Source organism: Pseudomonas sp. MH9.3 (genome assembly GCF_034354675.1).
GTDB lineage: Bacteria > Pseudomonadota > Gammaproteobacteria > Pseudomonadales > Pseudomonadaceae > Aquipseudomonas.
The window spans coordinates 2,757,474-2,986,931 of record NZ_CP133785.1; the positions used below are offsets into that span (position 1 = coordinate 2,757,474).

At 59.8% G+C, this 229,458-nt stretch carries 203 protein-coding genes, 1 other RNA gene and 4 pseudogenes (2 of these 208 running past the window's edge); 95 read left to right on the plus strand and 113 right to left on the minus strand.

Annotated features, from left to right (window positions below; translation table 11 throughout):
- The 5 genes from tpiA to rlmE all read right to left on the minus strand — a co-directional run.
- Positions 1-658 carry the 5' portion of a triose-phosphate isomerase gene (gene tpiA, locus RHM60_RS12030; protein ID WP_322214509.1) on the minus strand. The gene continues 98 nt to the left of window position 1, outside the view, so only the first 658 of its 756 coding nucleotides appear in the window; its start codon is at positions 656-658; the stop codon falls past the left edge of the window.
- A gap of 66 nt (positions 659-724) precedes the next feature.
- Positions 725-2,062 (minus strand): phosphoglucosamine mutase, encoded by a 1,338-nt coding sequence (gene glmM / locus RHM60_RS12035; protein ID WP_003235035.1) that lies wholly within the window; start codon positions 2,060-2,062, stop codon positions 725-727.
- A gap of 16 nt (positions 2,063-2,078) precedes the next feature.
- On the minus strand, positions 2,079-2,930 hold the full coding sequence (gene folP / locus RHM60_RS12040; protein ID WP_209984910.1) for a dihydropteroate synthase: 852 nt from the start codon (positions 2,928-2,930) through the stop codon (positions 2,079-2,081).
- Between the two features lie 8 nt (positions 2,931-2,938).
- Positions 2,939-4,849 carry an ATP-dependent zinc metalloprotease FtsH gene (ftsH, locus tag RHM60_RS12045; protein WP_209984913.1) on the minus strand — a complete coding sequence of 637 codons (1,911 nt, stop codon included), beginning with the start codon at positions 4,847-4,849 and terminating at the stop codon, positions 2,939-2,941.
- Between the two features lie 200 nt (positions 4,850-5,049).
- Positions 5,050-5,700: a 23S rRNA (uridine(2552)-2'-O)-methyltransferase RlmE gene (gene rlmE, locus RHM60_RS12050; RefSeq protein ID WP_003235041.1), complete on the minus strand. Its 651-nt coding sequence runs from the start codon at positions 5,698-5,700 to the stop codon at positions 5,050-5,052.
- Between the two features lie 105 nt (positions 5,701-5,805).
- On the opposite strand from rlmE, the gene RHM60_RS12055 reads away from it, so the two are divergent.
- Entirely contained in the window at positions 5,806-6,114 is a 309-nt protein-coding gene (locus tag RHM60_RS12055) for a YhbY family RNA-binding protein (RefSeq protein ID WP_017139256.1), read from the plus strand.
- Between the two features lie 9 nt (positions 6,115-6,123).
- Here RHM60_RS12055 and RHM60_RS12060 read toward each other — a convergent pair whose 3' ends face one another.
- The 8 genes from RHM60_RS12060 to grpE all read right to left on the minus strand — a co-directional run bounded on the left by RHM60_RS12060 (position 6,124) and on the right by grpE (position 16,589).
- Entirely contained in the window at positions 6,124-6,528 is a 405-nt protein-coding gene (locus RHM60_RS12060) for an MFS transporter (protein ID WP_322214510.1), read from the minus strand.
- A gap of 28 nt (positions 6,529-6,556) precedes the next feature.
- Positions 6,557-7,033: a transcription elongation factor GreA gene (greA, locus tag RHM60_RS12065; protein WP_003235048.1), complete on the minus strand. Its 477-nt coding sequence runs from the start codon at positions 7,031-7,033 to the stop codon at positions 6,557-6,559.
- A complete protein-coding gene (gene carB / locus RHM60_RS12070; RefSeq protein ID WP_322214511.1) occupies positions 7,030-10,251 on the minus strand; it encodes a carbamoyl-phosphate synthase large subunit in 3,222 nt (1,073 codons plus the stop codon). The genes greA and carB overlap by 4 nt, the downstream gene beginning before the upstream one ends.
- 104 nt (positions 10,252-10,355) lie before the next feature.
- Positions 10,356-11,492 carry a glutamine-hydrolyzing carbamoyl-phosphate synthase small subunit gene (gene carA, locus RHM60_RS12075; protein WP_003235052.1) on the minus strand — a complete coding sequence of 379 codons (1,137 nt, stop codon included), beginning with the start codon at positions 11,490-11,492 and terminating at the stop codon, positions 10,356-10,358.
- 259 nt (positions 11,493-11,751) lie between these two features.
- Entirely contained in the window at positions 11,752-12,558 is an 807-nt protein-coding gene (gene dapB / locus RHM60_RS12080) for a 4-hydroxy-tetrahydrodipicolinate reductase (RefSeq protein ID WP_209984936.1), read from the minus strand.
- Positions 12,559-12,567: 9 nt separating this feature from the next.
- Positions 12,568-13,692 carry a molecular chaperone DnaJ gene (dnaJ, locus tag RHM60_RS12085; protein ID WP_003235057.1) on the minus strand — a complete coding sequence of 375 codons (1,125 nt, stop codon included), beginning with the start codon at positions 13,690-13,692 and terminating at the stop codon, positions 12,568-12,570.
- 317 nt (positions 13,693-14,009) lie between these two features.
- Positions 14,010-15,926 carry a molecular chaperone DnaK gene (dnaK, locus tag RHM60_RS12090; RefSeq protein WP_003235059.1) on the minus strand — a complete coding sequence of 639 codons (1,917 nt, stop codon included), beginning with the start codon at positions 15,924-15,926 and terminating at the stop codon, positions 14,010-14,012.
- Positions 15,927-16,028: 102 nt separating this feature from the next.
- Entirely contained in the window at positions 16,029-16,589 is a 561-nt protein-coding gene (grpE, locus tag RHM60_RS12095) for a nucleotide exchange factor GrpE (RefSeq protein ID WP_003235061.1), read from the minus strand.
- A 254-nt stretch (positions 16,590-16,843) separates the two neighbouring features.
- Between grpE and recN the strand changes: the two genes are divergently transcribed.
- Positions 16,844-18,517, plus strand: a complete 1,674-nt coding sequence (gene recN / locus RHM60_RS12100) for a DNA repair protein RecN (RefSeq protein WP_231422618.1) — start codon at positions 16,844-16,846, stop codon at positions 18,515-18,517.
- An 88-nt stretch (positions 18,518-18,605) separates the two neighbouring features.
- On the opposite strand, the gene fur is transcribed toward recN, so the two are convergent.
- A complete protein-coding gene (gene fur, locus RHM60_RS12105; RefSeq protein WP_003194220.1) occupies positions 18,606-19,010 on the minus strand; it encodes a ferric iron uptake transcriptional regulator in 405 nt (134 codons plus the stop codon).
- A gap of 98 nt (positions 19,011-19,108) precedes the next feature.
- On the opposite strand from fur, the gene RHM60_RS12110 reads away from it, so the two are divergent.
- Positions 19,109-19,639, plus strand: a complete 531-nt coding sequence (locus tag RHM60_RS12110) for an outer membrane protein assembly factor BamE (RefSeq protein WP_057008727.1) — start codon at positions 19,109-19,111, stop codon at positions 19,637-19,639.
- Positions 19,640-19,702: 63 nt separating this feature from the next.
- Here RHM60_RS12110 and RHM60_RS12115 read toward each other — a convergent pair whose 3' ends face one another.
- Together RHM60_RS12115 and RHM60_RS12120 are read right to left on the minus strand one after the other, a co-directional pair.
- Positions 19,703-20,005: an RnfH family protein gene (locus tag RHM60_RS12115; RefSeq protein ID WP_322214518.1), complete on the minus strand. Its 303-nt coding sequence runs from the start codon at positions 20,003-20,005 to the stop codon at positions 19,703-19,705.
- Positions 19,998-20,432 (minus strand): type II toxin-antitoxin system RatA family toxin, encoded by a 435-nt coding sequence (locus RHM60_RS12120; protein ID WP_003235071.1) that lies wholly within the window; start codon positions 20,430-20,432, stop codon positions 19,998-20,000. The genes RHM60_RS12115 and RHM60_RS12120 overlap by 8 nt, the downstream gene beginning before the upstream one ends.
- A 167-nt stretch (positions 20,433-20,599) precedes the next feature.
- On the opposite strand from RHM60_RS12120, the gene smpB reads away from it, so the two are divergent.
- From smpB to RHM60_RS12155, 7 genes are all read left to right on the plus strand, one after another.
- Entirely contained in the window at positions 20,600-21,082 is a 483-nt protein-coding gene (gene smpB / locus RHM60_RS12125; RefSeq protein ID WP_003235073.1) for an SsrA-binding protein SmpB, read from the plus strand.
- A 192-nt stretch (positions 21,083-21,274) separates the two neighbouring features.
- Positions 21,275-24,085 (plus strand): FAD-binding and (Fe-S)-binding domain-containing protein, encoded by a 2,811-nt coding sequence (locus RHM60_RS12130; RefSeq protein WP_322214520.1) that lies wholly within the window; start codon positions 21,275-21,277, stop codon positions 24,083-24,085.
- Between the two features lie 136 nt (positions 24,086-24,221).
- Positions 24,222-24,503, plus strand: a complete 282-nt coding sequence (locus RHM60_RS12135; RefSeq protein ID WP_322214521.1) for a hypothetical protein — start codon at positions 24,222-24,224, stop codon at positions 24,501-24,503.
- Between the two features lie 96 nt (positions 24,504-24,599).
- Positions 24,600-24,996, plus strand: a transfer-messenger RNA (tmRNA) gene (ssrA, locus tag RHM60_RS12140).
- Positions 24,997-25,183: 187 nt separating this feature from the next.
- Entirely contained in the window at positions 25,184-26,440 is a 1,257-nt protein-coding gene (locus RHM60_RS12145) for an integrase domain-containing protein (RefSeq protein WP_322214522.1), read from the plus strand.
- 943 nt (positions 26,441-27,383) lie between these two features.
- Positions 27,384-28,364: an integrase domain-containing protein gene (locus tag RHM60_RS12150; RefSeq protein WP_322214523.1), complete on the plus strand. Its 981-nt coding sequence runs from the start codon at positions 27,384-27,386 to the stop codon at positions 28,362-28,364.
- Positions 28,361-28,636 carry a hypothetical protein gene (locus RHM60_RS12155; RefSeq protein ID WP_322214524.1) on the plus strand — a complete coding sequence of 92 codons (276 nt, stop codon included), beginning with the start codon at positions 28,361-28,363 and terminating at the stop codon, positions 28,634-28,636. Before RHM60_RS12150 ends, RHM60_RS12155 begins: the two co-directional genes overlap by 4 nt.
- Before the next feature lie 247 nt (positions 28,637-28,883).
- Here the strand turns inward: RHM60_RS12155 and RHM60_RS12160 are convergent, their stop codons facing one another.
- The 6 genes and pseudogenes from RHM60_RS12160 to RHM60_RS12185 form a co-directional block, all read right to left on the minus strand.
- On the minus strand, positions 28,884-31,982 hold the full coding sequence (locus tag RHM60_RS12160) for a type I restriction endonuclease subunit R (RefSeq protein ID WP_322214526.1): 3,099 nt from the start codon (positions 31,980-31,982) through the stop codon (positions 28,884-28,886).
- Positions 31,983-32,086: 104 nt separating this feature from the next.
- Positions 32,087-32,209, minus strand: a complete 123-nt coding sequence (locus RHM60_RS25705) for a PDDEXK nuclease domain-containing protein (protein WP_416195182.1) — start codon at positions 32,207-32,209, stop codon at positions 32,087-32,089.
- Positions 32,210-32,385: 176 nt separating this feature from the next.
- Entirely contained in the window at positions 32,386-33,534 is a 1,149-nt protein-coding gene (locus RHM60_RS12170) for an anticodon nuclease (RefSeq protein ID WP_322214527.1), read from the minus strand.
- 1 nt (position 33,535) lies between these two features.
- Positions 33,536-34,816 (minus strand): restriction endonuclease subunit S, encoded by a 1,281-nt coding sequence (locus tag RHM60_RS12175; RefSeq protein WP_322214528.1) that lies wholly within the window; start codon positions 34,814-34,816, stop codon positions 33,536-33,538.
- Positions 34,813-35,868: a type I restriction-modification system subunit M gene (locus tag RHM60_RS12180; protein WP_322214529.1), complete on the minus strand. Its 1,056-nt coding sequence runs from the start codon at positions 35,866-35,868 to the stop codon at positions 34,813-34,815. The genes RHM60_RS12175 and RHM60_RS12180 overlap by 4 nt, the downstream gene beginning before the upstream one ends.
- 91 nt (positions 35,869-35,959) lie before the next feature.
- Positions 35,960-36,373, minus strand: a pseudogene (locus RHM60_RS12185) (type I restriction-modification system subunit M N-terminal domain-containing protein); the annotation flags it as partial.
- Positions 36,374-37,127: 754 nt separating this feature from the next.
- On the opposite strand from RHM60_RS12185, the pseudogene RHM60_RS12190 reads away from it, so the two are divergent.
- Positions 37,128-37,480 (plus strand): annotated as a pseudogene (locus RHM60_RS12190) (tyrosine-type recombinase/integrase); the annotation flags it as partial.
- 97 nt (positions 37,481-37,577) lie between these two features.
- Here the strand turns inward: RHM60_RS12190 and RHM60_RS12195 are convergent.
- From RHM60_RS12195 to RHM60_RS12210, 4 genes are read right to left on the minus strand one after another with little or no spacing between them, the layout of a single operon-like run.
- Positions 37,578-38,792: a cation:proton antiporter gene (locus RHM60_RS12195; protein WP_322214530.1), complete on the minus strand. Its 1,215-nt coding sequence runs from the start codon at positions 38,790-38,792 to the stop codon at positions 37,578-37,580.
- Positions 38,793-38,845: 53 nt separating this feature from the next.
- Positions 38,846-39,784 carry a hypothetical protein gene (locus RHM60_RS12200; protein WP_322214531.1) on the minus strand — a complete coding sequence of 313 codons (939 nt, stop codon included), beginning with the start codon at positions 39,782-39,784 and terminating at the stop codon, positions 38,846-38,848.
- A 16-nt stretch (positions 39,785-39,800) separates the two neighbouring features.
- Positions 39,801-40,070: an acyl carrier protein gene (locus RHM60_RS12205; protein ID WP_057008721.1), complete on the minus strand. Its 270-nt coding sequence runs from the start codon at positions 40,068-40,070 to the stop codon at positions 39,801-39,803.
- 20 nt (positions 40,071-40,090) lie between these two features.
- Complete coding sequence (locus RHM60_RS12210) at positions 40,091-41,275, minus strand: hypothetical protein (RefSeq protein ID WP_322214532.1); 1,185 nt, start codon at positions 41,273-41,275, stop codon at positions 40,091-40,093.
- A gap of 205 nt (positions 41,276-41,480) precedes the next feature.
- Here RHM60_RS12210 and RHM60_RS12215 point away from each other — a divergent pair, with 205 nt between their 5' ends.
- From RHM60_RS12215 to RHM60_RS12235, 5 genes are read left to right on the plus strand one after another with little or no spacing between them, the layout of a single operon-like run.
- A complete protein-coding gene (locus RHM60_RS12215; protein WP_322214533.1) occupies positions 41,481-42,950 on the plus strand; it encodes an AMP-binding protein in 1,470 nt (489 codons plus the stop codon).
- A gap of 50 nt (positions 42,951-43,000) precedes the next feature.
- On the plus strand, positions 43,001-43,945 hold the full coding sequence (locus RHM60_RS12220; protein ID WP_322214535.1) for a chlorinating enzyme: 945 nt from the start codon (positions 43,001-43,003) through the stop codon (positions 43,943-43,945).
- A 53-nt stretch (positions 43,946-43,998) separates the two neighbouring features.
- On the plus strand, positions 43,999-44,910 hold the full coding sequence (locus tag RHM60_RS12225) for a hypothetical protein (RefSeq protein WP_322214536.1): 912 nt from the start codon (positions 43,999-44,001) through the stop codon (positions 44,908-44,910).
- Between the two features lie 38 nt (positions 44,911-44,948).
- On the plus strand, positions 44,949-45,200 hold the full coding sequence (locus RHM60_RS12230; RefSeq protein ID WP_322214537.1) for an acyl carrier protein: 252 nt from the start codon (positions 44,949-44,951) through the stop codon (positions 45,198-45,200).
- Positions 45,201-45,260: 60 nt separating this feature from the next.
- Entirely contained in the window at positions 45,261-46,580 is a 1,320-nt protein-coding gene (locus RHM60_RS12235; protein WP_322214539.1) for a tetratricopeptide repeat protein, read from the plus strand.
- A gap of 62 nt (positions 46,581-46,642) precedes the next feature.
- On the opposite strand, the gene RHM60_RS12240 is transcribed toward RHM60_RS12235, so the two are convergent.
- From RHM60_RS12240 to argP, 5 genes are all read right to left on the minus strand, one after another.
- Positions 46,643-47,602, minus strand: a complete 960-nt coding sequence (locus tag RHM60_RS12240) for an amidohydrolase family protein (RefSeq protein WP_322214540.1) — start codon at positions 47,600-47,602, stop codon at positions 46,643-46,645.
- Positions 47,595-48,197 carry a gamma carbonic anhydrase family protein gene (locus RHM60_RS12245; RefSeq protein WP_057008769.1) on the minus strand — a complete coding sequence of 201 codons (603 nt, stop codon included), beginning with the start codon at positions 48,195-48,197 and terminating at the stop codon, positions 47,595-47,597. Before RHM60_RS12245 ends, RHM60_RS12240 begins: the two co-directional genes overlap by 8 nt.
- A 24-nt stretch (positions 48,198-48,221) precedes the next feature.
- Positions 48,222-49,034, minus strand: coding sequence for a class I SAM-dependent methyltransferase (locus RHM60_RS12250; protein ID WP_069665331.1), 813 nt, complete (start codon positions 49,032-49,034; stop codon positions 48,222-48,224).
- The gene (locus tag RHM60_RS12255) at positions 49,018-49,497 is read right to left on the minus strand and encodes a GNAT family N-acetyltransferase (RefSeq protein ID WP_322214541.1); all 480 of its coding nucleotides are present in this window, start codon (positions 49,495-49,497) and stop codon (positions 49,018-49,020) included. The genes RHM60_RS12250 and RHM60_RS12255 overlap by 17 nt, the downstream gene beginning before the upstream one ends.
- A 666-nt stretch (positions 49,498-50,163) precedes the next feature.
- A complete protein-coding gene (argP, locus tag RHM60_RS12260) occupies positions 50,164-51,060 on the minus strand; it encodes an HTH-type transcriptional regulator ArgP (protein WP_322214542.1) in 897 nt (298 codons plus the stop codon).
- Between the two features lie 349 nt (positions 51,061-51,409).
- Between argP and RHM60_RS12265 the strand changes: the two genes are divergently transcribed.
- Positions 51,410-51,967, plus strand: coding sequence for a helix-turn-helix domain-containing protein (locus RHM60_RS12265; protein ID WP_082638505.1), 558 nt, complete (start codon positions 51,410-51,412; stop codon positions 51,965-51,967).
- Here the strand turns inward: RHM60_RS12265 and RHM60_RS12270 are convergent.
- The 7 genes from RHM60_RS12270 to ftrA form a co-directional block, all read right to left on the minus strand.
- Complete coding sequence (locus RHM60_RS12270; protein ID WP_322214544.1) at positions 51,923-52,687, minus strand: thioesterase II family protein; 765 nt, start codon at positions 52,685-52,687, stop codon at positions 51,923-51,925. The two genes, RHM60_RS12265 and RHM60_RS12270, sit on opposite strands and share 45 nt — an antisense overlap.
- Positions 52,662-53,597, minus strand: a complete 936-nt coding sequence (locus RHM60_RS12275) for a DMT family transporter (RefSeq protein ID WP_057008709.1) — start codon at positions 53,595-53,597, stop codon at positions 52,662-52,664. The genes RHM60_RS12270 and RHM60_RS12275 overlap by 26 nt, the downstream gene beginning before the upstream one ends.
- A 13-nt stretch (positions 53,598-53,610) precedes the next feature.
- A complete protein-coding gene (locus RHM60_RS12280) occupies positions 53,611-54,267 on the minus strand; it encodes a hypothetical protein (protein ID WP_322214546.1) in 657 nt (218 codons plus the stop codon).
- 14 nt (positions 54,268-54,281) lie between these two features.
- On the minus strand, positions 54,282-55,223 hold the full coding sequence (locus tag RHM60_RS12285) for a chlorinating enzyme (RefSeq protein ID WP_057008707.1): 942 nt from the start codon (positions 55,221-55,223) through the stop codon (positions 54,282-54,284).
- A gap of 13 nt (positions 55,224-55,236) precedes the next feature.
- The gene (locus RHM60_RS12290) at positions 55,237-55,470 is read right to left on the minus strand and encodes an acyl carrier protein (protein WP_057008706.1); all 234 of its coding nucleotides are present in this window, start codon (positions 55,468-55,470) and stop codon (positions 55,237-55,239) included.
- The gene (locus RHM60_RS12295; RefSeq protein WP_322214547.1) at positions 55,471-57,021 is read right to left on the minus strand and encodes an amino acid adenylation domain-containing protein; all 1,551 of its coding nucleotides are present in this window, start codon (positions 57,019-57,021) and stop codon (positions 55,471-55,473) included.
- A gap of 233 nt (positions 57,022-57,254) precedes the next feature.
- Positions 57,255-58,235 carry a transcriptional regulator FtrA gene (ftrA, locus tag RHM60_RS12300; protein WP_057008704.1) on the minus strand — a complete coding sequence of 327 codons (981 nt, stop codon included), beginning with the start codon at positions 58,233-58,235 and terminating at the stop codon, positions 57,255-57,257.
- Positions 58,236-58,640: 405 nt separating this feature from the next.
- On the opposite strand from ftrA, the gene RHM60_RS12305 reads away from it, so the two are divergent.
- The 5 genes from RHM60_RS12305 (at position 58,641) to RHM60_RS12325 (ending at position 63,511) form a co-directional block, all read left to right on the plus strand.
- Entirely contained in the window at positions 58,641-59,873 is a 1,233-nt protein-coding gene (locus RHM60_RS12305; RefSeq protein WP_322214548.1) for a cation:proton antiporter, read from the plus strand.
- Positions 59,874-59,914: 41 nt separating this feature from the next.
- Entirely contained in the window at positions 59,915-60,715 is an 801-nt protein-coding gene (locus RHM60_RS12310; RefSeq protein WP_057008702.1) for a hypothetical protein, read from the plus strand.
- Positions 60,716-60,796: 81 nt separating this feature from the next.
- Entirely contained in the window at positions 60,797-61,543 is a 747-nt protein-coding gene (locus tag RHM60_RS12315; protein WP_322214549.1) for an iron-containing redox enzyme family protein, read from the plus strand.
- On the plus strand, positions 61,540-62,469 hold the full coding sequence (gene rarD, locus RHM60_RS12320) for an EamA family transporter RarD (protein WP_057008700.1): 930 nt from the start codon (positions 61,540-61,542) through the stop codon (positions 62,467-62,469). The genes RHM60_RS12315 and rarD overlap by 4 nt, the downstream gene beginning before the upstream one ends.
- Before the next feature lie 52 nt (positions 62,470-62,521).
- The gene (locus RHM60_RS12325; protein ID WP_057008699.1) at positions 62,522-63,511 is read left to right on the plus strand and encodes an aspartate-semialdehyde dehydrogenase; all 990 of its coding nucleotides are present in this window, start codon (positions 62,522-62,524) and stop codon (positions 63,509-63,511) included.
- Positions 63,512-63,633: 122 nt separating this feature from the next.
- Here the strand turns inward: RHM60_RS12325 and RHM60_RS12330 are convergent, their stop codons facing one another.
- Complete coding sequence (locus RHM60_RS12330; protein WP_231422640.1) at positions 63,634-64,233, minus strand: GntR family transcriptional regulator; 600 nt, start codon at positions 64,231-64,233, stop codon at positions 63,634-63,636.
- Between the two features lie 321 nt (positions 64,234-64,554).
- Between RHM60_RS12330 and RHM60_RS12335 the strand changes: the two genes are divergently transcribed.
- The 6 genes from RHM60_RS12335 to RHM60_RS12360 all read left to right on the plus strand — a co-directional run bounded on the left by RHM60_RS12335 (position 64,555) and on the right by RHM60_RS12360 (position 72,376).
- Entirely contained in the window at positions 64,555-65,787 is a 1,233-nt protein-coding gene (locus RHM60_RS12335; RefSeq protein WP_231422613.1) for an NRAMP family divalent metal transporter, read from the plus strand.
- Between the two features lie 21 nt (positions 65,788-65,808).
- Positions 65,809-66,579: a 5-oxoprolinase subunit PxpA gene (locus RHM60_RS12340; protein ID WP_322214550.1), complete on the plus strand. Its 771-nt coding sequence runs from the start codon at positions 65,809-65,811 to the stop codon at positions 66,577-66,579.
- The gene (locus RHM60_RS12345) at positions 66,576-67,382 is read left to right on the plus strand and encodes a putative hydro-lyase (protein WP_322214551.1); all 807 of its coding nucleotides are present in this window, start codon (positions 66,576-66,578) and stop codon (positions 67,380-67,382) included. The genes RHM60_RS12340 and RHM60_RS12345 overlap by 4 nt, the downstream gene beginning before the upstream one ends.
- A 9-nt stretch (positions 67,383-67,391) precedes the next feature.
- Positions 67,392-69,011 (plus strand): 5-oxoprolinase/urea amidolyase family protein, encoded by a 1,620-nt coding sequence (locus RHM60_RS12350; RefSeq protein WP_322214552.1) that lies wholly within the window; start codon positions 67,392-67,394, stop codon positions 69,009-69,011.
- The gene (locus tag RHM60_RS12355) at positions 69,008-70,747 is read left to right on the plus strand and encodes an acetyl/propionyl/methylcrotonyl-CoA carboxylase subunit alpha (protein WP_231422609.1); all 1,740 of its coding nucleotides are present in this window, start codon (positions 69,008-69,010) and stop codon (positions 70,745-70,747) included. Before RHM60_RS12350 ends, RHM60_RS12355 begins: the two co-directional genes overlap by 4 nt.
- A 195-nt stretch (positions 70,748-70,942) precedes the next feature.
- Positions 70,943-72,376 carry an ArnT family glycosyltransferase gene (locus RHM60_RS12360; protein WP_322214553.1) on the plus strand — a complete coding sequence of 478 codons (1,434 nt, stop codon included), beginning with the start codon at positions 70,943-70,945 and terminating at the stop codon, positions 72,374-72,376.
- A 15-nt stretch (positions 72,377-72,391) separates the two neighbouring features.
- Here the strand turns inward: RHM60_RS12360 and RHM60_RS12365 are convergent, their stop codons facing one another.
- A complete protein-coding gene (locus RHM60_RS12365) occupies positions 72,392-72,880 on the minus strand; it encodes a TIGR00645 family protein (RefSeq protein ID WP_024077486.1) in 489 nt (162 codons plus the stop codon).
- A 163-nt stretch (positions 72,881-73,043) separates the two neighbouring features.
- Between RHM60_RS12365 and RHM60_RS12370 the strand changes: the two genes are divergently transcribed.
- Entirely contained in the window at positions 73,044-74,867 is a 1,824-nt protein-coding gene (locus tag RHM60_RS12370) for a hypothetical protein (protein WP_322214555.1), read from the plus strand.
- An 8-nt stretch (positions 74,868-74,875) separates the two neighbouring features.
- On the opposite strand, the gene RHM60_RS12375 is transcribed toward RHM60_RS12370, so the two are convergent.
- Positions 74,876-75,193 (minus strand): hypothetical protein, encoded by a 318-nt coding sequence (locus tag RHM60_RS12375; RefSeq protein WP_209984978.1) that lies wholly within the window; start codon positions 75,191-75,193, stop codon positions 74,876-74,878.
- A 496-nt stretch (positions 75,194-75,689) separates the two neighbouring features.
- Entirely contained in the window at positions 75,690-78,128 is a 2,439-nt protein-coding gene (locus RHM60_RS12380) for a Lon protease family protein (RefSeq protein WP_209984981.1), read from the minus strand.
- Between the two features lie 268 nt (positions 78,129-78,396).
- Here RHM60_RS12380 and RHM60_RS12385 point away from each other — a divergent pair, with 268 nt between their 5' ends.
- The 4 genes from RHM60_RS12385 to RHM60_RS12400 all read left to right on the plus strand — a co-directional run bounded on the left by RHM60_RS12385 (position 78,397) and on the right by RHM60_RS12400 (position 83,707).
- On the plus strand, positions 78,397-78,885 hold the full coding sequence (locus tag RHM60_RS12385) for a DUF3015 domain-containing protein (RefSeq protein ID WP_017253712.1): 489 nt from the start codon (positions 78,397-78,399) through the stop codon (positions 78,883-78,885).
- A 92-nt stretch (positions 78,886-78,977) separates the two neighbouring features.
- A complete protein-coding gene (locus tag RHM60_RS12390; RefSeq protein WP_209984987.1) occupies positions 78,978-80,831 on the plus strand; it encodes a DUF4105 domain-containing protein in 1,854 nt (617 codons plus the stop codon).
- A 267-nt stretch (positions 80,832-81,098) separates the two neighbouring features.
- Positions 81,099-82,316, plus strand: coding sequence for an MFS transporter (locus RHM60_RS12395; protein WP_231422605.1), 1,218 nt, complete (start codon positions 81,099-81,101; stop codon positions 82,314-82,316).
- A gap of 305 nt (positions 82,317-82,621) precedes the next feature.
- On the plus strand, positions 82,622-83,707 hold the full coding sequence (locus RHM60_RS12400; protein ID WP_322214556.1) for a type I restriction endonuclease: 1,086 nt from the start codon (positions 82,622-82,624) through the stop codon (positions 83,705-83,707).
- Positions 83,708-84,130: 423 nt separating this feature from the next.
- Here RHM60_RS12400 and RHM60_RS12405 read toward each other — a convergent pair whose 3' ends face one another.
- Positions 84,131-84,421 (minus strand): DUF3077 domain-containing protein, encoded by a 291-nt coding sequence (locus RHM60_RS12405; RefSeq protein ID WP_322214557.1) that lies wholly within the window; start codon positions 84,419-84,421, stop codon positions 84,131-84,133.
- 428 nt (positions 84,422-84,849) lie between these two features.
- Here RHM60_RS12405 and RHM60_RS12410 point away from each other — a divergent pair, with 428 nt between their 5' ends.
- The gene (locus tag RHM60_RS12410; protein ID WP_322214558.1) at positions 84,850-85,206 is read left to right on the plus strand and encodes a hypothetical protein; all 357 of its coding nucleotides are present in this window, start codon (positions 84,850-84,852) and stop codon (positions 85,204-85,206) included.
- A 70-nt stretch (positions 85,207-85,276) separates the two neighbouring features.
- Positions 85,277-85,774 (plus strand): GreA/GreB family elongation factor, encoded by a 498-nt coding sequence (locus RHM60_RS12415; RefSeq protein WP_322214559.1) that lies wholly within the window; start codon positions 85,277-85,279, stop codon positions 85,772-85,774.
- A gap of 173 nt (positions 85,775-85,947) precedes the next feature.
- Here the strand turns inward: RHM60_RS12415 and ettA are convergent, their stop codons facing one another.
- Positions 85,948-87,612, minus strand: coding sequence for an energy-dependent translational throttle protein EttA (gene ettA, locus RHM60_RS12420; RefSeq protein ID WP_057008686.1), 1,665 nt, complete (start codon positions 87,610-87,612; stop codon positions 85,948-85,950).
- A gap of 283 nt (positions 87,613-87,895) precedes the next feature.
- Here ettA and RHM60_RS12425 point away from each other — a divergent pair, with 283 nt between their 5' ends.
- A complete protein-coding gene (locus RHM60_RS12425; RefSeq protein WP_322214560.1) occupies positions 87,896-91,747 on the plus strand; it encodes an EAL domain-containing protein in 3,852 nt (1,283 codons plus the stop codon).
- 336 nt (positions 91,748-92,083) lie between these two features.
- A complete protein-coding gene (gene glyA, locus RHM60_RS12430) occupies positions 92,084-93,337 on the plus strand; it encodes a serine hydroxymethyltransferase (RefSeq protein WP_057008684.1) in 1,254 nt (417 codons plus the stop codon).
- Positions 93,338-93,435: 98 nt separating this feature from the next.
- Here glyA and yjiA read toward each other — a convergent pair whose 3' ends face one another.
- The 6 genes from yjiA to katB form a co-directional block, all read right to left on the minus strand.
- Positions 93,436-94,395: a GTPase gene (gene yjiA, locus RHM60_RS12435; protein ID WP_322211988.1), complete on the minus strand. Its 960-nt coding sequence runs from the start codon at positions 94,393-94,395 to the stop codon at positions 93,436-93,438.
- A gap of 155 nt (positions 94,396-94,550) precedes the next feature.
- Positions 94,551-94,748, minus strand: coding sequence for a YbdD/YjiX family protein (locus tag RHM60_RS12440; RefSeq protein ID WP_003176208.1), 198 nt, complete (start codon positions 94,746-94,748; stop codon positions 94,551-94,553).
- Positions 94,749-94,763: 15 nt separating this feature from the next.
- On the minus strand, positions 94,764-96,830 hold the full coding sequence (locus tag RHM60_RS12445) for a carbon starvation CstA family protein (protein WP_057008682.1): 2,067 nt from the start codon (positions 96,828-96,830) through the stop codon (positions 94,764-94,766).
- A 165-nt stretch (positions 96,831-96,995) separates the two neighbouring features.
- Positions 96,996-98,363 carry a DNA repair protein RadA gene (radA, locus tag RHM60_RS12450; RefSeq protein WP_003235145.1) on the minus strand — a complete coding sequence of 456 codons (1,368 nt, stop codon included), beginning with the start codon at positions 98,361-98,363 and terminating at the stop codon, positions 96,996-96,998.
- Between the two features lie 35 nt (positions 98,364-98,398).
- Positions 98,399-98,938, minus strand: a complete 540-nt coding sequence (locus tag RHM60_RS12455; protein ID WP_209985009.1) for an ankyrin repeat domain-containing protein — start codon at positions 98,936-98,938, stop codon at positions 98,399-98,401.
- 51 nt (positions 98,939-98,989) lie between these two features.
- Positions 98,990-100,531, minus strand: a complete 1,542-nt coding sequence (gene katB, locus RHM60_RS12460) for a catalase KatB (RefSeq protein WP_231422600.1) — start codon at positions 100,529-100,531, stop codon at positions 98,990-98,992.
- Between the two features lie 288 nt (positions 100,532-100,819).
- Between katB and mscL the strand changes: the two genes are divergently transcribed.
- The gene (mscL, locus tag RHM60_RS12465; protein ID WP_057008679.1) at positions 100,820-101,236 is read left to right on the plus strand and encodes a large-conductance mechanosensitive channel protein MscL; all 417 of its coding nucleotides are present in this window, start codon (positions 100,820-100,822) and stop codon (positions 101,234-101,236) included.
- Positions 101,237-101,279: 43 nt separating this feature from the next.
- On the opposite strand, the gene RHM60_RS12470 is transcribed toward mscL, so the two are convergent.
- Positions 101,280-102,056 carry a ferredoxin--NADP reductase gene (locus tag RHM60_RS12470; RefSeq protein ID WP_057008678.1) on the minus strand — a complete coding sequence of 259 codons (777 nt, stop codon included), beginning with the start codon at positions 102,054-102,056 and terminating at the stop codon, positions 101,280-101,282.
- Between the two features lie 424 nt (positions 102,057-102,480).
- On the opposite strand from RHM60_RS12470, the gene RHM60_RS12475 reads away from it, so the two are divergent.
- Positions 102,481-103,191: a LuxR family transcriptional regulator gene (locus tag RHM60_RS12475; protein ID WP_322211989.1), complete on the plus strand. Its 711-nt coding sequence runs from the start codon at positions 102,481-102,483 to the stop codon at positions 103,189-103,191.
- A gap of 164 nt (positions 103,192-103,355) precedes the next feature.
- Positions 103,356-104,480 carry a methyltransferase gene (locus RHM60_RS12480; RefSeq protein ID WP_209985015.1) on the plus strand — a complete coding sequence of 375 codons (1,125 nt, stop codon included), beginning with the start codon at positions 103,356-103,358 and terminating at the stop codon, positions 104,478-104,480.
- A gap of 70 nt (positions 104,481-104,550) precedes the next feature.
- Here RHM60_RS12480 and RHM60_RS12485 read toward each other — a convergent pair whose 3' ends face one another.
- Genes RHM60_RS12485 through RHM60_RS12495 form a run of 3 tightly spaced genes read right to left on the minus strand, consistent with a single transcriptional unit; the run spans position 104,551 to position 107,173 of the window.
- The gene (locus RHM60_RS12485; RefSeq protein WP_010206690.1) at positions 104,551-104,718 is read right to left on the minus strand and encodes a DUF2474 domain-containing protein; all 168 of its coding nucleotides are present in this window, start codon (positions 104,716-104,718) and stop codon (positions 104,551-104,553) included.
- 12 nt (positions 104,719-104,730) lie between these two features.
- Positions 104,731-105,738: a cytochrome d ubiquinol oxidase subunit II gene (cydB, locus tag RHM60_RS12490; protein ID WP_231422598.1), complete on the minus strand. Its 1,008-nt coding sequence runs from the start codon at positions 105,736-105,738 to the stop codon at positions 104,731-104,733.
- Between the two features lies 1 nt (position 105,739).
- Positions 105,740-107,173 (minus strand): cytochrome ubiquinol oxidase subunit I, encoded by a 1,434-nt coding sequence (locus tag RHM60_RS12495; protein WP_231422597.1) that lies wholly within the window; start codon positions 107,171-107,173, stop codon positions 105,740-105,742.
- 318 nt (positions 107,174-107,491) lie between these two features.
- On the opposite strand from RHM60_RS12495, the gene RHM60_RS12500 reads away from it, so the two are divergent.
- A complete protein-coding gene (locus RHM60_RS12500) occupies positions 107,492-108,742 on the plus strand; it encodes an MFS transporter (RefSeq protein WP_209985022.1) in 1,251 nt (416 codons plus the stop codon).
- A 128-nt stretch (positions 108,743-108,870) separates the two neighbouring features.
- Here the strand turns inward: RHM60_RS12500 and RHM60_RS12505 are convergent, their stop codons facing one another.
- From RHM60_RS12505 to RHM60_RS12520, 4 genes are all read right to left on the minus strand, one after another.
- Entirely contained in the window at positions 108,871-111,054 is a 2,184-nt protein-coding gene (locus tag RHM60_RS12505; RefSeq protein WP_209985027.1) for a xanthine dehydrogenase family protein molybdopterin-binding subunit, read from the minus strand.
- Positions 111,051-112,040 carry an FAD binding domain-containing protein gene (locus RHM60_RS12510; protein ID WP_209985031.1) on the minus strand — a complete coding sequence of 330 codons (990 nt, stop codon included), beginning with the start codon at positions 112,038-112,040 and terminating at the stop codon, positions 111,051-111,053. Before RHM60_RS12510 ends, RHM60_RS12505 begins: the two co-directional genes overlap by 4 nt.
- Positions 112,037-112,561 carry a (2Fe-2S)-binding protein gene (locus tag RHM60_RS12515; RefSeq protein ID WP_209985034.1) on the minus strand — a complete coding sequence of 175 codons (525 nt, stop codon included), beginning with the start codon at positions 112,559-112,561 and terminating at the stop codon, positions 112,037-112,039. Before RHM60_RS12515 ends, RHM60_RS12510 begins: the two co-directional genes overlap by 4 nt.
- Positions 112,562-112,656: 95 nt before the next feature.
- Entirely contained in the window at positions 112,657-113,103 is a 447-nt protein-coding gene (locus RHM60_RS12520) for a DUF4879 domain-containing protein (RefSeq protein WP_209985037.1), read from the minus strand.
- Positions 113,104-113,291: 188 nt separating this feature from the next.
- Between RHM60_RS12520 and RHM60_RS12525 the strand changes: the two genes are divergently transcribed.
- Together RHM60_RS12525 and trmA are read left to right on the plus strand one after the other, a co-directional pair.
- A complete protein-coding gene (locus tag RHM60_RS12525) occupies positions 113,292-114,587 on the plus strand; it encodes an NCS2 family permease (protein ID WP_057008669.1) in 1,296 nt (431 codons plus the stop codon).
- Entirely contained in the window at positions 114,584-115,663 is a 1,080-nt protein-coding gene (gene trmA / locus RHM60_RS12530) for a tRNA (uridine(54)-C5)-methyltransferase TrmA (protein WP_322211991.1), read from the plus strand. Before RHM60_RS12525 ends, trmA begins: the two co-directional genes overlap by 4 nt.
- A 17-nt stretch (positions 115,664-115,680) precedes the next feature.
- On the opposite strand, the gene RHM60_RS12535 is transcribed toward trmA, so the two are convergent.
- A complete protein-coding gene (locus RHM60_RS12535) occupies positions 115,681-116,145 on the minus strand; it encodes a DUF2442 domain-containing protein (protein WP_322211992.1) in 465 nt (154 codons plus the stop codon).
- Positions 116,142-116,570: a DUF4160 domain-containing protein gene (locus RHM60_RS12540; protein ID WP_209985050.1), complete on the minus strand. Its 429-nt coding sequence runs from the start codon at positions 116,568-116,570 to the stop codon at positions 116,142-116,144. The genes RHM60_RS12535 and RHM60_RS12540 overlap by 4 nt, the downstream gene beginning before the upstream one ends.
- 263 nt (positions 116,571-116,833) lie before the next feature.
- On the opposite strand from RHM60_RS12540, the gene aroQ reads away from it, so the two are divergent.
- Together aroQ and RHM60_RS12550 are read left to right on the plus strand one after the other, a co-directional pair.
- A complete protein-coding gene (gene aroQ / locus RHM60_RS12545) occupies positions 116,834-117,280 on the plus strand; it encodes a type II 3-dehydroquinate dehydratase (RefSeq protein WP_231422593.1) in 447 nt (148 codons plus the stop codon).
- Positions 117,280-118,128 carry a shikimate dehydrogenase gene (locus RHM60_RS12550; RefSeq protein WP_416195148.1) on the plus strand — a complete coding sequence of 283 codons (849 nt, stop codon included), beginning with the start codon at positions 117,280-117,282 and terminating at the stop codon, positions 118,126-118,128. The genes aroQ and RHM60_RS12550 overlap by 1 nt, the downstream gene beginning before the upstream one ends.
- A 268-nt stretch (positions 118,129-118,396) precedes the next feature.
- On the opposite strand, the gene RHM60_RS12555 is transcribed toward RHM60_RS12550, so the two are convergent.
- Positions 118,397-119,062 carry a TetR/AcrR family transcriptional regulator gene (locus RHM60_RS12555; protein ID WP_209985056.1) on the minus strand — a complete coding sequence of 222 codons (666 nt, stop codon included), beginning with the start codon at positions 119,060-119,062 and terminating at the stop codon, positions 118,397-118,399.
- Positions 119,063-119,140: 78 nt separating this feature from the next.
- The gene (quiC, locus tag RHM60_RS12560; protein WP_209985059.1) at positions 119,141-121,042 is read right to left on the minus strand and encodes a 3-dehydroshikimate dehydratase QuiC; all 1,902 of its coding nucleotides are present in this window, start codon (positions 121,040-121,042) and stop codon (positions 119,141-119,143) included.
- A gap of 213 nt (positions 121,043-121,255) precedes the next feature.
- Between quiC and RHM60_RS12565 the strand changes: the two genes are divergently transcribed.
- Positions 121,256-122,590: an MFS transporter gene (locus RHM60_RS12565; protein WP_231422591.1), complete on the plus strand. Its 1,335-nt coding sequence runs from the start codon at positions 121,256-121,258 to the stop codon at positions 122,588-122,590.
- Between the two features lies 1 nt (position 122,591).
- Here the strand turns inward: RHM60_RS12565 and RHM60_RS12570 are convergent, their stop codons facing one another.
- Positions 122,592-123,470 carry a DMT family transporter gene (locus RHM60_RS12570; RefSeq protein ID WP_322211993.1) on the minus strand — a complete coding sequence of 293 codons (879 nt, stop codon included), beginning with the start codon at positions 123,468-123,470 and terminating at the stop codon, positions 122,592-122,594.
- 185 nt (positions 123,471-123,655) lie between these two features.
- Between RHM60_RS12570 and RHM60_RS12575 the strand changes: the two genes are divergently transcribed.
- The 3 genes from RHM60_RS12575 to RHM60_RS12585 are packed head-to-tail and all read left to right on the plus strand — an operon-like array spanning position 123,656 to position 125,984.
- On the plus strand, positions 123,656-124,072 hold the full coding sequence (locus RHM60_RS12575) for a lipoprotein (RefSeq protein WP_322211994.1): 417 nt from the start codon (positions 123,656-123,658) through the stop codon (positions 124,070-124,072).
- A 52-nt stretch (positions 124,073-124,124) separates the two neighbouring features.
- Complete coding sequence (locus RHM60_RS12580) at positions 124,125-125,012, plus strand: neutral zinc metallopeptidase (protein ID WP_057008662.1); 888 nt, start codon at positions 124,125-124,127, stop codon at positions 125,010-125,012.
- Positions 125,013-125,984, plus strand: a complete 972-nt coding sequence (locus RHM60_RS12585; protein WP_322211995.1) for an alpha/beta hydrolase — start codon at positions 125,013-125,015, stop codon at positions 125,982-125,984.
- A gap of 53 nt (positions 125,985-126,037) precedes the next feature.
- Here RHM60_RS12585 and RHM60_RS12590 read toward each other — a convergent pair whose 3' ends face one another.
- Genes RHM60_RS12590 through RHM60_RS12600 form a run of 3 tightly spaced genes read right to left on the minus strand, consistent with a single transcriptional unit; the run spans position 126,038 to position 128,111 of the window.
- Positions 126,038-126,637, minus strand: a complete 600-nt coding sequence (locus RHM60_RS12590; protein ID WP_209985071.1) for an HAD family hydrolase — start codon at positions 126,635-126,637, stop codon at positions 126,038-126,040.
- Positions 126,634-127,503 (minus strand): acyl-CoA thioesterase II, encoded by an 870-nt coding sequence (gene tesB / locus RHM60_RS12595; protein ID WP_209985074.1) that lies wholly within the window; start codon positions 127,501-127,503, stop codon positions 126,634-126,636. The genes RHM60_RS12590 and tesB overlap by 4 nt, the downstream gene beginning before the upstream one ends.
- Before the next feature lie 38 nt (positions 127,504-127,541).
- Entirely contained in the window at positions 127,542-128,111 is a 570-nt protein-coding gene (locus tag RHM60_RS12600; protein WP_209985077.1) for a GNAT family N-acetyltransferase, read from the minus strand.
- A gap of 75 nt (positions 128,112-128,186) precedes the next feature.
- Here RHM60_RS12600 and RHM60_RS12605 point away from each other — a divergent pair, with 75 nt between their 5' ends.
- Both RHM60_RS12605 and RHM60_RS12610 read left to right on the plus strand, forming a co-directional pair.
- Positions 128,187-129,107, plus strand: a complete 921-nt coding sequence (locus RHM60_RS12605) for a histone deacetylase (protein ID WP_322211996.1) — start codon at positions 128,187-128,189, stop codon at positions 129,105-129,107.
- A gap of 171 nt (positions 129,108-129,278) precedes the next feature.
- Positions 129,279-130,504 (plus strand): annotated as a pseudogene (locus RHM60_RS12610) (TIGR03862 family flavoprotein).
- A 123-nt stretch (positions 130,505-130,627) separates the two neighbouring features.
- Here the strand turns inward: RHM60_RS12610 and RHM60_RS12615 are convergent.
- The 4 genes from RHM60_RS12615 to RHM60_RS12630 form a co-directional block, all read right to left on the minus strand.
- Positions 130,628-131,965: a DEAD/DEAH box helicase gene (locus RHM60_RS12615; protein ID WP_209985088.1), complete on the minus strand. Its 1,338-nt coding sequence runs from the start codon at positions 131,963-131,965 to the stop codon at positions 130,628-130,630.
- 48 nt (positions 131,966-132,013) lie between these two features.
- On the minus strand, positions 132,014-132,910 hold the full coding sequence (gene yedA / locus RHM60_RS12620; RefSeq protein ID WP_209985091.1) for a drug/metabolite exporter YedA: 897 nt from the start codon (positions 132,908-132,910) through the stop codon (positions 132,014-132,016).
- 114 nt (positions 132,911-133,024) lie between these two features.
- Positions 133,025-133,288: an acyl carrier protein gene (locus RHM60_RS12625; protein ID WP_209985093.1), complete on the minus strand. Its 264-nt coding sequence runs from the start codon at positions 133,286-133,288 to the stop codon at positions 133,025-133,027.
- The gene (locus RHM60_RS12630) at positions 133,278-133,844 is read right to left on the minus strand and encodes a hypothetical protein (protein WP_209985096.1); all 567 of its coding nucleotides are present in this window, start codon (positions 133,842-133,844) and stop codon (positions 133,278-133,280) included. The genes RHM60_RS12625 and RHM60_RS12630 overlap by 11 nt, the downstream gene beginning before the upstream one ends.
- A gap of 492 nt (positions 133,845-134,336) precedes the next feature.
- Between RHM60_RS12630 and RHM60_RS12635 the strand changes: the two genes are divergently transcribed.
- Positions 134,337-134,633, plus strand: a complete 297-nt coding sequence (locus RHM60_RS12635; protein WP_209985100.1) for a DUF6124 family protein — start codon at positions 134,337-134,339, stop codon at positions 134,631-134,633.
- A gap of 138 nt (positions 134,634-134,771) precedes the next feature.
- Here RHM60_RS12635 and RHM60_RS12640 read toward each other — a convergent pair whose 3' ends face one another.
- The 3 genes from RHM60_RS12640 to RHM60_RS12650 form a co-directional block, all read right to left on the minus strand.
- Positions 134,772-135,383 carry a PolC-type DNA polymerase III gene (locus tag RHM60_RS12640; RefSeq protein ID WP_231422584.1) on the minus strand — a complete coding sequence of 204 codons (612 nt, stop codon included), beginning with the start codon at positions 135,381-135,383 and terminating at the stop codon, positions 134,772-134,774.
- A 25-nt stretch (positions 135,384-135,408) separates the two neighbouring features.
- Positions 135,409-135,885: an NYN domain-containing protein gene (locus RHM60_RS12645; protein ID WP_003236960.1), complete on the minus strand. Its 477-nt coding sequence runs from the start codon at positions 135,883-135,885 to the stop codon at positions 135,409-135,411.
- Between the two features lie 117 nt (positions 135,886-136,002).
- Positions 136,003-136,731 (minus strand): DUF2076 domain-containing protein, encoded by a 729-nt coding sequence (locus tag RHM60_RS12650; RefSeq protein ID WP_209985106.1) that lies wholly within the window; start codon positions 136,729-136,731, stop codon positions 136,003-136,005.
- Between the two features lie 179 nt (positions 136,732-136,910).
- Between RHM60_RS12650 and RHM60_RS12655 the strand changes: the two genes are divergently transcribed.
- Together RHM60_RS12655 and RHM60_RS12660 are read left to right on the plus strand one after the other, a co-directional pair.
- Positions 136,911-137,570 carry a YciC family protein gene (locus RHM60_RS12655; RefSeq protein ID WP_322211997.1) on the plus strand — a complete coding sequence of 220 codons (660 nt, stop codon included), beginning with the start codon at positions 136,911-136,913 and terminating at the stop codon, positions 137,568-137,570.
- Positions 137,571-137,610: 40 nt separating this feature from the next.
- Positions 137,611-138,699, plus strand: coding sequence for an endonuclease/exonuclease/phosphatase family protein (locus tag RHM60_RS12660; RefSeq protein WP_209985114.1), 1,089 nt, complete (start codon positions 137,611-137,613; stop codon positions 138,697-138,699).
- A 121-nt stretch (positions 138,700-138,820) separates the two neighbouring features.
- Here RHM60_RS12660 and hrpB read toward each other — a convergent pair whose 3' ends face one another.
- Complete coding sequence (gene hrpB / locus RHM60_RS12665; protein WP_322211998.1) at positions 138,821-141,331, minus strand: ATP-dependent helicase HrpB; 2,511 nt, start codon at positions 141,329-141,331, stop codon at positions 138,821-138,823.
- Positions 141,332-141,482: 151 nt separating this feature from the next.
- Here hrpB and RHM60_RS12670 point away from each other — a divergent pair, with 151 nt between their 5' ends.
- Both RHM60_RS12670 and RHM60_RS12675 read left to right on the plus strand, forming a co-directional pair.
- Positions 141,483-141,902 carry a hypothetical protein gene (locus RHM60_RS12670; protein ID WP_057008634.1) on the plus strand — a complete coding sequence of 140 codons (420 nt, stop codon included), beginning with the start codon at positions 141,483-141,485 and terminating at the stop codon, positions 141,900-141,902.
- 9 nt (positions 141,903-141,911) lie between these two features.
- Entirely contained in the window at positions 141,912-142,805 is an 894-nt protein-coding gene (locus RHM60_RS12675) for a cation diffusion facilitator family transporter (protein ID WP_322211999.1), read from the plus strand.
- On the opposite strand, the gene RHM60_RS12680 is transcribed toward RHM60_RS12675, so the two are convergent.
- A complete protein-coding gene (locus RHM60_RS12680; protein WP_209985122.1) occupies positions 142,802-143,815 on the minus strand; it encodes a DUF6515 family protein in 1,014 nt (337 codons plus the stop codon). The genes RHM60_RS12675 and RHM60_RS12680 overlap by 4 nt on opposite strands.
- A gap of 427 nt (positions 143,816-144,242) precedes the next feature.
- On the opposite strand from RHM60_RS12680, the gene RHM60_RS12685 reads away from it, so the two are divergent.
- Positions 144,243-144,722, plus strand: a complete 480-nt coding sequence (locus RHM60_RS12685) for an Lrp/AsnC family transcriptional regulator (RefSeq protein ID WP_003176264.1) — start codon at positions 144,243-144,245, stop codon at positions 144,720-144,722.
- 396 nt (positions 144,723-145,118) lie between these two features.
- On the plus strand, positions 145,119-145,337 hold the full coding sequence (locus tag RHM60_RS12690; protein ID WP_322212000.1) for a DUF2788 domain-containing protein: 219 nt from the start codon (positions 145,119-145,121) through the stop codon (positions 145,335-145,337).
- Here the strand turns inward: RHM60_RS12690 and RHM60_RS12695 are convergent.
- From RHM60_RS12695 to RHM60_RS12710, 4 genes are all read right to left on the minus strand, one after another.
- Entirely contained in the window at positions 145,332-145,967 is a 636-nt protein-coding gene (locus RHM60_RS12695) for a pseudouridine synthase (protein ID WP_322212001.1), read from the minus strand. The genes RHM60_RS12690 and RHM60_RS12695 overlap by 6 nt on opposite strands.
- A gap of 71 nt (positions 145,968-146,038) precedes the next feature.
- Positions 146,039-147,511: an AMP nucleosidase gene (gene amn / locus RHM60_RS12700; RefSeq protein WP_209985129.1), complete on the minus strand. Its 1,473-nt coding sequence runs from the start codon at positions 147,509-147,511 to the stop codon at positions 146,039-146,041.
- A gap of 181 nt (positions 147,512-147,692) precedes the next feature.
- Positions 147,693-149,345, minus strand: coding sequence for an acyl-CoA dehydrogenase family protein (locus RHM60_RS12705; RefSeq protein ID WP_231422578.1), 1,653 nt, complete (start codon positions 149,343-149,345; stop codon positions 147,693-147,695).
- A gap of 103 nt (positions 149,346-149,448) precedes the next feature.
- On the minus strand, positions 149,449-151,842 hold the full coding sequence (locus tag RHM60_RS12710; protein ID WP_322212002.1) for a 7TM diverse intracellular signaling domain-containing protein: 2,394 nt from the start codon (positions 151,840-151,842) through the stop codon (positions 149,449-149,451).
- Positions 151,843-152,116: 274 nt separating this feature from the next.
- Here RHM60_RS12710 and RHM60_RS12715 point away from each other — a divergent pair, with 274 nt between their 5' ends.
- From RHM60_RS12715 to RHM60_RS12730, 4 genes are all read left to right on the plus strand, one after another.
- Entirely contained in the window at positions 152,117-152,914 is a 798-nt protein-coding gene (locus RHM60_RS12715) for a hydroxymethylpyrimidine/phosphomethylpyrimidine kinase (RefSeq protein ID WP_231422576.1), read from the plus strand.
- A gap of 45 nt (positions 152,915-152,959) precedes the next feature.
- Positions 152,960-153,583, plus strand: a complete 624-nt coding sequence (gene thiE, locus RHM60_RS12720) for a thiamine phosphate synthase (protein ID WP_322212003.1) — start codon at positions 152,960-152,962, stop codon at positions 153,581-153,583.
- A 17-nt stretch (positions 153,584-153,600) separates the two neighbouring features.
- Positions 153,601-154,884 (plus strand): glutamate-1-semialdehyde 2,1-aminomutase, encoded by a 1,284-nt coding sequence (hemL, locus tag RHM60_RS12725; protein WP_209985144.1) that lies wholly within the window; start codon positions 153,601-153,603, stop codon positions 154,882-154,884.
- 225 nt (positions 154,885-155,109) lie between these two features.
- Positions 155,110-155,694 (plus strand): tetratricopeptide repeat protein, encoded by a 585-nt coding sequence (locus RHM60_RS12730; protein ID WP_322212004.1) that lies wholly within the window; start codon positions 155,110-155,112, stop codon positions 155,692-155,694.
- Here RHM60_RS12730 and RHM60_RS12735 read toward each other — a convergent pair.
- From RHM60_RS12735 to RHM60_RS12765, 7 genes are all read right to left on the minus strand, one after another.
- Positions 155,676-156,788, minus strand: coding sequence for a succinylglutamate desuccinylase/aspartoacylase family protein (locus tag RHM60_RS12735; protein ID WP_322212005.1), 1,113 nt, complete (start codon positions 156,786-156,788; stop codon positions 155,676-155,678). The genes RHM60_RS12730 and RHM60_RS12735 overlap by 19 nt on opposite strands.
- A gap of 9 nt (positions 156,789-156,797) precedes the next feature.
- A complete protein-coding gene (locus RHM60_RS12740; protein WP_231422573.1) occupies positions 156,798-157,508 on the minus strand; it encodes an ABC transporter permease in 711 nt (236 codons plus the stop codon).
- Positions 157,505-158,221, minus strand: coding sequence for an ABC transporter permease subunit (locus RHM60_RS12745; RefSeq protein ID WP_322214609.1), 717 nt, complete (start codon positions 158,219-158,221; stop codon positions 157,505-157,507). Before RHM60_RS12745 ends, RHM60_RS12740 begins: the two co-directional genes overlap by 4 nt.
- Positions 158,222-158,252: 31 nt before the next feature.
- Positions 158,253-159,023 (minus strand): transporter substrate-binding domain-containing protein, encoded by a 771-nt coding sequence (locus tag RHM60_RS12750; RefSeq protein ID WP_322212006.1) that lies wholly within the window; start codon positions 159,021-159,023, stop codon positions 158,253-158,255.
- 36 nt (positions 159,024-159,059) lie between these two features.
- Positions 159,060-161,117: an FAD-dependent oxidoreductase gene (locus RHM60_RS12755; RefSeq protein WP_322212007.1), complete on the minus strand. Its 2,058-nt coding sequence runs from the start codon at positions 161,115-161,117 to the stop codon at positions 159,060-159,062.
- Between the two features lie 74 nt (positions 161,118-161,191).
- Positions 161,192-162,046, minus strand: coding sequence for a MurR/RpiR family transcriptional regulator (locus RHM60_RS12760; protein ID WP_231422569.1), 855 nt, complete (start codon positions 162,044-162,046; stop codon positions 161,192-161,194).
- Positions 162,047-162,151: 105 nt separating this feature from the next.
- On the minus strand, positions 162,152-162,478 hold the full coding sequence (locus RHM60_RS12765; RefSeq protein WP_003194436.1) for a DUF1820 family protein: 327 nt from the start codon (positions 162,476-162,478) through the stop codon (positions 162,152-162,154).
- 131 nt (positions 162,479-162,609) lie between these two features.
- On the opposite strand from RHM60_RS12765, the gene miaB reads away from it, so the two are divergent.
- The 5 genes from miaB (at position 162,610) to lnt (ending at position 168,028) form a co-directional block, all read left to right on the plus strand.
- On the plus strand, positions 162,610-163,938 hold the full coding sequence (miaB, locus tag RHM60_RS12770; protein ID WP_209985149.1) for a tRNA (N6-isopentenyl adenosine(37)-C2)-methylthiotransferase MiaB: 1,329 nt from the start codon (positions 162,610-162,612) through the stop codon (positions 163,936-163,938).
- Positions 163,939-164,155: 217 nt separating this feature from the next.
- A complete protein-coding gene (locus tag RHM60_RS12775) occupies positions 164,156-165,160 on the plus strand; it encodes a PhoH family protein (RefSeq protein ID WP_231422568.1) in 1,005 nt (334 codons plus the stop codon).
- Positions 165,153-165,611 (plus strand): rRNA maturation RNase YbeY, encoded by a 459-nt coding sequence (gene ybeY / locus RHM60_RS12780; RefSeq protein ID WP_209985154.1) that lies wholly within the window; start codon positions 165,153-165,155, stop codon positions 165,609-165,611. The genes RHM60_RS12775 and ybeY overlap by 8 nt, the downstream gene beginning before the upstream one ends.
- A gap of 45 nt (positions 165,612-165,656) precedes the next feature.
- A complete protein-coding gene (locus RHM60_RS12785) occupies positions 165,657-166,496 on the plus strand; it encodes an HlyC/CorC family transporter (protein ID WP_015373027.1) in 840 nt (279 codons plus the stop codon).
- Between the two features lie 8 nt (positions 166,497-166,504).
- Positions 166,505-168,028, plus strand: coding sequence for an apolipoprotein N-acyltransferase (lnt, locus tag RHM60_RS12790; RefSeq protein WP_231422567.1), 1,524 nt, complete (start codon positions 166,505-166,507; stop codon positions 168,026-168,028).
- Positions 168,029-168,151: 123 nt separating this feature from the next.
- Here the strand turns inward: lnt and RHM60_RS12795 are convergent, their stop codons facing one another.
- Positions 168,152-168,913, minus strand: coding sequence for a YdcF family protein (locus tag RHM60_RS12795; RefSeq protein ID WP_209985159.1), 762 nt, complete (start codon positions 168,911-168,913; stop codon positions 168,152-168,154).
- Between the two features lie 72 nt (positions 168,914-168,985).
- Positions 168,986-169,303: a hypothetical protein gene (locus RHM60_RS12800; RefSeq protein WP_209985163.1), complete on the minus strand. Its 318-nt coding sequence runs from the start codon at positions 169,301-169,303 to the stop codon at positions 168,986-168,988.
- A 262-nt stretch (positions 169,304-169,565) separates the two neighbouring features.
- Here RHM60_RS12800 and leuS point away from each other — a divergent pair, with 262 nt between their 5' ends.
- The 5 genes from leuS (at position 169,566) to RHM60_RS12825 (ending at position 175,600) form a co-directional block, all read left to right on the plus strand.
- Positions 169,566-172,172, plus strand: a complete 2,607-nt coding sequence (leuS, locus tag RHM60_RS12805; RefSeq protein WP_209985166.1) for a leucine--tRNA ligase — start codon at positions 169,566-169,568, stop codon at positions 172,170-172,172.
- A 90-nt stretch (positions 172,173-172,262) separates the two neighbouring features.
- Positions 172,263-172,868, plus strand: a complete 606-nt coding sequence (lptE, locus tag RHM60_RS12810) for an LPS assembly lipoprotein LptE (RefSeq protein ID WP_209985169.1) — start codon at positions 172,263-172,265, stop codon at positions 172,866-172,868.
- A 39-nt stretch (positions 172,869-172,907) separates the two neighbouring features.
- The gene (holA, locus tag RHM60_RS12815; protein ID WP_003237014.1) at positions 172,908-173,945 is read left to right on the plus strand and encodes a DNA polymerase III subunit delta; all 1,038 of its coding nucleotides are present in this window, start codon (positions 172,908-172,910) and stop codon (positions 173,943-173,945) included.
- A 103-nt stretch (positions 173,946-174,048) separates the two neighbouring features.
- The gene (gene arfA, locus RHM60_RS12820) at positions 174,049-174,213 is read left to right on the plus strand and encodes an alternative ribosome rescue factor ArfA (protein WP_231422566.1); all 165 of its coding nucleotides are present in this window, start codon (positions 174,049-174,051) and stop codon (positions 174,211-174,213) included.
- A 61-nt stretch (positions 174,214-174,274) separates the two neighbouring features.
- Positions 174,275-175,600: a lytic murein transglycosylase gene (locus RHM60_RS12825; RefSeq protein WP_231422565.1), complete on the plus strand. Its 1,326-nt coding sequence runs from the start codon at positions 174,275-174,277 to the stop codon at positions 175,598-175,600.
- Positions 175,601-175,714: 114 nt separating this feature from the next.
- Here RHM60_RS12825 and RHM60_RS12830 read toward each other — a convergent pair whose 3' ends face one another.
- From RHM60_RS12830 to RHM60_RS12890, 13 genes are all read right to left on the minus strand, one after another.
- Complete coding sequence (locus RHM60_RS12830; protein ID WP_322212008.1) at positions 175,715-176,632, minus strand: LD-carboxypeptidase; 918 nt, start codon at positions 176,630-176,632, stop codon at positions 175,715-175,717.
- Positions 176,633-176,783: 151 nt separating this feature from the next.
- Positions 176,784-177,788: a lipoyl synthase gene (gene lipA / locus RHM60_RS12835; protein ID WP_322214611.1), complete on the minus strand. Its 1,005-nt coding sequence runs from the start codon at positions 177,786-177,788 to the stop codon at positions 176,784-176,786.
- A gap of 26 nt (positions 177,789-177,814) precedes the next feature.
- Entirely contained in the window at positions 177,815-178,462 is a 648-nt protein-coding gene (gene lipB, locus RHM60_RS12840) for a lipoyl(octanoyl) transferase LipB (RefSeq protein WP_322212009.1), read from the minus strand.
- The gene (locus tag RHM60_RS12845) at positions 178,462-178,737 is read right to left on the minus strand and encodes a DUF493 domain-containing protein (RefSeq protein ID WP_003237028.1); all 276 of its coding nucleotides are present in this window, start codon (positions 178,735-178,737) and stop codon (positions 178,462-178,464) included. The genes lipB and RHM60_RS12845 overlap by 1 nt, the downstream gene beginning before the upstream one ends.
- An 85-nt stretch (positions 178,738-178,822) precedes the next feature.
- Entirely contained in the window at positions 178,823-179,980 is a 1,158-nt protein-coding gene (locus RHM60_RS12850) for a D-alanyl-D-alanine carboxypeptidase family protein (protein ID WP_065952059.1), read from the minus strand.
- 178 nt (positions 179,981-180,158) lie between these two features.
- Positions 180,159-181,169, minus strand: coding sequence for a septal ring lytic transglycosylase RlpA family protein (locus RHM60_RS12855; protein ID WP_057010129.1), 1,011 nt, complete (start codon positions 181,167-181,169; stop codon positions 180,159-180,161).
- Positions 181,169-182,179, minus strand: coding sequence for a lytic murein transglycosylase B (gene mltB, locus RHM60_RS12860; protein WP_322212010.1), 1,011 nt, complete (start codon positions 182,177-182,179; stop codon positions 181,169-181,171). The genes RHM60_RS12855 and mltB overlap by 1 nt, the downstream gene beginning before the upstream one ends.
- A 17-nt stretch (positions 182,180-182,196) precedes the next feature.
- On the minus strand, positions 182,197-183,300 hold the full coding sequence (rodA, locus tag RHM60_RS12865; RefSeq protein WP_057010160.1) for a rod shape-determining protein RodA: 1,104 nt from the start codon (positions 183,298-183,300) through the stop codon (positions 182,197-182,199).
- Positions 183,301-183,331: 31 nt separating this feature from the next.
- Entirely contained in the window at positions 183,332-185,230 is a 1,899-nt protein-coding gene (mrdA, locus tag RHM60_RS12870) for a penicillin-binding protein 2 (RefSeq protein WP_209985190.1), read from the minus strand.
- A gap of 15 nt (positions 185,231-185,245) precedes the next feature.
- A complete protein-coding gene (rlmH, locus tag RHM60_RS12875) occupies positions 185,246-185,713 on the minus strand; it encodes a 23S rRNA (pseudouridine(1915)-N(3))-methyltransferase RlmH (RefSeq protein WP_003176297.1) in 468 nt (155 codons plus the stop codon).
- Positions 185,714-185,722: 9 nt separating this feature from the next.
- Positions 185,723-186,217: a ribosome silencing factor gene (gene rsfS, locus RHM60_RS12880; protein WP_003237041.1), complete on the minus strand. Its 495-nt coding sequence runs from the start codon at positions 186,215-186,217 to the stop codon at positions 185,723-185,725.
- Positions 186,218-186,286: 69 nt separating this feature from the next.
- Complete coding sequence (nadD, locus tag RHM60_RS12885; RefSeq protein ID WP_003237043.1) at positions 186,287-186,931, minus strand: nicotinate-nucleotide adenylyltransferase; 645 nt, start codon at positions 186,929-186,931, stop codon at positions 186,287-186,289.
- Positions 186,931-188,196: a glutamate-5-semialdehyde dehydrogenase gene (locus RHM60_RS12890; RefSeq protein ID WP_322212011.1), complete on the minus strand. Its 1,266-nt coding sequence runs from the start codon at positions 188,194-188,196 to the stop codon at positions 186,931-186,933. The genes nadD and RHM60_RS12890 overlap by 1 nt, the downstream gene beginning before the upstream one ends.
- A 175-nt stretch (positions 188,197-188,371) precedes the next feature.
- On the opposite strand from RHM60_RS12890, the gene RHM60_RS12895 reads away from it, so the two are divergent.
- A complete protein-coding gene (locus tag RHM60_RS12895) occupies positions 188,372-189,070 on the plus strand; it encodes a DNA-3-methyladenine glycosylase (RefSeq protein WP_322212012.1) in 699 nt (232 codons plus the stop codon).
- A 162-nt stretch (positions 189,071-189,232) separates the two neighbouring features.
- Positions 189,233-190,549: a bifunctional DedA family/phosphatase PAP2 family protein gene (locus RHM60_RS12900; protein ID WP_322212013.1), complete on the plus strand. Its 1,317-nt coding sequence runs from the start codon at positions 189,233-189,235 to the stop codon at positions 190,547-190,549.
- Here RHM60_RS12900 and RHM60_RS12905 read toward each other — a convergent pair.
- From RHM60_RS12905 to RHM60_RS12915, 3 genes are read right to left on the minus strand one after another with little or no spacing between them, the layout of a single operon-like run.
- Positions 190,543-191,136, minus strand: a complete 594-nt coding sequence (locus tag RHM60_RS12905) for an LON peptidase substrate-binding domain-containing protein (protein WP_322212014.1) — start codon at positions 191,134-191,136, stop codon at positions 190,543-190,545. The genes RHM60_RS12900 and RHM60_RS12905 overlap by 7 nt on opposite strands.
- A gap of 23 nt (positions 191,137-191,159) precedes the next feature.
- Positions 191,160-191,876, minus strand: coding sequence for an LrgB family protein (locus RHM60_RS12910; protein ID WP_209985213.1), 717 nt, complete (start codon positions 191,874-191,876; stop codon positions 191,160-191,162).
- Positions 191,873-192,226, minus strand: a complete 354-nt coding sequence (locus tag RHM60_RS12915; RefSeq protein WP_322212015.1) for a CidA/LrgA family protein — start codon at positions 192,224-192,226, stop codon at positions 191,873-191,875. The genes RHM60_RS12910 and RHM60_RS12915 overlap by 4 nt, the downstream gene beginning before the upstream one ends.
- 186 nt (positions 192,227-192,412) lie before the next feature.
- Between RHM60_RS12915 and RHM60_RS12920 the strand changes: the two genes are divergently transcribed.
- From RHM60_RS12920 to RHM60_RS12930, 3 genes are all read left to right on the plus strand, one after another.
- Entirely contained in the window at positions 192,413-192,868 is a 456-nt protein-coding gene (locus RHM60_RS12920) for a MaoC family dehydratase (RefSeq protein WP_209985218.1), read from the plus strand.
- A gap of 105 nt (positions 192,869-192,973) precedes the next feature.
- Positions 192,974-194,692, plus strand: a complete 1,719-nt coding sequence (locus RHM60_RS12925) for a C13 family peptidase (RefSeq protein WP_209985221.1) — start codon at positions 192,974-192,976, stop codon at positions 194,690-194,692.
- 29 nt (positions 194,693-194,721) lie between these two features.
- A complete protein-coding gene (locus RHM60_RS12930; protein ID WP_209985224.1) occupies positions 194,722-195,363 on the plus strand; it encodes an oxidoreductase in 642 nt (213 codons plus the stop codon).
- A 369-nt stretch (positions 195,364-195,732) separates the two neighbouring features.
- On the opposite strand, the gene RHM60_RS12935 is transcribed toward RHM60_RS12930, so the two are convergent.
- The 7 genes from RHM60_RS12935 to RHM60_RS12965 form a co-directional block, all read right to left on the minus strand.
- Positions 195,733-196,017, minus strand: coding sequence for a YceK/YidQ family lipoprotein (locus RHM60_RS12935; protein ID WP_209985226.1), 285 nt, complete (start codon positions 196,015-196,017; stop codon positions 195,733-195,735).
- Positions 196,010-196,639, minus strand: coding sequence for a flavin prenyltransferase UbiX (gene ubiX / locus RHM60_RS12940; protein ID WP_209985229.1), 630 nt, complete (start codon positions 196,637-196,639; stop codon positions 196,010-196,012). Before ubiX ends, RHM60_RS12935 begins: the two co-directional genes overlap by 8 nt.
- Entirely contained in the window at positions 196,636-197,985 is a 1,350-nt protein-coding gene (gene mpl, locus RHM60_RS12945) for a UDP-N-acetylmuramate:L-alanyl-gamma-D-glutamyl-meso-diaminopimelate ligase (RefSeq protein WP_322212016.1), read from the minus strand. The genes ubiX and mpl overlap by 4 nt, the downstream gene beginning before the upstream one ends.
- Positions 197,986-198,098: 113 nt before the next feature.
- Entirely contained in the window at positions 198,099-199,151 is a 1,053-nt protein-coding gene (locus RHM60_RS12950; protein WP_231422557.1) for a hypothetical protein, read from the minus strand.
- A gap of 343 nt (positions 199,152-199,494) precedes the next feature.
- Entirely contained in the window at positions 199,495-200,580 is a 1,086-nt protein-coding gene (locus RHM60_RS12955) for a hypothetical protein (RefSeq protein ID WP_322212017.1), read from the minus strand.
- Positions 200,581-200,772: 192 nt separating this feature from the next.
- Positions 200,773-204,105 carry a hypothetical protein gene (locus RHM60_RS12960; RefSeq protein WP_322212018.1) on the minus strand — a complete coding sequence of 1,111 codons (3,333 nt, stop codon included), beginning with the start codon at positions 204,103-204,105 and terminating at the stop codon, positions 200,773-200,775.
- A gap of 246 nt (positions 204,106-204,351) precedes the next feature.
- Positions 204,352-206,247 carry a sigma-54-dependent Fis family transcriptional regulator gene (locus RHM60_RS12965; protein ID WP_322212019.1) on the minus strand — a complete coding sequence of 632 codons (1,896 nt, stop codon included), beginning with the start codon at positions 206,245-206,247 and terminating at the stop codon, positions 204,352-204,354.
- A 260-nt stretch (positions 206,248-206,507) separates the two neighbouring features.
- Here RHM60_RS12965 and RHM60_RS12970 point away from each other — a divergent pair, with 260 nt between their 5' ends.
- The 9 genes from RHM60_RS12970 to RHM60_RS13010 all read left to right on the plus strand — a co-directional run bounded on the left by RHM60_RS12970 (position 206,508) and on the right by RHM60_RS13010 (position 215,799).
- A complete protein-coding gene (locus RHM60_RS12970; RefSeq protein ID WP_209985236.1) occupies positions 206,508-208,028 on the plus strand; it encodes an aldehyde dehydrogenase family protein in 1,521 nt (506 codons plus the stop codon).
- 196 nt (positions 208,029-208,224) lie between these two features.
- On the plus strand, positions 208,225-209,658 hold the full coding sequence (gene eat / locus RHM60_RS12975; protein ID WP_057010148.1) for an ethanolamine permease: 1,434 nt from the start codon (positions 208,225-208,227) through the stop codon (positions 209,656-209,658).
- Between the two features lie 52 nt (positions 209,659-209,710).
- Positions 209,711-211,105 (plus strand): ethanolamine ammonia-lyase subunit EutB, encoded by a 1,395-nt coding sequence (locus RHM60_RS12980; protein WP_322212020.1) that lies wholly within the window; start codon positions 209,711-209,713, stop codon positions 211,103-211,105.
- Complete coding sequence (eutC, locus tag RHM60_RS12985; RefSeq protein WP_322212021.1) at positions 211,102-211,935, plus strand: ethanolamine ammonia-lyase subunit EutC; 834 nt, start codon at positions 211,102-211,104, stop codon at positions 211,933-211,935. Before RHM60_RS12980 ends, eutC begins: the two co-directional genes overlap by 4 nt.
- 90 nt (positions 211,936-212,025) lie before the next feature.
- Positions 212,026-212,484, plus strand: coding sequence for a GNAT family N-acetyltransferase (locus tag RHM60_RS12990; RefSeq protein ID WP_231422551.1), 459 nt, complete (start codon positions 212,026-212,028; stop codon positions 212,482-212,484).
- A gap of 211 nt (positions 212,485-212,695) precedes the next feature.
- Positions 212,696-213,352, plus strand: a complete 657-nt coding sequence (locus RHM60_RS12995; RefSeq protein ID WP_003237086.1) for a DedA family protein — start codon at positions 212,696-212,698, stop codon at positions 213,350-213,352.
- Between the two features lie 6 nt (positions 213,353-213,358).
- On the plus strand, positions 213,359-214,174 hold the full coding sequence (locus RHM60_RS13000) for a zinc-dependent peptidase (protein WP_209985255.1): 816 nt from the start codon (positions 213,359-213,361) through the stop codon (positions 214,172-214,174).
- A gap of 108 nt (positions 214,175-214,282) precedes the next feature.
- Complete coding sequence (gene ppa, locus RHM60_RS13005; RefSeq protein ID WP_003237090.1) at positions 214,283-214,810, plus strand: inorganic diphosphatase; 528 nt, start codon at positions 214,283-214,285, stop codon at positions 214,808-214,810.
- 212 nt (positions 214,811-215,022) lie between these two features.
- The gene (locus tag RHM60_RS13010; RefSeq protein ID WP_209985258.1) at positions 215,023-215,799 is read left to right on the plus strand and encodes a LexA family transcriptional regulator; all 777 of its coding nucleotides are present in this window, start codon (positions 215,023-215,025) and stop codon (positions 215,797-215,799) included.
- 237 nt (positions 215,800-216,036) lie between these two features.
- Here RHM60_RS13010 and RHM60_RS13015 read toward each other — a convergent pair whose 3' ends face one another.
- Complete coding sequence (locus tag RHM60_RS13015) at positions 216,037-216,273, minus strand: hypothetical protein (protein WP_231423529.1); 237 nt, start codon at positions 216,271-216,273, stop codon at positions 216,037-216,039.
- A gap of 468 nt (positions 216,274-216,741) precedes the next feature.
- Between RHM60_RS13015 and ycaC the strand changes: the two genes are divergently transcribed.
- Positions 216,742-217,374, plus strand: coding sequence for an isochorismate family cysteine hydrolase YcaC (ycaC, locus tag RHM60_RS13020; RefSeq protein WP_057010158.1), 633 nt, complete (start codon positions 216,742-216,744; stop codon positions 217,372-217,374).
- A 42-nt stretch (positions 217,375-217,416) separates the two neighbouring features.
- Here ycaC and RHM60_RS13025 read toward each other — a convergent pair whose 3' ends face one another.
- A complete protein-coding gene (locus RHM60_RS13025; protein WP_231423530.1) occupies positions 217,417-218,730 on the minus strand; it encodes a sensor histidine kinase in 1,314 nt (437 codons plus the stop codon).
- A 388-nt stretch (positions 218,731-219,118) separates the two neighbouring features.
- On the opposite strand from RHM60_RS13025, the gene RHM60_RS13030 reads away from it, so the two are divergent.
- From RHM60_RS13030 to RHM60_RS13065, 8 genes and pseudogenes are all read left to right on the plus strand, one after another.
- Positions 219,119-223,711 carry an RHS repeat-associated core domain-containing protein gene (locus RHM60_RS13030; protein WP_322212022.1) on the plus strand — a complete coding sequence of 1,531 codons (4,593 nt, stop codon included), beginning with the start codon at positions 219,119-219,121 and terminating at the stop codon, positions 223,709-223,711.
- Positions 223,712-224,350 (plus strand): hypothetical protein, encoded by a 639-nt coding sequence (locus RHM60_RS13035; RefSeq protein ID WP_322212023.1) that lies wholly within the window; start codon positions 223,712-223,714, stop codon positions 224,348-224,350.
- Between the two features lie 60 nt (positions 224,351-224,410).
- On the plus strand, positions 224,411-225,049 hold the full coding sequence (locus RHM60_RS13040) for a hypothetical protein (RefSeq protein ID WP_322212024.1): 639 nt from the start codon (positions 224,411-224,413) through the stop codon (positions 225,047-225,049).
- Positions 225,050-225,615: 566 nt separating this feature from the next.
- A pseudogene (locus tag RHM60_RS13045) lies at positions 225,616-225,763 on the plus strand (DUF4172 domain-containing protein); the annotation flags it as partial.
- Positions 225,764-225,896: 133 nt separating this feature from the next.
- On the plus strand, positions 225,897-226,139 hold the full coding sequence (locus RHM60_RS13050) for an exodeoxyribonuclease VII small subunit (protein WP_003176346.1): 243 nt from the start codon (positions 225,897-225,899) through the stop codon (positions 226,137-226,139).
- Positions 226,136-227,023, plus strand: a complete 888-nt coding sequence (locus RHM60_RS13055) for a farnesyl diphosphate synthase (protein WP_322212025.1) — start codon at positions 226,136-226,138, stop codon at positions 227,021-227,023. The genes RHM60_RS13050 and RHM60_RS13055 overlap by 4 nt, the downstream gene beginning before the upstream one ends.
- A gap of 111 nt (positions 227,024-227,134) precedes the next feature.
- Entirely contained in the window at positions 227,135-229,033 is a 1,899-nt protein-coding gene (gene dxs / locus RHM60_RS13060; RefSeq protein WP_231423535.1) for a 1-deoxy-D-xylulose-5-phosphate synthase, read from the plus strand.
- 140 nt (positions 229,034-229,173) lie between these two features.
- Positions 229,174-229,458, plus strand: the 5' portion of a protein-coding gene (locus RHM60_RS13065; protein WP_322212026.1) for a TonB-dependent receptor domain-containing protein. It continues 1,605 nt past the right edge of the window; only the first 285 of its 1,890 coding nucleotides appear in the window; its start codon is at positions 229,174-229,176; the stop codon falls past the right edge of the window.

Here is a 229,458-nt window from a genome sequence, read left to right on the forward strand (position 1 = left end):
CGACCGCATTGGCCGCCTTCACGCTGCCGCCGTATAGAAGACGCACACCTTGTGCGACTTCAGAATTCTTTTCCGCCAACTGCGCACGAATGGCTGCGTGCACATCCTGCGCCTGTTGCGGTGTAGCAGTCAGTCCGGTGCCAATGGCCCAGACCGGCTCGTAAGCAATGACCGCGCTTGCAAACGCATCAACACCCAGCTCATCGATGATGCTGTCCAGCTGACGCGAGACAACCTCGATCGTCTTGCCCGATTCACGCTGCTCAAGGGTCTCCCCTACGCACAACACTGGAATCAAGCCACTGGCCTGCGCCGCTGCGAACTTGCGATTGAGCATCTGATCACTTTCGCCCATCAACTGGCGACGTTCCGAGTGCCCAACCAGTACATAGGCGCAACCCGCATCGACCAGCTGACTAGGCGCAACCTCACCCGTCAACGCACCTTGGCCGGGCTCCACCGCAGAATTCTGCGCGCCGACCTGAATCGACGTACCTTTCAAGCCATCAACCACTTGGCTGACATGCAACAAAGGCGGGAAAACTGCGACATCGACACCGCCAGGCAGGGCCAACTCACGAAGGCCGTCGATCAGCTCAGCGACACTGGCGCGGGTACCGTGCATCTTCCAGTTACCAGCTACCATCGTGCGACGCATGCTGTACCCCGTCGGTCAAAGTGGGCGCAGATGTTACCCAACCACACCATCACTGGCAAGCCGAATTCAGGCGCAAACTTCAGTTACCAGTTTTGCCAGGTCTTCGGCATGGCCGCGAACCTGTGTTTCGTCTTCACCTTCGACCATGACGCGCACCAGAGGCTCTGTGCCAGACTTGCGCAGCAACACGCGCCCACGCCCCTCCATCGCCAGCGTCACGCGCTCGCAGGCCTCTTTGACAGCCGGATGCTCGATTGGATTTTCACCACCGGCAAAACGCACATTGAGCAAAACTTGTGGACACTTGCGCAGGGCCTGACGCGCCTGGGCAAGGCTTTCCTTGCGACGACGCAGAGCCAGCAGCACCTGCAATGCGGCAATAATTGCATCGCCCGTGGTGGTGTGCTGGAAACACACGACGTGCCCTGAGTTTTCTCCGCCTACCAACCAGTTACGCTCGAGCAGCTCGGCAATGACGTAACGGTCGCCAACGTTGGCGCGGATGAACGGAATACCCAGATCTGCCAGCGCCAACTCAAGCCCCAGGTTGCTCATCAATGTACCGACGACGCCACCTTGCAGCTTGTTACGCTCATGCAGGTCGCGCGCGATGATGAACAGCAGGTCATCGCCATCTACCACGGCGCCTGTGTGATCCACCATCAGCACGCGGTCACCGTCACCGTCGAAGGCAATACCCAGATCGGCATGCTCGGCGAGTACAGCCGCCTGCAATTGCTCCATATGGGTGGAACCGCAGTTGTCGTTGATGTTCAAGCCGTTGGGCTGGGCCGACAGCACGGTCACGTCGGCACCCAACTCCTTGAATACGCTTGGCGCGACCTTGTAGGTGGCACCATGGGCGCAATCAACCACAATCTTCAATCCGGCAAAACTGGTACTGGTGGGCACACTGCTTTTGCAGAATTCGATATAGCGACCGGACGCGTCGTTGATCCGCGACACCTTGCCCAACTTGCTGGATTCAACCACCGTCATCGGCGCGTCCAGCAACTCTTCGATCATCAATTCGATCTCGTCCGGCAACTTGGTGCCCTGCCCCGAGAAAAATTTGATGCCATTGTCATCATGCGGGTTATGCGACGCACTGATCACGATACCGGCTTCAGCGTGAAAGGTACGCGTCAGGTAAGCAATCGCAGGCGTGGGCATTGGACCCAGCAACATAACGTCGGCACCGGCGGCCGACAAGCCGGCCTCCAGGGCGGATTCGAACATGTAGCCTGAAATGCGTGTGTCCTTGCCTACCAGGATGCGGCACGCGCCCATGCTGCGGAACGCCATGCCTGCCGCCCAACCCAGCTTGAGCATGAAATCAGGGGTAATTGGAAATTCGCCGACCCGACCACGGATACCGTCGGTGCCAAAGTATTTTTTAGTCATAAGTGCTCCATCATTCTTATTCAGCTGATTCTACAGCGGCAATCATGCGCACCACATCAACAGTCTCGGCAACATCGTGCACACGCAGAATCCGCGCACCCTTGCCTACGGCAAGCGCGGCCAACGCCAGGCCGCCATACAAACGCTCACCTACCGGGCGATTCAAGGCCAGTCCTATCATGCTTTTGCGGGAAACGCCGACCAGCAACGGTCGACCAAGGGCATGCAGGGCTTCCATGTGTTTGAACAGGCTTAAATTGTGTTGCAGAGTCTTGGCGAAGCCAAAACCCGGATCAAGAATGACCCTCTCCGGCGCAATGCCTGCTGCGGCACACTGCGCCATGCGCCCAGCGAGAAAACCACTCACCTCGCCCACCAGGTCATCGTAATGGGGATTGTCCTGCATATTGCCGGGCTCGCCCAGCATATGCATCAGACAGACCGGCAGACCGGTCGCCGCAGCGGCATCCAGCGCGCCATCACGCCTCAGCGCACGCACATCATTGATCAGGCCGGCACCCAGCCGCGCGGTTTCGCGCATTACAGCGGGCGTCGAAGTATCGACCGAAATGATCACGTCCAGCTCGCGGGCGATGCACTCGACAATTGGCGCTACGCGCTCCAGCTCCTCCAGCGGAGAGACCACGCGCGCGCCAGGCCGGGTCGACTCGCCCCCCACATCAATCAAGGTCGCGCCAGCAGACACCATGGCCTCGGCATGACGCAAAGCGGCATCCCGTTGGCTAAAGCGGCCACCATCGGAGAAAGAATCGGGGGTTACATTGAGAATGCCCATGACATGTGTATGGGCCAAATCAAGAACCCGATTGCCGCAAGGCAACCGGGTGGAGGACAACGCAGAAGTCATTTCAAACCTTAGTGGTCAGCTGCAGGACCGCCAATCGGGGCTTCAGGGCGTTCGTTCTGAACCACAGGCGGAGTGCCCGAAGTACCCGAACCACCTTCCCAGTCGCGCGGCTCACGCGGCGCACGACCGGCCATGATGTCGTCTATCTGATCGGCATCGATGGTCTCGTACTTCATCAGCGCGTCAGCCATGGCGTCCAGCTTGTCGCGATTGTCAGTCAGGATCTGCTTGGCCGTGCCGTAGCACTGGTCAATGATACTGCGCACTTCGGAGTCGATCAGCTTGGCTGTTTCACCGGAGAAGCTTGCGCTTTGACCACCGCCACCACGCCCCAGGAACACTTCGCCTTCTTCCTCGGCATACATCAATGGGCCCAGTTTTTCCGACAAGCCCCACTTGGTCACCATGTTCCGCGCAATCTGGCTGGCGCGCATGATGTCGTTGGAGGCACCGGTGGTGACCCCATCGAAGCCCAGGGTCATCTCCTCAGCGATTCGACCGCCATACAGCGAGCAGATCTGGCTGATCAACGCACGCTTGGAAAGGCTGTAACGATCCTCTTCCGGCAGGAACATGGTCACACCCAGGGCACGGCCGCGAGGAATGATCGAAACCTTGTAGACCGGGTCATGCTCAGGCACAACACGACCAACGATGGCGTGACCCGCCTCGTGGTAAGCAGTGTTCTGCTTCTCTTTCTCGGACATGACCATGGATTTGCGCTCGGCGCCCATCATGATCTTGTCCTTGGCCAGCTCGAACTCTTTCATTTCCACAATGCGCTTGCCGGTGCGGGCCGCAAACAGCGAAGCCTCGTTGACCAGGTTGGCCAGGTCGGCACCGGAGAAGCCTGGGGTACCACGGGCAATCACGCCCGGGGCCACATCGTCGCCCATTGGTACTTTGCGCATGTGTACTTTCAGGATCTGTTCACGACCACGGATATCCGGCAAACCAACCACAACCTGACGGTCGAAACGGCCTGGACGCAGCAACGCGGGGTCCAGCACGTCCGGACGGTTGGTCGCGGCAATCACGATGATGCCGTCATTCATCTCAAAACCGTCCATCTCGACCAGCAACTGGTTGAGAGTCTGCTCGCGCTCATCATGACCGCCGCCCATGCCGGCACCACGATGGCGACCCACGGCGTCGATTTCATCGATGAAGATGATGCATGGCGCGTGTTTCTTGGCCTGTTCGAACATGTCACGAACACGGCTGGCGCCGACGCCGACAAACATCTCGACAAAGTCGGAACCGGAAATCGTGAAGAAAGGCACCTTGGCTTCACCGGCAATCGCCTTGGCCAGCAAGGTTTTACCAGTACCCGGAGGACCGACCATCAGCACGCCGCGAGGAATACGGCCGCCAAGGCGCTGGAACTTGCCAGGATCGCGCAGGAACTCAACCAGCTCGCCTACTTCTTCCTTTGCCTCGTCGCAACCCGCGACGTCCGCCAATGTGGTCTTCACCTGATCTTCAGAAAGCAGACGCGCCTTGCTCTTGCCGAAGCTCATCGGCCCGCCCTTGCCCCCGGCGCCACCTTGCATCTGGCGCATGAAGAACATGAACACGGCAATGATCACCAGGATCGGGAAGCTCGCGACCAGGAGTTGGGTCCAGATGCTCTGCTGCTCAGGCTGCTTGCCCTCAACGACCACGTGGTTATCCACCAGATCGCCGATCAGACCGTTGTCCTGGATTGCCGGACGGATGGTCTTGAAGCTGTCGCCATCGCTGCGCTTACCGGTAATCACGTAGCCATCAACCGCTACGCGCTCGACCTTGCCATCCTTGACCTGCTGGATGAAGTCGGAATAGTTGAGGGTCTGCGGCTCGTTAGGGCTGGAGAAGTTGTTCATCACCGTCACCAGGACAGCCGCAATGATCAACCACAGGATCAGATTCTTTGCCATATCGTTCAATTAACTACCCTCTGAAGCAAGCTCCGCTGCTGGCGCGCGCTTCGCATGATATTCACCGGCCTAACTTACTACATTACCTACAACTCTTGCAGACGCCGTCTGTAACCCTTTGTGAAACTTTGACTACACAATATTCGTAAAGCTTCATTACGAAAGCGATTTAAAAAAACCTATCGCCCTGCTCGAACACATCAGAATCGCTCTTCGCTTGCCGCACCTTCTACCCCGCGGAACCCGCGGCACAGCAGGTACTGTTCACGGGATCTGTCCCGGGAAGAGTCTGGCTTGCGTGTCTGAACCTTGTCGAACAGCTTGCGGATGTTCTTGTGGTACTCGTCAAAACCTTCGCCCTGGAAGACCTTCACCAGAAAATCACCACCAGGGCGCAACACCCGGCCCGCCAGATCCAGCGCCAGTTCACAGAGGAACATGGCGCGCGGCATATCGACAGCCGGTAACCCACTCATATTGGGGGCCATGTCGGAAATCACAAGGTCCACCTGAGAATTTCCCACAGCTTCCAGAATCTCGGCCAGGACAGAATCCTGGGTGAAGTCGCCGTGCACAAAGGTCACATCGGGGATGCTGTCCATCTCAAGGATGTCGGAAGCGATCAACCGGCCTTGCCCACCAATCAGACGACTGGTCACCTGGGACCAACCACCCGGTGCCGCACCCAGGTCGATGACGCTCATGCCTGGACGAATCAGTTTGTCCTTGTCCTGGATCTCCAGCAGTTTGTAGCTGGCCCGGGAACGGTAGCCGTCCTTCTGCGCCTTTTTGACGTAAGGATCGTTGAAATGCTCTTGCAGCCACTTAAGGCTAGTTTTGGAACGGGCCACGGGCCACCTCGAAAATAAAACGGGTCGTGATTAACTGGGCGGTCCCGGACTCGCTCGGGTAAACTGGCCGCCGCTTTTTACAAGATCAGACGCAGGGGTCAGATTATGCCGCTCACTCAAGAGCAGAAGAAACAGTACAAATCCATTGGCCACCATCTGAAACCAGTTTTGATTGTGGCTGACAACGGTTTGACTGAAGGTGTTTTAGCCGAACTTGAACGCGCATTGGGCGATCACGAACTGATCAAGATCAAGGTCAACATCCTTGACCGTGAAGCGCGCCTGGCGGCCATTGCAGAACTGTGCAAGGTCGGCAAGGCAGACCTGGTCCAGGTCATCGGCAAGATGGCGCTGCTGTACCGCAAGAACTTCAGCGTCAACAAGCAACTGTCGAACGTTCATCGCTTCAAGTAACGAAAAGGGTCACGGGCGTGCTTCGCGCGCCCCGCCACTCCACCCCGGCGCCGGCTGCATCACCAGCACCAGGCCGGAAAACCCTAACACAAGATAGCTGAACAGCTGCCAGCGCAACGCTTCCGGCAGCCAGAGATGCACCGCGCAAAACATCGCGCAGGCATACAGCGCCATCAACAGCAGTTGCCCGCGAATATCCCGCAACAAACTCCCAGCGCCTTCAGCCGTAACCAGCACCAGCGCCTGGAGCGTCACGCACGCTGCTGCAAAACCCACCAGCAGCGCACTCAATAATCCGTCAATCTCATCGATCAGCATCGGCGCCAGGCCAATCAGGCCCAACGCGGGCAACACGCCGATGTGCAACAACCACAGGCCACCGACCCACAGCATCTGGGCCAATTGCCAAAGCATGGCGCCCGCACGCAGCGGGCGCCGTCTTTCAGACGTGACGAACTTCAACAATCTCGTACTCGATCACACCACCCGGCGTCTTAACGGCCACCACGTCACCCTCTTCCTTGGCAATCAAGGCACGGGCCAGCGGTGAACCTACGGAGATCTTGCCGAGTTTGAAGTCAGCTTCGTCCTCGCCCACGATGTGGTAGACGACGCTTTCATCAGTCTCGACGTTGGCGATTTCCACGGTCGTGCCGAAAATCACCTTGCCGGTCTTCGGAATCGTCGTCACATCGATAACCACCGAATTCTGCAGGCGGCCTTCGATGTCGCGAATACGCGCCTCGACCATGCCTTGCTGTTCGCGAGCGGCATGATATTCGGCGTTTTCCTTCAAGTCACCCAGCTCGCGGGCCGTACCGATGTCCTGGCTCAGCTTTGGACGTACGACCTTGGTCAGGTGGGCGTGCTCCTCTTCCAGGGCCTTGAAGCCCTGGACGGTCATTGGGTATTTGGTCATGCCTTCAATCCTGCGTGTAGATCCTGCAAGCGACGCACGGTCTTTTCCGGACCGAACTTGAGCGCTTCGCAGATGGCTTCGCCAGCAGCAATGGTGGTGGTGCAGTAGATCTTGTGCTGCAAGGCATTACGACGAATGGAGTAGGAGTCCGCGATCGACTGGCGACCTTCGGTGGTGTTAATGATCAACGTGACTTCGTCGTTCTTGATCATGTCGACCACGTGCGGACGGCCTTCCGTCACCTTGTTCACGCGACGTACTTTCAGGCCGGCAGCTTCGATCAGCTTGGCGGTCCCGGCGGTAGCCACGACTTCGAAGCCCAAGTTGATCAGATCACGGGCAACCCCTGCAACCAGTGGCTTGTCGTCATCACGCACGCTGATGAACGCAGTCCCGCCGGTCGGCAGCACTTCGCTGGCGCCCATCTGGGCCTTGGCGAAAGCTTCACCGAACGTATCACCCACACCCATCACTTCACCGGTGGACTTCATCTCAGGGCCCAGGATCGGGTCCACGCCAGGGAACTTGGCGAAGGGGAACACCGCCTCTTTCACACTGTAGAAGTTCGGAATGATTTCCTTGGTGAAGCCGATTTCCTTCAGGGTCTTACCGGCCATCACGCGGGCAGCGATCATGGCCAGGGACACACCGATGCACTTGGAAACAAACGGCACGGTACGCGAAGCACGCGGGTTGACTTCGATGACGTAGATGTCTTCGCCCTGCAGCGCCAACTGCACGTTCATCAGGCCGACCACACCCAGCTCCAGAGCCATTTTCTTGACCTGTTCGCGCATCTCGTCCTGGATGTGCGCCGGCAGCGAGTACGGCGGCAGCGAGCACGCGGAGTCACCGGAGTGAACGCCCGCCTGTTCAATGTGCTGCATGATTGCGCCGATTACCACGTCAGTGCCGTCGCACACCGCATCCACATCCATCTCGATGGCGCAGTTGAGGAAGTGGTCGAGCAGCACCGGGCTGTCGTTGGACACTTTCACCGCGTCACGCAGGTAACGCTTGAGTTCTTCTTCTTCGTAGACAATTTCCATCGCACGACCGCCCAGCACGTAGGACGGACGCACCACCAGTGGGTAGCCGATCTTGCTGGCAGCACGGATGGCTTCGTCTTCGCTGCGCACGGTGGCGTTAGGCGGCTGACGCAGGTTCAGGCGCTCAACCATTTGCTGGAAGCGCTCACGGTCTTCGGCACGGTCGATGGCGTCCGGGCTGGTGCCGATGATCGGCACGCCGGCGGCTTCAAGGGCACGCGCCAGTTTCAGCGGGGTTTGGCCGCCGTACTGGACGATCACGCCTTTTGGCTTCTCGACACGGCAGATTTCCAGCACGTCTTCCAGGGTCACCGGCTCGAAGTACAGGCGATCAGAGGTGTCGTAGTCGGTGGAAACAGTTTCCGGGTTGCAGTTGACCATGATGGTCTCGTACCCGTCTTCGCGCAGGGCGAGAGCGGCGTGTACGCAGCAGTAGTCGAACTCGATGCCCTGGCCGATACGGTTGGGGCCGCCACCGAGGATCATGATCTTGTCGCGTCCCGACGGCGCGGCTTCGCACTCTTCCTCGTAGGTGGAGTACATGTACGCGGTGTCGGTGGCGAACTCGGCCGCGCAAGTGTCAACGCGCTTGTAGACCGGGAAGATGTCCAGCTTGTGACGATGGGTGCGCAGGTTTTTCTCGGTCACACCCAGCAGCTTGGCCAGGCGTTGGTCGGAAAAGCCTTTGCGCTTGAGGCGGAACATCAGGTCGCGGTCGATAGACGACAGACCGAGGGTCTTGACCTTCTCTTCTTCCTTGATCAGATCTTCGATCTGCACCAGGAACCATGGGTCGATCATGTTCATGCCGAAGATATCTTCGACGGTCATGCCCGCGCGGAAAGCATCGGCCACATACCAGATACGCTCGGCACCCGGCACGGTCAACTCACGCTTGAGGACGCTCATGCTTTCCGGGTTGCTCAGGTCGAGCTTCTCGTCCAGACCGCAAACGCCAACCTCCAGGCCACGCAGGGCTTTCTGCAAGGATTCCTGGAAGGTCCGGCCGATGGCCATGACTTCACCCACGGATTTCATCTGGGTGGTCAGGCGCGCGTCAGCCTTGGCGAACTTCTCGAAAGCAAAGCGCGGCAGCTTGGTCACAACGTAGTCGATGGATGGCTCGAAAGACGCCGGCGTGGCGCCGCCCGTGATTTCGTTTTGCAGCTCGTCCAGGGTGTAACCGATAGCCAATTTGGCAGCGATGCGCGCAATCGGGAAACCGGTCGCTTTCGAGGCCAGCGCCGATGAACGCGATACACGCGGGTTCATCTCGATCACGACCATGCGGCCGGTGTCCGGGCAGATGCCGAACTGAACGTTGGAACCGCCGGTTTCAACGCCGATCTCACGCAATACCGCCAACGAGGCGTTACGCATGATCTGGTATTCCTTGTCCGTCAGGGTCTGCGCTGGAGCAACGGTGATCGAGTCACCGGTGTGCACGCCCATCGGGTCTAAGTTTTCGATGGAGCAGACAATGATGCAGTTGTCCTTTTTGTCGCGGACAACTTCCATCTCGTATTCTTTCCAGCCGATCAGGGATTCGTCGATCAGCAGCTCTTTGGTCGGCGACAGGTCCAGGCCACGGGCGCAGATTTCTTCGAACTCTTCGCGGTTGTAAGCAATACCGCCACCGGTGCCGCCCATGGTGAACGACGGACGGATGATGCACGGGAAGCCCAGCTTTTCGAGAACCGCGTTGGCCTCTTCCATGCTGTGGGCGATACCGGAGCGCGGGCAGTCCAGACCGATGGACTTCATGGCCTTGTCGAAACGCGAACGGTCTTCAGCCTTGTCGATGGTGTCGGCGTTGGCACCGATCATCTCCACGCCGAACTTCTCCAGAACGCCTTCGCGTTCCAGGTCCAGGGCGCAGTTCAGAGCGGTCTGGCCACCCATGGTCGGCAGCAGGGCGTCCGGACGCTCTTTCTCGATGATCTTGGCAACGGTCTGCCATTTGATCGGCTCGATGTAGGTGGCGTCGGCCATGTCCGGGTCGGTCATGATGGTGGCCGGGTTGGAGTTCACCAGGATGACGCGATAGCCCTCTTCACGCAGGGCTTTACAAGCCTGGGCGCCGGAGTAGTCGAATTCGCAGGCCTGGCCGATCACGATCGGGCCGGCGCCGAGAATCAGGATGCTTTTTATGTCTGTACGTTTTGGCATGGGTTTGTCACTCAAATCCGCAGGTCAGTCGGCAAGCCGTCTTGAACAATCTTGAAGTGCCTGCGGGGGCCACCGAAAACCGGGGCCGCCCGCAGGCCGCTCAGTCAGCGTCGCTTGGCCATTTCATTGATGAAACGGTCGAACAGCGGCGCTACGTCGTTCGGGCCCGGGCTCGCTTCAGGGTGGCCCTGGAAGCTGAACGCGCTCTTGTCGGTGCGCTCAATGCCTTGCAGGGAACCGTCGAACAGCGACTTGTGAATCGCGCGCACGTTGCTTGGCAAAGTCGCTTCGTCCACCGCGAAACCGTGGTTCTGGCTGGTGATCATCACAATGCCAGTGTCCAGGTCTTGCACCGGATGGTTGGCACCGTGATGGCCATGCCCCATTTTCAGGGTCTTGGCGCCGGAGGCCAGGGCCAGCAACTGGTGGCCCAGGCAGATGCCGAATACCGGAATCTCGGTCTCCAGCACATCTTTGATGGCCTGGATCGCGTAGTCACAAGGCTCGGGGTCGCCCGGGCCGTTGGACAGGAACACGCCGTCCGGTTGCAGGGCCAGTACGTCGCTGGCAGGGGTTTGCGCCGGCACCACGGTCACGCGGCAGCCACGCTCGACCAGCATGCGCAGGATGTTGTACTTCACGCCGTAGTCATAAGCGACCACGTGGTAAGGCAGCTCGGCGGCATCGATGGTCGCGTGGCTGTCGGTCTTCAAGTCCCAGACCGTGGAGCGCCACTCGTACTTCTCTTTGACGCTGACGACTTTAGCCAGGTCCATGCCTTTGAGGCCTGGGAAGCCCTGGGCTGCGGCAATCGCCGCCTCTTCGGAAATATTGTCACCGACCATGATGCAGCCGTTCTGCGAGCCTTTTTCACGCAGGATGCGCGTGAGGCGGCGCGTATCGATACCGGCGATCGCCACAACATTGTTGGCTTTCAGGTAATCGGACAGCGACATCGTGTTACGCCAGTTGCTCGCTACCAGCGGCAGGTCACGAATGACCAGGCCAGCCGACCAGACACGATCAGACTCGACATCTTCCGGCGTGGTACCGGTGTTGCCAATGTGCGGATAGGTCAGGGTAACGATCTGTTGGGCGTAGGAAGGATCGGTAAGGATTTCCTGATAGCCGGTCATGGCAGTGTTAAACACTACCTCTCCAACGGTCTGACCGTCGGCTCCAATGGCTTCGCCGCGAAAAATGCTGCCATCAGCAAGGGCGAGTATGGCTGGCTTAGTCAAGAAGACCTCCCGTAAATAAAGCCTGAAAGGGCGATCGCAGGTTGTAAAAAAGCGGAGTGACGTATGGACACGTCACCCCGCTTCTTCACTGAATTATTCTGCGCGCTTTTAGTGAACACACTAAAGCTGTAGGTTACAGAAAAAGCCTTTTTTGGTCCACCGCTAATAAGCCTTGAAGGCAGAGGAATGCGACAGGGCGTCGCTTAGCGGGTAAAAACGGAGCCCAGGAATAGTCCTGAGCCCCCTTTTTGACGACTGCCTAGTGCAGGTCCAGCACATCGCGCATGTCGTAAAGGCCCGGCTCGCGACTTTCCAGCCACAGCGCAGCACGTACCGCGCCCTTGGCAAACGTCATACGGCTGGAGGCCTTGTGGGTGATCTCCAGTCGCTCGCCTTCGGTGGCGAACAGCACGGTGTGATCACCCACTACATCTCCACCACGAACGGTAGCGAAACCAATCGTGTCACGCGCACGCGCGCCGGTATGACCTTCCCGACCGTAGACCGCGACCTTCGACAAATCACGACCTAGCGCATCGGCAATCGCCTCACCCATGCGCAGCGCGGTACCCGATGGCGCATCGATCTTGTGACGGTGATGGGTTTCAATGATCTCGATATCCGCCTCATCTCCCAGCACGCGCGCCGCCAGGTCCAGCAACTTGAGCGAAAGATTCACGCCCACGCTGAAATTGGCCGCGAACACCACAGGAATATCCCTGCCCGCCTCCACCAGGAGCTGTTTCTGCTCGGCACTGAGGCCCGTGGTGCCAATCACCATGGCCTTGCCCGCCTTGCGGCAGAACGCCAGGTTTTTCAGCATCACGTCCGGCAGCGTGAAGTCGATCAGTACGTCGAACTCGTCAGCCACCTGCTCCAGATTGCCGGACAGCGACACACCGATGCGCCCCAGCGAGGCCAACTCACCGGCATCCGCACCGATCAGCGTACTGCCCGGACGAACGATTGCTGCAGTCAGCCCCGACGCCGGCGAGCGCTGCTGCACCGCTTCGACCAACGTCTTGCCCATGCGCCCGGCAGCGCCCATCACGGCTATACGTCGCATACTCATTCCTTACAGGTCGCCGAAAAAGCGCTTCACGCCATCGAAGAAGCCCGTGGTCTTGGGCGAGTGGGAGTCGTCGCCTTCCAGCGAGCTGCGGAATTCCTCCAGCAGCTCACGCTGACGGCGACCCAGATTGACCGGAGTCTCTACCGCAACACGGCACATCAGGTCGCCCGCACCGCCACCGCGCACCGGCGCAACGCCTTTGCCACGAATACGGAACTGCTTGCCGGTCTGGGTGCCTTCCGGGATCTTGAGCTTCACGCGACCATCGAGCGTCGGAATTTCCAACTCGCCGCCCAACGCCGCATCCACAAAGCTGATCGGCACTTCACAGAACAGGTGCTTGCCATCGCGTTGGAAGATCGAGTGCTCGCGCACACTGATCACCACGTACAGGTCGCCCGTAGGCCCGCCCTGGGCACCCGCCTCGCCTTCGCCCGACAGACGAATGCGGTCACCGGTATCCACACCTGCCGGTACTTTCACCGAAAGGGTCTTGTACTCTTCGACACGCCCTTCGCCGTGGCAGGAATCACACGGATCAGAAATGATCTTGCCCTGACCATGGCAACGTGGGCAGGTCTGCTGCACCGAGAAGAAACCCTGCTGCATGCGCACCTGGCCAATGCCGCCACAGGTCGGGCAGGTAATCGGCGAGGAGCCCTTCTTGGCACCCGAACCATCGCACGGCTTGCAGTTGACCAGCGTCGGCACACGAATATTGACGCTGGTACCACGCACGGCCTCCTCAAGGTTCAGCTCAAGGGTGTAGCGCAGGTCGCTGCCACGCTGGGCGCCACCGCGCTGACCACCGCGGCCACCGCCAAAGAAGTCACTGAACACATCACCGAAAATATCGGAGAAATTCTGCCCGCCAAAGCCGGCACCGCCGCCGCCCATGCTCGGGTCGACGCCTGCATGACCATACTGGTCGTAGGCTGCACGCTTGTTGGGGTCAGACAGACATTCATAGGCCTCATTGGCCTCCTTGAACATCTCTTCGGATTCTTTGCTGTCCGGATTACGGTCCGGGTGATGCTTCATCGCCAGGCGACGGTAGGCCTTTTTCAGGTCCGCCTCGCTGGAGCCACGCTCCACGCCCAACACTTCGTAATAGTCACGCTTTGCCATAAGTCTTTGCACTCTTAAGGACGTTCGGCCAGACCCTCCTGAGCCCCGCCAAACTCGTTGAGCCCCAATACAGGCCCGGACCCAACTCACGTCAATTCAACGATCCTGGTCATTACTGCTTTTTAGCCAGGCAGCCGGCCAAAAGCGCGGTATTTATTGCTCGGAAAGCAGGAGCATTCCCGATCACACCGCCAGCATCCGAACGCTGTCGCATGCTGTAAAAATTTGCATACCCCAGACACGCCAACGCGGGAGCAAGCTCCCGCGCGGCGACATCCTACCAGTCACCGCTGGAAAGCGGTCAACCGGGCGACCTGTTACTTCTGGTCTTTGACTTCTTCGAACTCGGCATCAACCACGTCATCGTGCTTGGCTTCAGGCTCTGCCTGCTGCGCAGCACCTTCGGCCGGCTGACCTTGTTCGGCGTACATTTTCTGAGCAACCGGCGCGGAGACTTTCGACAGTTCCTCGACCTTCGCTTCGATGGCAGCCTTGTCGTCACCTTTAACGGCAGCTTCCAGGGCAACCACGGCAGCTTCGATCGCGGCCTTCTCTTCAGCGGTCACTTTGTCGCCAGCGTCAGCGATCATCTTGCGAGTCGAGTGAACCAGCGCGTCACCCTGGTTACGGGCACCGGCCAGTTCTTCGAACTTCTTGTCCGCTTCAGCGTTGGTTTCAGCATCACGAATCATCTGTTGAATTTCTTCATCAGACAGACCGGAGTTGGCCTTGATGGTGATCTTCTGCTCTTTACCGGTGGCCTTGTCTTTCGCGCCGACGTGCAGGATGCCGTTGGCGTCGATGTCAAAGGTCACTTCGATTTGCGGCACGCCGCGTGGTGCTGGTGGAATCTCGGCCAGGTCGAACTTGCCCAGGGACTTGTTCTGCGCAGCCTGCTTACGCTCACCTTGCAGCACATGAATGGTCACGGCGCCCTGGTTGTCATCGGCAGTCGAGAACACCTGGGATTTCTTGGTAGGAATCGTGGTGTTTTTCTCGATCAGCGCGGTCATCACGCCGCCCATGGTTTCGATACCCAGGGTCAGCGGGCTGACGTCCAGCAGCAACACGTCTTTAACGTCACCTGCCAATACCGCGCCCTGGATGGCAGCACCCATGGCAACAGCTTCGTCCGGGTTCACGTCTTTACGTGCTTCCTTGCCGAAGAACTCGGTCACCAGCTTCTGCACCAGTGGCATACGGGTCTGACCGCCGACGAGGATGACGTCGTTGATCGCGCCCACATCGATGCCGGAATCTTTCAGCGCGATGCGGCAAGGTTCGATGGTGCGTTGAACCAGGTCTTCAACCAGAGCTTCGAGCTTGGAGCGCGAGATTTTCACGTTCAAGTGCTTTGGACCGGTAGCGTCTGCAGTGATGTAAGGCAGGTTCACATCGGTCGACTGCGAGGAAGACAGTTCGATCTTGGCTTTCTCGGCCGCCTCTTTCAGGCGCTGCATGGCCAGCGGGTCACCTTTGAGGTTCATGCCGCTTTCTTTCTTGAATTCGTCAACGAGGTAGTCGATCAGACGAATGTCAAAGTCTTCACCACCCAGGAAGGTGTCGCCGTTGGTGGCCAACACTTCGAACTGGTGCTCGCCGTCCACTTCCGCGATCTCGATCACGGAGACGTCGAAGGTACCGCCACCCAGGTCATAAACGATCACGGTGTGATCGCCCTTGGCTTTGTCCATGCCGTAAGCCAGAGCGGCTGCGGTGGGCTCGTTGATGATACGTTTAACGTCCAGGCCCGCGATGCGGCCGGCGTCTTTGGTCGCCTGACGCTGGCTGTCGTTGAAGTAGGCCGGAACGGTGATCACCGCTTCGGTGACTGTTTCGCCCAGGTAATCTTCGGCAGTCTTCTTCATCTTTTTCAAGATTTCAGCCGAGATTTGCGGCGGCGACATTTTCTGGCCGTTCACTTCAACCCAGGCGTCACCGTTGTCAGCCTTGGCGATTTTGTACGGGACCATCTTGATGTCTTTCTGCACGACTTCTTCGTCGAACTTGCGACCGATCAGACGCTTCACCGCGTACAGGGTGTTGTGCGGGTTGGTCACAGCCTGACGCTTGGCCGACTGACCCACCAGAATTTCGCCATCGTTGGCGTAAGCGATGATCGACGGCGTGGTACGCGCGCCTTCGGCGTTTTCGATAACTTTAGCTACGCCGTTTTCCAGCACGGAGACGCAGGAGTTGGTGGTCCCCAGGTCGATACCGATAATTTTGCCCATGATTTACTCTCCCGAAACTTGAATTTGGATGCCGCAGCAGTGGTGGCTAACTGCGGTAGCACTTAAACGCTTGACTTATAAATGGGGGCCTTGCGGCGGATTTCAAGCCTGCTCATCAATAGAAGGTGCAGCCGGTGCCGGTGCCTTGCTGACCACCACCATTGCCGGGCGCAGCAAGCGACCGTTAAGTTGGTAACCCTTCTGGAACACCTTCAACACACTGTTAGGCTCCAGGTCATGGCTTTCCTGCATGGCCATGGCTTGGTGATGTTCGGCGTTGAACGGCTCGCCACCTTGCGGATCGATCGCCTCCAGTTGATAACGCTTCAGGGTGTCCTGGAACATTTTCAGGGTCAGCTCAATACCTTCGCGCATCGGACGGATGTTTTCGTCGTCCGGGTTGGACAATTCGAGCCCACGCTCCAGGCTGTCGATGATCGGCAGCAGGTCATTGGCGAATTTTTCCAGCGCGAATTTATGTGCCTTTTCCACATCCTGCTCGGCGCGGCGGCGGACGTTCTGCAGATCGGCGGCAACACGCAGAGACTGGTCCTGCGCGGCGACCAATTGCTCTTCGAGCACTTGCACACGAGTCGCCAGTTCATCGCCGACAGCCGAATTGGCGTCTGGCGCTTGCGTATCCTGCGTCTGTTCGTCAGCCATAGATTTCTCCTTTCAAAATCATGCGCGAACTCAACTCGCGCTTCTGTTCCGGTATATGGGGCCACAATTTTCAGGTTCAAGAGCGCGTTCGTTACCAAAAGTCTTTCGCGCACTCACGCACACTTCCTGCGTATTCATTCTGCATTGCGCTAAAAAAAATGATTGACCAAACAAATCGAGCTAAGCGTGAGGATTGTCAGCCCTGAATAAAACACTGTATAAATAACCAGACCTAAAGCCTGGGAGCCGCCGTCATGCTCGTGCACCTGTCCGTACATAACTACGCCATCGTTGAACATCTGGATCTCGAACTGGATCGCGGGATGAGCGTAATCACAGGCGAAACCGGCGCCGGCAAGTCGATCATGCTCGACGCCCTGGGCCTCACACTCGGCGACCGTGCCGACAGTGGCGTGGTGCGCCCCGGTGCAGACAAGGCCGACATATTGGCTACCTTCGACCTGGCGGACATCCCCGAGGCCGAAACCTGGCTGGCCGAGCGCGACCTGAACCATGAAGGCCCCTGCATCCTGCGCAGGGTCATCACTGCCGAAGGGCGTTCGCGCGGCTATATCAATGGCACGCCCTGCCCCCTCGGCGACTTGAAGGCCCTGGGCGAATTGCTGATCGATATCCACAGTCAGCATGAACATCAGTCGCTGCTGAAAACCGACACCCATCGCCGGCTGCTCGACGAATACGCAGGCGCCACCGAACTGGCGCGCCAGGTCCAACTGGCCGCCCAGCGCTGGCGCCAGACCCGCCAGGAGCTGGAGCGCCTCTCAAACTCCGGCGACGAGCAACGTGCTCGCCACCAGTTGCTCAGCTATCAACTTGAAGAACTGGAAAGCCTGAGTCTTGGCGAAAGCGAACTGGAACAGCTGGAACAGGAACACAAAAACCTCACGAACGCCGAGACCCTGCTGGGCATATGCCGTCAGGTGGTGGAGCAATGCAGCGAGAGTGATTCGGGTAACGTACTGAATGCACTCACGGCCAGCCTCAATCGGCTTTCAAGCGTAAACAACGCATCCGGCTCGCTGAGCGAAGCCACTACTCTGCTCACCAGTGCGCAGATCCAGGTCGAGGAAGCCGTGGGCGAACTCAACCGCTTCCTCGACCACTTCGATGCCGACCCTGCACGCCTGCAGCAAATCGAAGAACGCCTGGACACTATCTATACCCTGGCGCGCAAACATCGCATCCAGCCCAGTGAAGTGGCTGCGATGCAGCAGAAACTGATGGATGAAATCGAAACACTGAACGCCAATGATGAATCCATAGAGCGGCTGGGCGATGAACTCGCTTCGTTCGCCCGGCATTATCAGGAAAAGGCCAGGGAGCTGAGCGAGCTTCGCCAGCAGGCATCCACCCGCCTGGCCGGTGCAGTGGAACAAGAGATCCAGCGACTGGGCATGCCGGGCGGCCGCTTCATGATCGAGCTTCGCGCCAATGCCAACAACGAACTGCAGCCTCACGGCCTGGAACAGGTGGAACTGCTGGTCAGCGCCAACCCTGGGCAACCGCTCAAGGCTCTGGCAAAAGTGGCGTCCGGTGGTGAGTTGTCACGCATCAGCCTGGCGATCCAGGTCATCACCGCACAAACGTCACGCGTACCGACGCTGGTGTTCGACGAAGTAGACGTGGGGATTGGCGGCCCAACTGCAGAAATTGTCGGCCAGTTGTTGCGTCGGCTTGGAGATCGCGGCCAGGTGCTGACCGTGACTCACTTGCCGCAAGTGGCAGCCCAGGGCCATCAGCATTTGTTTGTGCACAAGGTCCGAGGCAGTGATGCGACCCATACGGCCGTGTCCAAGCTGAACAAGTCCGAGCGCGTGGAGGAAGTGGCGCGGATGCTCGGCGGCATCGACTTGACCAAGGAGTCTCTGGCTCACGCGAAGAAAATGGTGGTAGCGGCCAAGGCTTGAGTTGAGTCTCTTCTCCCTCCTATAGAAAGCACGAAGGCGACCCTGGGGTCGCCTTCTATCGTTTTGCAGAGCGAATCTGCAACGACTTTTACTTTTTCTTACGTATGTAGAGCACGAGATTGTGGTCAACCAAATCGAAGCCATGCTCCTCAGCGATCTTGTGCTGAAGGGCTTCGATTTCCGGACTGGTGAACTCGATAACCTCATTGGTATCCAGGTCAACCATGTGGTCGTGATGACCACCGTCAGCCAGTTCGAACACTGCATGACCGCCGTCGAAATTATGGCGAACCACCAGCCCTGCGGCTTCAAACTGGGTCAGCACACGGTAAACCGTGGCCAGGCCTACGTCCTCGTTAGACTCCATCAGCGCCTTGTAGACATCCTCGGCACTCATGTGGCGCTGCTCAGCAGAATCGAGCATTTGTAGAATCTTGACTCGAGGCAGAGTCACTTTGAGACCGGCTTTGCGTAGTTCGCTATTTTCAACCATGGTTAGCTTTCTCGCGGATGCTGCTTCGCAGCTTCTCTTAATACGGGTATGATCGGCGTTTACGTTGTCCCAGCCAAGATAGTGGAAGTCGCCCACCGATGCAAAACACCAAGCTCTTGCTAACCAGTTTCACCTTTGTGGGACTGCTCGCACTCGCCGGTTGTTCATTCCCCGGGGTTTACAAAATCGACATCCAGCAGGGCAATGTCGTCACGCAGGACATGATAGACCAGTTACGCCCCGGAATGACCCGACGGCAAGTACGGTTTATCATGGGTAACCCCCTGCTGACCGACACTTTCCATGCCGATCGCTGGGATTATCTGTACAGCCTTCAACCGGGTGGCGGTGAACGCCAGCAGGAACGCGTCAGCGTCATTTTCAATGGCAATGATCAGCTCGTCAGCCTTTCCGGTGACTTCATGCCTGGCGTAAGCCGTGATGAAGCCCTGCTTGGCAAGGACACCGGCACTGCACCTGTGCCTGCTCCCGCGCAGCAAAGTGAGCAGCCCAAGTCCGAAGTACCGGCCAAGCCTGGCTCTTTGCTGGACAAGATCCAGAAAGACGTCGACGGTGTGGAAACTGTTCCAGTCCCGTCGCCACAGCCTCTGGACACCAGCCCGCAGTAAGTTAGCGGCGCTCGATAAAAAGCCCGGCATGCCGGGCTTTTTGTTGCCTGCCAATTGGCAAGCCTAGTCGTTTTTCTGTCTGGCCAGCGCAGCCTTGGCCGCGCGCAGCCTGCGCACTTCCTTGGGATCTGCCAGCAGCGGGCGATAAATCTCGATGCGGTCACCCGACTGCACAGGGCGAGTCTCGGCATCCGTCACCACCTTGCCAAAAATTCCCAACGGGCAATCGGCAAGCTCCACTTCAGGAAATTGCGCAGCCATTCCCGACGCCTGCACGGCTGCCCGCAGATGAGTACCGACCGGCACACTTACAGCCAATAAAACCTGGCGTTCGGCGGTGGCATACACCACTTCAATCTCAACCATGCAGTTGCTTGGCTCGTTCACAGAAGGCGTCGACCAACGTATTCGCTGCCTGATTGAACAGCGGCCCCAACGTCGCCCGCACAATCGGCCCGGCGTAATCAAAGGACAGATCCAGGCTGATCTTGCAGGCCTTCTCGGTCAATGCCTTGAATACCCATACGCCATGCAATTGCGTAAAAGGGCCTTCCTGCAGATTCATTTCGATGGATTTGCCAGGCACCAGGATATTGCGCGTGACAAAGTGCTGGCTAAGGCCGCCCTTGGCGACGCCAACACTGGCAACCATGTACTCGTCACTGCCTTCCAGCACTTCAGCGGTCGAGCACCAGGGTAGAAATTCCGGGTAACGCGCCACGTCGTTGACCAGGTCATAGAGCGCCTGCGCCGGATAAGGCAGCAGGGCCGAACGTTGAATATGCGTCGTCATGTGAGCGTTATTTCCACTGCTGAGACAAACATCGCGAAAAAAACAGCCCAATCCGCGAGAGAAAAAAACCAAAGAACTGCCCGCATTGTCCGGGATTCGCTCAACACGCTCAAGCACGCAGCTTGACCGTAGCCGACACGCTCGCAACTCCCTATAATGCCGCCCCTATGGCTAAACAAAAGAAACACCCTACAGGGACCATCGCGCAAAATAAAAAGGCGCGACACGATTACTTCATCGAACACCGTTTCGAGGCTGGTCTGGTCCTGGCCGGCTGGGAAGTAAAAAGTCTGCGCGCCAGCAAGCTGCAGTTGGTTGACAGCTATGTGCTGCTCAAGGATGGCGAGGCGTGGCTGCTCGGCAGTCATATTACCCCGCTGACCACCGCGAGCACCCACGTGATTGCCGACCCGGTACGCACACGCAAGCTGTTGCTCAACGCCCGCGAACTGGAAAAGCTCGCCGCTGCCGTGCAACAGAAAGGCTATGCCTGCATTTGCCTGTCCTGGTACTGGAGCAAGCACCTGGTCAAGTGCGAGATAGCGCTGGGCAAGGGTAAAAAGGAATACGACAAGCGCGACACCGAACGCGAGCGCGATTCCAATCGCGAGCTGCATCGCGCCGTACGCAACAAAGGCAAGGAAGACTAACCTTGTCACGGCGTAGCCCCGGGAACCTCTCGTGGCTACATGCCCTCGCCTCCCACAGACCTCCTCCCGATACAGCTCCCGATAACGCCAGCGCACACTTACCGGTTCACCGGTATGCTGATGACCTGCGCGTAACAGGATAGGAATCGACACCGGACAGCGTCTCCGGCGTCTGCTGTTTCTGGAGGATCGATGAGTCTGCCTGCTGCTTTCCTGAGCGATGTCGCACAACTGATCCCGAAAGATCGGCGTTTCGACGATCCACTTTCAACGCTCGCCTTCGGTACCGATGCCAGTTTTTACCGACTGATCCCACACCTGGTGATCCGCGTCGAGTCGGAAGACGAAGTGGTCGCGCTGCTGCAATGGGCGCAACGCGATGGCGTACCCGTGACATTCCGCGCAGCGGGAACCAGCCTGTCCGGGCAGGCCATCAGCGATTCGGTACTGATCGTCCTGGGCGACAATTGGAACGGCCGCGAGATTCGCGGGCAAGGCCTGCAAATCCGCCTGCAGCCAGGCGTAATCGGTGCCCAGGCCAATGCCTGGCTCGCCCCGTTCGGGCGCAAGATCGGGCCGGATCCGGCGTCAATCAATGCCTGCAAAATCGGCGGCATAGTCGCCAACAACGCCAGCGGCATGTGCTGCGGTACGGCGCAGAACACTTATCACACCCTCGCCGGCATCCGCTTGGTGTTGGCTGATGGCAGCCGCCTGGACACCGAAGACGCGGCAAGCGTCACGGTATTTCGCAATCGGCACGGCGCGCTGCTTGAACGCTTGGCGACACTCGGTCGCCAGACGCGGGCGAATGCCGAATTGGCCGCACGCATCCGCCATAAATACCGTCTGAAAAACACCACCGGCCTGTCACTCAACGCCCTGGTGGATTTTGATGACCCACTGGAGATCCTCAGCCACTTGCTGGTGGGCTCCGAAGGCACCCTGGGGTTTATCAGTGCCGTGACCTACAACACGGTGGTCGACCATCCGAACAAAGCCTCGGCGCTGATCGTATTCCCGAATGTCGAGACCTGCTGCAACGCCGTAACCGCCCTGAAAACCCAGCCAGTTTCCGCGGTGGAACTGCTGGACCGACGCAGCCTGCGCTCCGTGCAAAACAAGCCAGGCATGCCCGAATTCGTACAGCACCTATCGGAAACAGCCTGCGCCCTATTGATTGAATCCCGCGCGGCGTCGCCGTCATTACTCCGTGAGCAACTGGCGCTGATCATGAAGGCCCTGGCCTCCTATGCGGTGGAGAAGCAGGTCGACTTCACTGAAGACCCCGTGGCAAACGCCCGGCTGTGGGCGATCCGCAAAGACACCTTCCCCGCCGTCGGGGCGGCGCGCAAGACCGGCACCACCGTCATCATCGAAGACGTGACCTTCCCGGTCGAGCAACTGGCCATCGGCGTAAACCGTCTGATCGCGCTGTTCGACAAACATCACTACGACGAAGCCATCCTGTTCGGACACGCCCTGGAGGGCAATCTGCACTTCGTGTTCACCCAAGGCTTCAACAGCGCGCAAGAAATCACACGCTATCAAGCGTTCATGGATGACGTGGCGCAGTTGGTGGCCGTGGAATTCGGCGGCTCGTTGAAGGCCGAACACGGCACCGGCCGCAACATGGCGCCATTCGTCGAACTGGAATGGGGCAGCGAGGCCTATCAACTGATGTGGCAGCTCAAGCGCCTGCTCGACCCCAACGGCATTCTCAACCCGGACGTGGTGCTCAGCGAAGACCCGCAAATCCATCTCAAGCACCTCAAGCCCCTGCCGGCTGCCGACGAGCTTGTGGATAAGTGTATCGAGTGCGGATTTTGCGAGCCGGTGTGCCCGTCGAATGGCCTGACCCTGAGCCCGCGTCAGCGCATCGTGATCTGGCGTGACATCCAGGCCAGGAAACGCGCGGGCGTGGATACCGCCGAACTCGAAGCCGCCTACCAGTACCAGGGCATCGATACCTGCGCCGCCACCGGGCTGTGCGCCCAGCGCTGCCCTGTAGGCATCAATACCGGTGACCTGGTGAAAAAGCTGCGCAGCCGAGACGCCGACCGTACGAAAACAGCCGAATGGCTCGCCGCCCATTTCGCTACTGCGCTGCAAGGCATGCGATTCACCCTGCATGTCGCCAACGGCGCGCGCATGCTATTGGGCGCCCCGCACCTGGCAAAGTTGTCGGCGCAGATGAGCAGACTGTCCAAGGGGCAGATCCCGCAGTGGACCACTGCCATGCCGCAACCGGAAAAAACCATTCGCTTCAGCCCCGCAGCCACCGACGAACGTCCGCGCGTGGTCTACCTCGCCGCTTGCGTCTCACGCGCGATGGGGCCGGCGGCCGCAGATAAAGAGCAAATGTCGCTGTACGACAAAACCCACAGTCTGTTGGAAAAAGCCGGTTACCAAGTCGTCATCCCCGACAACCTCGACAGCCTGTGCTGTGGCCAACCCTTCGCCTCAAAAGGCTACGCCGAACAGGCCGATCACAAGCGCCAGGAACTGATCGGCGCCCTGCTCCAGGCCAGCCGTGGCGGCCTCGATCCGATCTACTGCGACACCAGCCCCTGCACACTGCGCCTGGTGCAAGACCTGGGCGAAACACGCCTGGACCTCTACGACCCCGTACGATTTATCCGCACCCACCTGATGGACCGCCTCGACTTCACACCTCAGCAAGCGCCAATCGCAGTGCACGTCACCTGCAGCACTCAACACCTGGGCGAAAGCCAGGCACTGATCGACCTTGCACGACGCTGCGCCAACACCGTGGTCATTCCGGAAGGTATCCACTGCTGCGGTTTCGCCGGCGACAAAGGCTTCACCACGCCGGAACTCAACGCCCACGCCCTGCGCTCACTCAAGACGGCGGTGCACTCTTGCAGTGAAGGCATTTCCACCAGCCGCACCTGCGAAATCGGCCTGAGCCAGCACGGCGGCATCGATTACCACGGGTTGGTGTACCTCGTTGACCGAGTCACAAAAGCACGCACACATTAAACCCGCAAAAAAACAGAACCCCTGCGCACTGGCGTAGTCATCTGCATAGGCCTCGACGAACGAGGCTCATCAGTGATGTCGCTGGCCGCCGTTCAACGCCAGCAGCGTCGAGCCCTTTTGCGCAAGGAGATACCCCATGAAGCGTTCCGCTCTTGCTGGCTTGTTTGTTACCGCTGCGATGCTGGCGTCCCCTGTGTTCGCCGCGGGTAATGACAAAGACCTGTGCCAGATCAACCTCGACAAAATCAACAACGGCAAAGCCCTGCTCGCCACCGACACCAGCGGCAAAAGCGGCGAAATCGACACCGCCGTCTCCCAGGCCAAGGCTGCTCATGCAGCGGGCGATGACAAGAAGTGCATCGAGATCAGCTCCAAGGCCTTGCAGGACATGCAAAACAGCGACAAAGGCGGTCAGTAAGCGAGAGAGGGCCAACCTTCGGGTTGGCCTTCCGTGACGATTTGACGTACACTGCGCAGGCTTGTCACTCACTAAGAAACAACGAGTTACAAGCACGGGGCCGTTTAGGATTCGACGCCGGTCGCGAAACTTTAGGTGCATGCCGAGTTGGTAACAGAACTCGTAAATCCACTGTTGCAACTTCTTATAGTTGCCAATGACGAAAACTACGGCCAGGAATTCGCTCTCGCTGCGTAAGCAGCCTTAGCCCTGAGCTTCTGGTACCTTCGGGTCCAGCAATCACCAGGGGATGTCTGTAAACCCAAAGTGATTGTCATATAGAACAGAATCGCCGTGCAGTACGTTGTGGACGAAGCGGCTAAAACTTACACAACTCGCCCAAAGCACCCTGCCCTTCGGGTCGCTGAGGGTTAACTTAATAGAAACGGCTACGCATGTAGTACCGACAGCGGAGTACTGGCGGACGGGGGTTCAAATCCCCCCGGCTCCACCACTTCAACATCTAAAGACGTCCACGGACGTCTTTTTTTGTGCCTGCGATCCAGTAAATACGCGGCCTCCAGCGCTTTTGCGGTCTTCTGAGATTTTTTGAGTTCCAGCCATTCGGGTATTCCAAACGGTATTCCAACCCATTCGGTGCTAACCTTTGGAATACCAAATCAGTGCCTGAGGAAAATCTCATGCCTGCTCCAGCCCTCCGCCTCTCTGATCGACAGCTCAAGGGAGTCAAACCCGCGTCCAAGGATTACGTCCTCGCCGACGGTGACGGTTTGCAACTCCGTGTACGCAGCAACGGCTCGTTGCTGTGGAATTTCAATTACCGTAAACCAGTGACCAAGAAGCGCATCAACATCGGCTTTGGGACCTACCCCGAACTGTCACTGGCGAATGCACGAAAGATGGCAGTCGATGCGCGTGAGCTGCTCGCCCAAGGCATCGATCCCAAGGTGCAGCGTAATACGCTAAATGAAGCGAAGCGCGCAGAAACAGAACACACCTTCGAGAACGTGGCCACCGCCTGGTTCGAGCTCAAGAAAGACTCGGTCACCCCGGCCTATGCCGAGGACATTTGGCGGTCGCTCACGCTGCACGTGCTCCCGGACTTGAGGACGACACCACTCGCGAAAATCACCGCACCGATGGTGATCGGATTGCTTCGCCCAATCGAAGCGAAAGGCAGCCTGGAGACGGTCAAGCGTCTCAGCCAGCGGCTAAACGAGATCATGACCTACGGCGTCAACTCCGGCCTGACCTTCGCCAACCCACTCACCGGCATCAGGGCAGTATTCAAGAAGCCCAAGAAAGAGAACATGGCTGCGCTTCCGCCAGAAGAGCTCCCGGAGCTCATGCTGGAGATCGCGAACGCCAGTATCAAACGCACTACCCGCTGCCTGATCGAATGGCAGTTGCACACGATGACTCGTCCCGCCGAGGCGGCAACTACTCGCTGGGCAGACATCGACTTTCAAAGGCGTGTCTGGACTATCCCACCGGATCGGATGAAGAAGCGCCGCCCTCACAGCATCCCGTTGAGTGATCACGCTGTCGCACTGTTGGAGTCACTGAAGACTCACAGCAGCCATCGCGAATACGTCTTCCCGGCAGACAGAAATCCGCGCACTCACGCCAATAGCCAGACCGCCAACATGGCGTTGAAACGCATGGGGTTCCAGGACCGGTTGGTCAGCCACGGCATGCGCTCGATGGCCAGCACCATCTTGAATGAGCACGGGTGGGACCCGGAGCTCATTGAGGTCGCACTGGCGCATGTCGACAAGGATGAGGTGCGCAGCGCCTACAACCGAGCCGACTACATCGAGCGCCGGCGTCCGATGATGGCGTGGTGGAGTGAGTACATCCAGAAAGCCGCCACCGGCAGCCTGCTTGCCTCGACATACGGCAAAGTCAGAGACAAGAACGTGGTGCCGATCCGCTAGCGCCGTACAGCCGCAATAACGGCAGCAACAACTGAGCGCTTGGGATTCTGGGCAAGCAACCTCGCTTATCCGCTTCTAAGCGCGGGTCCATCCAAACAGGGCTGCAAAGCCGCCCTGTTTGGATGGACCTTACTTTGAAGAGCTAAAAGCCACGACGTTATCCGGGTTTTACCAGGGAATTCCACTGGTGGATAACTGCTTTTCACGTCCCAAATAGCGATGAACTTCGACCCTTGACCGGGTTTATCCATAGGCGTAGAAATGGCCGTGCAAGCGCTGTCGATGACAGCACCCCAGGTGACCCGAACCTTCAAGGTCACGCCGTTCGCGCGGTGGTTCTCCCCAAGGGCGATTCGCATCCGGCAGCTCGCCCGGTCACCTCCCCGGTGATGGATGCTCTCTAATCTCATGGCCCTCGTGCGCCAGCTACACCCTAGTGTGCTGCCCTGCAGCAATCTATCCGCTTGGCCGAATTTTGCGCCAACCTGTGCCCGTCTCTTTCTTCTGGAAAGAGACGGGCACTTCTACCACTGCTGCAGCCGTCATCGCACATGGCTTTGCGGCAACTCCCCTCGTGACAATCGGCGTGACAACGCCGATGTCACCTGCAACAGCCATGTAGATGATGGTGCCGCAGACCAGGGAATGGACTGCACCTGACTGACAGTCAGGCATGCCCCGGTCATCACATTGCTGCTTGCACCTGGCTCAGGATCTCGCGGCACTGGTCTCGTCAGCCAATGCAGTCTCCACCCGCCCACCGGTAACGGTGCTCAGGAGGCCAGATCATGAGATGCCCTTGCTCTCGGACGTAAGGAGCCGCCAGTCCCGCGTTAGATGACATCCCCACAGATCGCAGGGGCCTTGATCCCTGATAACACTCAGCATTCTTGGCGGGATGACGTGGGGCGAGGATCGGAAAACGGGCGATGAGGTGATCGACATGGCACTAGTGGGTAGGCGCGACGGCCGTAATTTTGGCTATGGCAGACAATTGAGCTATGCAGGGCCGCAGGCGCTGAAAGACATGTTCGCCGGCGGCCACTACGGCACGGTCAAGGCACACTGTGATCGTTGGCAGGCATTCGTGAAGTGGTGCCGCTCCGAACAGGGACCCGGTATCAATGATGCGCGGCAGATTGATCGGAAGGTGTTGGCCGACTATGCGGCGTATCTGCGCGACATTGTAGCGTGCGGTGACCTCGCCATCAGCACTGCACAAAACCGGCTATCCAGCGTTAACAGGACCATGGCGGCGCTTCGCGGCGATCAGTGTGTGAAGTTGCCAAGTCCGTGCAAGGCGTTGGGTATGAAGCGCACCGGGGTTCGACAATCGGTGCCTCAGGGCCAAGACCGCGAACAGGTTAACCTGATCGTCGATGCGCTTTGCCGCCATCATCAGCTACGAGCCGCTGCGATCGTTTTGTTGGCACGAGCCACTGGCATGCGCTTGCGTGAGGCCATCTTGGCTGACCTGCCACGGCTAAGCCGTGAGGCTAACGACCTAGGCAGGATCAACATCCAGGATGGCACCAAAGGCGGCCGCGCCGGTGCCTCGGCACCACGTTGGATTGCGGTGGACGATCATGTTCGAGGGGCACTTGGGTTTGCACGCCAGATGTTGCCTGCGGGTAGCCGCAACCTGATTGCGCCACACGAAAGCTACATGAATCTTTTGCAAGAAGTCATCCGCCCTGCGCGGGAAATCCTGCATGCACAGAACCTCAAGGGCTTCCATGAGCTGCGAGCGGCGTACGCTTGTGAGCGCTTTGAGCAAATCACCCATCACCGTGCGCCTATCAACGGCGGCCAATATTGCCTAGCAGATAGTAACCTTGATCGTGAGGCACGGAGGCAAATCAGCTATGAGCTGGGGCACGGTCGGATCGATGTGGTGGCTGCCTACATCGGGGGAAGGCCATGAGTAAGCCATTCGATATGGAGCTGTTCCTGGCTGGCGTGCTGACCGGGGCGCATGCAACACGGCAACGCCATTTACGACAGGCGAAAATTATCCAAGCTGAAATCGCAGAACGCTGGAAGCGAGATACGCCCTCGGCTTGGCGGCGAAAGCATGTGACTTGGTTTCTCGAACGTCGCCCAAATCGACGCAGCGATGCAACACGGTATTACTATTTGCTGACCGTGCGGCTGCTCGCTCGTCGATTACAAAAAACATGGGGTTTCAATCTCTGAGCGAGACCGGCTGCTATCGCCCCCCACAGCGACCCTTCGGTCAGGGCCGCAAGGCCGCGTGCCTAAGTTGCCAAGCTCGACGCCGCTGTTAACTGCGCCTTCCCAAATCCCGCTGTAATCGCTAGGAGCAAAGGCCGTCACCCGCGCCAAGCTGGTATTCTTCAAACTTCCCAACAGGCCTGTGAAGACGAATAGGACTCGCGGCGGCCCACGAGCCAATAGTAGGGGGACGCTAACAGGTCGCCCATTAAATTTGCCCTCCAACACCCTTGAACTTATCGACAAAAATAGCAACTTTGTCAAAGACACTTTGTTTTTTTGCCAAATAAGCCGGATTAAGTGGACTCATCTTAGGTAAAACGGAACTTAGCTCAGTTCCATTATCGCTAGCAAATTCCCGTTTTAGCGAAGTGGCGATGTAGCGTTTAGCTGCCCCTTCATTCAGTTCCTCATCGCTGATCAGCTCTTGCGCCTCGCGCCGCTGTTCTGATTGGGCGAAAGAGTAAAAAGCGTCGATCACACTAGCCTTGTCACCAATCCGATCCAGCTCGGTCTGGTTGATGAAGTCCACTACCAGGCTTTCTTTGGCACGATTACCCAGGCTGGCGCGAATCACCCGGCGCATCTCCTCGACCAGTGCCGCCTTGCCCTTTATCTTCTTGTTCTTCTCGAAGATCAGCTCGAGGATGTAATCCAAGTTGATTTCCTGGGACTTGAGCAGGTCCACTTCGAACACCACATCGTCCCAGTCAATGGTGGACTTCCCTACTTCGTTACCCGCTTTCTCCCGCCGCAGCCAATCTCGAATGTCATTGTAGGTGGAGCGATAATCCTGGACTTTGCGCTCGACAGGCAGGCGGATGGTCTGCAGCTCGGCTAACTTCTCGTCATCCAGGTGGTGTTCAAGCTTAAATGCTTCCACGGCCTGAGCATCGCTGGTATCGACCGTCTGCAGCGCCTTGAGCGCGGCAAACTCGTCGTAGTTCTGCAGCACGTTTTCCACGCGCACGAAATCGCCGAACAACTTGGCGAAGGCTTTCTTCTCCGATTCCTTGATGATGTTGGCCGGGTCGGGAAAACGCTGCTCCAGCTCCGTCACCACATCCATGAAGCCACGCCGCGCCTCACCGGTCATCGTGTCGGTGAAGCCCTCCATGTACTCCTTATAACTTTTTTCCAGCACCACATTGCGCGTATTCTTGTCACCGAACAGCGTGATGGCGTCGACCGTGGCCTGCTCCAGATCGCGGAAGGTGACGATATTACCGAAAGTCTTGGTGGCATCGAAGATGCGGTTGGTGCGTGAATAGGCCTGGATCAGCCCGTGATAGCGCAGATTTTTGTCGACGAACAGCGTGTTGAGCGTTGGCGCATCGAAGCCGGTCAGGAACATGCCTACCACGATCAGCAGGTCGATATCCTGATCCTTCACGCGCTTTGCCAGGTCGCGGTAGTAATTCTGGAAGCCCTTGCTGTCCACGCCGAAACTGCTTTTGAACAACGCGTTGTAGTCAGCAATCGCCGCGCTCAGGAACTCTTTAGCGGTGCTATCCATCGCCAACACTTCGAAGCTCTCATCGACAATGTCGCCAATGGCGTCCTGTTCTTCATTGGGGGCGAAGGAGAAGATGGTGGCGATGCGCAGCGGCTTGTCGCTGCCTTCCTGCAGCTTCTGCAGCGTCTCGTAGTACGTCTTGGCGGCATCAACGCTGCTCACCGCTAACATGGCATTGAAGCCCTTGTTCGCTCCCTGCAAACGATGGGTCTTCTGGCGAAAATGCGTGAGCAGGTACTGCGAGACTTCACGGATGCGCGTGGGGTGGAGCAAAGCCTGGCGGTTCTCCGCAGCGCTGAGCTTCTTCTCGTCCTGCTCGGCTTCCAGAGCCTTGAACTGTGGACGGACATCGTTGTAGTCCACCTTGAATTTGAGCACCTTCTCGTCACGGATGGCATCGGTGATCACATAGGAATGCAGCTCGCGGCCAAACACGCTGGCGGTTGTATCGGCGCCCAGCGCATTTTTTGGGAAGATCGGTGTGCCGGTGAAGCCGAACTGATAGAAGCGCTTGAACTTCTTCTTCAGATTCTTCTGCGCCTCGCCAAACTGGCTACGGTGGCACTCGTCGAAGATGAACACCACCTGCTGGTGGTACACCGGCAGGTCGCCTTCGGTCTTCATCAGGTTGTTGAGCTTCTGGATGGTGGTGACGATGATCTTGTTGTCGTCCTTGTCCAGGTTGCGCTTGAGGCCTGCGGTGCTCTCCGAGCCATTGACGCTGTCGGGTGAAAAACGCTGGTACTCCTTCATGGTCTGGTAATCCAGATCCTTGCGATCCACCACGAAGAATACCTTGTCGATGAACTCCAGCTCGGTGGCCAGGCGCGCTGCCTTGAAGCTGGTCAGCGTCTTGCCCGAGCCGGTAGTGTGCCAGATATAACCGCCGCCCTCTGTGCTGTTCCAGCGCTTGGCCTGCCTGGCACTGCGAATCTTCCACAGGATGCGCTCGGTGGCGGCAATCTGGTACGGGCGCATCACCAGCAGGGTGTTGCTGACGTCGAACACCGAATAGGTGAGCAGTACACCGAGCAGGGTGCGCTTCTGGAAGAAGGTCGCGGTGAAGTCCTTCAGATCCTTGATTGGGCTGTTGTCGGCCTGCGCCCAGTTCATGGTGAAGTCGAAACTGTGCTTGTTGCGCCGCGTGGTGTTGGCGAAGTAGCGCGTATCAGTGCCATTGGAGATCACGAACAGCTGCAGATACCTGAACAGCGAATGCTCGATGTTAAAGCTCTCCTTGCTGTAGCGGTGCACCTGATTGAAGGCTTCGCGGATCGCCACGCCACGCTTCTTCAACTCCACCTGCACCAGCGGCAGGCCATTGACCAGAATAGTTACGTCGTAGCGGTTGGCGTGGCTGCCCGCCTGCTCGAACTGCTTGATAACCTGCATCTTGTTGCGGGTCAGGTTTTTTTTGTCCAGCAGGTAGATATTCTGGATGCGCCCGTCATCGAACACGAAGTCATGTACATAATCGTCGTGAACCTTGCGGGTCTTGTCGAGGATGCTGTCGCTGGGCTTGTCAAGCCAGCTTTCAACGAAGCGCGCCCACTCAGCGTCGGAAAATTCGACGCCGTTCAGCGCCTGCAACTGCATGCGCACATTGGCCAGCAGCGCCGGCATAGTCTTCAGCTCGGTGGAATACTCATAGCCCTGATTGACCAGATCCTGGATGAACTCGCGCTCCAGATCGCCTTCGCTCTGGTAGCTCTCGGCAACTTTCCATTCTCTGGCGTACCTGTCGAGCACGATGAAGGTATTGGACTCGGCGATGGTCTTGTAATCAGTCATTGCTTGGGGTCTCCCCATGTCCCTGTGCGAGTTCGCTTTCAATTTGCTCCACTGTCGGCAATTGCGACTGCACGTCCAGTGGAATGTCCTTGGTGATGAATGAGCTAACGCCCATGGCGTCTGTGGATATCACGCAACGCGTGCTTCACATCCAGTTTGTCCTTGTCTTTGCACAGGATCAGGCCAATGGTCGGCTGGTCGTCTGCGGCACGCAACTGATCGTCCACGGCGGACAGATAGAAATTGAGTTTGCCGATGTACTCCGGCTGAACCCACCGGCCTTCTGCGAGCTTTGAACGTGCTGCTTGATGGTAGCCTGCGTCTGTCGGCAATTGCTGGTGCGGGTGATTTCGCCCATGCGTTGTTCCTCTCCAACGTCACGACAACAGATCTCGTCACTCGATCAGGCGCCCGGCGCCTCTTCCTGTTGCCAATAGCCGTAGTTGGCCACCAGATGGTTCAGCAGCAACTTGACCGTCTGCTTTTCCTGCGGAGTTGGCTCAGTGACGCTCTCATTGGACAGCGTGCTGTGGCTGGTGAACTGCATAATTCGGTTCAGGTAAGCCTGCTTGTCGTCAGGCAAAAGCGCCGACCATTGCGGATAACCCAGAAAGCTGGCGGTTTTTTCGTAGAGGTTGCGCAGCAGGGTGAAGTGATAGCGCTGTACCTGGCCAGCGGCAATCGCTTGCTCAAGGGTCTGCCGCAAGTGGAGATGGTAAGAAAAACTCTTGTTTGAGTCGCCGTACTTGACGCACAGATCAAAGCTGCCGTCATCGAGACGGCCCAGTAAATAGCAACCCTCTTTTTTGCCACCCTTGTTGAGGCCAAGCTCATTGTGCAGCACGTTGTAGAAAAGCGGGCTGTGGGTGGTGATGACGAATTTCAGCTCCGACGGACTGGCCTTGATCAGCCCTGCAAGATTGACCGCCAGCTCGATAAGATGGTTTTCGTCCAGCGAACTCACCGGGTCATCAATGAACACGTACTCCAACTGATCGAACTCCCGCGTCTCACGGTCCTCCGGCTCAGGCACATTGCGGGTGCTGACGACTTGGTCTAGCAACGTGTAAAAAATACTCCAGATGAAATTGCTTTCTTCGCCCTTAGAAATCTTGAGATTCCCCGAGCCTTGGTCATCACCGCGCTCCAGCGAAAAAGTGACTTCCGAAAAGTCCGCACTGAAATGTGGGGTTAGTTTGTCGCTTGTGTAATGCTGGAAGTATCTAGCAATGTTGCCATCCTGCCCTAGGTCACGAAGCATCGCTAGCAGCCAGTCCGTGAATGAGTTTGGCTGAATCCGCAGCCTGGGCTCGGCATCCAGCGCCAAATCGTTGTCCCAATAGAATAGGTCTTCGGTAAAAGCACTGAAGTAGATAATTTTGTGGCGCGACGCCGCCGGTGTATCAAACGCCTCTTCAACGTCGCCCTTTGCGACCAACTGTTTAAACTCGCGCGACAGGCGCGTCTTGCCCGTGCCGTTGAAGGCATAGATCAGCTGCACCTTCTTATTGTTCTTTAACTGCTCGGCGATCTCAGTCAACGTCTTGCTCATTTCAGGCCACCGTCTCTTCCGGCTTGGGAAAGCTCAGCAGCAGATCGCGGTAATACTCGTATTGCTTCTGGTGCAGTTCGATCTCGCGGGGCAAGCCACCGCTGATGGAGTTGGTGAGCGTGTCAAACTTGTCAAGAATAGCGACGATACGAGCCTGTTCTGCAAGCGATCTGACATGATCATCGGGGTATGGAACAGGAATCCGAACTTCTTTTTTAAAACCCTCGATGAGTATGCGTTTAACTTTCCCGCTAGACACATGCTTAGTCTTCTGAGAATTGAATGAAGCCGTTTGCATCGCATAGGAGACGTACTTTGGATTCATTAAGTGGCGAAAAGCATAGCTATCATCGTGAATGGCCACACTCTGAGCTCCTAGCCACGCAACAGCCTTGCCTACATCCTCCACCGTTTCGCCAACGCCGGCCAAGACAACATCGCCCGGCTCCGCATAGCGCAGCGAACCAGCCATGTCATGCCGAACCTTTGAAAATGCGTGGTCCGCCCACACACCATATCGGGTATAAATTTCACCGTAGTGGATGACGCGAATGCCTTCTTCGACGTAATCAGCCTTTGTAAATCGCTTACCGCGAATGAACTCGCCAATATCTCCCAGCGCCCTCCATTTCACCTCCCCGCCTCCAAAACTCAACAACTGGTCGCGGTAATAGTTGTATTGTTTTTTGCGGGAGGTAAGCTCGGCAGTGAGCTCGGCAGTAAGCTCGGTAAAGGTATCCAAAATGCGGACAATTTTGGCTTGTATTTCTAAAGATTTTTCAGGATCACTTGGGGAGAGGAAGGGAATTTTAAATTTCCTAAAGCCATCCATATCCACCGAGGAAAAACTAGACGTCGACGTATTTTTTTTGCACCAAGCAGCCAGCAAGAAGCAGTAGTAAAAAACAAACTTCATGTTGAGAATATTAGTAAACTCCGACCTTAACTCCAAACACGTAAACCTTTGGTTGGCCAAGTGCGGAACAGTAACAAGTGCGTGCTCGCCGATCGTTGCAGAAGTTGCAATAATAATTGAATTAGCAGGGAACAGTCTTCCTCCCTTTACAGCTCCTTCTGAAATCTTTTGAATTGCGCTACCAAGTATCCGACCGTTCTGGCGGATATCTTCCATTCTAAACCAAGGAATAGTACCACTCTTCCAGTAGTCGCTATTGGATTTTGACGGCGTGTAGCCGTTTCTCAAGTAGAATACCTCTGCAACTGGCTTCCACTCCACTGCTACTCCATCCAGCAGCTTGTCCAAAAAATCCACGCCACTCATGCCTCCAGCTCCTCGCCTTCGATCTGCGCCACGATGGCACAGATCTCAGTGCGCAACTGCGCAATCCGGGCGACGGTGGCTTTCAGCTCCGCATTGAGCTGGACAATATCCACCACCTCGCGGGTTTCTCTGGCATCAACATAGCTGCTGACCGACAGGTTGTAGTCGTTGCCGGCCACCTTTTCCAGCGGCACCGATTGCGCGAAATGTTCGACGTTCGCTTTGCTGTCGAACACCTGCATGATCTGCGCGATATGCGCGTCTTCCAGCAGGTTGTTGTTGGTACCTTTCTTGAACAGCGCGCTGGCGTCGATGAACTGGGTGGTGGTGTCCTGCTTGTGCTTGGACAGCACCAGGATATTCACGGCGATGGTGGTACCGAAGAACAGGTTGGGCGCTAGCGAGATCACCGTCTCCACATAATTGTTGTCCACCAGGTATTGGCGGATCTTCTGTTCGGCACCACTGCGGTAAAAGATGCCGGGGAAGCAGACGATAGCCGCGCGGCCCTTGCTTGAAAGGTAGCTCAGCGCATGCAGCACGAAGGCGAAGTCCGCCTTGGACTTGGGCGCCAGCACGCCGGCCGGGGCAAAGCGGTCGTCGTTGATAAGCGTGGGGTCGTCGTTGCCGATCCACTTCACCGAATACGGCGGATTGGAGACGATGGCGTCGAAGGGTTTGTCGTCCCCGAAGTGCGGGGCGCGCAGCGTGTCGCCAAGCTGAATGTTGAACTTGTCATAGTTAATGTTGTGCAGAAACATGTTCATCCGCGCCAGGTTGTAGGTGGTATGGTTCACCTCTTGGCCGAAGAACCCATCCTCGATGACATGGGCGTCAAAATGCTTTTTCGCCTGCAGCAGCAGCGAGCCGGAGCCGCAAGCTGGGTCGTAGATCTTGTTGACGTTGGTCTGCTTGTGCATCGCCAACTGGGCGATCAACTTGGACACATGCTGCGGGGTAAAGAATTCGCCGCCGGATTTGCCGGCATTGGCCGCGTAGTTGGAGATTAGAAATCTCGTAGGCGTCGCCGAACAAATCGATGTGACTGGCATCGAAGGTGCCGAACTCCAGCTTGCTCACACCCTTGAGTACATCCGCCAAACGCTTGTTTTTGTCGGCAACGGTATTGCCCAGGCGGTTGCTAGTGGTGTCGAAGTCAGCGAACAGGCCCTTGATGTCCTGCTCGGAGGCGTAGCCGCTGGCCGAGCTCTCAATAGCGGCGAAGATGCGCGCCAGATCGGTATTCAGGCTGTCGTTGCTGCTCGCCTTGGCGACCACGTTGCTGAACAGTTGGCTGGGGGCAATGAAATAGCCCTTGGTCCTGATGGCGTCATCTTTGGCGGCGGCGATCAGCGGGTCAGCATCCTCCATCGCCGCGTAATTAACCGCGCTGTCGCCGCCGGTGATGTAGTCGATGAAGTTCTCGCTGATGAAACGATAGAACAGGGCGCCAAGCACGTACTGCTTGAAGTCCCAGCCATCGACGGCGCCACGCACGTCATTGGCGATAGCCCAGATCTGACGGTGCAGGGCGGAACGCTGTTGGGCACTGGTCATACTGCTTATCCTGTTTCAATGCGGTTTACATGGTCATTCCATAGCATTCGGACCTGACCTGGATTGTGTTATGTGCGTGTCGAATCGACGTTGGCACAAAGATGCTCATTCTATGTGCTCCCTTCAGTTAGATATACTGCCGTGGGCTTTCTTTGCACCCTATAATCAATAACATACCTACAAAAACACGTTGACTTTTGCGGCTTGATGACGCCTAGAAACTGCCCGCCGTGTGGATGAATGCCGATACCGTTTCTCTTGCTTTTTCCCCTGCCAGCGTAAGGATCTGCCCTATAAGGGCGGGCGGAGGGTAGCCCGAGACTTCTTACGCAGCCCCACGTTTTTGCACGTCGCAAATATGGGCGTACGTATTGCAACAGTGAATGTGCCTGCGAGAGGGGACATCGTACGCGTAGGGTAACAATCAACAGCGCAACCATTTGCTTGAGAGATTCGATCCCCGATTCGTTTGTGGGGGCGGAGCTCAAAAAGCACCGTCCATCGGAATCCAGACCACGCAGCGTTCCAACTGGTATTCCAAACAAGTTGGCCAATAAATTGTTAATCAGAAAAAACAAATAGATACCGACTTGTTTCAAATTACCCCGGCCCACCACTTTTTTACATCTAAAGACGTCCACGGACGTCTTTTTTTGTGCCTGAAATCCAGTAAATACAAGGGCTTCAGAGCTTATGGGATCTTTGGAGGGTTTCTGGGTTCCAGTCGCTTTGGTATCCCAGGTGGTATCCCGGGACCTACGGGGTCAACTCCGGGCTGATTTTTGCGAACCCCCTTAATGGAATTCGGGCGGTGTTCAAGAAACCTAAAAAGAGAACATGGCTGCGCTACCACCTGAGGAGCTTACCGAGCTCATGATGGAAATCGCGAATGCCAGCATCAAACGCACGACCCGCTGCCTGATCGAATGGCAGTTACACACGATGACCCGCCCTGCCGAAGCAGCCACCACACGATGGGCAGATATCGACTTCGACACGCGCATTTGGAGCATTCCGCCAGAGCGCATGAAAAAGCGCCGGCCGAACACAATCCCCCTCACCGATCAGGCACTTTCGTTACCGGAAACGCTCAAGCAACTCAGTGGTAGAGCATATCCAGAAGTCGCCAAATCGTCTGCTTGCCAGCGCTGCTCATACCAAGCCTCTGCACACGGGAAGGCTCCGCATTCCCGTGTGCAGAGGCTCACTCCATCAGGTATTTCCGGTGGACCTGCGGCGCCAATCCGCGTGTCAGAGGCATCGCCAGTGCAGTGCAGACCAGCGCCATCAACAGGAGTGCCGTTAGGCAGCTTTGCGAAATAATCCCTGCGTCGTAAAGCGCGCGAAGGACAACTATCTCCATCAGCCCCTTGCTCTGCATAAGCGCCCCCAGTTGCAAGGCTTCGCGCCAACTCCATCCCCACGCGTGCACGGGGATGGCTGTACTGATGATTTTAAGGCCGCTGCCCACCACCACGCTAAGCATGAAGAACATCCACGCAGGGCTGGCGCTGATGTCGAGGCTGAGCCCTGCCGATACAAAGAAGAAGGGCAGTAGCACCGCGTTACTGAAGGGGGCGGTCAGCTTGGTGAAGTGCTGACGCAGTGCCTTTGGCAAGAGCATGCCGAAAATGAAAGAGCCGATCACCGCATGCATCCCCAGCATTTCGCTGACGCTGGCTGAAAGGAAAAGCCCAACCAACACAATGCTTAGCGCACTTGTCGAAAGCTCCTTCATTTGAGTCAGGCTCTCGAACCATTTGCGTAGCCACGGACGAAATATAAACCCGGCTGCCAGCAGTACCGGCAAAAGCAGCCAAACCCAGGCGTGTTGCGCAGCATTTGGTTGTGAAGTTGCCAGCATCAGAGCGGTCAGGCAACTCCACAATAGCAGGTCATTGATGGCGGCCAAGGTGAGCGATGTGTGGCCAAGCCGACTGCTGGAAAGATTCATCTCGCGCAAAATCGCCGCCAGGACGGGAAGTGCAGTTACCCCGAAGCAAATCGAACCGGCCACGGCAAAGACCCCTGATGTGGCGCGCTCCCCCAACAGCTCCGGCCATTGATGCCCCGCCCACCAGGCGAAGCATCCGCCCCCCACCGCAGGAATGAGATAACTCAGGAAACCTGCATGCAGTACTCGGCGTGCCTGATGCTTGAGTTCGTCGAGTTCCAGTTCCATGCCGGCGATAAAGCCCACGCAGACGATTGCCAGTGCCGAGAGGCTCGACAGGGCCACGCCCGTGTTGGGTGGAAATACGCTGGCGTAAAGCTCGGGAGCCAAGCGGCCCAGCAAACTCGGCCCAATCAATATGCCACACAGGATCTGGACTAGCACGAGCGGTACGAAGCGCCGCAGTGGCAACCAGAATAACAACGGCATGCTGAAGATCAGCGACGCCTGAATAAGAAAGTTCATGGCAGGATCCTGTAGACGGGGCGCAGCGGCTGCACGTACTGAAGCGAAACTTTTCAGTTACTCGCCAGACGCAGGTCGTTAAGGTAATCAGCTTCCAGGCCCGCCAGGGCCGCACAGCGTTCGAGGACATCACGGCGGCGCAGCTTGCCGGTGACCTGCGCCATCACCATTAAGCTTTTGAGTACGCTTGCCTCCTCGGCAAAGCGTGCAACTCGCTCCTGGATGACGTCCGGCGCTGCCGTTATGGCGAGGTAGCGGGCAAAGCAATGACGTGAACCCGCCAGCAGCGTGAACACGTCATGCAACGCCCGATACTTGGTCGTATCGCACGCCAATGAGTTATCCAGCACAGGTTCAAGGTTGTGATAGAACCAAGTGTCATCGGTGCGGTTGTTCAGAAACGTTTCATGACGCCGGCGGATCACGGGTTCGATATCGCTCAGAGGCGTCGGAGTCCACTCCAGACAAAACATGCGCCGACCACCGTCATTCTGGAAAAACTGATCGAGGACTTCTTGCGGGTAGCGGTACTCGCACAGAACACTGGCGGCATTGTCATCCACAATGTCCCAGGTACCATTTGCATTCGCTTGGCGCAGCACCACGACATGCTGGGCATGCTTGCTGCGGTATTCGGGGCAATGGGCGAAGTAGTACACGTCACCCGATAAAAAGGCGCACCCATTAGCTTGGATCTGCTGGTGGATGACCGGCAGCAGGTCATCCAGGGACTCAGCGTGCTGCTCATGAAACCCCACCCCAAGCAGCGCCAGGTCTTCTTCAGCGAAGTAGGGGCTTTGCAGCGCGTACTTAGGTTTATTTTCCACCACCATTTGCTGGAAAATACTGCCTGCCGTAGGCAAGGCATTGTAGAACAGCCAGTCCACCTCGATACCTAGGCGCTTCATGAAGACTACGGCGTGTCGCTGGAAGCAATTGAGGAAGCGCCGGTCGTATAGGTGCACATCATAGGGAAACGGTCGTTCTTCCATGGGAGCGATCCTTCGCTTAAACGGTCAGGTAGTGATCCAGGAGCAGGGCCGTGACGGACGCCGGGCTGCCGAGAAACTGGGGAGCAAGATGATCGGTCTGGAACTCGACTTGGAACTGGTCTTCCAGGCGTGTGACCAACAGCATCAGTTTCATCGAGTCGATGCCCGCTTCAAGAAAAGACAGGTTTGGATTGTCCTGGACGCTCTGGGGGGCCACCTCCTTCATGAGGTGGTTGACCTGCGCCAGCACAGTGTGACGATCAACCATTTTGGTATCGAAACTCATTGTTTAACTCCATTGATCATTTATAAGCGGGCCAGCGGAAGGGACTGTGCTTGTCGACGTAATTGAGCCAACCCCAGCAGCCCGGTGGCGCTGACTACGCCGGTGCCGATCATCAATGCAGGCCCACTGGCGGGCCCGAAGATCGACGCGGTGGTGGCAAAGGTCAGCAGCAATGGCGCCGTGGCCTGCATCGAGTACGCACAGAACGTGCTGCGACTGCCAATCAGTGCGGCCTGAGCATCATTGTTGGCCGCCCGCATCAGTTGACTACGCACCACGATTCGCAGGTGATTGGTAATAAAACCCACCAGAAATGCGCCCACCATCGACAACAGCACTTGGGGGGCGAGCACCATCAGTGCATCGACCACGATCAGAGCCGTCGCAAACATTGCCAGTCGATGTTTGCTCAGTGGAATCAACGCGGCCAGGAAGGCGCCGAGGCCCGCAACGCCAGAAGCAATCCCGTAACTGGTGGGACTCCAATGGTTAACCTGTTGATAGACGATGGGCATCATGCTGTTGAATGCGCCGATATGCAGGGCGATCAAGCCCAGGCACGCCATCGCGGCATAGGGCATTTGGAAAGGTGCGGGGCTGGCTTGAGATGTCGGACGCTGCTCGTGTCCCTGAGCGGCAACCGGCACGCCGCGCTTCATCCGTGCCAGTAATAGCGCAGGGCTGAGCGCAGCGCCTGACAACGCCACGCATAGCAGGAATGTGGAATCGCTGAGCAGGCCCAACAACCCGCCCCCCGCCAGCGAGCCACTGAAACCGCCGACTTGTATCGCCGTTTGCATATAGCGCGCGGCATTATCGGCTGGTAGCCAACCAGCGACCACTCGACGAGTATTTTCGATTTCCAGCGAGCTGGCCGTGAGGAAGTCGACCGTACCCACCATCAGCGCGATTAACAAAAAAAAGCTCAGCGCCGTGGCCAGTCCGCACCATGCAAATAGGGCCGCTACAAGGAACGCCACGATGCGCAAGGCAACCAGCCACGTCGCACCAATATCGGCAGCGCGCCCACGACTCGCAAGGTCCAGCACAAATGGTACTGCGACCGATAAACACAGCACGATGCCCAGTGGCAGGGTTGATCCGGATAACTTCAGCGACATCCAGACGACCCCAGTCAGCACGGCCTGATCACAAGCCGTCGCCAGCGCAACTACAGCGTAAAACAGATAGTTTCGCGACAACATGAATGAAGCTCCGGTGGGTCTGTCGTGGATGAACGAGTGGCCAAGGCAGGGATCATCAAGGACGTCCGAAAATACCCAGGCCGTGTAAGGGGACGCAACTTGCGTTAGCAAAACTAAAGGCAACTGCAAAAACCTAACGCAACGCCCCGAGCGTGTTTACCGGTAGTAGGCTTCGAATCACCAACCGGTTGCAGGAGCGGGCAGCGTGAAGAGCGAAAGACTGGACACACTCATTACCCAACTCAAAGACAACCGGCGCAACACCGTGGTGTTTCATAGCCGCACTGATACAGAGTGTCTGCACTTCTCGCAGGTCTATGAGGCTGTTTGTCTTGTAGCGCAGCAGCTCCAAGCCCATGGCGTGGAAGCCGGTATGCAGGTCGTCCTGGTTGCAGAGAATGGCAAGTCGGCACTGATTGCCGATCTGGCTTTACTGCACCTCGGGTGTACGGTTTTACAACTTCCAGAAAAAAATCCTGAAGACGCACTGGCGGTCATCGGGCGTGCCAGCATCGCCTACTTGCTTGCCAGCGCCTCTTACGACGGCATTGCCCCTACCGATTCATGGGCACCCCTGGGACAGGTCTGTGGATTGGAATTTTTTCAAAACCTCGCGGTTGACGGTTCAACGAACGCGGTGTCCGGCCCGATCATTTTCTCTTCTGGAACCAGTGGTAAACAAAAGCAGATCAGGGTTAATAACGCGACAGTCCTGGCCAATGCGCGGGGGTTTTTCTCAGCCATTGACGCCAGGACTGACGATAGCTTTCTGATTTTTTTGCCGCTGTCCAACTACCAGCAGAAGTTACTGATCTACGGGTGCATCGACGCCGGCATCAATATCGCCGTGAGCAGCATGCAGCACGTCATGCAGGCACTTAAGCAAACGTCTCCGAGTCTGTTCCTGGCTCCTCCGCTTTTTTACGAGGCGATGTGGCGTTTGTGCGATGGCAGCGAGGGAGCGTTGCGCGAGGCATTCGGTGCAAACATTCGGCAGATGTGGAGCGGCATGGCTGCGTTGCCACTGGCCGTTCTGGATGGCTATCGCACTGCCGGCCTGCCGCTTCTGGAAGCCTACGGCATGACCGAGTATGGGCCTATCGCGGTCAATACACTGCATCACCATCGACCTGGCTCGGTGGGCCGTGCATTGGTTCCAGGCAGTGTGACGCTGGGAAGTGATGGGGAAATATTGCTCAACTCGCGGTGCCGGCTGACCTGTGGATACATCGGCCAGCCCGCAGAAGTGGAGCGCGCTGTTTATCGCGACGAAACGCTGATTGCCACTGGCGATATCGGGCGTATGGATGATGATGGATACCTCTTTATCGAGGGTCGCAAAAACGACACGATCATTACCTCCGGTGGCCTGAAAATCCATCCCACCTCCGTTGAGCAAGCCTTTAATCGTTTGCCAGGTGTGCTCCATGCCGTTGCCCTGGGAGGTAGCAGGCCGCATTTGGGACTGCTGTTGGTGGTCGAGCAGATTAATACCCGCGCGCATCAACTGATTGAAACGACCATCGACGACTATAACGCCTGTGCCACAGTCCCTATACGCAACTATTTTTTATCGACCGAACCCTTCACCTCAGAGAATGGTTTGCTCACCTTGAACTTGAAACTACAACGCCAGAATATAGCGTCACGTTATGAAACTTCCGTATTCAGCTGAGTGGTCACGCAGACAAAAAACTTACAACCTGGAAGACAAGGAGATTTAACGTGAATCAGTTAAAAGAAGACTTCGGGCTTAGTGATGAAGAAATAGCTTTTTTCTTCAAGAATGGATATGTAAAGCCCTTTAAGGTTTACGAACCGGAGGAGATGGAAAAACAGTGGCGAACGGTTCGCCTGCAAACCTTGGATCGCAGCAATGCGGTGTATGCCGACAACACGTTATCCAACGCTGGCAATAATAATCTGGCCAACTATGATCGACACTTGGATATCCCCTTTCTCGGCAGTCACGTGTGCCATCCCAAGATCGTACACAAAGTGCGCAGCCTGATGGGCAAGGATTTGCTTTGCTGGCGTACCGAGTTTTTCTCCAAGTACCCGGGCGATGCTGGCACCGACTGGCATCAGGCAAACACCTTTGCTGGCGTGGCGGGGCGTCCGCATATCGTCTGGCCCGATGATTCCGGGCGTCGAGGCACTTTGACGGCGTGGACCGCTTTCACTGATACGATGAAAGACACGGCGTGCATGGCCATCGTGCCCGGCACCCACAACATGATGCATTACGACGAAGAAAAGCGTCTGATCTTCAACCCTGAAAAAAACAATGATGTTGTCAAAGACGGTGTGCGTCGCGGGTTATGGGGTTATGACTACCGCGATTTGCAGATCGATCCCGACTGGAAGCCGGATGAATCAAAAGCCGTCTATTTCGAAATGAAAGCCGGCGAGTGCGTGATCTTCTGGTCTACGGTCCTGCATTCTTCGCTGCCCCATCTGGGCCTGACCGACAAGATGCGCCTGGGTTATTCCGCGCGCTACGTACCGCCGGAAGTGTTGATCCACCCTGATACGGACATGCTCCACGAGTTTGGCGGGGAGGTCAGCCTGGAAAACTACGGGGCGGTCGTGGTCGCGGGCGAAAACCGCTACACGCATAATCGGATCCGTGACACGAATATGCTGGGCGAGCCTTTTATTCCGGCGTGACAGCGCTTGGGTCGGATAACCTCCGGCCCTTTTCTGCGACAAGGAAGATGCGGATGCACATAACTATTGATGCATGTTCTTACGTCTTGGGCGAAATTGAACGACCCTATCAAGATGTTCCCGACTTCACAAACATGCTTGGCCGCTATGGCTATCCCGATGAGCCTTCAGTGTTTGGCTGGGGCTCTTATTTCAAGACCGAAGGCGACATCTTTGACTTGGGCATCAAGTCCGCACGTCAGACATTGGCGGCAAGCGGCGTGTCCGCAGATGACGTCGATTTCGTGATGTTCTGCTCTACCTGCTTTCCGGGAAACGAGATTGAGTACATTAATTACAATGTTCGAATTCAAAAAAGTCTTGAATTGAAAAAAGCATTCCCCATCGGCATCACATTGAATAATTGCGTTAGTTTCATGAGTGCGATCGTGATGGCGCAACACCTGGTGCTGAGTGGAACGTATAACAATGTGTTGATCATCACCGCTGACAAGGTGTACGACGAATCCATACGCTTTAACAACTTCGCCTTACTCAGCGATTCGGCTGCCAGTTGCATGGTTTCCCGGCGTGAAGTCGCTGGCCTGCAAATATGCTCGGCTGGTTTCGGTGTCAGCCAGGACCCGATGACGTCCAACCATGGAAAAGATGAGCCTGAGCTATATGGGCGAATCCTCCAAAACGTATTGGCTGACGCAGCCACCCCCTTGAACGAGGTCAGCAAAGTTTTTTGCAATAACATTTTCCGTCCCGTCACGCAGCTCAAGGAAATCCGCCTCGGTTTTTCTCGCCGCCAACTCTATCTGGATAACGTTGCTCGCTGCGGGCACTGCTTTTCAGCGGATACATTAATCAACTATCTCGACTACACCCGACAGACTCCGCCCGCTGAGGGTGAGAAATTTCTGTTCTCGGTCGATGCACCCAATCTGCGAGCCAACATGCTCGTTCAATACAAACAATAGCCGAGCCGACTCACCCATCCGCTCCCCGGAGAAACGCCATGAACATGCCCATCCAGCAATCCCAAACCCAGACCGGTGCCAACCCTTTGCCGACGGTCCTCGCCATTTGGGCTGAGGTGCTCAAGCAACCGGCTCAAAACGAACAGGCGGACTTCTTCGACGCTGGCGGTAACTCCATGCTGCTGATCGCAATACTGAACCTGATCCACGAGCGCCTTGACCGTGAGATTAGTCCGGCCGCGCTGGTCCACGGTATCACCCCTGCCCGGCTGGCTGAGCTGGCAGCTTGAGGATGAACAGGCCTGGATATTTTCAATGGGCTACGCAGAGACCGACAGGAAGGAATTTGTATGATCGAGTTCATTGATCCTCGTGGCGTACCTGTGCGAGTGCAGGACGCCGCCGAAGCAGACGAATTGGAGAATGCCCTCACCGGCATTCTTGGGATGGAGTTCGATCCACTTCCCCTGCTTCAGCAGCGCGAAGTGCGTTGCCCTGTTTCGCGGCTGATCGAGTGCGCAGCCAGGCTGTCGAGTATGGAAGATCGACAGATTCATCAGGCAAAGGGGCTGCTCGACAGCCTGGCTCATGAAGAGCTTGATCAACGTGAGCAGGGGCACCTGGCAGCTTGCAATCACTGGGTCAATCAGGACTACGAGCTCGCACATGGCTGCTGGCGTGAGTTACTGACCCGACATCCGCGGGATGTGGTGGCCTTGTTCAGCGTACACATGCTCGAGTTCAATATGGGCTGGACGGAGCGGATGCGTGAAACCCTTGTTTCAGTCACACCCTACTGGGGGCCGTCACATCCTCACTATGGTTACGTACGCGGTATCGAGGCCTTTGCCCTAGTGGAAAACGGTGACTATGACACCGCCAGCATCGCGGCAGAGTGTGCGTTGGCAATCAATCCCCGGGATATCTATGCAATACATGCAGCCTGTCATGTCGGGTATGAGCGTGGGCATTACGCGCAAACCCTGAAGTGGCTGGACGATACCCAGAGTAATTGGGCGACTAATCCATGTATGCGCATTCACCTATGGTGGCATCACGCGCTGTTTAATCTTTACATGCAGCGCCCGGAGGACGTGCTACACACCTTTCATCAGAAAATCAGAATCAAGAATGATCCCGACGGGTATGAAGACCTCGACGCTGTCAGCCTGCTATGGCGCTTGTCACTGACTGGCGTGGATGTCTGCGAGCTATGGCAGGAAGTCGCGCAACATTGGATGCCGTCGATCGACCAATCTCAGTACTGGTTTAATGATGTGCATTCGATCATGGCCATGGCCAGCTCTAATCATCAGGTCTTGGTGCAGCGCATCCTGCGGCGTATCGACGCCACTTACGGCAAAGTCCCGCAGGTTGCCACTGTGACACGCACCGTGTGCCAAGGGTTGGTTGCTTTCCAGCAAGGCGACTACGCTGCTGCTTATGAATTGTTGAGCAATATCCTGCCGGCGGTGCGTGCCATTGGGGGCAGCAACGCGCAACGCGATCTCCTGGAGTTGACCACGATCGAAGCGGCGATCCGAGCACGCAAGTTCGACAAGGCCGAGCAGCTCATCGAATGCGGACGCAGCTTGCGTCATCCTTCGCCGTTTCGTACGTTTTTTGTCGATCGCCTACGGGATCAGGAGCCGATCCACCGGCGTGCATGAGCGGATCAACACGGGCGCTGCATTACGCCAAAGGACGTAATGCACTACGCTCCAGGCCGTCGTCATTGCGCGTGCATTGGACTCCTGTCAAGCAGTCGCTGCATGTTTGCGGCAAATATCAAACTGGCTTCGTGATGGCTTATACCCTGAGCGGGATCGAGAATGAACGCATGCAGGCGTTTGTTGATCACCTCATGATTATTGATTGGCCAGTCCGTCCCGAAGATGATCTTGTGATTGATCTCACTATCGAACAATGTCTTCAACGACGCGGCGTTACCGCGAGCATCGATCGCGTGTTGAGCGCCACTCACATCCAAGTAGACGTTGGGTCGGTATTTGCACAACTGAATACACTGTGCCTGATCATTGACCGCACCATGCGCCAGGATAAACGGTGTGTCACGGTAGCGTCGTGCAGGCTCGTCCACCCACATGGCCTGGGCCTGGGCGAAAGACAGCACGGGAGAAGTGGGCCCGATGTGCAGCAGCACTGGAAGGCGATGGGCGTTGCAATACTCGTAGAACGGTGTCAGCAGCGGATCATTGGCTTGGTATCCACAGGGCGGATAGAGTTTCAAGCCGCTGAACCCATACTCCTCGACACCTCGAATGAACAGCTCAAGCCCGTCCCTGCCCCAGCGCGGGTCGACGCCGGCAAACACCTCAAAGCGTCCGGGATGACGCCGGAGAATGTCCCGGTGCTCGTTGAACATTTCTTCTATGTTCAGTGGTGTATCCGGCAATGCAAAGGAAAAGTCTGGCAGTAACAATACCGAGCGATTGACGCCCGCTCGGTCCATGGCGGCGATTTGAGCATCCCCCTGGTGGTCACATAATTCGCGCAGAAACTGGTCGACAATCCTTATTTTTGCAACCGGGTACCCGCTGGCGCGAAGCTTCACTTCGATATTTTCCGCCACGCCTTCCAGGAAACTCAATGGCGTGAAGTGCGTGGACGCGATGTGGCTGTGGCCGTCAATAACGGTCAGTGCGCGGGTGCTGTCGGAGTCATCATTCATCGTCCACCTGCTGCTTGCGCAGGAAGCGTGCGTACCGCTCCATAATTTGCTTGACCACCCCGTCTGTCTCCCGATCAACGCCGAAAACGTAACCTGGGAAATCCAGTTCCTTCTGTACGCTCCAGATTTGCTCGTGCTGGTCCGGAGAAAAGAATTGAGCGGGATCGCCCACGGCGATCCAGCCAATCGGCAGCGTTGCGCCGCTCTCCACCACCGTCTTGATGTGAACGACCGCGTTGATGCGCAACTCCGCGCCCTTGCCGATGCGCGCTCCGTTAAACACGGATGCGCCCGTGGCGACAAAAACCTCATCGCCGATACGGCAACCGGTCAAATGGCTATGTGGCCCTACCAACACGTGGTTTCCGATATGGCAATCATCATGGGACGTGCTGCGAATCACGGCATGCTCCATGATGACGCAATCCTCCCCGATGGTCAGTGTACCTCCTTGCGCAACCAGGACCGCGCCGTGGCTTATAACGGTGCCCGCACCGATGGTGATATTGCCTTCCAGAATGGCGCTAGAGGCAACTTGGGCAGTCGAGGCGATGGCCTGGCGTACAACGGCATTGCGTTCGGCTTTGTCAGTCATAAAGTGCTCCATGATTCCATTCAGTTACTGTTTCTCTCCAGAAACAAAGAATACGCCTATGCCTGCCCATCCGCCCGGCCCCTCGATGCATTCCTTGACGGCCACCATTTCACGCTGGGCCTCCTGCAACTCGTTTTCTGGAATCACTTCCATCTTGTAACCAAAGACCAAGTCACAGAACGCCGTCGCACCGATCAATGATGTCGAGACCAAGAGCATGCTGCACCGAATATCAGCGTATCCGGCTTCTTCCAGGTAGCTCGCCAGCTTGCTGCCCACATGTCGATCCCCGCCTCGGGCGGCCTGAGCTCGAGCAACACGTGCCAGGAAGGACTGCAGTTGAGGAGGGTTTGGTGCCGACCCGAACCACCGGTCGTCGATATCGCATATGCACAGGCGTCCTGCGATAGACAGGCTGCGGTGAATGTTGCGCAGGGCCAGCAAGGGATCGGACAAATGCTGGAAAACCAGGCGTGCATAGCTGAAGTCGAAGGACTCAGGTTCAGCCAGGTTATCGTCGTAGAGATTGGCCTGGCGAACCTGAGCCTCGTCGAACCCCTCACTGACCAGTTGCCGGCGCGTCTCCGTTATGCTGGTTTGATTGCAATCAAGCGCCACAAGCCGGCTCGGCTGGGTTCGTAGCGCAATCTGCGTGGTAATGATGCCTGGACCGCAGCCCACATCCAGGACTCGTTGCCCTTGAGCCAACCCTGCTTGTCGCAGGTGTTCGAACTCCAGGTCCAGCGCGATACCCGCCTGTGATTTCAAGCGTCGCAAGGAGTCTTCGTTGTCACGAAAACTGCCCAGCTGATACGACTCATCAACGATCAATGCCATGGGTAGTGCTCTCCATTTTTTTCTGTAGCCAGACTATGTCGACCCGATGATTCTCCAGTCTCGCAATCTGGGGGATGCGTACGCATTCTGAAAAACCCTGGGAGATACAACCGCGCGCACTGGCGTGATTAGGCCCCAGAATAATTGCGACCAAAGACTCGAAAGCCGCTGCCCGCGCGCAGTCCTCAAGGGCGCGCAACAATCGAATACCCACGCCACGGGCTCGCATGTCACGTCGTACATACACGGCGACTTCAGCCATTGTTTGATCGTCAGGCCGGGCGGAAAACGGCTTGAGCGCACCCCATGCAATGGTGTCGCCCGCGTTAGAGAGATAAACCAGCACGGCAAAGCGCGGATGTTCTCCGAAATAGGTCAATGCGAACTTTTTGATATCGTGATGGGGAACATCGCAGTTGGCAAATACCTTATCGGCGATCGCCTGGTTATACGTTTCTACCATTGACGGTAAGTCTGCAGGGACGGCTGGCCGAATCATCTAGAGGAGCTTCCGATAGAAGACATTCAATGTAGAGTCTGCGCTGGCAGTGACCCTACCTCCGAGCACAAAAGGACTGGCGCAGTACCAATCGATGTGCGCACTCATCTTACTGTCAATAAGGCTGATCATTGTATGAACTCCCTGTTTCGTCCCCTCACGTGCACAGGCGGTAGCCAAACTATCAAATGTAGAAGGACACGAGGAGGTTTCATCACTGTGCAGAACTAACTTCATACTCCCGTCATAACCTGCACGTTCATGAAAGCGAAAATACACGGCCCAGCCCAATCGGCTGCCATATCGATCGGTACAGCAATAAGCCCCCCCCGGTCGGTGCGGGTTGAATACTTCTGCCACGCACTCATCCGGGCATGAAAAACGCGGGGCCAGTACGTACTTCCAGGTGACTTCATCTTTGCTGTCAATGAGGAGTTGCAACAAGGCATCAGGTGACAAGGGCTGTGTGTGATGATCTCGGTGTCTACAGATGGTCACAGTGGCACGCCCTCGCTTACCTGATTTTGAATCATTTCATTCTACGCCCAAGCCATTAACACCGGCATCGCGTTAGTTTTTTTAAAGCTCAATAACTTTCACTTAGCCGACTTGACTTCGGCGCAAAAAAAATCATTCGCATATTGATTTCAGGGACGTGCTCGCGCTATCAATAATCCGCTTACCGACAACCTCGTTGACTACGGAGTGATTCGTCCAACCATGCCAGTAGAGGGGTTCCAGATGGCTGCGTTGGGGCATCAAGTCCACTAACTGCCCATCGGCAATATGAGGAGCAGCGATATCCATGGGTATCAACGTATAGCCAATTCCGGCTAACACAGCCTCCTGAACCATGGGTAATGAAGGAAGATAATGGCAAGGAAAGCTCTCGATAGAGACCCCTAGCAGCTTGCGCAGGAAGGCTGTATGGCGCGTATCATTGCGGCCTCGTGTGATGGCTGGCGCGTCAAGCAGTGCATGCACACCCAAGCCCTTCGCAAAATGGCGGTGCATAAAATCGGGTGTGCTGACGCACTTATATTCCATAGCACCAAGCGCATGCACTTCAAAACCATCAAGTGGCTCGGCAATGACTGACACACATCCTTGAACGTCTCCGCGTTTCAGAATATTCAAGTTACAGCAACGGTCATCTGAAATAATTTCGACGCAAACCTGTTTAGCCTTCATCAGCTCTATCAACAAAGGCGCAAGCCATGTAATGAGCGAGTCAGGATGAACACCAATAGCCACTTTTGACTGCATATTATTTTTATGCCGCAGCAACGTGTGCACGTCATGCTCAAGTGAGCGCAGTGTCGATACATGCTGAAGCAAGACTTGCCCAGCTGACGTGGGATGGATGGGGCGCTCACGAACAATTAAAATGGTTGAAAGCGAGTTCTCCAATGATTTTATGCGTTGCGATATAGCACCGCCAGTAATGTTAAGCGCTGAGGCTGCACGCTCAAAGCTTTTATATTCAATGACACACGCAAATGCTTCCAGCTGTTGGCGATCTAACATGTCGACCTCCTTATAGACCATTCGGCGTTATCGAGTTCAATAATGCACACGCGTGAACATATGGGTATTCATGGCAATGTTGCCACTACACAATTTCACTTGGCAGTTATCCGAAAAGCCGGACAGGTTGAAGAAGGGATATGCAGTGGGGACCGCAGCTCTCTGTGGAAAGATAGTGCACGTTGACTTAATGTCATGTCTTTATTTTCACGAATACCAATCAAGACGTTTGCGGCCTGAGGTCGCAAAGACTACAGCCTAAACAGATAAGGATGCCGCTATAGAAGACCCTCAACTTTACTAACTCGTCTTACTTCTATATCATTGGATTTTTTATGGAGCCATTAACATGCAACAGAAAGACAGACTCAAAAAGACGTGCACGGATATTGGTAACAAAGTCAAAAACCTGCGAAATATAAGAGGGTTATCACTTAGTGAACTTTCAAAACTTTCCGGGGTTTCAAAAGCTGCACTTTCGCAGCTTGAATCAGGAAACTCCAACCCCAGAATTGATACTCTTGACTCAGTCGCTATCGCTCTGCGCTTACCCTTGGGTGATCTGCTTTTAAGTCAGGAAAACATTTATCCGCGCATTGAGCGATTCAAAGAAAAAACTGGCAAACTGTCTCAAGACATGCTGTTTCGGATCAATCTCGGGAACATATCTGAAATCTGGAATCTCCGCATGGACCCCGAAGTAGTTATCAACAGCCCCGCACACAACCGGGGTACAAAAGAGCATATATTTGTTCATGAGGGCATTTTAACACTGGACATCGACGGCGTAAAAGAGACGTTAAATAAAGGTGACTTCTACGCATTTTCTGGTGATTCCGATCATTCGTATCAAAGTCACAATTTATCCGTTCAGGCGACAGTTGTCATGTCTTATGCTACCGGTTGACGTGCTGAGTTCGCATGTTTCGTAGAAAGCTATCAGTTCGTTGAACACGAGCCGGGAGTGAGACTGAAGAACGAAATGTCCACCCGATACACTGACCAACTTTATTGGTGCACCAAAGAGCTCCTGCCATTTATCCATATCTGATGTTACCAATGGGTCATCGCACCCATAAATAATGAGAACCGGTGCATTGCCTAATAAAGGCAAGTTGAAAGGCACCTGATCGGCTAAAAGCAAGTCATCGGTCAACTTCCTGAACAGTTGATTTCTCAGCCACTCATCTGCCATCACACTGTCCGACACCCCACCCATTTGTTCGCAAAAATCGTTTAGAAAGTCAGTCCGCTTTTTTTCAGGGACACCTCTTAAATAGTATCGGCGCTTATGGATTGGTTCGTTCGCTAACAGCACAAGCGTGATAGACCTTTCCGCCTGGGCGATCCTCATGTGGTGCGCAACCAACAACGCAAGGTACGCGCCAAAACTATAACCAATAATGACGACAGGGCCAGTTTCAGGAATAACACGTATCAGGTCTGATAACACATCAGCCAGCGCAGTGACCGGCAACTCACTACGCCGTCGCCCACGCCCGGGCAATTCGTAGACGGTAACATTGAACCTCCCCTGAAGGACTGCAGAGAACTCACGCAGCTCCGACGCACTGCCGCCCGCATGAGGTATGAGCACCGCATCAATTAGATCGTTTTTGCAGAGCATCTCGATTCTCCTCTGCCCATCGCCCTAACAGTGCAGCAGCTACAATCATGACGCCGCCCACCATCTGAACGATATTGAAACTGTCTTTCACGATGAGCACTGCAAACAGCGCTGCGAAGAACGGCTCAAGCGATAAGATGAGTCCGACTCGTGTTGAGCTGGAGACCTTTGCAGCGTAGAGCTGCATGATAAAAGCAAAGGCGGTCGCAAAAACGCTCAAGAACACTATGTATGCCCAGAGTTCTGCAGTGAGACCGTCGAACTGGGACGCTTCAAAACCTCCGAAGACAAGAACATTGATAGCTGCCAGCGACGCGACTACAACAAGCTCAATCAGCGTGATATTGGTGAGCGAAAACTTTTCCCCTGGGCTTTTCCTGCCAAACATGTAGATCTGATAGCCCCGAACCAGGGCGGCCAGAAGAATCAGCGCATCGCCTGAATTGGCTCCCGAAAACCCGCCCTTCCCGAAACATAGCAATCCACAACCGACAATCGAGATGCCTCCCGCCATGAAGACGGCGCTGTGCTGTTTGCGTCCCCCCAGAATTCGCTCAAAGAAAGGAACCAGCACGACCGACACTACGATAAGAAATCCAGCGTTTGAGGCGGTCGTGTATTTAACACCGAGGGTCTCGAAAGTCAGAATCACGTACAGCAGTGCGCCGAAGAACACACCGCTGACGACCTCCCCCTTTTTGATATTGAAAATGGATTTTCTTGCCCCTAATGCCATGAACGGTATCGCCAGCAGAAACCTGAGCATGAGAAATAAAGGCACGCCCACACCCGCATGAACGATGATTTGCATTAACGAGTAGCTGGCCCCCCAGGCAATGGCGACAACAAGAAGTCCAAGATCAATCAGATAAATTGTTGACCGGGGAAGCCTTTCACTCACTTCACTCATGATACCGCCTCCCTTATTGATGATTGACGTCGTAACTCACCCTCAACACACCCTTTTTCAACTTGAGGGACTTGATTTGAAACTCGACGAGTCTTGCCGTTTTATCGATATGGGTGCCTGCACATTGCATCGCGTCGAAACCCTCGATCAGGCAGTACCTCACGCCCGCTTCATCCCAGGTCTTGACGTCCTTTCCAGACAGAATCAGCTCCTGAATTCGCTGCTCCACTTTTTGTTTCAGCTCATCATCGACCGGCAGTGCGCCTTGTGCGGCGAGAAACTCAACCCTCGACTCCCCCGGAAAATGGTGACCTGACTTTGCAATCCACCCCATCTCACCCAACACCCAATTGATCATGTGCCCGGCAGTGTGCAAAGCGGCGTGGCGTTTCCTGAGCTCGGCATCGATTGAAACATCGACGCGCTCGCCAACGCTAAAGACGTGATCAGTATCCACATGGAGCACTACCAGACCATCCTGATGGCGCGAAAATGAAACCGCTTTATCATTTACCCAACCGCAATCGGAAGGTTGCCCGCCGCCCTGCGGATGAAATAAATTATCCTCAAGCGCAATCCATTGCCCTCTATCATCCGTGCCCACACCACACACAGATGTGGAGGCGTGATAATGATAGGTATCGCTCAGATAAGTAAGGTGCTGCTCCATGATGGCGTTCTCGATTAGACAGTCAGCTTATTAAAGGGCTTGCCGCGAAGTGTTTTTTCAGCAATGGCATTTTTTGGATTCAGACTTTGCCCAGCCACCACGACACTGCCAAACTTCTCAAGTGATGTTTTGCCGCCATACTCGTGAACGGTATCGGTGTCAGGATAGATATCGACGAAGCTGGGTGCATAGCGCGTTGCGAACCCCATTCGGTCATCTTTTTTTGACGTGTTGGGATAAGACGCGTGCATTAATGTCGACCAGAAGATCACGCATTGCCCCGCTTTCATGACCAGAGGCACTGCCATCGCCTCGTCCGGCTTCCAGTCAGGGTCGACTTGAAGTTCACGGTAGTCATAACCGAAGAACCCGCGCTTTTTCCCTTCCTTCTCAAGCGTATTGACGCTGTCGCCGTCATATTCCATGCGCTTGGTTTCGTCGTAGTTCATCTTGAGATGGGTGCCTGGCATGATTTCGAGGCATCCATTTTCGATGGTCGAATCAGTGAAGGCGGTCCAGACAGTCAATGTACCTTTCCCAAAAGCGGACTCGGTTTCACCTGGCCACAAAATTTGCGGCTTACCACTGGCATTGGCAAACGTGTCGGCCTGATGCCAATCGGTACCTTCATCGCCTGGGTATTTTGGGAAAAACTCTGTGCGCCAGCAGATCACATCGGGCCCCAGAATGCCGGTCACGGGAGCAACAATCTTCAAATTCGTGACGTGCTCCGCGAGCTTGTCGACATCCAGGTGTCGATCATAGTTGGATATGTTGGTCCCGCTGCCAAAGGAGTCTGCCGGATACGCTGCGCTGCTCCGGTCAGGCAGCGCTCGTCTGACTTCATTCCAGATGGCATGCATATCTTCAGGCGTGTAAATCGTCAAAGGTCCGATGAAGCCATTTTTTTCAAAGGAAGCCAGTTGTTCTTCCGTGAGAAAATAACGTTTGTCCATGGTCATCTCCCTGTTACTGATTCAACGAATGATTGATGGCGTCCGCAATGCTTTTATTGAATAGTTTCTCGATTGAAACTTCAATGTCGTACTTTTTACGAAGGCGCTTATTCAGCTCAAGGGCAATCATTGAATTACCGCCAACATCAAGAAAGTTTTCGTCTTGGGCCACCGGGTTTTCCAGTGCCTCTTCAATCCAGGCCGTGTAGTCTGCGGTAATATCCGCCTTCAACGTATCTTCCAACATTCAGAGTCCCTCCAGATTATTTTTGATAACACGCTTGTCAACTTTTCCATTAACGGTCTTTGGAAACACTGGAATTTTCTTGTAACGCAACGGGTGCATGTAACCGGGAAGCGTTTTCCTCGCGCGTTGCTTGAGTTGTTTGACGGTACTGGCTTCGTCACTGGACGAGGAAAAGCAACAGAACAGGTAATCGCCCCATTCAGCGTCTTTAAAAGGAAGCACACAGACTTCAAGCACATCCGCCACCTGCTCAAACGTCGACTCGATATCGCCCAACTCTATCCGGTAGCCATTAATTTTGACTTGCTGATCGGCGCGACCTATATAAATAAGGTCGCCGTTGTCCGCCACATCGACTAGATCCCCCGAACGATAAAAGCGTTCGTGATACCCCTCGCGCATTATGAATCTCTCTGCCGTCAACTCGGGCCGGTTCAGGTAACCGTCCGCAACCTGAGGACCACTCAGTATCAACTCTCCACCTACAGTGTTCGGCGACTCTTTGAGTACCTGATACGAAAATCCCGGTAACGGCTTACCAATCACGGAAGAAGGCTCTAAGGACTCTTTCTGGGTCAGAATATGCAGCGTGGCATGTACAGTAACTTCGGTGATGCCATACATATTGACCAAGGCCGGCCTGGAATCGCCAAAAACGCTGAACCAGTTTCGCAGTGTGCTCGGGTTGAGCCTCTCACCACCAAATATGATGAATCGCAACGCCAGTTCATCAACGGGAAGTTGCACCAGCGATTCCGCGTTGATTGCAAATGCAGACGGTGTCTGGTTAAGGACGGTCACCTGTTCGGTTTTGATAAATGCCGCAAACCGATCCGGCGACAACTTTATTTCGGTTGTCGGTATCAGCAGCTTGCCCCCGAACCCCAGCGCACTTGATATTTCCCAGACAGAGAAATCAAACGCATACGAGTGATACAAAACAACGATGTCTGCGTGATTGAATTGAAAAACGGGCTGGGTGCCTTCGAACAAAGCGGCCACATTGCCATGTGTAATCGGTACACCTTTCGGTCGCCCAGTGGTTCCGGAGGTGTAGATGACGTAGGCGCGTTGATGGGAGCCAACAGCCGCAAAGGCATACCCGTCAGTGTCCGGTTGTACCAACTGAGAAGCCGGTATGAACGTTTTTTCATCCCTAAGCGAGCTGTCAGGCTCTCCGACGATCAACCTGGGATTACAGTCGCAAAGGATGGCTGTGTTTCTTTGTACTGGAGCGGACTTGTCCAAAGGCACGTAGGCGGCGCCGCAGAGTTGGACCGCCAGTAAAACAGCGATCAAATCAACCGACGGCGTCATTTCGACAGCGACGAAGTCAGACGACATCACACCCCGTTCACGGAGTCCGCACGCCAGTTGTTTGACTAAACGTGCCAGTTGACCATATGAAAGTTCACAGACCGAGTCCTTTGCAGCCAACGTATCCGGAGAGGTAGCCGCGATGTTGAAGAAGCGCTCGATCACCAGCGATTCGCCTACAGCGCCGTTGTCACTTCTTACAGGGACAGAATCCGTTTTCTCCGGGGCGTTCATTTCTGGCATCCGTTCCGCTTAAAAGACGATCGGACACTATAACGAACATTTTTTTAAGTCAAGCATGACCCATCAAGGTTTTTTGCGGACGATTTCATGGGCGAAGACGCTCTGTGTTCATCAGGAGGATGGCCACACGTTAAACGTTTCAGCCGGTTAACGGCCTGTCGATTGGCTACCGGGACCAGGTCACGAGACGCACTGAAGCATGCGCCTCGCTGAGGTTTGTCACACTAGGCCGTCTGTTCGCGGGGCACGCCGATGCCAAAACGCTCGCGGTAAGCAGAGGGTGGCAGTCCGACTGCATTTCGAAACGCCTTGCGAAAGCTCTCTACCGAACGATAACCACAGACCCTCGCAATACCGGCTGCGCTCTGATCGGTGCTTTCCAGCAAATCCCTGGCACGGTTCAGACGCTCCTGCTGCAACCAGACCTTGGGGGGTAACCCGGTCGTCTCGACAAAACGCCTGAGGAACGTGCGCTCGCTCATCGCGACCTGACTAGCCATGTCGCAAACGCTTAGTGGCTTGTCCAGATTTTCACGAGCCCATTGAAGTACGCGGGTCAGCTCGTTACGCGGCGATTTGCTCACAGGAGCCACGATGAATTGTGACTGGCCTCCCGTTCGCTGAGGCGCCATGACCAGGCGCCTGGCCACCGAATTGGCAATATGGGTACCGAAGTCGCGCAGGATCAGGTGCAGGCAGGCGTCAATGCCCGCAGCGCTGCCCGCCGAGGTAATGATCTGCCCGGAATCCACATACAGTACGTTCGGGTCAACCGTGATCGCCGGAAAGCTTTCGGCCAGCTCTTCACTGAGCTGCCAATGCGTCGTTGCCGTTTTGCCATTGAGCAAACCGGTGGCAGCCAGAACAAATACGCCTGAACAGATCGACAATAGGCGGGCGCCTCGTGCATGGGCATTTCGCAACGCCTCCAACAATGCCTCAGGTGGTGCTTCATGACGACTGCGCCATCCCGGAATGATGATTGTCCGGACGTTGTCGAGCATCTCCAGGCCGGCATCGACACTGATTTGAATGCCACCCAATGCATGCATGGGCCCTTGCTCGACCGCAACAGTCAGGCAGGTGTACCAAGGGACATCGATTTCCGGGCGTGGCAGACCAAAGATCTCCAGCGCGATGCCGAACTCGAATACACAGAGGCCTTTGTAGACAAGGATGGCAACTGTTCCAGGATGATCAAGCATTTGGCGAAAATTTACCGTTTATTGGCGGGTGCCGCACTGTAGCTGACCGATCGAGTCCCCTACAATCATTAGCGACAATCCTGAGAAGAACAGACGACCACGCTTTACCCAAGCGAATGTCGCAGTGTTGGCGCAACCCTGAATGCGCTGACAGAAGATTGTCCACTGTCCATACAATGAACAGTTTGACTGACACGCCGTGCCCCCTAGTTATCAACCTGTTATCGGCGCTGGCTCAAGTCTATGAAGCACTTCAATCCTGCCATTAAATAACCCGTCACCTCGACGCATTAACAGCCAGAGCAATACTGGCTGATCGCGGTGGAGAGGGTCATAACGCGTGAACGCCCGTTAATGACCGATTGCTGTATGAGATTAACCAGGACGCGATTGGGGACAGGGATTATGTTGTTTGTACAGATCTTGTTTGTAATGCTGACGGCAAAGTTGCTCGGCGCCGTATTGGCGCGTTTTGGCCAGCCCCAAGTGGTAGGGGAAATGATCGCCGGTTTCGTACTGGGACCGGTTATTCTCGGTCAATTATTGCCAGGCTTTCATCAACGACTGTTCGATGCAGACGCAATGCGTCAATTGAAAGTCCTCAGCGAATTGGGACTTTTTCTGTTTACCTTCGTCATTGGCGCTGAATTCCGCTTTCCTGCCAAAGGCAGCAAGACCGGCGTCAAGGCGCTGGTGATTGGCGGGTTCAGTATTGTGATCCCCTTTGCGCTGGGTGTGGCGATCGCTCCCTGGCTGTTCGAACGCTTTGCACATCCAACAGTGTCAGCGTTGGGTTTTACGCTGTTCATAGGCACGGTGTTTTCGGTCACGGCATTTCCGGTGCTGGCGCGAATTCTCAAAGAGCGGGCGCTCCTCGACACTGAGGTGGGGACAATCGCACTAGTGGCGGCAGCCATGACCGATGTGGTCGCATGGCTGCTGATTGCTCTGGTGGCGATGGTCAGCGGCCACGACGGCAGTTGGCTGATGCTCGGCGGGCGAGTAGCCGGACTTTTATCCCTGGTAGCCGTATCGTTTTTCCTGCTCAATCCACTGCTGTGCAAATGGCTGGCCGCCCAAGAACGGCTTGCCCAGCCAAAGGTACTGATAGTGCTGGTCGCCGGCGTGCTGATTTATGGCAGCCTGACTCACGCCCTCGGCGTGCATGCAGTGTTCGGCGCGTTCATGTTCGGTTTGTGCCTGCCACGAGATCAGCAGTTGCTTGAAATGATCATCGAGCGTCTGGAGCATGTTTCGCTGATCATCCTGATGCCCTGCTTCTTCGCTTTGACCGGCTTAAGTACCAGCGCTTCGGCATTCTCCAGTCTGGGCTTGCCCGTGCTGGGGGTCATTCTGACTGTCGCCATTATCGGCAAGATTGTCGGCAGCGCCCTCGGCGCCCGATTGATGGCCTACCCGTGGTCGATGTCACTGACGCTCGGTGTCTTGATGAACACCCGCGGCCTGATGGAGTTGGTGGTGCTCAAGATCGGTCTCGACCTGGGCATCATCGGCGCCGAACTGTTTACCGCTTTAGTGGTGATGACCATTGTCACCACTTTAATGACCGGTCCCTTGTTGAGTTTGAAAAGGCGTCGATGGCCGGCCCTGCGCACAGCGCATCAATCACACATTTAATAATGTGCTATCTCGATCAATAAAAAAGGAAAGGAGCCCCTATGAAAACTCAGCAATCCGGCTTGGCGGTTAATGCACTTGAGCAGCAACTTGAAAAGCACTTTCAAACCATTCTGTCCGATGAAACGCGAATGAAGAAAATTCGCAATGAATTTCGCCGCGACGGTTACTTTAACTTCAAGAACTTCTCATTCCTGCCACGCACTGTGTTGGAAGATGTTCATAAAGAAGTGCATGAACTGCTGAACGAGTATTCGGTACGTCGCGACGTCACTGTCCCGTCCACCGGCAACACTTACCGCAAAATGTATAACGTCAACCAGCCGGAAATCGCTGAAGGCGGCACGTTGATTCCAGCCCTGTACACATCTGAAGCCCTGCGCACATTTCTCGGCAACATTGCCGGTGACGACCTGGCGTCCTGCTGGGAGCAGGAACAGTACCTTGTGACCAAACTCAGCCATCCGGGCGACACCCACGGCTGGCACTGGGGCGACTACCCGTACACCATGATCTGGATCATCGAAGCGCCTGAGGACCCGGCGATCGGTGGCGTCCTGCAGTGCGTGCCGCACAGCGAGTGGGACAAGGAAAATCCGCAAATCTGGAAGTACATCCTCAACAACGACATCAAGTCCTATCACCACCTCAAGGGCGATGTGTACTTCCTCAAGTCCGATACCACCTTGCACCACGTTGTGCCGATCCAGCAGGAAACGACTCGCATCATTCTCAACACCTGCTGGGCAAGCGCCCATGATCGCCGCGCCGATGTCGCCCATGAAAGCATCGACGTCATCTGGGGTACCGAAGCGCGCAACGCCGAAGCTTCAGAAGCCTGATCTACTCGCTACCTGACGATCGCGGCCACCGCAGGGTCTGTGCCTAATACCGTTGCTTTTGTATCCTCAAGGAGAACCACCATGTCCATCAGTCAAGAAACGTTCCAATCCGAATCCGCTTACGTTGTACGAGACAGTGGCGTCGATCTGGAACTGAAGTTGTTCATGGATGAGCAGATTGACTACATCCTCAAGCACCGTGCCACTGAGCACCCGTTCCTGAATGCCTATGCGCAGAAAGGCCTGAGCCCCGAGCACAGCAAGGTGCTGTATCTGGAAACGCTGCACTACTTCAAATTTCTGCCGTTCTACGTGTGCGGTATTTCCACCATTACCCGTGACGAAGCGGTGTTGCGCACAATCGCCTTCAATGCTCGCGACGAACTGGGCGAAACCCAATCGCACTCGGACCTGTATCGCAAGTTCCTTCACAACAAGGGCATCGACGAGGCACAGATCGAGGCTTACAAATGCCTGCCGAGCACCCAAGCTCTAAACGATGGCATTTGCGCGCTCTACAACACACCGCCGCTGCAGAAAGCCCTTGGCGGCCTGTTTGCCGATGAAGCGATGTCGGCATCGATGGTTTCCAAGTACAACGACGGCCTGATACACGAAGGTATGGACGAGCGCGGCCGGTTTTTCTGGACGTTGCACATGGAAGTGGAAGTCGGCCATTCCAACGCCGTATTCAATGTCATGGAAAAACACTTGCAGACCCAAGAGCAGCGTCGGCTGTTTGCCGAAGGCATTGAGCAGTACTTGCATCTGATGGAAATGTTCTGGGACGGCATCGAACGCAAACTCAATGCAGAGGCACTCCAATGAATGCAAAAAACGAGTCTGGCAATGGCGTGGCGTTCGGTCTCGGTGCCACCCTTCTATGGGGTTCGTACCCACTGTGGTACAAGCCGCTGGCAGGGCTGGATGCCTATCACCTGCTTTCGTGGCGAGTGGTGTTCGCGGAGCTGTTCCTCGTGGCTCTGTTGCTGCTGACCGGGCGCCTGCCGGTGCTGCGTTCGACCCTCAAAACAGTGCGTCCGATCAACGTGCTGACGGTCGCAGCGGTGCTCGGGCTGTGGTGGCTGATGTACATCTACGGGATCATGACCGGACGCGTGCTGGAGGTCGCTTTCGGTTACTTCCTCAGCCCGATAATGAGCATGCTGGTGTCACGGTTGATCTTCAAGGAGCGGCTGACAACCTTGCAGACCTGGGCGATTTTGCTTGCTGTAACCGGTGTCACCTTGATGGCCTTTGAGCTGCTTAATCTGCGGTCATTCCCCTGGATAGCATTAGTAATAGGCTTCTGCTATTCCTTCTACGGCATATTCAAGAAGAAGGTGCCCGGAGACCCGGTCGTGGTGCAGACGCTGGAGATCGGCGTGTTGTTGCCGTTCGCGGCCGTGTTCCTGATGCTGGCTCATGCGGCGGGCCAGGGGCATCAGTTCCTGCTATCGACCAGCCACGACCTGCTGCTGGTCGCCACTGGCCTGATCACCGTACTGCCGTTGTGGTGGTACAGTCTGGCAGCCAAACGGCTGTCGATGATCACGCTGGGTTTCCTGCAATTCGTCCCACCGATCTGCAACTTCGTACTGGCCGCCTTCGTGTATGGTGAGCCCGTCTCGTCACTGAAGCTGGCTGCTTTCGCATTTATCTGGCTGGCATTGACGCTGTTTACCTGGAACTCGATTCGGGTGCAACGGGCTAACGCCGCTTCCAACCCGGCGGTACAACTGCGTACTGCATGAGCAACCCGCGCGCCGTCGTTTCGACGGCGCGCGGGCATATAAGGAGATTCGAATGAAAAAAATCGCTGTGGTCGGATGCACCGGTGCCGTAGGCATGACCATGCTCGAACTGCTGGAAAATACTGCGTACGAGGTCGTGTGCATGGCCTCGCAGCGCTCGGCCGGCAAGCGACTGAAGGTGGGTGACAGCGAGCACTTGATCGAGCCATTCTCGGTCGAAGGTTGCGCCACCTGCGACATCGTCTTTCTTTGTGTATCGGGGTCGTTCGCCCTAGAGTATGGCGAGCGTCTTGCGCAGTCTTCCTATGTGATCGATAACTCGTCCGCATTCCGTTACGCAGATCACGTGCCCCTGTTGGTTCCGCCCATCAATGGCCAGCGCTACGCCGGTGAAAAGCTCATCGCCAACCCCAATTGTTCGTCAGCCATCGCGCTGATGGTACTGGGCCCGTTGCACGACGAATACCAACTCGAAAGTGCGATCATCTCCACTTACCAAGCCGCCAGCGGCGCCGGCCAGCCTGCAATGGAAGAGCTTCGGGAGCGGGCCAGATCATTCACCGATTACGGTGATAACGACAGTGCCGAGCACTTCGCGCATAACCTGGCATTCAATGTCATTCCTCAAGTCGACTCGTTTGAAGACAACGGTTACACACGCGAAGAGATGAAGGTGGTCTGGGAGTTGCGCAAGGTTCTGGGCGAACCCGACCTGGCCATCAGCACAACCGCCGTACGCGTACCCACCTTGCGCTCCCACGCGGAAGCCCTGAGCCTGCGCTTCACAAAACCTGTCCAGTCGCTGGACCGTGTTCGCCAGTTGCTAGCCGCTGCTGCAGGCGTTGAAGTCGTGGATACGCCCGCGACTGGGAGTTATCCGATGCCGATGACCTCCACCTACAAACACGCGGTCGAGGTCGGCCGGATCCGCTACAATCTGATCTACAAGGAGCATGGCCTGGACATGTTCATCAGCGGCGATCAATTATTACGAGGGGCGGCGCTGAACGCGTTCGAGATCATGCAATTGTTACCCGACTGAAATCGACTATCGTCTGCGATTGCCTGCTCAGCGATGTAATCCAGGCGAGCACAGGTCGATCCCAGGCACCCATTGATCATCTAAAGACGTCCACGGACGTCTTTTTTATGACTGCAACCTCCCTACCCCCTCCCCCTGCGCTCAAACGCCGCCAACACCGTCCGCTCCGACTGCACCAAATACCCCTCCAGCATCACCACCGCATCCCCCGCACGCCCTTCCTCAACACACCGAAGTATCGAAGCATTCATGTCCAGAAACGGCAGGTGCAAAAACTGCGGATCATTAAGCAAGCCAAACGCCAGCCGCAACTCAGCCGAGATTTGTCCATAAAACACCAGCAGGCGCGGGCTGTCGGCGAGTTCGACGATGGCGGTGTGGAACGCCATGTTGGCCGTGCCCACTGCCACCCAATCCTTGGCTTCGCGTGCGCGTGCGCCGGCTTCGACGGCTTGCTGCATGTGCAGGGCGCCGGGGTGTTGGGGGTAGCCTTGGGCGATGGCCTTGCATTCGATGAAGCGGCGCACGCGGTAGATGTCGATGATCGAGGCCATGTCGGGCGCTGCGACCGTGACGCCGCGGTTGGGTTCGTGTTTGAGCAGGCCTTCGCGGGTCAGCACTCTGAACGCTTCCCTCAGGGTGTTGCGCGAGATATCCAGAGTCTCGGCCAGTGCGGCTTCGGACAGGCGTTGGCCGGGCACGAGTTCGCCTTCGACCAGCATTCTGCGTATTTCCTGGGTGATGGATTCTCCCAGCGTGCGAGGAAGAGTGGGAGGTGCGTCGTTCATAAGAAATCCAAGGTAGGAATAACCGCGCGGTTATTCCATCAGAGCTGGGTGCAAGGCACAAGGATGACGCAGGGAGCGTGCTTCATTAAGTAGCAGCTTGCGGGCTTTGGGTAACAATTGAGTGCACATGAATCACTCATCAACAACAGATTGTTCAACAATAAACCCTTTATCAACCAACACTTAGGTGCCGATTCATGGCTTCTGGCACACACATTGCTCAGTCGAGGTATCTCTCACCGTAGGAACGATGCCGTGACACAGACCCCTCAAGCGTTCACCAAAGACCGGCGCGCCTCTCTGGTGGCGGCGATTTTCATGATGGCGACGTCGGCCATCGGGCCGGGCTTTCTGACGCAGACGGCGACGTTCACGGCGACCCTCGGCGCGGCGTTTGCGTTCGGCATTCTGGCCTCGATCCTGATCGACTTCGTGGTGCAGTTGAACGTCTGGCGCATCGTGTCGCTGACGCGGATGCGCGCAGCGGACCTGGCCAACGCGGCAATCCCCGGGAGTGGCTACCTGCTGACATTGCTGGTGCTGTCCGGCGGCCTGGTGTTCATGCTGGGCAATATCGCCGGTGCGGGCCTGGGCTTGAATGCGTTGACCGGCCTGGACCCCAAATGGGGCGGGGCGTTGAGTGCGCTGCTTGCCATCGCGATTTTCTCCTCCCATCGCGCCGGCATTGCCATGGACCGCATCATGATGGCGCTGGGCATTCTCAAGGTGTGCCTGATCCTGTTCGCCGCCTTTGCCACCCATCCGCCGTTGGGCGAAGCCCTGCGTCAATCGGTGTGGCCTGACTTCATCGACTTCGCCGCCATCACCACCATCGTCGGTGGTACGGTCGGCGGCTACATCACCTATGCCGGTGCGCACCGGCTGCTCGACCGGGGCACGGTGGGTGTGGAAAACATTGAAGCGGTTTCCAGGGCCGCGCTGACCGGCATTCTGGTCACGGGCGTGGCGCGTTATGTGCTGTTCCTGGCGATTCTCGGGGTGGTGGCCAGTGGCGTCGTCATCGACGTGTCCGGCCAGGGCGCCAACCCTGCGGCCCAGGCGTTCCATGCGGCGGCGGGTAATATCGGCATGATGATGTTCGGCCTGGTGCTGTGGGCGGCGGGGATCAGCAGTGTGATCGGCGCTTCGTACACATCGATGTCGTTTATCACGGTGTTTTCAAAACGCATCACCGAGCGCGGGCGTCACCTGGCGACCGTCGTGTTCATTGTCATTTCGCTGGCTGTTTATCTGATGCTGGGCAAACCACCGGCGGCGCTGCTGGTGTTCGCCGGCGGCTTCAACGGGCTGATCCTGCCGCTGGGCCTGAGCATCTTCATGTACGTGGGCTGGCGCCGCTCCGATCTCATGGACGGCTACCACTATCCTCGCTGGTTGCTGGTGCTGGGTATCCTCACCTGTCTGCTGTCGTGGTTCATGGCCTACAAGTCGGCGGGTGCCATCTTTGCCTTTATCGGCGCGGCCTGATTTAACCGGAGGTTACTTTTGATGCGTGCAATTGATCTTAACAGCGACCTGGGAGAGAGCTTCGGCGCCTGGAGCATGGGCGACGACAGCGCGATGCTCGATGTGGTGACCAGCGCCAACGTCGCCTGCGGTTTTCATGCCGGCGACCCGGCCGGCATCCTGCGCACCCTGCAAGCCGCCGCCGGCAAAAACGTCACCATTGGCGCCCATGTGGCCTACCCGGACAAGGTCGGCTTCGGTCGCCGCAACATGGACCTGGCCAGCGATGAACTGACCGCCGACGTGATCTACCAGATCGGTGCGCTTCAAGGTTTGGCCAGGGCTGCGGGCACGTCGGTGCGCTACGTAAAACCCCACGGCGCGTTGTACAACACCATTGCCCACGACCGTCGCCAGGCGCTGGCGGTGATCGCCGCCATCCGCGCCATCGATCCCACGCTGATACTGGTGGCCCTGGCCGGTTCCACGCTGATCCAATGGGCGCGCGACGAGGGCTTGCAGTGTGTCGCCGAAGCCTTCGCCGACCGGGCCTACACGCCGCAAGGCACGCTGGTGTCGCGACGTGAACCGGGCGCGGTGCTGCACGATCCGAAACAGGTGGCGCAACGCATGCTGCGCCTGGTCGAAGACGGCACCATTGAAGCCATTGATGGCACGCGCACCCGCATCGAGGCCGACTCCATCTGCGTGCATGGCGACAGCCCCGCAGCGGTGGACATGGCGCGCGAACTGCGCCGAGTGCTGGAGCAGGCCAACCTGTCCGTGCGGCCGTTTACGGGAGATCGCCCATGAATGCCTTCGCCCGCGCCCGCGAGGCGGCCATTGACGCTGCCCGGCAAGCCCGTCAAATCTACCGTGACGGGCTGATAACCCCTACGGCCGGGATTGCCCCGGGCATGACCCAGGCCAACCTGATCGCCCTGCCGCGCGAATGGGCCTACGACTTTCTGCTGTACGCCCAGCGCAATCCCAAAGCCTGTCCGGTCCTCGACGTCAGCGACGCGGGCAGTCCGAGCACGCTGCTGGCGCAAGGCGCAGACCTGCGCACCGACCTGCCGCTGTACCGCATCTGGCGGGACGGAAAAATGGTCGACGAAGTCAGCGACGCCACCCAGGCCTGGGCCGAGCACGACGACATGGTGGCGTTCCTGATCGGTTGCAGCTTCACCTTTGAAACCGCCCTGCAGGAAGCGGGCATCGAAGTGCGGCACATCGCCGATGGCTGCAACGTGCCGATGTACCGCACCCACCGCGCCTGTCGCCCGGCGGGACGCCTGCACGGTGAAATGGTTGTGTCCATGCGCCCGATCCCGCCGGATCGGGTGGCCGAGGCCAGCGCAATCTCCGCGCGCTATCCCGCCGTCCACGGCGCCCCGGTGCACATCGGTGAGCCTGCACTGCTGGGCATCCAGGAGCTGAGCCGACCCGACTTTGGCGACGCGGTGCGCATCGAGCCTGGCGAGGTGCCGGTGTTCTGGGCCTGCGGCGTGACGCCCCAGGCGGCGGTGGCGGCGTCGGGTGTGCCTTTTGCGATCACCCACGCGCCCGGCCATATGTTCATCACCGATGTGCCTGACAGCACTTACCACGTCTAGGAGTTTCCCGTGCGCTTTCTACCGGTCAACCTGGACACCCTGCTCGTCGAATTGAACGACCTCGACCAAACCCTGGCCCTGTTCGACGCCCTGATGGCGGAGCCGATTGCCGGCGTCGAAGAAATCGTGCCCGCCGCGCGAACGCTGCTGATCCAGTTTCGTCCCAGCGCCATCGCGCGCCAGGCGCTGGTCGAGCGTATCGCCGGCCGGGACCTGAGCCAGCGCCGCGAAGGCGATCAGCGCCGGGTGGAAATCCCCGTGCACTACAACGGCGAAGACCTCGACGAAGTCGCCACCCTGCTGGGCATCAGCCGCACCGAAGTGATACAGCGCCACACCGCCCATGACTACAGCGTGGCCTTTTGTGGCTTTGCACCGGGTTTTGCCTACCTCACCGGCGGCGCCGGTTTCCAGGTGCCGCGCCGGCAAACCCCGCGCACCCGCATACCGGCGGGCGCCGTGGCCCTGGCCGGAGACTTCAGTGGCGTCTACCCCCAGGCCAGCCCCGGTGGCTGGCAGATCATCGGCGTCACGCCGTTGCAGATGTGGGACCTGAACCGCGCCGAACCGGCCCTGCTGCGCCCTGGCTATAAAGTGCGATTCACCGACGCCGGCCCGCTCCCGGCCGGCGGGTTGCCCGCTACCAGCGCCGCCGCGCGTGCCGCCGCCCCAAGCGGCGCCTGCCTGGAAATCATCAGCCCCGGGTTACACAGCGTGTTGCAGGACATGGGCCGCCCCGGCCAGACCGATCAGGGCGTGTCGCGCTCCGGCGCGCTGGACCTCGGCGCCCTGCGCGCGGCCAACCGCGCCGTGGGCAATCGCTCGGACATGGCCTGCGTGGAATCGGTACTCGGCGGCCTGAGCTTCGTTTGCCACGGCCATGGGGTGATCGCGGTCACTGGCGCGCGCACGCCGATCACCATTACCAGCGCCAGCGGCCTGCAATGGACGGCCGACAACTACCAGCCCATCGAACTGGCCATGGGTGATCGTGTCAGCCTGGGCGCACCGTTGGCGGGGCTGCGCAGCTACCTGGCGATGCGTGGCGGCTTTGACGTCACGCCGGTGCTCGGCAGCCTGTCCACCGACACCCTGGCCCAGGTTGGCCCACCGGCGCTCGCCGTCGGCGACCGCCTGGGCTTTACCCCACGCACCACCGGCACCAGCGTATCGCTGCAGGAAGCGCCGGCCTTCGAACTGCCGACGGCAGCGCACATCGTCACCCTCGACGTGGTGATGGGGCCACGCACTGACTGGTTTACCGAAGACGCCGTGCAGCGCCTGAGCAGTCAGCTGTGGCGCGTCACCTCGCAGTCCAACCGCGTCGGCATTCGCCTGGCCGGAGACATGCCGCTCACCCGCAGCAATCACCAGGAATTGCCCAGCGAAGGCACCGCCGTCGGCGCCATCCAGGTCCCGGCCAGTGGGCAACCGGTGCTGTTCCTGGCCGACCACCCGCTGACCGGCGGCTACCCGGTGATCGCCGCCGTGGCCAGTCACCACCTGGACCTGGCCGGGCAGATACCGATCAATGCGCAGATTCGCTTCAACCCGCTGAGCGCATTCAGCGAAATCCAACCGCGCACAGATGCCTCTTTTTCAACTGCCGATGCGAAGAAAACCCCATGAAAAAATTACTGATCGCCAACCGTGGTGAAATCGCCGTCCGCATCGCCCGCGCCTGCCGTGACTATGGTGTGCAATCGGTTGCGGTGTACGCCGACGCCGACATCGACGCCCTGCACGTGCACCAGGCCGACGAAGCCTATGCCCTGAACGGCCAGCGCCCGGCAGACACCTATCTGGATATCGAAAAACTCCTGGCCATTGCCAAACGCAGCGGCGCGGATGCCGTGCACCCAGGCTATGGTTTTCTGTCGGAGCGTGCCGACTTCGCCCGCGCGGTGATCAACGCCGGGCTGGTGTGGGTTGGCCCCAACCCCGAGACCATCGACGTGCTGGGCGACAAGGTCGAGGCGCGCAAACTGGCGCAGCAGGTCGGCGCTCCGCTGGTCGCCGGTACGCCTGGCCCGGTCGAAAGCGCGGCCCAAGTACTGGCGTTTGCCGAGCAGCACGGCCTGCCGATTGCCATCAAGGCCGCCTTTGGCGGTGGCGGGCGCGGCATGAAAGTGGCCTGGCGCCTGGACGAGGTCGCCGAACTGTTCGCCTCGGCCGTGCGCGAAGCCGAAGCGGCGTTCGGCCGTGGTGAGTGTTTCGTCGAGCAGTTCCTCGACCGTCCTCGGCATATCGAAGCGCAAGTCATCGCCGACAAACATGGCAAGGTCGTGGTGGTCGGCACGCGTGACTGCTCGCTGCAACGCCGCAACCAGAAGCTGGTGGAAGAAGCCCCCGCGCCGTTCATCAGCGACGCCCAGCGCGAGCGTATCCATCAGTCGGCCCACGCTATTTGCGCCAAGGCCGGTTACGTCGGCGCCGGCACGGTGGAGTTTCTGCTCAGCCAGGATGGCACGCTGTCGTTTCTGGAGGTCAACACGCGTCTTCAAGTCGAGCACCCGGTCACCGAAGAAACCACCGGCGTGGACCTTGTGATCGAGCAACTGCGTATCGCCGACGGTTTGCCGTTGTCGTTCAGCGAAACGCCAGTGCCGCGCGGCCACAGCTTTGAATTTCGCATCAACGCCGAAGACCCGGGCAAAGGCTTTTTGCCCACCCCCGGTCACATCAGCGCATTCCAGCCACCCTCCGGCCCCGGCGTGCGCCTGGACAGCGGCGTGGTCACGGGTTCGAGCGTGCCCAGCACCTTCGATTCGATGATGGCCAAGCTGATCGTCAGCGGCGCCACCCGCGAACAGGCCATCGCCCGCGCCCGCCGTGCCCTGGCAGAGTTCAACATCGAAGGCATCGCCTCGGTGCTGCCCTTTCATCGGGCCGTGATGGAGCATGCCGACTTCACCGGCGCCGACCGATTTGCCGTGCACACCCGCTGGATCGAGACCGACTTCGCCGAACAGATCACCCTCGCCCCACGCAGCGCGTTGTCGGCCGACCCCGAGGTGCTGCGCACCTTCGTTGAAATCGACGGCAAGCGCCACGAACTGGGCCTGCCCGCCGCCCTGTTGCGCGGCATCAGCCTCAACGGACCGGCTCCCGCCAGCGCCAGCTCAAGCCCCAGCCAGGCCGCAGATCCACAAGCGGTACTGACGCCGGTCGCGGGCAACCTGCATGCCTGGGTCGTCGGCGACGGCGACTCGGTCAGCGCCGGCCAAGTGATCGCCGTGGTGGAGGCGATGAAAATGGAAACCTCGATCCTCGCCCCCTGCGCGGGCGATGTTCAGATTGCCGAACAGGCAGGTGCTTATTTCGAGGCTGGCTGCGTGATTGGGCGTATCAAGACAGCCAATTGAGCTGAACGCTTCGCCACAGCTGCACGCGCAACGAGGGATTAGCTCGATTGCCGCGTGCAGCCTGCAGAAAACCGCAGGCAGGACGCGAGCAAAAACCGCACGCTCGTTCACGAATTGTTAAGAAACACCTCCCTATACTTGCCGATTGCCATGTCCGCTCCCCCGAGCGGTCCCCTGCCCCGGTAGCCACACTCCATGACGCGTCCCGTTCCTCTGCTGCTTCTGCTCGTTGGTCTGTTGTTCTTCTTCGCCTTGGGTAACCATGAATTGCAAGGTTCCACCGAGGCCCGTGTGGCCGGGATCGCCATGGCCATGCACCTGGACAACGACTGGGTGGTGCCGCGACTGTTTCAAGAGCCGTTTCTGGAAAAACCGCCCCTGAGCCTGTGGCTCGACGCCGGCGCGATTCGGCTGTTTGGCGCCAGCACCGGGGCGGTGCGTCTGGCATCGGCGTTTGCCGGGCTGTTCAGTGTGATGCTGTTGTACGGGATGTTGCGCACCTTCGGGCGGCCAAAAACGTTGGCGTTCAGCGCGGCGCTGATCCTGGCGACCATGGCCAGTTACTGGGGCAATGTGCGCGGCGTGGGTGAGGATTCATTGCTCAGTCTCGGCGTGACGACCGCGCTGCTGGCGTTTTACCAGGCCGTGCGGCCTGATCGCGAAGGCTCCAGCACGTGGGCCTGGGCGCTGTTCGCGGCCGGTATGGTCATCGCCACCCTGAGCAAGGGCGTGCTGGGCCTGGCGATGCCGGGCATCGTGATCTTTGTGTACCTGGTCAGCATCAGCCTGATGGACAAGCGCCTGAGCATCGGCGACTGGCTCAAGCCGGCGCTGTTTACCCTGTTGGCGTTGGTGCCGCTGGTGATCTGGCTGGGGTTTCTGTTTCAGCGCGACGGGATGCAGGCGGTGGGCGAGGTGCTGTTGACCAACAGTGTCGGTCGCTTCAGCGGCTCGTTTGTCGAAGCCGGGCATTACGAGCCGTTTTACTACTACCTGGTGAAGCTGCCCGAGGCGTTTTTGCCGTGGAATATCCTGGTGTACCTGGGCCTGTGGCACTTTCGCAAAAGCCTGGTGCGCAACCGTTATCGCCTGTTTTTCAGCGTGTGGCTGGTGGCGCAATTTACCTTGCTGACCCTGGCGTCCAGCAAGCGCACGGTGTACCTGATGGCGCTGACGCCGGCCGCCGCCGTGCTGGCCGCCGAATATGTGCGCGTGCTGCTGGCGTGGCTCAAGGAACACAAGCCTGCGCTGTACGCGCACCATCGGCGCGTGATCGGCGCGGTGTTTATCCTGGCCATCACCTGCTACCTCACGGCGGCCTTCTGGTTCGCGCCCAAAGCGGACGTGCGCCACTCGTTCGTGCCGGTGATCAGCGAGATCCAGACCCTGCTGGACCAGGGCAGAAACGTGGTGCTGTTTCAACCCAACGAGCGGATCGCGGGCGCCAGTGTGTTTTACCTGCGCGCTTACCTGCCGATCCTGCAAACCGAAGCGCAATTGCGCAGCTACCTGGCCGCCAAACCCGGCAATGTGGCGCTGCTGGATCGCACCGAGCAACTGCAGGAAAAGGTCACGGTGACCAAACAGATGTCGATCAATCGCCAGCCTTACTACTTCATCGAGCAGTAAGGCCGGCGCGGTGCATCAGTGCTTGGTGAGTTTGTCCAGGTAACCCATGGCGAACGCCGAGACCACGAAGGTCATGTGAATGATCACGTACCACATCAAATGCTGCGGATCGACGTTCTTGGCGTCCATGAAGATGCGCAGCAGGTGGATGGAGGAAATCGCCACGATGGACGCCGCCACTTTCATCTTCAGCGAAGATGAATCCATAGTGCCGAGCCAGTTGAGCTTTTCCTTGTTGTCATCGATATCCAGCTGCGAGACGAAGTTCTCGTAGCCGGAAATCATCACCATCACCAGCAGGCCGCCGACCAGGGCCATGTCGATCAGCGACAGCAGCACCAGGATCAGCTCGGACTCGGCCATCGAGAACACGCTCGGCAGCAGGTGGATCACTTCCTGGAAGAATTTCAGCGCCAGCGCCAGCAGGCCCAGGGACAGACCGAAGTAGATCGGCGCCAGCAGCCAGCGCGAGGCGTACATAGCATTTTCGATAAAACGTTCCATTGAATCTCACACAGCGTGGCTAGAAATGGCGGCGAGTATACCAGTCGCTGCCAGCCGCCTGTCACCGCGAGAAAACTGACGTGTACGGCATCTGTAAGCGCGTTTATCTGCTAGTGTCGAGCCCATCAAATCGACTCAATGTTGTCGGACAGGAAAACTTGCAATGATGGATGTGCGATCTCCCTTGGCCAGCGTCGGCCTGTGCGCGGCACTGCTGCTGGCCGGCGGCTGTTCTCCCAGCGAAGAGCAGAAGCAGGCCACCCTCGAAGAGAAAACCGCCAAGTTCGAACAGTCCCTCGACGGCATCCAGGACCCCAAGCTGCGCGACGCCATCGCTGACCTCGGCGGTTCGCTGTTGCTGCTCGAGCGCGCGCAAACCAAGCTCGCCAGCAAACCCATCGAGCCCGAGTACGGCGAAGACACCCTGGCCCTGCTCAAGCACTACCCCACGCCGCAGGCGCTGGTCGATACCTACATCAACGGCCTGTTCGTGCTGCGCAGGGCCTCCCATTCGGACTACCTGACAGATTTGCAGCCGGTATTCCCCTTTACGTTCAATGTGCCGGAGCAGTTTCCATTCCCCCACAACCTGGAATGGCAGTCGGTCACCTTGAGCAACAACAAGGTGATTCCGTTCCAGCCGGAATGGTCGGAAACCGATCCCGGCATTCAGTTGAGCCCGAGCAGCTCCAACCTGACCAACCCTGACGACCTGACGGTGACCTACCCGTTTTTCGACGGTATCGAGACCGAAAACAAGAGCCAGCCGCAGCCGGTGAGCCTCAAAGGCGCGGTGGAAGTGGTAGCGCCCGGCAAGGTGCTCAGCTTCGACCTGTCGAAAAAGGACGTCGGTCACACGCGCACCGAAGGCACTGTCAGCGTCAACCTGCTGCTGCTTGAAAAGAACTACGCCGAGCTCGAACTCACCAACAGCGCGCCCCTGGCGCCGGAACTGGCGGATGATTCGCCCAATCCGCTGCTGGTCCAGGCACGGGACGTTACCGGGCAGTTTCTGACGCGCTCGGGCTCGATCAATGAAAGTGCTGCGCAAGTGGCGTTCTACGAAAAACAACTGGCCGAGCTGCAAAAGCAAAAAGCCTGGTCACCGGCCCTTGAAAAACAGCTGACCGATGAGCAAAAAGCCTTCGAGCAAAAACAGCACCGGTCTTACGCCAAGGTCTACTTCAATGGCGTGATCGACTCCCTGCAAGTCAATGTGCTGGACTTTTCCACGGTCACCGTCACCCGCAAGGAACTGGACCTGCCGGTCCTGCGGTTTGACAAAAACAGCCTGGAAAAGACCGTGCAAGCCTTGCCGATGCCTGTCACGGTGTACGACGACGGCGCCGCCAGTTGGCTCAAGGACGCGTCGATGACCGAAGACCAGCTGAAAAACAGCGTCACCATCAGCCAGTCCGTCGACGATGCCAGCGCTGCGCATGTGGTGTTCGATCACCCCTTTACCTTCAACGACGACCTGGTGGGCGCCGAGCGCAACAGCAGTGAGGCGCCGGTGACGTTTTTTACCGCCGACGAAAAAGGCGAGCGCGGCGACCCTATCGAGTTGCCCACCGAGGCCTTCGAACTGAACCCGGCGCGCGGCATGCTCACCTACGACCTCAACCTGTTCCCGGAGAACCCGGCGTTCGTGGTGGGTTCGATCCCGCTGTTCCTGGCCACTATCGAAGAAACCACGCTGGATGCGGCCAAGTTGCCCAAGGGCCTGGCGCTCAAGGACAACGCGCTGGTCGTCGATCAACAAGCCTTCCCCGCCGACAGCTGGCGCTTCTACGCCAAGGACGCCAGCGGCAATTACCTCAAGGAAATCCTCGGCGTCAGCCACCGCGCCGAGGAATACGGCACGGCGATGTTCGACGTGCATTACTTCTACGGCCAGCCGACTAGCCTGGAAAGCTACCAGCGCACCGACCTGAGCACCGTGCAATACGGCTTCGAGGTCAAGCTGGACAAGCCGGAAAGCAAATAACGCGGCGATTACAGGGCAAGGCGTTCTTGCCTGCGATTGAGTTGGCGTAGATAGGCCTGCAAATGCAGGCCCCATATCGGCGGCTCGCGCCTCTGCACATAGCCTTGCAGCGTGAGGCCGTCGACGATGGTGCCCAGTAGGGTTTCAGCGGCGCAGGCCCCATGAAACGGGCCCTCGGCCTTGATGGCGGACGGCTGCTCGCCGGCCATGCCTGCTGCGAATAACAACATCCACAGCCCGCTGTCCCCCGCTAGCGGGCGCACGGTGCATTCGATACGGGTTTCCAGGCCCAGGCATTGACGGATAAGGCAAAGGTTGCGCGGCATGGCGGCGCCCCTCGGTAGACTGGTTTAACTCAGAATAGAAGAAAACCAAGACAAACCAAGGCTGTAGAGACCAACGGCGATAAACCGTCAATTTAACGTCTCGCAGCAAACTGGAACCTCTGTGGCGAGCGGGCTTATTGTGGCGAGCGGGCTTGCCCCGCGTTGGGGTGCGGAGCGCCCCCAATCGAGCAAAACGCGGTGTACCTGATACGGCTCAGCGCCTGGTTTTGGGGCTGCTGCGCAACCCAACGCGGGGCAAGCCCTAATGCCGTTCAGTTAAGGAAAATGTGTGGGCTTATTGTGGCGAGCGGGCTTGCCCCGCGTTGGGGTGCGAAGCGCCCCCAATCGAGCAAAACGCGGTGTACCTGATACGGCTCAGCGCCTGGCTTTGGGGCTGCTGCGCAGCCCAACGCAGGACAAGCCTGCTCGCCACAGGGAATCTGCGCTTAACTGAACGGCATTAGGGCTTGCCCCCTCTCACACTGGTTACTCAGCGTCAGGTCGGTTTGGCTTCGGCCAGCGCCAACTGCGCCAGCTCCTTCTCCGCTTCTTTCAGGTCTTCCTCGCTGATCATCTCGGCAATCGCGCGCAGGCGCTCGACCACCCGCGCATTCACCGTGCCTTCGGGGAATTGCCCTTCGTCGTCGGGCTCGCCGGCGTCCTCGCCCACCAGCAGGCTCAGCGCTTCATCCGCCTGGCGCACCGCGTAGATGTGAAACTGCCCGGCGCGCACGGCCTGCAGCACTTTCTCATCCAGCATCAGCGTGGCCACGTTGGCCTTGGGAATGATCGCGCCCTGCTCGCCGGTCAGCCCGCGCGCTTCACAGAGGCGGAAGAAGCCCTCGATCTTCTCGTTGACTCCGCCCACCGCCTGCACTTCACCAAACTGGTTGATCGAGCCGGTGATGGCGAAGCACTGCTTGAGCGGCGTTTTCGACAGCGCAGAGATCAATGTGCACGCCTCGCCCAGGGACGCACTGTCGCCGTCCACATAACCGTAGGACTGCTCCAGCGCAATACTCGCCGAGATCGCCAGCGGGAATTCCTGGGCATAGCGGCTGCCCAGGTAACCGGTGAGGATCATCACGCCCTTGGAGTGAATCGGCTGCCCAAGGTTAACCTCGCGCTCGATGTCGACAATGCCGCTGCCGCCCGGGTACACCGTGGCGGAAATCCGCGCGGGCACACCGAACGCCGAGTCGCCGACTTCCAGCACGGTCAGGCCGTTGCACTTGCCCACGGCAGCGCCGGCGGTGTCGATCAGGATCACCCCGGCGAGCATGTCATCCAGAATCCGCGCCGAGACCCGCCCCGTGCGCGTGGCCTTGGCCTTGAGCGCGCGCTCGATATGCCCGGCATCGGTCATCTCGTCCCCCGCCAGGTGGCGAATGAAATCCGCCTCGCTCACCAACTGGAACAAATCACCGATGCGCGCCGACAGGCGCCCCTGGTGTTCCGCCAGCCGCGCGCTGTAAGTGGCCAGCCGCGCCACGGCATCCGAGGTCAGCGGCGCCATGCCTTCTTCCGACGTGCGGGTTTTGAGCAACTGGGCGAACTGCTCCAGGCTTTCGTCGACCATCGGAATGTCTTCGTCGAAGTCCACCAGCACCCGGAACATCTCCTGGAAGTCCGGATCGGCGTCCTGCAACGCGTAATACAGCTGGCGCGAACCGATGATGATCACTTTGACCTGCAGCGGAATCATTTGCGGGTTGAGCGTCACGGTGGCCAGGCGGCCCAGTTCGCCCAGGGGCGACTCCATCTTCAGTTTGCGCGATTGCAGGGAGCGCTTGAGCGCGTCCCACACGAACGGCTCGCCGAGCATTTTCTCGGCCTCAAGGATCAGGAAACCGCCATTGGCGCGGTGCAGGGCACCCGGACGCAGTTGGCGATACGTGGTGTAGAGCGCGCCCTGGTCGGTGCTGTATTCGATGCGGCCGAACAGGTTGTCGTAGGTCGGATGCGGCTCGAACACCACTGGCGCGCCGCCGTTGACCGCATGGCCCACCACCAGGCTCGGGCAGTATTGCTCTTCGAGCAGCTTGCGCGCCTGGGCGTCGGTCTTGGCGTCGTCTACCAGTTGCTCGACCACGGTTTTGAGCAGGTACACCTGCATGGCTTGCAGGTAACCGCAAACGCCTGCGTTCTCGGCGTACTTTTCCGACAGCGGCGCGAGCAAAGGTTGCAGGGCCAGGGTGATGGTTTCTTCGTTGAACTGGCGCAGTTGGTTGTTCGACTCACGCTTCCACTGCGGCAGGCTGGCCAGTTCCTCGTTGAGACGCTCTTCCAGCTCGGAGATATCCGAGTGGAAGCGCTCGCGATCAGCCTCCGGCAACTGCGAGAACTCGGCCTCGTCCAGCGCCTTGCCGTCGAGCATCGGGGTGAAGGCGATGTTGGTGCTGTCGCGGTACAGCGCCACGTCCTTTTCCAGGGCCAGGCGCTCGATCACGTCCAGGGCCTTGTCGTAGCGCTGGTTGAACGCGCGGTCGATGGCGCTTTTGCGCTGTTGATAGGTCGGGTGTTCGAACACCGCCGGGAAGGTTGCCACCAGGTTGTCGACCAACCCGTTGATATCGGCGATGAACGCCGCCGCGCAGCCGCCCGGCAATTCCAGGGCACGCGGTTCGCGCGGCTCGTCGAAGTTATTCACATAGACCCAGTCCGACGGGGTCTGCAGGCGCTTGCCTTCGGCTTTCAGGTAGCGTTTGACGAACGAAAAGCGACCCGTGCCCGGCTCGCCCATGACAAACACGTTGTAACCGGGGCGTGGCATGGCCACACCGAACTGCAAGGCTTCAACCGCACGTTCCTGGCCAAGCACACCGCGAAAGGGCTCCAAATCATTGGTGGTCGAGAAGCTGAACTGTTCAGCGGAGAAAGGGCGAGTCAGCGCTTCGGGCGCTAGACGCAAGCTGGCAGCAACAGGATCAGGCATCGGGCTTCCTTACATCAGGCGGGGCAGATAACGGCATTCTGGCTCCCCCTTGCGCGCTCTGGCAAGGCGAGCCGTAGGGAAAGCATAGACAGCGAGCGCGTCCTGCAAAAAAATCGCGACAACGGCGATTGTTTTATAAAAACCCACGGAACCCTTCGAACGTGCCTAAACTCCAAACTGCGCGGGTTGGACTAATAACTGGCCCCTAGGGCGCGATCAAGCGCCTGAACCCCTTGTCCATTGGTTTGCACACAAAGAGAACAAAGCTATGAAACGGATCCTTCTTGGTACTCTTTTCACCGTCGTCTCCCTCAATGCAATGGCAGAAGCACCAGGCGGCCCGAACTGCGGTTGGGGCAACATGTTGTTCGAAGGCCAGCGCGGCACTCCAGCTCACTTCCTGGCTTCCACCACCAACGGCACCTCGGGTAACGCCACCTTCGGCATGACCTCGGGCACCAACGGTTGCAGCACCAACAGCGCCCTGACCTACGGCGGCAAGTCCTGGATTGCCATGAATGGCATGATGAACGAGCTGTCCGAAGACATGGCCAAGGGCAACGGCGAAGCACTGACCACCTACGCCGTGGTACTGGGCGTGGCGCCAGAAGACCGCGAGCACTTTGCTGCCGTGACCCACGAGCACTTCCAGCAGATCTTCAGCAAGGCTGACGTGACCGCTGACGACGTGCACAACAACACCCTTGCTGTACTGAAAAGTGATTCGCGTCTGGCGAAATACGCTACCCAGGCTTAAGCTCGACCTGCCCGCGCCTCTTGAGGCGCGGGTTTTATTTTTTGGGCCCGCCTCCCCTTTGGGTCTCACTTTTTCCGACTTAAGTAGCCCTTATGCTCAAACGCTTTGCCTGGCTGGCACTCTTCGCCTGCGCCCCGCTGTACGCGGCCCCGCATATTGATGATCAACGTTTGCAGCAACTGGCCAACGATCCGTTCTGGCTATCTCTGGGCCATTACGAAGCCGGCAAGATCAAAGGCTGGCGCAGCTATGTCAGCGACAAAAAATTCTTTCTCGCAGCCGACGGTGCCCACCACCCGGATGCCGAGCTCAAGGCCACCGTTGAAGCGTTGTATGCGCCGGCCAGCCTTGGCGAAAAACACGCCCAATGCGTTTACCCCGCGCGCACCCGCTGGCTCAAGGCGCAGTTGCAACTCAACGACCTGCCTGCGCTGGAGTGCAAGGAATTCACCCAGTGGTTCAAGGACGTCGCGCCCCACAGCGCGGTGATGATCTTCCCGGCGGCGTACCTCAACAGCCCGTCGTCGATGTTCGGCCATACCCTGCTGCGTATCGACCAGGCGGATGTGCAACGGGACAAGACCGCGCTGCTCAGCTACGCGATCAACTTCGGCGCCTACATCGAAGGCTCTGACAACAGCATTCTCTACGCCTGGAAGGGCCTCGCCGGCGGCTACCCCGGCCTGTTCGCCCTGGTGCCGTATCAGGAAAAACTCTCGGAATACCGCAGCCTCGAAAACCGTGACCTGTGGGAATACCGCCTCAACCTCACCGAAGTCGAGACCAGGCGCATGGTCGAGCACGTGTGGGAACTCAAGCAGATCAAGTTCGACTACTTCTTCTTCGATGAAAACTGCTCCTATCGCCTGCTGGAATTGCTGCAAGTGGCGCGCCCCAGCCTGCGCCTGACCGAGCAATTCCCCCTCACCGCCATCCCCACCGACACGGTCAAGGCGGTCAAGGACGCGGGCCTGGTAGAAAAAATCGATTACCGCCCGTCCCGCGAGCGCGAGTTGCTGGAGCGCGCCAAGCCGCTGGACGGCGATGAGCAGCAATGGGTGCTGAAGATCAGTGACGACCAGAAGCAGTTGCAGGCGCCGGGTTTCAAGGCGCTGCCGCGTGACCGCCAGGCGCTGGTCATCGACGCCGCCTACCGCCTGGGCCGCTACCGCGCCAATGGCCTGGAGCGCGACACCGCCCGCTCCCAGCGCAGCTTCGAATTGCTGCGCGCGATCAACCAGAACCCTGCGCCGGACCTGAAAATCACGCCGCCGGGCCTTCCGGAAAACGGCCACGAATCACGCACCTGGCAGGCCGGCATCGGCACCCGAGGCGACAAGGCCTTCGGCGAATACGGCCTGCGGATGGCCTACCATGACCTCAACGACAACGCCGAAGGTTTCCCCTTGGGTGCGCAGATCGAAATCCTGCAGATGAAACTGCGCCAGTACGAAGGCAATCACTGGCAACTGCAGCAACTGGACCTGGCCACCATCCGCTCCCTGACCCCGCGCAACGCCCTGTTGCAACCCTGGTCATGGCAAGTCACCGGTGGCCTGGAGCGCGTGCCGGGCAAACACGACGACGAAACCCTGGTGGCCCACGTCAACGGCGGCGCAGGCGGCACCTGGCAGCTGAGCGACGACATGCTCGGCTTCGCCCTCGGCACCGTGCGCGTGGAACACAACAACGACTTCAGCGAAGCCATCTCCCCCGCCGCCGGCTTCAACACCGGCGTGCTGTGGAAAAACCCGCTGGGCAACCTCAGCCTGGAGGCCAAGGGCGACTTCTTCACCAATGGCGAAGTGCGCCGCAGCATCAGCCTGAACCAGCAGTGGGAGCTGTCCCGCAACCTGGGCCTGCGCCTGAGCGCCCAGCGCGAGTACAGCCACCTGTCGACGCCGGTGAATGAAGTGATGCTGGAAGTGAAGTGGTATCACTACTGACCCACGCCAACCCATAGGGCCTCTGTGGCGAGCGGGCTTGCCCCGCGTTGGGGTGCGAAGCGCCCCCAATCGAGCAAAACGCGGTGTACCTGATACGGCTCAGCGCCTGGCTTTGGGGCTGCTGCGCAGCCCAACGCAGGACAAGCCTGCTCGCCACAGGGAATCTGCGCTTAACTGAACGGCATTAGGGCAAGCCCGCTCGCCACGGAGGCTTGCGGCGGTGCTGAAAAATATCGTCGCCCCGTCTTCGCTGACAGAAGAGCTTTGATGCGTAAGGACTACCTGGCTTTTTTCATCTCACTGTTTCTATCCAGGCTGGCCGATCAGATCCTGCTGTTCATCGTGCCGCTGGTGGTATTCCAGACCACCAACAGTGTCGCCTGGGCAGGGCTGGCCTTCTTCGTCGAATCGCTGCCGCGCTATCTCGCGTTTCCGTTGTGCGGCGCCCTGTGCGACAAATACTCCCCGATAAAAATCCTGCATATCAGCCAGGTCTACCGGGCCTTGCTGTGTGTGCTGGCCGTGGCGCTCCACGCTTTTTTTGGCGGTATCACCTGGGTGGTGGTGCTGTCGGCGCTGTGCGGGGTGCTGACTACGCAAGGCATCATGGCGCGCGAAGTGCTGATGCCGCATATCTTCGAGCACTACAGCTATACCAAAACCCTGTCGTATTCTCAGATCGCCGACCAGACAGGCCTGGTCCTCGGCCCACTGCTGGCGGCACTGATGCTGGAGGTGTGGGCCTGGCACTGGGCAGTGCTGGGGGTCGCCGGGCTGTTTTTGCTGGCGGACCTGAGCATGCTCGCGTGGCAACGCCTGAGCCGCGTGACCCTGGAGGTTTTCGAGCAGCATCAGGGTATCTGGCTGCGACCTCTGCGAATCGCGTTCGCGCATATCCGCCGTCTCACGGAGCTGAAAAAAGTCATCCTGCTGGCCGTAGGCGTGAACCTGATCGTCGGCGTCACCCTGGCCACCTCGGCGGCCATGGTGATCGGCCACTACCGCGCCGGCAAGGACAGCTATGCCGGGCTGCAGGCGGCGGGCGCGGTCACGACGATCGTGATCCTGTTTTTCCTCGCCCGAGTGGCACTGCCTCTGCGGCTGCTGGGCGGTGTCGGCTATTCGATGATCGCCACGGGGGCTTTGATCAGCGCGCTGAGCCCGAACCTCGGCGGCTATGTGCTGGGTTTCCTGTTGATTACAGGCTTCGACAAGATGTTCAACGTCTACCTGCGCACCCTCCGGCAACGGGTGATCCCGCCCCAGGACTTCGGCAAGACCGTGGGCGTGATCACCTTGTTGAACAACCTGTCGCAGCCTCTCGCAGGCCTGCTGGTGGCATTGCTTGCGGCGCCGCTGGGCACGCAATCGGTGATCCTGATGTTGGCCGTGCTGGCGACCTTGCTGGGGGTGGGCGTCTGGTGGTGGTTCGCCAAGACACAGCCAGGGAACGTTGGGCACCGATCCAAACCAGATGAAAATTAAACGGTGAGAGGGAGGGGCTTGTCCCCCTCGCAAGTTTAGATCTACGCAGATTCCGCTTCGCCTTGTCCCACTAACCCAAATCAGCAAAAAACTCTCAAATTTATTCTCTCACTCAGAAATTCTTTTGGTGTCGCCAAGTCACTGACTAATAAGCCAAAACTCTGAATCGTTTTTTTAGCTTTTTCGCGTAGCAATAAACTTGTGAACCTCCAGCTCGCTTTATGACGTTTTTTGACTAGTCTCGCGAATAGCAATCAAATTGCCACCACGTCTATCCACGGATTTGAATTAGGTAGAGGCTTACTATGGAATTTTTTGAAAAGCTCACCAGTCTGGCAGCAAAAGTTCGGTTACAAGGCCCCGCCATTCAAACAGAAGAAGCTACAAAAAATGCTTTTGTGATGCCTTTTATCAACACTGTTCTGGGCTACGACGTGTTTGACCCACAGGAGGTGACACCTGAATTTGTATGCGATGTAGGGACTAAAAAGGGCGAAAAGATAGACTACGCCATCATGAAAAATGGTGAAGTTCAAATTCTCATCGAGTGCAAAAAAATCGGCGAATCTCTGAGCATTAATCACGCCTCTCAGCTTTTCCGATACTTCCATGTGACGAGCGCAAGAATTTCTATTCTCACTAATGGCCAAGTCTACAGATTTTTTACAGACTTGGACGCGCCTAACAAAATGGACGAAAAACCATTCCTTGAATTGGACCTGCTGGACATTGACGAATATTCCGTGCCGGAATTGATCAAGCTAACCAAGTCAGCTTTCGACGTAGACTCAATCATCAATGCCGCAGGAGAGTTGAAGTACGTCAGCCAACTCAAGAAAATCATCGGTGCTCAGGTCACCAAACCAGAAGACGAGTTTGTGAAATTTTTCGCATCTCGCGTTTATGACGGGGTTATCACCCAGAAGGTGCGTGAGCAGTTTTTCGAACTGACTCGAAAAGCGTTAGCTCAGTTTTTGAATGATCAAATCAATGACCGACTCAAGTCTGCCATGAGCGGCGTTATTCAACCCACGATAGCCTCGCTTCCCATGGCAAATAGCGCTAATGCAGATACGAAAGACCGCGACGAATCAGAAGATAAGATATTGACCACCCTTGAAGAGCTGGAGGGTTATCACATCGTTCGCGCTGTCGTGCGTTCGGTCGTCGATGCCAAACGTATCGTTCAACGGGATACCCAGAGTTATTTCGGCATACTCCTGGATGACAACAACCGCAAACCGATATGCCGCCTTCATTTCAATCGCAGCCAGAAATACCTCGGCATATTTGACGAAGAAAAAAATGAAACCCGGCATGCAATTTCGTCCATTGATGAGATCTACGAGTACGCAGATCAACTGAAAAAGACAGTGGGTTATTACGATTGACGACTGCATCGGCTTAGCTGAAATCATCGATAAACATGTGAAAAACAGGCTTGCCCATCTCACACCGGCTTTAAAACCAGGCGAAGTTTCAAAATTTAAGAGGGGGCTTGCCCTCGATGGCGGTGCATCAGCCAGGTATTCATAGGCTGAAATACTGCCATCGGGGGCAAGCCCCCTCCCACATTTGGCTCGCGTGTATTCAAGTCCACTGTATTCGTGGCTTTTAACTGCAGGCACCGCAGCGGATGGAGCAAGTGGTCGCCAATGTTCCGGGCTTATCAGAAAACCGGCACCAACTCTGAACGCAATGATCACGGCCTTCACCGAGAAGGAACTTGCTGAGCACGCTGCACTGACTTGCAACCAGGCGCATCCCCCTTAGCGGGCACGGTAAGCCTGCTCACCATTGGGGGCGAACCAGTATTAAGTCGCAGGGGTCATCGCTTGGGTCAAATCGTCAACGACTGCCTTGCCCATCTCACACAGAAAATGCGCAGCCCAGGCATATTGCTCGCCGCGCACATCCATGGCGGCTTCCATGGCGAGTTTCTTTGAGTAGTAGAGCAAGGTAGAGGCGTGCTCCAGCGCTTCATCAATCGGCATGCCGGCATTGACGCGGAACAAGGGTTTTTCGTTTTCACCGTAGTCGCCGAAGGTGACGACGCCGAGGGTAGTGATTGAGGACAGGGGTGGATCGGGGACGACTTTAGACATGGTGTACCTACTAAGTGAGATAAAGGACCACCGCAGCACGTCGCTAAACATAAAGGGGTGGCAGTTGTACGCAGGTTAGCGAACCGGTCACTTAGAAACCCGGCAGATCCGAAGATCTCCCGCGCACAACCGCCATAACACGATGCCGGCAAGCGAAAAACTGCCTGCCAAGTGTGTAAAGAGGATGAGTCTTAGTGATTCGGGTCGCTAAACCCGGTCGCTGCTTTCACAGCGATGCCAGGAGACTAATGACCCAAACCCTAAGCCACAATAGGCCGGAGATTCTCTAGGAAACGTCCTGCAATTTAAAGGGAATCGTCGTTGATGGCCCTTTAACTCACAGCGTTCTCACCCGCCTTTCACGCCGCCCCGACAATTCCCTGACTAGACTTCCTCCCATAAGCCGAGAAACGGCCAGGGAGTACGCCATGTGGCGGTATGCGGTGATGCTGGGCGCGGTGTTGTGGTTGTCGGGTTGCCAAACAACCCATCAGGATCTGCTGGCCAAGGGTTATCCACCGGCGTTTGCCGATGGCTTCGATGATGGCTGCAGCAGCGGACGCCAGGCAGCCGGGGTGATCAGCGGGGAGTTTCGCAAAAATGTCCCGCGCTACCTGAAAGACCGGGAATACGCCGCAGGCTGGGAGGACGGTTTTCGCCAGTGCAAGGCCATGCGTGAACAAGAAGAACTGCGTGACTACAGAGACAATCGCTGGGACTACCGCGAGCGTGCCTGGCAGCGGGAGAAAGACCGCGACGCCGCCAGGGCCTACCGCGCCCAATAGATCGCTCCCACGCAGAACGCGGGAACGATCGTGTGGCGCACAGGGCCCAACCTCCATTGAGGAGAATGTCATGAGCCGAGCTTTTGTAAACGAAGACAACGCCGCCGCCCAGGCTGATCAGCCGGTGGAACGCCAGGTCAGCGAGCAGCCCAATCACCTCACCGCGTCCGGTTTGGCGCAGTTGCAGGCCAGGGTTACGCAGTTGCAGGCCGAGCACAGTGCCGAGACGGCCAGGGGCGAACAGGCGGATAAACAACGCCAGGCTGATCTCGAGCGGGATCTGCGCTACTTCAACCAGCGGGTACACAGCGCTCAGGTCGTTGCACCGGCCACGTCGACCGACAAGGTGCAGATTGGCAGTAGGGTCACCTTCGCCAACGAGCAGGACGAACAGCAGCGCATTCAACTGGTCGGGGAAGACCAGGCCGACGCCAACGCCGGTCTGATCAACTGGGGCTCTCCCCTGGGTCGCGCGCTGCTGGGTGCTCAGGTGGGCGACGAGGTGGTGTGGAAGCGGCCGGTCGGCGATCAGGTGATTGAAGTGTTGCGCATCGAGCCCGACGCTTAGCCCAAGCGGGTGCCGGCAGTTATACCGCTATCGGGAGCAAGCCCCCTCCCACAGGGGAATGCATTCCAGCTGTGGGAGGGGGCTTGCTCCCGATTAAGTCACCTCGGTATTCCTGAAAAAACGCAAAAAAAACGGAGCCCGAAGGCTCCGTTCTTACAAACAACCCGCCTGAATCAGGCCAGTTTCTTGTGCCGCACCCGGTGCGGCTGCGCCGCCGCATCGCCGAGGCGCTTTTTACGGTCTGCTTCGTACTCGGTGTAGTTGCCTTCGAAGAACACCGCTTGCGAGTCGTCTTCATACGCCAGGATGTGAGTCGCGACGCGGTCAAGGAACCACCGATCGTGAGAGATCACAATGGCGGCGCCCGGGAAGTCCAGCAGGGCTTCTTCCAGGGAACGCAGGGTTTCAACGTCGAGGTCGTTGGACGGTTCGTCGAGCAGCAACACGTTGCCGCCTTCTTTCAGGGTCAGGGCCAGGTGCAGACGACCGCGCTCACCACCGGACAGGTCCTTGACGAACTTCTGCTGGTCGCCGCCCTTGAAGTTGAAACGGCCCACATAAGTGCGCGACGGGATTTCATAGTTGCCGATGCGGATCTGGTCGGAACCGTCGGACACCTGCTGGAACACCGTCTTGCTGCCGTCGAGGTCGTCGCGGCTCTGATCGACACAGGCAAGCTGCACGGTTTCGCCGATCTCGATGCTGCCCGAATCCGGGGTTTCCTTGCCCATCAGCATGCGGAACAGGGTGGATTTACCCGCACCGTTACCGCCGATAACGCCGACGATTGCGCCTTTTGGCATGGAGAACGACAGGTTGTCGATCAGCACGCGGTCGCCGTAGCCTTTGGAAACGTTCTTGAACTCGATGACCTTGTCACCCAGGCGCGGGCCGGCCGGGATGTAGATCTCGTTGGTTTCGCTGCGCTTCTGGAATTCCTGCGACTGCATTTCTTCGAAGCGTTGCAGACGTGCCTTGGATTTGGACTGGCGGGCCTTGGCGCCTTTGCGCACCCATTCCAGTTCTTCCTTCATGGCCTTTTCGTGGGCCGATTGCTGCTTGGATTCGGCGGCCAGACGGTCGGACTTGGCTTCCAGCCAACCGGAGTAGTTGCCCTCGTAAGGGATACCGGCGCCACGGTCGAGCTCGAGGATCCAGCCGGCGACGTTGTCGAGGAAGTAACGGTCGTGCGTGATCGCAACCACGGTGCCCGGGAAATCGTGCAGGAAATGCTCCAGCCAGGCGACGGAATCGGCGTCCAGGTGGTTGGTCGGTTCGTCGAGCAGCAGCATGTCGGGGGCCGACAGCAGCAGGCGGCAGAGGGCCACGCGGCGTTTTTCACCACCGGAGAGGAATTCGACCTTGGCGTCCCATGCCGGCAGGCGCAGCGCGTCGGCGGCGACTTCCAGCTGGCGCTCCAGATTGTGACCGTCGCTGGCCTGCAGGATGGCTTCGAGCTTGGCCTGTTCGGCGGCGAGCTTGTCGAAGTCGGCGTCTTCTTCTGCGTAAGCGGCGTAGACCTCGTCCAGGCGCGCCTGGGCGTTCTTGATCACGCTGACGGCCTCTTCGACCACTTCACGCACGGTCTTGGTCGGGTCCAGGATCGGCTCTTGCGGCAGGTAACCGATGTTCAGTTCCGGCATTGGGCGCGCTTCGCCTTCGAACTCGGTGTCGACGCCGGCCATGATTTTCAGCAGGGTGGATTTACCCGAGCCGTTGAGGCCGAGCACGCCGATCTTGGCGCCGGGGAAGAAGGACAGCGAAATGTTTTTCAGGATTTCCCGCTTCGGCGGAACAACTTTTCCCAGCCGATGCATGGTGAAGACGTATTGAGCCATGGTGAACCTAGCGTCAGTGACTGATGAATTGAGCGGGCGAAGCCCGTGCCAGGCCATGCGCGGCGCGGGCCTTTGACTATGATCAATGCCAGCGAGCGGAAAAAGCCTGAATGTCTGGGGCTGGAACGCCCCCGCGTAACCGGCAAAGCTACCTGAATGCGCCTGGTCAGTCCAGCCAGGCCAGGGCTGGCACTTTGCCACAAGTCAAGGCATGCTAGCCGCCCTCCGGGCGTCAGGCTTATAGTGCACGCCGCGCCAGTCCGCCAAACCGCAGGATCACAGCTTGTCCAACGTCACGCCGCCCTCGCCCCTGCGCGCCGCCCATCTGGCACCGGGAGCGCCCCTGCACGGCACCCTCAAAGGCGCATTGGCGACCCTTGTGCTGATGCTGCTCGCGCTGCTGTTCTGGCAGTTGCTTGACCAATTGCAGCAAAACCAGAAAAACCAGCAGCAATACACCATCGACTACAGCGCCGACCTGGCCGAGCAGATCAGCCTGAACATGGCCCTGAGCGCGAAAATCGCGTTGAACCTGCTGCCCATGGTCGAGCCCCCGCGTGACAACGAACAGCAACAAGCCCTGATGCGCAGCCTGCAACGCTCGCTGCCCGAGCTGCGCAGCCTCGCCCTGCTCGCCCCCAGCGGCGCGATCATCAGCGACAGCGCCACCGACAGCCAGGACAGCGCCTGGCTTGAAGAGCTGGTGCAACGCAGCCACGGCCAGTCCTATTACCTGAGCAACAACCACGACGGCAGTCTTATCTACCTGCTGCTGCACCAGCCCAGCGGCGGCTCGCGGATGTACTGGGCGCTGCGCCTGGCGCCCGACTACCTGACCAACCTCACCCGCCAGGACGGCCAGGGTCAGCGGCCGATGTGGGCCATCGAAAACCGCATCAACCATCAGGTGGTCAGCCGTGAAGGCGGTATGTCGGCGCAAGGGGTCAACAACCTGACCACCGACGAACTGAACAAAAGCGTGCTGATCACGCCGTTGAGCAAAAGCGACTGGCAGTTGCGCGGCCTGTTCGACCGCAGCGCGGTGCTTGAAGAACTGCTGCCGGCGTTTATCGGCAAATGCCTGCTGGGCCTGGCATTTTCGCTGATTCCGGTGATCGTGCTGCTGAACATGCGTCGGCGCCAACGCCAGGTGAATGAAGGCCGGCGCCGCTATCAGGATATTTTCGAAGGCACCGGCGTGGCCCTGTGCGTGCTCGACCTGTCGAGCCTCAAGGCGTTCTTCGACAAGGCACAGTTGCACAGCCGCGAGCAACTGCACGCCTGGCTGCGGGACAATCCCGAGGCGCGCGGGCAATTGCTCAAAGGGCTGCGGATCACCGAGGTCAACCAGGTGGCCGTGCGCTTATTGAATGTCAGCTCCTGCGATCAGGCCTGGGAGCGCCTGCTCGATGACTCACCGCACAACGCCACCTCGATTGGCTACCAGGTGCTCGAAGCGGTGCTGACCCAGCAAAAACAGCTGGAGTTGGAGATCCAGCTCAACGATGTCGCCGGCAACCCGCAATACCTGTGGCTGGTGATGCGCCTGCCGGAACAGTTGGACGACTTCAAGGCGGTGATCCTCAGTATCAATGACATCACCAGCCGCAAGCTGATCGAGTTGTCGCTGGTGGAACGCGAAAGCTTCTGGTCGGATGTGGTGCGCACCGTGCCGGACCACCTGTATGTGCAGGACGTGATCAGCCATCGCATGATCTTCAGCAACCATCACCTCGGCCATACCCTGGGCTACAACAAGCCCGAACTTACGCAGATGGGCGAGTATTTCTGGGAGATCCTGCTGCACCCCGAAGACGCAGAGCATTATCAGGATCAGCGCCAGCAGCAGCGCGAGGTCGGCTATTCGACCCAGTTGCACTGCCAACTGCGCTTTCGCCATCGCAACAACCAATGGCGGCGTTTCGATATCCGCGAACAGGCCCTGGCCCGCGACAACAGCGCCCAGGTGACGCGCATCATTGGCGTGGCCAAAGACATTACCGACCAGATCGAAGCCAGCGAATCCCTGCGTGACAGCGAACAGCGTTACCGCATGCTGGCCGAGAGCATCAGTGACGTGATCTGCTCCACCGACAGCCAAATGGCCCTCAATTACATCAGCCCCTCGGTCAATGCGGTGCTGGGTTATGACGTGGAGTGGGTGTTCAAGCACGGCTGGCAGTCGATCATTGCCAACCCGCAGCAACTGACCGGCATCAGCGCGCTGTTCGAACAGGTCAACCGCGCGGCGGGCGATCCGCTGGCGCTGGCGGCGCTGCGCGATGAAACCCACACGCAACTGTTCCTGTTCGACTGCCTGCGCGCCGATGGACGCAAAGTGCCGATCGAGATGCGCCTGGTGCTGGTGTGGGACGAACACGGCGCCTTCGAGGGCATCCTCGGCGTGGGCCGCGATATCAGCCAGCAACGCCGCGCCGAGAAAGACCTGCGCATGGCGGCCACGGTATTCGAACATTCCACCTCGGCGATCCTGATCACCGACCCGGCCGGTTATATCGTGCAGGCCAACGAGGCGTTCAGCCGGGTCAGCGGCTATGCGGTGACGGATGTGCTCGACCAGTTGCCGAACATGCTCACCGTGGATGAACAACAGGAAGCCCACCTGCGCTACGTGCTCAAGCAGTTGCACCAGCACAGCACCTGGGAAGGCGAAGTGTGGCTCAAGCGGCGCAACGGTGAGCATTATCCGGCCTGGGTAGGGATTACCGCCGTGTTCGACGACGAAGGCGACCTGGCCAGCTATGTGTGCTTTTTCAGCGATATCAGCGAACGCAAGGCCAGCGAACAGCGCATCCACCGCCTGGCGTATTACGACGCCCTGACCCACCTGCCCAACCGCACGCTGTTTCAGGACCGCCTGCACACCGCGCTGCAGTCGGCCGAGCGGCAGAAGTCGTGGGTGGTGCTGATGTTCCTCGACCTCGACCGTTTCAAGCCGATCAACGACTCACTCGGGCATGCCGCCGGCGACCGCATGCTCAAGGAAATGGCCACGCGCCTGCTGGGCTGCGTGGCCGAGGACGATACCGTGGCGCGCATGGGCGGCGACGAGTTCACCTTGCTCCTGCAACCGAGGGGCAGTCGCGAACTGGCGCTGAACCGGGCGATCAATGTGGCCGAGCAAATCCTCGCCAGCCTGGTAAAACCCTTTGTGCTCGAGGGCCGCGAGTTCTTCGTGACCGCCAGTATCGGCATTGCCTTGAGCCCGCAGGACGGCAATGAGCTGAGCCAGTTGATGAAAAACGCCGACACCGCGATGTATCACGCCAAGGAACGTGGCAAGAACAACTTCCAGTTCTACCAGGCCGACATGAACGCCAGCGCCCTGGAGCGCCTGGAGTTGGAAAGCGACCTGCGCCATGCACTGGAGCAGGACGAGTTCGTGCTTTATTACCAGCCGCAGTTCAGCGGCGACGGCAAACGCCTGACCGGCGCCGAGGCGCTGCTGCGCTGGCGTCACCCGCGCCGTGGGCTGGTGCCGCCGGGAGACTTCATTCCGGTGCTGGAAGAGCTGGGGCTGGTGGTGGACGTGGGCGACTGGGTGCTCAGCGAGGCCTGTCGCCAGTTGAAAACCTGGCACCAGAACAAGGTGCGCGTGCCGAAAGTCTCGGTGAACATCTCGGCGCGGCAGTTCTCCGATGGCCAATTGGGCACGCGCATCGCCACCATCCTCAAGGACACCGGCCTGCCGCCGGCGTGCCTGGAGCTGGAGCTGACCGAAAGCATCCTGATGCGCGAGGTCAACGAAGCCATGCAGATCCTCGCCAGCCTGAAAAACCTGGGCCTGAGCATTGCGGTGGACGATTTCGGCACCGGCTATTCTTCGCTCAATTACCTCAAGCAGTTCCCCATCGACGTGCTGAAGATCGACCGCACCTTCGTCGACGGCCTGCCGTCCGGCGAGCAGGACGCGCAGATTGCCCGCGCCATTATCGCCATGGCCCACAGCCTGAACCTGGCGGTGATCGCCGAAGGCGTGGAGACCCACGAGCAGTTGGACTTCCTGCGCGAGCACGGGTGTGACGAGGTGCAGGGTTACCTGTTCGGGCGGCCGATGCCAGCGAACCGGTTCGAGGCGCAGTTCAGCAATGAGGCGCTGTTCCTGTTCGACTGAACTCTTACCTGTAGCGAGCGGGCTTGTCGTGGCGAGCAGGCTTGCCCCGCGTTGGGCTGCGTAGCAGACCCAAAACCTGACTTATGTTTCTATCTGAAAAACCGCGTCGACTGTCTCAGGGCCGCTTCGCGCCCCAACGCGGGGCAAGCCCGCTCGCCACAACAAGCTCGCTCGCCACAGCATGCCAGCTCGCCACAGCAATCCCGCTCGCCAAAAGGCACCCCTTGCCCCTAAGTGAATCCCGCTTGTCCGCGACATGATGTCCTTTCATATGCCATCCAAAACCCGTTGGGTTAGAATGCCCTCCTTTTCTGCCCCCGATCCTTGAGGACTGCCATGTTCAGCCGTGATTTGACTATTGCCAAGTACGACGCCGATCTCTTCGCCGCCATGGAGCAAGAAGCCGTGCGCCAGGAAGAGCACATCGAGCTGATCGCTTCGGAAAACTACACCAGCCCTGCGGTGATGGAAGCTCAAGGTTCGGTACTGACCAACAAGTACGCCGAAGGCTACCCGGGCAAGCGCTACTACGGTGGCTGCGAATACGTCGACGTGGTTGAGCAGCTTGCCATCGACCGCGCCAAGGAACTGTTCGGCGCCGATTACGCCAACGTCCAGCCACACGCCGGTTCCCAGGCCAACAGCGCGGTGTACCTGGCCCTGCTGCAAGGCGGCGACACCATCCTGGGCATGAGCCTGGCCCACGGCGGTCACCTGACCCACGGCGCCAGCGTGTCCTCCTCCGGCAAGCTGTACAACGCCGTTCAATACGGTATCGACGCCAACGGCTTGATCGACTACGACGAAGTCGAGCGCCTGGCCGTTGAGCACAAGCCGAAAATGATCGTGGCCGGCTTCTCTGCCTACTCGCAGATCCTCGACTTCCCGCGTTTCCGCGCCATCGCCGACAAGGTCGGTGCTTACCTGTTCGTCGACATGGCCCACGTGGCCGGTCTGGTCGCCGCTGGCGTCTACCCGAACCCGGTGCCTTACGCTGACGTGGTCACCACCACCACCCACAAAACCCTGCGCGGTCCACGTGGCGGCCTGATCCTGGCGCGCGCCAATGCCGAGATCGAGAAGAAGCTGAACTCCGCGGTATTCCCGGGCGCCCAGGGCGGCCCGCTGGAGCACGTGATCGCGGCCAAGGCGATCTGCTTCAAGGAAGCCTTGCAGCCTGAGTTCAAGACCTACCAGCAGCAAGTGGTGAAAAACGCCAAGGCCATGGCCGGCGTGTTCATCGAGCGTGGGTTTGACGTGGTGTCCGGCGGTACCGAGAACCACCTGTTCCTGCTGTCGCTGATCAAGCAGGACATTTCCGGCAAGGACGCTGACGCTGCGCTGGGCAAAGCCTTCATCACCGTGAACAAGAACTCCGTGCCGAACGACCCACGTTCGCCGTTCGTCACCTCCGGCCTGCGCTTCGGCACCCCGGCAGTGACCACCCGTGGCTTCAAGGAAGCCGAGTGCAAGGAACTGGCCGGCTGGATCTGCGACATCCTGGCTGACCTGAACAACGAAGCAGTGATTGATTCTGTTCGTGAGAAGGTCAAGGCCATCTGCAAGAAGCTGCCGGTGTACGGCGCTTGATTGCAGTTGCTTGAACAAGAAGCCCGGCTCTAGAGCCGGGCTTTTTTATGCCTGTTCCAAATTTGAAATACATTTGATTGCATTTCAAGTCAGTCAGGTCAGGGTTGGTAGACCCGCGCAAAGCCTTCGCGGATTTTGTCTTCCGGCAACTCATCGGCAATAAACACAATCACACTTTCCCGCGCCTCGCCCTCGGCCCACTCGCTGTCCCAGTCGAAGCCGTAGAGTTTCAGCACGCCCTGGAACACCATGCGCCGGTCTTCCCCGGCAATGTTGAGCACGCCCTTGTAGCGCAGCAGTTGCTTGCCGTGGTCTTCGAGCAGCTCGTTCATGAACTCACTGAGCCGGTCGATATCCAGCGGCTGATCGGTGCGCAGCACCACGCTGGAAATACGATCGATGGACGGCGCCTTGCTCACCGGGCGCAGGCTCATGCCGGCGTTGAGATTGAAACCGCGCACATCGAGCAATTCGGCCAGGTCGATGTTGCCGTGGTCCACCACGCGAATCGGCGCGCGCCGGTTGATGCGGCTCAGGCGCTCGCTGAGGGCGTCGAACGTGGCGTCGTCCACCAGGTCACGCTTGCTCACCAGCAGGCGGTCGGCAAAGCCGATCTGCGCCTGGGCGATGGTCTGGGTCAGGTGGTGCTCGGCGTGGGCCGCGTCCACCAGGGTGATGATCCCGTCGAGGATGTAGCGCTCGCGCAAGTCCTCGTCGATGAAGAAGGTCTGGGCCACCGGCGCGGGGTCGGCAAGGCCGGTGCACTCGATCACCAGGCGGTCGAAGGCGATCTCGCCACTGTCCAGACGTTCGAGCAGCAGGTAGAGGGCTTTGGTCAGGTCGGTGTGAATGGTGCAGCACACGCAGCCGTTGGACAGGGTCATGACTTGCACGGGTTCGGCGCCCAACAGCTGGGTATCGATGCCGGCATCGCTGAATTCGTTTTCGATCACGGCGATTTTAAGACCGTGCTCGGCCTTGAGCAGGTGGCGCAGCAAGGTGGTCTTGCCGGCGCCGAGGAAACCGCTGAGAACGGTTACCGGAATGGGAGAGGACAAAGACAGTTCTCCTTATAACTGAAGGAACATAAAACAAATGTGGGAGGGGCTTGCTCCCGATAGCAGTGTGTCAGGCACTTGTGTATCACTGACACACCGCTATCGGGAGCAAGCCCCCTCCCACAAGGGATCACCGCCATCCCGAGGTTATCGGGCTAGCAGCACTTGGGCCCACCCTTGCCGCCGTATCGCGCCTCCTGGCGTTCACGGAAGAACGCCTTGTAGTCCATCATCGGCTTGTCCGGGTGTTTGGTTTGCATATGCTCGACGTAGGTGTCGTAGTCGGGCATGCCGACCATCAGGCGTGCGGCCTGACCGAGGTATTTACCGAGGCGACTGATGTCATTGAACATGTTTGCAATCCTCGGTTATGCGTCCGGTACGGCCTGGAATGGCGCTTCTTTATCCGTACGTTCCTTGTTGCCCCAGGCCGCTACGCCAACCTTGAGCGCATAGAACAGAATGCTGAACACCACGAACAGGAACAGCACCGTCAGCGTTGCGTTGGTGTAGGCGTTCCAGATCACGTGCTGCATCTGGTCGACGCTCTTCGCCGGCGCGAGGATCTGACCATTGGCCAGGGCATCGCTGTACTTCTTCGCCAGGGACAGGAAACCGATTGCAGGGTTGGCGTCGAACAGCTTGATGAAGCCTGCGGTGGTGGTGCAGATCAGCAGCCATATCGCCGGCACCATGGTCACCCAGATGTAGCGTTGGCGTTTCATTTTGATCAGCACCACGGTGGCGAGCATCAGCGCGATACCGGCCAGCATCTGGTTGGAGATACCGAACAGCGGCCACAAGGTGTTGATGCCACCCAACGGGTCGATCACGCCCTGGTACAGCAGGTAGCCCCACATCGCCACGCAGCCTGCGGTGGCGATCAGGTTGGCGGTCCAGGATTCGGTGCGTTTGAGCGCCGGCACGAAGGAGCCCAGCAGGTCCTGCAGCATGAAGCGCCCGGCACGGGTGCCGGCGTCCACTGCGGTCAGGATGAACAGCGCTTCGAACAGGATCGCAAAGTGGTACCAGAACGCCATGGTGTTTTCACCCGGCAGCACACTGTGCAGGATCTGCGCGATCCCCACGGCCAGGGTCGGTGCACCGCCGGCACGCGCCAGGATGGTGGTTTCACCGATGTCATGGGCCACGGCCGACAACGCTTCGGGGGTGATTGCAAAACCCCAGCTGCTGACGGTCTGCGCCACGGTCACCACGTCGGTGCCGACAATCGCGGCCGGGCTGTTCATGGCGAAGTACACGCCCGGCTCGATCACCGACGCGGCAACCATCGCCATGATGGCCACGAACGACTCCATCAGCATGCCGCCGTACCCGATGTAACGGGCGTGGCTTTCGCTGGCGAGCAGCTTGGGCGTGGTGCCCGAGGAAATCAGCGCGTGGAACCCCGAAACCGCGCCACAGGCGATGGTGATGAACAGGAACGGGAACAGACCGCCCTTCCACACCGGGCCGGTGCCGTCGATGAACTGGGTGAGTGCCGGCATTTTCAGGTCGGGCATGGTCACCAGGATGCCGATGGCCAGGGCAATGATGGTGCCGATCTTGAGGAACGTGGACAGGTAGTCACGTGGCGCGAGGATCAGCCACACCGGCAGCACCGCTGCCACAAACCCGTAGCCGATCAGCATCCAGGTGATCTGGATACCGGTAAAGGTAAAGGCCTTGGCCCAGACCGGGTCAGCGGCAATCTGCCCGCCCAGCCAGATCGAACCGAGCAGCAACAGCACGCCGATGATCGAGATCTCGCCGATACGGCCGGGGCGGATGTAGCGCATGTAGATGCCCATGAACATCGCAATCGGGATGGTCGCCATCACCGTGAAGATGCCCCATGGGCTCTCGGCCAGGGCCTTGACCACGATCAGCGCCAGCACCGCGAGGATGATGATCATGATCAGGAAGCAACCGAACAGCGCGATGGTGCCGGGAATGCGGCCCATCTCTTCGCGCACCATGTCGCCCAGGGAGCGGCCGTTACGGCGGGTGGACAGGAACAGGACCATGAAGTCCTGCACCGCACCGGCCAGTACCACGCCGGCAATCAGCCACAGTGTGCCGGGCAGATAGCCCATCTGCGCCGCCAGCACCGGGCCGACCAACGGGCCTGCACCGGCAATCGCCGCAAAGTGGTGCCCGAAGAGGATGTGTTTGTTGGTCGGCACATAGTCCAGACCGTCGTTGTTGACCACTGCGGGCGTGGCCCGACGTGGATCGAGTTGCATCACGTTGTTAGCGATGAACAGACTGTAATAACGGTACGCGACCAGATAGATGGCCACGGCCGCGACCACAATCCACAAGGCGTTGATCGCCTCGCCGCGGCGCAAGGCCACTACGCCCAGGGCGCATGCTCCTACAACTGCCAGCACCAGCCAGGGCAGGTGGCGTAGCAGGCTATTATTATTTTTCATTTTTATATTCCAGCCAGGGTGGACAGAAAGACAGCCATTCGGAGTTTAGCGCTCCTTGCCCTAAAGGCCACCCCCCACGTTGGTCTAGAGCCTTGCGATGGCAAAAAAATGCAGGCATTGCCGAAAAATCGGCAGCCACCCCAGATTGTTTTACTGTGTGGCTGATTACTCGAACAAGGCATCCAGCGCCTGCTCCAGGCGTGTCACCCCGATAATCTGTATGCCCGGCGGCGATTCCTTCGGTGCGTTGCCCTTGGGCACGATCGCCCGCTTGAAGCCATGCTTGGCCGCTTCCTTCAAGCGCTCCTGCCCACTGGGCACCGGCCGCACTTCGCCCGACAGGCCAACCTCGCCAAACACCAGCAGGTCATGGGGCAACGGCCGGTTGCGCAGGCTGGACATCACCGCCGCCATCAAGGCCAGGTCGGAAGCGGTCTCCAGCACCTTGACCCCGCCCACCACGTTGAGGAACACGTCCTGGTCGTGGGTGGGGATACCGCCGTGACGGTGCAGCACCGCGAGCAGCATTGCCAGACGGTTCTGGTCCAGGCCGAGGGTGACACGGCGCGGGTTGGCCAGGTGACTGTCGTCCACCAGCGCCTGCACTTCCACCAGCATCGGCCGGGTGCCTTCCCAGGTTGCCATGACCACGCTGCCCGGGACTTCCTCCTGGGCGCGCGTAAGAAAAATCGCCGAGGGATTGGAGACTTCCTTGAGCCCGCGGTCTGTCATGGCGAACACGCCCAATTCGTTGACGGCGCCGAAGCGGTTCTTCACCGCCCGCAGCAGACGCAGGCGGCCGTCGGACTCCCCTTCGAAATACAGCACGGTATCGACCATGTGTTCCAACACCCGCGGCCCGGCCAATGCGCCCTCCTTGGTCACATGGCCCACCAGGAAGATCGCCGTGCCGCTCTGCTTGGCGTAGCGCACCAGCAGCGCCGCGCTCTCGCGCACCTGGGACACGCCGCCCGGTGCCGATTGCAGTTGTTCGGTGAAGATCGTCTGGATCGAGTCGATCACCATCACCTTGGGCTTTTCGATACGGGCGGTGGCGATGATGCTTTCGATGCAGGTTTCGGTCATCACCCGCAGTTGGTCCTGGGGCAGACCGAGACGGCGGGCGCGCATGGCCACTTGCTGCTGGGATTCCTCACCGGTGACGTACAGCGCCGGCATGCGGCTGGCGATGCTGCACAGGGTTTGCAACAGGATCGTCGATTTACCGATGCCGGGGTCGCCGCCGATCAGCACCACCGAACCGTCCACCAGCCCGCCGCCGAGGACGCGGTCGAGCTCACCGGAGGCGGTGGAGAAACGCGGAATCTCTTCGACGCTGACTTCGGCCAGGGTCTTGATCTGCGCCTGCTGCCCGGTCCAGCCGGCCCGACCGGTGGGGGCCGCAGCGCCGCCGCTCTCGATCATGGTTTCCGTAAGGGTGTTCCACGCACCGCACTCGGTGCACTGGCCGGCCCACTTGGGAAAGGTCGCGCCGCACTCGGTGCAGCCGTACATGCGCTTGGCCTTTGCCATTTGAGAACCTCCAACCGAAAAACCGCGATGATAGCTCAGCGCGAGGCCGGGGTCCGGATTTCACCGCTGGCCAAGCGTGCCGCGCTGTTGCCGACCGGGTCCTGCGCATTGAGATCGGCGCCCTTGGCCTTCAGCGCGTCGAGCAGTTCGACGCGTTTGAACAGCCCGGCGTACATCGCCGCCGTCTGCCCGGCGCCATTGCGCTGGTCGGGGTTGCAGTCGGTGGCCAGCAGGCGCTGCGCGATTTTCAGCTCGCCTTTGAAGATCGCCCCCATCAGCGCGGTGTTGCCGCGTTTGTCCTGCACACAGGCATCGGCACCGGCCGCCAGCAGGCGCTCAACGTAGGCGCTTTCGCCGTGATAGGCGGCGAGGATCAACGCGGTGTAGCCCTTGTCGTCCTGGGTGTTGAGCGCGTAGCCCGACTCGATGAAGGTGTTGAGCATGTCGAGGTCGCCACGGCGGGCGGCGTCGAAGTAATAGTCCTGAAGCTGCGCCTTGAGCGCGACCGGGTCAGGCGATTCGGCATGGGCGCCAAAGGCCAGCATGGCAATCAGTAAACCGATGGAAATACGCATAGTGTTCTCCAAAGGGTCGGCGCCCTGGGGGCGCCGACCACAGCCTGCGGGTCAGTCTTTGAGTTTTTCCGCCAGCGCCTTCACGCGGGCCAGGTCACCCTTGGCGACCTTGGTCACGCCGGTGCCGTACTCCGGGTCCGCCTTGTAGAGGAACGAGAGGATGATGTGCTTGCTCTCGTCATCGGTAGTGGCCAGCGAGCCACCGAAGTTGTCGATCAGGTCCTGGCGCTCTTTGGGGGTGTAGGAGCGGTACAGGTCGCCGGCCTGCTTGAAGTTCTGCTCGCGCTGGATCTTCGCCTGCTGGGTACTGCCGGTCAGGGCCGACTGGCTGTAACGCGCGGCTTGCGGCTCTTCGCGATTTTCCAGACGGCTTGGCTGGTAGTTCACGCCGCTGGTGGTTTTGCCGCTGTTGAGGGTGCCGTCCTGATTACCGTTGTTGACGGTTACGCGTGGCGCGTTGATCGGCAATTGCAAGGCGTTGGCGCCCAGGCGGTACATCTGGGTGTCGGCATAGGAGAACACCCGACCTTGCAGCAGACGGTCTTCCGAAGGCTCGATGCCCGGCACCAGGTTGGCCGGGGCCATGGCCACCTGCTCGGTTTCCTGGAAGACGTTCGCCGGGTTGCGGTTCAGCACCATTTGCCCAACTTTGCGCTCGGGTACGTTTGGCCAGATCTTGGTGGCGTCCAGCGGGTCGAAATCGAACTTGGCCAGGTCTTCAGGCTTGAGCACCTGCACATACAAGTCCCACTTGGGGAAGTCGCCCTTGTTGATATGGGTGACCAGGTCATTGGTCATATGGCTGTAATCACGCCCCTGCACCTGGGTGACTTGCTCGGGATCAAGGTTCTTGATGCCTTGCAGGCTCTTCCAGTGGAACTTGACGTAGTGCACTTCGCCTTTGGCGTTAATCAGTTTGTAGGCATGTACGCCGTTGCCGTCCATCTCACGGTAACTGGCCGGCGTGCCCGAGTCGGAGTACAGCTCGGTCAATGTCCGGGTGGACTCCGGTACATGGGAGAAGAAGTCGAAACGACGGGAGTCATCATCCAGGTTGGTACGCGGATCGGGTTTGAACGCGTGGACCATGTCCGGGAACTTGATAGCATCGCGAATAAAGAAGGTCGGGAAGTTATTCCCGACCAGGTCCCAGTTGCCTTCGGCGGTATAGAACTTGGTGGCGAAACCGCGTGGATCACGCAGGGTTTCCGGCGAATGGTTGCCGTGCACCACGGCCGAGAAACGTACGAACACCGGAGTGGCTTCGCCGGCGGCGAAGACCTTGGCCTTGGTCAGGTCGCTGAGGTTGTCGGTGACGGTAAAGGTGCCGTGGGCGCCAGTGCCACGCGCGTGCACCACCCGCTCCGGGATGCGTTCGCGGTCAAAGCGCTGCAGTTTCTGGATAAGCTGCACGTCTTGCAGCAGGACCGGGCCATTGGGGCCGGCGGTCTGGGAGTTCTGGTTGTCGCCGACGGCGGCACCGTTGTCACGGGTGAGGTTGGCGGCCTGTACGGACAGCGAGAGCAGGCTGGCGGTGGCCAGCAGCAAGGCATGTCGCGCCAGTATGGGCCCACGGTTCGTTGAAATATTCATCGAGGTTTCCTCTGGTTTTTTTAGCGCACATTCAGTTGTGCTTGCCAGAGGCTAGTGACCCGGGAGTCAGAAGATAAATAGAAAAAGCCCACCAGGCCGATTGAGAAATTATTCTCGCAACGCCGTCAAATAGCGCGTATTTCGCGCGCGATTGGTGGCACTTTGCAAACTATTTGCGATTTGGTGTGTCGATAAAACCTGGCAGTGTTAACAGTTGTGTCGGGCGAGTCCGCTATGACTGCCTTACACTGAGCCCCACCCTTCTCATGTGTAACAAGGAATAAACCTATGAGCGTGATCAGTGAGTTCAAGGCCTTCGCGGTCAAAGGTAATGTGGTCGACATGGCTGTCGGTATCATCATCGGCGCCGCCTTCGGCAAAATCGTGTCCTCATTTGTGGGCGATGTGGTGATGCCACCCCTGGGCCTGTTGATCGGCGGCGTCGATTTCGGCGACCTGGCGGTAACGCTCAAGGCAGCCCAGGGCGATGCACCGGCCGTGGTGCTGGCCTACGGCAAGTTCATCCAGAGCGTGGTCGACTTCCTCATCGTCGCGTTTGCGATCTTCATGGGCGTGAAGGTCATCAACCGCCTCAAGCGTGAAGAAGCCAAGGCCCCCAGCCTGCCACCCGTGCCGACCAAAGAGGAAGTGCTGCTGGGTGAGATCCGCGATCTGCTCAAGGCGCAGAACGACAAGCCGCTGTAGGCCCAACGGTTTTCGCAAAAGGCGCCTGCGGGCGCCTTTTTGCTTACCAGTAGTTTTCCACCGCCACCTGCCCGGGGCGCCGGCTCAGGCTCAACTGCAGGTCGCGCTGCTTGAGCAACTGACGTGTGTCATCGACCATCTGCGGGTTGCCGCAGATCAGCACGCGGGAGTGCTCCGGGGTAAGCGCAACGCCGGCCGCGCGTTCCAGTTCGCCGTTTTCGATCAGGGTGGTGATACGCCCATTCAAGGCGCCCGGATGCTGCTCGCGGGTAACAATCGGCACATACGTGAGCTTGTGCGCGAACTCGGCCAGGTACTCGCGCTCACCCAGCTCCCTGATCAGCGATTGATAGGCCAACTCCCTCGCCTCGCGGGCGCTGTACACCAGCACGATGCGCTCGAATTTTTCCCACACCTCAAAATCCTGCAGGATCGACAGGAACGGCGCCACGCCAGTCCCGGTGCCCAGCAGCCACAAATCGCGTCCATCGACGAAACGGTTCAGGGTCAGATAGCCCGTGGCCTGGCGTTCCACCATCAAGGTATCGCCCACCTTCAGGCGGCTGAGCTCACTGGTGAATTCGCCACCCGGCACCACAATGGAGAAGAAATCGAGGTGCTCGTCGAACGGCGAAGACACGATGGAATAGGCACGCCATACGGTGCTGCCATCCGCCCTGGTCACGCCCAGCCGCACGAACTGGCCGGCGGTGAACCGAAAGCCGGCGTCGCGGGTAGTGCGCAGGGTAAACAGGCTGGGGGTCAGCGATTGCACATCGAGCAAGGTCTGGCGGGTAAATTTCTCAGCACTGGCCGTCATGGGAGGCTCCGTTCTACAGGTGCCCTAGTGTCCCTCAAACCCTGACGGTTAAACACCGTCGGTTTGTACTGGCATTGCCACTGGTTGCCACCGCGGCACTCTGTAACGAAGGGTAATGTGTTAACTTTTAGATACACTTGCTTGGCATCGCATGTTTATAACGATTACTGAACATTTCGCTATTACGCTGCTTCCAACACCCCTCTTAATTAGCTGCAACCTCTGAGTAAACAGGCCGAAATTCAACCGCTTAATCAATTAAGTTATACAAAGCCCTTGTCTTCGTACAAAGAACCAAAGATCCCATCTGACATTTAAAGAAGATTTTTCGTTCAATCCTGCAAGTCATGTCCTACACTGTTTTCGTGCCGCGTTGGGAGCTGGGACGTACCCAAGTCACACCAAAATTCATGGAGCGTTCCTGATGGTTAACTGGCGAAACACGAGGCTTTCCAAGCTGGAAGGCGAGAACAAGAGCACCACTGTTTATGAGATGGTTATTAATCAGACCTACGAACTCGGATTTGAATACTGTTCGTTTACAATGAGCTCACAACAACCCAACAACCAAACGAAACCCATCAATTTCAACAATTACCCAAATGAATGGACCAGCACCTGTAAACAAGCTCACTTCTTTGAAGTTGATCCCATAGTCGCTCATTGCAAACGCAGCGTGCTGCCTATTGTCTGGGAGGAAAAAACCTTCGCTGCCACCCCCGATTTATGGGCGCTGGCCAAGTCGTTTGGCGTGCATCAGGGATGGACGCAGGCGGTGCATGATTTCCAGGGCGTGTTCAGCATGCTGACCCTGGGTCGAGGCAAGCGCGAGGTCAGCCCCGAGGAGCTTTACGAAAAAGCCGGCCAGGTGCTCTGGATGTGCCATGCGATGCACGCGGTGGTCGCGCAGAAATTTGCCGATACGCCCGGCATCAGCCCTCCTTGCAAGCTGACACCACGGGAAACGGAAATCCTGCGCTGGTCGGCCATGGGCAAGACAGCGTCTGAGATCGCCACCATCCTGTGTCTGGCCGAGCGCACGGTGGGCTTTCATATCAGCAGTTGCCTCAAGAAGCTGGGCGTCAACAGCAAGATCGCCGCCGTGCTCTGCGCGTCCAAGGCCGGCCTGTTTTGACCGGTGCGTAAACGCCCCATGTAATCCCATCGAAAAAAAAGTAACATTTGTGGCCAAATCTGAGTGTTGATGCAGCCCCGAGGGCTCGCCTCGCAGTTCGCTCAGATGGTTGCGGCAGGTCTTTCCGCCACGACGCTCATCGTTGACCCAGAGTTTCCCCCGCCATGCCCTTGCTCGACAGCCCCTTCGCCCAGCTCGATCTGATTCGCCAGCCAGAGCAACACAATGACCCGCTGCAGGCATTCGATGCAGCCGACGAGTACCTGCTCAGCCACCTGGCCGCGCAGCAACCGACGATGGCAACCCGAGTGCTGGTGCTCAACGACAGTTTCGGCGCGTTGGCGGCGAGCCTGGAAGGCCGGGTACAGGTGACGTCCAGCGGTGACTCGTTCCTGGCCGCACAGGGCCTTGAAAAAAATCTTCTGCGCAACGCCAGGGCATTCGATGCCGTGCCGTTTGTGCCGGCCAACGAGGTGCCGACAGGGCCCTTCGACCGGGTGCTGGTACGCGTCCCCAAAACCCTGGCATTGCTTGAAGAACAGCTGATCCGCCTGCAAGGCCAACTGGCGCCGGGTGCCGAGGTGATTGCCGGGGCGATGGTCAAACACTTGCCACGGGCAGCCGGCGAACTGCTCGAACGCTACATCGGGCCGATGCATGCCTCACTGGCGGTGAAAAAGGCCCGTTTGCTGATCGCCACCGTGGAAGATCGCCCGGCCGCCGTGTCGCCCTACCCCACCCGCTACACGCTGGACACGCCCGCCATCACGCTGCTCAACCACGCCAACGTGTTCTGCCGCGAAGGCCTCGACATTGGCACCCGCGCCTTCCTCCCGCACCTGCCGACCAACCTGGGCAGCGCCCGCGTGGCCGATCTCGGTTGCGGCAACGGCGTCTTGGCGATTGCCAGCGCGCTGCGCAACCCCGAGGCGCAATACACCCTGGTGGACGAGTCCTATATGGCCGTTCAATCGGCCGGCGAAAACTGGCGCGCGGCGCTGGGTGCGCGCAACGTCATCCTGCGTGCGGGCGACGGCCTGGCCGGTCAGGAAGCGCAATCGCTGGACGTGGTGCTGTGCAACCCGCCCTTCCACCAGCAGCAGGTGGTCGGCGACTTCCTCGCCTGGCGCATGTTTCAGCAGGCCCGGGAGGCACTGGTGGTCGGCGGCGCGCTGTATATCGTCGGCAACCGCCACCTGGGCTATCACAGCAAATTGGCGCGCCTGTTCCGTGGCGTCGAGCAAGTCGCCGCCACCCCCAAGTTCGTCATCCTCAAAGCGCGCAAGTAAAAAAAAGGCCCTGCCCTTCCAGATGAAGCGCAAGGCCTGAAAACCGGGCCGCGAAGCCCGGACAGGGATGTCAGTGGGTGGTCAGGCCCGCCGCGTTCATGAACATGCGCATCAGGCTGGCCACCACGAACAGGGCCAGCACGCTGCCGGTCCAGATCATTGCCAGCCAGCCGAGACGCCGCCACAGCGGCTGCTTTTCGGCCTGTTCGATTTCGTGCAACGAAGGTTTGCCGGACATCGTGCGACCCTCCTAGTGATAGCCGTCTTCGTGGGTGACCTTGCCGCGGAACACGTAATAGCTCCAGAAGGTGTAACCCAGGATGAACGGGATGATGAACAACGTGCCCACCAGCATGAAGCCCTGGCTCTGCGGTGGCGCGGCGGCGTCCCAGATCGATACCGACGGCGGGATGATGTTCGGCCACAGGCTGATGCCAAGGCCGCTGTAGCCGAGGAAGATGAGCACCAGCGTCAGCAGGAACGGCGTGTAATGCGCATGGCGCGCCACGGCGCGAATCAGCCCGTACATCGTCACCAGCACCAGGATCGGCACCGGCAGGAACCAGAACAGGTTGGGCAGGCTGAACCAGCGCGATGCGATATCGCCGTGGGCCAGCGGCGTCCACAGGCTGACGATCGCCATCACCGCCAGCACCACAAAGGCCAGCGGCCGCGCCAGCCTGTGCATCTGCGCCTGCAACTTGCCCTCGGTCTTCATGATCAGCCAGGTGCAGCCGAGCAACGCATAGGCGAAGATCAGTGCCACGCCGCAAAACAGCGTGAACGGGGTGAGCCAGTCCAGTGATCCGCCAGCGAACTGGCGGTCGACCACCGGGAAGCCATCAATGAACGCCCCCAGCGCCACGCCCTGGAAGAACGTCGCAGCGATCGAACCGCCGATGAACGCCTTGTCCCACAGGTGGCGCTTGTGGTCCTTGGCCTTGAAGCGAAACTCGAAGGCCACGCCACGAAAGATCAGCCCGATCAGCATCAGGATCAACGGCAGGTACAGCGCCGACAGCACCACCGAATAGGCCAGCGGGAACGCGCCGAACAGCGCCGCGCCGCCGAGCACCAGCCAGGTTTCGTTGCCGTCCCACACCGGCGCGACGGTGTTCATCATCACGTCACGGTCGACCTTGCCCGGAATAAACGGAAAGAGGATGCCGATACCCAGGTCAAAGCCGTCCATCACCACGTACATCATGATGCCGAAGATGATGATCACGGCCCAGATCAGCGGAAGGTCAATACCCATCTCAATGCCCCTTGTGCTGGAGGTGGTCGTCATCGGTGCCGTCATCGGCCGCCGACAGCGGACGCGCCGGCGTGCGTTTCTGGCCAGGGCCGCCGGGGGTCGGTTCGGTACTTTCGTGGGTGACCGGGCCTTTGCGCACCAGGCGCATCATGTAGCCCAGGCCCGCGCCGAACAGCGCGAAGTACACCACCACGAATAGCACCAGCGTAATGGTCATCTGCGCCAGACTGTGCCCGGAGGACGCATCCGCCGTGCGCATCAGCCCGTAGACCACCCACGGCTGACGGCCGATTTCGGTGGTGAACCAGCCGGCGAGAATCGCGATCAGGCCGGACGGGCCCATCCACAGTGCCAGGTAGAGAAACGGTTTGGACGTGTACATCCGGTCGCCACGGCGCAGCCAGAGGCTGAACAGACCGGTGAAGATCATCAGAAAGCCCAGGCCGACCATGACCCGGAACGACCAGAACACCACGGTCGAGTTGGGCCGGTCTTCAGGCGGGAACTCCTTGAGCGCCGGCACCTGCTTGTCCAGGGAGTGGGTCAGGATCAGGCTGCCCAGGTACGGAATTTCCACCGCGTATTTGGTTTTTTCAGCCTTCATGTCCGGCCAGCCGAACAGGATCAACGGGGTCGGCTCATTGCCTTTGTTTTCCCAGTGACCTTCGATGGCCGCGATTTTCGCCGGCTGGTGCTCCAGGGTATTGAGGCCATGGAAGTCACCGATCACCGCCTGGATGGGCGCGACGATCAGCGCCATCCACATCGCCATCGAGAGCATCTTGCGGATCGCCGGGTTGTCCTTGCCGCGCAGCAGGTGCCAGGCCGCCGAGGAACCGACGAAGAACGCCGTGGCGACGAACGCCGCCGTGGCCATGTGCGCCAGGCGATAGGGAAACGAGGGGTTGAAGACCACGGCGAACCAGTCAGTCGGGATCACGCGGCCATCGATGATTTCAAAGCCCTGGGGCGTCTGCATCCAGCTGTTGGACGACAGAATCCAGAACGTGGAAATCAGCGTCCCCACGGCCACCATCACCGTGGAAAAGAAGTGCAGGTTGCGCCCCACCTTGTTCCAGCCGAACAGCATCACGCCGAGAAAGCCGGCCTCGAGGAAGAACGCCGTGAGCACTTCATAGGTCAGCAACGGCCCGGTGACGGCACCGGCGAAGTCCGAGAAGCGGCTCCAGTTGGTGCCGAACTGATAGGCCATGACCAGGCCCGAGACCACGCCCATGCCGAAGTTGACGGCAAAGATCTTCGACCAGAAATGGTAGAGGTCACGGTAGGTGTCGTTGCGGGTCTTGAGCCACAAGCCTTCCAGCACCGCGAGGTAACTGGCCAGGCCGATGGTGATGGCCGGGAACAGGATGTGGAACGAGATCGTGAACGCGAACTGGATTCGGGCGAGATCGAGCGCCTCCAAACCGAACATAAGTTTTCCTCTTTCAGGTAATACCGAATGCTGGCTGAAGGCCGCATCCACTGCCCCCACGGATATGGAGTGTGGCGAATTCAAATTCGTTTCTTTTTATGACCATCCACGCAGGGATTCCGGCCTTGCGGCCGCCAGACCAAACCCCACACAGGTTTTGATCTGGATCAAGCATTGCTGAAAGAGTAGTCCCATTTTGTGTCAGTGGCCGTGTGGTGGATTGACGCGTGACAGGCTGCCTCACGGCTGTTCTTGCAACTATTTGTTACAGCTTGATGATAACCTCGCCGTTCCCTCAAGCTCCGGCCAGTACCTTCGATGCCCACTGAACCCGCGTTGCTGTTACGTCATCACCGTCCCTTTATTGCGTTCTGGCTGGCGCGGATCTTTACCGCCAGCGGCTTTCAGATGCTCACCGTGGCCATCGGCTGGAACCTCTACCAACTCACCGGCAACGTGCTCGACCTGGGCCTGGTCGGTCTGGTGGAGTTCGTGCCCCGAGTGCTGTTCATGCTGCACACCGGACATGTGGCCGATCGTTATGAGCGGCGCAGGGTCGCGGCCATCTGCCAGACCGTGCAGGCCCTGATCGCGCTGTCCCTGGCCATCGGCGGCCTGACCGGCCACGTGACCCGCGAGATGATCTTCATCCTCGCCTTCCTGCTTGGCGCTGCCCGCTCCTTTGAACAGCCCACCACCCAGGCGCTGTTGCCGAGCATCGTGCCCAGCGCGTTGTTCCCAAGGGCGGTAGCCTCGTCGCAGTCGGCCCAGCAACTGGCCACCATCGTCGCCCCGGCACTCGGCGGCCTGCTTTACGCATTCGGCAGCGTCTGGGTGTACGGCCCCACCGTGGTGCTGTACCTCATTGCCTGCGTGCTGATGCTCAACCTGCCTGCCCGCCAGACGCCACTGAACAAAGGCAAGGCCACGCTGGACTCGTTGCTGGCCGGCATCCGCTTTATCCGCAGTCGCCCGGACATTCTCGGCGCGATCTCCCTCGACCTGTTTGCCGTGCTGCTGGGCGGCGCCACCGCGCTGCTGCCGGTGTTCGCCAAGGACATTCTGCTGACCGGCCCCTGGGGCCTGGGCCTGTTGCGCTCGGCGCCGGCAGTGGGCGCACTGTTGATGTCGTTGTGGCTGGCGCGGTTCTCGGTCGACCGCAAAGTGGGCCGCGTGATGTTCACCGCCGTGGGTGTGTTTGGCGTGGCAACCATTGCCTTCGGCCTCTCCACCTCGTTCTGGTTTTCCCTCGCGGTGCTGGTGGTGCTGGGCGCGGCGGACATGATCAGCATGGTCATTCGCGCGTCGTTCGTGCAACTGGAAACCCCGGATGAAATGCGCGGACGCGTCAGCGCGGTCAACGGCCTGTTTATCGGCGCGTCGAATCAGTTGGGTGAGTTTGAATCGGGCATTACCGCCCATTGGTTCGGCACCGTGCCCGCCGTGGTGATGGGTGGGATCGGCACGCTGGTGGTGACCGGGGTGTGGATCAAACTGTTCCCGACCCTGGCGAATCGGGACCGGATGCATGTGCCGGTGGAAGAACCCGCTCTGAAACCCACTGCCTGAACCGACTTGTAACAGGGCGCAAATGTGGGAGGGGCTTGCTCCCGATAGCGGTGGATCAGTCAGATATTGAGTGACTGATAGACCGCCATCGGGAGCAAGCCCCTCCCACAGGGGTCATGTGTTGATGGTTAAAGCACCTTGTCCAGGGTGATCGGAAATTCCCGCACCCGCTTGCCGGTGGCGTGGTACACCGCGTTCGCCACCGCCGCCGCCACGCCGACAATGCCGATCTCGCCCACGCCCTTGGAGCCCAGCGCGTTGACGATCTCGTCATGTTCCTCGACAAACACCACATCGATCTCGCCGATATCGGCGTTAACCGGAATGTGATACTCGGCCAGGCTGTGGTTCATGTAGCGCCCCAGTTGATGGTCGACCTGGGTCTCTTCATGCAGCGCCATGCCGATGCCCCACACCACACCGCCGAGGATCTGGCTGCGTGCCATTTTCGGGTTGACCACGCGCCCGGCAGCAATCGCACTGACCACGCGGCTGACCTTGATGGTGCCCAGGTCCTCGTCCACGCGCACTTCGACGAACACCGCCGAGTGAGTGGCCGTGGCGTAGCCTTCGCGCTGTTTGTCGGGCTCGCTGTCGACCTGTACTTCCAGCGCCTGTTCGCCGCTGTCCTTGACCAACTGCGCCAGGGACACGCGTTGTTCGCCAGCGTGCAGTTGACCGTCTTCAAAGCGCGCGGTGTCCACGTCCTTGAAAGCCGGATAGGTCTGTTGGGCGATTTTCAGCAACTTGGCATTAAGCGCTTCGCACGCCTGCTGCACCGCCGTACCGACCGACGACACGGTAAACGAGCCGCCTTGCAACGGCGCGGTGGGCAGGGATGAGTCCCCCAGCAGAAAGCTGATATCGGCCATTGCCACGCCGCTGGCCTGGGCCGCGATCTGCGTCATCACGGTGTAGGTGCCGGTACCGATGTCGGTGGTGGCGCTGCTCACGGTCAGTTTGCCGTTCGCGTCCAGACGCGCCTTGGCGCTGGCCTTCATTTGCATGGCTTCCCACACGCCGCCGGCCATGCCCCAGCCGATCAACTGACGACCGTCACGCATGCTGCGCGGCTCCGGGTTGCGCTGGCTCCAGCCAAAACGCTCGGCGCCTTCGCTGTAGCACTCGCGCAAGGCTTTGCTGGACCAGGGTTTGTCTTCGTTCTGGTTGCGCTCGGCGTAGTTGATCAGGCGCAGTTGCACCGGGTCGATGGCCAGGGCGCAAGCCAGTTCATCCATCGCACATTCCAGGCCGATCACACCCAGCGCAGCGCCGGGTGCGCGCATGTCCAGCGGGGTGTAGACGTCCAGTGGCACCAGTTTGTAGGTCAGCTGAATGTTGTCGCAGTGGTAGAGCATGCCGCTCCACTCCACCACGTGTTCGCTGAAATCCTCGAAGCGCGAGGTCTGGCCAATCGCGGTGTGCCCCAGGGCCAGCAAGCGACCATTGGCGGCGGCGCCCATCTGCAGGCGCTGCAGGGTGCGCGGGCGGTAGCCGAAGGTGAACATCTGCTGGCGGGTGAGGGTCACGCGCACCGAACGCTTGAGCGACAGCGACGCCATCACCGCCAACGGCAACTGGTACTGCGGACGCAGGCCGGAGCCAAAGGCGCCGCCGACGAACGCGGCAAAAATGCGCACCTGGCTTTTATCCAGGCCGAACACCTCCTGCACATAGGACTGGCAGTTTTGCGGGCCCTGGGTCTTGTCGTGGATGTGCAAGGTGCCGTCCGGCTGATACAGCACGGTGCTGGCGTGGGGTTCCATGGGGTTGTGATGTTCGATCGGGGTGCTGTAATGCAGGTCGAGGCTGATGGCCGCGCCGGACCATTCGGCCTGGAAGTTGCCGCGCGGTTTGGGCGGGGTCTGCGACGAAGGGTGAGCGCTCTCCTGCTGCGCAACCAGATCGGTGTCGAAGGCTTCGGTTTCGTACTCGATGTGTACCAGGGAACCGGCGTGGCGCGCCAGCTCCAGGTTATCGGCGATGACCAGCGCCAGCGGCTGGCCGCTGTACAGCACGCGGTCGTTGTACAACGGGCGGAAGGGCGAGCCGTCCGCCGCATCATCGTCGGCGAAGGCGTCATCGTAGCTGGCAATTTTCGGCCGGTTGAGGTGGTCGATCACGGCCACCACGCCCGGCAGCGCCAGCGCTCGGGAGGCGTCGATACGCAGCACGCGGCCCTTGGCAATGTTGCTGGAGACCACGCTGCCGTGCAGCAGGCCGTCCTCGGGAAATTCACCGGCGTAGCGCGCTTGCCCGGTGACCTTGAGCAGACCGTCGACGCGGTCCAGGGGTTTGCCGATAGCACTCATGGCTGTTCTCCTGCGACGGCGGCGTCGCTCAGGGCGCGGATAATTGCGCGGCGTGCCAGCTTGATCTTGAAGCCGTTGTGCTCAAGCGGCTCGGCATCCTGCAGCAGCGCGTCGGCGGCGTTGCTGAAGGTTTCGCGGCTGACCGACTGGCCAATCAAGGCGCTTTCCACCGCGCGGTCGCGCCAGGGTTTATGCGCTACACCGCCGAGGGCCAGACGCGCGTCAACGATGCGGTCGCCGTCCAGTTCAAGGGCTGCGGCGACGGACACCAGGGCGAAGGCATAGGACGCGCGGTCGCGGATTTTCAGGTAGTGGCTGTGACGGGCGAGGTGATCGGCCGGCAGTTCGACAGCGGTGATCAACTCGTCGTCGGCCAACTGGTTGTCGCGTTGCGGCGCATCACCGGGCAAGCGATGGAAATCGGCAAACTCGATGACCCGTGCGCCCGCGCGCCCTTGCACATGCACCCGCGCTTCCAGCGCCGCCAGAGCCACGCACATGTCGGAAGGATGGGTGGCAACGCACTGGTCGCTGGCGCCGAGGATCGCATGGATGCGGTTCAAACCGGTGCGCGCCGGGCAACCACTGCCGGGCTCGCGCTTGTTGCATGGCACGGCGGCGTCGTAGAAGTAGTAGCAACGGGTGCGCTGCAACAGGTTGCCGCCGGTGCTGGCCATGTTGCGCAGCTGCGGCGAGGCGCCGGCGAGAATGGCCTGGGACAGCAGCGGGTAACGCTGTTCGATCAGCGGGTGCCAGGCCAGGTCGGCGTTACTGACCAGGGCGCCGATGCGCACGCCGCCGTCGGCGGTTGCTTCCACCTCGCGCAGCGGCAGGCCGGTGATGTCGATCAGGTGCTCGGGGCGGCTGATGTTCTCTTTCATCAAGTCCAGCAGGTTGGTGCCCCCGGCGATGAAGCGCGAGGCCGTGCTGCTCAGGTGCACCGCTTCCTGCACGTCGGCAGGCTTGCTGTAGTGGAAAGGATTCATTGCTCACCTCCCCGCTGACGGCACGCGGGCAGCGCGTCTTCAATGGCATCGCGGATATTGCTGTAGGCGCCGCAACGGCAGAGGTTGCCGCTCATCAGTTCCTGGATCTGTGCGCTGTCGTGGGCACGGCCTTCGTTGACCAGGCCCACGGCGGAGCATATCTGGCCGGGAGTGCAGTAACCGCACTGGAAGGCGTCGTGCTTGATGAAGGCTTGCTGCATCGGGTGCAAGCGGTCGCCGTCGGCCAGGCCTTCGATGGTGGTCAGCTCGGCACCGTCGCACATGATGGCCAGGGTGAGGCAGGCATTGACGCGCTTGCCGTCGCGCAACACGGTGCAGGCGCCGCACTGGCCGTGGTCACAGCCTTTCTTGCTGCCGACCAGGTCCAGTTGTTCGCGCAGCAGGTCCAGCAGGGTGGTCCAGGGCAACACGCTCAGTTGGCGTTCCTGACCGTTGAGGGTCAAGCGTATTGGGTGGGCGACGAACGGTTGGGCCGCCGCGCCATTGGGGGTCGCGCTCATAAACACCTCACGGGTTGGTGTACATCCGCGGCGTTAGGGAAATCGCCGTCTCAGGGGTACGACTTCCCGGGGGTATGAGCGTTCAAGCGGATTGATCAGAGGATATTGAGTTGGGTCTTGAGGGTGTTGCGCGGCGGATTGATCGAGGAGTTGCTGTATTCAAAGCCGCCGGGGCCTGCGACGTTCAGGTCGAACACATAGATGTAGCCGATCAGTTGGCCTGCGCCATTGCACGCCTGGCTGATATTGCCGACCTGGCACACCGCCGTGCGCTGAGCATTGAGCACCGCGCCGTTGAAGCGCCCGACCGGGTTGTTGCCCAGGCCCACTTCCATCACCGAGACCTTGGTGGGCCCACGGTGCGTGCACATCTGGGTGGTGGTCACGCGGTCCGGGATGCTTTCGGTGCAGCGCGCCGACTCGACCTTGAACACCCGCACCTCGCTCAAAGCCGGTGCAGCGGCGCCCCACGCCGGTGCTGCACCGAGCCACAGGCCAATAAAGGGGAACAGCGCTAGACTCCACGCGTTGGCTTTTTTCATGCTGTCGACTACCCGCTATCAAACGTCGCCGCAGTATGCCTCAAGGCCACGCGCCACACAGCCTCGGCTGCTGGTATGATGCGCCGCTTTTTCCGATCCTCTCTGAAACCACAGGCGCTTGGCGCAGTTTGTGCTTTGACTTAGAGGTCAACAAATAACGACGCAAGATAGCGTCACAGGGAGCCGGCATGCTGGAAAAGCTGTTTCAACTCAAAGCCCACAACACCAACGTGCGCACCGAGATTCTTGCGGGGATCACCACGTTCCTGGCGATGGCCTACATCCTGTTCGTGAACCCGAGCATTCTGGGCGAGACCGGCATGGACAAGGGCGCGGTGTTCGTCGCGACCTGCCTGGCCGCCGCCATCGGTTCGACCGTGATGGGCCTGATCGCCAACTACCCGATTGCGCTCGCACCGGGCATGGGCCTGAACGCCTTCTTCACCTACACCGTGGTGCTGCACATGGGCCACACCTGGCAAGTGGCGCTGGGCGCGGTCTTCATCTCGGCGGTGCTGTTCTTCCTGCTGTCGATCTTCCGCATCCGTGAGTGGATCATCAACAGCATCCCCCTGCCGCTGCGCTCGGCGATTGCCGCCGGTATCGGCCTGTTCCTCGCGCTGATTGCCCTGCATAACGCCGGGATCGTAGTCGCCAACCCGGCCACCCTGATTGGCATGGGTGACCTCAAGCAACCCGCCCCCATCCTCGCCACCCTGGGCTTCGTGCTGATCGTGGCGCTGGAAGCCCTGGCCGTGCGCGGCGCGGTGCTGATCGGCATTCTGGCGGTGACCATCGTGTCGATCCTGCTCGGCATTACCCCGTTCGGCGGCGTGACCTCGATGCCGCCGTCCCTGGCCCCGACCTTTCTGCAACTGGACATCAAGGGCGCGCTGGATATCGGCCTGGTCAGTGTGATCTTCGCTTTCCTGTTCGTTGACCTGTTCGACAACTCCGGCACCCTGATCGGCGTCGCCAAGCGCGCCGGGCTGATGGGCAAGGACGGCCACATGCCAAAAATGGGCCGTGCGCTGATCGCCGACAGCACCGCGGCCATGGCCGGCTCCCTGCTGGGCACCTCGACCACCACCAGCTACATCGAATCCGCCGCGGGCGTGAGCGCCGGTGGCCGTACCGGCCTGACCGCCATCGTGGTCGCCATTCTGTTCCTGCTGGCGCTGTTCTTCTCGCCACTGGCTGCCAGCGTTCCCGCCTTCGCCACCGCGCCGGCGCTGCTGTTCGTGGCGGTGCTGATGACCCAGGGCCTGGCTGAAATCGACTGGGACGACATTACCGTGGCAGCGCCGGTGGTGATCACCGCCCTGGCGATGCCCTTCACTTACTCCATCGCCAACGGCATCGCCTTCGGTTTCATCGCCTGGACCGCCATCAAGCTGCTTTCGGGCCGCTACCGTGAGCTGAACCCGGCGCTGGTGATTCTGTCGATTCTGTTTGTGATCAAGCTGGGCTGGTTCAACGCATGACTTTTGACGCCGCACGCTACACCGCGCAACTGCAGGACAAGGTCACGCGCCTGCGTGACCTGTTGGTACCGTTCGACGCGCCCGAGCCGCAGGTCTTCGACTCGCCGTTACAGCACTTTCGCCTGCGCGCCGAGTTCCGCCTGTGGCGCGAAGACGGCGAGCGTCATTACGCGATGTTCTCCCAGGACGACAAACGCACGCCCATCCTGATCGAAGACTTCCCGATTGCCAGCCAGCGCATCAACCAGTTGATGCCGCAGCTCAAGGCCGCCTGGCAAGCCAGCGCCGCCCTGAGTCACAAGCTGTTCCAGGTGGAGTTCCTCACCACCCTGGCCGGCGATGCGATGATCACCCTGTGCTATCACCGCCCGCTGGACGAACACTGGCACACGGCAGCGAACACGCTTGCGGCTGATCTGGGCGTGAGCATCATCGGCCGCTCCAAGGGCAAGCGCGATGTGATCGGCCACGACTACGTGGTGGAGAAACTCGACGTCGGCGGGCGCACCTTCAGCTACCGCCAACCCGAAGGCGCCTTCACCCAGCCCAACGGCACGGTGAACCAGAAGATGCTCAACTGGGCGTTCGAGGCATTGGGCGAGCGCCCGGATGACTTGCTGGAGCTGTACTGCGGCAACGGCAACTTCACCCTGCCGTTGGCCACGCGCGTGCGCAAGGTACTGGCGACCGAGATCAGCAAGACCTCGGTGAATGCGGCGCTGAGCAACCTCGATGAAAACGCGGTGAATAACGTCACGCTGGTGCGTCTCTCTGCCGAGGAACTCACCCAGGCGCTGAACGAAGTTCGCCCGTTCCGTCGCCTGCACGGCGTCGACTTGAAAAGCTACGAATTCGGCAGCGTATTCGTCGACCCGCCACGCGCCGGCATGGACCCGGACACCTGCGAACTGACCCGACGCTTCGACAACATCCTCTACATCTCCTGCAACCCCGAGACGCTGGCGGCGAACATTGCGCAACTGCATGACACGCACCGCATTACCCGGTGCGCCCTGTTTGACCAGTTTCCGTGGACGCATCACATGGAGTCCGGGGTGTTGCTGAGTCGTCGTTGATCCAGACGTCTACAGCGTCATGCGTCAGTGGCGTCACCGGTGTCCGGCGCTTTTTTGGGGGGCCGGCCACCCTTCTTGCCATTGGCGCGAGCGGCGGCGGATTTGGCCGCGCTGCTCTTGCGACCGTTGCGTGACGCCACCAGGCTCGTCGCCAGATCCATCAGAGGCTGGCTTGTGGCGATCAAGCCGGTGATCGACACATCAAGGTCCTGAGGCTCGCAGCACAGTGCCTTGCCGCCAAAGCCGACTTCCAACTGCTGGAAATCCTCCAGGGAAAACCCTTCGAACTCCGCAAGACCGGCTACAGGCAATACGACACGGCTGCCGTCGCTGAAGCCGATGGAGATACAGCCGTCTTCATAGCGCACGTCGATCGCATTGGCGTACAGACGCTTGAGCTTGCGCCCTCGTGCTATTGCCTTGTCGATATCTGCATCAGCGAGAGGTACATAAGGTGTGACTTTGGCCTTCACGATTTTCATAAATCAATCCCCACACAATTGGGCGCTCTTACCAGATTCAAAATTGTTCGTTGCTTTACAACATCGTGCCAGGCGCTTGCGATGACATGGACACCGCGTCGAATGACCAACCCCGGAACCAGTTCACTCGCGTCCAAATCCCAGGAATGGTTCTCCAGGCAAACCGTTTGCAGTTTTTCCCACCAAATCCTGCGCGCCCGAGCCAGATAGTGCCGCTGCGTTATTGCCTCGCCTATTTCATTCAAAAGCGCTTTGGAAGGTCGTCTGCGTTCGGGATCCACGTCCCACAGATCCACGCCCCCGTTCAGAAAGCTGAAGCGAAAGCGCGCATCCCAGTCCTTGCCCCTGACATGCACATGCGGCGGGCAATGCTCATCCCTGATAAATACCGAAATCACATATCCTTTGTAAGCGCCTACTCTCATCGTAACCCATCCGTTAGGTTATTTTTCGCCAGGTTACGCTTCTCAGTCCGCAACCCGACAACCGGCTCCACCACTCCGAAGCTTTTTCACAGATTAGTAACAGCGCACCATTCGTCGAATGCGGCGTTGTTACCGCACATTCCAACGTCTGAAGCCACGATTAATCGTTCGATAATCGAACACACCCCGCGCCATCCATTGACCAAACTAACCAACCAGTACATTTTATCCCCACAACCAATAAGAACTGTGGAGATCCCTCAATGCCACCCATCGTGCTGGTGCTCAACGGCCCCAATCTCAACCTGCTCGGCACTCGCGAGCCCGCCACTTATGGCCATGAAACCCTGGCCGATGTCGCCGCCCTGTGCGGACGCAGTGCGCAGCAGCTCGGGCTGAAAGTCGAGTTTCGCCAGACCAACCACGAAGGCGAACTGCTCGACTGGATACACGGTGCCCGCGCCCGTTGCGCCGGAATCGTGATCAACCCCGCCGCCTGGACCCACACCTCGGTCGCCATCCGTGATGCGCTGGTGGCCAGTGAAGTGCCGGTGATCGAAGTGCATCTATCCAACGTGCATGCGCGCGAAGCCTTTCGTCATCACTCGTTCGTGTCCCCGGTCGCCAAGGCGGTGCTGGCGGGGTTTGGCAGCCATGGCTATCACCTGGCCCTGGAACATTTCAGTCACACGCTCAAAGGATGCGCCTGATGAAACCACGCGTGCTCGCCGGCCTGATCGGCGCCGGTATCCAGGCCTCCCGCACCCCGGCCCTGCATGAGCAGGAAGGTGACGCCCAGGGCTTGCGCTACCTGTATCGCCTGATCGACCTGGAACCGTTACAACTGACCGTCAGCGCCCTGCCCGACCTGCTGCGCGCCGCAGAGTCGATGCAGTTCACCGGTTTGAACATTACCTACCCGTGCAAACAGGCGATCCTGCCGTTGCTGGATGACTTATCGGACGAAGCGCGCGGCATCGGCGCGGTAAACACCGTGGTGTTCAAGGACGGCAAACGCATCGGCCACAACACCGACTGCCTGGGCTTTGCCGAAGGCTTTCGACGCAACCTCAATGATGTGCCGCGTCAGCGCGTGGTGCAGATGGGCGCCGGCGGTGCCGGGGCGGCGGTTGCCCATGCGTTGCTGGCCGAGGGTGTGCAGCAGTTGAGCATTTTCGACGTGGACGCCGCCCGCTCGCGCGAGCTTGTGGATAACTTGACCTTGCGCTTCGGCACGGGTCGCGCCGAGGTCGGCAGCCAATTGGACAACGCCATGGCCGAGGCCGATGGCCTGGTGAACACCACGCCGATGGGCATGGCCAAAATGCCCGGCACGCCGGTGCACGCAGCGCTGTTACGCGCGCAACTGTGGGTCGCGGAAATCGTGTACTTCCCGCTGGAAACCCAGCTGCTGCGCGATGCCCGTGCCCTGGGTTGCCGCACGTTGGATGGTGGCAATATGGCGGTGTTTCAGGCGGTGAAAGCGTTTGAATTGTTCAGTGGCGAGGTGGCGGATGCGCAAAGAATGCTTGCGCACTTCCAGACCATGAACACCTGAAAATGTGGCAGGCCGCGAGCGGGCTTATTGTGGCGAGCGGGCTTGCCCCGCGTTGGGGTGCGAAGCGCCCCCATCGAGCAAAACGCGGTGTACCTGATACGGCTCAGCGCCTGGCTTTGGGGCTGCTGCGCAGCCCAACGCGGGGCAAGCCCGCTCGCCACAGGCGTGTGGCTGCCTAAAACTCCAGGCTAAAATCGACACGTTATTTTGTGTTTGATAAGCGGGGAGCTTGCCTCCTCCCACATGGATTGCATTTCAAAACGCGTAATCAAGCCTGCAGGTAACGCAACACCGACTCACAGATCATCTCGCGGTGCCGCTGTTTAATCGCTTCATCCGACAGTTCGATCTGAAAGATCTCACTGAAGGTATGACGGTTGGACACCCGGTAAAAGCTGAACGAGTTGATCAGCAAGTGCACGTCCAAAGGCTCCAGCCCCTCGCGAAACAATCCCAGCTCGGCGCCACGGCGCAGGGTTTCCCCCAGCCCCTCGAGGATCTTGCTGTTCATCGCCTTGATCGTGTCCGTGCGTTTCACATACTCGGCATTGTGGATATTTTCGATGCTGACGATGCGCACAAAATCCACATTCTGATCATGGTGATCGAAGGTGAATTCCACCAGCCGCCGGATCGCTTCGCGCGGCTCCAGGGCGGTGAGGTTCATGCGGGTTTCGGTGTTGCGGATGTCGCCGTAGAGCTTTTCCAGCACCTCGACGTACAACTGCTCCTTGCTGCCGAAATAGTAGTAGATCATGCGCTTGGAGGTGTGGATGCGCTCGGCGATGGCGTCCACGCGGGCGCCGGACAGGCCCTGCTGAACAAATTCGACGATGGCTTCCTGGAGAATATTCTCCCGGGTCTTTTCCGGATTGTTCTTGCGACTCTTGCGCGGTGCATCTGACACGGCGGAGAGATCGGGAGTCAGGGTCATGGTGCGCTCATGGCGGTGTGTTATGCAGGCTGCGATTATGGGCCGCGGCGCTTGCCGAAGGAAGCACCTGGCCCGGTATCACAAACGCGCCTGACGAACCGCGCCGCTGCGCGACTTGGCCATCGCCGCCAGACGCACCGCCACGTTCGCCGCGCCATAGCCGGCGTAGCCATTCTTGCGCTGCAGGATCTCGAAGAAAAACCGCCCCTCGAACGGTTCGGTGTACACGTGAAACAGCTCACCCCCCTGGGCGTCGCGGTCGTACAGCACGTTGTAGTACGCCAGCTCGCTGAGGAACTCGTCGTCGAAATCAAACCGGGCGGCAAGGTCGTCATAGTAATTGAGCGGGATATCCAGCAGCGGCACCCCGGCGTCCTTGGCTCGGCGCACCTCGGCGAAAATATCCGCGCAGTCGAAGGCAATGTGGTGCACACCCGAGCCGCGATAGCTCGACAGTGCGTGGGAAATGGCCGTGTTGCGGTTCTCGGAGATATTCAGCGGCAGGCGAATCGAGCTGCAGCGGCTGCGCAGCGCGCGGCTTTTCACCAGCCCGTAAGGGTCAGGCAGCACCACTTCGTCATCGGCCTCGAAGTCGAGCAGGCTCTTGTAGAACAGCACCCAGCTGTCGAGGCTGTCGGCCGGCAGCGCCATGGCCATATGGTCGATGCGCAGCAGCCCGCCGCTGGCGGAAGGCGCCGATTGCAGGTTGAAATCGGTGTCGTAAAGGCCGCCTTCGCTGGGGTCCACCAGGTAGATCAGGCTGCCATCCGGCGCACGCACGGCGGCCAGTTCCAGTTCATTGGGCCCGACCAGCCCGCGATAGGGCTGGCCCTTGAAGGCCACGGCACGTTGCAGCGCCTTGGCGCTGTCCTTGACCCGAATCGCCGTGGCACACAACGACGGCCCATGGGCCTCGAAGAAGTTGTGGGCGAAGGAGTAGGGTTCGCAATTGAGGATCAGGTTGATATCGCCCTGACGCAGCAGGCTCACATTTTTCGAGCGGTGCTGCCCGGCCCTGGCAAAACCCAGGCGTTCCAGCCAATGGGTGAGTTTCGCGCCGAGGCTTTCATCCACGGCGAATTCGAGGAACTCAATGCCGTCGTACTCGCTGGCGGCAGGCGTTTCAAAGAGGATATCGACCGGCGCGGCAGGTGCTTGCTCGGCCAGGCGCTGACGGGTTTTCTCTTCCAGGTACAGCAGCGAGCGCAGGCCGTCGGCCGCATTCGCGCGCGTGGGGGCGGCCCGAAAACCATCGTTGAAGATTTCCAGGGACAGCGGCCCGCTGTAGCCGCTCTGGATGATCGGCGCAAGAAACCCCGCGAGGTCGAACTCACCCTGACCCGGGAAGCAGCGGAAATGCCGGCTCCACTCCAGCACATCCATCGCCAGGATCGGCGCGTCGGCCATTTGCACAAAGAAGATCTTGTCGCCCGGTATCTGGGCAATGCCACTCGGGTCGCCCTTGAGCGACAGCGTATGGAAACTGTCGAGCAGCACGCCCAGGGCGGGATGATCGACCTGGCGCACCAGGTTCCACACCTGCTGCCAGGTATTCACATGCTTGCCCCAGGCCAGCGCTTCGTAGCCAATGCGCACGCCACGACGACCGGCGTGTTCGGCCAAAAGGCTGAGGTCATCGAGCAGGATGCGTTCATCGCCCACGCAATCGGCCGAGGCGTTGCTGCATACCAGCACCAGGTCGGTGCCCAGTTCCTGCATCAAGTCGAACTTGCGTTCGGCGCGCTCCAGGTTGCGCGCCAGGCGGTCGCGGCGGCAGCCTTCAAAGTCGCGAAACGGCTGGAACAACGTGATGGCAATTCCGAGGTCGGCGCACATTTGTCTAACTTCGCGCGGGCTCCCGTCGTAATACAACAGGTCGTTCTCGAAGATCTCAACCCCATCAAAACCGGCGGCGGCAATGGCTTCGAGCTTTTCCGGCAGGGTGCCGCTCAAGGAAACGGTAGCGATGGATCGTTGCATGGAGTTCTCCCGGCACGTGTTGTTTGTGGCAAATTATTCGCCCCCAGCCTACACGCAGCAATCATAATGTACGAACCGGTTAGTTTTTGGTGCGATTATCGAACACTAGCCGATTTGGCGAATTGACGATTTTTTAACCGCTGCGCACCATCGATCTCGTAAGAAAAGACCCAGAACACACCATAAAAATTTCAAAAAAACGGGTACGACCTCATGCCTTTGCAAAACCCTACCCTGGCCACCCGCCCGGGCACCCCGCACGCCGGCATCGGCGACAAGATCCGCGGCGCCCTGGCCGTGGGTAAAACTCGCTGGGGCATGCTGGCCCTGGTGTTCTTCGCCACCACCCTCAACTACATCGACCGCGCCGCCCTGGGCGTGATGCAACCGATCCTCGCCAAGGAAATGAGCTGGACGGCGATGGACTACGCCAACATCAACTTCTGGTTTCAGGTGGGCTACGCCATCGGCTTCGTGCTGCAGGGCCGCTTGATCGACCGGGTGGGTGTGAAGCGCGTGTTCTTCTGCGCCGTGCTGTTGTGGAGCCTGGCCACCGGCGCGCACGGCCTGGCCACCTCGGCAGTGGGCTTTATGGTGTGCCGCTTTATCCTGGGCCTGACCGAAGCCGCCAACTACCCGGCCTGCGTCAAGACCACCCGCCTGTGGTTCCCGGCCGGTGAACGCGCAGTAGCCACCGGTATCTTCAACGCCGGCACCAACGTCGGCGCCATGATGACGCCGATGCTGCTGCCGTTGATCCTGCACGTGTGGGGCTGGCAGGCGGCGTTCCTGTGCATGGCGTCGCTGGGCGCGCTGTGGCTGGTGTTCTGGGGTTTGAAGTACTACAACCCGGAAGATCATCCGAGCGTTAAACAATCGGAACTGGACTACGTGCAGCGGGAAGTCGAGCCGGAACAACCGGGCGTTCCGTTCAGCCGCATCCTGCGCATGCGCGGCACCTGGGCCTTCGCCATCGCCTACGCCCTGACCGCCCCGGTGTTCTGGTTCTACCTGTATTGGCTGCCGCCGTTCCTGAACCAGCAATACAACCTGGGCATCAACGTGACGCAGATGGGCATCCCGCTGATCATCATCTACCTCACCGCCGACTTCGGCAGCGTGGGCGGCGGTATCCTGTCGTCGTTCCTGATCGGCCGTGGCATGAACTCGATCAAGGCACGGCTGCTGTCGATGCTGCTGTTCGCCTGCTGCATCGTCGGCGTGATCATGGCGGCCGGCTCCAGCCAGCTGTGGGTCGCGGTGTTTGCCATCTCCCTGGCCATCGGCGCGCACCAGGCCTGGACCGCCAACATCTGGAGCCTGGTGATGGACTACACGCCCAAGCACATGATGAGCACGGTGTTCGGGTTCGGCGGGATGTGCGCGGCCATCGGCGGCATGTTCATGACCCAGATCGTCGGCCACATCCTCACGGTGACCAACAACAACTACACGGTGCTGTTCACCCTGATCCCGGCGATGTACTTCATTGCGCTGACCTGGATGTACTTCATGGCCCCGCGCAAGATTCCGACGGTAGACGTGTAACTCAACGACGCCGCTGCTGCCAGGCAGCGGCCAGCCCGCTCATGCAGATCACCCCGATGCCGACCACCGTGGTCATGTCGGGGGTATGCCTGAACACCAGCCAGCCCAACAACCCCGCAAACACGATCTGGCAATAGCCGAACGGCGCCAGCAAGGCCGGCGCCGCGAAGCGGAACGCCTGGGTCAACATCAAGTGGGCAGTCATGCCGCAGGTGCCCAGTGCCAGCATCATCACCCCATGCCACAGGCTCGGCACATGCCAGAAGAACGGCACCATCGCACTCATCACCAGGGTGTTGCACAGCCCGGCGAAAAAGTTGCTGGTGGTGGGCGTGTCGTATTGGCTGAGGATGCGCGTGAGTAACTGGTAGAAGCAGAAGAACAGCGCCGAGCACAACGGCAGCAGCACCGCCGGGGTAAACAGCTCGCCGCCGGGATGGATGATGATCACCACGCCGATGAACCCGCAGATCACCGCCAGCCACTGGCCCCGCGTAACGTGCTCGCCCAGCAGCGGCACCGACAGCGCGGTCACCAGGATGGGCGCGAGGAAGTTCACCGCCGTGGCTTCCGCCAGCGGGATGTAATGCAGCGCCGTGGTGAAAAACAGGCTGGTGCCCAGCAGGCACAACGCTCGCACCACCTGCATGCCGGGGCGTTTGCTGCGCAGTACGCGCAGGCCCGACTGCGGCAGGAAAATCCCGGCCATCAGCAAGGTGTGCACCATGTAGCGCGCCCACACCACCATCACGATCGGGTAGAACCCGGCGAGGTATTTGGACAGCGCGTCGTGGCTGGAGAACAGGAACGTCGCCACCACAATCAACAGGATGCCTTTGAACGGATGGTTGACGCCGGAAAGCGGGGTACTGACAGTCATTGAATTCTCTTGGGTGGCGAGTTAAACGCGATGGCACTCAACCGAATAATCTAGCAGCCGGGCGTGGGTCTGCCCTCAGAGCATAACCAAACACCGGGCGAACAGCGCACTAAATCACCGGGTTTGGGTCCAACCCTGCACGTTCACTGCCGTATTGCACATTTTTTAACCAAGGCCTGCCTGCCATGAAAAAAACCTTGTTCCTGCTCTCCACCCTGGCCTTGCTCGCCGCCTGTAACCATGAGGACAAGGCACCGGCCAAACCTGCGCCGCCCTCGGTGCAGGCGACCCTGGTGCCGCCCACCCCGCCCACCGACCAATGGGTGGGCAAATGGATCGGCGTCGAAGGCCTGAACCTCACCATCGCCAAGGACGACGCCATTGGCCGTGGGCACTACATCCTGACCATGCAATACGGCCTGGATGCCGAGGACACCGGCACCTTCAAGGGTGAAGAAGCCGAGGACGGTATCGCCTTCACCCGCCCGGACGGCCCGCAGATACTGCGCGCCGGGGACGGTGAGGCCACGGGTCTTAAATGGCTGGCGGATAAAAAAGACTGCCTGATCGTCGCCACCGGCGAAGGCTATTGCCGCCAATAAGGCCATACTTCATCAATATTTTTGTAGGACCTTTCATCAAGAGGATTGCACCATGCTATGGAAAAAAGGCCGACGCAGCGACAACGTGGTGGATGCCCGGGATGACAGTGGCGGCGGCGGTGGCGGCATGCGCTTCGGCGGCGGCAAGGGCCTGAGCCTCACGGCGATTGTGCTGATCGTCGGCATTGGCTGGCTGACCGGCCAGAACCCGATGCAGATCCTCAGCGAGCTGACCGGCCAGGCCGAGCAAGCGCCTTCGGTGAGCCCGCAAACGCGCCAGGCACCACCGGCCAACGACGAGCAGGCTGATTTTGTGCGCGCCGTGCTGGGCGACACCGAAGACACCTGGGGCCAGGTGTTCAAGGAAAACGGCCTGACCTACACCAACCCGAAACTGATTCTGTTCCGTGGCCGGGTGAATTCCGCCTGCGGTGGGGCCACCTCGGCCAGCGGCCCGTTCTACTGCCCGGCCGACCAGCAGGTGTACCTGGACCTGGATTTCTTCCGGGAAATGTCACAACGTTTCCAGGCCGCCGGCGACTTCGCCCAGGCCTACGTGATCGCCCACGAAGTCGGCCATCACGTGCAGACGCTGCTCGGCATCTCGGCCAAGATTCAGACCGCCCGCCAGCAGGGCCGTCCGATGGAAGGCGACGGTGGCCTGCTGGTTCGCCAGGAGCTGCAAGCCGACTGCTTTGCCGGGGTATGGGCCAACCGTGCGCAAAAGCGCCTGAACTGGCTGGAACCGGGCGATATCGAAGAAGCGCTGAATGCCGCCAACGCGATTGGCGATGACCGCTTGCAGCAACAGGGTCAGGGCCGCGTGGTGCCTGACTCGTTTACCCACGGCACCTCGGCACAGCGGGTTCGCTGGTTCAAGACCGGCTTCGCAGGTGGCCAGATCACTCAATGCGACACCTTTGCGGCCAAGAGTCTCTAAATGAACAAACCATGGGGTGTGCTGCTGGGTCTGCTGGTGTGCTGTTCAACCCTGGCGGCTGAACACGGCGTCAAGGAGGTCAGCCCTGACCGCTTTCACCTGCAGGCCGGCGACCTGAGCCTGGGCTTGAGCCAGGACTGGCGCCAGCCGATGCCCCAGGTCACGCGGGCGCTGATCATCGTGCATGGTCGCCTGCGCAACGCGCAGACCTACCTGCACAGCGGGGTCGATGCCGCCCGCCAGGCCGGCGTCGGCGCTGAAACGCTGGTGATCGCGCCGCAGTTTCTCAACCAGGCGGACGTGAAGCGCAATCACCTGAGCGATCAGTTGCTGCGCTGGCATGGCAATGACTGGATGGGTGGCGCATCGTCCACCGGCCCGGGCCAGATCAGCTCGTTTGCTGCGCTGGACCAGATCATCAAGCACCTGGGCGACCGTAAACTGTTCCCGGCGCTGAAACAGATCGTGGTCGCCGGCCACTCCGGCGGCGGCCAGGTGGTGCAGCGCTTCGCCCTCACCGGCCAGGCTCACCCGCCCCTGCAAACCGAAGGCATCAGCCTGCGTTACGTGGTGGCCAACCCCTCATCCTATGCGTACTTCAGCCCGCAACGCCCGGTGAAGTTCGACGCCGCCCGCTGCCCGGGCTTCAACGACTGGAAATACGGCATGCAAAACCTGCCCGACTACGCCAAGGGCCAGGGGCCCCAGCAGTTGGAACAGACCTACGTGTCGCGGGATATCACCTACCTGCTGGGTCAGCAGGACACCGACCCCAACCATCCGGCGCTGGATAAAAGCTGCGAAGCTGAAACCCAGGGCGCGTATCGGTTGATTCGTGGGCACAACTATTTTGACTACCTCAAGCTGCGTCATCCGCAGTTGAGCCACAGGCTGGTGGAAGTGCCGGGTGTGGGGCATGACGGCGACAGGATGTTCACCTCGCCGGAGGGCCAGAAAGCCCTGTTCAACTGACGAAGCCGGATAAACATGTGGGAGGGGGCTTGCTCCCTTCAACCTTTTGATTTCTATTGACTGGCCTGAATCATCCGGCGCAACGCCGTGCAATCCTCGGCATGCCAATCCGCCAGCTCCGGCCACGGGTTCTCCGGCAGGTTCACCAACACCGTCCGCGTTCCCGCCGCCCTTCCGCAATCCAGGTCGAAGCGGTAATCCCCCACCATCACCATCTCGCCCGGTGCCACGCCCCAGGCAGTCGCCAGCTTCAACAATCCACCCGGTGCCGGCTTGGGCGGTGCGTCTTCACGGCCCAGCACATCCGCCACCGCAAAGCAGTCCGCCAGGCCAATCGCCGCCAGCGTGACGTGGGCCAGCTCCCGCGCGTTGCGGGTCAGGATGCCCAGGCGATAACCGCGTTGGGCCAGTTCGCGCACCAGCGCCACCGCACCCTCGGCTGCCGTCGAGGCCAGCGCCAGTTCACGCTCATGCGCCAGCAGCCAGGCATGTTTGGCCGCTGCGATATCGGCCGGCAACCCGGCCAGATGGGTGAGGATATCGTCTTCGGGCGGTATGCCCAGGGCCACGCGAATGGCCGCAAAGTCGTGCACCGCCACGGTGAGGGTGCCGTCCATGTCGAACACCCAATGTTTAACCTCTGCCAGGCTCATGCCCAGTCCTTGCGATGACGAATCAGGCCTTCCTGAGTCACCGACGCCACCAGTTGCCCGGCGCGGTTGTACACGCTGCCCCGCGAGAACCCACGGGAATTACCGGCCCACGGGCTGTCCATGGCGTAGAGCAGCCAGTCGTCGGCGCGCAGGTCGGCGTGGAACCACAGCGCGTGGTCGAGGCTCGCGACCTGCATATCCTTTTGCCACACGGTCTTGCCATGGGGCAGCAGCGAGGTGGTCAGCAGGCCGAAGTCCGAGGCGTAGGCCAGCAGGTACTTGTGCAGCGCCGGCGCATCCGCCAGGGCGCCATCGGCGCGAAACCACACGTATTTGACCGGGTCGGACGGCTGCGGGTTAAACGGGTCGCGCTCGGTGACCGGGCGTACTTCGATGGGCTTGGGGCACAGCAGCTTGTCGCGCATGTGCTCGGGGATCAAGTGCGCGCGCTGCTGGGTCAGCTCCAGCTCCGACGGCAGGTTTTCCGGCCCCACCACGACAGGCATGGTGGTCTGGTGCTCGAAGCCTTCCTCGTCATACTGGAATGACGCACTGCAGGTGAAAATCGGGTTGCCCTTCTGGATCGCCGTCACCCGGCGCGTGCTGAAACTGCCGCCGTCACGCACGCGATCCACCGAATACACCACCGGCAAGGCGGCATCACCTGGACGCAGGAAATAACCGTGCAGGGAATGCACATGACGCGCTTCTTCCACGGTCTGGCTGGCGGCCGACAACGACTGGCCGAGCACCTGACCGCCGAACAACTGGCGAAAACCCAGGTCCTGGCTGCGGCCGCGAAAGAGGTTTTCCTCAATCGGTTCCAGGGTCAGCAAGTCCACCAGATCTTCCAATACTTGGCTCATAGAGCAACTCCTAAAATCTACGGGGCATTCCGGGCTGCTTATCCGTGCAGCGTGTCCAACCATTGGGCGCGGGTGATGCGATACAAAACATGTGGGCGCAGCGGGTCATCGGCTGCGACCTTGGGGTGTTCAAAATCTGCCTGGGGATCGTAATGCATACCGATGGCCTGCATGACTTTCTGCGATGGCAAATTGGCCTCGGTGGTGAAGGCGACGATTTCATCCAGCTGCAAGCGGTCGAACCCACAGCGCAGCGCGGTCCAGGCCGCCTCGCTGGCATAACCCAGCCCCCAGTGTTCGCGGGCCAGGCGCCAGCCGATTTCCAGCGCTGGGGTAAAACCTGCCTCAAAGCTGACATGCTGCAAGCCGGTAAGGCCGATGAATTCGCCGCTGTCCTTGCGCTGCAAGGCCCACTGGCCAAAGCCGAATTCAGCGAAATGGCCGCGAATACGGCCGATCAACGCGGCGCTTTCCAGGTGGCTCAAGGTGGCCGGGAAATAGCGCATCACCTGCGGGTCGGCGCACATGCGTGCAAATTCCGGCAGGTCGCTGTCGCGCCATTGGCGCATGATCAGGCGTGCGCTGTGCAGTTCGAGTATCGGCTCCATGGGTCCCCTCCCTTGCCATGTGCGAGAGTGTACAGCGCTGGTAAGATCCTTCGCAGGTTCCCGTCAGAAAATCCCATGCCTTTGCCATTGATCTACCACGATGACTACAGCCCTGAGTTCCCGGCAGACCACCGGTTTCCCATGGACAAGTTTCGCCTGTTGCGCGACCACCTGGTGTCCAGCGGGCTGACCGAAGACAGCCGTCTGCTGCGCCCAGAGTTGTGCCCGCCGCAGATTCTGGCCCTGGCCCACGAACCTGGCTACATCGCACGCTACATGAGCGGTGAACTGTCCCGCGAAGACCAGCGCCGCCTCGGCCTGCCCTGGAGCGAAGCCCTGGCCAGGCGTACCGTGCGTGCGGTCGGCGGTTCCCTGCTCGCCGCCGAACAAGCCCTCGAACACGGCCTGGCCTGTCACCTGGCCGGCGGCACCCACCACGCCCATTACGATTACCCGGCGGGCTTCTGCATCTTCAATGACCTGGCGGTAATCAGCCATTACCTGCTGGCCAGCGGCCGGGTCAACCGCGTGCTGATCTTCGACTGCGACGTGCACCAGGGCGACGGCACCGCACGCATTCTCCACGACACGCCGGATGCCATCACCGTGTCGCTGCACTGCGAAAAGAACTTCCCCGCGCGCAAGGCCCAAAGCGACTGGGATATTCCGCTGCCCATGGGCATGGGCGACGCCGATTACCTCAAGGTGGTCGACGATGCGCTCAACTACCTGCTGCCGCTGTACCAGCCCGACCTGGTGCTGTACGACGCCGGCGTGGATGTGCACAAGGACGACGCCCTCGGCTACCTCAAGCTGACAGACTCAGGCGTCGCCGCCCGCGATGAAGCCGTCATGCGCCACTGCCTGGGTCGCGACATTCCAGTGATGGGCGTGATCGGCGGCGGCTACAGCAAGGACCGCCCTGCCCTCGCGCGCCGCCACGGCATCCTGCACCACAGCGCGCAGCGGGTGTGGACGTCATCAGGGTGTCACTGAACGCTGGGCGTTACCCACAATGGCTGTGGAACGGCCTGTGGATAACTTGAGCGTAAGCGCCTGTAGGCATTTATCCGCAAGGCCTGCAGAAAACTGTATGTTTTTTGATCAGGCAGCCGGCGTCGCGTCCGGTAGAATGCCCGGCTTATTCACAGCACCGTAGCCCTGCCCATGCCTCAGACCCCACCTCACCACGTCACCCTCATCGGCGGCGGCCCCGCCGGGCTGATGGCCGCCGAAGTCCTGAGCCGGGCCGGCGTGCGCGTGGACCTGTACGACGGCATGCCCTCGGTGGGGCGCAAATTCCTGCTGGCGGGGGTGGGCGGCATGAACATCACCCACTCCGAAGCGTACCCGGCGTTCGTGGCCCGCTATGCCGAACGGGCACCGCACCTGGCGCCGTTGCTGCGTGAGTTTGGTGCCGAGGCATTGTGCGAATGGATCCACGGCCTGGGCATCCAGACCTTTATCGGCACCTCCGGCCGCGTATTTCCTGCCGACATGAAAGCCGCGCCGCTGCTGCGCGCCTGGCTCAAGCGCCTGCGCGACCAGGGCGTGGTTATCCACACCCGGCATCGCTGGTTGGGCTGGAACAGTGAGGGCGATTTACTTATCCACAGCCCGGAGGGCGAGAAGACCGTGCGCAGTGATGCCGTGCTGCTGGCCCTGGGCGGCGGCAGTTGGTCACGACTGGGTTCCGATGGCGCCTGGCTCAAGTTGCTGGAAGACAAAGGCGTGCCCTATGTTCGTCTGCAACCGAGCAACTGCGGGTTTGAGGTGTCGGCCTGGAGCGAATTGATGGTCAGCAAATTCGCTGGCGCGCCGTTGAAGAATGTCGCCATCGGGCTGGGCGACGACAAGCCCCGGCTGGGCGAATGCGTGATCACCGCCACCGGCATCGAGGGCAGCCTGATCTATGCGCTGTCGGCGCCGATACGTGAGGCCATCAACCGTGACGGCGCGGCCACCGTGCATATTGATCTGCTGCCCAGCAAGCCGCTGCACACCGTGCAGGCCGCACTGGCCAAACCGCGCGGTTCGCGCTCGATGAGCAAGCATTTGCACAGTCAACTGGGAGTGGACGGCGTCAAGGCGGCGCTGTTGCGCGAGTTGACGCCGGCTGAGCACTTCAATGATCCCGCGCAGCTGGCGGTGGATATCAAGGCATTGCCGTTGACCCTGGTGAAGACGCGCCCCATCGATGAGGCCATCAGCACCGCAGGCGGTGTGCCGTTTGAGGCGCTGGATGAGCGCTTGATGCTCAAGCAATTGCCGGGGGTTTTCTGTGCGGGGGAGATGCTGGATTGGGAGGCGCCGACCGGGGGTATTTGCTGACGGGGTGTTTTGCCAGTGGCAGAGCGGCTGGGCGGGGGATGCTGAACTGGCTTCAGCGCTGATCGTTGTGCTGTCTTCGGGCCCGCCATCGCAGGCAAGCCAGCTCCCACATTTTGAATGTATTCACAGATCAAAACTGTGGGAGGGGGCTTGCTCCCGATAGGGCCATCAGCAGCGCCGCGAAATCACTTCTTCTTGCGCGGCCCGGTATTGAACACCGGCACCTTGCGCACCGGCTTGATCGACGGCTCAACCGGCGCCGAGTCGCCACTCTCCACCCACTTGCCCAAATTGCGCTTGCCACCACCACCGCCAGACGCCTTGGGCTTCTTCGGCTTTTTCGGCTTCTTCACCACCTGCCCGCTGGCATCGGTGTCCGGCACGCGGTGCTCGGGTTCGAAGTCCGGCTCCATCTTGCGGGTGAGGGTCTGACGCGTGAGCATCTCGATGGCCGACAGCATGTTCACTTCATCGGCGCACACCAGGGAAATCGCTTCCCCGGTATTGCCCGCGCGCCCGGTACGGCCGATGCGGTGGATGTAATCTTCGGCAACGATCGGCAGATCGAAGTTGACCACCAGCGGCAGGTCTTCGATGTCCAGGCCACGGGCCGCCACGTCGGTGGCCACCAGAATCTGCACGTCGCTGCTCTTGAAACGGTCCAGCGCACGCTGGCGCGTGGCCTGGGGTTTATCACCATGAATGCCGTCGGCGTTGATGCCCAACCCTTGCAGCTTGTCCACCAGCGCATCCACGCCGTTGCGGGTCTTGGCGAACACCAGCACCTGCTTCCAGCGGCCCTTGCGCATCAGGTGCACAAACAGCTCGGCCTTGCGCTTCTTGTCCACCGGCACCACCCACTGCTTCACGGTGTTGGCGGCGACGTTGCGCGGGCTGACTTCAATGCTCAGCGGGTCGTTGAGCATCTGCCCGGCCAGCGTGCGAATCTCATCGGAGAAGGTCGCGGAGAACAGCAGGGTCTGACGCTTTTTCGGCAGCATGCGGTAGATGTTCGCCAGCTCTTCGGAGAAGCCCAGGTCGAGCATGCGGTCGGCTTCATCCAGCACCAGGGTTTGCAACTGGTTGAGTTTCAGCGCGTTCTGGCGGAACAGATCGATCAGGCGGCCGGGCGTGGCGACCAGAATATCGACACCCTTGCGCAGCTTCATCATCTGCGGGTTGATGCTCACGCCGCCATACACCGCGTAGGTGGTGAGCGGCAGGTTCTGCGCGTACTCGGCGACGCTGGCGTGAACCTGCTCGGCCAACTCGCGGGTCGGGCACAGGATCAGCGCGCGCGCCGAGTTGGCGGCGACTTTCGGCCCCTCCATCGTCAGCAATTGCAGCAGAGGCAAGGCGAAACCGGCAGTCTTGCCGGTGCCGGTCTGAGCCGCTGCCATCAGGTCACGACCGGCCAGCACCGCCGGAATGGCTTGCGCCTGCACCGGCGTCGGGGTCTGGTAGCCAAGCGTCTCAAGGGCGCGCAGCAAGGGTTCGATCAGGCCAAGGGTGGCGAAAGTCATGTGTTTACCGTAGGAAAAATTCAGCGCAAAGGCGTAATGCGCGGCAGTTTACCTTATTTCCGGTTTGGGCTTGCGCCATTGGGGCAGGCTGATCAGCAACACGGCGCTGATGATCACCAGCATCGCGAAGGCCTCCTCCAGGCCGATGGTTTCACCCACGAAGACGATCCCCAGCAAGACGGCGACGGCCGGGTTCACATAGGCATAGCTGGTGGCCGCCGCCGGGCGTACGTTTTTGAGCAGGTACATATAAGCGTTGAACGCGATGATCGAGCCGAACACGGTCAGGTAGGCCAGGGCCAGCCAGCCTTCCAGCGGCGGCAGGGCTTTGAGGTGCTCGCCGGACAGCGCACTGACCAGCAACAGCGCCACACCCGCCACGAGCATTTCCGCCGCACTGGCCATGGCGCCCTGGGGCAGCGACAGTTGCCGGCTCCACACCGAACCAAACGCCCAGGAGGCGGCTGCTATCAACAGCAGCACTGCGCCCATCGGGCTCGATTGCAGTGTGCTGCCCATGTTGAGCATGGCGATGCCGATAATCCCCAAAATCACCCCCGCCCACTCCAGCCGCGTATTGCGCGCGCCCCAGAAATAGCCGCACAGCAAGGTAAACAGTGGCACCGTCGCCACGGCCAGCGCAGCCACACCGGACGACACACCCATATGCTCGGCCACACTGACACCGCCATTGCCCACCGTGAGCAGCAAAATACCGATCATGCCGGCGGCCTTCCACTGCGGCCAGGTCGGCGCCGGCACGCCACGCCATCTGAGAAAGCCATACATCAACGCGCCCGCCGTGCAGAACCGAATCCCCGCCAGCAACAACGGCGGCCAGTATTCCACGCCAATGCGAATCACTAGGTAAGTGGAGCCCCAGATGACGTACAGCGCGAAAAAGGCAGCGATCAAGGGTAAGGGAAAGCGACGGGGGCCAGGCATGGGGCGGCTCTATGGCAGGAGAAGGGGGGCTTATTTTAGGAAGGCGGACTGTTAAACATAAGTTACAAAACCTGTTTAAACGGGCCGTACACTTTTCGGAAGGGGGTGGCTGGTCTACTGAATAGACGAGCGCTGAGCGATTAAATCGATAACCTGCCCGATCGTAGTGATGTGATCCCAGTCATCCTGAGTCGCGCGCAGTTTGAACTGCCATTTGATCTGCATGACGAAGCAAGTCAGGTCATCATCAATAATCTTGAAGTCATGGACGAAGTCGGTTTGCTCCGTCACCTGAGTTCGGTCGATGAAGCCAATGATATCGACGAATAACTGAATGACTTTTTCGCTGATATCGGCTCTGGTCAGATCACCTTCCATTTCTTGCCTCATAGGCACACTTGCCAATACTGACTAAATCAAAGATCGCCAGCCCCGCTGCAACGAAGGGAATACCTCGCCCGATAATCCCGAATACCCGAACGGTGCCAAACGTTGCTTTTGCCATTCTGGCCACCGTTGGTTGCCTGATCAATGTACGAGGAAAAAAACGCATTCCAATCAAGCTCGCCAGATTCGTCGTTTTGCTGGAACCGACGTGGACCCAGGCGCCCACGGCAATTTTGCTGATGGGTATACCTGCTGCGCCAGTGATAAGCGTTGCTGCAGTCAAGCCGTAGTGCTGCTGCGTACATTTCCATAGCTCATCAAACGTAGTGCCAGGCGCCGAAGAGTCCGAATGAATGGGCCGCACTAACTGGTAGCTGGCTCCATGGTTCCAGCCCGTTGAATCAGGCAACACCATGACTGCCGGGCAGCTTGTCATCGTGTTCCCCAAATGAAACGCCATGTTTGAGGCTGAGCCGAAATCAATGCCTTTTGATTTGAGTTCAAACATGCCCCGCATGATCGCCGTATGAAGATCGCTTTCCTGCATGACGTAGTCCTTTTACGTAAATGACAGGCGCAATGTTAGGTCGAGGCAAAGGGCGATAAATGGGCGAAGAAAAAAACAGAAAGATCTGACGGTGCGTTAGCTGATCGGCCTACTGACCATTCAGAAAGAGCGGAAAGGGCTCCACAAACAGCTGATAGTTTAGTGGCCAGCAAGACCGATCCCTATCATTTGCGGGACGTTTCCGAGAGAATCCCACAGCCTTGTTTCCGTCGGATCAGGTAGCTAGTCTCGCTCGGTCATTGAGTTTTCGGTGACCGGACGTGCAAGTCCGGCGGCAATAAGAATTACAAATCAACGCAGCTTAGCGCTCAGCTTTTGCTTGGTGCTTGCCAGTTATGGCAGCTGTGCGTGGGAGACCCTCGGGTCTGCTGGGTTTTACTTCTTGCCCCGGTCTTGCACACCTACGCACAGTTGCCACCCTCTTCGCGTGCAAGCGGACGGTGCCAACTTCTTCCAGCAAGGAGTTTCACCATGGTCAAAGTCACCCCCGATCCACCCCGCTTCCCCAGCGAAGACGCCCTGCTCCATCGCCGCGCCACCGACCACTATCTCAAAGCGTCCGCCCCGGATGCGCCCACCTTCATCCTGAATGACAACCTGAGCTTCGAAGACGCCCTGGCCCATGCGGCGGATTTGCTGCAGTGCGCAGTGGAGACAGCGCATTCGTCCAGGGACGCCATGAATGCGCAACAGCGGGCAGTGATGCATTTGGTGGAAATGGCGAGAGGGGTGGTGGATCGGGCGTTGGAGTGTGTGCAACCTGGATGATCACCGCATAACCCATGTGGGAGGGGGCTTGCTCCCGATGGCGGTGGTTCAGTTGCACATCAGTTGCCTGACACACCGCCATCGGGAGCAAGCCCCTCCCACATTTGGATTTTCAGTGTTCTTGAGAGGGTGGCAGGCTCAAAACCCGCGATGTTTCTTCAGGTGCTCATTGATCTTCGCCGCCGGCACTTTCTGCAAGGTGCACAGCAGGTCGTGGGACAGTTCGCGCAAGCCGTGGGTGCGCCGTAACTCCTGGGCCAGATGCGCCGTGAGGTTGGCCGCCATCTCCGCATCCGCCAGCGCCCGGTGGGCCTTGCCGGTGTGGGGCAGTTGCGCGTAGCTGTTGAGGGTGCCGAGTTTGTGGTTCGGCGCAGCCGGCATCAGGCGGCGGGCCAGCAGCAGGGAGCAGGCGAATTTTTGCAGGCGGGTGCGGCGGATCAGGCCCAGCTCGAAGTCCCAGAACTTCTGGTCGAACGCGGCGTTATGCGCCAACAGCGGCGTGGTGCCGACGAATTCATTGACTTCATTCATCACGCGCTCGGCCGGCGGTGCGCTGCGCAACATCGCGTTGCTGATCCCGGTGAGCTGTTCGATAAAGCCGGGCACGCGTACGCCGGCGTTCATCAGGCTCTGATAACGGTCGACAATTTGCCCACGCTCAAGAATGACCACGCCGATTTCCGTCGCGCGGCAGTGGCTGCTCGGCGTGATGCCGGTGGTTTCAAAGTCGATGACCGCTATACGTTCCAAACCTGTTTGCACTCCGTCCAACTATTTATTTGAGCAGCAACGCGCCTTCAATCGGCACGTAGCGGCTGGCGGCGCGTATCAGCGAATTGGCGGTCAGGCCCGGTACGCCGTAGGCCACTGCCTCAACGCCATGTTTATTGATGACGCGGTCGAGCAGCATGTCGAAGTCGCCGTCACCGGAGGCAAGCACGATTTCGTCGACGTGGTCGGCGGCGTCCATGATATCGAGGGTGATGCCCACGTCCCAATCGCCCTTGGCCGAGCCGTCGCTGCGCTGGATGTACGGCTTGAGTTTGACCGTAAAGCCCAGGTTGCGCAGGATCTGCTGGAATTGCTGCTGCTTGCTGTCGCCACGGTCGATGGCATACGCATACGCCTCGACGATCTGCCCGCGCGCGCTGATGTCAGCCCACAGCGCGGCATAGTTGAAGTGGCAACCATAGGCCTGGCGCACGGTGTAGTAGAGGTTTTGTACATCGGCGAACACTGCAATTTTCTTCACCGCACTTCCTCATGACAGCCAGGCGCCAGGGCCCGGAAAGGGTGCCAGTATGCCAGCCACAGGAACGTTTCCGGGAAAAATCAGACCGGGACGACAGCGCGCCCCGGTCCCGGTGTGTCAGACGAAGGTATCGTCGTCGCCGAAGGAAGAGGAGTCGTCGACATAATCGTTATCGGCGAAGCTGTCGGTGTTGTTGCCGCCCCAGCTGTCATTGCCGGCAAATTTCTGGTCGTCGTTGCCCCAGTTGCCTTGATCGCTGGCCGGCGCCGGTTGTTCGATGATTTCCTCCACCACCTGCGGCTGCTGGTTGTGGTGGAACAGGCTGCTGATGCCTTCGGCCAGCAACACACCACCGGCCACGCCAGCGGCAGTTTTCATCGCGCCGCCCAGGAAACCGCTGCCCATGGGTGCTGCAGCCGCCGCCTGGGGTGGTTGCTGGTAGTTCTGCTGCGGCGCAGGCTGGCCGAACGCAGGCCGCGCGGGTTCACGCCAGCCACCGCCGGCATTGGACGGCGCAGGCTGGGTATCGCGCGAGCTGCCGCCAAAGATGCTCGACAGAAAACCACCGCCGCTCGCCGGCGCCGGTTGCGCGGATTTGGCCCGCTGCAACTCGTCCTGCAGTTGCTGGATCTGCTGCGCCTGCTGCTTGTTCTGCGCATCCAGGCTTTTCAGCGCCTGCTCCTGCACCAGGATCGACTGGGTCATGTAGTACCCGGCGGCCGGTTGGCGAGTCATGTGCTCCTTGATCCGCGCTTCGGCCTGGGCGTCGCGGGGGGCTGAGTCCGTTTCGGCTTGTTGCAACCGTGAAAACAGTCCATCGATCAGGGTTTGCTCTTCGCTGTTCATGGCGACCTCGTTAGATTGCCGGTAGAAATCAGGGTCCTGCCTGTGATCAGGCCAGGTGCATGCTAGTTATGGGGGTGTTACGAGTTGTTTCAATGGTCTTTACGCAAGGTTTACGTTTGCGTCGCTGCGAGTCTGATCGGTTAAAGTGTTCCTTTATTTACAGGCCTGCGATATCCCTGATGAATCCGTTAGACGTACTGCGCGACTCTTTCCGCTTTACCCGGCACAACCTCGGCGCCATCGTGCAATTGTGTTTGCCGCTGGTGATCCTCGAAGCCTTGCTGCAACAGATACTGGACCACACGCTGGGCGCGGAGGCATTTGCCGGTTACAGCGTGGTGGTAGGTTTACTGGTGTACCCGCTGTACACCGGTGCGCTGATCCTGTTTCTCGACGCCCGCACCCGTGGCGAGTCGCCACGCACCCGCGATGTGTGGGCCATGGCCCTGGCCCTGTGGCCACGCTTCGCCCTGCTGACCGCCATGAGCACGCTGCTGATATTGGCGGGGCTGTCGCTGTATTTCCTGCCGGGGCTGTGGCTGATGGTGGTGCTGGCATTCGCCGAATACCTGCTGGTGTTGCGCGGCATGTCGGCCCTGGAGGCGATGAAGGAAAGTCTGCGCCTGACCCGTGGGCATTTCTGGCGAATCCTGGTGTGCCTGCTGTGCGTGATGACGCCGCTGTGGCTGCTCAAGGGCGCGAGCGTGGCGGCCTACCCTGAGCCGGCGCCGCTGCTGGGCCTGGTGATGGACAGCGCGCACAGCTTTCTGCAGCTGTTTACCAGTGTGGTGCTGTTCCGTTTATTCATGTTGATCGGTGGCGATGCCGACGCGCGGTGATATGCTCACGGCCACTTCTGAAACGCCATAAGCCGAGCCGATGACCCGTTTATTGCGCATCACCCTGCTGGGCCTGCTGATCGTTGCCGGCCTGCTCACCGCCCTGATCTACCACCTGACCTGGCGCCCGGCCGCCAGGCAGACCTTGCCCGTCAGTTGCGTCGCGCCCCGTGCGCCGACCCTGCTGCCTGGGCAGGCGCTCAAGGTGATGACCTGGAACGTGCAATACCTGGCCGGCAAGAACTACGTGTTCTGGTACGACCGCAGCGACGGCGGCGGCCCGGACGAACGTCCCACCGTCGAAGACATGGCCTTCAGCCTCGACGAAGTGGCCCGGGTGATCCGCGACGAACAACCCGACCTGCTGCTGTTGCAGGAAATCGACGAAAACGCCAAGCCCTCCCACTACCAGGACCAACTGGCCCTGCTGCAGGAACGCCTGGTCGACCTCTACCCCTGCAGCGCCCAGGCCTTCGACTGGAAGGCCGACTTCGTCCCCAGCCTGCACATCTTCGGCAGCGTCGGCCGCAAGCTCGCAACCCTCAGCCGCTACCAGATCGAACACGCCGAACGCCTGCAACTGCCCACCTCGGACGCCAACTTCATCAGCCGCCAGTTCCAGCCCAGGCCGGCCTTGCTGCTGACCTACCTGCCACTGAGCGACGGCGGCCAACTGGCGGTGCTCAACACCCGCCTGGACGGCGATACCCCTGGGCGCAGTGCGGTGCAGGAGCAGGTCAAGGCCACCGTGAAGCTGCTGGATAAATTCGAAGGCCGGGGCACACCCTGGTTGATCGGCGGGGATTTCAACCTATTGCCGCTGGGCCAATACCTGCGCCTGGACGCCGACAAACGCGGGCAGTACTCGCCGGACAGCGAGCTGCACCTGCTGTGGGACAAATACCCGATGATCCCGAGCAACAGCGAGTCCAGCGGCATCGACCGTGAAAAATGGCTGACGCATTTCCCCAACGACCCCGGCATCGACGGCCCGGATCGCACACTCGATTACCTGTTCTACAGCCCACGGATCAAGCGGGTGGAGGCAAAGGTGCGACAGGAGGATACGTTGCGTATTTCCAATCATTTGCCGGTGATTGCCCGCTTTCTCCTGCCCGCCGCGCAATAACTGTCAAAAATATCAATGTGGGAGGGGCTTGCTCCCGATGGCAGTGTGTCAGCTACCCATACACTGACTGAACCACCGCCATCAGGAGCAAGCCCCCTCCCACATTTTTTGATCTTCAACATTAAGGCTTGCGAGGCTTGATCCTCGCCGTCGGCTCCGCCACCAACGGGTCATCCGGCCAATAATGTTTGGGATACCGCCCCTTCAAATCCTTCTTCACCTCGGCGTACGTACTGCGCCAGAAGTTCGCCAGGTCCTGGGTCACCTGCACCGGCCGCCGTGCGGGGGACAGCAGGTGCAGCTTGACCGCCTGGCGCCCGCCGGCAATGCGCGGCGTGTCCGCCAGCCCGAACAGTTCCTGCAAACGCACCGCCAGAATCGGCGGCTGTTCGCTGTAGTCCAGGCGCACCGACGACCCCGAGGGCACCTTGATATGCTGCGGCGCCAGTTCGTCCAGGCGTTGCGGCAGCGGCCAGGGCAGCAGGTTGTGCAGGTAGCTGGAAATGTCCAGGTGGGCGAAATGGCTCAGGCGCGAGACTTTGCCCAGGTAGGGCATCAGCCAGTGTTCCAGGCTGGCGAGCAAGGCCTTGTCGCTGATGTCCGGCCATTCGCTGGGCGCGCCCCTATCCAGCTCGCGCAGCAGCATGACGCGGGCCTGCCACTGGCGCAGCTCCGGGGTAAAGGGCAGCAACTCCAGGCCTTTGCGTCGCACTAGGTTGACCAGCGCCTGGCTGCGCGCGCTTTCATCCAGGCCGCTGAGCGGCTCGCGACTGAGCACCAGTTCGCCGACCTTGCGTTGGCGTTCGGCGCGCAGCATGCCTTCGCGTTCGTCCCAGTCCAGTTGATCGACCGTGCGCACCTGCTCGGCGAGCACCGTGTCGAACAGCGCCGGATCGAAATCTGCCGCCAGGTAGATGCGTTCCTCGCGCTGGCCCTGACGGCTGCCGAGGTCGGCGATCACCAGCCAGGGCTGTTTCATCAGGCTGTCGGCCTCGGCGAACAGCGCGGCACGGCCATTGGCCAGGCGGTATTCGGCGCCACCGGCACGGCGTTGCTGGGCGACGCGGTCCGGGTAGGCCAGCGCCAGCAAGGCGCCGAGCCAGCGCGGGTGGTCGGGGTCGGCCACGGCCTGCGTCGCCTTGCCTCTCAAGTAGCCACGATACTGCCGCGCCAGTTGCCGGGCCCGTTGCACGCCGCCCTGGGTACCACGGGCGCGCTCTTCGCCGGACAGCAGCGCCAGGCGGCTGTGCAGGTCCGCACCGGCACCCCGCAGGATATCGCGCTCGCCCAACAGTGCCGCGACATGGCAGGCGGTGTCCGCCAGCCCCAGGTCTTGCCCGCGTAACAGCAGATGGGCGATGCGCGGATGGGTCGGCAACTCGGCCATTTTCTGCCCGTGGGCGGTCAATTTATCCTCATTCAATGCACCCAGACGCACCAGCAGGTCCTGGGCCTGGGCGTACGCGGCGCTCGGCGGCACATCCAGCCACACCAACTGCGCGGGCGTCACGCCCCAGCGCGCCAGTTGCAAGGCCAGGCCGGCGAGGTCGGCGGCGAGGATTTCCGCACTGCCATAGGCCGCGAGGCCTTCATGCTGGTCTTCGGACCACAGTCGGTAACACACGCCAGGCTCGAGGCGCCCTGCCCGGCCGGCACGTTGGGTGGCACTGGCGCGGGAGATACGCTGGGTGTCGAGGCGGGTCATGCCGCTGCCGGGGTCGAAACGCGGCACCCGCGCCAGCCCGGCATCAATCACCACACGCACACCGTTGATGGTCAGGCTGGTCTCGGCGATGTTGGTGGCGAGCACCACTTTGCGCTTGCCGGCAGGTGCCGGGTCGATGGCGGCGCGCTGGGCGTTGAGGTCCAGCTCGCCGTGCAGCGGGCACAGCAGCACCTCGGCGCGATCGCCCAGGGCGTCGGCCAGTTGCTGATGGACCCGGCGAATCTCCGCCTGCCCCGGCAAAAACACCAACACGCTGCCGGTCTCGTCGTGCAGGGCATCGAGCACGGTCTGCACCACTCTCGGCTCGATGAACTCACCAGACTGGTACGGCCGCCCCCAGCGCATCTGCACCGGGAACATACGCCCCAGGCTGCGCAAAATCGGTGCGTCGTCCAGCAGGCTGGCCAATCGCTCGCCTTCGAGGGTGGCGGACATCAGCAGGATTTTCAGCGGCTGCTCGTCGCGAAACAGCTCGCGCCCGTTGAGGCTCAGGGCCAGAGCCAAGTCGGCATCGAGGCTGCGTTCGTGGAATTCGTCGAAGATCAGCAGCCCCACACCGTCCAGCGCCGGGTCGTCCTGCAAGCGCCTGGTGAGGATGCCTTCGGTGACCACTTCAATACGCGTGTTGGGCCCGACCTTGCTGTCGAGACGGATGCGGTAGCCGACGGTTTCGCCGACTTTTTCACCCAACTCGCTGGCCAGGCGTTCGGCCGCCGCACGGGCGGCGAGGCGCCGGGGTTCGAGCATCAGGATGGTTTGCCCGGCCAGCCAGGGCTCGTTCAACAGGGCCAGCGGCACGCGGGTGGTTTTACCGGCGCCGGGCGGCGCTTCCAGCACGGCTTCATGGCGAATCGCCAAGGCGTCACGCAAGGCGGGTAAAACATCATCGATGGGCAACGAATTCATACTGGCTCCAAAGCAGAGCGGCGAGTATAACGGCGAACGGCCCAATGCCGACGCTGGTCTGAGAAACACCACTGGCCTGCTCCCACCTTGGGTCGGCGTCGTTCAACAGAATGGGCTTATAGTCACTTTCAACTGTGTTGAGGAGATTTCCATGCGTATTGCTTCCCGTGTCATCGGCGGTGTTTTGGCCGTCACCCTGCTGAGCCAACTCACCGCCTGCGGCTCGATCATGTACCCGGATCGCCGTGGCCAGCTCGACGGCAAGATCGACCCGACCATCGCCGTGCTCGATGCCATCGGCTTGTTGTTCTACGTGATCCCCGGGCTGATCGCCTTTGGTGTCGACTTCGCCACCGGCGCGATCTACTTCGAACCGGGCAAGACCGCCCAGGTCGATCCGCAGAAACTCCACGAAGCCGTTGGCGCCGATGGCAAGGTCGACAACCTCAAGCTGCAATCGATCATTGAGAAGGAAACCGGCCGCAACCTGCCGCTGGATGACCCGCGCCTGATCCAGTTCAAGGGCAGCGTGCAACAACTGGCTTCCCTCGGCCTGCAGCCCGCCGCTTAAGGATCACCCATGACCAGCAGTCCCGAACACGCCAGGCTCCTGCGCCAGGCAACCCGCGCCTCGGTGGCGGTGGCCAGTGCGCTGATCGTCACCAAGGCCATTGCCTGGTGGTTCAGTGGTTCGGTGAGCATGCTCGCAGGGTTGACCGACTCACTGCTTGACGGCGTGACGTCGCTGCTCAATCTGCTCGCGGTGCATTACGCCCTGCGCCCGGCCGATGACGATCACCGTTACGGCCACGGCAAGGCGGAATCGCTGTCGGGCATGGCCCAGGCGCTGTTTATCGCGGGCAGTGCGGTGTTGATTGCCTTCCAGGCCTACCACCGCCTGCACCACCCGGAACCGGTCGGTGCGCCCTGGCTGAGCATCGGCGTGATCGTGTTTTCCCTGGTGCTGACCGTGGCGTTGCTGATGCTGCAACACCGGGTGATCCGCGAAACCGGCTCCAACGCGGTGCGCGCCGATTCACTGCATTACCGCTCCGACTTGATGCTCAACGGCAGCATTCTGGTGGCGCTGGTGTTGGCAGGCATCGGCTTTCATCAGGTGGATGCGTGGTTCGGCCTGGGCATCTCGGCTTATATCCTGTGGAGCGCCATCCAGATCGCCCGGGAAAGCTTTGCGGTGCTGATGGATGAAGAGCTGCCCACCGACGTCAGCCAGCACATGCTCGAGCTGGCTCGCAGCGTGCCGGGTGTGCTGGGTGCCCATGACTTGCGCACGCGGGTGTCGGGTAATCACTGGTTTGTGCAACTGCACCTGGAGTTGCCGGGGGAACTGACCTTGTCGGTGGCCCATGGCATCAGCGACCAGGCCGCCGATGCCATTCACCAGGCCTACCCGCGCGCCGAAGTGCTGGTGCACGCCGACCCGCAGGAAGTGGTCACCGGCGCCAAGGCCTAGTACTGCACCTGATAACCGCGACTGCTCAGGCAGTTGCCCTGGGCCTGACGGTAGGCTTGTACCACCGCAGGGTCCGGGGCGTAGGTGACGGTGCGCGGGTCAAAGCCGCTCTGCTGCACCGCCCAGCGATAGCAGTCGTAACCGTCCTGCTGCACCTGGGCCGGTGACTGGCCGTTGGCGGGGTAGGCCACCACGTCATAGCCCTCGCCCTGCGATGGAGGCGGCGGCGGGGGCGCCTCTGCCGGCGGTTGCACGACCACGTATTGCCGCGTGCTTTCCTCATAGGCGTAATAGGCGCCCGCAGCGAGGAACAACAGCGAACCGCCCACCCGCACTTCGCGCGCGTAGTCCGGCAAATACTGCACACGGATGCCGTACGGCGGCGTCACCACCACGTAATGCGGGCCCTGGGGGCGATACCAGTAGCCGCCAGAGAAGAAATAATCCTGGCCCCGGTACGGCACACGGTAATTGCGGTCGGGGAAGCGGTCGATGACGTAACCCGGACGATGTTGCGGGCCGGGACCCCAACCGTTGCCATGCCCGTCGGGGCGGCCTGGCCAGCGGTTGTCGTCGGGACGGCCGTTGAAGCCGGGACGTGAACCGGGGCCGCCGGCCTCCCAATGCCGGTTGTCGTCATTGCGCCGGGGGATGTCGCGGTAGTAACCCTGACGCGGCTCCTCGGTCTGACGCACGGTATCCGGGCGCCCCTGGATCGGCAGCTTATTGGACGGCGGCGGCGCAGGCCGGCCCGGCTCGTTGCCGGGTGGACGTCCCTGCCCTTGGCTGCCCGCGTTCGGGGCACCACGTTCAACGCGCTGATTTTCCGGGCGCGGCTGATTGTTTTCCGCCCGCCCACCGCCTTCCGGCCCGCGTTCATGCTGCCCGCCGCCCTGAGGCCTCGGCCCGGGACCAGGCCCCGGCGCGCCATCGCGCTCATCGGCCAATGCCTGCGCGCCGACGCTTGCCACCAGCAAACCAACACCTGCCATACGCCAGATGCGCTTCATGCTATTCCTCACTGCGGATTAGGGCTTGAACATGAGACTGGGAAAGCCTCGCCCGGTTCTGGCACAGGTTATCAGTCACAAGAAGTTTCATCGCAGGTAAAAACCGCGGCAAAAGAAAAGGGGCAACCCGTCGGCCACCCCTTGAGAATTTCGTCCTGGCGCAACGCTTTTGACGTTGGCTCACCTCACGCCGTCGTGTCGACAGTGTGCAGCCTGGAGGTCGGCTCAACCCTGCTGGGGTGGCGGCCGCAACGCACCTGATTGGGCGAGCTGCTGTGGACTGTTGTCCAGGCGGTGATTCTGTTGACAACGATACCCGCCCACGCCCGACGGATGATTGCGAAGATTGCGTCAATAAACAGTGCTTGCGCAATTTTTAACCCTTCATGGATAATTCATCGCAATAGTTACGACAAAGGCTAACCCGATGAGCAAGCTTGACCGATACGACCTGAGTATTCTGGCGGAATTGCAGCGCGACGCGAGGATCTCCAACCAGGAGCTGGCCGAGCGTATCGGCCTGTCGCCGTCGCCCTGCTCGCGCCGGGTCAAGCAACTGGAAGACGACGGCTATATCTCCCGCCAGGTCGCCCTGCTCGATCGCAAGATGCTCGGCTTGAGCCTGACCGCCTATGTGCTGATCGGCATGGACCGGCACACCCCCGAGCGCTTCGAGAATTTTGAAGCCGCCATCCGCACCCTGCCCCAGGTGCTGGAATGCAGTCTGGTGACCGGGATGGACGCGGACTATCAGCTCAAAGTGGTGGTGCCGGACATGGATCACTATCAAAAACTGCTGCTGGGCCATCTGACCCGCATCGAAGGCGTGACCAGCGTGCGCTCCAGCTTCGTGCTCAACCAGGTGCTCAACAGCACCGAACTGCCGCTGACGCACTTGCGTACCTGACCTGAAGCACACTGAAGTTCCCCTGTGGGAGTAATGCCGTTCAGTTAAGCCAGCGTGATGCTCGAAGCAATGAGCGGTGCGACTTTTCGGTGTACCTATCGGTTTCTGCGGTAACGGCGACTTAGGGGGCCGCCGCGTTGGGGTGCGCAGCGCCCCTAATCAAGGAAAACGCGGTGTACCTGATACTGCTCAGCGCCTGGTTTTGGGGCTGCTACGCAGCCCAACGCAGGACGAGCCTGCTCGCCACAGGGAATCTGCGCTTAACTGAACGGCATTACCCTGTGGGAGGGGGCTTGCTCCCGATAGCGGCGTGTCAGTTTATGAATAAGCTGACGGACACCCGGCTATCGGGAGCAAGCCTCCTGCCACACTTGAATTTGCGCAAGGAAGGCTCCCATGAACACCCTCGACCCCGCTCGGTTCGAAGAATGGATGATGACCGGTCTGGTGACCCTGCTGATCCTCTTCATGGGCTTTATCGTGTGGGACCTGGCGAAAAAATCCAACGCCGGACGCTTTGGCTCGCTCATCCTGTTCCTGGTGCTGGGCCTGGGCATCGCCGCGTTCATGATCAAGAGCGTGGTGATCGGCCTGATCGAGTCCGGCGCCTTATAAATGCGCCGGCACCGCCTTCCACTGGCCCTGATCCAGCCCTTCGATAGACCAATCGCCAATACGCACGCGCACCAGGCGCAAGGTCGGCAAGCCCACCGCCGCGGTCATGCGCCGTACCTGACGGTTACGCCCTTCGCGAATCACCAGTTCCAGCCAGTGTGTGGGCACACTTTTGCGAAAGCGCACCGGCGGGTTGCGCGGCCACAGCTCAGGCTCGTCCAACAGCCGGGCTTGGGCGGGCAAGGTCATGCCGTCGTTGAGTTCCACACCGTCGCGCAGGCGTTGCAGTTGCGCGTCAGTCGGCTCGCCTTCCACCTGCACCCAATAGGTTTTCGCCAGCTTGTGCCGTGGGTCGGCGATGCGCGCCTGCAACTGGCCGTCGTTGGTCAGCAGCAGCAGGCCTTCGCTGTCACGGTCCAGGCGGCCCGCCGGGTAGATGCCGGGGATGTCGATAAAATCCTTGAGGGTCGCGCGCCCGCCTTCGTCGCTGAACTGAGTCAGCACATCGAAGGGTTTGTTGAACAGGATCAGCTTCGGCTCGGCCGGCGGCGCCTTGGCGACACGACGGGGGGCAGCCTGCGAAGGTTTCACGCCAGGGCGGCGCGAATCGGGACGGGTGGGACGGGACATGGCAAAGGAACATCTAACGGTCAGGACCGACAATGCTAGTGGCCTGACCGCCAAATGACCATCCCAACCGCTTAGCGGAACGGCGGCTCGTCGAAGCTGCGCAGTTTGCGCGAGTGCAGCGAGTTGAGTTCGGTGCGCAGCAGGTCGACTGCCTCGATGCCGATCTTCAAGTGCTGGCTGACCGCGCGCTCATAGAATGCGTTGGCCGAACCGGGCAATTTGATTTCACTGTGCAACGGCTTGTCCGACACGCACAGCAGGGTGCCGTAGGGCACGCGCAGCCGGTAACCTTGCGCTGCGATGGTGCCGCTTTCCATGTCCACGGCCACGGCGCGGGACAGGTTGATCAGCGGCCGCTCCTGCGCCCAGCGCAGCTCCCAGTTACGGTCGTCGTAGGTCAGCACGGTGCCGGTGCGCAGGCGTTTTTTCAGCTCTTCGCCTTTTTCGCCGGTGACGCTGGCAGCCGCCTGCTGCAAGGCCATCTGCACTTCGGCCAGCGCCGGAATCGGGATATTCGGCGGTACCACCCGGTCGAGGATCCCGTCGCGGCGCATATAGGCGTGGGCCAGTACATAGTCGCCGATGGTCTGGGATTGGCGCAGGCCGCCGCAGTGGCCGATCATCAGCCAGCAGTGCGGGCGCAGTACCGCCAGGTGGTCGGTGATGTTCTTGGCATTGGACGGGCCGACGCCGATGTTCACCAGGGTCACGCCGTGGCCGTCGGTGGCCTGCAGGTGATAGGCCGGCATCTGGTAGCGGTGCCACACCACGCCTGCGGCAATCGCCGAGGCTTCGCCGTGGTCCATGTTTTTGTCGATGATCACGTTGCCCGGCAGCACCATGCGCACAAAACGCGGGTCGCTGCGCAGTTGTTCCAGGCCATGCAGGATGAACTGGTCGACGTAGCGGTGGTAGTTGGTCAGCAGGATCCACGGCTGCACATGGCGCCAGTCGCTGCCGGTGTAATGCACCAGGCGGCGCAGGGAAAAGTCCACGCGGGCCGCATCGAACAGCGCCAGCGGCAGCGGGTCGGTGTTTTCCCAGTCGTAGAGGCCGTCGGCGATGCCATCGGTGGCGGCCGACAGGTCGGTGCTGGGGAACACGCGCGCCAGGGTCGCGGCGGTCACACCGGAGCCGGCCAGTTCATCGCCCTGCTCCACCACGTACGGGTACGGAATGTTCTGCTGGCTGACGCCCACTTCCACCGTCACGGTGAAGTCGTGCATCAGCGGCACCAGCTGTTCGAGCAGGTATTTACGGAAGGCTGCCGGGTGGGTGACGGTCACGCTGTAGGTGCCGGGCAGCTGCACCTTGGCGTAGGCCCGGGTGGTCTGTGGGACTTCGCCATGGCAGTGGTAGGTCAGGCGCAGCTCCGGGTAGCGAAACAGCGCGCGCTGGTCGGCATCGGGTTCGACGCGGTCCTTGAGGTATTGCTTGAGGGCCTGGTTGAGCGCGCCGGTCGCACGCTCGTGCAGAGCGGCCAGCCGGTCCACGGCTTCTTCGGCGGTTTGAACGACAACAAAAGCTTCGGTCACGGTAAGCATCCTGTGTGCTGACTTGCAGGCCTTTATCTTGCCTGTATCGCGGCTGCACTGAAACACCGGAATTGGAATGCCGTAAATGTGGGAGGGGGCTTGCTCCCGATTGCAGTGTGTCAATCAGCCTGGCTGTAGCTGATGCACCGCTATCGGGAGCAAGCCCCCTCCACATTCTGACCGCTTGCAGTCAGACCGATTGGGGGGTTGAGCGCGCAACAATCGCTTCTACCTCCACCCCACGCGGCAATGTGCCGTAAACGCGCGCGGACGACTCACCCAACCGGCTGGCAATAAACCCCTCACTCACCGCCGCATTCCCCGCCTCCAGCAGCAACTTGGCCTGCAATGCCACGGCGATGTCTTCGGTCAATTGCCGCGCGCGGTATTGAATGTCCTGAGTGTCCATAAACGCGGTCTTCAACTGTTGGATATGCCGCGCCAACTGCCTGTCGCCATGCCCATCGCCGAGTTCGACAAACAGCGTCTCCAGCACACCCGGCTCCTTGGACAGCGCGCGCAGCACGTCCAGGCATTGCACGTTGCCGGAACCTTCCCACGTCGAATTCACCGGTGCCTCACGGTACAGGCGCGGCAGGATGCTGTCCTCCACATAGCCGGCACCGCCCATGCACTCAGCCGCTTCGTTGATCATCGCCGGCGCGCGCTTGCAGATCCAATACTTGCCCACCGCCGTTACCAGCCGGGCGAACCGCGCTTCGTGTTCATCGCCCAGGTGATCCAGGGCGCGGCCCATGCGCAGGCTCAACGCCAGGGCCGCCTCGCTTTCCAGGGCCAGGTCGGCCAGCACGTTCTGCATCAAGGGTTGCTCGCTGAGCACGCGACCGCCCACGCGGCGATGGGCGCAATGATGGCTGGCCTGGGTCAGCGCCTGGCGCATCAGGGCGCTGGAGCCGACCATGCAGTCGAAGCGGGTCATGGCGACCATCTCGATAATGGTCGGCACGCCACGCCCCTCTTCGCCGACCATCCACGCCAGCGCGCCGCGAAACTCCACTTCGCTGGAGGCGTTGGAGCAATTGCCCAGTTTGTTTTTCAGGCGCTGGATATAGAACTCATTGCGCGTGTCGTCCGGCCGGTGGCGTGGCAGCAGGAAACAGCTGAGGCCCTTGTCGGTCTGGGCCAGGGTGAGGAAGGCATCGCACATCGGCGCCGAGCAGAACCACTTGTGGCCCACCAGCTCATAGGCTTGCCCGGGCCCGCCGGCGCCCACCGGATAGGCGTGGGTGGTGTTGGCGCGCACGTCGGTGCCGCCCTGTTTTTCGGTCATGGCCATGCCGAGGGTGACGCCGGCCTTGTGGGCCATGCCGACGTTGCGCCCGTCGTAGTCGGTGCTGAGGATTTTCGGCAACCAGGCCTGCGCCAGCTCCGGCTGCAGGCGCAGGGCCGGAACGCTGGCGAAGGTCATGGTCAGCGGGCAACCGGTGCCGGCTTCCGCCTGGGTGTGCAGGTAGGTCATCGCGGCGCGGGCCACGTGAGCGCCGTCTTGCGGGTGAGCCCACGGCAGCGACGGCAGGCCGTGTTCAACGGCGGTGCGCATCAATTGGTGATAGGCCGGATGAAACTCCACCAGGTCGATACGATGGCCATAACGATCATGGCTGCTGAACACCGGCTTGTTCTGGTTCGCCAGGAACCCGGCCTCCATCAACGGACCACCGGCCAGCGCGCCATAGGCATCGATGCGCGGCTGCGCCCAGCCGGCACCAAAGCGGCGTGACCAGTCCTGCAAAGGCAGGTCGATGCGGTACAGGTTGATGCCATCCAGGGACGGCGGCTGATTGGTGACGTCGTGGGTTTCGGCAAACTGATGCAGGTTCATCAAGGCCTCCTGGAAAAAAGGCCCATGTCGATCGCCGCCCTCCGGCAGTCAAGAGGCGGCTCGATGAGGCCCAATGCTTTTCAGTTAAGCATCGTCACTGTGCTTAAAAAAGTGGCATACCCGCCGATTGCACGGCGCCTTCGCCCTCCTGTGCGCGTAACACGCGGCGTTCCAGTACCGTCTGCAGAACGTCGAAACGCACCGGTTTGACCAGTCGTTCAGTGATACCGACGCCATGACAATGTTCGCGCTCCGGTGCGCTGGATGCCCCACCCAGGGCAATCACCGGCAGCTCGCCGCAGCCAGGCAGTGCGCGGATCTGACAGCACAACGAGAAACCGCCTTCAGGCACGTCCAGCAATACCGCGTCAAAACGCTCGGCCTGCAGGGCCGCCAGCGCCATCGGCCCGCTGTCCACGGTTTTCACCCGGTAACCGAGCTTGAGCAACATGCCGCGCACGGCCAATTGGCCAACGCTGTTGTCGTCCACCAGCAGCACCGCGCACTCATTGGCGGAGCGCTCCTTGCCCGAGCGCACGGCGTCGGGGTCTGGCCTCACGCTGTCCAGTTCCACGTCCAGCTGGAAGCGGCTGCCCTTGCGCGGCTCGGAATGATGGGTCAGGCGCCCGCCCTGCAACTCGATCAGTTGCCGGCAGATCGCCAGGCCGATACCCAGGCCGCCGTATTCACGGGTCATCGAGCCGTCGAGCTGGAAGAAGCGTTGGTACAGGGTGGCCTCTTCGAGAAAGGCGAAACCGATGCCGGTGTCGGTGACGATAAAGCTCAGGCGCAGGCGGCCGTCGCCGTGAGGCACGCCCACCACGCGCAGGCGCACGGAGCCGTGATGAGTGAACTTGAACGCGTTGTCCAGCAGGCAATCGAGGCACTGCACCAGTTTGTCGGGGTCGCCGATCAGCCGGTCCGGCAGGTCGTCGGTTACGTCCACGGTAAACGCCAGGCCCCGGCTCTGCGCACTGACGCTGAATTGCTGGCGCAAGGTCTCGAGCGTGCCACGCAGGCTGAATGCGCGGGGCTGCGGGCTGAGGCGCCCGGCCTGCAGTTCGGTGAGGGTGAGGATGCCGTTGACCATGCGCATCATGTCCCGTGCCGATCCGGCGGCAGTCTGATGGTAATGCGCCAGTTCCTCCGTCAGCGGTTGGGTGTGCATCAGCTCCAGTGAGCCGATCACGCCGTTCATCGGGGTGCGCAGTTCGTGGGTCAGGGTGGCGAGGAATTCGTCCTTGAGCAGGTTGCTGCGGGCCAGTTGCTGGTTGAGCCCTTCGAGTGTCTGGCTGGCGTCGAGCAGAATCTGCGCCTGCTGCTCGCGCATGGCGTTGATGCGGTCGGCCAGGGCCAGCGACAGCAATGACACTTCAATGGCCGAACCGATCTGGCTGGCGTACATGGTGAGGAACACATTGGGCAGGTAGCCCAGCACCATCAGCGTATTGACCACCCCGCCCAGCAGGAAGGCCGACCAGGCGATGATGAAATAGCGCGCCACGCGCTGGCCGCAGTACCACGCCTTGATGGCCGCGACAAAGATGGTCACGGTGAACACCAGCGCCAGGCCGGTGGCCAGGCGCAACGCGAGGGCGTAGCTGGTCATCAGCGACAGCAGCATAACCACCGCGCCGCAGCCCACCAGCGTCAGCAGCAGGCGATTGATCCAGCGGCTGTGCTCGGCGGTGCTGAGGAAACTGCGCGTGAACAGGCTGCCGAACAATGCCGCGCAGCCGATCAGAAACGGCGTCGCCGCATTGGCCCACCACGGGCTGTTCGGCCAGAAATATTCGACCGCCGCGCCGTTCACCGACAGTTGGTACATGCCGAACGCGGCAATATAGAGAATGTAATAGAGGTAGCTGGTGTCGCGCACGCTCAGGTAGATGAACAGGTTGTACACCAGCATGCCCAGCAGCACGCCGTAGATCAGGCCCAACACGTACAGGCGCAGTGGCTGTTGTTCGAGGTACGCGGTGCTGGACCACAGCGTCAGCGGCGCCTGGATCGAGCCTTCGCTTTGCAGGCGCAGGTAGACGGTCTTCCGTTCGCCGGGGGCGAAGTCGAGTTTGAACAGGTAGTTGTTCTGGCGAATCTCGCGGTTCGAAAAAGGCAACGCGTCACCGGTGCGGCCGGCCAGGCGATAGTGACCGGTGTGGTCAGGCAGGTAGAGGTCGAGGTGGTCCAGGGGCGGGTAGGCCAGCTCCAGCAGCCAGGTGCGCTGGGCATCGACGAGCCATGGCACATACTGCAAGTCGACCTTGAGCCAGAACACCGAACGCGAATAGCCGGCGTTGAGGGTGTCTTTGTCATGGGGCTTGAACCGCGCGGCCGCGGATGGCGCGATGACATCGGCGATGGTCAGTACGTCGGTGGGGTCTTCGAGCACTTGCATCGCCCTGCCCAGCGGCAGGCTGCGCGTGTCCTGAGTGAACTCGATGGCGCTGGCGAGCATCGGCAGCCCGCATAACAATACAATCAGCAAATAGCGCATAGAGCCCCAGCGTGGCCTGTCCGGTCAGGTCAATAAGCCCCCCATCCTTTTGAGTAGACGCATACCGGCGATACATTAAGTTGTTTGAATCCACTCTAGCATAGCCGCTAAAGGCCATTGGACACTATTGGCACGTTATTCTGAAAGGCTCTGGGACAGGCTTCTCAGCCATTTTTTGGACGCCTTCAAGCGCCAAAAAAACGACGCCCTCGCGCAAAATTCAGCCATCGCCCGACGGCCACGCAAAAAGCGTTTGGTGGTAAGCTCGCGCACCATGAATATCTACAGCTCTCGCCCTGTTGTTCTCTGTCTCTCCGGCCATGATCCCAGTGGTGGCGCCGGCCTGCAGGCAGATATCGAAGCCCTGCTCGCGCAGGGTTGCCATGCGGCGCCGGCCGTCACGGCCCTGACCGTGCAGAACACGGTCAATGTCAGCGATTTCCGCGTACTCGACCGCGAGTGGGTATTGGCCCAGGCCAACGCCGTGCTCAGCGACTCCGAAGTGGCGGCGGTCAAGCTGGGCATGCTCGGTTCCACCGCGATGGTCGACACCGTGGTCGAGCTGCTGCAGGCGCACCCGCACCTGCCGGTGGTTTGCGACCCGGTGCTGCGGGCCGGCGGCGGCGGCAGCCTGGGCAAGGACGAAGTCGGTTACGCGATGCGCGAGCGCCTGTTGCCGCTGTCGCTGATCGCCACGCCCAACCTGCCCGAAGCGCGCATCCTCGCCGAACTGCCGGACGGCAGCGCCGACGACTGCGCCGAGAAGCTGTTGCCGTTTGTCCGGCATCTGCTGATCACCGGCGGCCATGGCGACGAGCATGAAGTGCATAACCGCCTGTACAGCCGTGACGGCACGCGCCAGACCTTTACCTGCCAGCGCCTGCCCGGCAGCTATCACGGTTCGGGCTGCACGCTGGCCAGTGCGCTCAGTGGCCGGCTGGCCCACGGCGAAGGCCTGGTCAGCGCCGTGCAATCAGCGCTCAACTACACTTGGCGCACCCTGCGTGACGCCGAACAACTCGGCCAGGGCCAGTTCGTACCGCGCCGATTGCCGCTGGATTTCTGTTCGTAATATCAATCTCGCAACATCAATTCGCAACACCGAGAGGCCTGCTCGATGAAACTACGTGGCCTTTACGCCATTACTGACAGCCAATTGCTGGCCGGTAAATTCCTCGCCTACGTCGAAGCGGCGCTGGAGGGCGGTGTGACCCTGTTGCAGTACCGCGACAAAAGCAGCGACGAGGCCCGGCGCCTGCGCGAAGCGGAGAAACTCCACGAACTCTGCTCGCGCTACAAGACCCGCCTGATCATCAACGACGACGCCGAACTGGCCGCACGCTTGGGCGTCGGTGTGCACCTGGGCCAGACCGACGGTCCTTTGGCCCCGGTGCGCGCCCTGCTCGGCTCCAAAGCGATCATCGGCGCCACCTGCCACAGCCAGATCGAACTGGCCGAGCAGGCCGCCAAGGAAGGCGCCAGCTACGTCGCCTTTGGCCGCTTCTTCAATTCCAGCACCAAGCCCGGCGCCCCGGCCGTCACCGTCGACATGCTCGCCCAGGCGCGCAAGCGTCTGCAGTTGCCGATCTGCGTGATCGGCGGTGTGACCCTCGACAACGCCGAACCGCTGGTGGCCCACGGGGCCGACCTGCTGGCCGTGGTCCATGGTCTGTTTGGTGCCGACAGCACCCAGGAAGTCACGCGCCGCGCCCGTGCCTTCAACGCCCTTCTCAAGATTTGATTGCAGAGAGACTCATCATGTCCCGTTCCGAAACCCTGTTTGCCAATGCCCAGAAACACATCCCCGGCGGCGTGAACTCCCCCGTGCGTGCGTTCAAGAGCGTGGGCGGCACCCCGCTGTTCTTCAAGCACGCCGAAGGTGCCTACGTCACCGACGAAGATGACAAGCGCTACGTCGATTATGTGGGTTCGTGGGGCCCGATGATCCTCGGCCACAGCCACCCCGACGTGCTCGACGCCGTGCGCCAGCAGTTGCAACACGGTTTGTCCTACGGCGCGCCGACCGCCATGGAAACCGAGATGGCGGACCTGGTCTGCTCCATCGTGCCGTCGATGGAGATGGTGCGCATGGTCAGCTCCGGCACCGAAGCCACCATGAGCGCGATCCGCCTGGCCCGTGGTTTCACTGGCCGCGACAGCATCATCAAGTTCGAAGGCTGCTACCACGGCCACTCCGACAGCCTGCTGGTCAAGGCCGGCTCGGGCGCACTGACTCAGGGCGTGCCGAGTTCGGCGGGTGTACCGGCGGCGTTCGCCAAACACACCCTGACCCTGCCATTCAACGACATCGGCGCGGTCGAGCAGATGCTCAGCGAAGTCGGCCAGGAAGTGGCATGCATCATCGTCGAGCCGGTCGCCGGCAACATGAACTGCGTGCCGCCAGCGCCGGGCTTTCTCGAAGGCCTGCGCGAACAGTGCGACAAGCACGGCGTGGTACTGATTTTCGACGAAGTGATGACCGGTTTCCGTGTGGCCCTCGGCGGCGCCCAGGCCCATTACGGCGTTACGCCGGACCTGAGCACGTTTGGCAAGATCATCGGCGGCGGCATGCCAGTGGGCTGCTTTGGCGGCAAGCGCGCCATTATGCAGCACATTGCGCCGCTCGGCCCGGTGTACCAGGCTGGCACGCTGTCGGGCAACCCGCTGGCCATGGCCGCCGGCCTGACCACGTTGCGCCTGATCAGCCGCCCGGGCTTTCACGCAGAGTTGACCGACTACACCACCCGCCTGCTCGACGGCCTGCAGGTGCGCGCCGATGCCGCTGGCATTCCGTTCGTCACCACCCAGGCCGGCGGCATGTTCGGCCTGTATTTCAGCGGCGCCGACGATATCGTCACCTTTGATGACGTCATGGGCAGCGACGCCGATCTGTTCAAGCGCTTCTTCCACCTGATGCTGGACGGTGGCGTGTACCTGGCGCCGAGTGCCTTCGAAGCGGGCTTCACTTCGATTGCCCACGGTGACGCGGAATTGAAACTCACCCTGGAGGCTGCCGAGCGCGCTTTCGCCGCCCTGAAATAAACCCGCACAGCCGTCTGACGTTGCCTACAGCGGCGTCAGATTGCTACTTTGCCTACAGAGATTTCTTACTTTTTTCGAGATTTAACCTGCAATCCGGCAGATAACTTGCCCAAGCAGCAGAAAAACGAGTAAAGACTTTGTAAGCAGAGGCCTGCTTATTTCATAATGCGCGCTTATTGGATCCCACGAGGGTCCGCGCGCCCCGTCAGAGGTAAGTCGATTCCCATGAAACGCACCGGCCGCACCCTGGTTCTGGGCTGCCTGTTGCTCCTTCAGCCGCTGCTGGCACATGCCCAGGCAGGCGGCAACTCGTTGTTAATTCCAGCGATGGGTCGTTGCACCCTCAATACCCAGCCGGACGGCCAGGCCGAAGCCCTGAGCGCGTGCCAAAAGCAGGCGGATGACGGGGACGCGCAAGCGCAATACGAGTTGGGCGAGTTCTACCACGACAGCAAAAACCCCGCCGTGGACCTCAACAAAGCCTTGAGCTACTTCGAGAAAGCCTCGTTGCAAGGCCATGCCCAGGCGCAGTTTCAGCTCGGCAACATGTTCTTCAAGGGTGAGGGCGTGCCGGCCAATAACATTCAGGCGTATATCGTGCTGAAGATGGCTGCGGTCAACGGCGCCGAAGATGCGCTGGATACCGCCGACGAAGTGGCCGAACACATGCAGCGCGATGAGCTGGAGGTGGCGACCCAGGTGCTGGGGCAGATTTTCCGCAATTATTTGCAGGAATTGCAGAGTGCCGATGGGCGTTCGCCCTTCTCGCCCCTGCCCGACCCAATCGCGCCTCAGGGCGACAACAGGTAGCCAAGTCGGTAGGCGTCTGCACCGGCAACATGCGCAATCGTCATGCCGCTAGTGGCCATGCGCCTTAGTGACCGCACATACAGTAAACCTGCTCGAGTACAGGCAATGGCCGTCACGCTGTCGCTGATCGGGTCAATGATGTGTGCCACGACTTGCCCCGCGCTCAAATAATCCCCGACCTGCGCACAAAACACGATCAAACCGCCCACCGGGCTGACGACGGGCTCAACGCCGGCCAGCGGCGTGGGCGGGTTCAATAATGGCGGCAGTTCAGGCGCCTGGCCCTCGATAATGCCCGCGTGCGTGAGGTAGTCAATCAAGCCCTGACAATCCTGATCGGCCAGCTCATCACTCACGTCGGCCACACCGCGCAGCTCCAGCGTTACAGCAAAACCGGGCGGCGCCACACGTTGCGGGAAGCGCGCCTCCATATGCTGCCAAAACAAGTTGAAGCACTCATCGAAGGACTGCCCACCGGCGTCTGTCGCCATAAAGCACGCTTGTGCCCCCAGGTAACGGGCCAGAGGTTCCACTTGCGGCCAGCAAACCGGCGACACATACAGATGCTGCACGGCCTCGAAATCACAATGCAAGTCGAGCACGATATCGGCATCGCAGGCCAGGCGCTGAAGCGTCAGGCGCATGGCCTGTACCTGGTTGGCGGGCACCTGGCTGGCGAGCACCCGCACCAGCACCGAACGAATCAACCGCAAGTTTTCCTCGGGGTCATCGGTCAGCCGTGCCTCGACGGCATCACCTACCTGCCGACTGACATCAAGGAAGTGCCGATTGAAGTTCTCCCGGCTGTCGTAATCGAAACGGCCTTGAGGCACATCCATCAACACTTGCTCCAGCCCCATGGGGTTGGCCACCGGCACCAGCACCACCTGACCGCGCAATAGACCCGCAGCCTCCAACCGCAACAATTCTAGCTTGAGATGCCATACCACCAACATCCCCGGCAGCTCATCGGCATGCAGGGAAGACTGGATATAGACCTTGCCCACGCCATTGGCCGGGCCGTAGTGAAAACTATGGATCTGCCGCGTCGTACCCGGCACGGTTGCTGGCAATTGATGCACGCGTTCATACATGACGACCTCCTATCGGCTTGGGTCTAGAAATCTCAGCCAACGCTTTTCGGCCAGGTGAAAAAGGCCGACCAGAGCGAAGGTGATGCATAGATAAATAGCCGCGGCGATGCCGAAGGACTCGAACGTCAGAAAGGTCGCGGCATTGGCATCCCTGGCCACTTTCAGCACATCGGGGACCGTGGCGGTGAACGCCAACGTGGTGGAGTGCAGCATGAAAATCACCTCATTGCTGTAGTACGGCAACGAACGGCGCAGGGCCGACGGCATGATCAGATAGGTGTAGAGCTTCCAGCCGTCGAACCCTAACGCCCTGGCGGCCTCTACTTCACCGCGCGGCATGGAGCGGATGGCACCGGCGAGGATTTCTGTGGTGTAGGCGCCCGTGTTAAGGGCAAAGGCCAGCAGTGTGCAGTTCAGCGCATCACGGAAAAAAGCGTTCAGAAGCGGCTGTTCGCGCACAGCCGCCAGGCTGTATATGCCGGTGTAAAAGACCAGCAACTGTACATAGAGCGGCGTTCCCCGAAACAGATAAGTGAAGCCCTGCACCGGCCAACGTACCCACGCGCGGGTTGAAACCCGGGCAATCGACAACGGCAACGCCACTAGCAGCCCAAGGCATAACGAAGCACTGGTGAGCCACAGCGTCATGGCCAGGCCGGTGATTTGCTGACCGTCGGAATAGAGAAACGGCCGCCAATATTCCTGCATCAGTTCAATCATCGCTGCGCCTCCTGCTTTGCACCGCCGTAACGACGCTCAAGCCAGCGCAGCACTGCATTGGATGCGCTGCTGAGGAGCAGATAAATAAAGCCCGCCAGCAACAGAAAGCTCAATAGCTGCTGGCTGCTTTTGCCAGCCACCTGAGCCACCTTGACCAAGTCTGCCAAACCGATAATCGACACCAACGCGGTCGCCTTGAGCAAGACCATCCAATTATTGCCAAGCCCCGGCAAGGCGAAGCGCATCATCTGAGCAAAGGTTATGTAGATGAAGCTTTGGCTGGGCTTCATACCCAGCGCTTTGGCCGCCAGTGCCTGCCCACGTGGCACCGCCAACAAGGCGCCACGAAAGGTCTCGGTAAAATAAGCACCGTAGATAAACCCCAGCGTCAGTACGCCCGCAGTCAAAGGGTCGATTTCAAGGTAGGCCCAGCCCATCACAGCCGTCAGCCGGCTCACAGCGGTTTGCACGCCGTAAAAGATCAGCAGCATCAACACAAGGTCCGGCACCCCACGGATCAAGGTGGTGTAGACCTGTGCTGAAACACGCCAAGCCCTGACGCGTGACAGCTTGGCACCCGCCCCGAGCAGGCCGAAGACCAGCCCCAGCAACAGCGATAACAACGCCAGCTTCAGGGTCACCCATACGCCTTGCAACAGTAAGGGCGCAAAACCCTCCAGGGTCGCGACAAAGCGCGCAACGTTCTCCAGCATGACGACGCCCTCCAAATGTGATGGCGGGCGGTCAGTTGCCGCTGAACATGTCGACGCCTGGGAAATACTGTTCTTGCAGGCGAGCATAGGTGCCATCGGCATGCAGCGCTGCCAGGCCCTGATCCAGCAGGGTCTTCAGCGCCTGATTGCCCTTGGCGATGCCAATGGCGCTCATGGAAGGCATCAGCTCGCTTTCTATGACCTTGCCCAATTCGAAACCTGCACCCTGGGCCGAACGCAAAAAGCCACTTTGCGCCTGTTGGGCGTCCTGCAACGAAGCGTTAAGCCGACCCGCCACGAGGTCGGCGTAAACCTGTTCCTGATCGGCGTAGGCCACCACTTTCATGCCCTTAGGGGCCAACACGCGCTTGGCGTAGGCTTCCTGAGTACTGCCCTGCAAATACCCCACGGACTTGCCCTTGGCGTCACCAAGGTCGGTGCCGGTCTTGAACACCATGGCGGAGGGGCTGGAGAACACTTCCGAAGAGAAGTCGATGATCTTGCGCCGCGCTTCGGTCACGGTTACCGACGCCAGTATGGCGTCGATCTTGCCGGCCCTGAGGCTGGGAACCAGGCCGTCAAAATCACTTTCGACCCAGTGGCAGCGCACGTTCAAATGCGCGCAGATGGCGTTACCAATATCAATCTCGAAACCGACCAAAGTACCGGTATTGTCTTTATAGGCAAAAGGCGCGTAGTTAGGGTCAGCACCGAAGCGTATGACCTCATAGTTGTTGGCGAACACCGAGTTGCTCACTACGACGAAGGCCAACACCGATAACATCAGAACTATTTTTTTCATTATTTTATTCCTTGTTATTGTTTGCACAGCAGGACGTTACAACACCTCTAAATGCGGAATTTCGCGACGCATGACCAACGAGCCGACGGGCGCATCAAACTCACGCGCCAGCCGATGCCCTGAATACACGGCAGCCGCAATGGTTCCAGGCGCCAGGCAGTCCCCCACCAATGCGACCGATTCAATCCCCGCCTCAAAACGTTGCTCCGTTGCCTCGTTGAGTGCCTGGTACAGGCCTTGCTCAGGCTCACGGGAGGTGACCAGCAACAACGACGCCACGGGAATGAACCTGGGCCGGCCGGTGTACATGCAACTGGCAACCGCACCTTCTGGCGTCACCGCCGCCAGCGAGTGGGAGGCGATGATCGTGACATTGAGTTCCAGCAGGCGACACTGGATGCGGTGTTGTTCAAGCGTGTTATGGGTCCAGGTCGCCACATCCGGCGCCGGGGTGACAAAGATCACCTCCACGCCCTGCGCTACCAACTGCTCTGCCAACACACTGCCCATGTAGTAGTGGTCATCATCGAACAGCAGCACCGGTGAAGCAGGGACCGTCCCGGCCAGCAGATCATCCGGGGTCAATACCGGCAGATGTTCCAACCCCGGCAAGGCCTGGCGCAATGCACACCCCAGACCATCGGTGCGCCAGCGCGAACCGGTGGCGATAAAAACGTGGGCGGCGGCGAAGTCCAACACGTCCTGGGCTTGTAGCTGACTTTCTCGATATATCTCTACGCAAGGCAATCGGCTGAGGGCGTCCAGCCGGTAGTCGAGCACCCGTGACCAACTCGCCAACCCCGGCAGCCTGGCTTCAAGAGACACGCGCCCGCCCAGCGTGCGCGTGCCTTCGACCAGCGCCACCTCCATGCCCCGCGCGCCCAGTATCCGCGCGCATTCCAGGCCGGCAGGCCCTGCCCCGACCACCAGCGCGCGCGCAGGGTTATGCGCACGGGGTGACGACTCGGGGTGCCAGCCGCGCCGCCACTCTTCACCCAGGGTGGGGTTTTGCGTGCAGCGCAGCGGCGTGCTGGTGTGGTCACCACTGACACAGACGTTGCAGCCGATGCATTCGCGAATCTCCTCCAGACGCCCTTCCTCTATCTTCTTTGGCAAGAAGGGATCGGCAATCGAGGGACGGGCAGCGCCGATCAGGTCCAACACCCCTCGACGCACCAATGAGACCATGGTGTCCGGTGAGGTAAACCGGCCCACGCCCACCACCGGCTTGGTGGTCAGCGCTTTGAGCCCGAGCAGGAACGCCTCTTGAAAACCTTCAGGGGCAAACCGTGAGGTCACGCTGTCGTTGGACCAGTCGGCAACGTTGACATCCCACAGGTCCGGCAGCTCTGCCAACAGCGAAAAAATCTCGCGGCCTTCGCCCTCGCAGGCCAGCCCGCCAGCGACCTGTTCATCCACTGCCAGCCGCACGGCGACTGCGCAACAATCACCCACCGCATCGCGGGTATCTTCAATCAACTCACGCAACAGCCGTACACGATTCTCCAACACCCCACCGTACTCATCGGTGCGCCGGTTATTGCGTGGGGTCAGAAAGTGGAACGGCAGGCCAAGGTCGTGGCCGGCATACACGTAGATAATGTCGAAACCCGCCTGGCGTGCCCGTAACGCAGCAGCGCGATGCATCTGGCGCAGTTGCTTGATATCGGCACGGCTCATGGCCCGGGCTTGCACCGGGTCGTAACCACGCACCGGTGTATTGGAAGGCGCCCAGGGGATTTCGCGGCTATAGCGATTGGGCGCCGAATAGCCATTGAACGCAAGTTCGACGCCAGCCAATGAGCCATGCAGATGGACCGCCTCACACATTTTCGCCAGCGCCGGGATGTCGCGCTCATCCCATAAGCGCGCTTCTATATAGGGCGAAAATTCGCTCAGCGGGCTGATCTCGCACTCCTCCGTACACACCACCCCCCAACCCCCCTCGGCTTTGACCCCACGCATGGCGGCCATGGCCGAGGGGTGCACATGGCCCATGCCATTACAGTGCGGCACTTGGTAAAAGCGATTACGGGTGCGAACCGGCCCTATGTGTACCGGCTCAAAAAGAATGTCATACCGAGGATCGCGCACAGGGCTACTCCCGAACCAATAAGTTCGCTAATGACAGTTAAATAAAAAGCGTTAGTTAAATAACGCTTAAGCGGTCAACGCTGGGTGTAACCCACAAACGCCTGATGCAACTGAGCGATCGCATTCAAGTGCCCTTCCATCTCGGGTCCCAGTTGTTTGGACATAGCGTTAATCAATAAGTGAGTCAGCGATAACATGGTGGCCGTCGAGTCCCATAACAAATCAAACTCGGTCGACACCCGAAACACTTCGTTAGCGTTCTGCTCAGCCCACTCACAAAAGTTGTCGGTTATCAGCGTGACCGCAATGCCGCGTTTGCGTGCCGCCTGGCACAGCAGTAAAGACTGGCGGGAATGGCGTCGCGCCTCATAGACGATCAGCATTGAATCGGCAGACGGCGCCAGCAACACCTCGCCGAAATGCCCTGACGCACCGTCCACCAGATGCACGCCTGTGCGCAGGTATTGCAACATGTGGGCCATGGAGCAGGCGATGCCCCGCTCGGTGCCGAAACCGGCGACAAAAACCTGCCGGCTTTGCGCCAGCCTTGATGTCACCACGCGCCAAGACTCGGTGCGGGTGTACTCGTAGACCCTCACCAACGCCGCGATCTCCAGTTGCAGGCTGTTGGCCAGCGGGTTGGCGTCGCCTTCTGCCTGGAATACGCGCAGCCGGTCGCCGATCAGCCACGGGCTGTCACCCAGGTCGTCTTTGAGTTCGTGTTTAAGGTCTTTGAAATGCTTGTAGCCCAACGCCCGGCAGAATCGGCCGACGGTGGACTCGCTGATTTGGAGCTTGTGCGCCACCTGCGCCGAATTCTCGAACGGCAGGTCTTTGAGGTTCGCCAGGATATAGGCCGCCAGCGCCCGATAAGCCTGGGACCTGGATGACAATTGTTGTTCGAGGGATTTTTTTATGGATGTGCTCATGGCGTCCTCTCTGCATGGGCACAAACTGCTATTTTTCTGTCAAGCCGTCAACCGCGACTGAAAAGTTTCAGAAGCGTCTTACAAAATCCCATCACCAGCGCAGTGTTACTTCTCCGGCATCGGCATCGGAAACGGCATCACATTGCTGGTGCCGCGCGCCTCGCTGATCTTCGGCGTACCCAGGCGCTCGACTTCATCGATGCGCACAATCGAATGCATCGGCACAAAGCTGCGCACCACGCCTTCAAACTGCGCCTTGAGTTTTTCCTCGCCCGGGTCGACGACCAACTGCGTGCGCTCGCCAAAGACGAACTCTTCCACCTCCAGGAAGCCCCACAGATCACTTTGATAGATCTGCTTGGCGTACATTTCGAACACCTGGCCCTGGTTGAGGAAAATCACCTTGTAGATTGGAGCTTCACGTTTGGTCATGGTGGACGAGCAACACATCGCGGATATAAAAGAGGGCGCGAACTATAGCATGGCACCCGATGCACAACGCTAGGAACCAATGGGCATGCCCCCTATAATGCGCGGTTCTTTACCACCAGTTGACGATTCCCATGGCCAAGAAGCTCTATATCGAAACCCACGGTTGCCAGATGAACGAGTACGACAGCTCGCGCATGGTCGACCTGCTGGGCGAACACCAGGCCCTGGAAGTCACCGCCCGCGCCGAAGATGCCGACGTGATCCTGCTCAATACCTGCTCGATCCGCGAACGCGCACAGGACCGTGTGTACTCGCAGCTGGGCCGCTGGCGTGAGCTGAAACTGGCCAACCCGGACATGGTGATCGCCGTCGGCGGTTGCGTGGCAAGCCAGGAAGGCGCGGCCATTCGCGACCGCGCGCCCTATGTCGACGTGGTATTCGGCCCACAGACCCTGCACCGCCTGCCGGAAATGATCGACGCCGCGCGCATTACCAAGCTGCCGCAGGTGGACGTGTCGTTCCCCGAGATCGAAAAATTCGACCACCTGCCCGAACCGCGCATCGATGGGCCGAGCGCCTACGTGTCGGTGATGGAAGGCTGCAGCAAATACTGCACCTTCTGCGTGGTGCCCTACACCCGTGGCGAAGAAGTCAGCCGACCGTTTGACGATGTGCTGGCGGAAATCATCCACCTGGCGGAAAACGGCGTGCGTGAAGTGACCCTGCTGGGCCAGAACGTCAACGGCTATCGCGGCCACACCCACGACGGTCGCCTGGCCGACCTCGCCGAGCTGATCCGCGTCGTGGCGGCGGTGGATGGCATCGAGCGCATTCGCTACACCACCTCGCACCCGCTGGAATTTTCCGACAGCCTGATCCAGGCGCATGCCGAGGTGCCGGAACTGGTCAAGCACCTGCACTTGCCAGTGCAATCGGGCTCGGACCGCATCCTGTCGGCGATGAAACGCAACCACACCGCCCTGGAATACAAATCCAAACTGCGCAAACTGCGCGCGGCGGTGCCGGGCATCTGCATCAGCTCGGACTTTATCGTGGGTTTCCCCGGCGAAACCGAGAAAGACTTCCAGCAGACCATGAAGCTGATCGAGGACGTGGGTTTTGACTTTTCCTACTCGTTCGTCTACAGCCAACGCCCCGGCACACCGGCCGCCGACCTGCTGGACGAAACACCGGAAGCGCTGAAAAAGGAACGGCTGAATGCGCTGCAGCATCGGCTTAACCAGCAGGGTTTCGAGATCAGCCGACAAATGGTCGGCTCCACCCAGCGGATTCTGGTCACCGATTACTCGAAAAAAGACCCGGGCGAATTGCAGGGCCGTACCGAGAACAACCGGATCGTCAACTTCCGTTGCGACAACCCGATGCTGATCGGCCAGTTCGCCGATGTGCACATTGATGCGGCGCAGCCGCACTCGCTGCGCGGGTCGCTGATTCAATAAATAGTCAAATCACCGCTGCTCAAAATGCGGGAGGGGGCTTGCCCCCGATGGCAGTTCATCAGTCTCAAATCTACTGACTGACACTCAGCCATCGGGGGCAAGGCCCCTCCCACATTTGAACCGTGCAACACTCCGACGACGTAAGTGCTTTCGCACACCAGTCACTGGCGCTATCCTCTCCTTCACCTCAACAGCCAAAGGGCGGCTAAAAGCGACCTTGAACGCACCTACAGTAGAACCCCATCGTTTTATCCTCGAGCCGTTTGAGGCTCGCCGCTTCGCCAATCTGTGCGGACAATTCGACGAGCACCTGCGCCTGATCGAACAACGCCTGAGCATCGAGATCCGCAATCGCGGCAATCAGTTCGAGCTCATTGGTGAACCCCAGCACACCACCTCGGCAGAAAACCTGCTGCGCCGGCTCTACCGCGAGACCAAAGGCAGCGAGCTGTCGCCGGAAACCGTGCACCTGTACCTGCAGGAGTCGGCGGTGGAAGACCTGGCCAACAATCCCGTGGCCGAAGCCAGCGTGGCCCTGCGTACCAAAAAAGGCATGATTCGCCCGCGCGGCTTGAATCAGCAGAAGTACGTCAAGGAAATCCTCGGCAACGACATCAACTTCGGCATCGGCCCGGCCGGCACCGGCAAGACTTACCTGGCCGTGGCCTGCGCCGTCGACGCGCTGGAGCGCGAGCAAGTGCGCCGCATCCTGCTGGTGCGCCCGGCGGTCGAGGCCGGCGAAAAGCTCGGCTTCCTGCCCGGCGACCTCGCCCAGAAGATCGACCCCTATCTGCGCCCGCTCTACGACGCGCTCTACGAGATGCTCGGCTTCGAATACGTGGCCAAGCTGATCGAACGCCAGGTGATCGAGATCGCCCCGCTCGCCTACATGCGCGGACGCACTTTGAACAACAGCTTCATCATCCTCGACGAAAGCCAGAACACCACCGTCGAACAGATGAAGATGTTCCTCACCCGTATCGGTTTCGGCTCCACTGCCGTGATCACCGGCGACATCACCCAGGTCGACCTGCCCAAGGGCACCAAGTCAGGCCTGGGCCAGGTGATCGAGGTGCTCAAGGACGTGCCCGGCATCAGCTTTACGCATTTCATGCCCAAGGACGTGGTGCGTCACCCGCTGGTGCAGCGCATCGTCGAAGCCTACGAGCGCTTCGAACACCGCGACGACGGCCTGACCAGGGACACGCGCCGCGATGCTTGAGCTCGACCTGCAGCTGGCGACCGACGCGCCCGCCCCCAGCGAAGCGCAATTTCGCACCTGGTGCGCCCTGGCCCTGCGCCAGCGCAGCGCCGATTCGGAGTTGACCATCCGCCTGGTGGACGAAGCCGAAGGCCGCGAGCTGAATCACACCTGGCGCCACAAGGACTACGCGACCAACGTGCTGTCCTTCCCCGCCGACGTGCCCGACGAGCTGCTGGACATCCCCTTGCTGGGCGACCTGGTGATCTGCGTCGCGGTGGTCGAGCGTGAGGCGCAGGAGCAAGGCAAGGAACTTGAGGCCCACTGGGCCCATCTAGTCATTCATGGCTGCTTGCATCTCTTGGGTTACGACCATATTGACGATGACGAAGCCGAAGAAATGGAAGCACTGGAACGAACGTTGCTTGCAGAATTGGGCCATCCGGACCCGTATGCAGATGACGAAGCTTGAACATCACCTACTAACTGTAACGATAAAGGATTCAGAGTAATCGCTATGAGCGAAGACCGATCGAGCAACGGGCAGAAGTCATGGCTGGGTAAATTGACCCAGGCTTTTGCCCACGAGCCGAAAAACCGCCAGGAGCTGCTGGAGCTGCTGCGTGAGGCCCACCAGAACAAGTTGCTGGACAGCGAAGCGCTGGCCATCGTCGAAGGCGCCATCCAGGTGGCTGACCTGCAGGTCCGCGACATCATGGTGCCGCGCTCGCAGATGATCAGCATCAAGGCGACCCAGACCCCACGGGAGTTCCTCCCGGCCGTGATCGACTCGGCGCACTCGCGCTACCCGGTGATCGGTGAGAGCCATGACGACGTCATGGGTGTCCTGCTGGCCAAGGACCTGTTGCCGCTGATCCTCAAGGAGAACGGCGACAACTTCAATATCAAGGACCTGCTGCGCCCGGCCACCTTCGTGCCTGAATCCAAGCGCCTGAATGTGCTGCTGCGCGAGTTTCGCGCCAACCACAATCACATGGCCATTGTGATCGACGAATACGGTGGCGTTGCGGGCCTGGTGACCATCGAAGACGTGCTTGAGCAGATCGTCGGCGACATCGAAGACGAACACGACGTCGAAGAAGACAGCTACATCAAGCCGCTGCCCAGCGGTGATTTCCTGGTCAAGGCACTGACGCCGATCGAGAACTTCAACGAGTTCTTCGACAGCGAATTCTCCGACGATGAGTTCGACACCGTCGGCGGCCTGGTGATGAGTGCGTTCGGGCATCTGCCAAAACGTAACGAAACCACCGAGATTGGTGCCTATCGCTTCCGCATCCTGAATGCCGATAGCCGCCGCATCCACTTGATCCGTCTGACTCCGATTGCCCGCTAAGGACTGACATGCGCCGTTTGATCGCACCCGGCTGGCCCGGTAACTTGCTGGCCGTGGTGGCCGGCGCCATCACTACTCTGGCGCTGGCGCCGTTCGACCTGTGGCCGTTTGCACTGGTGGCGGTCGGCGTGTTCTATGTCGGGCTGCGGGGCCTGAGCCCACGCCAGGCCCTGGGCCGTGGCTGGTGTTTCGGCTTCGGTCTGTTCGGCGCCGGCACCAGCTGGATCTACTACAGCATCCACCACTTCGGCGGCGCTTCGGTGCTGCTGGCGGGTTTCCTGATGCTGCTGTTCACCGCCGCAATCGCCTGGTTCTTCGCCCTGCCCGCCTGGCTGTGGGCGCGCTGGCTGCGCCGCAATGAAGCGCCGCTGGCGGACGCGCTGACCTTTGCCGCATTGTGGGTCGGCCAGGAAGCGTTTCGTGGCTGGTTCCTCACCGGTTTCCCGTGGCTGTACTCCGGCTACAGCCAACTGGACGGCCCGCTCACCGGCCTGGCGCCTATGGGCGGGATGTGGCTGATTTCGTTCGCGCTGGCGCTGACGGCGGCGCTGTTGTGCAACCTGCCGCGCCTGCTGGCGACCAAACGCAATGCCTTCATCGGCGCAGGCCTGGCGTTACTGGTCGCGCCGTGGGCAATCGGCCTGGCACTCAAGCATCACGCCTGGACCACGCCCTCCGGCGCACCGCTGAGCGTGGCCGCGATCCAGGGCAACATCGAACAAAGCATGAAGTGGGACCCGCAACAGCTGACGGCCCAGCTCGCGCTGTACCGCGACATGAGCTTGAGTTCCAGGCCGGTTGACCTGCTGGTATGGCCGGAAACGGCGGTGCCGGTGCTCAAGGAATCCGTCGAAGATTACCTGGGCATGATGGGCAAGTTTGCCGCCGACCGGCATACCGCGCTGATCACCGGGGTACCGATCCGCCAGGAGGTGCGCCACGAAAAGCGCTATTTCAATGGCATCACCGTGGTGGGCGAAGGCGACGGCACCTACCTCAAGCAGAAGCTAGTGCCCTTCGGCGAGTACGTGCCGCTGCAGGACATGCTGCGCGGCCTGATTGCGTTCTTTGACCTGCCGATGTCGGACTTCGCCCGTGGCCCGGCCGACCAACCGCTGTTGCAGGCCAAGGGCTACCAGATTGCACCGTTCATTTGCTACGAAGTGGTGTACCCGGAATTTGCCGCCGGCCTGTCGGCCCGCAGCGACTTGCTGCTGACCATCAGCAATGACACCTGGTTTGGCCGCTCCATCGGCCCGTTGCAGCACCTGCAAATGGCGCAGATGCGTGCTCTGGAGGCAGGTCGCTGGATGATCCGCGCCACCAACAACGGCGTGACCGCGCTGATCAATCCGTTCGGGCAGATCACCGCGCAGATTCCACAGTTCGAGCGTGGCATTCTCTATGGCGAAGTGGTGCCGATGCACCAGCTCACGCCCTATCTGCAATGGCGCTCGTGGCCGTTGATCATTGTGTGTCTGGTGCTGTTTGGCTGGGCGTTGCTGGCGGGCCGAATGTCCAAAGCCGTCTAGCCGCCCCACCCAAAACCAATGTGGGAGGGGACTTGCTCCCGATTGCAGTGGTCAGTCAATGTAGCTGTTGACTGAAACACCGCTATCGGAAGCAACCCCCCTCCCACATTCAGATCGGTGGCGTTACTTGTAAAACAACCGATACCCCACCTGCCCCACCGCCTCATTCAACAAATACCCGCTCTGCCATATCGACTTGAACTCCGGCATCCAGCCACCCAGTGGCCGCGCATTGTCCACGCCAAGAAAGCCCACCGGCGCCGGCACCACGGTAAAGCCCGCCTTTTCAAAGCTCCACACCGAGCGCGGCATGTGCCAGGCTTGAGTGACCACCACCACGCGCTTGATGCCTTGGGGCAACAGGATCGCGGCGCTCATCTGCGCGTTTTCCCAGGTGGTTCGGCTGCGTTCCTCCTTCCAGCGCACCGTGACGCCAAAATCATCCTGCATTGAAACCGCCATCAGTTCCGCCTCGCTGGGCGGCGTGTCGTAGTGCAGGCCACCGGTGGTCAGCACCGGCAGACCGGATGCCTTGGCCAATCGCGCCGCATAACGCTGACGCTCCAGGCCGATACCCGTCGGCTGGTCCGAACCCCACGCAGGGTCACCGCGTTCGCGTCCAGAACCGAGGATCACAATGGCATCTGCCCGTTGAGCCAGGGTAGACCAGTCCTCACGGGCCAAAGGTGGCACGGTCTCCAGCGCCCGTGCGCTCCACTCCACCACCACCGGCAGGCTCATCAGCCACAGCCCGCCCAACCCCAGGGCAAAACAGCAGCCGGCAAGGCGCGGGCGTGTGCGTCGCAACCACCAGCCAAGGGCCAGCAGCAGCAAGAGAATGCCAGGCGGCAGCAACAGTTGTTTGATGAAATAGCGAATAGGCATCGAGCATCTCCATGGATGCCCGAAGCCTAAGGTGTATCAGGGTTCAGCGCAAAGCTTCACATGGGGGGTGCATCACTTGAACCGGTCGGCCCGATGGGTTGCCGGACCGCGCTCGCGCGCTGCATCCTTGAGCCACACCACCTTCGCCGACTGTGTCGGCGCGCTCGGTGGCGGGGAAGCCACACGGCCAGGCGTCGAGCGTTCGTTTTTTTCCAGGTAAGCCTTGATCAGTTCCAGCTCTGCGCGGCTCAGGCCACGCAGCTCCAGCTCGACGGGGCGTTCATCACGCAATCGACCCGCGGTGCTGGCGGCATCCAACGCACGACCCAAGCGGTCGATCAGTCCTTGGTAGACATCCGGTTTGGTTAACATTCGCTGCGATTTGACCATCCCCTCACCTCATTGAAGATAAGACTCGCTCCCCACTCAACAGCGTAGACCCAGTGGCCGGGCCTGCCTGACGCCGCGACAGACGGCCTGGCGTGCGCAATCAGGGTTTCCCTCGATAGAGTGGGGTCATGTATGCTACGGCGCTTCCTGTAACTCCACTTCCCGCAGGGTTTGGGCATGCACGCGCCGCGCATCGGTGTCGCTCAGCCCTAACGCTGCACCGAAGAGGATTAGGCCACCCCTATTCAGTTCAAAAGTAGCCATGCACGAACATTACCAGCCCCGTGAAATAGAAAATGCCGCACAAACCTTCTGGGACGCGCAAAAGTCCTTCGAAGTCAGCGAACAGCCAGGCAAGGAGACTTACTATTGCCTGTCGATGTTCCCTTACCCCAGCGGCAAGCTACATATGGGGCACGTGCGTAACTACACCATCGGCGACGTGATCTCGCGCTATCAGCGCATGCTCGGCAAGAACGTCCTGCAACCCATGGGTTGGGACGCCTTCGGCATGCCGGCGGAAAACGCCGCGATGAAGAACAACGTGGCGCCCGCCAAGTGGACCTACGAAAACATCGCCTACATGAAGACCCAGCTGCGCAGCCTGGGCCTGGCGGTGGACTGGTCCCGCGAAGTGACCACCTGCAAGCCGGACTACTACCGCTGGGAACAATGGCTGTTCACCCGCCTGTTCGAAAAAGGCGTGATCTACCGCAAGAACGGCACCGTGAACTGGGACCCGGTCGACCAGACCGTACTGGCCAACGAGCAGGTGATCGACGGTCGCGGCTGGCGTTCCGGCGCGGTCATCGAAAAGCGCCAGATCCCGATGTACTACTTCAAGATCACCGCCTACGCCGATGAGTTGCTGTCGAGCCTCGACGACCTGCCGGGCTGGCCTGAACAGGTCAAGACCATGCAGCGCAACTGGATCGGCAAATCCAAGGGCATGGAAGTGCAGTTCCCGTATCACGTCGAGTCCATCGGCGAAGCGGGCGCACTCAAGGTCTTCACCACCCGCCCCGACACCCTGATGGGCGCGACCTACGTCGCCGTGGCCGCCGAACACCCGCTGGCCACCCAGGCCGCACAGAACAATCCCGAGCTTGCGGCGTTCATCGCCGAGTGCAAGGGCGGCAGCGTGGCCGAAGCCGACGTCGCCACCCAGGAGAAAAAAGGCCTGCCGACCGGGCTGTTCGTCGAGCATCCCCTCACCGGTGAAAAGCTGCCGGTATGGGTCGCCAACTATGTGTTGATGCACTACGGCGATGGCGCCGTCATGGCCGTGCCGGCTCACGACGAGCGTGATTTCGAATTCGCCACCCAGTACAGCCTGCCGATCAAATCCGTGGTGCGCACCAGCGCGGGTGATACCAACCCGGCGCCCTGGCAGGACGCCTACGGCGAACACGGCGAGCTGATCAACTCCGGCGAATTCGACGGCCTGGACTTCGCCGGCGCTTTCGATGCCATTGAAGTGGCGCTGATCAAGAAAAACCTCGGCGCCTCGCGCACCCAGTTCCGCCTGCGCGACTGGGGCATCAGCCGCCAGCGCTACTGGGGCTGCCCGATCCCGATCATCCACTGCGACACGTGCGGCGACGTGCCGGTACCGGAAGACCAGTTGCCGGTCGTGCTGCCTGAAGACGTAGTGCCCGATGGCGCCGGTTCCCCACTGGCCCGCATGCCCGAGTTCTACGAGTGCGCCTGCCCCAAATGCGGCGCGCCGGCCAAGCGTGAAACCGACACCATGGACACCTTCGTCGAGTCCTCGTGGTACTACGCCCGCTACGCCTCGCCGCACTATGAAGGCGGCCTGGTGGAAAAATCCGCAGCCGACCATTGGTTGCCGGTGGACCAGTACATCGGCGGTATCGAACACGCCATCCTGCACCTGCTCTACGCGCGCTTCTTCCACAAGCTGATGCGTGACGAAGGCCTGGTGAGTTCCGATGAGCCGTTCAAGAACCTGCTCACCCAGGGCATGGTGATCGCCGACACCTACTATCGCCGCGAAGCCAATGGCGCCTACACCTGGTTCAACCCGGCGGACGTGGAACTGGAGCGTGACAGCAAGGCCAAGGTGATCAGCGCCAAACTGAAATCCGACGGCCTGCCGGTGGAAATCGGCGGCACCGAGAAAATGGCCAAGTCGAAGAACAACGGCGTCGACCCGCAGTCGATGATCGATCAGTTCGGCGCCGACACCTGCCGCCTGTTCATGATGTTCGCATCGCCACCGGACATGAGCGCCGAATGGTCCGACTCCGGCGTCGAAGGCTCGCACCGCTTCCTCAAACGCGTCTGGCGCCTGGCCCACGCCCATGTCAGCCAAGGCCTGCCCGGTAAACTGGACGTGGCCGCGCTGAGCGACGAGCAGAAAGCCATTCGCCGCAGCACCCACCTGGCCATCAAGCAAGCCGGCCAGGACGTGGGCCAGAACCACAAGTTCAACACCGCCATCGCTCAGGTGATGACACTGATGAACGTGCTGGAAAAAGCCCCGCAAGCCACCGAGCAGGATCGCGCACTGATTCAGGAGGGCCTGGAAACGGTTACCCTGTTGCTCGCCCCGATCACGCCGCACATCAGCCATGAATTGTGGAGCCGGTTGGGCCACAACGAGGCAGTCATCGATGCGCGGTGGCCGGTGCAGGATGACAGCGCGCTGGTGCAGGACACGTTGCAACTGGTGATCCAGGTCAATGGCAAACTGCGCGGGCAGATCGACATGCCCGCCAGTGCCAGTCGCGAAGAGGTTGAAGCGGCGGCGCGGGTCAACGAGAACGTGCTGCGCTTTACCGAAGGCCTGACGATCCGCAAAGTGATCGTGGTGCCGGGCAAACTGGTCAATATCGTCGCCAGCTAAATCGGATCGGGCGCAAGGCTTGAGCCTTGCGCCGAACTAAACCTTCAGGGCCTCGATAAGGCCCGCCTGGTTTCAAGGGGAGCAACAAAAATGATCAAACGCAATTTGCTGGTGATGGGCCTTGCCGTGCTGCTGAGCGCATGCGGCTTCCAGTTGCGCGGCACCGGCACCAATGAACTGGCGATCAAGGAATGGGACGTCAGCGCCCGCAACGCTTACGGCGAAACCGTGACGCAATTGCGTCAGGTCATGGAAAGCAGCGGCGTGCACATCTACACCGGCGCGCCCTACAAGCTGTTCCTGGCCGACGAGCGAGACACCCAGCGCAACCTGAGCTACGCCAGCGCCGGCCGTGCCTCGGACATCGAGCTGAGCACCGAGCTGACCTTCGAGATCCAGGGCCGTGACAAGCTGCCATTGATGGGTGACAAGATCCAGGTACAGAAGGTCGTCAGCCACGACGGCAATAACCTGGTAGGTTCTGACTCGCAAATCATTCAGGTGCGCAAGGAAATGCGGCGTGATCTGGTCCAGCGCATGGTCCTGCGCCTGTCGCTGCTGACCCCGCAACAACTTGAGACATTGCAGCAACGCGCTGACGACAAGGCCAAGGCTGACGCCGATGCCTTGAAAGCTGCGCAAGAGTACGAAAATAACACGCCGAAACAATCGCCTGTTGAAGTCCCTGTCGAGTAAGCCAGACGGGGCGCCCCAGGCGCCCCGTTCGCCCCGCCTATGAAACTCGCCCCCGCCCAACTCGCCAAACACCTGCAAGGTGGCCTTGCGCCTGTGTACATCGTCAGCGGCGATGACCCGCTGCTGTGCCAGGAAGCGGCAGACGCCATTCGCAGCGCCGCGCGCCAGCAAGGTTTCGACGAACGCCAGGTGTTCAGCGCCGACGCCAGTTTCGACTGGGGTACGTTGCTGCAAGCCGGCGCCAGCATGTCGTTGTTTGCCGAAAAGCGCCTGCTGGAACTGCGCCTGCCCTCGGGCAAGCCCGGTGACAAGGGCGCGGCGGCGCTGATGGAATACTGCGCACGGCCGGCCGAGGACACGGTCCTGCTGATCAGCCTGCCCAAGCTCGACGGCAGTGCGCAGAAAACCAAGTGGGGCAAGGCGCTGGTGGAAGGCGCGCAGACGCAGTTCATCCAGATCTGGCCGGTGGACAGCAACCAGTTGCCGCAGTGGATTCGTCAACGCCTTTCCCAGTCAGGGTTGTCGGCGACACAAGACGCTGTGGAGCTGATTGCCGCGCGGGTCGAGGGCAACCTGCTGGCCGCCGCTCAGGAGATCGAAAAGCTCAAGTTGATGGCTGAAGACGGACAGATCACCGTCGAAACCGTGCAAGGTGCGGTGGCCGACAGTGCTCGCTTTGACGTGTTCGGGCTGGTGGACGCTATCCTCAACGGTGAGCCGGCCCATGCCCTGCGCATGCTCGAAGGCTTGCGCGGCGAAGGGGTGGAGCCGCCGGTGATTCTATGGGCCCTGGCCCGCGAGCTGCGGGTACTGGCCAATATCGCCCTGCAATACAGCCAGGGCACGCCACTGGACAAATGCTTCAGCCAGGCCCGCCCACCGGTGTGGGACAAGCGCAAGCCGCTGATGAGCAAAGCCCTGCAACGGCACACGGCGCAACGCTGGGCGCAATTGTTGCTGGAGGCGCAGCGTATCGATGCACAGATCAAGGGCCAGGCGGCGGGCTCGCCGTGGATGAGTCTGAGCCGTTTGTCGCTGTTGATGGCCGGCCAGCGCCTCACACTGCCCGCCGAATAACCCCGCCGCATTTTGATCTGTATTTACAATTCTCAGGCTTTACAGCCCCGCCGATTCGGCCGATTATTTGCGCCGTTCCACTCATCCATCAAGAGTACTCATCATGAGCAAAAAGCCATCCAGGAATGGCCCCAACAAGGCCAAATCCATCATCGCCCAGCCACTGTTCCGCAGCCGCCAGGAACGCGCCGGCAAGGGCAAAGGCAGCTACCGCCGCGAAGCCTTCCAGTCTGACAGCTGGGAGGCTTCTTACTTTCTGGCTGCCTGAAGGCAAGCGCCCCTCCGGCATGATAAGGTCTGCACTTGATTTGTAACCCCTGGACCTGTGCATGCCCTCTAGTCTTTCCCGTCGTTGGCACCTGCGCCAATTGATTGCTGCCTCCAGCCTTATTCTGCTTGTCGCCTGCGCCGAGAAACCCACCGCCGCCGACGCCCAGCCTCTGCCGAAAATCCAGACCGTGCCGGCCGTCGCGCCTGCCGTGGTTGCACCTTTGGCGGTGGACAATCTTGATATCCAGCCCACCCAGACTTTTGCCGAATGGCAGGCCGGGTTCCGCGCGGACGCGCTGAAAGCCGGGATCACACCCGCCGTCTTTGATAACGCCTTCGCCAACGTCACCCCCGACATGGCGGTGATTCGCGCCGACCGCAGCCAGCCGGAGTTTTCCCGCCCGGTGTGGGAGTACCTCGACGGTGCCTTGTCGGCGGTGCGCGTGCGCAATGGCCAGGCGCTGCTGATCAAGTACGCCGATACCCTGCAGAGCATCGAGCAACGCTATGGCGTCGACCGCCAGGCGCTGGTCTCGGTGTGGGGCATGGAGAGTAATTTTGGCGCGTTCCAGGGCAATAACTCGGTCATCCGCTCTCTGGCCACCCTGGCCTATGAGGGCCGCCGCCCAGCCTTTGCCCAGGCGCAATTGCTCGCCGCGCTGCAGATCATCCAGCATGGCGATATCCAGGCCGACCAGATGAAAGGCTCGTGGGCCGGCGCCATGGGTCAGACCCAATTTATCCCGACCACCTACAACACCCACGCCGTGGACTTCGATGGCGACGGCCGCCGCGATATCTGGAACAGCCCGGCCGACGCCCTCGCCTCCACCGCGCATTACCTGCAAAGCTCCGGCTGGCAGAAAGGCCAGCCGTGGGGCTTCGAGGTGAAACAACTGCCGACCCACTTCGATTACGCCCTGGCCGACGGCAGCGTGCGCAAGAGCGTGGCCGAGTGGCTGAAACTCGGCATTCAGCTGCCACCGGGGGCAAGCATGCCGCCCAACGTCGACCAACTGTCCGCCGCCCTGCTGCTGCCAGCCGGTTACCGTGGCCCGGCGTTCCTGGTGCTGGATAACTTCCGCGCGATCCTCAAGTACAACAACTCCTCTTCCTACGCACTGGCGGTTGGCCTGCTGTCGGAGCGGTTTGGTGGCGGGGGTGTGATTCGTGGAGACTGGCCCAAGGATGAATTGCCGCTGAGCCGCTCCCAACGCATCGACCTGCAGGCAGCGCTGACCGCCAAGGGCTATGACGCGGGCAACCCGGACGGGATTATCGGCGCGAATACGCGCAAGGCGATTCGCGCGGCGCAGCAGGCGCTGGGCTGGCCGGCGGACGGGTATGCGACGGTGAAGTTGCTGGAGTCTCTGCAGAACCGCTAGATTCGCTTATGGCGACTACCGTCATCGGGAGCAAGCCCCTCCCACCGTTGAACTGTGAATACATTCAACGTGTGGGAGGGGGCTTGCTCCCGATGACGGCATGCCAGGCAACCATTATTTAAAGACCACATCCTGCTCCAGCACCACCCGCTGCTCCCCCGCATCCAGGCGAACCACTGCGCCCAGCGGCAACGTCAGGTTGGGGTCGCAGTGCCCGCTGCGCCAGCCGGCCAGCACCGGAATGCCGAGCGGTTCGAAGGTCTGCTTCAATAGCCGTTCCAACGCCATGCCGTCCACCCCTGCTACATCCCCCACCAACACACCGGCGACCTGCGCCAGCTTGCCGGCCAGGCGCAAGTGCGTGAGCAGGCGGTCGATGCGGTAGATCGGCTCGTTGATGTCCTCGATAAACAGGATGATGCCTTGCGCGTCGATTTCAAACGGCGTGCCCATCACTGCGGCGATCATCGACAGGTTTCCACCCTGCAAGCGCCCACGGGCGATGCCCGGCTCAAGGGTGGTCAGCGGGAAGGCGACAGGGTGCGCCAACTCGCTGCCAGTGCCCAGTTGGCCACGCAGCAGGCTGAACAACGAGGACTCGGTGGGTGGCTGCTTGTCGCCCAGCAGATCGGCGTTGAGCATCGGCCCGTGGAAGGTCACAAAGCCCGCATAGCGGTTGATCGCCAGGTGCAAGGCGGTGATGTCGCTGTAGCCGACAAAGGGTTTGGGGTTGGCGCGCAGCAGGCCGAAATCCAGGCTGTCGAGCAGACGTGGCGTGCCGTAGCCGCCGCGCAGGCAGAAGATGGCATCGATATCGGGATCAGCGAAGGCGGCATGGAGGTCGGCGAGGCGGGTTTTATCGCTGCCGGCAAGGTAGCCGTCGCGTTCATACACACCGGGGTAGATGCGCAGGTCATAGCCGCGATTGCGCATCCATTGCTCGGCCTTTTCCAGGTCCAGCGCGGCGGGGCCGGCCGGGGCGATCAGGGCGATGGTGCCTTCGGGGCGCAATGCGGGTACGGCGGCGTTCATCCATGTTCTCCATGCAAAAAGTGGGAGGGGGCTTGCTCCCGATGGCGGTGTGACAGTCAATACATCAGGTGACTGAAACACCGCTATCGGGAGCAAGCCCCTCCCACATTGGCCCTTCCTGCACTTCAGGCCTGCGGTGTTACTCAGCGCTCTAGGCGGAAACCAGGCTGGCCTTGACCAGTTTGGCCTGCTCGTCGGCGTGGTACGACGAACGTACCAACGGGCCCGACGCCACGTTCTTGAAGCCCATCTTGTAGCCTTCCTCGGCGAACCAGGCGAAGACGTCCGGGTGCACGAAACGCTGCACCGGCAAGTGGCTGCGCGACGGTTGCAGGTATTGGCCGAGGGTCAGCATATCGATGTCGTGTTCGCGCATGCGCTTCATGACGTCGATCACTTCTTCGTCGGTTTCGCCCAGGCCCAGCATCAGGCCGGATTTGGTCGGGATGTGCGGCATCATCTGCTTGAATTTCTGCAGCAGGGTCAGCGACCACTGGTAGTCCGACCCCGGACGCGCGGCCTTGTACAGGCGCGGCACGGTTTCCAGGTTGTGGTTGAACACATCCGGCGGCTCGGCAGCGGTGATTTCCAGCGCCACGTCCATGCGGCCACGGTAGTCCGGCACCAGGGTTTCAAGCATCACGTTCGGCGACAGCTTGCGGATTTCGCGGATGCAGTCGGCAAAGTGCTGGGCACCGCCGTCACGCAGGTCGTCGCGGTCCACCGAGGTGATCACCACGTATTTGAGTTTGAGGTCGGCGATGGCGATGGCCAGGCTTTGCGGCTCGTTCACGTCCAGCGGCTTCGGACGGCCATGGCCGACGTCGCAGAACGGACAGCGACGGGTGCAGATGTCACCCATGATCATGAAGGTGGCGGTGCCGCCGGAGAAGCATTCGCCCAGGTTCGGGCAGGACGCCTCTTCGCACACGCTGTGCAGCTTGTGTTTGCGCAGCAGGGCCTTGATACGGTCGACTTCCGGCGAAACCGGGATGCGCACGCGGATCCAGTCGGGTTTCTTCGGCAGTTCGGTGGTGGGAATGATCTTGACCGGGATGCGTGCAACCTTCTCGGCGCCACGCAGCTTGACGCCGGCTTCCACCTTGACACGCGGGGCCGGGGCCGGACGCTCGGTGATGTCCAGCGTCGGGATCATGGTTTGCACTGCATCAGTAGTCATAATCAGTCGATTCCGCCCGTGAGGGTCGTCTGCTCAGCATAGTCGAGGTGTTTGACGAGCTGCGCGCGCAGCCGGGCACTTACCTCGGCAAATTTAATCGGTGTGGCGTGTTCGCTCAGTTGCGTCATCGCAAGCCCCGCATAACCACAGGGGTTGATGCGACGAAATGGCGCCAGGTCCATGTCCACATTCAGGGCCAGGCCATGAAAGGAACAGCCATGGCGGATGCGCAACCCCAGCGAGGCGATTTTCGCACCGTCCACGTACACGCCGGGTGCATCGGGCTTGGCTGCGGCGCTCACGCCATAACTGGCCAGCAGCTCGATCAGGCAAGCCTCCATGCGGCTCACCAGGTCGCGCACGCCAAACCCCAGCTTGCGCACATCCAGCAGCAGGTAAGCCACCAGTTGGCCGGGACCATGGTAAGTCACTTGGCCACCTCGGTCGACCTGCACCACTGGAATATCACCCGGCACCAGCAGGTGCTCGGCTTTGCCGGCCTGGCCCTGGGTGAACACCGGCGGATGCTCCACCAGCCAGATTTCATCCGGGGCCGAAGTGCCGCGCTCGTTGGTGAAGCGCTGCATGGCATGCCACACGGGCTCATAGGCCATCTTGCCAAGCTCGCGAAAGCCCAGGACTGCGGGCATCACAACACCATGTGCACGAAGCCGGTGGCCCGCAGTTCACTGTTGATGTCGTAGAGCTGTTCCTGACCGGTCGCAACGATGTGCAACTGGATCGTGGTGTATTTACCGTTGGTGCTCGAACGCTCGTCCACCCGGTTGTCGTTGATCGTCGCGTGTTTACGCACGATCTCGAGGATCTTGTCCTTGTTGCCTGCACCGGTATCGCTGATCACCTTGACGGGATAGTCCGTCACCGGGAACTCGATCTTTGGCGCCTTCACTTCTTTATCGGTCATGGCAGAACAGCCTCGTAAGCGGTAAGCCGTGGCGACGGGCAAAGCCCCGCGTCGGATCAACGCGGGGCTTTGCAGGTGCACACAATCAGTTGAACAAGCCGTAGAAGAACAGACGGATGCTATCCCACACGCGGCGGAAGATACCACCTTCGTCGACGGCGTCGAGCGCGATCAGGTCGGCGCTGTGCACCACCTTGTCGTCCAGCTTCACTTCGACTTTACCGATCACATCGCCCTTGGCGATAGGCGCAACCAGTTGCGGGTTCAGGGTCATGCTGGCAGCCAGCTTCTTCAGTTGGCCTTTAGGCATGGTCAGGGTCAGATCGTCGGCCAGGCCGGCCTTGACCTGGGAGGTCGCGCCCTTCCACACCGGTGCGGTCGCAAGCTCGGTGCCCTTCTGGTAGAAGGTCTGGGTTTCGAAGAAACGGAAGCCGTAGGTCAGCAGCTTTTGCGTCTCGGCCGCACGGGCCTGCTCGCTGTTGGTGCCGAATACCACGGCGATCAGGCGCTGGCCATCACGTACAGCGGACGACACCATGCAGTAACCGGCTTCGTCGGTGTGGCCGGTTTTCAGGCCATCAACGGTCTTGTCACGCCACAGCAACAGGTTGCGGTTGGGCTGCTTGATGTTGTTCCAGAAGAATTCCTTCTGGGAGTAGATCGCATAGTGCACCGGGTCGACGCGGATGATCGCGCGAGCCAGGATCGCCATGTCGTGAGCCGACGAATAGTGCTCAGGGTTCGGCAGGCCGGTCGGGTTCATGAAGTGGCTGTTGGTCATGCCCAGGTCGCCGGCGGTCTTGTTCATCATGTCGGCGAACGCGTCTTCGCTGCCGGCGATGTGTTCGGCCAGGGCCACGCTGGCGTCGTTACCCGACTGGATGATGATGCCGTGCAGCAGGTCGCTCACGGTGACTTGCGAGCCGACCTTGATGAACATCCGCGAACCGCCGGTACGCCAGGCGTTTTCGCTGACGGTGACCGGATCGTTCTCGCCGATCTGGCCGCGACGGATTTCCAGGGTCGCGATGTAGGCGGTCATCAGCTTGGTCAGGCTGGCGGGCGGCAGGCGCACGTCACCGCCGTTCTCGACCAGCACGTTGCCGCTGGCGGCATCCATGAGGACCCAGGCCTTGGCGGCCAGTTGCGGGGAAGCCGGCACCATTTCAACCGCCCAGGCGGCCGGGGTGATGATCAGCGAGATAAGCAGGCACGTGCGTTTGGCTAAGGTGGTGATGTTCATCCGTCTCTCGAAATTGCGTATGGAAACTTGCCCTCGCGGGCAAAACTTATTCAGACAGCCCGTTGCCAGACTGTCGCGTGTTCGATTGCCCGCTCACCCCTTGCCCCCGGGTTTTTGTTGTTCAACGAGCCAGCAACCAGGGTTCGAGCCCCGCAGGAGCCTGAACCTTCAATCGGGTTTATTCGGCGGTGACCAGCTTGGGCTGTCCCAGGTTGGCCAGGCGTACGCTGTTCTGCACCTGCGCGACCTCGCTCGGCGAGCCGATCGGGCCCATGCGTACACGGTGCAGGGTCTGCTGGTTACGCACGATGGAGCTGATGAATACCGGCGCGTTGACCATGCCGCTGAGTTTGGACCTTAACAGTTCTGCCGCATCCGGGTTGGCGAAAGCGCCCACCTGCAGGAATTGCCCGCCGGCCATGGACGCGCCAGGTGCGGCATGGGGCACGACCACGGTGTCCGGGGCGTGCTGCGCAGGCGGTGGTGTCCATTGTTCGATCTTGCCGGTGGAGGCGGTCACTTGCGGCTGCACGGTGCGCGGCTCGTTGAGCATCAACGGTGCCGGTTTGCCACGCTGGGCCCAGTATTGGGCCGGGTCGATGCCTTCGACCTTGACCCGCGCGGTGCCGGTTTCGGCATAGCCGAGTTTCTTCGCGGCGGCATAGGACAAGTCGATGATACGGTCGGAATAGAACGGCCCACGGTCGTTGACCCGCAGGATCACCGTGCGGTTGTTGTCCAGGTTGGTCACCCGCACATAGCTGGGCAGCGGCAATGTCTTGTGGGCCGCGCTCATGCCGTACAGGTCATAGACCTCGCCATTGGCGGTGTTCTGACCGTGGAACTTGGTGCCGTACCAGGACGCCGTGCCCGACTGGACGTAGGTTTTGGAGTCCTGCAGCGGGAAGTAATTCTTGCCCAGCACGGTGTAGGGGTTGGCCTTGTAGGGGCCGGTGTGCAGGGTCGGCGTGGCATCCGGGATCTTCGACACATCCACGTCCCACCACGGCGCGCCGTCCTTGTGCGCGCGGTTGATGTCCAGGCCCGGCTGGGCACGGACGATTGCGCCACCGGCCTTGGGCACCGGCCCACGGCTGGTGGGTGTGGACGTGGAACAACTGACAACCAGCAAGGACAACGCGGCAAACGCCACCAGCTTGAGCGGTTTATGGAACGGCGATGCCCGCATTACTTGGTGCCCCGTGCTTGGACCAGCATGTCTGACAGCTGATGCACGGCCATGGCGTACATCACACTGCGGTTATAACGCGTGATTGCGTAAAAATTCTGCAGGCCCATCCAGTATTCAGGACCCTTTTCGCCTTCAAGGCGGAACGCCGTTACCGGCAGATCGTCGCCGGGCGCATTCTGACTCGACCAGCCCAGCGCCCGCAACTCCCCAACGGTCTTGACCGGTTCGATGCCTTGAGTCAAACCTTCGTCGGCGCGTTCGCCGCTGACGTTGGCGCGCACCACCACCGGTTCGCCAGCCACCCAGCCATGGCGCTTGAAGTAGCTGGCAACGCTGCCAATGGCGTCGTCCGGGTTGCTCCAGATATTGATGTGGCCGTCGCCGTCAAAATCCACCGCATAGGCGCGAAAGCTGCTCGGCATGAATTGCGGCAGGCCCATGGCACCGGCATAGGAGCCCTTGAGGGTCAGCGGGTCGACCTGCTCTTCGCGGGCCAGCAGCAGAAATTCGCGCAGCTCCTTGCGGAAGAAGTCGGCGCGCGGCGGGTAATCGAAGCCCAGGGTCGACAAGGCATCGATCACCCGATAATTGCCGGTATTGCGCCCGTAGAAGGTTTCGATGCCGATGATCGAAACAATCACCTGGGCCGGCACGCCGTACTCCTGCTCGGCGCGGGCCAGCACCGCCTCGTGCTGACGCCAGAAGTCCACGCCGCGGGCCACGCGGGCATCGGTGAGGAACATCGGGCGATATTCCTTCCACTGCTTCACGCGTTCGGCCGGGCGCGAGATGGCGTCGAGGATCGCCTGCTTCTTCTGCGCCTCCCGGAACACGCCCATCAGCTGTTCACCGGCGAAACCGTAGTCGCGGGTCATTTCGCCGACAAATTCGGCGACCTGGGGAGAGCCATCGTAGTCACCGGCCTGCGTCTCCTGCGATGCACCGAGCAGCCCGATCAGGCCCATCCAGGATGCATGCCGAGTCGCCCAGCCGCGCATTACTTGCATTGACATCTTCACCTTATTCAAACCTGTGCGATCCATTTGCGATGCGTATGAATCGACATCAAAACCCCAAACGCTGACAGCAATGTCACCAGCGAAGTTCCGCCGTAGCTAATGAACGGCAACGGCACCCCTACCACCGGCAGCAGGCCACTGACCATACCGATGTTGACGAAAACGTAAACAAAAAAAGTCATGGTCAAGGCGCCGGCGAGCAATTTGCCGAACAGCGTCTGCGCCTGCGCGGTGATCACCAGGCCCCGCCCGATCAGCAGCAAATAGATCAGCAGCAGCGCACAGATGCCCACCAGACCGAACTCTTCGCCCAGCACCGCGATAATGAAGTCGGTGTGGCTTTCGGGCAAAAAGTCCAGATGCGACTGGGTGCCCAGCAACCAGCCCTTGCCGAACACACCACCGGAACCGATCGCGGCCTTCGACTGGATAATGTTCCAGCCGGTGCCCAGCGGATCGCTTTCCGGGTCGAGGAACGTGAGGATCCGCTGCTTCTGATAGTCGTGCATAAAGAAGAACCACATCGCCACCGCCACCGGCACCGCAGCCGCCAGCACGCTGAGGATCCAGCGCCAGCGCAGGCCACCCATGAACAGCACGAAGGCGCCGCCGGCGAGGATCAGCAACGAGGTGCCGAGGTCGGGCTGGCGCACGATCAGGATGAACGGGATGCCGATCAGGATCAGGCTGATGCCCACGTGCTTGAGCTGCGGCGGCAAGGTGCGTTTGGACAGGTACCAGGCAATGGTGGCCGGCATCAGGATCTTCATGAATTCCGACGGCTGGAAGCGAATCACCCCGGGAATGTTGATCCAGCGTGTCGCGCCCATGGCGTTGTGGCCCATCACATCCACCACCACCAGCAGCAACACCCCGGCGACATACCCCAGCGGCACCCAGCGCGCCATGAAGCGTGGCTCCAACTGCGCGATCACCACCATCGACAACAGGCCCAGGCCGAACGACGACGCCTGCTTGATCAGCAGGTCCCAGTCCTTGCCGCTGGCCGAATACAGCACGAACAGGCTGCCGGCCGCCAGGGTCAGCAGCAGGATCAGCAGCGGGCCATCAATGTGCATGCGCTGCAGCAACGTCGCGCGACGACGCATCACGTCCTCGCTGGAGAGGATGCGGTCAAAATTACTCTTCACGGGCCGTCACCTCGGGGGTTGAAGGGGGGCCGCCATACTCGGGCTTAAGCCTGCCATCGTCGGCCAGCAGCCAGGCGTCCATGATCTGGCGCACCACCGGCGCAGCCACACCGGAGCCGGATTCGCCGTTCTCGACCATCACCGCCACCACGATTTTTGGCGCGTCGGCCGGGGCAAAGCCGACAAACAAGGCGTGGTCACGGTGACGCTCCTGAACCTTGCTGCGGTCATACTTTTCGCCCTGCTTGATCGCCACCACCTGCGCCGTGCCGCTCTTGCCGGCAATGCGGTACTGCGCGCCAAGCGCGGCCTTGCGCGCGGTGCCCCGGGCGCCGTGCATCACCTGCTGCATGCCGTGATTGACCTTGGCCCAGTCGGACGGGTCGCGCAGCACGATGTCGGGAATCGGGTTTTCATCCACCGGTTTTTCGCCTTCGATGGTCCGGGCCAGGTGCGGGCGGTTCCAGATGCCTTTGTTGGCCACCAACGCGGTGGCCTGGGCCAGTTGCAGCGGGGTGGCCTGCATGTAGCCCTGGCCGATGCCGAGAATCAGGGTTTCACCCGGGAACCACGCCTGGCGACGGGTCGCGCGCTTCCATTCACGTGATGGCATCAGACCGGGGGATTCTTCGAACATGTCCAGGGAGACTTTCTGACCGAGGCCGAACTTGCCCATGTAGGCCGCCAGACGGTCGATCCCCAGCTTGTGGGCCAGGTCGTAAAAATAGGTGTCGTTGGAGCGCATGATCGCGGTGTCCAGGTCGACATAGCCGTCACCGGTGCGGTTCCAGTTGCGGTATTTGTGGTCGTAGTTGGGCAGCATGTAGTAGCCCGGGTCGTACACACGGCTGGAAGCGGTGACCACGCCCGCGTCCAGGCCGGCAATCGCCACCGCCGGCTTGATGGTCGAGCCAGGCGGGTACAGGCCGCGCAGCACGCGGTTGAACAGCGGTCGGTCGATGGAATCACGCAACTCGGCGTAGGCCTTGAAGCTGATGCCGGTCACGAACAGGTTGGGGTCGAAGCTCGGCTGGCTGACCATCGCCAGCACCTCGCCAGTGTTCGGGTCGAGGGCCACTACCGCGCCGCGCCGACCGCCCAGGGCCATTTCGGCGGCTTCCTGCAGCTTGATGTCCAGGCTCAGCACGATGTCCTTGCCGGGCACCGGGTCGGTGCGCTTGAGCACGCGCAGCACGCGGCCTCGCGCGTTGGTTTCGACTTCTTCGTAACCCACCTGGCCGTGCAGCTCGGGCTCGTAGAAGCGCTCGATGCCGGTTTTGCCGATGTGATGCGTGCCGCTGTAATTGACCGGATCGAGGCTTTTGAGCTCTTTCTCGTTGATGCGCCCCATATAGCCGACCGAGTGGGCAAAGTGCGGCCCCTGCGGGTAATGACGCACCAACTGCGCCACCACTTCCACGCCGGGCAGGCGGAACTGGTTCACCGCGATGCGCGCGATCTGCTCTTCGGTCAGCTCGAACAGAATCGGCACCGGCTCGAACGGCCGGCGCCCCTGCCTCATGCGTTTTTCGAAGATCACCCGGTCTTCCGGCGTCAGTTGCAGCACCTCGACGATCACATCGAGCACCTGCTGCCAGTCGCCGGAGCGTTCGCGGGTCATGCTCAGGCTGAAGCTGGGGCGGTTATCGGCAACCACCACGCCGTTGCGGTCGAAAATCAGCCCACGGGTCGGCGGGATCGGCTGCACGTGCACGCGGTTGTTTTCCGACAGCGTGGAGTGATAGTCGTACTGGATCACCTGCAGAAAATACAGGCGCGCGACCAGCACGCCGATCAGCCCCACCACCAGAAAAGCACCAAACACGACCCGAGCGCGTACCAGACGTGCGTCTTTCTCGTGGTCCTTGATGCGGATCGGCTGAGTCATCGGGCGCGGCGCAGATTATTTGTGGTAAGGGTGCCCGGACAGGACTGTCCAGGCGCGATACAGCTGTTCACCGATCAGAATCCTTACCAACGGGTGCGGCAACGTCAGGGCCGACAGCGACCAGCGCTGATCGGCCCGCGCACAGACTTCCGGCGCCAGCCCTTCAGGGCCACCGACCATGAAGTTGACCGTGCGCGAATCCAGACGCCAGCGGTCCAGTTCCACCGCCAGTTGCTCGGTACTCCAGGGCTTGCCGTGCACTTCGAGGGTGACGATGCGCTCGTTGGGGCCGACCTTGGCCAGCATGGCCTCGCCTTCCTGACGGATAAAGCGCGCCACGTCGGCATTCTTGCCCCGGGTGTTGAGCGGGATTTCCACCAGCTCAAGCGACAGCTCGGCCGGCAGACGCTTGGCATACTCATGCCAACCTTCTTCCACCCACTTGGGCATGCGTGAACCGACAGCGATCAGACGCAGGCGCACAGCCGTTCCTTATTCCTGGTCTTTGTTGAGCTTGTCGAAGTGCGCGTGGCCCACTTCCGGGCTGTGGTGCTTGCCATCGGCGGCACGGCTCTGCTCGGCGCCTTTCCACAGGCGCTCCAGGTCGTAGAACTGACGGGCGTTGCTGGTCATCATGTGAACGATCACGTCGTCCATGTCCAGCAGCACCCAGTCGCTGTCGCCCTTGCCTTCTTCACCCAATGGCTTGACGCCCTGGGCTTTGACGGCTTCGCGGACCTTGTCGAGCATCGCGCCGATCTGGCGGTTGGAGGTACCCGTGGCGATGATCATGTAGTCGGTGATGCTCTGCTTGTCGCGCACGTCAAGCACCTGGATATCCTGGGCCTTCACGTCTTCAAGCGCGGCAACCGCGACTTTCACCAGCTCTTCGCCAGCCAGCTCCGGGCCAACGTGGGCTTCAACCGGCAGCGGGGCGCTTTTGAAGGTGCCTTTACGCTTAACTTTGCTTACGTCTTTGTTCGTCATAAAAAACTCGTTTTGCTCATATGTTCGGGCGCTTGCTGCACGACGGTTCGTGCGGTCAAGCGCGCCTTTTCAGTTCGACGCACGGTAAAGCCCGTGCGCATCGATGTAGGCCAGGACCGCGTCAGGCACCAGGAAACGTACCGACTTCCCGCTGGCCAGCAGTTGACGGATCTGGGTGGCAGACACCGCAAGCGGGGTCTGCCAGACGAATGCAATATTCCCGTTCGGCCCGGTCAGGGCCAAGGGGTCACTTACCGACCGCGCGGCCAGCAGGTTGCGCAGGGCATCCGGCGGTTCGCTGTCGGCATCCGGGCGTTGCAGCACCAGGATGTGGCAATGCTGGAGGAGTTCCTCCCAGCGATGCCAAGAGGGCAGGCCGCAAAATGCGTCCCAGCCCAAAAGCAGAAACAACTGGTCATCAGCGGCCAGCTCGGCGCGCATCAGCTCCAGGGTGTCGACAGTGTAGGACGGTTTATCGCGCTTGAGTTCGCGGTCGTCCACCACCAGCGGTGCGATGCCCTCCACTGCCACGCGCACCATTTCCAGACGCTGCTGCGGCGACACCTGCGGCATGTCGCGATGGGGCGGCCGCGCGTTGGGCATCACCCGCATCTCGTCCAGCCCGAGCGCATCGGCAACCTCAAGTGCACTGCGCAAATGGCCGATGTGCACGGGGTCGAAGGTGCCACCGAGCAGCCCGATGCGTTTAGCCATCAAGTGCGCACGTGACCGTCGCCGAACACTACGTACTTCTCGCTGGTCAGGCCTTCCAGGCCGACCGGGCCGCGTGCGTGGAGTTTGTCGGTGGAGATGCCGATCTCCGCGCCCAGGCCATATTCGAAGCCGTCGGCAAAGCGCGTCGAGGCGTTGATCATCACCGACGCGGAATCCACTTCGGTGAGGAAACGCCGGGCATCGCTGAAATGCTCGGAGACAATCGCGTCGGTGTGCTTGGAGCCGTATTTATTGATGTGTTCGATGGCCTGGTCCAGGTCGTCGACGATGCGGATCGACAGGATGGGCGCCGTGTACTCGGTGTACCAATCTTCTTCGGTGGCCTCGATCACGTCCGCGCCCAGCAGCGCACGGGTGCGCTCGCAACCGCGCAGCTCCACGCCCTTGTCGCGGTAGATGGCAGCCAGCGGCGGCAGCACGCGCTCGGCAATGCCGGCGTGCACCAGCAGCGTCTCCATGGTGTTGCACGGGGCGTAGCGATGGGTCTTGGCGTTGTCCGCGATGCGGATCGCCTTGTCGAGGTCGGCGGCCACGTCGATGAACACGTGGCACACGCCGTCCAGGTGCTTGATCACCGGCACCTTGGCCTCGCGGCTGACGCGCTCGATCAGGCTCTTGCCACCGCGTGGCACGATCACGTCGACAAACTCCGGCATGGTGATCAACGCGCCGACGGCCGCGCGGTCGGTGGTTTCCACCACCTGCACCACTTCGGCGGGCAGCTCGGCCACGGCCAGGCCCTGCTGGATGCACGCGGCAATGGCACGGTTGGAATGGATCGCCTCGGAACCGCCACGCAGGATGGTGGCGTTGCCAGACTTGAGGCACAGGCTCGCGGCGTCAATGGTCACGTTCGGGCGCGACTCGTAGATGATGCCGATCACGCCCAGGGGCACGCGCATCTTGCCAACCTGGATGCCGGACGGCAGGTAGCGCATATCGCGGATTTCACCGATGGGGTCAGGCAGCTTCGCCACCTGACGCAGGCCTTCGATCATGTCGTCGATACGTGCCGGGGTCAGCGCCAGGCGGTCCAGCAGGGCCGGTTCCAGGCCATTGGCGCGGCCGCTGGCCAAATCCTGTTCATTGGCGGCGGCAAGTTCTGCGCGCGCGGCATCCAGCGCATCGGCGGCGGCCAGCAGGGCACGGTTCTTCTGCGCAGTGCTCGCACGGGCGATCAACCGCGAGGCCTGGCGGGCTGCGCGACCCAGGCGGGTCATGTAGTCGAGAACGGACTCAGTCATGGTCAGAGAGACTTGGCCAAAGAGGAAAGCGGCAGATTATAGCTGTGACGCCGCCCGACTGACAGCGGTGAGGGGCGGATGGTCGAAATGAACTGTAAAAAACGGGTGTTCAGCGGTAATTAAGCGGGGAGTTGTTATTATTCGGTCACATTTACCTGCACTCCCCTGATCTCCTATGCCCAGTGTGACCCTGCAACTCCTCGCCAGCGCCCTGCCCGACCGCTTCTTCGACCGTGACGCGCAAGTGCTCGCACGGGATCTGCTCGGAAAAGTCATACGCCATCGCGTGGGTGATCTCTGGCTTTCTGCGCGAATTATTGAAACCGAAGCCTATTACGTGGCCGAAAAAGGCAGTCACGCGTCACTTGGCTACACAGAAAAGCGTAAGGCTTTGTTTCTGGATGGTGGCCATATCTACATGTATTACGCCCGGGGCGGCGATTCGCTGAACTTCAGCGCCCATGGCCCGGGCAACGCGGTGCTGATCAAATCAGCCTATCCGTGGGTGGATGAAATCTCCGGCCCCGCCAGCCTGGCGCAAATGCTGCTCAACAACCCGAACCCCGACGGCAGCCCACGCGCCTCGCAAAAACTCTGCGCCGGCCAAACGCTGCTGTGCAAAGCCCTGGGGCTGAAGGTGCCGATGTGGGACGCCAAGCGGTTCGACCAGGAATTGCTCTATGTGCAGGACGTGGGGCAGACGCCCACGCAGATTATCCAGACCACCCGCCTGGGCATCCCGAGCGGGCGCGATGAGCACTTGATGTACCGTTTCGTCGATGCAGGCTATGCGCCTTATTGCACGCGGAACCCGCTGCGACGTGGCCAGGTCGAAGGCCGGGATTATTTTTTGATTCGAGCCGACCGGGCATGAGCGCTTATATCGCCGCGGCCCTTTGTGGGAGCTGGCTTGCCTGCGAAGGCGGTATCCAGCAAACATTGATGTTGACTGACCCACCGCTTTCGCGGGCAAGCCCGCTCCCACAGTTGACCTTCGGTGTTCCGGATTACGTAGTGCAGAGAGGGAGTGGAGTGTATGGGCCAATGGCTCGATAGTATTACCGGCTGGCTGACCGTGAACCCGCAGTGGCTGGCCGTGGCGGTGTTTATCGTCGCGTGCGTGGAGTGCCTGGCGATTGCCGGGCTGATCGTGCCGGGCACGGTATTACTGTTCGCCATTGCCGCACTGGCCGGCAGCGGCGCGCTGTCGCTGAGCGAGACGTTGTTACTGGGCTTCCTCGGCGGGCTGCTGGGCGACGGCGTCTCCTACTTTCTGGGCCGACATTTCCACCAGAACATCCGGCGCCTGCCCGGCTTGCGTCACCACCCGGAATGGATGAACGGCGCCGAAACCTACTTCCACAAATACGGTATCGCCAGCCTGCTGGTCGGACGTTTCATCGGCCCATTGCGCCCGATGCTGCCAATGGTCGCCGGCATGTGCGACATGCCCTTCCCGCGCTTCGCCGCCGTGAGTGTTGTCGCGGCGGCCGGCTGGTCGGTGGCCTACCTGCTGCCGGGCTGGGCGACCGGTGCCGCATTCCGTCTGCCACTGCCGGAAGGCTTCTGGCCGGAGGCGGCAGTCGTGGCCGGGTGCCTGGCCGTTTTGCTGGGCCTGAGCTTGAACAGCAGCCTGCGCGGCCATCGTCGCGCAACGCTGTGGATCGGCTGCGCGAGCCTGGTGTTGCTGATCGCGGTGTTTATCGGTTACCCACACCTCAATCACTTCGATCAGGGCCTGAGCGCGCTGGTGCAGGAGCATCGCAGCGCCTGGCTGGACGAGGTCATGGTGCGGGTCACGCAGTTGGGCGAGTTCAAAAAGATGTTCGTCGCCAGCGCCGTGTTCACCGGCCTGCTGTTGCTGCTGTGGCAGTGGCGCCATGCGCTGTTTGTCGGCGCCACACTGGCCGGCGCGGCGGTGATCAATACCGGCACCAAACTGTTTTTCGCCCGTGGCCGCCCGGAAATTCTCACCGACCCGCTCACCAGCTTCAGCATGCCCAGCGGCCACGCGTCCGGCGCCTTCGCGTTTTTCCTCGCGCTGGCGGTGTTGGCAGGGCGCGGCCAGCCAACGCGGCTGCGCCTCACCTGGATGCTGATGGGCTGCATTCCGGCCGTCTTCATCGCGCTGTCACGGGTATACCTTGGCGCTCACTGGCCCTCGGACATCCTCGCCGGCACGCTGCTGGCCATGACCGTCTGCGCATTCAGCCTCACGGCCAGCGAATACCGCAGCCCGCTGCCGGCCATGTCGCGCAGGACCTGGTGGCTGCTGCTGCCGGCGCTGGTGGCGGTGATGAGCTTTATCGCCCTCACCGGCACGTCCCACGCTTTGCTGCGCTATGCCTATTGAGTGAACAGTTCGCCCTGCAACTCGTCGAGCAGCATCTGGATCGCATCCAGGCGCTGCTGCGGGTCGTCGATTTGCAGCAGGTCGATCTTGTCCGCCTCGGTGAACGGCAATAAATACGCGAGCTGATTACCCAGTGCCTGCTGGCCCTCGGCATTGCCGCCCATGTCCAGGGAGGCGACCATCGGGTGCTCGGCCAGGGCCTGGAGCAGGGCCAGCAGGTCGGCGTCCTCTTCTTCGAGCGGCAGGTCCGGTTGCTCGTCCAGCCATTGCACGTCGGCCACCAGCAACTGGTCTTTCTGTACCCCCGCTTCACGTACGCGAAACCTGCGCCCGCCTTCGACGCGAATCCCCAGCAGGCCGTTGTCCTGCTGCTTGAAGTCGCGAATCAACGCCTCGCAGCCGATCAGCGCGTAGCCGTCCGGCGCCATGCCGACTTCCCGGCCGTCGAGGATGCACACCACGCCGAAGCTTTCGCCCTTTTTCATGCAGCGGCTGATCATGTCCAGGTAGCGCGCCTCGAACAGCTGCAGGTCGAGGGTGCTGCCGGGGAACAGCACGGTGTTGAGCGGGAACAGCGCCAGACTCATAAAGGTTTCCTTCATACCTGGGTTTAAACAATCACCGACACGGCCAACGGCAAAAACACCGCCGTGGCCACGCCCATCAGACTCATGGCCAGCGCCGCAAACGCGCCGCACTCTTCGCTTTCCTGCAAGGCCACCGAGGTGCCCACGGCGTGGGCGGTCATGCCCAGCGCCATGCCGCGCGCTTCGGGGCTGTGCACACCCAGGCGCGTCAGGTAGGCCGGGCCGATCATGGCGCCGACCACGCCGGTAATCAGCACAAATACTGCCGCCAGCGCCGCCACGCCGCCGATCTGCTCGGCCACCAGCATGGCAATCGGCGAGGTCACCGACTTGGGCGCCATGGTCATCAGCATCCGGTGTTCGGCACCGAACCACTCGCCCAGCAACAGACACAGGCCGGTGACCAGCACCCCGCCCAACACCAGTACCGTAACAATCGGCCAGAACAATTGGCGAATGCGGCGCAGGTTAAGGTAGAGCGGCACCGCCAGGGCCACTGTTGCCGGGCCCAGCAGGATGCCCATGATCTCGGTGCTCTTGCGGTATTCGGCGTAGCTGAGGCCACAGGTGAGCAGCACGCCGATCACCAGCAGCATGGAGACCAGCACCGGTTGCAGAAAGATCCAGCGGGTTTTCTCGAACCCGGCCAGCACCAGTTGATAAGCGCCCAAGGTAATGCCGATGCCGAACAGCGGGTGATGGATGACAGACGTCCATGCGCCGTGCCAGTCGACAGTCATTGACCCTTCTCCTTGCGCTTGACCATCTGCTGCATCAACACCCCGACAAAGCCCATGGCGATCACCAGCGACAATACCAGCGCGCCGATGATGGCCCAGAAGTCGGCGGCAATCTCCCCGGCGTACACCATCACGCCCACGGCGGGCGGCACCAGCAGCAGCGGCAGGTAGCGCAACAGGCTGCTGGCCGCCAGGTTCAAGGGGTCGCCGACTTCGCCGCGCCAGATCAGGAAGCCCAGCATCAGCAACAGGCCAATAATCGGCCCCGGCAATACCGGCAACAGCAAATGATTGAGCGCGGTGCCGATCAATTGGAACAGCACCAGCCAGGTCAGGCCCCGTAACAACATCCACTTTCTCCCCCGTCAAAGCTCGCCCGCATTATAAGCACGTCAGGTCTATACACCGGCATTCGCCATAAGCATGGTGGATTGACCGGGCGCAAGGCCCGTGATGATCTACATTGGTTGTCTGCAATCCGCAAAAAAGCCCCGATTACCGGGCGGATAAAAACTGCTGAACCAAGGAGAGACGCAATGCCCTATGTACCTGTAGCGCAGCTCAATGATCATGTCGGCAAGGAACTGGGACGTTCCGAATGGCTCACCATCGACCAGGCACGCATCAACCTGTTCGCAGAGGCCACGGGCGATCATCAGTTCATCCACGTCGACCCGGTCAAGGCCGCGCAGACCCCGTTCGGCAGCACCATCGCCCACGGCTTTCTGTCGTTGTCGCTGATTCCCAAACTGATCGAAGACATCCTGATCGTGCCCGAAGGCCTGAAAATGGCGGTCAATTATGGCCTGGACAGCGTGCGCTTCATCCAGCCGGTGAAGGTCGACTCCAGGGTGCGCCTGGCGGTCACCCTGACCGATGTCACCGAGAAAAAGCCCGGCCAGTGGCTGCTCAAGGCCACCTGCACCCTGGAAATCGATGGCCAGGAAAAACCTGCCTACATTGCCGAGTCGCTGTCGCTCTGCTTCGTGTAAGGCCCTGCCTGTGGTGAGGCGCTAAACCTTTCCACAGCGTATGTAAATTTATGTATCAAACTCTCGGCTGCGGCATACTCGGCGCTCAATTATCCGGATCCCGCTATGCGCCCACTCGCCCCCCTTGCCCTTGCCCTGTTGCTCACCGCCTGCGGAGACGGCGAATCGCTGTTGCCGCCCGATGCGCGTCTGCCCGATGGGGGTCGTTACCGTGGCGATGTGGTCAATGGCCTGTTGCAAGGCCAGGGCCGTGTCGACTACCCCAACGGCAGCTGGTATGCCGGCGCGTTCGACAAGGGCCAGTGGCACGGCCAGGGCGAATGGCATGGCAGCAACGGCGAAGTCTATAAGGGCGAGTTCCAGCAGGGCCTGTTCGATGGCCAGGGCAGCCTGACCACTGCCGGCAGCCAATACGTGGGCGGTTTCAAGAACGGTCGCCGCAACGGCGAAGGCACCCTCAAAGAGGGGCAGATGACCTATCGCGGCGAGTTCCTCGACGACCAGTATTCAGGCCTCGGTCGCCTGGAGCTGGCCGACGGCAGCCAGTATCAGGGTCAGTTCGCCCACGGCAAGCCGAACGGCGAAGGCCAGCGCAACGACGACAGCGGCAACCAGTTCAGCGGCCGTTTCGTCGATGGCCAGTTGGAAGGCAACGGCACGTTCAACAGCGCCGACGGCGACATCTACGTAGGCCAGTTCAAACAGAACCAGCTCAATGGCAAGGGCCGCTACGAAAACGCTGACGGCGATGTGTGGATCGGCGAATTCAAGGAAGGCGCCTTGAGCGGTAAAGGCGAGTTGATCGGCGTGGACGGCAGCCACTACGTGGGCCAGTTCAGCGATTGGCGCTTTACCGGCGAAGGCCGTCTGAACCTCACGGACGGCAGCTTCTATATCGGCGGTTTCGACAGCGACAATTATCAAGGTCGCGGCACACTGGTGCTCGCCGATGGCGCCGTGCAGGCCGGCACCTGGGTCAATGGCCTGCGCGTGCGAGACGCCGACGGCAAGCTGCTGCCCGACCCGCTGGAAATCGGCGTGCTCGCCCAGGGCCGTTTGCTCAACGAGGCGCTTGCCGCGGTGCCCGCCTCCACCCCTGCCGTGGAGCTGTACACCCTGGCCGTGGCCGGCGACGGCAAGCAAAGCGTGTTCCTGCGCGAAGCCGATTACGTCAGCAACATGCTCGCCACGCGCTTCGGCGCCCGTGGGCAGATTCGCCTGGTCAACCATCGCGACCACATCACCGACCGCCCCCTGGCCACCCGCGAAAGCCTGCGCCGCGCGGTGCAGACCCTGGCCGAACGCAGCGGGCCGGAAGACCTGGTGTTTATCTACCTGACCAGCCACGGCACCCACGAACATGAACTGGTGCTCGACCAGCCGCGCATGGAGCTGGCCGACCTGCCCGCCGACGAGCTGGCCGCCGTGCTCACCCCGCTGCAAAACCGCGACAAGATCATCGTGATTTCCGCCTGCTATTCCGGCGGCTTCATTCCGGCGCTGAAAGACGAACACACGCTGATCATGACCGCTTCGCGGGCCGATCGCGTGTCGTTCGGCTGTTCCGAGGAAGCCGACTTCACCTACTTCGGCGATGCCCTTTTCGCACAGGCTTTTAACCAGACCGACGATTTGCAGCAAGCCTTCAAACTGGCGCAACTGCACGTGACCGAGCGCGAGCAGGCGGACAACTTCGAAGCCTCCGAACCGCAGATCTGGGCGCCCAAGGGGGTGATCGCCCACTGGCAACTCTTACGCAAACAGCAGGCACGAAAGGCGCTCGAAAGCGTCTCAATGAATAGCAAGGAAGCCAAAGGCAACTAAGCTGTAATGTGTAATAAGGGGGAAACACCATGTACCTGACACCTCAGCATATCCTGCTCGCAGGCGCCTCAGGCCTTACCGGCGAACACCTGCTGGACCGCCTGCTCAACGAACCTACCGTCAGCCGCGTACTGGCGCCGAGCCGAAAACCACTTGCCGAACACCCCCACCTGGAAAACCCGGTGGGCGAACCGGCAGTGGTTCTGCCACAGCTGAGCGGCCAGGTGGATATCGCCTTCTGCTGCCTGGGCACCACCATCAAGAAAGCCGGCTCCGAAGCGGCCTTTCGCGCCGTCGACCTGGACATGGTCGTGGCCTTTGCCAAACGCGCGCGGGAACTGGGCGCGCGACACCTGATCGTGATCAGCGCGATTGGCGCCGACCCGAAATCCTCGGTGTTCTACAACCGGGTCAAAGGCGAAATGGAACAGGCATTGAAGGCGCAGGACTGGCCGCAATTGACCATCGTGCGGCCTTCGCTGCTGCTGGGTGACCGACTGGAACCGCGTCTGGCCGAACAACTGGCCGGGCCGTTGTCGCGCTTGATTCCAGGCAAGTACCACGGCATCGAAGTGTGCGACCTGGCTCGGGCCATGTGGCGCCTGGCTCTGGAGGAACAGAATGGGGTGCGGGTGGTGGAGTCGGATGAGTTGCGCAAACTCGGCAAGTAACCGCTCTTATCAACACAAAATAGCGCGTTGATTTTAAAGCCTGAAGTTCAGGCAGCCACATGCCTGTGGCGAGCGGGCTTGCCCGGCGCCGGGCTTGCCCTAATTCCGTTCAGTTAAGGAAAATGTGTGGGCTTATTGTGGCGAGCGGGCTTGCCCCGCGTTGGGGTGCGAAGCGCCCCCAATCGAGCAAAACGCGGTGTACCTGATACGGCTCAGCGCCTGGCTTTGGGGCTGCTGCGCAGCCCAACGCAGGACAAGCCTGCTCGCCACAGGGAATCTGCGCTTAACTGAACGGCATTAGGGCAAGCCCGCTCGCCACAAAACGCCCACTCGCCACAACAGACCGGCTCGCCACAGAGGCGCCAATTGTTAGAGACCGCCCGTCGCGTTAAAGCCTACGCCCAGCACTGTCAACACCGACAGCGGCAACAACAGCGTATCGAGCAGTGCGCTGGCCGGCAGGTCTGCATGTGGGTAGCGCGGCGCCTCAGCCCCGAACTTGTCCTTGGCACAGCAGCCGCCGTCAATCGCGTACAGGTCCAACCGTGTACCGGCATACACCACCGGCGCGCCGGGCTGCGCGGCATCCAGCGTGCGTGCCGTGGCGCAGCCGGCCAGTTGCAGCGCCAACACCACCAGCAACGCCTTATTCATCACTGCTCAAATGGTGCTCGCCCCAGCGCGGCAGCATGTCCTGGGGAATATTGAGCAGGTTGAGAATGCGCGCCACCACGAAATCCACCAGGTCGTCGATGGTCTGCGGCTGGTGGTAGAAGCCCGGCGACGCGGGCAGGATGGTCACGCCCATGTTCGACAACTTGAGCATGTGCTCCAGGTGAATGCTCGAGTACGGCGCTTCACGCGGCACCAGAATCAACTGGCGACGCTCCTTGAGTGTCACATCCGCCGCCCGCTCGATCAGGTTGTTGCAGGCACCGGTGGCAATCGCCGACAACGTACCGGTGGAGCACGGCACCACCACCATCGCCGCAGGTGCGCCGGAGCCCGAGGCCACCGGCGACATCCAGTCCTCTTTGCCGTACACCTTGATCTGCCCCGCCGCCGCACCGGTGTATTCGGTGAGGAACGCTTGCATCGTCTGCACCTTGGGCGGCAGCGCCACGTCGGTTTCGGTGGCCATTACCAACTGCGCGGCCTTGGAGATCAAAAAGTGCACCTCGCGCTCTTCACGCACCAGGCAATCGAGCAGGCGCAGGCCGTAGGGCGCGCCCGAAGCGCCGGTCATTGCCAGCGTAACGCGTTCCGGGCCGCTCATTTGAGCGCCTCGGCCAGCTTGCCGTGCAGGCCGCCGAAGCCGCCATTGCTCATGACCACCACGTGGGTGCCTGGCCCGGCCTGCTGTTTGACGTGCTCAATGATGCCGTCGATGGAATCGCACACCGTCGACGGGACGGTGCACAGCGCGGCAATTGCCGGCAGGTCCCAGCCGAGATTGGCAGGGGCATACCAGACCACCTCGTCGGCATCGTTGACGCTCTGCGGCAAGCCATCACGGTGCGCGCCGAGCTTCATGGAGTTTGAACGAGGCTCGACAATCGCGATAACCCGGGCATCACCGACCTGCTTGCGCAGGCCATCCAGGGTGGTGGCAATCGCCGTGGGGTGGTGGGCAAAGTCGTCGTAAATGGTAATCCCATTCACGTCAGCGACCTTTTCCATACGACGCTTCACGCTTTTGAACGCGCTCAACGCAGCGATACCCATAGCGGGCACCACACCCACATGCCGTGCGGCAGCCAGGGTGACCAAGGCATTGGCGACGTTATGCTGGCCAGTCATGTCCCACGCAACGATGCCCTGCGCCTCGCCTTCAAACAGCACTTCAAAACGCGAACCGTCTTCGCTCAGCAGCCTGGCCTGCCACTGCCCGCCAGCGCCGGTGGTCTGCACCGGGGTCCAGCAGCCCATGTCGATCACGCGCTGCAGCGCAGGCTCTGTGGTGGGATGGATCACCAGGCCTTCGCTGGGGATGGTGCGTACCAAATGGTGGAATTGCCGCTCAATGGCCGGCAAGTCAGGGAAAATGTCGGCGTGATCGAACTCGAGGTTATTGAGAATCGCTGTACGCGGGCGGTAATGGACAAACTTGGAGCGCTTGTCGAAAAAGGCGCTGTCGTATTCGTCGGCTTCGATTACAAAAAATGGCGTGCTGCCCAGACGGGCCGACACCGAAAAGTTCTGCGGCACACCGCCGATCAAAAAACCCGGACTCATGCCGGCATGCTCCAGCACCCAGGCGAGCATGCTGCTGGTGGTGGTCTTGCCGTGGGTGCCGGCCACTGCGAGTACCCAGCGACCTTGCAGCACATGGTCGGCCAGCCACTGCGGGCCGCTGACATACGGCAGACCTTTATTGAGCACATACTCGACCGCCGGGTTGCCACGGGACATGGCATTGCCGATCACTACCAGGTCCGGAACGGGGTCGAATTGTGAGGGGTCGTAGCCTTGGGTCAATTCAATGCCCTGGGCTTGCAGTTGCGTGCTCATGGGCGGATAGACGTTGGCATCGGAGCCGGTGACGTGATGGCCCAGTTCTTTGGCGAGTACCGCCATCGAGCCCATGAATGTGCCGCAAATACCAAGAATATGAATGTGCATGGTTGACCTCTTGAACATCGAGGCAGGTTAGCGCAGGGAGGGGGAAATCGCACCTGTTATGCGGCGGGTCGCCGAACGATGAATGCTGGCGCACGTCGCCCGGCGGGCCTGCGTCAGACAGTAGTTGAAGCCTCGGCTTTACGCTCCTGCGCTTTCATCGCAGCGAGGAAGCGCAGTTTTTCATAAGCTGCGGCCAGAGGGTTGAACTTCCTTTCGATCAGATCAAGACGCTCTTTTGGATCTTCAGGTATTTTTTCTCCGGGTTTATACGGTTTGAAAACAAGCCCGTTCTGCCGCGCGGCTTTTTTGAAATGTTGCTCGGAAAGGCCCAATAACTTTTCGAGGTTGCTCAGGCGCCCGACGTCATCACTTGGCCAACTCGCATTTTTGGTGAACACGCTGCTGGTGTCGCCCAGCATGAACATGACGGCCGAGGCCATGCCGAGCAGCTTTACCTCGAAGTCTTCCAGGCGTGCCTTGACAGAGTCTGTTGTAGTCGAGTGCTCAGCCTCAGACTGAAGAGGTGTGCCAGTTTTGGGCTGACTTGAGGCCCCCGGCAGGAAAGGCGGCGGCAGCACTCCAGGGGCGTATGAAGACTTGATTGTCTCCCCGGTGGCCACGGAACCGGCATAGGCCGCTACATTGATAGGCGCACTGACAACGCCGGTGATCCCGGCACTGATAAACGCATCACGCGCCACTCGGCTGGCGTTGGGCCCGGTCGACACCACACCGGCCTTGATCAGGCTCTCGGCGTCGATAACCCGCTTGGCGGCCTCAGCCACACTGAGCGGCGCCTGCCTACGCAAGTTCGTCATCATCACTTCGTCATTTGCCTTGATTTTATTGGCAATAATGACCGTCTTTCCGGCATCCCTGAAACCGCTTCCCGAAAGCTTCGGAGCGGGGCCGGGTTGAGACTTGAGCGGGGGTGCAGGCTTGGGCCTGGGCGTGGAGACCGGTACCGTGTCTGGAAGACCGGCTGGTCTGGTTGACCTTCGTCCGAAAAGCCCGCCAAAGCCTATGCTTTTAATACCTCGCTTGCTGCGCGCCAAAGGTTGATCCAAATGATCAGTCTCGTGGGGGCTGGATTGCACAGGGGGATGATCGACGCCATCAGGTTGTAAAGTAATGATCGGGATAGGTGGATTTATAATTATCATCATGTTAGCTCGCGTGAGTTTTATTGTGTGAATCGCTCTTACAGCTGCCCTGTTTGAGTGGGCAGCTGGGCTGGAGCAGTTCCTGTGAATAGGCCTACGCAACCTGTATGAAAGTTTCAGGTAATTCATAAAAAGAGTTTTTAACCGACATTTTCAACGCTGCCCACCTACATGAATGGAAACCTGCCATCTCAGGCAATTGCTGGCTGAAAAAAAGCGCCGTGGGGCTCGATAAGGAAGCGTGCACACTACCTCTTCGAACAACACGGCGATTGGTAGTCAAGGTTTTTCTAGTGCCGTTAACAGCACTGTGGCCCCTCAGGTTTTAATAAGCGATGCCCCAGCCTTACGCCGTTTTGACTTTAATTTCATTCGTGACGGCCTCACTGAGAGCGATGATAACAGCCAGCCTGGACTCAATCACTTTTGCGCGCGACTCGATAAGTGGATCTTCGATGCGAAAGTACTCAGGAAGCGCAAAGGGAACATTGAACTTTTCAGCCAGTTTAATGAAACCTTTCTCAGCCTCGATAATGATCGACTCAAGTGAAGTCATCCGCTGTTCGTCGCTTTTAAGAGCCCATTGCAGATCTGCCTTAATTTCTTTCTCCCCAACAAGTTTCGTCAACATATTCGCTACAGCAAAAACTTCCTCCTGAGTCTTATCGATAATTTTTGTATCTTTCAGGGAAGCAGCGAATTTAACGGCGGGATCGTCGGCTAATACCTTTTTTAAGGCCTCGACAATACCGGCAACCGCGGGTGTCACCACCGCACCGACGCCTATAACGATCAAAGCCTTCTTAGTGTCCGAAATTTTCTTTTTCTCGGGCTCCGCGATCGCCTCGGACTTAGCATCGACGTCCTCAACGTCTGCCTTGAGACGTGTATCGGTATCCGATGTCCCTGTAGCCTCTTCAAATTCCTTTTTTGCTTTCTTCAACGTGTCTGAGGAAAAGGGCGATACCGCCTTGCCGTTAACATTTGCACTGGGCACCGCCAAGTGTACGGAAGTAGGCTCTACGATGACGACGTCTTCCCGTCCAAGTTTGCTGACAGTATTATCATCCAGCTTGATTTCGGCTTGCTGTTTGGCGAAATCCTGATCGAATCGAGTAATCCCCGACGCTTCGGAAGTACTGACTGCGCTCCCTGATGCCTTTATAGAGTCCGGCGCCTTGATATCTGCCGGAGCAGGTGCAGTTTTTTTCTTAAAAAGCCTGGAGAGTCGCCCACGAGCAGGTCTGGTGAAGCGGTCACCCTCATCAGCAAACATCTCATATTCGATAGCATCGCCAGCACGTTTAGCGTTTGTTGCAGTAACGTGGTTGTCTGGTGATACAGGTGCTGCTGATGGTTTGCTCGCTGCCTCAGGCGCCAACTGCTGCTGAGCGAAAGACAACTGCGATACTGTTGAGCTTATAACGTTCATATGATTCACCTAATGATTAACTTACATTAGGAAGCCATCCATTTCCTCCACAAATTAAGTGGCAAACCCACCCATAAAGTTCCAAAAAAACAATAAACAACTGCCATCTAGCTTATTATTACAGTTTGTAAAAATGGCACGCGCCACCGGCAACAAGGCATTCACTAAAAGACGTTGCAACGTTCTAAATACTTACGCTGTGGCCGCGCCAACTACCGCATCCTGGGTCAGCTGCACGCCATAGGGGGTTTTAGTTATAACGTTATAAGCATACCAGCCCCCATTGAGAAAGATCGCTGTTGCAGGCTTTATATCCTCGGCCTTACCCGTTACTCTCCGATGAAAGTTTCTGACAATATCATTGTGTTGATACGTTTTTCTGGAATCAACATTTTTAACGGATTTTGACAATCTTTGCGGCACGAGAGCACCCAGATTCCGCGTCTCCTTCTGCAACGCATTTAGCCCACTTCTTATATTTTTTGGTGCTTCTAAAAAATCGTCTATCGAGAAAGATGAAGCGATTCCTTTCACTGCTCCCGAAGCGGCAGACTTTATTAAGCCGCGCCCCGCTTTAAGGGACTTTCGAACATGCCCGGCGGTGGGTATAAGAAAGCCGAAAATATCCATACCAAGCTCTAAGACAGCCTCTGACGCATTCCCATCAATGGCCGCCTTGATCCCATCATGAAAAGGGGCAAGGCTGAGAAAAAAACTGTCCAGCTTTCTATTGGTTATTCTTTCCCGCTCTCTGTCTGTCACGCCCTTTGCCAACGCTTTCGCGTGTTCATCCGGGGGGAGAAAGTGATGACTAACCGTTGAACCCAATGCGCGACTTCTTCTGGAAAAATAACTGCCTTTCAGGCCATCTGCGATATCAGATGGCACATGCACGCCAGAAAAATCCGTATCCGGTGGTGCCAATCGTTCGACCAGTACCCGTGATCTGGCATGACCTTTTGCCGGTGCACCATGGTAGGGGTTATCGTCAATGCGAAGCACATCACCACGATCATTGCGCAAAGGCCTTACCCAGGGTTTTTGTGGCCTGCTCACGAGAGGTCTCGATAAACCTGGCTCTTTGACTATCTTTGCCTGAGCGGGAAAATAACTGTAGTAGTCAAAAAGCCCGTTACCGCGATCGGCCTGTATAAGCACGCCATGAAGCCCTGTCAGTGCTTCAACCTCTTGAGGGCTGGGCTTGCCATTAGGAACGAAACGCTCTCGACCATGCACCTTGACATAATTTGTACCATCATAAGTTCTACGCACAGCGTAAAAGCTGATAGGTGACGTATTAAAAATCTCCCTATCAGCCAGAGGCAGCAAGGACATGTGATACCTGAACAACGTGCTAACAGCCGTCTCTTTTTTTGCCAGATACTTCGAAAATTCCGTGTCAAACGCTTCATTAATATCTGGATTTAATTTATGAAACTGTCGTCGCATACTATTATACGGTACGGCCTTTTCATCACTTGACACCCAAACTTTTGCATTAAGTTCTCCAGACATATAAATATCAACCAGCGAATAACTGAAGTTCAGCGGCCAATATTCCTTATCATCTTTGATGACCTTACTCTCGAAATCCACCCCCTCACCAAAAACCCGCTCCAACTCTAAAATCGCAACGTCCTTACGGGTAGGAGGCGACGCGTTCAAAGCGCCAGACGCCCAACTCAACTCCTTTTTCTGTTTTATCAATGCGGTCACTGCCAGATTGTAATCCTGTGCAGAATAATCATTATGTGCACGCGCGCTGATTACCCCATTTGCAACACCCCAGTCCGTGACCGCCCCCCGCCGGACTTCCTTCAACTGCTCATCACCTTCGCTCGAAATCGGGTCAGTAGCGCCAAAAAGCGTGACCTGAGCCTGTGTCATATTGGCCACGGCACCCGGGACCTGTTTTTCAATGCGCAATGCATCAATGGAATAAGTCGCCCACGTATGGGAACCATAAACAACATTAGGCAGCTGAGTTTTCGCCAGAAACTCTGGCGCTGAAATCGACAACAACAAATGCGCCGCGACAGGCGCAATCTCACGGCCTACCTTACCTTCAAGATGACGAATAAGACGTTGCGTAATGTCGGCGGGCGATAAACCGATATTTTCTGGTGCATACACGTTGTAACCCATCAAGTTGTGACGTGATACACCGGCAGCAGGATCCAGGTCGAGTGCCAGTGCTGCACTGGCAAACTCAAGGGCACTGGTTTCAGTTTCAACTCCCAGTACCTCTTCCTGTATTTTTTTGCCCAAGGCTTTTGCGGCCGGCAATCGAATAAGCTCATCCAGTACCTTTGCTGGATTATTTTTTATCGCCTTCCTTGTACTTTCAGGAAGATTGCGGGCCAGCCGACCCATCAAACTTTCTACACCTGGTCCGACGTCAGTCGTTGTTGCCCTATTTTCCGACTGAGCTTTCCATTGCTCTACCACACTCAGAATCTGCTTTTTCGCGTCGTCACTCAGCGCTGCAGAGTCTGATGAACGTATCAAAGGCCGCGCGCCACCTGTATTTGACTGAGGCGCCCTGGCAGCAAGGTCAAAGAACAACGTGTTCGCCAGGTTTTCGGCTTCTCTGGCGTTCTTCGGCACATAAAGCTCATTGCCCTCCAGTATGTCGGCCACACTGAGTTCGCTGCACGGTTTACCTTCAATGATGGAATAGGTGGAGCGGGGATCGACAGGGATGAAAACCTTGTTCAGGTTAATTCTCCCCGTGGCATCGTTGGCTTGTAACTTCAGCGCAGCAATGAGCGCATGATTGTTAGCGTCATCACCCAATGCTGTTTGCTTTTGCTCCAGCGACTCTGGAGATCGTTGTGACGCATGGGGCATTTGCTTGAATGAAAAGCCTGAACCCGCCTGTAATCCAGCGAGTTTCTGCAGAGCCTGTGCAGGCATAAGGTCAATAGGCTCGTTATAGAATTTCCCCACCAGGAACATAGGTACCTCGCCCGCAGGCCAGGGTAGATCAAGGGTTTGGCCAGGTTCAGGTGCGATGACGTTCGCGATAGACAACAGTGTTCCGCAGATTTCAGACCATCCCGAGCCGTCCGTGAGAGAAAAGGTATGTTCTTTATCGCCGACTCTGCCTGCAAGCTCTCCAGTGGAAGGATTCAACCTCAGTTTCGTCGTATCCAGACCTTGCTCCTTCGCCCATGCCGAGAAAGCAGCGCCGCTTAATGCACTCTCCAGCGTCGTACGCCAGCGTCCCAGTGTGGACTCTGGAGCAACTGAAACAGAAGGTGGGTTTATCGACGTCTCAAAGACATGGTTAGCCGACCCGCGTGCGAATGCTTTTGCCACTGCGGCATCAGCCACTGCGCGGGCACCAAGAGTGTCATCCTGCTCGGCACTGCGTTTCTTACGAATAACGCCGTCATCCGCGCTTCGAACACTCGAAAATGACGACGACGATATTTTATTTTCAGCATTCGAGGCGCACGTTTCAATAAGAGGAGCACCATAAAGAGCAACAACTGGTACCGCGATATTCTCGTTATAAATCATTTGACTGCTCCGCTGTAGAAACGGTAGTTCCCCGTTCATACACTGAGTGGTCGCTTGACCTACAATTTACACGCTACGCGCCCTACAAATGTACCTTGAAGTTTCAAGCGATGGCACCTATTTGCCTAACACACTATAAATTCAATAGCTTACCAAGGCATAACAAAATGTGACTGAATCGCTGATGACGTCATTATGAACCTCAATGACTTAGTAACATGCCGATCATTCTAAAAAACCTGTAGCTTAAGTTACCAAATACCTGGTAATTCCGTGCTTTCGCAATTTTCTGTAAAGCGTATTTCTACTCACGCCTAAACAGGCAGCGGTATGAGTCATGTGCCAGCATTGACGCTCCAGAACATCCAGCAGAGCAAGGCGCTCTGCGTTACCCAAGGCGCGCTGCGTGCTCGCCTCAGCAACGCCCTCGGGCTGAACCTGCCGGATAATCATGGGCAGATCTTCTACACACACCCTCCCATCGTCGCAGAGAGCACACAGTGTGCGCAGGACTGTACGTAACTGACGCAGGTTTCCAGGCCAGGCGAACGTCAACAATGCCTCACGTGCAGCAGCACTGAGCTCCACCGATTGGCCGCCTGCTTCCTGCATCAACAAAAAATCCAACACCTGTGACTTGTCAGCACGATCACGCAACGCCGGCAGCGCCACCTCCAGACCATTTAGCCGGTAATACAAGTCCTCGCGGAAACTGCCTTCTTGCACACGCTCCAGCAGATTGCGGTGGGTGGCGCTGATGATTCTGACATCCACGGCCTGAGGCTCACCGCCGATGGGCACCACGATACGGTCCTCCAGCACTCTTAACAGGCGGGTCTGCAGAGCAAGGGGCATATCGCCGATTTCATCCAGAAACAGCGTCCCACCATCGGCCTCTTGCAGTTTGCCCGGCATGCCTTCCTTGCGCGCGCCGGTGAAGCTGCCGCCTCGGTAGCCAAACAGTTCGCTTTCAATCAGGCTTTCCGGGATAGCGCCGCAGTTGATGGCGACAAACGCCTTATCGGCCCTTCGACTGGCCTGGTGCACGGCCTTGGCGAAGGCTTCCTTGCCGCAGCCGGTTTCGCCATTGATCAGCAGCGGTACATCGCGCTCGAATACTTTGAGCGCCCTGCCAAAGTCCGCCTGCAGCGCGGGATCGCTCAGACAAATACCCGGCAGGCTTGGCACTTCTGGACTGGCAGCGGGTGTCGGCACGCTGCGCTGTTGACCACGCAATGCAGCAAATAGATGACGACCCTCACGGGTACGCAGTGGCCAGCTCGCGGTGGCATTGGCGCTTGCGCGCCCAAGCAATTGGTCAAGCGTACAGTCGAACAGCGCTTCCACAGGGTGCCCGAGCAAACCGCCGCGAGCCTGCCCCAGCAGGTTCAGGGCACTTTGATTGGCCGCGCAGATACGCCCATCGCCATCGAACGCCAACAGCCCCTCACTGAACAGGCCCACTGACTCGGCCTGCAGATGAAAGCGCAGCAACCAGTGATGCTCAAAATGACGCAGGAAGTAACAGCTCTCGATCATCTTGGCCGACAGGTTCACCAGCGCCATCGTGTGAAACTGGCTCTGACGCGACACGGCTTCACGCGCCGATGACACATCCAGCACCGCGAGCAACTCGCCATGGGGGTCGAACACCGGGCTCGCCGAGCAGGTCAGGCCGGTGTGACGGCCACGAAAATGCTCATCGCGGTGAATCGTTACGGACTGGCGCTCCACCAGGCAAGTGCCGATGCCATTGGTGCCTTCGCACGCCTCGCTCCAATCGGCACCAAGCCAAAGCCCGGCGCGCTCGAAAATCCTGCGCTCGGACGGCGCAGTGACACAGTTGAGGATCACCCCGCGCGCATCGGTGAGCAGCACCGCGTGACCGGCGCCGGAGAGTTGCTGGTGCAGGCTGTTCATCTCGCTGCCGGCGATGTGCAGCACCTGTTGCAGGCGCTCGCGGCTTTCCTGCAAGCGGCCGTGTTCGAGCACGGTGGGGGCGATAGTCTGAGCAGGGTCGAGGTGGTAGTCCTCCAGGCAGCGCAGCCAGGAGCGCGCGATGGAAGGATCGCTGGACGGGTCGCGGCCATGGGCCACGGTGATGACTTGTCGGGCATGGCGGCTGAAATGATCGTTGCGCATTTTTTATTGTTCTCCCTGCGTGAGAACGGCCAGCATCCCCCAGCCATCCAGCCAATGCAATCGCGCGCCCATGGGGTGTACCGTTTATGGCACAAACTGTCACTTCGACTGTACCGCCTGCGTGACAGCAACGGTTTGCAACAAACGCCAACCCCTTGATTTACCTGACCTGCCACGCGCTGGCCCGACCTTTGCTCTACGCTTTATCACGCGCAACATCGCTGTACTCCAATAAACATAAAAGTCAGGAGATACCCACCATGCGTTACGCACACCCCGGCACCGAAGGCGCCATCGTTTCGTTCAAGGCCAAATACGGCAACTACATCGGCGGCGAATTCGTGGCGCCGGTCGACGGCAACTATTTCACCAACACCTCGCCGGTCAACGGCAAACCGATCGCCGACTTTCCGCGCTCCACCGCCAAAGACATCGACAAGGCGCTGGACGCCGCCCATGCCGCCGCTGACGCCTGGGGCAAGACCTCGGCCCAGGACCGCTCGCTGGTGCTGCTGAAAATCGCCGACCGCATCGAACAGAACCTTGAACTGCTGGCCATCACTGAAACCTGGGACAACGGCAAGGCCGTGCGTGAAACCCTCAACGCCGACATTCCGCTGGCCGCCGACCACTTCCGCTACTTCGCCGGCTGCATCCGCGCCCAGGAAGGCAGCAGCGCCGAAATCAACGAACACACCGCCGCCTATCACTTCCATGAACCGTTGGGCGTGGTCGGGCAGATCATCCCGTGGAACTTCCCGCTGCTGATGGCCGCCTGGAAACTCGCGCCGGCCCTGGCCGCCGGTAACTGCGTGGTGCTCAAGCCCGCCGAACAAACACCGCTGGGCATCAACGTGCTGATGGAGCTGATCGGCGACCTGCTGCCGCCGGGCGTGCTGAACGTGGTGCACGGTTTCGGCAAGGAAGCCGGCGAAGCCCTGGCCACCAGCAAGCGCATCGCCAAGATTGCCTTTACCGGCTCCACGCCGGTGGGCTCGCACATCATGCATGCGGCGGCCGAGAACATCATTCCGTCCACCGTCGAGCTGGGTGGCAAGTCGCCGAATATCTTCTTTGCCGACATCATGAAGGCCGAGCCACAATTCATCGAGAAAGCCGCTGAAGGCCTGGTGCTGGCGTTCTTCAACCAGGGCGAGGTGTGCACCTGCCCATCGCGCGCGCTGGTGGAAGAGTCGATCTACGACGACTTCATGAAAGTGGTGATGAAAAAGGTCGAGTCGATCAAACGTGGCGACCCGCTGGACACCGACACCATGGTCGGCGCCCAGGCATCCGAGCAACAGTTCGACAAGATTCTGTCCTACCTGGAAATCGCCAAGGGCGAAGGCGCCGAGCTGCTGACCGGTGGCAAGGTGGAGAAACTGGCGGGAGACATGGCCGGCGGCTATTACATCCAGCCGACCCTGCTCAAGGGCACCAACAAGATGCGTGTGTTCCAGGAAGAAATCTTCGGCCCGGTGGTGAGCATCACCACCTTCAAGGACGAAGCCGAAGCCCTGGCAATTGCCAACGACACCGAGTTTGGCCTGGGCGCTGGTCTGTGGACTCGCGATATCAACCGCGCGTATCGCATGGGCCGCGCGATCAAGGCGGGCCGTGTGTGGACCAACTGCTACCACCTGTACCCGGCGCATGCGGCATTCGGTGGTTACAAAAAGTCCGGCGTGGGCCGTGAGACCCACAAGATGATGTTGGATCACTACCAGCAGACCAAGAACTTGCTGGTGAGCTACGACATTAATCCGCTGGGCTTCTTCTGATTTTCTGACTGCAATGCAAGTCCCTGTGGGAGGGGATTTGCTCCCGATTGCAGTGTGTCAGCCACTCTGTGTGCCACTGACCCACCGCTATCGGGAGCAAGCCCCCTCCCACACTTGGATCTCCACAGGTACTTGCGATGTGTATTCGGCCTATATAGGCCGAGTTAAAAACAATAAGAATGGAAGGTACTTCCTCATGTCCAGCGAACCCACTCGCTCCTCCGTCGACTTCGAAAACGTCGACAGCGACTACTTCCAACAACGCGAATTGAAAAAAGGCGCCGCCGGCTGGGTGCTGCTGGTCGGCCTGGGCGTTGCCTACGTGATTTCCGGCGACTACGCCGGCTGGAATTTCGGCCTGGCCCAGGGTGGCTGGGGCGGCATGTTCCTCGCCACGTTGCTGATGGCCACCATGTACCTGTGCATGTGTTTTTCCCTGGCCGAGCTGTCGTCCATGATTCCTACCGCCGGTGGCGGCTACGGCTTTGCCCGTAGTGCCTTCGGACCCTGGGGCGGGTTCCTTACCGGCACCGCCATCCTTATCGAATACGCCATTGCCCCCGCCGCCATCGCGGTGTTTATCGGCGCCTATTGCGAGTCGCTGTTCGGCATTGGCGGCTGGATGATTTATCTGGCGTTCTACATCCTCTTTATCGGCATCCATATCTTCGGCGTGGGCGAAGCGCTGAAGCTGATGTTTGTGATCACCGCCGTCGCCGCCATTGCCCTGGGCGTGTTTCTGGTATCGATGGTGCCGCACTTCAGTGTCGCCAACCTGCTGGACATGCCGGTGACCGAAGCGCGAGGCGCCAGCAGCTTCCTGCCGTTCGGCTACGTCGGCGTGTGGGCTGCGATCCCTTATGCCATCTGGTTTTTCCTTGCGGTGGAAGGCGTGCCGCTGGCCGCCGAAGAAACCCGCAACCCCAAGCGCGACCTGCCGCGCGGCCTGATCGGCGCCATTGTGGTGCTCACCAGTTTTGCCTTGTTGATTCTGGTGATTGCGCCGGGCGGCGCCGGCACCTATGCGCTGGTCAAATCCGGCAACCCGCTGGTTGAGGCGCTGGCCCTGGCGTACGGCGGTTCGACCTGGATGGGCAGCTTCGTCAACCTGGTCGGGCTGGCAGGACTGATCGCGAGCTTTTTCTCGATCATCTATGCCTATTCCCGGCAGATTTTTGCCTTGTCCCGTGCCGGCTACCTGCCGCGCAAGTTGTCCGAGACCAACAAGAGCAAGGCGCCGGTACTGGCGCTGGTGATCCCCGGCATCATCGGCTTTGGCCTGTCGCTGACCGGCCAGGGCGACTTGCTGATCCTGGTGGCCGTGTTTGGCGCGACCATTTCCTACGTGCTGATGATGGCCGCACACATCACCCTGCGCATTCGCCGCCCCAAAATGGACCGTCCGTACCGCACGCCGGGCGGCATCTTCACCTCGGGCGTGGCGCTGGTACTGGCCTGCGTGGCCGTGGTGGCGGGCTTTCTGGTGGATCCACGGGTGGTGATTGGCGCCGCGATCATCTATGGAGTATTAATTGCTTACTTTGCTTTCTACAGCCGGCATCACTTGGTAGCAGGCACGCCCGAAGAAGAATTCGCGGCGATCCAGGCCGCAGAGGCCGCCTTGCACTGAGCTGCCGTAAACCTCGATGCGGGCGCTGCCTGCGTCGCCAAGGAGACACTGTATGACAAGTTTTTCCCACGCGGTGGGTGCGCAAACCTACCGCTTCGACAGCCTCAAGGACGTGATGGCCAAGGCCAGCCCGGCCCGTTCCGGTGACGTCCTCGCAGGCGTCGCCGCGCAGAACGACGGTGAACGGGTCGCGGCGCAAATGGCCCTGGCGAACATCCCGCTCAAGCACTTCCTCGAAGAAGCGCTGATCCCGTATGAACGCGACGAAGTCACCCGGCTGATCATCGACACCCACGACAAACAAGCCTTTGCCGTGGTCAGCCACCTGACCGTGGGCGGCCTGCGCGACTGGCTGCTCAGCGATGCAGCCGACGAACATTCCCTACGCGCCCTGGCGCCCGGGCTGACACCGGAAATGGCCGCGGCGGTCTCCAAGATCATGCGCGTGCAGGACCTGGTGCTGGTGGCGCAGAAGATCCGCGTGGTCACCCGCTTTCGCGGCACCATGGGCCTGCGCGGGCGCCTGTCGACGCGCCTGCAACCCAACCACCCCACTGACGAACCGGCGGGCATCGCCGCGAGCATCCTCGACGGCCTGCTCTACGGCAACGGCGACGCCATGATCGGCATCAATCCGGCCACCGACAGCACCGCCTCGATCTGCGCCATGCTGGAGATGCTCGACGCAATCATCCAGCGCTACGAAATCCCCACCCAGGCCTGCGTGCTGACCCACGTCACCACCTCCATCGAGGCGATCAACCGTGGCGTACCGCTGGACCTGGTGTTTCAGTCGATTGCCGGCACCGAGGCGGCCAACGCCAGCTTCGGCATCAGCCTGAGCGTGCTGCAGGAAGGTTACGACGCAGGCTTGAGCCTCAAGCGCGGCACCCTGGGCCAGAACCTGATGTATTTCGAAACCGGCCAGGGCAGTGCCTTGTCCGCCAACGCGCACTTTGGCGTCGATCAGCAAACCTGCGAAACCCGCGCCTATGCGGTGGCGCGGCATTTCAAGCCGTTTCTGGTCAACACCGTGGTCGGCTTTATCGGGCCCGAGTACCTGTACAACGGCAAGCAGATCATCCGCGCCGGCCTTGAAGACCACTTCTGCGGCAAGTTGCTCGGCGTGCCCATGGGCTGCGACATCTGCTACACCAACCACGCCGAAGCCGACCAGGACGACATGGACACCCTGCTGACCCTGCTGGGCGTGGCCGGGATCAACTTCATCATGGGCATCCCCGGCTCCGACGACATCATGCTCAACTACCAGACCACCTCGTTCCACGATGCCTTGTACGCACGCCAAACATTAGGTTTAAAGCCAGCGCCGGAATTCGAACAGTGGCTGGCCAAAATGGGCATCTTTACCCAGGCCGATGGCAAGGTGCAGTTTGGCAACAGCCTGCCACCGGCGTTCCGCCACGCCCTGGCGCAACTCGGATGAAGGAGCCACCCGTGTCACTCGACCTGCCTGACAACCCGTGGCTGCAATTGCGCCGCCTCACCCCGGCACGCATCGCTCTGGGCCGCACCGGCACCAGCCTGCCCACCAGTGCGCAACTGGACTTCCAATTCGCCCACGCCCAGGCGCGGGATGCGGTGCACCTGCCCTTCGATCACGCAGGTTTGAGCAGCCAACTGGCCGAACGCGGCCGCGACAGCCTGTTGCTGCACAGCGCCGCCGCCGACCGCCACAGCTACCTGCAACGGCCGGACCTGGGTCGACGTTTAAGTGATGAGTCGGCCCAACACCTGCGCGACTACGCCGCAGCGAATCCCGGCGGCGTGGACCTGGCGGTGGTGGTGGCCGATGGTTTGTCGGCGCTGGCGGTGCATAAACATACGCTGCCGTTTCTGACGCGCATGGAAGAACAGACCCACGCCGAGGGGTGGTCCCTGTCGCCGGTTATTCTGGTGGAGCAGGGCCGCGTGGCCGTGGCGGATGAAATCGGCCAGCTGCTCGGCGCCAAAATGACGGTGATCCTGATCGGCGAGCGGCCAGGGCTCAGCTCGCCGGACAGCCTGGGCCTGTATTTCACCTACAACCCCAAGGTGGGCCTCAACGACGCCAATCGCAACTGCATTTCCAACGTGCGCCTGGAAGGCCTCAGCTACGGCATGGCGGCCCATCGCCTGCTTTACTTGATGCGAGAGGCGTGTCGCCGGCAGCTGTCGGGGGTCAATCTCAAGGACGAGGCGCAAGTGCAAACCCTCGAATCCGACGATCCGGACCTGATGAAAGGAAACTTCCTGCTTAGCCCGCCCAGCGACTGATCGCGGCACGATTGCGCTTTTTCGCGTCGTTAGGCAGCATCAAGTCACGGCCGCTCCTGTGGTCATATCCTTTGGAAGTTGAGGCCTGGCATGCGGATTACTCAAGCGACCCTGGAACACCTGGACCTGTTGACCCCGCTGTTCGTCAAATACCGTGAATTCTACGGCGCGCTGCCGTTTCCGGATTCGTCGCGGGACTTTCTGGAAAAGCGCCTGCGCCGTAAAGAGTCGGTGATTTACCTGGCGCTGGCCGATGACGACGACAAGCGGTTGCTGGGGTTCTGCCAGCTGTACCCGAGCTTTTCCTCTCTGTCGCTCAAGCGCGTGTGGATCCTCAACGACATCTATGTGGCCGAGGATGCGCGCCGGCAACTGGTGGCCGACAACCTGATGCGCACCGCGAAGAAAATGGCCAGGGAAACCCACGCGGTGCGGCTGCGGGTGTCGACCAGCAGTGACAATGAAGTGGCGCAGAAAACCTATGAGTCGATCGGCTTTCGCGAAGACACCGAGTTCAAGAATTACGTTCTGCCGATCAACCAAGACTGACGCCAAAGCCTCTCGCAGCGCCAATGTGGGTGCCTATCCCACATTGGCAACCACGACACGCCCCGCTACAAAAGCAGCACGCTTTTCAACGCTCAATCCGTATAATGCGGACCTTTCCAGGGTTGTAAGAAATGCGACAGTCACTTGTAGCCTTATTGCCCGAGCCTCCGCAGAGGCCTGCCGAGTCGGGCCGTTCACACAGGTGCCATCCATGGATTTCAACCCGCTTGACCTGATCCTGCATCTCGACGTTTACCTCGACATGCTGGTAACCAACTACGGTCCGTGGATTTACGCCATTCTGTTCCTGGTCATTTTTTGCGAAACGGGCCTAGTGGTCATGCCCTTCCTGCCGGGTGATTCCCTGCTGTTTATCGCTGGCGCCGTCGCCGCCGGTGGCGGCATGGACCCGGTACTGCTCGGCGGCCTGTTGATGCTGGCCGCGATCCTCGGCGACAGCACCAACTATGTCATCGGGCGAACCGCCGGAGAACGCCTGTTCAGCAACCCGAACTCGAAGATCTTCCGCCGCGACTACCTGCAAAAAACCCATGACTTCTACGACAAGCACGGCGGCAAAACCGTGACCCTGGCGCGCTTCCTGCCGATCCTGCGCACCTTTGCGCCGTTTGTGGCCGGCATCGCCAAAATGCCCTACCCGCGCTTCTTCGGGTTCAGCGTGCTGGGCACCATTCTCTGGGTCGGTGGCCTGGTGACCCTGGGCTACTTCTTCGGCAACGTGCCGTTTATCAAAAAGAACCTGTCGCTGCTGGTGGTGTTCATCATCCTGCTGTCGCTGGTGCCGATGATCATTGGCGTGTTCCGCAGCCGTTTCGGTCGCGCTTCCTCCGAAGCCAAGCCGCAGTAACCGGCCATGTGGTCCCTCAGCGCCTGGCGTCGCCGGCGCCTGCTGGCCCGGCACCCGATCGCCGATGACACCTGGCAGCGGGTGCGCAGCCACCTGACCTTCCTCGACGGCCTCACCGCCGAACAGGATCAGTGGTTGCGCGAAGCCTGCATCCTCTTCCTTGCCGACAAACACCTCACCGCCCTGCCCGGCGTCGACCTGCACCAGGAGCAACGCCTGCTGCTCGCCGCCCAGGCGCAGTTGCCGCTGATGAACCTGGGCGATCTCGACTGGTATCAAGGCTTCCACGAAATCGTGCTGTACCCCGACGACTTCCTCAGCCCCCAGCGCCATCGCGATGCCAGCGGCGTGGAGCATGAGTGGGACGGCGAGCACAGTGGCGAAGCCTGGCAACAGGGCCCGGTGATTCTCGCCTGGCCCGGGGTGCTGGCCAGCGGCAATTGGGAAGGCTACAACCTGGTGATTCACGAGCTCGCCCACAAGCTCGATATGCTCACCGGCGACGCCAACGGCCTGCCGCCGCTGCACAAGAATATGCGCGTGCAGGAATGGGCCAGCGTGATGCAAGACGCCTTCGATGACCTCAATCGCCAACTGGATGCCGATCCCGACATCGAGACGGTCATTGATCCCTATGCAGCGGAAAACCCGGCGGAGTTCTTTGCCGTCACCAGCGAATATTTTTTCAGTGCCCCGGATTTGCTGGTCGACAGTTATCCACAGGTGTACACCCAACTCAGCCGCTTTTATCGCCAGGATCCCCTGGCCCGCCTGCGCCACCTGCAAGCCCACGACCCGCGCTACCAGCCGCCGGTTGAATGACCGTACGACGTCTGGCGCATGGCATCGGCGTCAGAATATGCCTATAATCGCCGCCACTTTTAGGCCAATCCGGCCATGTTCAATGGCCAACTACGGGGGCAACGCCCAATGAGCTACAGCAAGATTCCGGCTGGCAAAGACCTGCCGAACGACATCTACGTCGCCATCGAAATTCCGGCCAACCACGCGCCGATCAAATACGAAATCGACAAAGACAGCGACTGCCTGTTCGTTGACCGTTTCATGGCCACCCCGATGTTCTACCCGGCCAACTACGGTTTCATCCCCAACACCCTGGCCGACGACGGTGACCCCCTCGACGTGCTGGTCGTGACCCCTTACCCGGTTACGCCAGGCTCGGTTATCCGCGCCCGCCCGGTCGGCATCCTGAACATGACCGACGACGGCGGCGGCGACGCCAAGGTGATCGCGGTGCCACACGACAAGCTGTCCCAGCTGTACGTGGACGTGAAGGAATACACCGACCTGCCACCGCTGTTGCTGGAGCAGATCAAACACTTCTTCGAGAACTACAAAGACCTCGAAAAAGGAAAATGGGTGAAGATCGAAGGTTGGGGCAACGCAGACGCCGCCCGCGCCGAGATCATGAAGTCGGTGGCTGCCTACAAAGGCTGATCCCTGATTTTCATTGCCTCGCCCATAAAAAAGCCCCGATCACTCGGGGCTTTTCTATGGGCGCACCTAAACGTCAAGTTCAACTAACAACAAACAGAGTTTAGCAAACCGATAAAGTTGAAAAATCAGGCCACAACTAAGTAAAAACCTACAGGCGCAATTCAACGCATGGTTTATTTGATTGGTTTTCTTGGCCAGTAAACTCTGCGTTTATGAATACATCAGGTGATCGTTTAAAAGCACTATTAAGGGAAGTTCATCTTTCCGCCTCCGACTTCGCCAAGAACCGCGGCGTCACGCCCCAGCACGTGAACAACTGGTTCAAACGCGGCGTGCCCATGGGCCGACTCAACGAGATCGCAGAGCTGTTATGCGTCTCCAGCCGTTGGCTGCGCACTGGCAAAGGCTCCAAACACCCACCGGCCAACTTCCTGCTGGAAGGCCCGGGAACCACGAAAGGACTCACCTACGTCCGCGAGGAAAGCGGAAAATACCTCACAGGCCCAGCCTGTCTCCCGGAAAAACTCGACGTGGAACTCCCCCTCCACCCCACGTTCACCTCCACCGAGCGCATCCGCGTCTCCCTGCACACCCTTGACGCCCTCAACGTAAACCCCGACCGTGCGGTAGGCGCCTACATGGTCGACAACAGCATGATCGACATCATCCAGCAAGGCGCCACACTCGCCATCGACCGAGGCCGCACCCAAATCATCAACGGCGAAATCTACGCCGTGGAGCATGACGGCATGCTGCGCATCAAATACCTCTACAACCGGCCCGGCGGCGGATTGCGAATGCGCAGCCACAATGCCGCCGAGCATCCGGATGAATACCTCACCTACGATGAGCGCTTCGAACAGAACTTCCTGATCGTGGGCTGGGTATTCTGGTGGTCCACCCTGAATAACCGCCGCCCACCAGTGCCGCTGGACGATCACTTATTAGGCTGGGAAGGCTCTAAATCGGATCCGGAGGTGGGCAACTGAGGTGAATGTGGGTATCATCCGCCGCACATTTGGCAGGGGGTAGCTTTGCGCTATCTATCCTGCCAGGCGATGCGGAGGAGTTCCCGCGGATGCCCCGACTATTCAGCCCGACGCGATGTGGGCTGAGCGATTTGAAGGCTGGTGAGGTTTGTCAGAAGCAAGCCGAAGCAGTCAGCGAGAAGCCGGCCACAAGCCGGCTTTTTAATGCCTGTAAAAAACCTCACTCCAGCCGTTGCATCAAGCCGGCCGCATGCACTCCACAGCCCGCTCCGCCACCATTTTCGCCATATCCACCAAATGCATCACCGCCTGCTGCGGCGCAGCTACCGGCTGTGCGAGCGCCTGCGAAGTTGCCACTGCACATTGCAGCAGCTCGGCTACCCGCAACCAGGCATCTTCAAAGCTCAGTTCTTCATTGACAGTGAATGGGTTAGTTGAAGTCGATGACAGCGAATCCGAACGAACGTTATCCATAGCAAAACCCCTAGCAGTAAGTGGATACCACCGTCATTTCGCGACTAAACGAATAGAGGTGGCGGCTGAACGCAGGTTAGTCGACCGGCCGCTAGGCACCGGCGCACCCGAAGGTGCCCTGCGCACAGCCACCATAATGTTCAGGCGAGAAGAAACCTGAATTTGGGATGGCACGTGCGCCTAGCGATATCCGGGCGACTAAACCCGATCACTGAATAGGCAGTGACGGACCGCAGCCTAGTCGCGGGATTTCACTGGCGCAAGCCGCTGGGATTCTCTAGGAAACGTCCTGCAAATGAAAGGGATCGGACCTGCTGGCTATTCAATACGCGAGAAAGCGGCCACCGCCTACTGTCCCCTTCAAGTTGACAGTAAGACGCCCGCCACCCGATTTATCCCCCAACACCCACGCTTTAACCTGTGCCCATGTTGAACAAAACATCCAACCAACCAAAAAGGACTTCAACCATGAGCACTCCAACCTACAGTCGCTTGAACAAAGACGACGCCATCGTTCTGCTGGTCGACCACCAGACCGGCCTCATCTCGCTGGTGCAGGACTTCTCCCCCAACGAGTTCAAGAACAACGTGCTTGCGCTGGCCGACCTTGCCAAGTTCTTCAACCTGCCGACCATCCTCACCACCAGCTTCGAGCAAGGCCCCAACGGCCCGCTGGTGCCGGAGTTGAAGGAGATGTTCCCGGATGCGCCTTACATCGCGCGTCCTGGTCAGATCAACGCGTGGGACAACGAAGACTTCGTCAAGGCGATCAAGGCCACCGGCCGCAGGCAGATCATCATTGCCGGTGTGGTCACGGATGTGTGCGTGGCGTTCCCGACCTTGTCGGCGCTGGCGGAAGGGTTCGAGGTGTTTGTGGTGACGGATGCGTCGGGCACCTTTAATACCACGGTGCAACAGGCGGCCTGGAGCCGGATGACACAGGCCGGTGCGCAACTGATGAACTGGTTCTCGGTGGCGTGCGAGCTGCACCGCGACTGGCGCAACGATATCGAAGGACTGGGGAATCTGTTATCCCAGCGCATTCCCAACTATCGCAACTTGATGAATGGCTATGCGGCGCTGACAGCCCAGCAGAAGTAAGTGATCTGCCAAGCCTGCCCTGAAAGGCAGGCTTTTCACGTCTCAATCGACAAGCAAATGTGGATCGATACGCCCAAGAGCCCGCATGTACAGGTTCATGGTGGTCCCCTCACCCAATGCCGTGTGGACTTTCACCGTGCCACCCGCGCGCTGCGCGAATTCCATCACTTGGGATAATCCCAGCCCGGTGCCTTTGCCTGCGCACTTGGTGGTGAAAAAGGGCTCAAAAATCTGCGCGGCAAGGGCTTCGGGGATGCCCGGGCCGTCGTCGCTGACGCTGAGCAACAGGTAGTTGCCTGCTGCGAGCGCTTCGTCCTGGGTCAGGTTGACCAGACGCGAGGTGATGTGGATACGGCCTTTGCCGCCCAGGGCATCCCGGGCGTTGGTCAGCAGGTTGATCACCGCTGCGCTCAACTGCGCTTCTTCGCACAATACGCCGGTGCCCGGCGGCGCCAATGCCATTGAGAACTCGACACCGTCCGAAGCGGTGCGCAACAGCACGTCGCGCATGCTCTCCAGACGCTCGTTCACGTCGATGCACATCAGGTTGGGGCTGTCGTGGCGCACGCTGGTCAGCAGGTGGTTGACCAGCAATCGGCCTTGATCCACGGCTTGCATGCCGGCATCGCTGAAGCGTTCGACATCCGCCGGCCTGCGTGCGCGCAGGCGGATCATTTGCAGGCTGGCGCTCAGGGCCTGGAGCAAGTTGTTGAAGTCGTGGGCGATGCTGGCGGCTACCATGCCCAGGGACGAAACGCGCTTGGCATGATGAAGAAACTGTTCGGCCTGGCGGCCCAGGGCTTGCGCCTGGGCGAGTTCACTCTCCAGGCTGCGCGCGCGTTGTTCACGTTGTTCGCTGAGCAGGCGCAACTGCAGCAACGAGGCCGTTTGACGGGCCAGGGCCTGCAGCGCGCTGTGTTGCGCAATGGTCAGCGTGCGCGGTCGCGTGTCGATGACGCACACGGTGCCCAAGGCAAAACCTCGATCATCGCGAATCGGCGCACCTGCATAAAAGCGGATATACGGTGGCCCCAGCACCAGTGCGCTGTGCTCGAAACGCGGGTCGCACAGGGCGTCTTCAACCACCAGCACTTCATCGGGCGCGAGAATGGCATGGGCGCAGAATGCCAGGTCGCGATGGGTCTCGCGCACGTCCAGGCCAATGCAGGCCTTGAACCACTGACGCTCGTTGTCCACCAGCGACACCAGCGCAATCGGCACATCGCACAGGCCGGTCGCCAGCAGCACGATGTCGTCGAAACCTTGCTCAGGAACGCTGTCCAGAATGCCCAGGTGCTCCAGGGACCGGATGCGCTCATGCTCGTTGGCAGGAGGCGGGGCAGGAAGATGAGGCATCTGCATACGTCGCGATCAGTCCGTGAAAGAAAAGGATGCGCAGGGCATTGCGACCCGGCAAGGTAAACAAAGGAAATCTTGTGCCCGTCTGTCTCTTGGTAGCAGCAGCGAATATTCGCTGTTTTCCTGACGCCTCAGCGTACACCCGCAGGCATGCGCTGCGGTGGTTAGAGGCACCCCTACGGCAATCGTTCATTGGCTCCCCTCCGACACTGCGGTGGCGGTGTCAGTCAATAAGCAGGATCGCTATCTGAAGTAGCCGTCCAGCATGAGTTGCCGCTGACTTCTGCGCTGCTGTCGTAAGCCCATTCTGATTTTGCAAACCGTTCATCCAGCCCTATTTCGCCGGGGCAGAATCCGACGCCTTGCCCCTGCCGAGACGTCACGGATGACCCACGCTGCCCACATCGCTTTTATCGAGCATGAGCTCAATGACTTTCATCAGAGCCTGCTGATTTATCGCCAGCAGATGGGCGCCTGGTATTCGCGCGCGCTGGACTCAGTGAGCGATGGGCTGGATATGCCGTCGTTGCTCGGGATGGACCGGGTGCTTCGGGTGGGCGATGCCCAGCGCTCCGTGAGCATTGCCGATGCTGACTTTTCCACCGTGGCCCGCTGCCCGGCGGGTGGTGTGCTGAAGATTGAGAGCACGTTCGAGTCGGTCTATGACGTGCCGATTGGCGATATTACGGTTGAGGTGATCGGCCTGGATGACGGCAGTTCGACGCTGATCCAGCTGGATGAACACGGCAAGGGATCACACGTTTGCGGGGCCGGCGGGCGTTATCAGGTGCGGGTGCAGGGCGGAGTTTCGACGCAACAGGTGGACGCGTTGTTCGCCTCCTACACCGGGCTGACGACAGACCTGGAGCAATGGCTGCGCAAGCAGTGGGAAGGCTTCAAGCCGTATTGGCAGCAATCCACGGCCAGTGCGATTGGCAGCGGTGTGCTGACGGGCAGTTGGGCGGCGATCCGCGATGCGTGGGACAGCATCAAGCGGGTCCAGGCCATTCTTGAAGACCCGCTGAAGTACGTCGAGCAACTCGGTGCGCAAGCAACCAGCCTGGCGCAACTCGCCATCGATGCGCCCAAAGTCATGGAACAGGCGATGCTGCTGGCCAGTGATGAGGCGGCGCTGTTTCTGTTGGTGCGTACGGCGATGCTGTGGCTGGACGCATTGCCGCCCGGACAGATGGCCGAAGTCGTGGCGGGGTTTGTGGTGTCGTTGCTGATCGATCTGGTGATCGGCGCGGTACTGACCATCGCATTGCCTGCGGCGGGCGTGGCGTATTTGAGTATGCGGCTGGTCAAGTACGGCGGGCAGATTCTCGACGCGGCAGTTGGCTTTGTTAAGAGCGTGCTGGCGATTCTGAGCACGTTCATGCAGGCGGTGGATCGTTACAAGGCGGTGGCAATTCGCGGTGTGGTTGGCGGGTTAAGGCAAGGCACGCTGCAGATGCGCTGGCGGGCGCGGCAGAACGCAGTGTTGAGGCAGAAAGAGGCCGTGGATGATGTGCCGGTGTCGGCGAAGAACCCGGCGGGGGATGCGTCTGCTTCTTCCGATAAAACCGTGACCAATGGCTGCCCGGTGTCGATGGTCACCGGCGAGGAATTGCTCACCCTCACCGACGGCACGCTGGACGGGATTTTACCGTTTGAGTGGACGCGGGTGTATCGCACCAGTGCGGTGGAAATCGACGTTGGGCTGGGGTTTGGCTGGAGTCACGCCCTGGCGCAGCGGCTGGTGGTGTCCGGCGATTCGGTGGTGTGGACGGATCATGAGAATCGTTCGACCGAGTTTCCGCTGCCGACCGCTTCGCGACCGGCGATCACCAACAGCCTGGCCGAAGCAGCGATCTTCCTGGGCGATTTACCGGATGAACTGGTGCTGGCCCAGGCGTCGCGGTTTTATCACTTTCGTGATGGCGTGCTGGTGTCGATCAGCGATGCGTATGACAACCGGCTGCGCATTTTCCGCGACGTGCTGGGGCGCATTGAACGGCTGGACAACGGCGCCGGGCGCTCGCTGTGGTTGCGTTATGCGCAGGGCCGGATTGGCGCGGTGGACTATCAGGTGCATCGCGCCAAGGGGCGTGAGCCTTACGAGTGGGTCACTGAGCAGACGGTTGTGTCCTACACCTACGACGACACAGGCCGACTGGTGTCGGCGACCAATGCTGTAGGTGAATGCGAGGTTTATCGGTACGACGAGCAGCACGTGATTCTGGAGCGTGGGCTGGCCGGTGGGGCGAGTTTCTTCTGGGCGTGGGAACGTTCCGGCAAGGCGGCGCGTTGTGTACGGCATTGGGCCAGTTTTACGCAGATAGACACGCGCTATGTGTGGGGTGATAACGGACGCGTCACCGTGCATAACGCCGATGGCAGTCAGGAAGTGTATGTGCATGACCCGCGGGCGCGGCTGGTGCAGCGGGTTGATCCGGACGGCGCTCAACACTTCAAATCCTACGATGAAAAAGGCCGGCTGACGGTTGAGCAGGACCCACTCGGCGCGGTGACGGCGTATCAGTATGACGACGCTGGGCGCTTGGTGGCGCTATTTCCCGGGGACGATGAGCCGACGTCCTACGAGCATGACAACGGGTTCGTACGGGTGGTGCGCCGGGGTGAGGCGGTTTGGAAGTACGAGCGCAACGAGCAAGGCGACGTAACGCGTAAGACTGATCCAGACGGCCATATAACCGACTACAGCTACAACAAACACGGGCAGTTGATTGGCGTCTGGTATCCCGATCACAGTTGCCAACGGCTGGTGTGGAATGAGCGCGGGCAACTGCTTGAGGAACAGTTGCCCAATGGCGGGATCAAGCGCTATCGCTATGACGACCTGGGACGGGAGGTTGCCCGCGAGGATGAGCATGGGGCGCTGACCCAATACCAATGGGACAGCGTCGGTCGATTGATTCGGCTGATATTGCCGGACGGTGCATGCAGGGAATACAGCTACAACGCCTTCGGAAAAATCACCGCCGAACGCGATGAACTGGGGCATATCACCCGCTACGAGTATGCCGACGGGCTGCACCTGATCAGTCGACGGCTCAATGCCGATGGCACGCAGGTCCAGTACCGCTACGACAATGCTCGGTTGCTGCTGACCGAGATTGAAAACGAGGTCGGCGAGACCTACCGGCTTGCCTACCATCCCAACGGGTTGATCGAGCAGGAAATCGGCTTTGATGGCCAGCGTACCGCCTACGTTTATGACCTCAACGGCAATCTGCAGGAAAAGACCGAACATGGCGACGATGGCGGTCAGCTCATCACGCGTTATGAGCGAGATCCTGCCGGACGCCTTGTCAGAAAAACCCTGCCGGACGGCGCCGTTGTTGACTATGCCTACGACCGCCAGGGCAATCTCCTCAGCGTCGTAGACGGTCACTGGGCGCTGGCCTACGAATACGATCGACAAAACCGCCTGACCGCCGAGCATCAAGGCTGGGGCACCTTGCGTTATGGCTATGACGCCTGCGGACAACTGCAACGCCTGCGCCTGCCGGACAACAACCGCGTCACGTTTAACCACGATAAAGGTGGTCACCTCGCGACGGTTCAGCTCAACGGTGAAGTGCTCACCTCGCATCTATTCAAAGCGGGCAAGGAGCAGCAACGACAGCAAGGCGAATTAATCAGCCATTACCACTACGACGACCAACACCGCCTGCACGCCCACGCCATCACGCAACAGGAAAACCGCCACTACCGCCGCCAATACCACTACGACAAATCCGGCAACCTCGCCCGCATCCTCGATACGCGCAAAGGCGAACACCACTACGCCTACGACCCGCTCCACCGCCTGACCCGCGCCGACCACTCGCAGGATCTGCAGGAACGCTTCGGCCACAACCCGGCCGGCAACCTGCTGATGCACGACCGCCCCGGCCCGGACATCGTCGCCGGCAATCGCCTGATGATCCAGGGCGACCGGCATTACGACTACGACGCCTTCGGCAACCTGATCCGCGAACGCCGTGGCAAAGCTCACGCACTGGTCACCGAATACCGCTACGACTGCCAGCATCGTTTAACCAGCCTCACCCAACCCAGCGGACAAACCGCCCACTACCGCTACGACCCCTTTGGCCGCCGCATCAGCAAAACCGTCGACGGCGTAACGACGGAGTTCTTCTGGCAAGGCGACAAACTGATCGCCGAACACCACGCCGACCGCCACCGCAGCTACCTCTACGAACCCGACAGCTTCCGGCCATTGGCCCTGCTGGAAGGCTTCGGCCCCAACGCCACCAAACCCTACCACTACCAACTCGACCACCTCGGCACGCCACAGGAACTCACCGCCGCAGACGGCGAAATCGTCTGGTCCGCGCACTACCGCGCCTACGGCCACATCAGCCGCCTCGACGTCGGAAAAATCGATAACCCGCTGCGCTTTCAAGGCCAATACTTCGATCAGGAAAGCGGCCTGCACTACAACCGCCATCGCTACTACAATCCGGATATTGGGCGCTATCTGACGCCGGACCCGGTGAAGCTGGCGGGTGGGATCAATGCGTACCAGTACGTAATAAATCCCACAGGATGGACAGATCCTCTTGGGCTAACCTCCTGCCCTGGCGGAGACGGCTGCAAGCCGAGCTATAGCGTCAACACCCCGGAAAATACGGCTTCAGTCAATAAGGGCGATGTAGAGCTACCCAGAGGAGCAGACAGCAAACTCTCCAGAAATGGTGCATTCAAACGAGCAAAAGATATAGGAGGTGTCCCAAGAACCCAGCAGCCGGTGCTTGTTTATCGAGAGCCCATCAGAGATCAAAAACAGCACACCGAGGGCAGGGTATACGTATTTAAAATGCTTGAGCGCAGAGTAGAAATTCGTGAACATTCACTAGGCCATAAAAAAGGAAACCATGCTCCACATTTCAATACCCAGCCAAGCGTTAAGGGGAAAAAGATATCTTTAACGATTGGAACTGACACACACACTTACTTTAAGAGATAGATGATGGAGTCCGTATATATCAAGGAAACCGGCATTCACCCCTGGGATCAACTGCACCCAGACGCAGACCCTGAATTCACAACAATGACCTTACTTAACCAAAATTTCTCAGATGTTTGGAACACGTGGTGTGATTTAAGTGTGCTGCTTACCCGAAAATGGCCCACGATTCTCCAGTGGAACACATCGATGACTCCCCTTAGCAGTAAAACTCAAGAATACTTGATGCTGAAGGAGTTCAGCAAGCGTTCAGGTCCTAATGACATTTTAAAGAAAAACCAGACCACCTCAATTTATTCCGAAGTCGTGCATCTGAATTCCAATCCCACAAATATAGACCCTACAGGCCTGACGACATATCGAACGAGCATTATCATCATGCAAAATAAAAATTATGAACCTGAAAACACCTGGAACAAACTAAGTCATTTAAAAAATATATCTACCACTGAAGACCTCAAACTAATCCTCACTAACAAAGACTCCATCTGCTTCAGATTTTATGACATGGAAACACACGGAGCAGCACAACTAATTTGCCATTCCAAAAATGCAAAATATGCCGACAACGCACTTAGCAATGTCAATATTACGAAAATAAACAAAAACGACATTTACGCCTACATCCACCGAAAATAGATAACTTCGTCAAAACCCAAAGCAAGCGTTAACTGAGCGAACACTTACCAAAGGAAAGCAATGTTAGAGAAGAATAAAAAAATAGTACTTACAGGCGAAGAGGCTCTTGATGCTTTGAAAGAGGTTGAATTTATATTGATATCTCTACACAAAATGGGCAGCTATTATGCTGAAAAGCCTGGCGCCCTGGAAGAATATCGCAAAGCGACCACTGACTTTATCGATGATTGCGCCGTTACCCAGCGATTATCAAAGGTACGCACGATAATTTCTCAACACTTTGATGACTCTCTCGGCGATGATGAACTGGATGATATAGAGAGACACTTTTCCGATCTGAAATTCTGGAACCCCGATCAACCCTTGAATGGAAAAACACCTGAAACAAAAGCACTTGAAGTTTCGAAAGGAACCATTCAACAAGTCACGTGCAAGCGTAACGAATTACTGGTGGTTTTTACCAACCAGCAAGATGAATTTCTACTAATTACCTTTCACAACCCCATAGCATTCAAAAGCAATGGTGCGATTGGAGTTGAAACAGATGGCCTTTTTGAAGAAGAACACCTTACCCTTTCGCAAGACGCAAAATGCATTACCCCTCTGCAAAATACAGAAAGTTACTGCTTCAAGGCAGCCATCAGCAAAGAGATTATTTTTACAGTGACCTCAGACAGATACAGCGTTGAAAAGATATGACTAAAACTCAACAAACTCTCCAGACCAAAAATCCAAATTTGAGCGACCACCCAACGCTATGAAACACTGATTGATAGTCCTAATGGGCAAACCGCTAACTACCGTTATGACCCGCTTGGAACGCTCGCAAAAAAAAATGAACTATTTCGATGACGAGCTAGTTACGGAGCTGAGCTCCCAGAAAATCAACTTTGATACTCTACCCACAAATGACCACGATTCCTTTGTTAGAAAAATTAATGAAAACATAGCTTTTCAGGAAGCAATTGCCTGGAACAAACTGTACAAAAGCATTAAGTTCGCGGACAACCTCCCGGACTTGGCAACCTCACGACGGCTCAGGAAAATCATAAAAGTCGCCGACGATGAGATAATTATTGTGGGTGATGCGGTTTTTGACGAGGCATATTGCGTAATCTCTAACAACTAGAAGGAGCACCCAGAATCCTCCCTCAAATTAGATCCCGAGCCGAATCCGAAGCACAATCAGCTCACCAAATGAGCCGAATAACTTTTTTATTCGGCTCACGCACCCCAGGCATTCCACCATGGCTCATCCGCACTGAATCTGGCCGCACTTCCGCTGGCAACCCGGTCGCCCCGCGGCGTTGCTGCGCGAGTGTGGACAAGCCCGAGGCAAGCCGTTGAGCATGCTCGGCGATTGAGGGTGAGCAGTCGAATGTCGGCTCGGTGCGCTCGTCACTGGCACGGCGACAGACGGTCAGGTAAGCCGCCACCTCACGCGTTATCAGGTCAATACAGCAGACGAGTGATGCCCCGCTCATTTGCCCACAATCCCCATGTCTGCTAGTGTCGCGCCGGTTTACCGTCTACCGGAATAGCCGCCATGGCCCGCAAAAAAGTTGCACTCGATTTCGAACAATCCCTCGCCGACCTGCAAACCCTGGTCGAGCGTCTGGAGAACGGCGAGTTGTCGCTGGAAGACTCGTTGACGGCGTTTGAGCAAGGCATCGGCCTGACCCGTGACTGCCAGAGCGCGTTGGCGCAGGCGGAGCAGAAGGTGCAGGTGCTGCTGGAACGTGACGGGGAGCTGGCCGAAGAACCTTTCGATGCGGAACAGCCCGAATGATCGATGCGTACCAGGCCAGTAGCCAAGCCCGGGTCAATGCGGCGCTTGCGCCCTTGTTTGTTGCGCCGGGCCCTGAACTCAACCGCCTTTATGACGCCATGCGCTACAGCGTGATGAATGGCGGCAAGCGTGTGCGCCCGTTGCTGGCCTATGCCGCGTGCGAGGCATTGGGCGCGCCGGCCGAGCAGGCCAACGGCGCGGCCTGTGCGGTGGAGCTGATTCACGCCTACTCCCTGGTGCATGACGATTTACCGGCCATGGACGATGACGATCTGCGGCGCGGCCAGCCGACCACCCACAAAGCCTTTGATGAAGCGTATGCGATCCTCGCCGGTGATGGCTTGCAGAGCATGGCGTTCAGCGCATTGCTGGACCCGGCGCTGAGCCGCGTCGATGCCGAAACACGCCTGCGCATGGTCAACGCCCTGGCCCTGGCAGCAGGCCCGGCCGGGATGGTCGGCGGGCAGGCCATCGACATGGGTTCGGTCAGTCTCAAGCTGGACCAGGCTGCCCTGGAACACATGCATCGCCACAAGACCGGCGCGCTGATCGAGGCTGCGGTGCACCTGGGTGCCCTGGCCAGCGGTCGCGCCGAGCCCGCAAAATTGGCGGCGCTGCAGACCTACTCGCGGGCCATCGGCCTGGCCTTTCAGGTGCAGGACGACATTCTCGACGTGGAAAGTGATACCGCCACCCTCGGCAAACGCCAGGGCGCCGATATCGCACGGGACAAACCGACTTATCCTGCACTGCTCGGGCTCGATGCGGCCAAGGCGTACGCCCTGGAACTGCGCGATCAGGCCCTGGATGCCCTGCGACCGTTCGACGCGGCAGCCGCGCCACTGCGCGAGCTGGCGCGGTATATCGTCGAACGTCGCCACTGATCAACGGCGGCCATTTGCGCCGCCTATCGCTCAACTTCGGCGCTCCGCGTGGGCAGTTTGCGATGCTTGAGGTAAACTGCCGCCTCTTCTATACCTATAACGATTCGCCTGATGCCCACGACGTTTCAAGAGATTCCCCGCATACGCCCGTCCACGCCGCTGCTCGACCGTGCTGCCACGCCGGACGGCCTGCGTCGACTGGCTGAAGCCGAGCTGGAAACCCTGGCCGATGAACTGCGCCTGGAATTGCTCTACACGGTCGGCCAGACCGGTGGGCATTTCGGTGCCGGCCTGGGCGTCATCGAGCTGACTATCGCGCTGCACTACGTCTTCGACACCCCGGATGACCGGCTGGTGTGGGACGTGGGCCATCAGGCGTACCCGCATAAAATCCTTACCGGCCGTCGCGAGCGCATGAACAGCCTGCGCCAGAAGGACGGCATCGCCGCCTTCCCGCGCCGCGCCGAGAGTGAGTACGACACCTTTGGCGTCGGCCACTCCAGCACCTCCATCAGCGCCGCGCTGGGCATGGCGATTGCCGCCCGTCTGCAAGGCAGCGATCGCAAGGCGATTGCGGTGATCGGTGACGGCGCGCTGACCGCCGGCATGGCGTTCGAAGCGCTCAACCATGCGCCGGAAGTGGACGCCAACATGCTGGTGATCCTCAACGACAACGACATGTCGATCTCGCGCAATGTCGGCGGCCTGTCCAATTACCTGGCAAAAATCCTCTCCAGCCGCACGTACGCCAGCATGCGTGAAGGCAGCAAGAAGGTGCTCTCGCGTCTGCCCGGCGCGTGGGAAATTGCCCGGCGCACCGAAGAATACGCCAAGGGCATGCTGGTGCCCGGCACACTGTTCGAAGAGTTGGGCTGGAACTACATCGGCCCCATCGACGGCCATGACCTGCCCACCCTGATTGCCACGCTGCGCAACATGCGCGACCTCAAGGGCCCGCAGTTCCTGCATATCGTCACCAAGAAGGGCAAAGGCTTCGCGCCGGCGGAGGTCGACCCGATCGGCTACCACGCGATCACCAAACTCGACCCCCTGGACGCCCCCGCCGCCGCGCCGAAAAAAGCCAGCGGTCCCAAATATTCCGGAGTGTTCGGCGAATGGCTGTGCGACATGGCCGCCGCCGACCCACGGTTGGTGGGGGTTACCCCGGCGATGAAGGAAGGCTCCGACCTGGTGGCGTTCAGCGAGCGTTTCCCGCTGCGTTACTTCGACGTGGCGATTGCCGAGCAACACGCGGTGACCTTCGCCGCCGGCATGGCCTGTGAAGGTGCCAAGCCAGTGGTGGCGATCTACTCCACATTCCTGCAGCGCGGTTATGACCAGCTGGTTCACGACGTGGCGGTGCAGAACCTCGACGTACTGTTTGCCATCGACCGTGCGGGCCTGGTGGGCGAAGACGGCCCGACCCACGCCGGCAGTTTCGACCTGTCGTACCTGCGCTGCATCCCCGGCATGCTGGTGATGACGCCAAGCGACGAGAACGAACTGCGCAAGATGCTCAGCACCGGCCACCTGTACAACGGCCCCGCCGCCGTGCGCTACCCGCGCGGTACCGGCCCGAACGCAGTGATCGAAAAAGACCTCGAACCCATCGAGATCGGCAAGGGCATCGTGCGTCGCCAGGGCAGCAAGGTCGCCTTCCTGGTGTTCGGCGTGCAATTGGCCGAGGCGCTCAAAGTCGCCGAGAAGATCGACGCAACGGTGGTCGACATGCGTTTCGTCAAACCCCTGGATGAAGCGCTGGTGCGCGAGATCGCCGGCAGCCATGAGCTGCTGGTCACGCTCGAAGAGAACGCCATCATGGGCGGCGCCGGTGCGGCGGTCAGTGAGTGCCTGGCGCGGGAGAATATCCTCAAGTCGGTGCTGCACCTGGGCTTGCCGGACGTGTATGTCGAACATGCCAAACCTGCACAGATGCTCGCCGAATGCGGGCTGGACGAGGCCGGTATCGAAGCCTCGGTGCGCCAGCGCATGGCGTTGCTGGGCCTGTAGAAACAGGAACCAATAGGTGGGAGGGGGCTTGCTCCCGATAGCAGTGGGTCAGCGACATTCGAGTTGACTGACCCACCGCAATCGGGAGCAAACCCCCTCCCACATTGGTTTTGGGTTAACTTTCAATGCTATGGACAGCCATGAAGCCTCTTCATCTTGCCCTCCTGCTTCTGCCCGCCTCGGACCTGCTCGCCGCCAGCCGTGACGATGCCCTCAATCTCCCCGACGTGGTGATCAGCGCCAACCGCCAGGTCCAGGCCCGCAATGACAGCAGCGCCGCCAACACGGTGTTCACCCGCGACGACATCGTCCGCCTGCAACCCACCAGCCTCACCGACCTGCTCAGCCGCGTCCCAGGCGTGCAAATCGCGCGCACCGGAGGGCGTGGCAGTTTGCCGGGGGTCTACATCCGTGGCACGACATCC

What these genes read in the sequence shown, in the direction of transcription:
- glmM (WP_003235035.1), bottom strand. Translation starts at nt 2,062, where the DNA reads ATGACTAAAAAATACTTTGGCACCGACGGTATCCGTGGTCGGGTCGGC.
- folP (WP_209984910.1), bottom strand. Translation starts at nt 2,930, where the DNA reads ATGACTTCTGCGTTGTCCTCCACCCGGTTGCCTTGCGGCAATCGGGTT.
- ftsH (WP_209984913.1), bottom strand. Translation starts at nt 4,849, where the DNA reads ATGGCAAAGAATCTGATCCTGTGGTTGATCATTGCGGCTGTCCTGGTG.
- RHM60_RS12055 (WP_017139256.1), top strand. Translation starts at nt 5,806, where the DNA reads ATGCCGCTCACTCAAGAGCAGAAGAAACAGTACAAATCCATTGGCCAC.
- RHM60_RS12060 (WP_322214510.1), bottom strand. Translation starts at nt 6,528, where the DNA reads ATGCTTTGGCAATTGGCCCAGATGCTGTGGGTCGGTGGCCTGTGGTTG.
- greA (WP_003235048.1), bottom strand. Translation starts at nt 7,033, where the DNA reads ATGACCAAATACCCAATGACCGTCCAGGGCTTCAAGGCCCTGGAAGAG.
- carB (WP_322214511.1), bottom strand. Translation starts at nt 10,251, where the DNA reads ATGCCAAAACGTACAGACATAAAAAGCATCCTGATTCTCGGCGCCGGC.
- dapB (WP_209984936.1), bottom strand. Translation starts at nt 12,558, where the DNA reads ATGCGACGTATAGCCGTGATGGGCGCTGCCGGGCGCATGGGCAAGACG.
- dnaJ (WP_003235057.1), bottom strand. Translation starts at nt 13,692, where the DNA reads ATGGCAAAGCGTGACTATTACGAAGTGTTGGGCGTGGAGCGTGGCTCC.
- dnaK (WP_003235059.1), bottom strand. Translation starts at nt 15,926, where the DNA reads ATGGGCAAAATTATCGGTATCGACCTGGGGACCACCAACTCCTGCGTC.
- grpE (WP_003235061.1), bottom strand. Translation starts at nt 16,589, where the DNA reads ATGGCTGACGAACAGACGCAGGATACGCAAGCGCCAGACGCCAATTCG.
- recN (WP_231422618.1), top strand. Translation starts at nt 16,844, where the DNA reads ATGCTCGTGCACCTGTCCGTACATAACTACGCCATCGTTGAACATCTG.
- fur (WP_003194220.1), bottom strand. Translation starts at nt 19,010, where the DNA reads ATGGTTGAAAATAGCGAACTACGCAAAGCCGGTCTCAAAGTGACTCTG.
- RHM60_RS12110 (WP_057008727.1), top strand. Translation starts at nt 19,109, where the DNA reads ATGCAAAACACCAAGCTCTTGCTAACCAGTTTCACCTTTGTGGGACTG.
- RHM60_RS12115 (WP_322214518.1), bottom strand. Translation starts at nt 20,005, where the DNA reads ATGGTTGAGATTGAAGTGGTGTATGCCACCGCCGAACGCCAGGTTTTA.
- RHM60_RS12120 (WP_003235071.1), bottom strand. Translation starts at nt 20,432, where the DNA reads ATGACGACGCATATTCAACGTTCGGCCCTGCTGCCTTATCCGGCGCAG.
- smpB (WP_003235073.1), top strand. Translation starts at nt 20,600, where the DNA reads ATGGCTAAACAAAAGAAACACCCTACAGGGACCATCGCGCAAAATAAA.
- RHM60_RS12130 (WP_322214520.1), top strand. Translation starts at nt 21,275, where the DNA reads ATGAGTCTGCCTGCTGCTTTCCTGAGCGATGTCGCACAACTGATCCCG.
- RHM60_RS12135 (WP_322214521.1), top strand. Translation starts at nt 24,222, where the DNA reads ATGAAGCGTTCCGCTCTTGCTGGCTTGTTTGTTACCGCTGCGATGCTG.
- RHM60_RS12145 (WP_322214522.1), top strand. Translation starts at nt 25,184, where the DNA reads ATGCCTGCTCCAGCCCTCCGCCTCTCTGATCGACAGCTCAAGGGAGTC.
- RHM60_RS12150 (WP_322214523.1), top strand. Translation starts at nt 27,384, where the DNA reads ATGGCACTAGTGGGTAGGCGCGACGGCCGTAATTTTGGCTATGGCAGA.
- RHM60_RS12155 (WP_322214524.1), top strand. Translation starts at nt 28,361, where the DNA reads ATGAGTAAGCCATTCGATATGGAGCTGTTCCTGGCTGGCGTGCTGACC.
- RHM60_RS12160 (WP_322214526.1), bottom strand. Translation starts at nt 31,982, where the DNA reads ATGACTGATTACAAGACCATCGCCGAGTCCAATACCTTCATCGTGCTC.
- RHM60_RS12170 (WP_322214527.1), bottom strand. Translation starts at nt 33,534, where the DNA reads ATGAGCAAGACGTTGACTGAGATCGCCGAGCAGTTAAAGAACAATAAG.
- RHM60_RS12175 (WP_322214528.1), bottom strand. Translation starts at nt 34,816, where the DNA reads ATGAGTGGCGTGGATTTTTTGGACAAGCTGCTGGATGGAGTAGCAGTG.
- RHM60_RS12180 (WP_322214529.1), bottom strand. Translation starts at nt 35,868, where the DNA reads ATGCCAGTCACATCGATTTGTTCGGCGACGCCTACGAGATTTCTAATC.
- RHM60_RS12195 (WP_322214530.1), bottom strand. Translation starts at nt 38,792, where the DNA reads ATGAACTTTCTTATTCAGGCGTCGCTGATCTTCAGCATGCCGTTGTTA.
- RHM60_RS12200 (WP_322214531.1), bottom strand. Translation starts at nt 39,784, where the DNA reads ATGGAAGAACGACCGTTTCCCTATGATGTGCACCTATACGACCGGCGC.
- RHM60_RS12205 (WP_057008721.1), bottom strand. Translation starts at nt 40,070, where the DNA reads ATGAGTTTCGATACCAAAATGGTTGATCGTCACACTGTGCTGGCGCAG.
- RHM60_RS12210 (WP_322214532.1), bottom strand. Translation starts at nt 41,275, where the DNA reads ATGTTGTCGCGAAACTATCTGTTTTACGCTGTAGTTGCGCTGGCGACG.
- RHM60_RS12225 (WP_322214536.1), top strand. Translation starts at nt 43,999, where the DNA reads ATGCACATAACTATTGATGCATGTTCTTACGTCTTGGGCGAAATTGAA.
- RHM60_RS12230 (WP_322214537.1), top strand. Translation starts at nt 44,949, where the DNA reads ATGAACATGCCCATCCAGCAATCCCAAACCCAGACCGGTGCCAACCCT.
- RHM60_RS12235 (WP_322214539.1), top strand. Translation starts at nt 45,261, where the DNA reads ATGATCGAGTTCATTGATCCTCGTGGCGTACCTGTGCGAGTGCAGGAC.
- RHM60_RS12240 (WP_322214540.1), bottom strand. Translation starts at nt 47,602, where the DNA reads ATGAATGATGACTCCGACAGCACCCGCGCACTGACCGTTATTGACGGC.
- RHM60_RS12245 (WP_057008769.1), bottom strand. Translation starts at nt 48,197, where the DNA reads ATGACTGACAAAGCCGAACGCAATGCCGTTGTACGCCAGGCCATCGCC.
- RHM60_RS12250 (WP_069665331.1), bottom strand. Translation starts at nt 49,034, where the DNA reads ATGGCATTGATCGTTGATGAGTCGTATCAGCTGGGCAGTTTTCGTGAC.
- RHM60_RS12255 (WP_322214541.1), bottom strand. Translation starts at nt 49,497, where the DNA reads ATGGTAGAAACGTATAACCAGGCGATCGCCGATAAGGTATTTGCCAAC.
- argP (WP_322214542.1), bottom strand. Translation starts at nt 51,060, where the DNA reads ATGTTAGATCGCCAACAGCTGGAAGCATTTGCGTGTGTCATTGAATAT.
- RHM60_RS12265 (WP_082638505.1), top strand. Translation starts at nt 51,410, where the DNA reads ATGCAACAGAAAGACAGACTCAAAAAGACGTGCACGGATATTGGTAAC.
- RHM60_RS12270 (WP_322214544.1), bottom strand. Translation starts at nt 52,687, where the DNA reads ATGCTCTGCAAAAACGATCTAATTGATGCGGTGCTCATACCTCATGCG.
- RHM60_RS12275 (WP_057008709.1), bottom strand. Translation starts at nt 53,597, where the DNA reads ATGAGTGAAGTGAGTGAAAGGCTTCCCCGGTCAACAATTTATCTGATT.
- RHM60_RS12280 (WP_322214546.1), bottom strand. Translation starts at nt 54,267, where the DNA reads ATGGAGCAGCACCTTACTTATCTGAGCGATACCTATCATTATCACGCC.
- RHM60_RS12285 (WP_057008707.1), bottom strand. Translation starts at nt 55,223, where the DNA reads ATGGACAAACGTTATTTTCTCACGGAAGAACAACTGGCTTCCTTTGAA.
- RHM60_RS12290 (WP_057008706.1), bottom strand. Translation starts at nt 55,470, where the DNA reads ATGTTGGAAGATACGTTGAAGGCGGATATTACCGCAGACTACACGGCC.
- RHM60_RS12295 (WP_322214547.1), bottom strand. Translation starts at nt 57,021, where the DNA reads ATGAACGCCCCGGAGAAAACGGATTCTGTCCCTGTAAGAAGTGACAAC.
- ftrA (WP_057008704.1), bottom strand. Translation starts at nt 58,235, where the DNA reads ATGCTTGATCATCCTGGAACAGTTGCCATCCTTGTCTACAAAGGCCTC.
- RHM60_RS12305 (WP_322214548.1), top strand. Translation starts at nt 58,641, where the DNA reads ATGTTGTTTGTACAGATCTTGTTTGTAATGCTGACGGCAAAGTTGCTC.
- RHM60_RS12310 (WP_057008702.1), top strand. Translation starts at nt 59,915, where the DNA reads ATGAAAACTCAGCAATCCGGCTTGGCGGTTAATGCACTTGAGCAGCAA.
- RHM60_RS12315 (WP_322214549.1), top strand. Translation starts at nt 60,797, where the DNA reads ATGTCCATCAGTCAAGAAACGTTCCAATCCGAATCCGCTTACGTTGTA.
- rarD (WP_057008700.1), top strand. Translation starts at nt 61,540, where the DNA reads ATGAATGCAAAAAACGAGTCTGGCAATGGCGTGGCGTTCGGTCTCGGT.
- RHM60_RS12325 (WP_057008699.1), top strand. Translation starts at nt 62,522, where the DNA reads ATGAAAAAAATCGCTGTGGTCGGATGCACCGGTGCCGTAGGCATGACC.
- RHM60_RS12330 (WP_231422640.1), bottom strand. Translation starts at nt 64,233, where the DNA reads ATGCTGGTCGAAGGCGAACTCGTGCCCGGCCAACGCCTGTCCGAAGCC.
- RHM60_RS12340 (WP_322214550.1), top strand. Translation starts at nt 65,809, where the DNA reads ATGCGTGCAATTGATCTTAACAGCGACCTGGGAGAGAGCTTCGGCGCC.
- RHM60_RS12345 (WP_322214551.1), top strand. Translation starts at nt 66,576, where the DNA reads ATGAATGCCTTCGCCCGCGCCCGCGAGGCGGCCATTGACGCTGCCCGG.
- RHM60_RS12355 (WP_231422609.1), top strand. Translation starts at nt 69,008, where the DNA reads ATGAAAAAATTACTGATCGCCAACCGTGGTGAAATCGCCGTCCGCATC.
- RHM60_RS12360 (WP_322214553.1), top strand. Translation starts at nt 70,943, where the DNA reads ATGACGCGTCCCGTTCCTCTGCTGCTTCTGCTCGTTGGTCTGTTGTTC.
- RHM60_RS12365 (WP_024077486.1), bottom strand. Translation starts at nt 72,880, where the DNA reads ATGGAACGTTTTATCGAAAATGCTATGTACGCCTCGCGCTGGCTGCTG.
- RHM60_RS12370 (WP_322214555.1), top strand. Translation starts at nt 73,044, where the DNA reads ATGATGGATGTGCGATCTCCCTTGGCCAGCGTCGGCCTGTGCGCGGCA.
- RHM60_RS12375 (WP_209984978.1), bottom strand. Translation starts at nt 75,193, where the DNA reads ATGCCGCGCAACCTTTGCCTTATCCGTCAATGCCTGGGCCTGGAAACC.
- RHM60_RS12380 (WP_209984981.1), bottom strand. Translation starts at nt 78,128, where the DNA reads ATGCCTGATCCTGTTGCTGCCAGCTTGCGTCTAGCGCCCGAAGCGCTG.
- RHM60_RS12385 (WP_017253712.1), top strand. Translation starts at nt 78,397, where the DNA reads ATGAAACGGATCCTTCTTGGTACTCTTTTCACCGTCGTCTCCCTCAAT.
- RHM60_RS12390 (WP_209984987.1), top strand. Translation starts at nt 78,978, where the DNA reads ATGCTCAAACGCTTTGCCTGGCTGGCACTCTTCGCCTGCGCCCCGCTG.
- RHM60_RS12395 (WP_231422605.1), top strand. Translation starts at nt 81,099, where the DNA reads ATGCGTAAGGACTACCTGGCTTTTTTCATCTCACTGTTTCTATCCAGG.
- RHM60_RS12400 (WP_322214556.1), top strand. Translation starts at nt 82,622, where the DNA reads ATGGAATTTTTTGAAAAGCTCACCAGTCTGGCAGCAAAAGTTCGGTTA.
- RHM60_RS12405 (WP_322214557.1), bottom strand. Translation starts at nt 84,421, where the DNA reads ATGTCTAAAGTCGTCCCCGATCCACCCCTGTCCTCAATCACTACCCTC.
- RHM60_RS12410 (WP_322214558.1), top strand. Translation starts at nt 84,850, where the DNA reads ATGTGGCGGTATGCGGTGATGCTGGGCGCGGTGTTGTGGTTGTCGGGT.
- RHM60_RS12415 (WP_322214559.1), top strand. Translation starts at nt 85,277, where the DNA reads ATGAGCCGAGCTTTTGTAAACGAAGACAACGCCGCCGCCCAGGCTGAT.
- ettA (WP_057008686.1), bottom strand. Translation starts at nt 87,612, where the DNA reads ATGGCTCAATACGTCTTCACCATGCATCGGCTGGGAAAAGTTGTTCCG.
- glyA (WP_057008684.1), top strand. Translation starts at nt 92,084, where the DNA reads ATGTTCAGCCGTGATTTGACTATTGCCAAGTACGACGCCGATCTCTTC.
- RHM60_RS12440 (WP_003176208.1), bottom strand. Translation starts at nt 94,748, where the DNA reads ATGTTCAATGACATCAGTCGCCTCGGTAAATACCTCGGTCAGGCCGCA.
- RHM60_RS12445 (WP_057008682.1), bottom strand. Translation starts at nt 96,830, where the DNA reads ATGAAAAATAATAATAGCCTGCTACGCCACCTGCCCTGGCTGGTGCTG.
- radA (WP_003235145.1), bottom strand. Translation starts at nt 98,363, where the DNA reads ATGGCAAAGGCCAAGCGCATGTACGGCTGCACCGAGTGCGGCGCGACC.
- RHM60_RS12455 (WP_209985009.1), bottom strand. Translation starts at nt 98,938, where the DNA reads ATGCGTATTTCCATCGGTTTACTGATTGCCATGCTGGCCTTTGGCGCC.
- katB (WP_231422600.1), bottom strand. Translation starts at nt 100,531, where the DNA reads ATGAATATTTCAACGAACCGTGGGCCCATACTGGCGCGACATGCCTTG.
- mscL (WP_057008679.1), top strand. Translation starts at nt 100,820, where the DNA reads ATGAGCGTGATCAGTGAGTTCAAGGCCTTCGCGGTCAAAGGTAATGTG.
- RHM60_RS12470 (WP_057008678.1), bottom strand. Translation starts at nt 102,056, where the DNA reads ATGACGGCCAGTGCTGAGAAATTTACCCGCCAGACCTTGCTCGATGTG.
- RHM60_RS12475 (WP_322211989.1), top strand. Translation starts at nt 102,481, where the DNA reads ATGGTTAACTGGCGAAACACGAGGCTTTCCAAGCTGGAAGGCGAGAAC.
- RHM60_RS12480 (WP_209985015.1), top strand. Translation starts at nt 103,356, where the DNA reads ATGCCCTTGCTCGACAGCCCCTTCGCCCAGCTCGATCTGATTCGCCAG.
- RHM60_RS12485 (WP_010206690.1), bottom strand. Translation starts at nt 104,718, where the DNA reads ATGTCCGGCAAACCTTCGTTGCACGAAATCGAACAGGCCGAAAAGCAG.
- cydB (WP_231422598.1), bottom strand. Translation starts at nt 105,738, where the DNA reads ATGGGTATTGACCTTCCGCTGATCTGGGCCGTGATCATCATCTTCGGC.
- RHM60_RS12495 (WP_231422597.1), bottom strand. Translation starts at nt 107,173, where the DNA reads ATGTTCGGTTTGGAGGCGCTCGATCTCGCCCGAATCCAGTTCGCGTTC.
- RHM60_RS12500 (WP_209985022.1), top strand. Translation starts at nt 107,492, where the DNA reads ATGCCCACTGAACCCGCGTTGCTGTTACGTCATCACCGTCCCTTTATT.
- RHM60_RS12505 (WP_209985027.1), bottom strand. Translation starts at nt 111,054, where the DNA reads ATGAGTGCTATCGGCAAACCCCTGGACCGCGTCGACGGTCTGCTCAAG.
- RHM60_RS12510 (WP_209985031.1), bottom strand. Translation starts at nt 112,040, where the DNA reads ATGAATCCTTTCCACTACAGCAAGCCTGCCGACGTGCAGGAAGCGGTG.
- RHM60_RS12515 (WP_209985034.1), bottom strand. Translation starts at nt 112,561, where the DNA reads ATGAGCGCGACCCCCAATGGCGCGGCGGCCCAACCGTTCGTCGCCCAC.
- RHM60_RS12520 (WP_209985037.1), bottom strand. Translation starts at nt 113,103, where the DNA reads ATGAAAAAAGCCAACGCGTGGAGTCTAGCGCTGTTCCCCTTTATTGGC.
- RHM60_RS12525 (WP_057008669.1), top strand. Translation starts at nt 113,292, where the DNA reads ATGCTGGAAAAGCTGTTTCAACTCAAAGCCCACAACACCAACGTGCGC.
- trmA (WP_322211991.1), top strand. Translation starts at nt 114,584, where the DNA reads ATGACTTTTGACGCCGCACGCTACACCGCGCAACTGCAGGACAAGGTC.
- RHM60_RS12535 (WP_322211992.1), bottom strand. Translation starts at nt 116,145, where the DNA reads ATGAAAATCGTGAAGGCCAAAGTCACACCTTATGTACCTCTCGCTGAT.
- RHM60_RS12540 (WP_209985050.1), bottom strand. Translation starts at nt 116,570, where the DNA reads ATGAGAGTAGGCGCTTACAAAGGATATGTGATTTCGGTATTTATCAGG.
- aroQ (WP_231422593.1), top strand. Translation starts at nt 116,834, where the DNA reads ATGCCACCCATCGTGCTGGTGCTCAACGGCCCCAATCTCAACCTGCTC.
- RHM60_RS12550 (WP_416195148.1), top strand. Translation starts at nt 117,280, where the DNA reads ATGAAACCACGCGTGCTCGCCGGCCTGATCGGCGCCGGTATCCAGGCC.
- RHM60_RS12555 (WP_209985056.1), bottom strand. Translation starts at nt 119,062, where the DNA reads ATGACCCTGACTCCCGATCTCTCCGCCGTGTCAGATGCACCGCGCAAG.
- quiC (WP_209985059.1), bottom strand. Translation starts at nt 121,042, where the DNA reads ATGCAACGATCCATCGCTACCGTTTCCTTGAGCGGCACCCTGCCGGAA.
- RHM60_RS12565 (WP_231422591.1), top strand. Translation starts at nt 121,256, where the DNA reads ATGCCTTTGCAAAACCCTACCCTGGCCACCCGCCCGGGCACCCCGCAC.
- RHM60_RS12570 (WP_322211993.1), bottom strand. Translation starts at nt 123,470, where the DNA reads ATGACTGTCAGTACCCCGCTTTCCGGCGTCAACCATCCGTTCAAAGGC.
- RHM60_RS12575 (WP_322211994.1), top strand. Translation starts at nt 123,656, where the DNA reads ATGAAAAAAACCTTGTTCCTGCTCTCCACCCTGGCCTTGCTCGCCGCC.
- RHM60_RS12580 (WP_057008662.1), top strand. Translation starts at nt 124,125, where the DNA reads ATGCTATGGAAAAAAGGCCGACGCAGCGACAACGTGGTGGATGCCCGG.
- RHM60_RS12585 (WP_322211995.1), top strand. Translation starts at nt 125,013, where the DNA reads ATGAACAAACCATGGGGTGTGCTGCTGGGTCTGCTGGTGTGCTGTTCA.
- RHM60_RS12590 (WP_209985071.1), bottom strand. Translation starts at nt 126,637, where the DNA reads ATGAGCCTGGCAGAGGTTAAACATTGGGTGTTCGACATGGACGGCACC.
- tesB (WP_209985074.1), bottom strand. Translation starts at nt 127,503, where the DNA reads ATGAGCCAAGTATTGGAAGATCTGGTGGACTTGCTGACCCTGGAACCG.
- RHM60_RS12600 (WP_209985077.1), bottom strand. Translation starts at nt 128,111, where the DNA reads ATGGAGCCGATACTCGAACTGCACAGCGCACGCCTGATCATGCGCCAA.
- RHM60_RS12605 (WP_322211996.1), top strand. Translation starts at nt 128,187, where the DNA reads ATGCCTTTGCCATTGATCTACCACGATGACTACAGCCCTGAGTTCCCG.
- RHM60_RS12615 (WP_209985088.1), bottom strand. Translation starts at nt 131,965, where the DNA reads ATGACTTTCGCCACCCTTGGCCTGATCGAACCCTTGCTGCGCGCCCTT.
- yedA (WP_209985091.1), bottom strand. Translation starts at nt 132,910, where the DNA reads ATGCCTGGCCCCCGTCGCTTTCCCTTACCCTTGATCGCTGCCTTTTTC.
- RHM60_RS12625 (WP_209985093.1), bottom strand. Translation starts at nt 133,288, where the DNA reads ATGGAAGGTGATCTGACCAGAGCCGATATCAGCGAAAAAGTCATTCAG.
- RHM60_RS12630 (WP_209985096.1), bottom strand. Translation starts at nt 133,844, where the DNA reads ATGCAGGAAAGCGATCTTCATACGGCGATCATGCGGGGCATGTTTGAA.
- RHM60_RS12635 (WP_209985100.1), top strand. Translation starts at nt 134,337, where the DNA reads ATGGTCAAAGTCACCCCCGATCCACCCCGCTTCCCCAGCGAAGACGCC.
- RHM60_RS12650 (WP_209985106.1), bottom strand. Translation starts at nt 136,731, where the DNA reads ATGAACAGCGAAGAGCAAACCCTGATCGATGGACTGTTTTCACGGTTG.
- RHM60_RS12655 (WP_322211997.1), top strand. Translation starts at nt 136,911, where the DNA reads ATGAATCCGTTAGACGTACTGCGCGACTCTTTCCGCTTTACCCGGCAC.
- RHM60_RS12660 (WP_209985114.1), top strand. Translation starts at nt 137,611, where the DNA reads ATGACCCGTTTATTGCGCATCACCCTGCTGGGCCTGCTGATCGTTGCC.
- hrpB (WP_322211998.1), bottom strand. Translation starts at nt 141,331, where the DNA reads ATGAATTCGTTGCCCATCGATGATGTTTTACCCGCCTTGCGTGACGCC.
- RHM60_RS12670 (WP_057008634.1), top strand. Translation starts at nt 141,483, where the DNA reads ATGCGTATTGCTTCCCGTGTCATCGGCGGTGTTTTGGCCGTCACCCTG.
- RHM60_RS12675 (WP_322211999.1), top strand. Translation starts at nt 141,912, where the DNA reads ATGACCAGCAGTCCCGAACACGCCAGGCTCCTGCGCCAGGCAACCCGC.
- RHM60_RS12680 (WP_209985122.1), bottom strand. Translation starts at nt 143,815, where the DNA reads ATGAAGCGCATCTGGCGTATGGCAGGTGTTGGTTTGCTGGTGGCAAGC.
- RHM60_RS12685 (WP_003176264.1), top strand. Translation starts at nt 144,243, where the DNA reads ATGAGCAAGCTTGACCGATACGACCTGAGTATTCTGGCGGAATTGCAG.
- RHM60_RS12690 (WP_322212000.1), top strand. Translation starts at nt 145,119, where the DNA reads ATGAACACCCTCGACCCCGCTCGGTTCGAAGAATGGATGATGACCGGT.
- RHM60_RS12695 (WP_322212001.1), bottom strand. Translation starts at nt 145,967, where the DNA reads ATGTCCCGTCCCACCCGTCCCGATTCGCGCCGCCCTGGCGTGAAACCT.
- amn (WP_209985129.1), bottom strand. Translation starts at nt 147,511, where the DNA reads ATGCTTACCGTGACCGAAGCTTTTGTTGTCGTTCAAACCGCCGAAGAA.
- RHM60_RS12705 (WP_231422578.1), bottom strand. Translation starts at nt 149,345, where the DNA reads ATGAACCTGCATCAGTTTGCCGAAACCCACGACGTCACCAATCAGCCG.
- RHM60_RS12710 (WP_322212002.1), bottom strand. Translation starts at nt 151,842, where the DNA reads ATGCGCTATTTGCTGATTGTATTGTTATGCGGGCTGCCGATGCTCGCC.
- RHM60_RS12715 (WP_231422576.1), top strand. Translation starts at nt 152,117, where the DNA reads ATGAATATCTACAGCTCTCGCCCTGTTGTTCTCTGTCTCTCCGGCCAT.
- thiE (WP_322212003.1), top strand. Translation starts at nt 152,960, where the DNA reads ATGAAACTACGTGGCCTTTACGCCATTACTGACAGCCAATTGCTGGCC.
- hemL (WP_209985144.1), top strand. Translation starts at nt 153,601, where the DNA reads ATGTCCCGTTCCGAAACCCTGTTTGCCAATGCCCAGAAACACATCCCC.
- RHM60_RS12730 (WP_322212004.1), top strand. Translation starts at nt 155,110, where the DNA reads ATGAAACGCACCGGCCGCACCCTGGTTCTGGGCTGCCTGTTGCTCCTT.
- RHM60_RS12735 (WP_322212005.1), bottom strand. Translation starts at nt 156,788, where the DNA reads ATGTATGAACGCGTGCATCAATTGCCAGCAACCGTGCCGGGTACGACG.
- RHM60_RS12740 (WP_231422573.1), bottom strand. Translation starts at nt 157,508, where the DNA reads ATGATTGAACTGATGCAGGAATATTGGCGGCCGTTTCTCTATTCCGAC.
- RHM60_RS12745 (WP_322214609.1), bottom strand. Translation starts at nt 158,221, where the DNA reads ATGCTGGAGAACGTTGCGCGCTTTGTCGCGACCCTGGAGGGTTTTGCG.
- RHM60_RS12750 (WP_322212006.1), bottom strand. Translation starts at nt 159,023, where the DNA reads ATGAAAAAAATAGTTCTGATGTTATCGGTGTTGGCCTTCGTCGTAGTG.
- RHM60_RS12760 (WP_231422569.1), bottom strand. Translation starts at nt 162,046, where the DNA reads ATGAGCACATCCATAAAAAAATCCCTCGAACAACAATTGTCATCCAGG.
- RHM60_RS12765 (WP_003194436.1), bottom strand. Translation starts at nt 162,478, where the DNA reads ATGACCAAACGTGAAGCTCCAATCTACAAGGTGATTTTCCTCAACCAG.
- miaB (WP_209985149.1), top strand. Translation starts at nt 162,610, where the DNA reads ATGGCCAAGAAGCTCTATATCGAAACCCACGGTTGCCAGATGAACGAG.
- ybeY (WP_209985154.1), top strand. Translation starts at nt 165,153, where the DNA reads ATGCTTGAGCTCGACCTGCAGCTGGCGACCGACGCGCCCGCCCCCAGC.
- RHM60_RS12785 (WP_015373027.1), top strand. Translation starts at nt 165,657, where the DNA reads ATGAGCGAAGACCGATCGAGCAACGGGCAGAAGTCATGGCTGGGTAAA.
- lnt (WP_231422567.1), top strand. Translation starts at nt 166,505, where the DNA reads ATGCGCCGTTTGATCGCACCCGGCTGGCCCGGTAACTTGCTGGCCGTG.
- RHM60_RS12795 (WP_209985159.1), bottom strand. Translation starts at nt 168,913, where the DNA reads ATGCCTATTCGCTATTTCATCAAACAACTGTTGCTGCCGCCTGGCATT.
- RHM60_RS12800 (WP_209985163.1), bottom strand. Translation starts at nt 169,303, where the DNA reads ATGGTCAAATCGCAGCGAATGTTAACCAAACCGGATGTCTACCAAGGA.
- leuS (WP_209985166.1), top strand. Translation starts at nt 169,566, where the DNA reads ATGCACGAACATTACCAGCCCCGTGAAATAGAAAATGCCGCACAAACC.
- lptE (WP_209985169.1), top strand. Translation starts at nt 172,263, where the DNA reads ATGATCAAACGCAATTTGCTGGTGATGGGCCTTGCCGTGCTGCTGAGC.
- holA (WP_003237014.1), top strand. Translation starts at nt 172,908, where the DNA reads ATGAAACTCGCCCCCGCCCAACTCGCCAAACACCTGCAAGGTGGCCTT.
- arfA (WP_231422566.1), top strand. Translation starts at nt 174,049, where the DNA reads ATGAGCAAAAAGCCATCCAGGAATGGCCCCAACAAGGCCAAATCCATC.
- RHM60_RS12825 (WP_231422565.1), top strand. Translation starts at nt 174,275, where the DNA reads ATGCCCTCTAGTCTTTCCCGTCGTTGGCACCTGCGCCAATTGATTGCT.
- RHM60_RS12830 (WP_322212008.1), bottom strand. Translation starts at nt 176,632, where the DNA reads ATGAACGCCGCCGTACCCGCATTGCGCCCCGAAGGCACCATCGCCCTG.
- lipA (WP_322214611.1), bottom strand. Translation starts at nt 177,788, where the DNA reads ATGATCCCGACGCTGGACATCACCGAGCGTCCGGCCCCGGCCCCGCGT.
- lipB (WP_322212009.1), bottom strand. Translation starts at nt 178,462, where the DNA reads ATGCCCGCAGTCCTGGGCTTTCGCGAGCTTGGCAAGATGGCCTATGAG.
- RHM60_RS12845 (WP_003237028.1), bottom strand. Translation starts at nt 178,737, where the DNA reads ATGACCGATAAAGAAGTGAAGGCGCCAAAGATCGAGTTCCCGGTGACG.
- RHM60_RS12850 (WP_065952059.1), bottom strand. Translation starts at nt 179,980, where the DNA reads ATGAACATCACCACCTTAGCCAAACGCACGTGCCTGCTTATCTCGCTG.
- RHM60_RS12855 (WP_057010129.1), bottom strand. Translation starts at nt 181,169, where the DNA reads ATGCGGGCATCGCCGTTCCATAAACCGCTCAAGCTGGTGGCGTTTGCC.
- mltB (WP_322212010.1), bottom strand. Translation starts at nt 182,179, where the DNA reads ATGCAAGTAATGCGCGGCTGGGCGACTCGGCATGCATCCTGGATGGGC.
- rodA (WP_057010160.1), bottom strand. Translation starts at nt 183,300, where the DNA reads ATGCGTCGTCGCGCGACGTTGCTGCAGCGCATGCACATTGATGGCCCG.
- mrdA (WP_209985190.1), bottom strand. Translation starts at nt 185,230, where the DNA reads ATGACTCAGCCGATCCGCATCAAGGACCACGAGAAAGACGCACGTCTG.
- rsfS (WP_003237041.1), bottom strand. Translation starts at nt 186,217, where the DNA reads ATGACGAACAAAGACGTAAGCAAAGTTAAGCGTAAAGGCACCTTCAAA.
- nadD (WP_003237043.1), bottom strand. Translation starts at nt 186,931, where the DNA reads ATGGCTAAACGCATCGGGCTGCTCGGTGGCACCTTCGACCCCGTGCAC.
- RHM60_RS12890 (WP_322212011.1), bottom strand. Translation starts at nt 188,196, where the DNA reads ATGACTGAGTCCGTTCTCGACTACATGACCCGCCTGGGTCGCGCAGCC.
- RHM60_RS12895 (WP_322212012.1), top strand. Translation starts at nt 188,372, where the DNA reads ATGCCCAGTGTGACCCTGCAACTCCTCGCCAGCGCCCTGCCCGACCGC.
- RHM60_RS12900 (WP_322212013.1), top strand. Translation starts at nt 189,233, where the DNA reads ATGGGCCAATGGCTCGATAGTATTACCGGCTGGCTGACCGTGAACCCG.
- RHM60_RS12905 (WP_322212014.1), bottom strand. Translation starts at nt 191,136, where the DNA reads ATGAGTCTGGCGCTGTTCCCGCTCAACACCGTGCTGTTCCCCGGCAGC.
- RHM60_RS12910 (WP_209985213.1), bottom strand. Translation starts at nt 191,876, where the DNA reads ATGACTGTCGACTGGCACGGCGCATGGACGTCTGTCATCCATCACCCG.
- RHM60_RS12915 (WP_322212015.1), bottom strand. Translation starts at nt 192,226, where the DNA reads ATGTTGTTACGGGGCCTGACCTGGCTGGTGCTGTTCCAATTGATCGGC.
- RHM60_RS12920 (WP_209985218.1), top strand. Translation starts at nt 192,413, where the DNA reads ATGCCCTATGTACCTGTAGCGCAGCTCAATGATCATGTCGGCAAGGAA.
- RHM60_RS12925 (WP_209985221.1), top strand. Translation starts at nt 192,974, where the DNA reads ATGCGCCCACTCGCCCCCCTTGCCCTTGCCCTGTTGCTCACCGCCTGC.
- RHM60_RS12930 (WP_209985224.1), top strand. Translation starts at nt 194,722, where the DNA reads ATGTACCTGACACCTCAGCATATCCTGCTCGCAGGCGCCTCAGGCCTT.
- RHM60_RS12935 (WP_209985226.1), bottom strand. Translation starts at nt 196,017, where the DNA reads ATGAATAAGGCGTTGCTGGTGGTGTTGGCGCTGCAACTGGCCGGCTGC.
- ubiX (WP_209985229.1), bottom strand. Translation starts at nt 196,639, where the DNA reads ATGAGCGGCCCGGAACGCGTTACGCTGGCAATGACCGGCGCTTCGGGC.
- mpl (WP_322212016.1), bottom strand. Translation starts at nt 197,985, where the DNA reads ATGCACATTCATATTCTTGGTATTTGCGGCACATTCATGGGCTCGATG.
- RHM60_RS12950 (WP_231422557.1), bottom strand. Translation starts at nt 199,151, where the DNA reads ATGATGATAATTATAAATCCACCTATCCCGATCATTACTTTACAACCT.
- RHM60_RS12955 (WP_322212017.1), bottom strand. Translation starts at nt 200,580, where the DNA reads ATGAACGTTATAAGCTCAACAGTATCGCAGTTGTCTTTCGCTCAGCAG.
- RHM60_RS12960 (WP_322212018.1), bottom strand. Translation starts at nt 204,105, where the DNA reads ATGATTTATAACGAGAATATCGCGGTACCAGTTGTTGCTCTTTATGGT.
- RHM60_RS12965 (WP_322212019.1), bottom strand. Translation starts at nt 206,247, where the DNA reads ATGCGCAACGATCATTTCAGCCGCCATGCCCGACAAGTCATCACCGTG.
- RHM60_RS12970 (WP_209985236.1), top strand. Translation starts at nt 206,508, where the DNA reads ATGCGTTACGCACACCCCGGCACCGAAGGCGCCATCGTTTCGTTCAAG.
- eat (WP_057010148.1), top strand. Translation starts at nt 208,225, where the DNA reads ATGTCCAGCGAACCCACTCGCTCCTCCGTCGACTTCGAAAACGTCGAC.
- RHM60_RS12980 (WP_322212020.1), top strand. Translation starts at nt 209,711, where the DNA reads ATGACAAGTTTTTCCCACGCGGTGGGTGCGCAAACCTACCGCTTCGAC.
- eutC (WP_322212021.1), top strand. Translation starts at nt 211,102, where the DNA reads ATGAAGGAGCCACCCGTGTCACTCGACCTGCCTGACAACCCGTGGCTG.
- RHM60_RS12990 (WP_231422551.1), top strand. Translation starts at nt 212,026, where the DNA reads ATGCGGATTACTCAAGCGACCCTGGAACACCTGGACCTGTTGACCCCG.
- RHM60_RS12995 (WP_003237086.1), top strand. Translation starts at nt 212,696, where the DNA reads ATGGATTTCAACCCGCTTGACCTGATCCTGCATCTCGACGTTTACCTC.
- RHM60_RS13000 (WP_209985255.1), top strand. Translation starts at nt 213,359, where the DNA reads ATGTGGTCCCTCAGCGCCTGGCGTCGCCGGCGCCTGCTGGCCCGGCAC.
- ppa (WP_003237090.1), top strand. Translation starts at nt 214,283, where the DNA reads ATGAGCTACAGCAAGATTCCGGCTGGCAAAGACCTGCCGAACGACATC.
- RHM60_RS13010 (WP_209985258.1), top strand. Translation starts at nt 215,023, where the DNA reads ATGAATACATCAGGTGATCGTTTAAAAGCACTATTAAGGGAAGTTCAT.
- RHM60_RS13015 (WP_231423529.1), bottom strand. Translation starts at nt 216,273, where the DNA reads ATGGATAACGTTCGTTCGGATTCGCTGTCATCGACTTCAACTAACCCA.
- ycaC (WP_057010158.1), top strand. Translation starts at nt 216,742, where the DNA reads ATGAGCACTCCAACCTACAGTCGCTTGAACAAAGACGACGCCATCGTT.
- RHM60_RS13025 (WP_231423530.1), bottom strand. Translation starts at nt 218,730, where the DNA reads ATGCCTCATCTTCCTGCCCCGCCTCCTGCCAACGAGCATGAGCGCATC.
- RHM60_RS13030 (WP_322212022.1), top strand. Translation starts at nt 219,119, where the DNA reads ATGACCCACGCTGCCCACATCGCTTTTATCGAGCATGAGCTCAATGAC.
- RHM60_RS13035 (WP_322212023.1), top strand. Translation starts at nt 223,712, where the DNA reads ATGATGGAGTCCGTATATATCAAGGAAACCGGCATTCACCCCTGGGAT.
- RHM60_RS13040 (WP_322212024.1), top strand. Translation starts at nt 224,411, where the DNA reads ATGTTAGAGAAGAATAAAAAAATAGTACTTACAGGCGAAGAGGCTCTT.
- RHM60_RS13050 (WP_003176346.1), top strand. Translation starts at nt 225,897, where the DNA reads ATGGCCCGCAAAAAAGTTGCACTCGATTTCGAACAATCCCTCGCCGAC.
- RHM60_RS13055 (WP_322212025.1), top strand. Translation starts at nt 226,136, where the DNA reads ATGATCGATGCGTACCAGGCCAGTAGCCAAGCCCGGGTCAATGCGGCG.
- dxs (WP_231423535.1), top strand. Translation starts at nt 227,135, where the DNA reads ATGCCCACGACGTTTCAAGAGATTCCCCGCATACGCCCGTCCACGCCG.